Origin of the sequence: Micromonospora sp. NPDC049359 (genome assembly GCF_044466585.1) — a bacterium.
Taxonomy (GTDB): Bacteria; Actinomycetota; Actinomycetes; order Mycobacteriales; family Micromonosporaceae; genus Micromonospora.
This window is the reverse complement of the sequence record NZ_JBITMW010000005.1, coordinates 57,093-224,598: the sequence shown is the minus strand read 5'-3', so window position 1 is coordinate 224,598 and position 167,506 is coordinate 57,093. Positions and strand designations below refer to the sequence as shown.

Annotated in this window: 147 protein-coding genes, 5 tRNA genes and 1 pseudogene (1 of these 153 running past the window's edge); 69 read left to right on the top strand and 84 right to left on the bottom strand. The window is 72.4% G+C overall.

Annotated elements, in window-relative coordinates:
- Positions 1–201: 201 nt before the first annotated feature.
- Positions 202–1,128, bottom strand: a complete 927-nt coding sequence (locus tag ACIBTX_RS14560) for a hypothetical protein (RefSeq protein WP_396832564.1) — start codon at positions 1,126–1,128, stop codon at positions 202–204.
- A gap of 24 nt (positions 1,129–1,152) precedes the next feature.
- A complete protein-coding gene (locus tag ACIBTX_RS14555) occupies positions 1,153–1,674 on the bottom strand; it encodes a VOC family protein (protein ID WP_357123116.1) in 522 nt (173 codons plus the stop codon).
- 49 nt (positions 1,675–1,723) lie between these two features.
- Between ACIBTX_RS14555 and ACIBTX_RS14550 the strand changes: the two genes are divergently transcribed.
- The gene (locus ACIBTX_RS14550; protein WP_357123413.1) at positions 1,724–2,185 is read left to right on the top strand and encodes a MarR family transcriptional regulator; all 462 of its coding nucleotides are present in this window, start codon (positions 1,724–1,726) and stop codon (positions 2,183–2,185) included.
- Between the two features lie 57 nt (positions 2,186–2,242).
- On the top strand, positions 2,243–3,928 hold the full coding sequence (locus ACIBTX_RS14545; RefSeq protein WP_357123112.1) for a tetratricopeptide repeat protein: 1,686 nt from the start codon (positions 2,243–2,245) through the stop codon (positions 3,926–3,928).
- Positions 3,929–3,940: 12 nt separating this feature from the next.
- Here the strand turns inward: ACIBTX_RS14545 and ACIBTX_RS14540 are convergent, their stop codons facing one another.
- Together ACIBTX_RS14540 and ACIBTX_RS14535 are read right to left on the bottom strand one after the other, a co-directional pair.
- A complete protein-coding gene (locus tag ACIBTX_RS14540) occupies positions 3,941–5,284 on the bottom strand; it encodes an ATP-binding protein (protein WP_357123410.1) in 1,344 nt (447 codons plus the stop codon).
- Positions 5,285–5,355: 71 nt separating this feature from the next.
- Entirely contained in the window at positions 5,356–6,012 is a 657-nt protein-coding gene (locus tag ACIBTX_RS14535; RefSeq protein ID WP_355051822.1) for a response regulator transcription factor, read from the bottom strand.
- Positions 6,013–6,109: 97 nt separating this feature from the next.
- Between ACIBTX_RS14535 and ACIBTX_RS14530 the strand changes: the two genes are divergently transcribed.
- Positions 6,110–7,234, top strand: coding sequence for an outer membrane lipoprotein carrier protein LolA (locus ACIBTX_RS14530; RefSeq protein WP_396832563.1), 1,125 nt, complete (start codon positions 6,110–6,112; stop codon positions 7,232–7,234).
- A gap of 259 nt (positions 7,235–7,493) precedes the next feature.
- A complete protein-coding gene (locus ACIBTX_RS14525) occupies positions 7,494–9,713 on the top strand; it encodes an ATP-binding domain-containing protein (protein ID WP_357123407.1) in 2,220 nt (739 codons plus the stop codon).
- A gap of 55 nt (positions 9,714–9,768) precedes the next feature.
- Here the strand turns inward: ACIBTX_RS14525 and ACIBTX_RS14520 are convergent, their stop codons facing one another.
- Positions 9,769–10,194, bottom strand: a complete 426-nt coding sequence (locus ACIBTX_RS14520) for a hypothetical protein (RefSeq protein ID WP_355051819.1) — start codon at positions 10,192–10,194, stop codon at positions 9,769–9,771.
- A 286-nt stretch (positions 10,195–10,480) separates the two neighbouring features.
- Between ACIBTX_RS14520 and ACIBTX_RS14515 the strand changes: the two genes are divergently transcribed.
- Positions 10,481–10,855, top strand: a complete 375-nt coding sequence (locus tag ACIBTX_RS14515; protein WP_357123104.1) for a hypothetical protein — start codon at positions 10,481–10,483, stop codon at positions 10,853–10,855.
- A 68-nt stretch (positions 10,856–10,923) separates the two neighbouring features.
- Here the strand turns inward: ACIBTX_RS14515 and ACIBTX_RS14510 are convergent, their stop codons facing one another.
- From ACIBTX_RS14510 to ACIBTX_RS14495, 4 genes are all read right to left on the bottom strand, one after another.
- Complete coding sequence (locus ACIBTX_RS14510; protein WP_357123101.1) at positions 10,924–11,886, bottom strand: sporulation protein; 963 nt, start codon at positions 11,884–11,886, stop codon at positions 10,924–10,926.
- Positions 11,887–12,074: 188 nt separating this feature from the next.
- Positions 12,075–13,229 (bottom strand): HEAT repeat domain-containing protein, encoded by a 1,155-nt coding sequence (locus ACIBTX_RS14505; RefSeq protein ID WP_396832562.1) that lies wholly within the window; start codon positions 13,227–13,229, stop codon positions 12,075–12,077.
- A gap of 125 nt (positions 13,230–13,354) precedes the next feature.
- On the bottom strand, positions 13,355–13,576 hold the full coding sequence (locus ACIBTX_RS14500) for a DUF397 domain-containing protein (protein WP_363661054.1): 222 nt from the start codon (positions 13,574–13,576) through the stop codon (positions 13,355–13,357).
- Positions 13,573–14,442 carry a helix-turn-helix transcriptional regulator gene (locus ACIBTX_RS14495; RefSeq protein ID WP_363661053.1) on the bottom strand — a complete coding sequence of 290 codons (870 nt, stop codon included), beginning with the start codon at positions 14,440–14,442 and terminating at the stop codon, positions 13,573–13,575. The genes ACIBTX_RS14500 and ACIBTX_RS14495 overlap by 4 nt, the downstream gene beginning before the upstream one ends.
- A 335-nt stretch (positions 14,443–14,777) precedes the next feature.
- On the opposite strand from ACIBTX_RS14495, the gene ACIBTX_RS14490 reads away from it, so the two are divergent.
- Positions 14,778–15,026 (top strand): DivIVA domain-containing protein, encoded by a 249-nt coding sequence (locus tag ACIBTX_RS14490; protein WP_396832561.1) that lies wholly within the window; start codon positions 14,778–14,780, stop codon positions 15,024–15,026.
- A gap of 83 nt (positions 15,027–15,109) precedes the next feature.
- Positions 15,110–15,346: a hypothetical protein gene (locus ACIBTX_RS14485; protein WP_396832621.1), complete on the top strand. Its 237-nt coding sequence runs from the start codon at positions 15,110–15,112 to the stop codon at positions 15,344–15,346.
- Here ACIBTX_RS14485 and ACIBTX_RS14480 read toward each other — a convergent pair.
- The 3 genes from ACIBTX_RS14480 to ACIBTX_RS14470 form a co-directional block, all read right to left on the bottom strand.
- Positions 15,343–16,188 (bottom strand): hypothetical protein, encoded by an 846-nt coding sequence (locus tag ACIBTX_RS14480; protein WP_357393406.1) that lies wholly within the window; start codon positions 16,186–16,188, stop codon positions 15,343–15,345. The two genes, ACIBTX_RS14485 and ACIBTX_RS14480, sit on opposite strands and share 4 nt — an antisense overlap.
- Before the next feature lie 99 nt (positions 16,189–16,287).
- Positions 16,288–17,064 (bottom strand): DeoR/GlpR family DNA-binding transcription regulator, encoded by a 777-nt coding sequence (locus ACIBTX_RS14475; protein ID WP_363661052.1) that lies wholly within the window; start codon positions 17,062–17,064, stop codon positions 16,288–16,290.
- 37 nt (positions 17,065–17,101) lie between these two features.
- Positions 17,102–19,090: a beta-galactosidase gene (locus ACIBTX_RS14470; RefSeq protein WP_396832560.1), complete on the bottom strand. Its 1,989-nt coding sequence runs from the start codon at positions 19,088–19,090 to the stop codon at positions 17,102–17,104.
- A 282-nt stretch (positions 19,091–19,372) separates the two neighbouring features.
- On the opposite strand from ACIBTX_RS14470, the gene ACIBTX_RS14465 reads away from it, so the two are divergent.
- The 7 genes from ACIBTX_RS14465 (at position 19,373) to ACIBTX_RS14435 (ending at position 26,808) form a co-directional block, all read left to right on the top strand.
- Entirely contained in the window at positions 19,373–20,701 is a 1,329-nt protein-coding gene (locus tag ACIBTX_RS14465; protein ID WP_357123080.1) for an ABC transporter substrate-binding protein, read from the top strand.
- Positions 20,702–20,722: 21 nt separating this feature from the next.
- Positions 20,723–21,679: a sugar ABC transporter permease gene (locus ACIBTX_RS14460; protein ID WP_357123077.1), complete on the top strand. Its 957-nt coding sequence runs from the start codon at positions 20,723–20,725 to the stop codon at positions 21,677–21,679.
- Positions 21,676–22,557, top strand: a complete 882-nt coding sequence (locus tag ACIBTX_RS14455) for a carbohydrate ABC transporter permease (protein ID WP_357123074.1) — start codon at positions 21,676–21,678, stop codon at positions 22,555–22,557. The genes ACIBTX_RS14460 and ACIBTX_RS14455 overlap by 4 nt, the downstream gene beginning before the upstream one ends.
- Positions 22,554–24,689, top strand: coding sequence for an alpha-galactosidase (locus ACIBTX_RS14450; protein WP_396832559.1), 2,136 nt, complete (start codon positions 22,554–22,556; stop codon positions 24,687–24,689). The genes ACIBTX_RS14455 and ACIBTX_RS14450 overlap by 4 nt, the downstream gene beginning before the upstream one ends.
- A gap of 95 nt (positions 24,690–24,784) precedes the next feature.
- On the top strand, positions 24,785–25,186 hold the full coding sequence (locus ACIBTX_RS14445) for a YciI family protein (RefSeq protein WP_357171335.1): 402 nt from the start codon (positions 24,785–24,787) through the stop codon (positions 25,184–25,186).
- 3 nt (positions 25,187–25,189) lie between these two features.
- Positions 25,190–26,476 (top strand): sigma-70 family RNA polymerase sigma factor, encoded by a 1,287-nt coding sequence (locus tag ACIBTX_RS14440; RefSeq protein WP_357123398.1) that lies wholly within the window; start codon positions 25,190–25,192, stop codon positions 26,474–26,476.
- An 8-nt stretch (positions 26,477–26,484) separates the two neighbouring features.
- Positions 26,485–26,808 (top strand): DMT family transporter, encoded by a 324-nt coding sequence (locus tag ACIBTX_RS14435; RefSeq protein WP_396832558.1) that lies wholly within the window; start codon positions 26,485–26,487, stop codon positions 26,806–26,808.
- Positions 26,809–26,887: 79 nt separating this feature from the next.
- Here ACIBTX_RS14435 and ACIBTX_RS14430 read toward each other — a convergent pair whose 3' ends face one another.
- A complete protein-coding gene (locus ACIBTX_RS14430; RefSeq protein WP_396832557.1) occupies positions 26,888–28,327 on the bottom strand; it encodes a cellulase family glycosylhydrolase in 1,440 nt (479 codons plus the stop codon).
- A gap of 375 nt (positions 28,328–28,702) precedes the next feature.
- On the opposite strand from ACIBTX_RS14430, the gene ACIBTX_RS14425 reads away from it, so the two are divergent.
- A complete protein-coding gene (locus tag ACIBTX_RS14425; protein WP_357123058.1) occupies positions 28,703–29,665 on the top strand; it encodes a TIGR03557 family F420-dependent LLM class oxidoreductase in 963 nt (320 codons plus the stop codon).
- A 114-nt stretch (positions 29,666–29,779) separates the two neighbouring features.
- Here the strand turns inward: ACIBTX_RS14425 and ACIBTX_RS14420 are convergent, their stop codons facing one another.
- The 7 genes from ACIBTX_RS14420 to ACIBTX_RS14390 form a co-directional block, all read right to left on the bottom strand.
- Positions 29,780–30,910 (bottom strand): hypothetical protein, encoded by a 1,131-nt coding sequence (locus ACIBTX_RS14420; protein ID WP_396832556.1) that lies wholly within the window; start codon positions 30,908–30,910, stop codon positions 29,780–29,782.
- A 49-nt stretch (positions 30,911–30,959) separates the two neighbouring features.
- Positions 30,960–31,757 (bottom strand): endonuclease/exonuclease/phosphatase family protein, encoded by a 798-nt coding sequence (locus ACIBTX_RS14415; protein ID WP_396832555.1) that lies wholly within the window; start codon positions 31,755–31,757, stop codon positions 30,960–30,962.
- Between the two features lie 8 nt (positions 31,758–31,765).
- Positions 31,766–33,256: a phosphatase PAP2 family protein gene (locus tag ACIBTX_RS14410; RefSeq protein ID WP_357123048.1), complete on the bottom strand. Its 1,491-nt coding sequence runs from the start codon at positions 33,254–33,256 to the stop codon at positions 31,766–31,768.
- Between the two features lie 70 nt (positions 33,257–33,326).
- Positions 33,327–34,328, bottom strand: coding sequence for a YihY/virulence factor BrkB family protein (locus tag ACIBTX_RS14405; RefSeq protein WP_355051797.1), 1,002 nt, complete (start codon positions 34,326–34,328; stop codon positions 33,327–33,329).
- On the bottom strand, positions 34,321–35,325 hold the full coding sequence (locus ACIBTX_RS14400; RefSeq protein WP_357123043.1) for a diacylglycerol kinase family protein: 1,005 nt from the start codon (positions 35,323–35,325) through the stop codon (positions 34,321–34,323). The genes ACIBTX_RS14405 and ACIBTX_RS14400 overlap by 8 nt, the downstream gene beginning before the upstream one ends.
- Before the next feature lie 93 nt (positions 35,326–35,418).
- Positions 35,419–35,997 (bottom strand): Clp protease N-terminal domain-containing protein, encoded by a 579-nt coding sequence (locus ACIBTX_RS14395; protein ID WP_357393424.1) that lies wholly within the window; start codon positions 35,995–35,997, stop codon positions 35,419–35,421.
- On the bottom strand, positions 35,997–36,233 hold the full coding sequence (locus ACIBTX_RS14390; RefSeq protein WP_007457155.1) for an HTH domain-containing protein: 237 nt from the start codon (positions 36,231–36,233) through the stop codon (positions 35,997–35,999). The genes ACIBTX_RS14395 and ACIBTX_RS14390 overlap by 1 nt, the downstream gene beginning before the upstream one ends.
- Positions 36,234–36,403: 170 nt before the next feature.
- Between ACIBTX_RS14390 and ACIBTX_RS14385 the strand changes: the two genes are divergently transcribed.
- From ACIBTX_RS14385 to ACIBTX_RS14365, 5 genes are all read left to right on the top strand, one after another.
- Positions 36,404–37,264 (top strand): universal stress protein, encoded by an 861-nt coding sequence (locus tag ACIBTX_RS14385; RefSeq protein WP_396832554.1) that lies wholly within the window; start codon positions 36,404–36,406, stop codon positions 37,262–37,264.
- A 67-nt stretch (positions 37,265–37,331) separates the two neighbouring features.
- Entirely contained in the window at positions 37,332–39,725 is a 2,394-nt protein-coding gene (locus ACIBTX_RS14380) for a phosphoketolase (protein ID WP_396832553.1), read from the top strand.
- 11 nt (positions 39,726–39,736) lie between these two features.
- Positions 39,737–40,582 (top strand): universal stress protein, encoded by an 846-nt coding sequence (locus ACIBTX_RS14375; protein WP_357123034.1) that lies wholly within the window; start codon positions 39,737–39,739, stop codon positions 40,580–40,582.
- A gap of 158 nt (positions 40,583–40,740) precedes the next feature.
- Positions 40,741–41,736, top strand: a complete 996-nt coding sequence (locus ACIBTX_RS14370; protein WP_363661047.1) for an Acg family FMN-binding oxidoreductase — start codon at positions 40,741–40,743, stop codon at positions 41,734–41,736.
- Positions 41,737–41,833: 97 nt separating this feature from the next.
- Positions 41,834–43,510 carry a GAF domain-containing protein gene (locus ACIBTX_RS14365; RefSeq protein ID WP_396832620.1) on the top strand — a complete coding sequence of 559 codons (1,677 nt, stop codon included), beginning with the start codon at positions 41,834–41,836 and terminating at the stop codon, positions 43,508–43,510.
- 110 nt (positions 43,511–43,620) lie between these two features.
- Here the strand turns inward: ACIBTX_RS14365 and ACIBTX_RS14360 are convergent, their stop codons facing one another.
- The gene (locus ACIBTX_RS14360) at positions 43,621–44,259 is read right to left on the bottom strand and encodes a response regulator transcription factor (protein ID WP_357123027.1); all 639 of its coding nucleotides are present in this window, start codon (positions 44,257–44,259) and stop codon (positions 43,621–43,623) included.
- Between the two features lie 193 nt (positions 44,260–44,452).
- Between ACIBTX_RS14360 and ACIBTX_RS14355 the strand changes: the two genes are divergently transcribed.
- A complete protein-coding gene (locus tag ACIBTX_RS14355) occupies positions 44,453–45,427 on the top strand; it encodes an Acg family FMN-binding oxidoreductase (protein WP_357123024.1) in 975 nt (324 codons plus the stop codon).
- 3 nt (positions 45,428–45,430) lie between these two features.
- On the opposite strand, the gene ACIBTX_RS14350 is transcribed toward ACIBTX_RS14355, so the two are convergent.
- From ACIBTX_RS14350 to ACIBTX_RS14300, 11 genes are all read right to left on the bottom strand, one after another.
- Positions 45,431–46,081, bottom strand: coding sequence for a TOPRIM nucleotidyl transferase/hydrolase domain-containing protein (locus tag ACIBTX_RS14350; RefSeq protein WP_357123021.1), 651 nt, complete (start codon positions 46,079–46,081; stop codon positions 45,431–45,433).
- 165 nt (positions 46,082–46,246) lie between these two features.
- Positions 46,247–48,283, bottom strand: a complete 2,037-nt coding sequence (locus ACIBTX_RS14345) for a beta-galactosidase (protein ID WP_357123018.1) — start codon at positions 48,281–48,283, stop codon at positions 46,247–46,249.
- Between the two features lie 74 nt (positions 48,284–48,357).
- Positions 48,358–49,329: an acetylxylan esterase gene (locus ACIBTX_RS14340; protein WP_357171322.1), complete on the bottom strand. Its 972-nt coding sequence runs from the start codon at positions 49,327–49,329 to the stop codon at positions 48,358–48,360.
- Positions 49,330–49,372: 43 nt separating this feature from the next.
- Entirely contained in the window at positions 49,373–50,518 is a 1,146-nt protein-coding gene (gene dgoD / locus ACIBTX_RS14335; RefSeq protein ID WP_396832552.1) for a galactonate dehydratase, read from the bottom strand.
- Entirely contained in the window at positions 50,515–51,780 is a 1,266-nt protein-coding gene (locus ACIBTX_RS14330; protein ID WP_357123009.1) for an enolase C-terminal domain-like protein, read from the bottom strand. The genes dgoD and ACIBTX_RS14330 overlap by 4 nt, the downstream gene beginning before the upstream one ends.
- Before the next feature lie 55 nt (positions 51,781–51,835).
- On the bottom strand, positions 51,836–54,058 hold the full coding sequence (locus ACIBTX_RS14325) for an FAD-dependent oxidoreductase (RefSeq protein WP_396832551.1): 2,223 nt from the start codon (positions 54,056–54,058) through the stop codon (positions 51,836–51,838).
- Positions 54,059–54,079: 21 nt separating this feature from the next.
- Positions 54,080–54,919 carry a carbohydrate ABC transporter permease gene (locus tag ACIBTX_RS14320; protein WP_357123003.1) on the bottom strand — a complete coding sequence of 280 codons (840 nt, stop codon included), beginning with the start codon at positions 54,917–54,919 and terminating at the stop codon, positions 54,080–54,082.
- Complete coding sequence (locus ACIBTX_RS14315) at positions 54,916–55,863, bottom strand: sugar ABC transporter permease (protein ID WP_357123000.1); 948 nt, start codon at positions 55,861–55,863, stop codon at positions 54,916–54,918. Before ACIBTX_RS14315 ends, ACIBTX_RS14320 begins: the two co-directional genes overlap by 4 nt.
- A 6-nt stretch (positions 55,864–55,869) precedes the next feature.
- Complete coding sequence (locus tag ACIBTX_RS14310; protein ID WP_357122996.1) at positions 55,870–57,180, bottom strand: extracellular solute-binding protein; 1,311 nt, start codon at positions 57,178–57,180, stop codon at positions 55,870–55,872.
- Positions 57,177–58,073, bottom strand: coding sequence for an NAD(P)-dependent oxidoreductase (locus tag ACIBTX_RS14305; RefSeq protein WP_357122993.1), 897 nt, complete (start codon positions 58,071–58,073; stop codon positions 57,177–57,179). The genes ACIBTX_RS14310 and ACIBTX_RS14305 overlap by 4 nt, the downstream gene beginning before the upstream one ends.
- Positions 58,070–61,273: a sugar-binding protein gene (locus tag ACIBTX_RS14300; RefSeq protein WP_396832550.1), complete on the bottom strand. Its 3,204-nt coding sequence runs from the start codon at positions 61,271–61,273 to the stop codon at positions 58,070–58,072. The genes ACIBTX_RS14305 and ACIBTX_RS14300 overlap by 4 nt, the downstream gene beginning before the upstream one ends.
- Positions 61,274–61,614: 341 nt before the next feature.
- Between ACIBTX_RS14300 and ACIBTX_RS14295 the strand changes: the two genes are divergently transcribed.
- Positions 61,615–62,316 (top strand): helix-turn-helix domain-containing protein, encoded by a 702-nt coding sequence (locus ACIBTX_RS14295; protein ID WP_357122987.1) that lies wholly within the window; start codon positions 61,615–61,617, stop codon positions 62,314–62,316.
- A gap of 68 nt (positions 62,317–62,384) precedes the next feature.
- Here the strand turns inward: ACIBTX_RS14295 and ACIBTX_RS14290 are convergent.
- Both ACIBTX_RS14290 and ACIBTX_RS14285 read right to left on the bottom strand, forming a co-directional pair.
- Positions 62,385–62,459 (bottom strand) — tRNA-Val (locus ACIBTX_RS14290).
- 47 nt (positions 62,460–62,506) lie between these two features.
- A tRNA-Gly gene (locus ACIBTX_RS14285) sits at positions 62,507–62,579 on the bottom strand.
- 149 nt (positions 62,580–62,728) lie between these two features.
- On the opposite strand from ACIBTX_RS14285, the gene ACIBTX_RS14280 reads away from it, so the two are divergent.
- The 6 genes from ACIBTX_RS14280 to ACIBTX_RS14255 all read left to right on the top strand — a co-directional run bounded on the left by ACIBTX_RS14280 (position 62,729) and on the right by ACIBTX_RS14255 (position 71,479).
- Positions 62,729–62,974: a DUF6458 family protein gene (locus ACIBTX_RS14280; RefSeq protein WP_357122984.1), complete on the top strand. Its 246-nt coding sequence runs from the start codon at positions 62,729–62,731 to the stop codon at positions 62,972–62,974.
- A 102-nt stretch (positions 62,975–63,076) separates the two neighbouring features.
- A complete protein-coding gene (locus tag ACIBTX_RS14275) occupies positions 63,077–63,811 on the top strand; it encodes a GNAT family N-acetyltransferase (RefSeq protein ID WP_357171315.1) in 735 nt (244 codons plus the stop codon).
- Positions 63,812–63,899: 88 nt separating this feature from the next.
- Entirely contained in the window at positions 63,900–64,832 is a 933-nt protein-coding gene (locus ACIBTX_RS14270) for an ABC transporter ATP-binding protein (RefSeq protein WP_357122978.1), read from the top strand.
- The gene (locus ACIBTX_RS14265) at positions 64,829–65,548 is read left to right on the top strand and encodes an ABC transporter ATP-binding protein (protein ID WP_357171313.1); all 720 of its coding nucleotides are present in this window, start codon (positions 64,829–64,831) and stop codon (positions 65,546–65,548) included. Before ACIBTX_RS14270 ends, ACIBTX_RS14265 begins: the two co-directional genes overlap by 4 nt.
- Positions 65,549–65,555: 7 nt before the next feature.
- A complete protein-coding gene (locus ACIBTX_RS14260) occupies positions 65,556–68,726 on the top strand; it encodes an FtsX-like permease family protein (RefSeq protein ID WP_357171311.1) in 3,171 nt (1,056 codons plus the stop codon).
- A complete protein-coding gene (locus tag ACIBTX_RS14255; protein ID WP_396832549.1) occupies positions 68,723–71,479 on the top strand; it encodes an FtsX-like permease family protein in 2,757 nt (918 codons plus the stop codon). Before ACIBTX_RS14260 ends, ACIBTX_RS14255 begins: the two co-directional genes overlap by 4 nt.
- 96 nt (positions 71,480–71,575) lie before the next feature.
- Here the strand turns inward: ACIBTX_RS14255 and ACIBTX_RS14250 are convergent.
- The 3 genes from ACIBTX_RS14250 to ACIBTX_RS14240 all read right to left on the bottom strand — a co-directional run bounded on the left by ACIBTX_RS14250 (position 71,576) and on the right by ACIBTX_RS14240 (position 71,841).
- Positions 71,576–71,650, bottom strand: a tRNA-Val gene (locus tag ACIBTX_RS14250).
- A gap of 13 nt (positions 71,651–71,663) precedes the next feature.
- Positions 71,664–71,734, bottom strand: a tRNA-Cys gene (locus tag ACIBTX_RS14245).
- 34 nt (positions 71,735–71,768) lie between these two features.
- A tRNA-Gly gene (locus tag ACIBTX_RS14240) sits at positions 71,769–71,841 on the bottom strand.
- A gap of 389 nt (positions 71,842–72,230) precedes the next feature.
- Here ACIBTX_RS14240 and ACIBTX_RS14235 point away from each other — a divergent pair.
- Both ACIBTX_RS14235 and ACIBTX_RS14230 read left to right on the top strand, forming a co-directional pair.
- A complete protein-coding gene (locus ACIBTX_RS14235) occupies positions 72,231–72,833 on the top strand; it encodes a TetR/AcrR family transcriptional regulator (RefSeq protein WP_357122966.1) in 603 nt (200 codons plus the stop codon).
- Positions 72,834–72,906: 73 nt separating this feature from the next.
- On the top strand, positions 72,907–73,488 hold the full coding sequence (locus ACIBTX_RS14230) for a TIGR03086 family metal-binding protein (protein WP_357122963.1): 582 nt from the start codon (positions 72,907–72,909) through the stop codon (positions 73,486–73,488).
- 48 nt (positions 73,489–73,536) lie between these two features.
- On the opposite strand, the gene ACIBTX_RS14225 is transcribed toward ACIBTX_RS14230, so the two are convergent.
- Positions 73,537–73,854 carry a hypothetical protein gene (locus ACIBTX_RS14225; protein WP_357122960.1) on the bottom strand — a complete coding sequence of 106 codons (318 nt, stop codon included), beginning with the start codon at positions 73,852–73,854 and terminating at the stop codon, positions 73,537–73,539.
- A gap of 215 nt (positions 73,855–74,069) precedes the next feature.
- Here ACIBTX_RS14225 and ACIBTX_RS14220 point away from each other — a divergent pair, with 215 nt between their 5' ends.
- A complete protein-coding gene (locus ACIBTX_RS14220) occupies positions 74,070–76,994 on the top strand; it encodes a M36 family metallopeptidase (protein WP_396832548.1) in 2,925 nt (974 codons plus the stop codon).
- Between the two features lie 45 nt (positions 76,995–77,039).
- On the opposite strand, the gene ACIBTX_RS14215 is transcribed toward ACIBTX_RS14220, so the two are convergent.
- The gene (locus tag ACIBTX_RS14215) at positions 77,040–77,891 is read right to left on the bottom strand and encodes a hypothetical protein (protein WP_396832547.1); all 852 of its coding nucleotides are present in this window, start codon (positions 77,889–77,891) and stop codon (positions 77,040–77,042) included.
- Between the two features lie 174 nt (positions 77,892–78,065).
- Between ACIBTX_RS14215 and ACIBTX_RS14210 the strand changes: the two genes are divergently transcribed.
- Positions 78,066–78,734: a class I SAM-dependent methyltransferase gene (locus ACIBTX_RS14210; RefSeq protein WP_396832546.1), complete on the top strand. Its 669-nt coding sequence runs from the start codon at positions 78,066–78,068 to the stop codon at positions 78,732–78,734.
- A gap of 9 nt (positions 78,735–78,743) precedes the next feature.
- Positions 78,744–79,925 (top strand): cytochrome P450, encoded by a 1,182-nt coding sequence (locus ACIBTX_RS14205; RefSeq protein ID WP_396832545.1) that lies wholly within the window; start codon positions 78,744–78,746, stop codon positions 79,923–79,925.
- Here ACIBTX_RS14205 and ACIBTX_RS14200 read toward each other — a convergent pair.
- Positions 79,899–80,192, bottom strand: a complete 294-nt coding sequence (locus ACIBTX_RS14200; protein WP_357122949.1) for a hypothetical protein — start codon at positions 80,190–80,192, stop codon at positions 79,899–79,901. The genes ACIBTX_RS14205 and ACIBTX_RS14200 overlap by 27 nt on opposite strands.
- A gap of 116 nt (positions 80,193–80,308) precedes the next feature.
- On the opposite strand from ACIBTX_RS14200, the gene ACIBTX_RS14195 reads away from it, so the two are divergent.
- The 3 genes from ACIBTX_RS14195 (at position 80,309) to ACIBTX_RS14185 (ending at position 82,965) form a co-directional block, all read left to right on the top strand.
- A complete protein-coding gene (locus ACIBTX_RS14195) occupies positions 80,309–81,163 on the top strand; it encodes a polysaccharide deacetylase family protein (protein ID WP_357122946.1) in 855 nt (284 codons plus the stop codon).
- A gap of 84 nt (positions 81,164–81,247) precedes the next feature.
- Positions 81,248–82,180 (top strand): ATP-binding cassette domain-containing protein, encoded by a 933-nt coding sequence (locus ACIBTX_RS14190; RefSeq protein WP_357122942.1) that lies wholly within the window; start codon positions 81,248–81,250, stop codon positions 82,178–82,180.
- Positions 82,177–82,965, top strand: coding sequence for an ABC transporter permease (locus ACIBTX_RS14185; protein WP_357393370.1), 789 nt, complete (start codon positions 82,177–82,179; stop codon positions 82,963–82,965). Before ACIBTX_RS14190 ends, ACIBTX_RS14185 begins: the two co-directional genes overlap by 4 nt.
- 31 nt (positions 82,966–82,996) lie before the next feature.
- On the opposite strand, the gene ACIBTX_RS14180 is transcribed toward ACIBTX_RS14185, so the two are convergent.
- The 4 genes from ACIBTX_RS14180 to ACIBTX_RS14165 form a co-directional block, all read right to left on the bottom strand.
- Positions 82,997–83,674, bottom strand: coding sequence for a response regulator transcription factor (locus ACIBTX_RS14180; RefSeq protein WP_357393368.1), 678 nt, complete (start codon positions 83,672–83,674; stop codon positions 82,997–82,999).
- Positions 83,674–85,242 (bottom strand): sensor histidine kinase, encoded by a 1,569-nt coding sequence (locus ACIBTX_RS14175; protein WP_396832543.1) that lies wholly within the window; start codon positions 85,240–85,242, stop codon positions 83,674–83,676. The genes ACIBTX_RS14180 and ACIBTX_RS14175 overlap by 1 nt, the downstream gene beginning before the upstream one ends.
- A gap of 54 nt (positions 85,243–85,296) precedes the next feature.
- Entirely contained in the window at positions 85,297–86,001 is a 705-nt protein-coding gene (gene bioD / locus ACIBTX_RS14170; protein WP_357123389.1) for a dethiobiotin synthase, read from the bottom strand.
- A gap of 76 nt (positions 86,002–86,077) precedes the next feature.
- On the bottom strand, positions 86,078–87,214 hold the full coding sequence (locus ACIBTX_RS14165) for an 8-amino-7-oxononanoate synthase (RefSeq protein ID WP_357393418.1): 1,137 nt from the start codon (positions 87,212–87,214) through the stop codon (positions 86,078–86,080).
- Positions 87,215–87,508: 294 nt separating this feature from the next.
- Here ACIBTX_RS14165 and bioB point away from each other — a divergent pair, with 294 nt between their 5' ends.
- From bioB to ACIBTX_RS14150, 3 genes are read left to right on the top strand one after another with little or no spacing between them, the layout of a single operon-like run.
- A complete protein-coding gene (bioB, locus tag ACIBTX_RS14160) occupies positions 87,509–88,504 on the top strand; it encodes a biotin synthase BioB (protein ID WP_357171302.1) in 996 nt (331 codons plus the stop codon).
- 5 nt (positions 88,505–88,509) lie between these two features.
- Entirely contained in the window at positions 88,510–88,746 is a 237-nt protein-coding gene (locus ACIBTX_RS14155) for a hypothetical protein (protein ID WP_357122926.1), read from the top strand.
- Positions 88,747–88,750: 4 nt separating this feature from the next.
- Positions 88,751–89,257, top strand: coding sequence for a GNAT family protein (locus ACIBTX_RS14150; RefSeq protein WP_357122923.1), 507 nt, complete (start codon positions 88,751–88,753; stop codon positions 89,255–89,257).
- A 62-nt stretch (positions 89,258–89,319) separates the two neighbouring features.
- On the opposite strand, the gene ACIBTX_RS14145 is transcribed toward ACIBTX_RS14150, so the two are convergent.
- From ACIBTX_RS14145 to ACIBTX_RS14125, 5 genes are all read right to left on the bottom strand, one after another.
- Positions 89,320–91,818 (bottom strand): non-reducing end alpha-L-arabinofuranosidase family hydrolase, encoded by a 2,499-nt coding sequence (locus ACIBTX_RS14145; RefSeq protein ID WP_357122920.1) that lies wholly within the window; start codon positions 91,816–91,818, stop codon positions 89,320–89,322.
- A 217-nt stretch (positions 91,819–92,035) separates the two neighbouring features.
- On the bottom strand, positions 92,036–94,930 hold the full coding sequence (locus tag ACIBTX_RS14140) for a glycoside hydrolase family 9 protein (protein ID WP_396832542.1): 2,895 nt from the start codon (positions 94,928–94,930) through the stop codon (positions 92,036–92,038).
- A gap of 282 nt (positions 94,931–95,212) precedes the next feature.
- Complete coding sequence (locus ACIBTX_RS14135; RefSeq protein ID WP_396832541.1) at positions 95,213–96,301, bottom strand: GNAT family N-acetyltransferase; 1,089 nt, start codon at positions 96,299–96,301, stop codon at positions 95,213–95,215.
- Between the two features lie 90 nt (positions 96,302–96,391).
- Positions 96,392–97,093, bottom strand: a complete 702-nt coding sequence (locus ACIBTX_RS14130) for an amino acid-binding protein (RefSeq protein ID WP_357171296.1) — start codon at positions 97,091–97,093, stop codon at positions 96,392–96,394.
- A gap of 142 nt (positions 97,094–97,235) precedes the next feature.
- Entirely contained in the window at positions 97,236–99,005 is a 1,770-nt protein-coding gene (locus ACIBTX_RS14125; protein ID WP_357393358.1) for a thiamine pyrophosphate-binding protein, read from the bottom strand.
- 158 nt (positions 99,006–99,163) lie between these two features.
- Between ACIBTX_RS14125 and ACIBTX_RS14120 the strand changes: the two genes are divergently transcribed.
- Together ACIBTX_RS14120 and ACIBTX_RS14115 are read left to right on the top strand one after the other, a co-directional pair.
- The gene (locus tag ACIBTX_RS14120) at positions 99,164–100,240 is read left to right on the top strand and encodes a phosphotransferase family protein (RefSeq protein WP_396832540.1); all 1,077 of its coding nucleotides are present in this window, start codon (positions 99,164–99,166) and stop codon (positions 100,238–100,240) included.
- Positions 100,240–101,451, top strand: a complete 1,212-nt coding sequence (locus ACIBTX_RS14115; RefSeq protein ID WP_357171292.1) for an acyl-CoA dehydrogenase family protein — start codon at positions 100,240–100,242, stop codon at positions 101,449–101,451. The genes ACIBTX_RS14120 and ACIBTX_RS14115 overlap by 1 nt, the downstream gene beginning before the upstream one ends.
- Before the next feature lie 169 nt (positions 101,452–101,620).
- On the opposite strand, the gene ACIBTX_RS14110 is transcribed toward ACIBTX_RS14115, so the two are convergent.
- The 6 genes from ACIBTX_RS14110 to ACIBTX_RS14085 all read right to left on the bottom strand — a co-directional run bounded on the left by ACIBTX_RS14110 (position 101,621) and on the right by ACIBTX_RS14085 (position 108,301).
- On the bottom strand, positions 101,621–102,667 hold the full coding sequence (locus ACIBTX_RS14110; protein WP_357122900.1) for a LacI family DNA-binding transcriptional regulator: 1,047 nt from the start codon (positions 102,665–102,667) through the stop codon (positions 101,621–101,623).
- A 79-nt stretch (positions 102,668–102,746) separates the two neighbouring features.
- Positions 102,747–104,177, bottom strand: a complete 1,431-nt coding sequence (locus tag ACIBTX_RS14105) for a GH1 family beta-glucosidase (RefSeq protein WP_357122897.1) — start codon at positions 104,175–104,177, stop codon at positions 102,747–102,749.
- Positions 104,174–105,019 carry a carbohydrate ABC transporter permease gene (locus ACIBTX_RS14100; RefSeq protein ID WP_355051884.1) on the bottom strand — a complete coding sequence of 282 codons (846 nt, stop codon included), beginning with the start codon at positions 105,017–105,019 and terminating at the stop codon, positions 104,174–104,176. Before ACIBTX_RS14100 ends, ACIBTX_RS14105 begins: the two co-directional genes overlap by 4 nt.
- 70 nt (positions 105,020–105,089) lie before the next feature.
- Entirely contained in the window at positions 105,090–106,076 is a 987-nt protein-coding gene (locus ACIBTX_RS14095; protein ID WP_357122894.1) for a sugar ABC transporter permease, read from the bottom strand.
- Positions 106,077–106,186: 110 nt separating this feature from the next.
- Positions 106,187–107,497 carry an extracellular solute-binding protein gene (locus ACIBTX_RS14090; RefSeq protein ID WP_357122891.1) on the bottom strand — a complete coding sequence of 437 codons (1,311 nt, stop codon included), beginning with the start codon at positions 107,495–107,497 and terminating at the stop codon, positions 106,187–106,189.
- 258 nt (positions 107,498–107,755) lie between these two features.
- A complete protein-coding gene (locus ACIBTX_RS14085; protein ID WP_357122888.1) occupies positions 107,756–108,301 on the bottom strand; it encodes a plasmid pRiA4b ORF-3 family protein in 546 nt (181 codons plus the stop codon).
- Positions 108,302–108,451: 150 nt separating this feature from the next.
- Here ACIBTX_RS14085 and ACIBTX_RS14080 point away from each other — a divergent pair, with 150 nt between their 5' ends.
- From ACIBTX_RS14080 to ACIBTX_RS14030, 11 genes are all read left to right on the top strand, one after another.
- On the top strand, positions 108,452–109,198 hold the full coding sequence (locus ACIBTX_RS14080; RefSeq protein ID WP_357393354.1) for a pyrimidine reductase family protein: 747 nt from the start codon (positions 108,452–108,454) through the stop codon (positions 109,196–109,198).
- 190 nt (positions 109,199–109,388) lie between these two features.
- The gene (locus ACIBTX_RS14075; protein WP_357122882.1) at positions 109,389–111,140 is read left to right on the top strand and encodes an ATP-binding protein; all 1,752 of its coding nucleotides are present in this window, start codon (positions 109,389–109,391) and stop codon (positions 111,138–111,140) included.
- 15 nt (positions 111,141–111,155) lie between these two features.
- Positions 111,156–112,304, top strand: coding sequence for an exonuclease SbcCD subunit D (locus tag ACIBTX_RS14070; protein WP_357122879.1), 1,149 nt, complete (start codon positions 111,156–111,158; stop codon positions 112,302–112,304).
- Positions 112,304–114,778: an SMC family ATPase gene (locus ACIBTX_RS14065; protein WP_357393352.1), complete on the top strand. Its 2,475-nt coding sequence runs from the start codon at positions 112,304–112,306 to the stop codon at positions 114,776–114,778. Before ACIBTX_RS14070 ends, ACIBTX_RS14065 begins: the two co-directional genes overlap by 1 nt.
- A gap of 114 nt (positions 114,779–114,892) precedes the next feature.
- Positions 114,893–115,858, top strand: a complete 966-nt coding sequence (locus ACIBTX_RS14060) for a hypothetical protein (protein WP_357122872.1) — start codon at positions 114,893–114,895, stop codon at positions 115,856–115,858.
- 12 nt (positions 115,859–115,870) lie between these two features.
- Positions 115,871–116,728, top strand: coding sequence for a spermidine synthase (locus tag ACIBTX_RS14055; RefSeq protein WP_396832538.1), 858 nt, complete (start codon positions 115,871–115,873; stop codon positions 116,726–116,728).
- A 126-nt stretch (positions 116,729–116,854) separates the two neighbouring features.
- Positions 116,855–117,547, top strand: a complete 693-nt coding sequence (locus tag ACIBTX_RS14050; protein WP_355051883.1) for a sigma-70 family RNA polymerase sigma factor — start codon at positions 116,855–116,857, stop codon at positions 117,545–117,547.
- Positions 117,544–118,326 carry a zf-HC2 domain-containing protein gene (locus tag ACIBTX_RS14045; protein ID WP_357171286.1) on the top strand — a complete coding sequence of 261 codons (783 nt, stop codon included), beginning with the start codon at positions 117,544–117,546 and terminating at the stop codon, positions 118,324–118,326. The genes ACIBTX_RS14050 and ACIBTX_RS14045 overlap by 4 nt, the downstream gene beginning before the upstream one ends.
- Positions 118,327–118,529: 203 nt before the next feature.
- Positions 118,530–119,180, top strand: coding sequence for a hypothetical protein (locus ACIBTX_RS14040; protein WP_355051743.1), 651 nt, complete (start codon positions 118,530–118,532; stop codon positions 119,178–119,180).
- Positions 119,181–119,311: 131 nt separating this feature from the next.
- Entirely contained in the window at positions 119,312–120,232 is a 921-nt protein-coding gene (locus ACIBTX_RS14035) for a DNA-3-methyladenine glycosylase 2 family protein (RefSeq protein WP_357122862.1), read from the top strand.
- 71 nt (positions 120,233–120,303) lie between these two features.
- On the top strand, positions 120,304–120,798 hold the full coding sequence (locus ACIBTX_RS14030; RefSeq protein WP_357122859.1) for a GNAT family N-acetyltransferase: 495 nt from the start codon (positions 120,304–120,306) through the stop codon (positions 120,796–120,798).
- Here ACIBTX_RS14030 and ACIBTX_RS14025 read toward each other — a convergent pair.
- Positions 120,773–121,195, bottom strand: a complete 423-nt coding sequence (locus ACIBTX_RS14025; RefSeq protein WP_357393540.1) for an SRPBCC family protein — start codon at positions 121,193–121,195, stop codon at positions 120,773–120,775. The genes ACIBTX_RS14030 and ACIBTX_RS14025 overlap by 26 nt on opposite strands.
- Before the next feature lie 134 nt (positions 121,196–121,329).
- Entirely contained in the window at positions 121,330–121,542 is a 213-nt protein-coding gene (locus ACIBTX_RS14020) for a hypothetical protein (protein ID WP_357393542.1), read from the bottom strand.
- Positions 121,543–121,677: 135 nt separating this feature from the next.
- Between ACIBTX_RS14020 and ACIBTX_RS14015 the strand changes: the two genes are divergently transcribed.
- From ACIBTX_RS14015 to ACIBTX_RS14005, 3 genes are read left to right on the top strand one after another with little or no spacing between them, the layout of a single operon-like run.
- The gene (locus ACIBTX_RS14015) at positions 121,678–122,793 is read left to right on the top strand and encodes an ATP-dependent DNA ligase (protein ID WP_357393544.1); all 1,116 of its coding nucleotides are present in this window, start codon (positions 121,678–121,680) and stop codon (positions 122,791–122,793) included.
- 58 nt (positions 122,794–122,851) lie between these two features.
- Complete coding sequence (locus ACIBTX_RS14010) at positions 122,852–124,423, top strand: alpha/beta hydrolase (RefSeq protein WP_357393629.1); 1,572 nt, start codon at positions 122,852–122,854, stop codon at positions 124,421–124,423.
- Between the two features lie 21 nt (positions 124,424–124,444).
- Entirely contained in the window at positions 124,445–124,897 is a 453-nt protein-coding gene (locus ACIBTX_RS14005) for a GNAT family N-acetyltransferase (protein ID WP_357122847.1), read from the top strand.
- Between the two features lie 481 nt (positions 124,898–125,378).
- On the opposite strand, the gene ACIBTX_RS14000 is transcribed toward ACIBTX_RS14005, so the two are convergent.
- The 11 genes and pseudogenes from ACIBTX_RS14000 to ACIBTX_RS13950 form a co-directional block, all read right to left on the bottom strand.
- Positions 125,379–126,104 carry an ABC transporter ATP-binding protein gene (locus ACIBTX_RS14000; protein ID WP_357171581.1) on the bottom strand — a complete coding sequence of 242 codons (726 nt, stop codon included), beginning with the start codon at positions 126,102–126,104 and terminating at the stop codon, positions 125,379–125,381.
- 11 nt (positions 126,105–126,115) lie between these two features.
- On the bottom strand, positions 126,116–127,111 hold the full coding sequence (locus ACIBTX_RS13995) for an ABC transporter ATP-binding protein (RefSeq protein ID WP_357393546.1): 996 nt from the start codon (positions 127,109–127,111) through the stop codon (positions 126,116–126,118).
- A 1-nt stretch (position 127,112) separates the two neighbouring features.
- Positions 127,113–129,809 (bottom strand): FtsX-like permease family protein, encoded by a 2,697-nt coding sequence (locus tag ACIBTX_RS13990; protein ID WP_357393548.1) that lies wholly within the window; start codon positions 129,807–129,809, stop codon positions 127,113–127,115.
- On the bottom strand, positions 129,806–132,991 hold the full coding sequence (locus ACIBTX_RS13985) for an FtsX-like permease family protein (protein WP_396832537.1): 3,186 nt from the start codon (positions 132,989–132,991) through the stop codon (positions 129,806–129,808). The genes ACIBTX_RS13990 and ACIBTX_RS13985 overlap by 4 nt, the downstream gene beginning before the upstream one ends.
- A gap of 108 nt (positions 132,992–133,099) precedes the next feature.
- Positions 133,100–133,255 (bottom strand): hypothetical protein, encoded by a 156-nt coding sequence (locus ACIBTX_RS13980; RefSeq protein ID WP_357122834.1) that lies wholly within the window; start codon positions 133,253–133,255, stop codon positions 133,100–133,102.
- On the bottom strand, positions 133,252–133,467 hold the full coding sequence (locus ACIBTX_RS13975) for a helix-turn-helix transcriptional regulator (protein ID WP_355051732.1): 216 nt from the start codon (positions 133,465–133,467) through the stop codon (positions 133,252–133,254). Before ACIBTX_RS13975 ends, ACIBTX_RS13980 begins: the two co-directional genes overlap by 4 nt.
- Positions 133,467–133,925, bottom strand: coding sequence for a DUF2975 domain-containing protein (locus ACIBTX_RS13970; RefSeq protein ID WP_355051731.1), 459 nt, complete (start codon positions 133,923–133,925; stop codon positions 133,467–133,469). Before ACIBTX_RS13970 ends, ACIBTX_RS13975 begins: the two co-directional genes overlap by 1 nt.
- 93 nt (positions 133,926–134,018) lie before the next feature.
- A complete protein-coding gene (locus tag ACIBTX_RS13965) occupies positions 134,019–134,756 on the bottom strand; it encodes a VOC family protein (RefSeq protein WP_396832536.1) in 738 nt (245 codons plus the stop codon).
- A gap of 59 nt (positions 134,757–134,815) precedes the next feature.
- Positions 134,816–136,042: a hypothetical protein gene (locus ACIBTX_RS13960; protein ID WP_396832535.1), complete on the bottom strand. Its 1,227-nt coding sequence runs from the start codon at positions 136,040–136,042 to the stop codon at positions 134,816–134,818.
- An 82-nt stretch (positions 136,043–136,124) separates the two neighbouring features.
- Positions 136,125–137,376 (bottom strand): annotated as a pseudogene (locus ACIBTX_RS13955) (DUF222 domain-containing protein).
- Positions 137,377–137,449: 73 nt separating this feature from the next.
- Positions 137,450–137,638 (bottom strand): hypothetical protein, encoded by a 189-nt coding sequence (locus ACIBTX_RS13950; protein WP_357122822.1) that lies wholly within the window; start codon positions 137,636–137,638, stop codon positions 137,450–137,452.
- A gap of 150 nt (positions 137,639–137,788) precedes the next feature.
- Here ACIBTX_RS13950 and ACIBTX_RS13945 point away from each other — a divergent pair, with 150 nt between their 5' ends.
- Positions 137,789–138,001, top strand: coding sequence for a hypothetical protein (locus ACIBTX_RS13945; protein ID WP_396832534.1), 213 nt, complete (start codon positions 137,789–137,791; stop codon positions 137,999–138,001).
- 7 nt (positions 138,002–138,008) lie between these two features.
- On the opposite strand, the gene ligD is transcribed toward ACIBTX_RS13945, so the two are convergent.
- The gene (gene ligD, locus ACIBTX_RS13940) at positions 138,009–139,028 is read right to left on the bottom strand and encodes a non-homologous end-joining DNA ligase (protein ID WP_357122819.1); all 1,020 of its coding nucleotides are present in this window, start codon (positions 139,026–139,028) and stop codon (positions 138,009–138,011) included.
- Between the two features lie 47 nt (positions 139,029–139,075).
- Between ligD and msrB the strand changes: the two genes are divergently transcribed.
- Positions 139,076–139,480, top strand: coding sequence for a peptide-methionine (R)-S-oxide reductase MsrB (gene msrB, locus ACIBTX_RS13935; protein WP_355051724.1), 405 nt, complete (start codon positions 139,076–139,078; stop codon positions 139,478–139,480).
- On the opposite strand, the gene ACIBTX_RS13930 is transcribed toward msrB, so the two are convergent.
- The 3 genes from ACIBTX_RS13930 to ACIBTX_RS13920 all read right to left on the bottom strand — a co-directional run bounded on the left by ACIBTX_RS13930 (position 139,446) and on the right by ACIBTX_RS13920 (position 141,244).
- Positions 139,446–140,051, bottom strand: coding sequence for a DUF305 domain-containing protein (locus tag ACIBTX_RS13930; protein ID WP_363660791.1), 606 nt, complete (start codon positions 140,049–140,051; stop codon positions 139,446–139,448). The two genes, msrB and ACIBTX_RS13930, sit on opposite strands and share 35 nt — an antisense overlap.
- 61 nt (positions 140,052–140,112) lie before the next feature.
- Positions 140,113–140,859, bottom strand: coding sequence for a lytic polysaccharide monooxygenase (locus ACIBTX_RS13925; RefSeq protein WP_363660792.1), 747 nt, complete (start codon positions 140,857–140,859; stop codon positions 140,113–140,115).
- A 109-nt stretch (positions 140,860–140,968) separates the two neighbouring features.
- Entirely contained in the window at positions 140,969–141,244 is a 276-nt protein-coding gene (locus ACIBTX_RS13920) for an isoamylase early set domain-containing protein (RefSeq protein ID WP_396832533.1), read from the bottom strand.
- 155 nt (positions 141,245–141,399) lie between these two features.
- Between ACIBTX_RS13920 and ACIBTX_RS13915 the strand changes: the two genes are divergently transcribed.
- From ACIBTX_RS13915 to ACIBTX_RS13895, 5 genes are all read left to right on the top strand, one after another.
- Positions 141,400–141,660: a Prokaryotic metallothionein gene (locus tag ACIBTX_RS13915; protein ID WP_355051720.1), complete on the top strand. Its 261-nt coding sequence runs from the start codon at positions 141,400–141,402 to the stop codon at positions 141,658–141,660.
- 224 nt (positions 141,661–141,884) lie between these two features.
- Positions 141,885–142,814 (top strand): DMT family transporter, encoded by a 930-nt coding sequence (locus tag ACIBTX_RS13910; protein WP_357393567.1) that lies wholly within the window; start codon positions 141,885–141,887, stop codon positions 142,812–142,814.
- Positions 142,815–142,838: 24 nt separating this feature from the next.
- Complete coding sequence (locus tag ACIBTX_RS13905) at positions 142,839–143,306, top strand: GNAT family N-acetyltransferase (RefSeq protein WP_357122804.1); 468 nt, start codon at positions 142,839–142,841, stop codon at positions 143,304–143,306.
- Positions 143,307–143,424: 118 nt separating this feature from the next.
- Entirely contained in the window at positions 143,425–144,555 is a 1,131-nt protein-coding gene (locus tag ACIBTX_RS13900) for a lytic polysaccharide monooxygenase (RefSeq protein ID WP_357122801.1), read from the top strand.
- 91 nt (positions 144,556–144,646) lie between these two features.
- Complete coding sequence (locus tag ACIBTX_RS13895; protein ID WP_396832532.1) at positions 144,647–145,153, top strand: GNAT family N-acetyltransferase; 507 nt, start codon at positions 144,647–144,649, stop codon at positions 145,151–145,153.
- A gap of 427 nt (positions 145,154–145,580) precedes the next feature.
- Here the strand turns inward: ACIBTX_RS13895 and hemQ are convergent, their stop codons facing one another.
- The 3 genes from hemQ to hemE are packed head-to-tail and all read right to left on the bottom strand — an operon-like array spanning position 145,581 to position 148,793.
- Positions 145,581–146,282, bottom strand: coding sequence for a hydrogen peroxide-dependent heme synthase (gene hemQ, locus ACIBTX_RS13890; RefSeq protein WP_396802583.1), 702 nt, complete (start codon positions 146,280–146,282; stop codon positions 145,581–145,583).
- Complete coding sequence (gene hemG, locus ACIBTX_RS13885; protein ID WP_396832531.1) at positions 146,279–147,688, bottom strand: protoporphyrinogen oxidase; 1,410 nt, start codon at positions 147,686–147,688, stop codon at positions 146,279–146,281. Before hemG ends, hemQ begins: the two co-directional genes overlap by 4 nt.
- Positions 147,689–147,695: 7 nt before the next feature.
- Positions 147,696–148,793, bottom strand: a complete 1,098-nt coding sequence (hemE, locus tag ACIBTX_RS13880) for a uroporphyrinogen decarboxylase (protein WP_357122789.1) — start codon at positions 148,791–148,793, stop codon at positions 147,696–147,698.
- Positions 148,794–148,929: 136 nt separating this feature from the next.
- Between hemE and ACIBTX_RS13875 the strand changes: the two genes are divergently transcribed.
- Positions 148,930–149,502 (top strand): DUF3000 domain-containing protein, encoded by a 573-nt coding sequence (locus tag ACIBTX_RS13875; protein WP_357122786.1) that lies wholly within the window; start codon positions 148,930–148,932, stop codon positions 149,500–149,502.
- A 31-nt stretch (positions 149,503–149,533) separates the two neighbouring features.
- On the opposite strand, the gene ACIBTX_RS13870 is transcribed toward ACIBTX_RS13875, so the two are convergent.
- The gene (locus ACIBTX_RS13870) at positions 149,534–150,379 is read right to left on the bottom strand and encodes a hypothetical protein (RefSeq protein WP_357122783.1); all 846 of its coding nucleotides are present in this window, start codon (positions 150,377–150,379) and stop codon (positions 149,534–149,536) included.
- A gap of 145 nt (positions 150,380–150,524) precedes the next feature.
- Entirely contained in the window at positions 150,525–151,727 is a 1,203-nt protein-coding gene (locus tag ACIBTX_RS13865) for a trypsin-like peptidase domain-containing protein (protein ID WP_396832530.1), read from the bottom strand.
- Between the two features lie 211 nt (positions 151,728–151,938).
- On the opposite strand from ACIBTX_RS13865, the gene ACIBTX_RS13860 reads away from it, so the two are divergent.
- From ACIBTX_RS13860 to ACIBTX_RS13845, 4 genes are all read left to right on the top strand, one after another.
- Positions 151,939–153,264, top strand: coding sequence for a ribonuclease D (locus ACIBTX_RS13860; protein ID WP_357122776.1), 1,326 nt, complete (start codon positions 151,939–151,941; stop codon positions 153,262–153,264).
- Between the two features lie 245 nt (positions 153,265–153,509).
- Positions 153,510–154,706, top strand: a complete 1,197-nt coding sequence (locus tag ACIBTX_RS13855; RefSeq protein ID WP_357122774.1) for a thiolase family protein — start codon at positions 153,510–153,512, stop codon at positions 154,704–154,706.
- A complete protein-coding gene (locus ACIBTX_RS13850; RefSeq protein ID WP_396832529.1) occupies positions 154,703–156,763 on the top strand; it encodes a 3-hydroxyacyl-CoA dehydrogenase NAD-binding domain-containing protein in 2,061 nt (686 codons plus the stop codon). The genes ACIBTX_RS13855 and ACIBTX_RS13850 overlap by 4 nt, the downstream gene beginning before the upstream one ends.
- Positions 156,764–156,930: 167 nt before the next feature.
- Entirely contained in the window at positions 156,931–157,812 is an 882-nt protein-coding gene (locus ACIBTX_RS13845) for a hypothetical protein (protein ID WP_396832528.1), read from the top strand.
- Between the two features lie 59 nt (positions 157,813–157,871).
- On the opposite strand, the gene ACIBTX_RS13840 is transcribed toward ACIBTX_RS13845, so the two are convergent.
- Positions 157,872–158,375 (bottom strand): levansucrase, encoded by a 504-nt coding sequence (locus ACIBTX_RS13840; RefSeq protein WP_357122764.1) that lies wholly within the window; start codon positions 158,373–158,375, stop codon positions 157,872–157,874.
- 154 nt (positions 158,376–158,529) lie between these two features.
- Between ACIBTX_RS13840 and ACIBTX_RS13835 the strand changes: the two genes are divergently transcribed.
- Positions 158,530–160,512: a M36 family metallopeptidase gene (locus ACIBTX_RS13835; RefSeq protein ID WP_357393578.1), complete on the top strand. Its 1,983-nt coding sequence runs from the start codon at positions 158,530–158,532 to the stop codon at positions 160,510–160,512.
- 70 nt (positions 160,513–160,582) lie between these two features.
- On the opposite strand, the gene ACIBTX_RS13830 is transcribed toward ACIBTX_RS13835, so the two are convergent.
- The 5 genes from ACIBTX_RS13830 to ACIBTX_RS13810 form a co-directional block, all read right to left on the bottom strand.
- Positions 160,583–160,981 (bottom strand): VOC family protein, encoded by a 399-nt coding sequence (locus ACIBTX_RS13830; RefSeq protein ID WP_357122758.1) that lies wholly within the window; start codon positions 160,979–160,981, stop codon positions 160,583–160,585.
- A 38-nt stretch (positions 160,982–161,019) separates the two neighbouring features.
- Positions 161,020–162,201, bottom strand: a complete 1,182-nt coding sequence (locus ACIBTX_RS13825) for a HAMP domain-containing sensor histidine kinase (RefSeq protein ID WP_357171251.1) — start codon at positions 162,199–162,201, stop codon at positions 161,020–161,022.
- The gene (locus tag ACIBTX_RS13820) at positions 162,198–162,866 is read right to left on the bottom strand and encodes a response regulator transcription factor (protein WP_355053305.1); all 669 of its coding nucleotides are present in this window, start codon (positions 162,864–162,866) and stop codon (positions 162,198–162,200) included. Before ACIBTX_RS13820 ends, ACIBTX_RS13825 begins: the two co-directional genes overlap by 4 nt.
- Before the next feature lie 77 nt (positions 162,867–162,943).
- Complete coding sequence (locus tag ACIBTX_RS13815; protein ID WP_396832527.1) at positions 162,944–164,227, bottom strand: PQQ-binding-like beta-propeller repeat protein; 1,284 nt, start codon at positions 164,225–164,227, stop codon at positions 162,944–162,946.
- A complete protein-coding gene (locus tag ACIBTX_RS13810; protein ID WP_396832526.1) occupies positions 164,224–165,501 on the bottom strand; it encodes a PQQ-binding-like beta-propeller repeat protein in 1,278 nt (425 codons plus the stop codon). Before ACIBTX_RS13810 ends, ACIBTX_RS13815 begins: the two co-directional genes overlap by 4 nt.
- Before the next feature lie 146 nt (positions 165,502–165,647).
- Between ACIBTX_RS13810 and ACIBTX_RS13805 the strand changes: the two genes are divergently transcribed.
- Positions 165,648–167,474 carry a hypothetical protein gene (locus ACIBTX_RS13805; RefSeq protein ID WP_396832525.1) on the top strand — a complete coding sequence of 609 codons (1,827 nt, stop codon included), beginning with the start codon at positions 165,648–165,650 and terminating at the stop codon, positions 167,472–167,474.
- Here ACIBTX_RS13805 and ACIBTX_RS13800 read toward each other — a convergent pair whose 3' ends face one another.
- A protein-coding gene (locus ACIBTX_RS13800; protein ID WP_396832524.1) for a hypothetical protein crosses the window boundary here: on the bottom strand, positions 167,475–167,506 show its end. The gene runs 1,759 nt beyond the window's last position; 32 of the gene's 1,791 nt are visible here — the last part of the coding sequence; its start codon lies beyond the right edge, outside the window; its stop codon occupies positions 167,475–167,477.

Here is a 167,506-nt window from a genome sequence, read left to right as displayed (position 1 = left end):
GCACCCCTGCCCTGCAACCCGGAAACGCCCGGGCCGAACCGCCCGGGGCGTCGCGGGGGGCGCGGGTTATTCCCCGGCGCCCCGCTCGGCGTCTCCGCCCCGACCCCCCGCCCTCCATCTCGTCGATCTTGCACTTTCGGTCGACGTTCTGCGCGGGAACGTCCCTTGTGCCGCCGCAGCAAGTGCAAGATCGCGGGGGTCTCAGGGGGTTGGAGTGATGAGTTCGTCGCCGGCCAGGCGACCGGACTCGCGGTCTCGGGCTACCTTGCCCTCGGCGAGGAGGGCGGTGAGGGCCTGGTTGGCGTCGGTGGCGCGGTAGACCGTCGCGGTGAGGGTGTGCCGGCGCAGCTCGGTGACCGGGCGCGGTCCGTTGCGGCGCAGTTCGGCCAGCAACTCCCGGGCCAACGGTTCCCGGTCCGGGTCTTCGGTCACGTCGACGGGTGTGCCCGTCGGGTCGGCCGGATCGCGGTAGCGCACCCCGAGGCCCGCGCCGACCGTCCAGAGCGCGTCGCGGACCGCCTCCAGGCTCCGGTCCGACCGGCTCCCGAACGCAATCACGCCGGCCGCCTCGTCGTCCCCGTCGGCGGAAGCGTCGCCCACTCCCCCGTCCGCCTCCACCACCGGTGCCACCTCGGCGACCAGCGGAAAGCCGGCGAGGCCGAGGGCCGGGCGGGCGCTGGTGGTGGCGTGCAGCAGCACTTCGCCGTTGCGGCCGTTGGCGCAGGCGCGCAACACCTCGGCGTGCGCCGGGCCGGACAGGTCGACGAAGCAGAACAGCGGCGCCCCGGCCGCAGCGGCCGCCTTCAGCGCCACCGGAAGCCGGGCGGGGCCGCCGGGCAGCAGGTGCACGGTCACCTCGGGAGGCAACTCCGCCTCGACCGGTCCGAGCCGGGCCGGCAGGTCGCTGGCCTCGTCGGCCAGCGCCAAAATGGTCACCTGCCGGCCGCGTACCTGCGTGGCGTGACCGACGACCGCCCGTAGCGCCGCCTCCGCGCCACCGCCGTCGGCGCCGGCCCAGGCCAGCGCGACGGTCACGCGGCGGGAGCGGTGCAGGGCGACGGGCAACCACGTCGCCAGGTGGCGGACCAGGAGTTCGCGGAGGACGTCGGCGGTCCGGTTGGTTGGCACCGGTCCGTTCTACCCCATGGCCGTTCAGGCCGGGACGGAGATCCCCACGCCGCCGCGCGTCTGCCCGCCGTAGCGCTGCCGCTCGGCGGCCAGGTCGAGCCGGCCGATCCGCTTGCGGGCGGCCAACGTGGCGTCGTCGAGCAGGTCGGCCGGGACCAGCCAGACCACCTCGAACTCCAGCCCGTCCGGGTCCTGCCCGTAGAGGCTCTTGGTGGTGCCGTGGTCGGACGTGCCGGCCAGCGCCCCGGCGGCGGCGAGCCGCTCGGCGGTGGCGGCCAGTTCGTCGAGGGTGTCGACCTCCCACGCCAGGTGGTAGAGCCCGACGGTGGCCCGGCCGGCGGTCGAGCGCCCGGCGCCCGCGCCGATCTCGAACAGGCCGAGGTCGTGGTCGTTGGTGGAGTCGGGAGCCTGGAGGAACGTCGCACCCCGGAAACCGTCCGGGGTCATCGCGACCGGGGTGAAGCCCAGCACGTCGCGGTAGAAGGCGACGCTGCGGGCGAGGTCACTGACGTAGAGAACCGCGTGGTTGAGCCGGTGGATACCCATGACCCCACTCTAGCGCCGTTTGGTTGAGCGTTCAACCATCGGGAGTATGATGGCCGTCATGACCCGCTGGCTTAACCCCGACGAGCAGCGCACCTGGCGGGCGTTCCTCGCCTCCTCCCGAGCGTTGATGGACACGCTCGACCGTGAGCTGCAACGCGATGCCGGAATGCCGCACGCCTACTACGAGATCCTGGTCCGGCTCTCCGAGGCGCCCGGTCGGCAACTGCGGATGAGCGAGCTGGCCGAGGCGGCCGGGTCGTCGCGCAGCCGCCTCTCGCACGCGGTGGCCCGCCTGGAGGAGGCCGGCTGGGTGCGCCGCGAGGACTGCCCCACCGACCGGCGCGGGCAGATCGCGGTGCTCACCGACGACGGTTTCGCCACCCTCGCCGCCGCTGCGCCCGGCCACGTCGACGGCGTACGCCGGCACCTCTTCGACGCGCTGAGCCCCGCCCAGGTCGACCAGTTACGCCGAATCAGCGAGACGTTGGCCGAGCACCTGAGCAGATCCTGACCGATCGACACCGGCGCGGGTCTTGTACTTACCGTCGTCGGATGAGCACGATGGGGCGTGTCCTCCGGCTTCGACGAGTTGACTGACCAGGCGCACCACCTCGTGTCCGCTGGCGACATCGCCGGTGCCCAACGGCTGCTCTCCGACGCGCTCACCGACGCCGACCCCCGCCCGGCCAACGCCACGCCGGAGCTGGCCGAGGCGGCCAGCCTGCAGGCGCGGGTGCTCGTCGCCCTCGGCGAGCCCCACTCCGCCCGTGGCTGGGCCGCCTTCGCGTACGCGGCCACGACCCGGTTGCACGGCCGCTCCGACCCCCGCACGGTGGCCGCCGCCGCGACCCTGGCCGCCGTGCTGCACCGGGTGGGCAGTCACTCCCGGGCCGCCCGGCTGTACCAGGACGTGATCATCGAGCTGACCGCGCAGGACGGTCCCGAGTCACTGCGGGTGCTGGCCGCACACGCCGACCTGGCCACCGTCGAGTACGCCCGGGGCCAGTGCACGGTCGCCCGCGACCGTCTCCAGGACGCCTGGGAGCTGCACCGCGAGGTGTACGGCGACGGCCACCCCAGCGGCATCAAGATGTTGGCCCGGCTCGGCTCGATGCAGCGCGACTGTGGGCAGTTCGCCGAGGCGCACGACAACCTCGCGCTGGCCCGCGAGCTGTGCCGGCAGCATCTGAGCACCGACGATCCGCTGGCCCTGCAGGTGGCGGCCCTGGCCCGGGCAGCCGCCAACCCCGACCACGTCTGCGCCGACGACACGTCCGCCGTCCGGGACGCACCGGTGGTGCCGGCCGCGCGCACGCCGCCGCCGCAGCCCGATCCGCCGCTCGATGCCGCCTACTACCCGCCGGCCCCGCAGGCCGCTGCTCCCGCCGGCCGTACCGACGAGGGCCTGGCTGGTTCCGGAGTCTCCAGCGGCGGCCCGGTACCGAACCCACGGGTACCGGCCGACGAGCCGGACGGCTCCCCCGACTTCCGCTGGCCGCCGGCCGACGAGCCGGAGGGATCGTCGGAGGTCCGCTGGCCGCCAACCGACGAACCGAACTTCCGCTGGCCGCCGGACCCGGCGGACGATCCCGTCCCGCAGCCCACCGCCGCGCCGGTGCCCCCGTCGGTGGCCGGGTTCACGGGCGGCACCGAAGAGTCGTCCGGCGTGTACCGGCTGTACCGACCCGGCGCGTCGGCCGAACCGGACCGACCGTCGGCGTCGCTGACGCCGTACACGCCGTCGCGGCTGCTGCCGGTGCCCGTGCACCGGGCGCCGGCAGCGGCACGCAACAAACTGGTGCCGGTGCTGGTGGCCGGCGTGGTCGTGGTGCTGCTGGGCACGGCGGCGGTGATCGCCGGCGTGGCCCGCGTCGGCGACGACCCGAAGTCCGGGCCGGCACCGAGCGCCGGCCCGAGCGGCACGGCCGCGCCCCCGACCACCGGCGCCCCGACCACCGGCACGACCGCGCCGGCCGCCGTGCCGGGCACCCCGCCCGGCACGGTGTCGCTGCGCGACAACCGGGACAACATCGCCCTGCGCTGGACGTACCCGGCCGGCGGTGAGGGACCGGTCATCGTCTCCGCCGGCCGGGCCGGGCAGGAGAAGACCGCGATCGCCACGCTGCCCGCCGGCACCGACAGCTACATCGTGTACGCGCTGAACCGCGCCAACGACTACTGCTTCACCGTCGCGGTCGTCTGGTCCACCGACACCGTGGCGAGCGCCAACCAGGTCTGCACCCGCCGCCGCTGACGTCCGCCGTACTCAGGGTCGGGCAACGGTCGGTGCCGGCGTCGCCGGGAGCAGCAGGCGTACCCGTAGGCCGTGCGGGCCGTCGGCGTCGGCCAGGGTGATGGTGCCGCCCGCGCGGCGGACCAGCTCCCACACGATGGCGAGGCCGAGGCCGGCGCCGCCGTGGTCGCGGCCCCGGCCGTCGTCCAACCTCGTGAACCGGTCGAAGACGCGGCCGCGGTCGGCCGCCGCGATCCCCGGGCCGTCGTCGGTCACCGTCACCAGGTGGTACGCGGTCTCGTGCGGCTCGACCGCGAGGACGACGCTGCTCCGCGCGTGCCGGACCGCGTTGTCGACGAGGTTGGCCAGCACCCGCCGTAGCTCGGCCTCGTTCCCGGCCGTCCACAGCGGGCCCGGCGACGGCTCCACCCGCACCGGCGGCGACGGATACCGGGCGGCGACCTCGCCCACCAGCGCCGCCAGATCGACCGGGCCGGTGCCCCGCGACGCCGGCATCTCGTCCAGGCGGGCCAGCAGCAGCAGGTCGTCGACCAGCCGGCTCAACCGCTCGGTGTCGGCGAGCAGGTTGGCGGTCACCGCCGTCCAGTCCGTCCGGTCGGCGAGCCGCTGGGCCACCTCCAACTCGGTCCGGATGTTGGCCAGCGGGCTCCGCAGCTCGTGCGCGGCATCGGAGACGAAGGCCCGCTGCCGGGCTCGGGCCGACTCCAACCGGCCCAGCATCCCGTTCAGGGTCACCGCCAGCCGGTGGATCTCGTCGGCGGAGGCGGGCACCGGAAGTCGACCGGCGCCGGCCCGACCGGTGATCTCCTCGGCGCCGCGTCGCAGGGCCTCCACCGGACGCAACGTCGCGCCGACCACCCGCCACGCCACCCCGGCCAGGACCACCACCAGCAGCGGGAACGCCACCAGCAGGATGGTCCGCACCACGTGCGTGCTCTGCCGCACATCGGCCATCGAGCGGGCGACCAGCACGGTGAGCGGATCGGCCGACGTGCCGGCGGGTACGGCGACCACCCGGACCGGTCCGCGAAGCCCGACCCGCTCGGCGGGAACGTCCAGGCGTTGACGGTGGCCGGCGTCCAACCACTCGGGGCGGGCCATCGGGACCAGCCGGTCCGCGTCGATCGAGGCCGCCCGGACCCGCCCCTGCGCGTCGATCACCTGGACCCGGACCTGCCCGCCAGCCACCGGCAGCGGGTCGGGCAGCGCGTTCTCGGCGGCGAGCAGGGCGACCGCGTCGGCGGTCCGGAACGCCTCGGTGTCCACGTTGCGTTGGAGCACGAAACGGAGCGCGCCGAGCAGCACCACCCCGCCGAGGGCGAGACCGATGGTGAGGCCGAACACGCCGAGCGCCAGGAGGCGGCCCCGCAGCCCCAGGCCGTGCAGGCCCCGACGGGGCGACCAGCCGCGCGGCGGGCCGGCGGAGGTCACGTCGCCAGCCGGTAGCCGGCGCCCCGGATGGTCTCCAGCCGATCCCGGCCGAGCTTGCGACGCAGGTAGCCGACGTACACCTCGACCACGTTGGGCGCCGTCTCCAGGCTGGCGTCCCACACGTGGTCCAGTAGCTCGATCTTGGAAATGACCTGGCCGGGACGGCGCATCAGATAGTCCAGCAGGGCGTACTCGCGCGCCGTCAACGTCACCTCGGCGTCGGCCCGGGTCACCCGCCGACGGGCCGGATCGAGCCGCAGGTCGCCGACCGCCAGCACGGCGGGGCGCTCCGGCGCTCCCCGGCGCAGCAGCGCCCGCAGGCGGGCCAGCAGCACCACGTACGAGAAGGGCTTGGTCAGGTAGTCGTCGGCGCCGCAGTCCAGGCCGTCGGCCTGGTCGTACTCGCCGTCCTTGGCGGACAGCATCAGCACCGGCAACCAGTGCTGCTCGGCGCGCAGCCGGCGCACCACCTCGTAGCCGGAGAGGCCGGGCAGCATGACGTCGAGGATCATCGCGTCGTACCCACCGTGGCGTGCCGCGTCCAGGCCTTCGGGGCCGGTCGCCGCCACGTCGACCGCGAACCCCTCGGCCTGCAGGCCGCGTTGCAGGGCAGCCGCCAGCCGGGCCTCGTCCTCCACCACCAACAACCGCACACCTCAAGGGTGCCACCCGGGTCACAACTCGCGGTTCGGCGTCCTCAGCGCGTTCACAGCGCCGACCGGGCAGGATGTCGGGCAGGAGGTGTGCACCATGTCGATCCTGAGAAGTCGTCCCGTCCTGCGGTGGCTGGTCCCGGTGGCCGCCGGCGTCGCCGTCATCGGTGGCGGCGCCGCCGTCGGCACGTTCGCCGCCGAGGCCGAGCCGAGCCTGCCGCCGCGTACCGCCGCCCAGCTCCTGGTGGACCTCCAGACCTCCTCCCTGGAGGGGTTGTCCGGCACGGTCGTGCAACGCGCCGACCTCGGCCTGCCGCCGCTCGTCGGGCTGGTGCCCGGCAACGACCTGACTGCCCTGCTCAGCGGCACACACACCCTGCGGGTGTGGTACTCCGGCCCGGATCGGCAGCGCGTCGCGCTGGTGGACACGCTCGGCCAGCGGGACATCATCCGCAACGGTCGGGACGTGTGGACCTGGGAGAGCCGCGGCAACACCGCCCGCCACCGCGCCCTGGGCGACTCGAAGGGCGCCGCGAAGCCCGAGGTGACGCCGAGCCTGCCGGCCACTCCCCGGGAGGCCGCCGACCTGGCGTTGAGCGCGATCGATCCGAGCACCGAGGTCAGCGTCGGCCGCTCGGCCACCGTCGCCGGGCGGGACGCCTACGAGCTGGTGCTCGCGCCGCGTGACCGTGACTCGCTGGTGCACCAGCTCCGGATCGCCATCGACGCGAAGCAGCACGTGCCGCTGCGCTTCGAGGTGCTCGCCTCCGGCAGCGACCAGCCGGCCTTCGAGATGGCGTTCACCCAGGTCGACTACCGCCGCCCCGACGCCGACCAGTTCGCCTTCAACCCGCCTCCCGGGGTGAGCGTCACCGAGGAGACCGCCGAGCGGCCGACCGCCGGCCGGCCGGCACACGTCGCGCCGGGTAAGGACCCCCAGGTGCGCACGGTCGGCGACGGCTGGACCACCGTCCTGGTCGCCCGCCTCGACGCCGCCGCGGGCCAGAAGCCGGCCAACGCCGCCCCGGGCCAGAAGCCGGCCGACGCCGCCCCGGACGCCGACCTGTCGAAGCTGCTCGGTGGCCTGCCGTCGGTCAGCGGCGACTGGGGCAGCGGGCGGCTGCTCACCGGCAAGCTGTTCAGCGTGCTGCTCACCGACGACGGGCGGGTGCTCGCCGGAGCGGTCACCCCCCAGCGGCTCTACCAGGTGGCGCGCGGCTGATCTCCGCACACTCCCTACGCCGGGTCGACCACACGGTCGGCCCGGCGTACCTGTGTGACCCGCATCGGCCCCGTCGGCTTGGTGACAGCGGGCCCGCCGCGCTATCTTCGACAATTCGAGGGCACAAAAAAGAACGGCATTAAATGCCGTTCTAGCATTGGATTCTAACGTTTAGGGAGACGGCTTGTCAAGGCACTCCGGCGGTACCGGTGAATTGCCGCTCGACGACGAGATCGGCCGCGAGCAGGAGTACGTCTCGATGCTCTACGACCGTCTGGACGGGTTGCGTGAGCAGGCCGCCCACCGGCTCACCGCCGAGCTGCGCAACACCGGCGGCACCCTGCAGGACCGCTCCCAGCGCGACAGCTCCGTGGCCATGTACGCCGACCAGGTCGAGCAGTTCTCCGCCGTGGAGAATGGCCTCTGCTTCGGGCGGCTCGACGGCGACGACGACTCCCGCCGCTACATCGGCCGGATCGGGATCTTCGACACCAGTGGCGACTACGACCCGCTGTTGATGGACTGGCGGGCCCCGGCCGCGCGGCCGTTCTACCTCGCCACCGCCGCCAACCCCCAGGGCGTACGCCGTCGCCGACACCTGCGTACCCGCCAGCGCAAGGTGACCGGGCTCAACGACGAGGTCCTCGACATCGACAGCGCCTCCCCCGGCGGGCACGAGGAGCTGACCGGCGAGGCGTCCCTGCTGGCCGCGCTCAACGCCGGTCGGACGGGCCGGATGCGCGACATCGTGGAGACTATCCAGGCCGAGCAGGACCGGATCATCCGCGCCGACCTGCCCGGCGTGCTGGTGGTCCAGGGCGGCCCCGGCACCGGCAAGACCGCGGTCGCGCTGCACCGGGCGGCGTACCTGCTCTACACACACCGACGCGAGCTGTCCAGCCGTGGCGTGCTGCTGGTCGGGCCGAACGCGACGTTCCTGCGCTACATCTCCCAGGTGCTTCCCACGCTGGCCGAGACGGGCGTGCTGCTGCGTACCCAGGGCGACCTGTTCCCCGGAGTGAGCGCCCAGCGCGCCGAGCCGGCCCAGGCCGCAGCGCTCAAGGGCCGCGCCGTACTCGCCGAGGTGCTGGCCCTCGCCGTGCGGGACCGGCAGTGGGTGCCGGACGAGCCGCTGGAGATCGAGGTGGAGCGCGAGGTGCTGACCCTCGATCCGGAGACCGTGCGCGTCGCGCGGGATCGGGTACGCCGCACCGACCGTCCGCACAACCTGGCGCGGGCGCTGTTCGACGTGGAGATCGTGCACGCGCTCGCCGACCAGGTGGCCGAGCGGATCGGCGCCGACCCGCTGGGCGGCGACAACCTGCTCGACGAGGCCGACCGCGCCGAGATCCGTCGGGAGCTGCGCGAGGAGACGGAGATCCAGGCCGTACTCGACCGGTTGTGGCCGGTGCTCACCCCGCAGCGACTGCTCGCGGACCTGTACGCGGACCCGGACCGGATCGCCGCCGCCGCGCCGATGCTCACCGACGACGAGCGGGCGCTGCTGCGCCGCGACCCGGGCGGCTGGACGCCCGCCGACGTGCCGCTGCTGGACGAGGCGGCCGAGCTGCTCGGCGAGGACGAGCGGGCCGCCGCCGCCCGGCGCGAGCGCATCCGCCTGATGGAGCGGGAGTACGCCGAGGGTGTGCTGGAGATCGCCCGGGGCTCCCGGTCGATCGACGTGGAGGACGAGGCCGAGGGCGGTGAGATCCTCGGCGTCACCGACCTCATCGACGCGGATCGGCTGCTGGAACGGCAGGAGGAGGCCGACCGGCTGACCACCGCGCAGCGCGCCGCCGCCGACCGCACGTGGGCGTTCGGCCACATCATCGTGGACGAGGCACAGGAGTTGTCGCCGATGGCGTGGCGGCTGCTGATGCGCCGCTGCCCGAGCCGGTCCATGACGATCGTCGGGGACGTGGCGCAGACCGGCGCGCTCGCCGGAACGCCCTCCTGGGCCGACGCCCTCGCCCCGTACGTGGCGCAGCGGTGGCGACTGACCGAACTGACGGTCAGCTACCGCACGCCGGCCGAGATCATGGCGGTCGCCGCCGAGGTGCTCACCGAGATCGACCCGGCGCTGCGGCCACCCCGCTCGGTGCGGGAGAGCGGCGTACCCCCGTGGGACCGGGCGGTGCCCGACGGGCAGCTACCCGCCGAGTTGGTGTCGGCGGTGACCCGCGAGGCCGCCTGGCTGGCCGAGGGCCGGGTCGGCGTCATCGTGCCGGCCAGCCGGGTCGACGCGCTCGGCGCGGCGCTGACCGCCGCGCTGCCTGAGGCCACGGTGGGCGAAAACCCGGAGCTGGAGAGCCGGGTGGTCGTGCTGACCGTCGCCCAGGCGAAGGGGTTGGAGTTCGACTCGGTGCTGGTCGTCGACCCGGACCGGATGGTGGCCGAGTCGCCGCGCGGGCGCAGTGACCTGTATGTGGCGCTCACCCGGGCCACCCAGCGTCTGGGCGTCCTGCGCCCCTGCGGCTGACCCGACACCCGACGTGCCCCCGCTGACCGGCTGGTCGGCGGGGGCACGGGTGGGATCACCGCCGGTCGGTCGAGCGGTCCCGGATGGACTTGCCCGGACCGGTCGCCGAGGTGGACTGGTCGCTGGTGCTGCCGCCGGTCGGCGTGCTCAGGCCGCCGGTGGTGGCGTCGCCGGTGGTCGTCGGCGCCACCTTGCCGGGGTGTCGCTCCGGCTGGCGGGCCACCCGGCGCACGCTCGCCGGCCCGGCGGTGCCACCGGTGGTCGTCACCGCGCCCTGCCCGCCGACCGGGCCGCCGTCGTGCAGCACCCGCGGGTCGACCCGTTCCTGCGCCGGGTCGAGCGGGTCGTCACGTTGGAGTTGGGACTCCACGTCGGTGGGGGGCACCGTCACCTCATCGAGGGCGCCCTCGCCGTACACGCCGCCGGCGATCCGGTTCTCGGCCTGGCGGGCGGCCTCCTGCCGCATGTCGTCCTCACGCACGTCCATCACCTCACAGAAGCTGTGGAACCGACTGCGTGCCCGACCTCCCGTGGACGAAACCCGCAGCACTCGTACGCCTTGGAAACGGACACTTCTCGCGACCGGGCGTGATGCGGGCGCGGCAGCGCGTCGTCGATTCTTTTCCGGGCCAGGGAGTGTTACCTGGTCGGCGGCCTCGGGTAGTCGGTGGGCGTCCCCGCCGTGCAAGCGAACCGTGCCGTGGCCGAAACGCGGTAGCGGGGCGAGGGTAGGCAGGTACGACTCATCGCATCCTGAGGAGGACCAGATGAGCACGCAGGCTGCTTCCACCAGGCCGATGAACCGGCCCATGAACGACCCGCAGAACCCCGCCATGATGCGGGACACGCAGCAGATGCCGGCAATGCGTGACGGGCACCGAGACCCGATGCCGTCGCCGGGTACGGAGACCAAGCAGGCGTTCCTGACGACGGAATTCTGGGTCTACGCCGCCGCCGTCGCGCTCCTCGTGATCGCCGCGTTCTGGAAGGGCAGCACCGCCAACGGGTTGAACATCAACAACCCGAGCCAGACGTGGCTGTTCCTGAGCATCCTGACCGGTGGTTACCTGGTCAGCCGGGGCCTGTCGAAGGCCGGCTCCGAGCGCCGGTCCGGCCGGGAGCGGAGCATGCGCGGGCGCTGACGCGCCGTACGTGAAACGGTGGCCTCCGGGAGAGTTCTCCCGGAGGCCACCGTCGTCGGCGGAACGCGTTACTCGTCGCCGCCGAAGTCGCCGAAGTCGCCCTCGAAGGCGTCCTCGATCATCTCGCCGGCGATCATGCCGCCGGCGACACCGAGCGCCGCGCCGGCGACCATGCCGCCCACGCCCATGCCGCCCCGGCCGTGACCGTGGCCGTGACCCGGACCGTAGCCGTGGCCGTACTGGGAGCGCAGGCTCCCGTAGCGGGACGTGGTCTCGCGCAGCCAGCCGTCGACGACCTGCGCCCAGTCGACCCGGTCGACGTCGGCGTGGGACACCTGGTAGCGGCCGAACGCGTCGTGCCCGGCGCTGAGGAAGCCGCCGCGCTTGTCGCACTCCAGGATCACCTCGACACCACGCTGACTGGTCACGAAGGTCAGCTCGACCTCGTTGATCGTGCCCGCGTACTGCGGCGAGGCGAAGAACTCGATCTCCTGATAGAACGGCAGCGTCTGCTGCACGCCCCGGATGTGGCCGCGCTCCAGGTCAGCGGTCTTGAACCGGAAACCCAGCCGCTGGAACGCCTCCAGGATCCGCTCGTGCACCGGCAACGGGTGCACCGCAACGTGATCCAGGTCGGTCTTGTCGACCGCGCGGGCCACCGACAACTCGGTCCGCAGGCCCATCGTCATGCCGTGCAGGCGCTGGCCGTACACGTCGGTGATCGGGGTCTCCCACGGCACCGGGAGCTGGAACGGGATCGACAGCTCCTGCTTGGGCGCGAGCTGGAACGCCCCGCTGACGGCCATCCGGTGGAACTCCATGGTGCCGGCGTACTCCGTGTCGTGGCCCTCGACCTCGACCCGGGTGACCAGGCCGATCACCACCTGCTCGATGGCCGCCGGGTTGTCACCACCGACGATTCTGACCTCCCCGTCGAGGGTCAGGCCGGGCCGGGTGTTGGGGTTGGCCAGCACAGTGTCCACGCTGGGACCACCCACACCGAACGCGCTCAACATCTTCTTGAAGACCATCGGAACTCCTGTGCGACAGCCGACCGCTCCACCATGGAGTCGGACGTTGACTCACCGCGCACCCTATCCAGACCCCCTGTGAGGTGGCTGTGAGCGCATCGACCGCTTGCGCGTGATCGACCCCGACATCGCCGAAGTCGGGCTATCGACCCGACCCGGACACCCCGTTATCGGCGATGTGGAGTTGATCAGCGCTCCGCCGCGGCTCGGGCCGGGGTCAGGTCCGCGATCGCCAGCTCGGCCCCGCGCTCGGGATCGTCGCCGGCCCGCCGGAGCAACCCGTCGACACACCAGTACGCCGAGCGGTCGGCACCATCGGCGATGTCGAGCTGAAGGTCGAGGTCGCACCGCTCGCCCGCGACGGTGACCGCCCAGTCGGGCCGACGCGAGTGCACGGCGAGCAGTAGCCGCCAGGCCAGGTCGTTGCGCCGGTCGCGTCGCTGCGGATCGCACTCACGCAGGGCCTCGGCGACGTGGTCGGCGTCCGGGTCGAAGCCGGCCAGCAGTGGCAACAGTGACGGGTCGCCGAGGTAGGCGGCAGCCTTGATGGTGAAGTTGTGGACCTCGTCCTGGGCGAGCAGCTCGCGTACCAGTGGAAGTGCCCGTGCGTCCCGCCGCCGGGCCAGTCCGCGGGCGCCTTCCGCGCGTACCTCCGGGTCGACGTCGCGCGTGCGGTCCCACAGTGCCCGCCGGACGGCGTTACCGTCCGCGGTGCTCAGCCAGCCGAGCCCGAAGGTGGCCCACTCCCGCACCCTCGCGTCGGGGTCGGCGCAGAGGTCGATCAACACCGCCTCGCCGGCCTCGGCCGGCGGGTCGTCGAGCACCATCGGCACCGCGGCGGCGACCTGGAACCGTACGTCGCTGTCGGGACTGTGCGCGAGGCTGACCAGGGTCGGCAGCGCGCGGGGGTCGCAGGTCGCACCCAACGCGCGCGCGATCGACCAGTGCACCTCGGGATCGGCCTCGGTGGCGGCCAGCGTGATCAGGGCCGTCGCGGCGTCCGCGCGCAGATCATCCCCGTGCACGGCGCTCGCGAAGCCGAGCAGGTCGCACGCCGCCGCGCGCACCACGCGATCCGGATCGGCGAGCCGGCCAACGGCCACCCGCACGGCAGCCCCACCTGAGCCGCTCCACCCTGCCCTCGCCCGCCCCGCATCGTCGATCATGGAGTTGTGGTGGGGGACCAAACGCCGGTTCGTCACCGAATCGGGCACCACAAGTCCATGATCGACGACCAACTGCCGGAGCAGGTCCGACCCGTCGTCGGATTCGCCGTCCTCGACGGTGCGCCGCAGCCTCTGCACCGCCTGGTCGAACAGGTCCGCCACCTCGCGCGCTTCCACGGCCACGATGGTGCCCGCCGGCCACCGGATGCCGCCACCGACTTCCGACCGGGACACCCCGACATCGGCGATGTGGGGGTATCAACCCGACCGGGACACCCCGACATCGGCGATGTCGGGGTCGATCACCGACCGGTGCGCGGGAAAGTGCCGTCCTTGACCCCGTTGACGAAGGCGGTCCAGCCGCTGACGGGGTAGACGAGGGTCGCCGCCGTGCGGTCCTTGCTGTCGCGCACCGCCACCCGCCCGGAGCCATCGAGAACAGGCCCCGCCTCGACGCAGCTCCCGCCGTTACTGTTGCTCCGCGTGCTGATGTGCCAGGCCACGGCCGGTAGGGCTTCGTTCATGGCAGTTCCTCCGTGATCTTCGCGATCAGCTCGGCCGCCTCGCGCTGATCGAGCGCGACATCCTGAAGGCGATGGTACGCAAGCGCGTAGCGTCTCGACTTCGGAGATTCCATGAATCGGCGCCCACCCAGAGTCTCGGCGTAGGCCACCTCGGGATAGGGCTTGGGCATTCCGAAGAGGACGAATGAGCCGTCGAGCCCGGCGTGTAGGCCGACCCGTGATGGCAGCACGCGGACGTCGATGTTCTGCCGCCGCATCAGCTCGACGAGGTGTTGTAGTTGGCCGCGCATCACGGCAGGGCTACCGACCGGTCGGCGAAGAACGCTTTCGTCGATGACGGCCGCCACCTGGAGGGCGGGATCGCGCCTGAGCACACGCTGACGGTCGACTCTCAATTGCAGCCACTTGCGCACTGAGAAATCCGATGCCTGCTCCCCCTCGGCGTTACGGATCACCGCTTCCGCGTAGGCCGCCGTCTGCATGAGCCCCGGCATGAGAAAGGCGTCCCACGAGCAGATGCGCTCCGCTCTGCTCTCCAACCAGGGAAAGTCGATGAATGAGGCGTCGACCAACTCGTCGTAGTCGTCGTCCCAACGGTCGGTCCGCCAGGCATCCTCGGCTAGTTGGAGGAAGCGGTTGCGCTCGCGCCCGTCGTGCTCGCCGTAGAGATCGAGAAGCGTTTCGACGACTCCCCGTCGAAACGGCCACTCGGCGCGTTCCCAGCGGGCGATGGACGAGAAGTCTCGTTCCAGGAACTCGGCCGCCTGCTTCAGAGTGATGCCGCGTTGCTCCCGCAACTGTCGCATCTGCTGGCCGAGCCACTGGGCACGCAATGTCTGGACGAACGATTCACGCCTGGCGGGCATGGGTCCCCTCTCTTGACGTCCCTCATGACGAATTTCGTTGGTGTCGTTGCACCAAGACCGAGGCCACTGGAAACGTGGCCTGCGGGTGAGGGTGATCGCCGGCCCCCGGGGAAGCCCGGTGCAAACACGGCAACCGCGGCTGTGCCAACAGCCGAGAAGGTGACGAGAGACGGCCTCGCGAGTGGCAGTCGCATACCGGCTCTCGTCGGGTCTCAACTAGAGCGTCGGGATGACGTGATCCCGGCTCCGAACCGACTTGCACGAATACCTACCACGAAGAAGGACGCTCCCGCGACCCCGACGCGTCCATGAACCGACGACAGCAGAGGTGACCGATGACCAGAGGCTCGCTCCACGACGGTGGCCGGCTGCATCCGCGGCACGTGCGCGACCATCAGTTCGCCACCGTGGGCTTCGGCCGGCGAGGGCTCGACCCTCGGGAGGTACGTCGGTTCCTGCACCGCGTCGCGCTCGACCTGACCGCGCTGCACCACGATCTGGCGCTGCTCACCGAGGAGAACGCGCGGGTCAAGCGGGCGCTGCGGGCCCGGCAGGGCGCCTGGCCCGAGAGGCGGCAGTGGTGATCCCACCGGACCGGATCTTCGTACCGCTCCCTCGGGACGCCGTGCTGGCGTTCACCGAGGCGGCCGAACCGCCGCCCCGCCACGTGATCCACCTGCCGGTGGCGGTCGCCGATCTGGCCGAGGCGCTGGAGCTGGCCCGGAGGCTCGCTCGGTCGCTGACCTCGATTCCGCAGGTCGACGTCGCCGGGACCACGGTGTCGGCCGAGGACGCTCAAGACGTACGACATTGGGTCTTCTGTGACCGGATCCTGCCGGATCGCCGCCGCTGTGCGCGGCGGGCCGATCACCACAGGGCCTGCCTACCTACCGACGATCCCTAGGGTGTCGGTCGGGCTCGGGACCGCTGCACCTCACGGTCCTGGGCGGCGTTGTCCAGGACCGTGACCACCACGTGGTCGGGCAGATCGATCAGGGGACGCAGGTCACCGTCGAGCACCGTACCGACCACGAGCCGCCGCAGACCGGACGCGGCGGCGAGGGGCGACGCCGACGCGATCGCGCCGAGACGCAGGGTGTGCAGGTTCGGAAGACCAGCCACCGGATCGAGCCGCAGCGGCTCGACCGGCGCCGACCTCGCGTTGGGTCGGACCACAACCTCCTGCAGTTCGACCAGGCGGGCCAACGGCTCCAGGGAATCCACGGCGGCATCGACCACTTCGAGCTGCCGTAGCTGGTGCGCTTCTTCGACACCGTGCAGGGACAGGGCAGCCTTGCGCCCTTCGATCCTCAGGTACACCAGCTCGGACTTGGCCCCCAGCAGGGTCAGGTCCGAGCCGGCGTACCGGTCGATCGTCAGGTGTTGCAGGGCCGACAGCGCGCCGATCGTCTCCAGGCCCGGCCGCTCCGACAGCACGAGCGTGTCCAGCTTCGGCGTCAGATCAAGCCGGGCCGCCTTCTTGGACCGCGTCAGCAACGACAGACCGAGAAGATCCTCCAGTTCGAATACCAGCGTGTCATCACGTAACGGACCCTCGATCGCGACCCGGCGCAGATTGGGCAGGTCGCGCAGGAAACTCAGGTCGAGCGTCCGACCGGTGTCACTGTCGAAGGCGAGGAAGACGGCATCGCAACCACCCTCGACGTACCGGCGGGTGTCACCCTCTCGCCAGGCGCTGTCCGAGAGCAGATATTCGCCGGGATTCACCGTCTGATTGCCGAGCATGGTGCCGGCTCCTCCGCCCGTTGGCCCGATAGTTGACGATCAGGACTGGACGCCCACCCCACCGCACGGCCCCGCGCCAACCTGGTGAACACACTCGCGCTAGCCGGGCTCCACGACGACGAGTTCGCCGACCTGCTCGCCGATGGTGGTGCGCGCCTCCGCGGGCAGGCCAGGATCGGTGATCAGGACGTCGGCGGCCTCCAGCGGGGCGATGGTGGCGATGCCGATCGTCTCCCACTTGGTGTGGTCGGCGAGCACCACCAGCCGGCGGGCGGCCCCGATGAGGCACCGGTTGACGCCGGCCTCCAGCAGGTTCGGGGTGGTGAAGCCGGTGCGCGGGCTGAGGCCGTGCACCCCCAGGAAGAGCAGGTCGACGTTGAGCGCGCTGATCGCCGCCTCGGCGACCGGGCCGGTCAGCGCGTCGGACGGGGTACGGATGCCGCCGGTCAGGACGACGGTCTGGTCGGCGCGCGGGTTCTGGTAGAGCGCGTCGGCCACCGGGATCGAGTTGGTCACCACGGTCAGCCCGCGCACGTCGGACAGCAGGGTGGCCAGCGCGGCGGTGGTCGTACCGGCGGACAGCGCGATGGCCATCCCCGGCTCCACCATCGTGGCCGCCCGCTCGGCGATGGCCCGCTTCTCCGCCTGCTGGCGGATGGACTTCGCGGCGAAGCCGGGCTCGTCGGCCGAGCCGGGCCCGGCGAGCGTCGCGCCACCGTGGACCTTGTCCACCAGACCGCGCTCGGCCAGCACCTCCAGGTCGCGCCGGATCGTCATGTCGGACACGCCGAAGCGGCTGACCAGGTGGCTCACCCGCACCCCACCGCGCTGGCGGATCAGGTCGAGGATGGCGCTCTGCCGCTGCTGGGCCAGCATCTGGGGAACCTCCTTCGCACCGTGGCCGTCGACCACGCTACGACCGGTCCTCACGGACCACGGCCACCTCGCCGGCCGGCACGGTCAACTCACCCGCACACCGCGTGCCGGTCAACAGCTCGTCACCGGTCGCCGAGATCCGTACGTCCGACGACGTGTGGTTGATCGCGAACAGCCAGGTCCGCTCGCCGTCGCGGCGTCGTACCACCTCCACGCCGGTCGGCGCCTGCGCCGCCGGACGGACGCCGGCCTCGTCGAGCAGCCGGGAGACCAGCCGGTCGGTGGCCGGCTCGTCGAGCCGGGCGCCGACGTACCACGCGACGCCCGCGCCGACCGGCCGCCGCGTGAGCGCCGGCACGCCCGGCAGGGGCCCATCGGTGTACGACGCCAGCACCTCGGCGTCGTCGGCGTGCAGCCACTCGGTCCACACGTCGGCAGCGCCGCCGTCGTCGAGTTCGACGTGCTCGTCCTCGCGCAGGGGGAAGAACTCCTCGGTGTGGACGCCGAGCAGGTCGCGGAACGCGCCGGGGTAACCGCCGAGACGGATGTGGTCGTTCTCGTCGACGATGCCGCTGAAGTAGGTGACCGCAACCGTGCCGCCGGCCTCGGCGAATCGGCGCAGCGCCTCGACGTCGGCGTCCCGGACGAGGTAGAGGGTGGGCGCCAGGACCAGTCGGTAACCGCTGAGGTCGCTCGACGGGTGGACGATGTCGGCGGTCACGCCGGCCCGCCAGAGCGCGCCGTACAACGCGTTGAGGCGGTCGGCGTACGTGACGTCGACGCTCGGGTGGGAGTCCAACTCGACCGCCCACCACGCTTCGAAGTCGAGCAGGATCGCCACCTCGGCGTCGACCCGGCTGCCGCGTACCTCGGCGAGGGCCTTGAGGTCCGCGCCGAGCTGGCAGACCTCGCGGAACACCTTGGTGTCCGGGCCGGCGTGCGGCACCAGCGCGGAGTGGAACTTCTCGGCGCCGGCCCGGGACGCACGCCACTGGAAGAACAGCACCCCGTCGGCGCCCCGGGCGACGTGGGCCAGGCTGTTGCGGCGAAGCTGGCCGGGGAGCTTCGCGACGTTGCGCGGCTGCCAGTTGACCGCGCTGGTGGAGTGCTCCATGAGCAGCCAGGGCTCGCCACCGGCGACGCCCCGGGTGTGGTCGGCGGCGAGCGCCAACCCGAGGTGGGCCCGGGGGTCGGCGGCGTTCAGGTAGTGGTCGTTGGAGACGAGGTCCACGTCGCCGGCCCAGGAGTGGTAGTCCATGTGCTTGGCCATGCCGATCATGAAATTGGTGGTGACCGGTTGGCGGACCAGCGTCCTGAGCGTCTCGCGTTCGGCGCGGAGTTGGGCGCGCTGCTCGTCGGAGGAGAAGCGCAGGAAGTCGAGCTGCTGCGTCGGATTGGCGAACGTCGGCGCGGTGCGCGGCGGATTGATCTCGGCCCAGTCGCCGTAGCGCTGGCTCCAGAACGCGGTGCCCCACGCGTCGTTGAGCCGGTCCAGGTCGCCGTAGCGCTCGCGCAGCCACCCCCGGAACGCCTCGGCGCTGACGTCGCAGTAGCAATGCACGTTGTGGCAGCCCAGCTCGTTGGAGACGTGCCACATGACGACGGCGGGGTGCTCGGCGTACCGGCCGGCGACCGCGCGCACCAGCTCCAGGGAGCGCTCGCGGAACACCGGGGAGCTGGGGCAGTACGCCTGTCGTCCGCCCGGCCAGAGGATCGCGCCGTCGGCCCGTCGGGGCAGCGTCTCCGGGTGCGCGCGGGACAGCCAGGGCGGTGGACTGGCGGTGGCGGTGGCCAGGTCGACCTGGATGCCGCCGTCGTGCAGCAGGTCGAGCACCCGGTCCAGCCAGCCGAACTCGAACCGTCCGGGGTGGGGTTCCAGGCGTGCCCAGGAGAAGATGCCGACGGAGACCAGGTTGACCCCGGCCCGTCGCATCAGCTCGACGTCCTCCGACCAGGTCTGCTCGGGCCACTGCTCGGGGTTGTAGTCGCCGCCGAAGTAGATGCCCTCGCCCTGCCATCGCCGCATGACAGGTGAGGGTGCACCCGCCATCCACCGAAGTCAACAGGTTCCAACATCGACTTCTTTTCCAACGTTTACCTCGTAACAGCCGGATCACGACTGGGTTATCAGAGGCGAAAGTACCTCTTGACAGCGGCCTATGGAGAGGTAGCTTGAGGCCCCAACTGGCCGATCGTGTTCACCAATGTGGATTCTCGGTGGATCACGATGCGTCTTTGCCAGGCTGCACCGCTCCTCACCACACCCGACCCGTTGGACGTAGCACCTCTTCATCCGCAGGAGGCACCGATGTCCCGTCCCCGATCGCAAGCCGAATACCTGGCCCGGCTCGTACCGCCCTCCGTGGCCGGCATCAACCGACGGTCACTGCTGGCCGGTGCGGCCGGCACGGGCGCGCTGCTCAGCACCGGTCTGCTCGCCGGCTGCGGCGACGACTCCGGCTCCGGCGGGTCCAGTAAGGACGTCTCACTCGGCTCCAACCAGTCCGACCCGAAGCCCAAGGACGTCCTCGCCAAGATCACCGACGGGTTCAAGACCTCGTCCGGCGTCCAGGTCGCGACCAACACGGTCGACCACAACACGTTCCAGGAGAACATCAACAACTACCTGCAGGGCAAGCCGGACGACGTCTTCACCTGGTTCGCCGGCTACCGGATGCGCTTCTTCGCCGCCAAGGGCCTGGCCAGCGACATCAGCGACGTGTGGGGCAAGATCTCCGGCTACTCCGACGCGTTCAAGAAGGCGTCCACCGGGGACGACGGCAAGCAGTACTTCGTGCCGGGGACGTACTACCCGTGGGCGGTCTTCTACCGCAAGTCGGTCTGGCAGCAGCACGGCTACCAGGTGCCCACCACGCTGGACCAGTTCACCGCGCTCGGCGCGCAGATGAAGAAGGACGGCCTCACCCCGATCGCCTTCGCCGACAAGGACGGCTGGCCGGCGATGGGTACCTTCGACATCCTCAACCTGCGCATCAACGGCTACCAGTTCCACGTCGACCTGATGGCCGGCAAGGAGGCCTGGACCTCCGACAAGGTCAAGAAGGTCTTCGACACCTGGGCCGGCCTGCTCCCCCTGCACCAGCCGGACAGCCTCGGCCGCACCTGGCAGGAGGCCGCGCAGTCGTTGCAGCAGAAGAAGAGCGGCATGTACCTGCTGGGCCTCTTCGTTGGTCAGCAGTTCAGCAACGACGAGCAGGACGACCTCGACTTCTTCACCTTCCCGGAGATCGACCCGGCCATCGGCGCGAAGGCGCTGGACGCCCCGATCGACGGCTACATGATGGCCCGCAAGCCCAAGAACGAGGACAACGCCCGCAAGCTGCTCGAGTACTTCGGTGGCAAGGCCGCTGCGGACATCAACCTCAAGAACGACCCGGCCGTCCTCGTCGCCAACAGCGGCGCGGACGTCGGCGGCTACACGGCGCTGCAGAAGAAGGCCGCGGAGCTGGTCGGGTCGGCCACCGAGATCGCCCAGTTCCTCGACCGGGACACCCGGCCGGACTTCGCCTCCACGGTGATGATCCCGGCGATCCAGCAGTTCATCAAGAACCCGAAGGACATCGACGGGCTGACGTCGTCCATCGAGAACCAGAAGAAGTCGATCTTCACTGACTGACGGCGGAAGGGGAAGGACATCGTGTCCGACCTACCCCTGATCCAAGCGGATCGCGCCGTGCCGCCGCCGCCGGCGACCACCTCCACGGGTGGTCGTCGCCGGCGGCTACGGCTCCTGTCCCCCACCGACCGCGTGGTCATCACGCTGATGGTGCTCGTCCCACTGCTGCTCGTCACCGCGCTCGTCTGGCTGCCGGCCCTGGCGACCGTGGTGCTGTCCGGCACCGACTGGGACGGCATCGGTCCACTCAACGAGATCGAGTTCGTCGGCGGGCGCAACTACAGCGACGTGGTGAACATCTACCCGCCGTTCGTGCCAGCGGTCCAGCACAACCTGCTGTGGCTGGCCGTGCTGTTCGTGGTCGCCACGCCGTTCGGCATGTTCCTGGCGGTGCTGCTCGACAAGGAGCTGCGCGGCAGCCGCTTCTACCAGACGGCGCTGTACCTGCCGGTGGTGCTCTCGCTGGCGCTGATCGGCTTCGTCTGGCAGCTGCTCTACTCCCGTGACCAGGGTCTGATCAACGCGGTCCTCGGCACCGGCACCGACTGGTACGGCGACTCGAACGTCAACATCTGGGCGGTCATGGTCGCCTCCGGTTGGCGACACGTCGGCTACATCATGCTGCTCTACCTGGCCGGGCTGAAGGGCGTCGACCCGTCGCTGCGCGAGGCCGCCGCGGTCGACGGCGCGTCCGAGGTCCGGACGTTCTTCCGGGTCGTCTTCCCGGTCATGCGACCGATCAACATCATCGTGCTGGTGGTGACCGTGATCGAGTCGCTGCGGGCGTTCGACCTGGTCTGGGTCGTCAACAAGGGCCGCAACGGCCTGGAGTTGATCTCCGCACTGGTCACCCAGAACGTGGTGGGTGAGGCGAGCCGGATCGGCTTCGGCTCGGCGCTGGCGACGATCATGCTGGTCGTCTCGCTGGTCTTCATCACCATCTACCTGGCGACCGTGATGAGGGAGAACCGGAAATGAGCGTCGACACCCCGATCCGCCGACGCCGGCTGACCCCGCTGCGGATGCTGCTGCACGGCTTCCTCATCGCCGTGGCGCTGATCTGGCTCTTCCCGATCGCCTGGGCGGTCCTCACGTCGTTCCGCTCGTACCAGTACACCGCCGCCCACGGTTACGTCTCGTTCGGCGGCTGGACCATCGACAACTACGTCACGGCCTGGGATCAGGCGGAGTTCGGCAAGCACTTCCTCAACTCGGTCTACATCACGGTGCCGGCGGTGCTGCTGACGCTCCTCCTCGCCTCCTGCGTGGCGTTCGTCATCGCCCGGTTCAGCTGGAAGATCAACCTCCTCCTGCTCGGGGTGTTCACCGCCGCCAACCTGTTGCCCCAACAGGCGCTGCTCATCCCGCTGTTCCGACTGTTCACCGAGGTGCCGTTGCCGGAGTTCATGAGCGACTCCGAGCTGCTCTACGACAGCTACTGGGGCCTGATCCTGATCAACGTCGCCTTCCAGTGCGGGTTCTGCGTCTTCGTGCTCAGCAACTACATGAAGGCGCTCCCCCACGACCTGTACGAGGCGGCGATGGTCGACGGCGCGAGTGTCTGGCGGCAGTACTGGCAGATCACCATGCCGCTGTGCCGGCCGGCCCTGGCCGCACTGGCCACCCTGGAGGTGACCTGGATCTACAACGAGTTCTTCTGGGCCACCGTCCTCATGCGTACCGGTGACAAGTTCCCGGTGACCAGCTCACTCAACAACCTGCGCGGCCAGTTCTTCACCGACAACAACCTGGTCTCGGCGGGCAGCGTGCTCGTCGCGATCCCCACCCTCGTGATCTTCTTTATGCTCCAGCGGCACTTCGTCCGGGGCCTGACCTTGGGAGCCTCCAAAGGATGACGATCCTGCACCTGCGCCGCGGGCGGACCAGCCTGGTGCTCGACGCGCGCGGCCCGGGGCTGCCCCGCGTGGCGCACTGGGGTGGCGACGTCGGCGACCTGGACGACGACGGCCTGCGCCACCTCGTGGACGCGACCGTGCCACCGGTGGTGCCGAGCAGCTTCGACGAGCCACCCGTGCTGTCGCTGCTGCCGGAGGCGAGCGCCGGGTGGAGCGGCCGACCGGGGTTGGCCGGGCACCGCGACGGGCGGGACTGGTCCACCGCGTTCCGGCTCGACGGTCTCGCCGTCGACGATCCGGCCGACGCCCCGGCCCGGGTCGCCGTACGGGCGTCCGACGCGGCCGCCGGGCTGTCCCTGACCATCGAGATCACGCTCGACCCGTACGGCCTGCTGACCATCCGGCACCGGCTCCGCAACGACGGCGACGGCGCGTACGAGGTGCGGGAGCTGACCCCGGTGCTCCCGGTGCCGGCGGTCGCCACCGAACTGCTCGACCTGACCGGCCGCTGGTGCCGCGAACGCTCCCCGCAGCGGCACCCGTGGCAGCACGGCGCGTGGTTCCGCGAGGGGCGGCACGGTCGCACCGGACACGACGCCACCCTGCTGCTGGTGGCCGGCACCGCCGGGTTCGACTTCGGCCACGGCGAGATCTGGGCGGTGCACACCGCGTGGAGCGGCGACCACCTCACCGTCGCCGAACGCCGGCCCACCGGCGACTCCACCCTCGGAGGCGGGGAACTGCTGGCCCCCGGCGAGATCCGACTCGCCCCCGGCGAGGCGTACGAGACTCCACTGCTCTACGCCGTCTGGTCCGACGAGGGGCTGGACGGACTCAGCGACGTACTCCACTCGCACGTGCGGGCGCGGCCCGGACACCCGCGATCCCCGCGCCCGGTCACCCTCAACGTCTGGGAGGCGGTCTACTTCGACCACGACCTGGACCGGCTGCGGGCCCTCGCCGACCGCGCCGCGCAGATCGGCGTGGAACGGTTCGTGCTCGACGATGGCTGGTTCCGCGGCCGGCGCGACGACACGGCCGGGCTGGGCGACTGGTACGTCGACGAGGACATCTGGCCCGACGGCCTGCAACCGCTCATCGACCACGTGACCGGCCACGGCCTTCAGTTCGGCCTGTGGGTGGAGCCGGAGATGGTCAACCCCGACTCGGACCTGTTCCGCGCGCACGCCGACTGGCTGCTGACCCTGCCGGGACGGCTGCCGCCCGCCTGGCGCCGGCAGCAGGTGCTCGACCTGGGCCGCCCCGAGGCGTACGACTACGTGCTGGAACGCCTCGACGCGCTGCTCACCGAGCATCCCGGGATCAGCTACCTCAAGTGGGACCACAACCGGGACCTCGCCGAGGCGGGGCACCACGGCCGGCCCGGGGTGCACGGGCAGACCCTCGCGGTCTACCGCCTCCTCGACGAGCTGCGCCGACGCCACCCCGGCGTGGAGATCGAGAGCTGCTCCTCCGGGGGCGCCCGGGTGGACCTGGCCATCCTGGCCCGCACCGACCGGGTCTGGGCCAGCGACTGCAACGACGCCCTGGAACGGCTCGGCATCCAGCGCTGGACCGGGCTGCTGCTGCCACCGGAGCTCGTCGGCACGCACATCGGGCCGCAGCGTTCGCACACCACCCACCGCGTACACGACCTGGGTTTCCGGGCGGCCACGGCGCTGTTCGGTCACCACGGCATCGAGTGGGACATCGCCTCGATCAGCGCCGCCGAACAGGCCGAGCTGACCGACTGGGTGGCACTGCACAAGCGGCTGCGCCCGCTGCTGCACTCCGGGCGGGTGGTCCGGGTCGACCACCCGGACCCGGCCGTCTGGGCGCACGGCGTGGTCGAGAAGGACAAGACCCGAGCGGTGTACGCGGTGGCCCGGCTCGCCACCTCGGTGGCGCAGACCCCGGGCGCGGTACGGCTGCCCGGTCTCGACCCGGCGCGGCGTTACCGGGTGCGCCCGGTCCCGGACGTGCCACCTCCGGCGACGATCGACCTGTCCGGGCCGCCCTGGCTGGCGTCCGGCGTCACGCTCAGCGGAGCGGCGCTGGCCCGGGTGGGCGTGCAGCTACCCGCGCTGCACCCCGAACAGAGCCTGCTGTTCGAGGTCGACGAGGTCGGCTAGAAATTTCTTTGTCCGGGGTGTCGAGAACGGTGTCGTCGGCTTCTACCTCAGGGTGAGAGCACCGACCACGGTGCGCGGGCGTGAGGAGCGAGACGATGAAGTACATGCTGTTGATGCAGTTCAGCGCCACCGGGACCGACTTCCCCGGCATCGACACCTGGACGCAGGACGAGGTCCGGGCGCACGTCGCGTTCATGGGTGAGGTCAACGAGAAGCTGGCTGCCGATGGCGAGTGGGTCGACGCGCAGGGCCTCGGCGGCCCGCAGCAGGCGCGGATCGTACGTGCCGGCGAGGGCGGCGCGCCGGTCGTGACCGAGGGGCCGTTCGCCGAGACGAAGGAGTTCCTCGCGGGCTTCTGGATCGTCGACGTCGACAGCCCGCAGCGGGCGGTGGAGCTGGCCGCGCACATCTCCACCGCGCCCGGCCCCGGCGGTCGGCCGCTGAACATGCCGATCGAGGTGCACCCGGTGATGTCCGCTCCGTCGCAGGAGCTGTGAGCGCTGACCACCGACCTTCGCATCGAGGACCTGCTGCGCGAACTGGCGCCGCAGGTCCTCGGCGTGCTCACCCGCCGGTTCGGTGACTTCGCCACCGCCGAGGACGCCGTCCAGGAGGCGCTGCTCGCCGCCGCCAGCCAGTGGCCGGCCGACGGGCTGCCGACGAACCCCCGGGGCTGGCTGATCCAGGTCGGCTACCGCCGGATGATCGAGCTGATCCGCGGCGAGCAGGCCCGGCGTCGCCGTGAGGACCTGGTCACCCGTCAGGACCCGGACGACCGGCGGTACGCGCCGGCCCCGGACGAGGAGCTGACCGCCGAGCGGGACGACACCCTGGTCCTGCTCTTCCTCTGCTGCCACCCGGCCCTCGCCGCGGCGTCGGCCGTCGCGTTGACCCTGCGCGCGGTCGGCGGTCTGAGCACCGCCGAGATAGCCCGCGCGTTCCTGGTGCCCGAGGCGACCATGGCGCAGCGGATCAGCCGGGCAAAGCAGCGGATCCGCGCGTCCGGGCTGCCGTTCCGGATGCCCGAGGAGGCGGAGCGGGCCGATCGGCTGGCCGCCGTCCGACAGGTGCTCTACCTGATCTTCACCGAGGGGCACACCAGTACCGCCGGCCCGGACCTGCGCCGGGTCGACCTCGCGGCCGAGGCGATCCGGCTGACCCGGGCGCTGCAGGTACGCCTGCCCGACGACAGTGAGACCGCCGGGCTGCTCGCGTTGCTGCTGCTCACCGAGGCGCGCAGCCCGGCACGAACCGGGCCCTCCGGAGAGCTGATCCCACTGGCCGAGCAGGATCGCAGCCGCTGGGACGCGGCGGCCATCGCCGAAGGCGTCGCACTGGTCACGGCGGCGCTGCCGCGCGGCCCGGTCGGCCCCTACCAGGTGCAGGCCGCCATCGCCGCCCTGCACGACGAGGCTCCCGGCACCGACGCGACCGACTGGCCCCAGATCCTGGCGCTGTACGACGTGCTGGATCGGTTGGCCGGCACCCCGGTGGTGGCGCTCAACCGGGCCGTCGCGACCGCCATGGTGCACGGGCCCGCTGCCGGCCTCCGCGCTCTCGACGCGCTGACCGACGATCCCCGGCTGGCCGGACACCACCGGCTGCCCGCCGCCCGCGCGCACCTGCACGAGATGGCCGGCGACCGGGAACGGGCCATCGCGGACTACCGGGATGCCGCCGCCCGCACGAGCAGCCTCCCCGAACAGCGCTACCTCACCATGCGCGCCGCCCGCCTGGCCGATGCTGGGGTGGAACACTCGATGGCTCGACCGGGAACCGAGGACTGAGGGGCCGCATGGCGTACGTGCTGCTGGGAATCGCGATCCTCGCCGAGGTGGTGGCGACCAGCCTGATCAAGAGCACCGCCGGGTTCACCCGCCTCTGGCCGACACTGGGCTGCCTCGCCGGTTACGCGCTGGCGTTCCTCCTACTCGCCCAGGCCGTGAAGGAGATACCGGTCGGTGTCGCGTACGCCCTCTGGTCGGGCCTGGGCACCGCGGCCATCGTGGCGATCGGCGCGGTGTTCCTGGGCGAGTCGGTCGGGCCGGTCAAGCTCGTGGGCATCGCGCTGATCATCGCGGGCGTGGTCATCGTGAACCTCACCGGCGAGCAGCACTGACCGCTCTCGGTCACCCGAACGACGCGATGGCCGGGCCCGGTGCGGGCCCGGCCACCTGGCGTCGGTCGCCGCCGGTCGCTCAGCTGGCGGTGCAGCTCACCTGCGGTGTGGGGTTGGCGCCGCTCCAGCCGCCGAGGAAGCCGAAGGTAGCGCTGGCGCCGGCGGCCAGTCGGCCGTTGTAGTCCGCGTTCCGCGCGGTCACCGTGGCACCGCTGCTGGTGACCGTGGCGTTCCAGGCCTGCGTGACGCTCTGGCCGTTGGCGTGGGTCCACCGGGTGGTCCAGCCGGTGATCGCGGACGCGCCGGCAGTCACCCGCACCTCACCCTGGAAGCCACCCTGCCACTGGTTGGTGATGGTGTACGTCGCCGCGCAGCCACCGGCGGGCGGCGGCGTGGTCGTCGGAGGGGGCGTGGTCGGAGGGGGCGTGGTCGGAGGGGGCGTGGTCGGAGGGGGCGTGGTCGGAGGGGGCGTGGTCGGAGGGGGCGTGGTCGGCGGGGGCGTGGTCGGCGGGGGCGTGGTGGGTGGCGGGGGGCCGCCGAAGACGGTGGCCTCGCGGGAGGTCTGCCGGATGCCATTGACGCCGTTGAAGACCCGCTGCCCCCAGGTGGTCAGGCTGGCCGGGTTGAAGGCGGTGGCCATGTCGAGATACTCGACGCCACCCCCGTTGCCGCTCCACGACCAGCCGAGCCAACCGATCCCGTTGGCCTGGCTGTATGCGAGGATGGTGTCCTCGTCCGGGTCGCCGTCGGAGTGGTTGAAGCCGAACTCACCGACCACGATGGGCAGCCCCGCCGCACGGAAGCGGCCCAGATAGTCGGTGATCTCGGCAGCGGTGTCGAAGACGCCGTACATGTGGATGGAGAAGAGCGTGTTGCGGGCCGGGTCGGCGGCGAAGACCGACGCGGCGTTGTCGCGCATCGTGAACGACCAGTCCTGACCCCAGTTCGGGGCGTCCACCATGATGGTGTGGGTCAGGCCCCCGGCCCGCAGCCGCTTGATCGCGTTGGCGCTGTCGGCGGCCCACGAGGCGTAGTTCTGGTTGCCGTACGGCTCGTTGCCGATGTTGACGAGAACGTACCGCTCCTGGCCGACCAGCACGTCCTTCAGGCTGAGCCAGTAGTCGACGGCGCGGTCCAGGGTGATCGCGCCGCTCTGCTCGCCGTACCCGGTCGTGTCGTGGACCTCCAGCACGCAGATCAGCCGGTTGGTCCTGCACAGCGAGATGACGTAGGCGACGTCGGCGTTGGTGTTCCGGGTCCAGCGGTCGCCGCTGGCGAGCACCACCCGCACGGTGTTCGCGCCGAGCGCCTTGACGTTGGCGAACGAGCTGGTCTGCTGCGGGTACCAGGTGTGCGCGTGGTTGACGCCGCGCATGACGAATTCGGCGCCGTTGGCGTCGTACAGCTTGCCGCCCGCGACGGAGAAGCCGGCCGCGGCGTGCGCCGGTTGACCGAACGCCAGCACGGCGAACAGCAGCGCGAGCAGGGCGGCGCCGACGGCGGAGAGTCGAGTCTTCATGGCCTTCCTCAGGGAGGACCCCCGATGCCCGGCGAGGGTGGGGTACGACAGGGGAAGGCGGCTGCAGCCCGACAGCCGCCGCCCGACTCCCGGCGGCGCGCATCAGCCTAGGGCGATGGATCAGCCCTCGCAACCGGTTCAGTAGAACGCTCGAAGGGGCGGACGGCCGTGACGGCCCGCGCGGACGCGGGCCGTCACGGGGCGGTCATCCCCACCACAGGATGTGCGCCACACCGAGGGTCTTAACCGGTTAAGAGGACCGTAGGCGGGTCCACGACATCCGTCAAGCATCGCCCGGTCGAACCGGACGGGAGGGTTGACCGTTGCTGACCTGGGTATCCCGGGACGAACCGTCGGCGAGAAGGAGATAACGGGATGGTGAGCGTCGGCTACACCCTGATGTGCGAGCAGGCCGGACCGAAGCAACTGGTGGACCACGCGGTGCGGGCCGAGGCGGCCGGCTTCGACCAACTGGTGATGTCCGACCACTACTACCCGTGGCTGGACTCGCAGGGCCACTCCCCGTACGCCTGGTCGGTGCTCGGCGCGGTCGCGCACGCCACCTCCCGCGCGGAGCTGATGTCCTTCGTGACCTGCCCGATCCGCCGCTACCACCCGGCCGTGGTCGCCCAGAAGGCCAGCACCATCGGCGCGCTCTCGGACGGGCGGTTCACCCTCGGCCTGGGCGCCGGGGAGAACCTCAACGAGCACGTGGTCGGCGGCTGGCCGCACGTGCAGCAGCGCCACGAGATGTTCGAGGAGGCGTTGCAGATCATCCGTCCGCTGCTCAACGGCGAGACGTTGACCTTCTCCGGTAACCACTTCGACGTACCCGACGCCTACGTCTGGGACCGCCCCGCGCGGCCCGTTCCGATGGCGATCGCCGCCTCCGGCCGGCAGTCCGCCACGCTCGCCGCCGAGTACGGCAACGGCCTCGTCTCCACCGAGCCCGACCGGCACATCATCGAGATGTACGACGACGCGGGCGGCGCGGGCCAGCCCCGCTACGGGCAGGTGGCGATCTGCTACGGCCCGGACGAGGCCGAGTGCCGCAAGATCGTGCACGACCAGTTCCGCTGGTTCGGCATGGGCTGGAAGGTCAACGCCGACCTGCCGGGGCCGGAGTCCTTCGCCGCCGCCACCCAGTTCGTCCGCGAGGAGGACGTCGCCGAGGGCATCTCCTGCGGCCCGGACGTGGAAGCGCACGTCGACGCGTTCCGCAAGTTCGTCGACGCCGGCTTTACGCACGTGGCGATCATCCAGGTCGGCGGGGAGACCCAGCCGATGTTCCTGGACTGGGCGCAGGATCAGCTACTGCCCCGGCTCCGGGAACTGTGAGCCACCCGACGGGCCGCGAGCGGATCCGGCCGGCCGGGCGCACGCCCGCCGGCCGGGTCGGGTTGACCGAGCTGCGGCTGACGGTCCTGCTCAAGCTGGTGCGCTGAGGCGTCGTCAGCGGCGCAGACCCAGTGCGCTCAACACCTCGCGGGACGCCACCCGGGCCGGGTCGAGCACCGCACGCCGGGTCCACCGGGCCGCCGGCGCGACGGTGGCCCGCCAGGCCGCTCGCAGGCCACGCGCCACCGGTACGACCGTCACCGACCAGACCCAGCGGATGGCCGACAGCAGCGGACGTACGGTGTGCCGCCACAGCCAGCGCAGCCCCAGCCCGACCGGGCGCAGCAGCAGTCGGTAGACCCACCGCAGCAGCCAGCCGGCGGTCCGCCACGCCCCCACCAGCGCGGCCACGACCAGCCGGCCGAACCCGACGACGAGCCACCAGACTCCCCGCGCCAGGCCGACCACGACCCACCGGACCGCCCGCGCCAGCGCGACGAGCAAGGCGCCCACCGCCCCGGCGAGCACGGCGACGCCGCGCCACAGCAGCCGTCCGGCGGGGGCGAGGGCCACGCCCAGCCAGCGCAGCGGCCGCACGACCAGGTGCTCGGCCAGCCAGACCAGCGCCCGGCCCAGGGCCACCAGAGGTGGGCGCAGCCCGTGGCGGGCCAACCACACCAGCGGCGTCCAGAGGATCGTGCGGACCGCCCCGGCGAAGGCGTACGCCAGCCACACCAGCGGCAGCCGGACAAGCGTGCGGGCCACCCACGCCACACCCCGTCCCAGCCACACCAACGGCACCCAGACGAGATTGCGGGCCACCCACGCGACACCGCGCCCCAGCCACACCAACGGCACCCAGACGAGATTGCGGGCCACCCAGCGCAGGGGACGCCACAGCAGATGGTCGGCGCACCAGAGCAGCGGACGCCACACCAGCCGGTCCAGGGCCCAGACCAACGGGGCCACCAGCCAGTCGCGCAGGAACCGTCCAACCGGGGTGAGCAGGTACCGGCCCAGCAGCCGGCCGGCAGCCGCGATCAGCTCCCAGAGCAGGCGTACCGGCAGCACGAAGACCAGCGCGACACCGCGCGCGACGGCCGCGACGAGCGGCAGCGCGACGGTGTCCGGCTCGGTCGTGCCCACCGCCGACGGAGCTCGGGCCGCGAGCGTCACCGTCGGCGCGGCCGGCCGGTCGATCGACGGCGCGGCCGGCGGCGGACGAAGGGTGGGGCGGTCGGTCACGGTGGGCACGGTAGCCCGGCAACGCCATCCGCCGGGGCCCCCGGCGCGGTCACAGGTCGATGGTGGCCAGCAGCGGATAGTGGTCGGAGGCTGTGTCCGTCGTCGCGTCGCGGATCACCCGGCAGCTCCGCACCCGCTCGGCCACCGCTCGGCTGCCCAACAGGTAGTCCAGGCGCATCCCGGCGAACTCCGCGCCGCCGAACCGGGTGGGGACGGTCAGACCCGCGGCCTCCGGCGCGTCGGCGTTGGCGGACGGCCACAGGTCGACCAGGTCGGCGGCGAGCAGCCGGGCGACCGCGCGGGTGTCCACGGCGCCGCCACGCCGACGTAGGTGCCGTCGCTTGTAGAGAGCGGGCAGTCCGTCCAGACGGGCGGTGTGGTCAACCGTCGGATCGAGCGAGTTGAGATCACCCGCGAGCAGGGTCAACGGCCCGGGGGCGCGGCGCAGGGCAGCGACCAGCCAGTCGACCTCCATCCGTCGGCGGCCTCCGGAGTACGGGTACAGGTGGGTGCCGAGCACGGTGAGCGGCCCGGCCGGGGTGGCCACCTCGACGCGGGCGGCGGCGTGGTGGAACGGCCGACGCAGGGGCCCCGCAGCGAGCACCCGGTACGGCGGCCGGACCAGCACCGCCACCGGCTGCCCGAAGCAGGACCGGGCCAGGTGGGGCGTCATCCCGACCCGGTCCGCGATGGCGGCCATCAGTCCCGCCCGGTCGAAGCCGCGCAGCTCCTGCAACGCCAGCACGTCCGGCGCCTGCTGGTCGACGACCTGGACCACCCGGTCCAGCCGGTCGGAGCCGCCACCCCGGCCGCCGGTACGGATGTTCCAGGTCATCACCCGCAGCATCGCGGTGCTCAGTCGGGTCGGCCGGCCCGCGCCAGCTCGTCGTCGAGGGTGTCCACGTCCTCCGACTCGATGGCCGGCTGGTTGCCCTCCGCCAGGTCGGCGTTGGGGCGGATCACGAGGTACAGCAGGCCGATCCAGAGCGCCGAGAGCAGGATCGCGCCCATGAAGTCGGTCGGGTGGTGCATCCCCCGGTACATCCGGGAGATCGCGACCCCGGCCGGCATGATCACGGCCAGCGCCACGAAGATCCACCGCCACCAGCGGTCGGTACGCGGGAACACGATCAGCGTGATCGCCAGCCAGACGCAGATCGTGGCCGCGATGTGCCCGGACGGGAACGAGGAGGTGGGCATCTGCCCGTCCAGGTTCTCCACCGGCGGACGCGGCCGGCCGACCACGTGCGCCGAGGCGAGGAAGAGGGTCAGCTCACCGACCATCGCCAGCACCACGAACAGCACGGGCCGCCACCGCCGCCACACCGCGAGCACCAGCGGGCAGAACACCAGCGAGATGAGCAGGATGGCGTGGGTGTCCCCGAACTTGCTCCACCACCAGCTCACATCGGTCAGCACGTCGGTGTGCCGGTCGGCGAACCAGCGCGGGACCTCGGTATCCAGGGTCGCGAAGAAGGTGCCCTTGGCGTGGTAGCTGACGAACATGCCGAAGCCGTACAGCGCGCCGAACACCAGCACCCAGCCGACCAGCAGCTCGGCCACCGCCGAGCGGGGATGCGCCAGCACGCGCTCCTCGGCCGGGGCGATGGCGATGTCGTGCCCCGCCTCCGGCTCCAGGCCCTCGGTCAGCGGCGGCACCGGCTTGCCGCGCTCGCGCCGCCACAGCCGGAAGGCGTACGCGGTGACGCCCAGCCAGGCGGCACCGAGCAGCCAGGCGCCCAGCACGTCGGAGACGAAGTGCACGCCCAGCGCGATCCGGGTCAACCCGATCAGCGCCACCAGCACGCCGACGCCGACGATCGCGGGCTTGCGCCAACGGGGCGCCATCGCCGGCAGGAACACCAGCAGCAGCGCCCCGTACGCGACGATGGAGCCGAGCGCGTGCCCGCTCGGGAAGCTGTTGCCGGGCGCGCTGGCCACCGGGACGTCTACCACCGGGCGGAGTCGACCGACGAGCGCCTTGAGCGACGGGTCGAGGATCAGCCCGCCGACCCCCGTGACGATCAGGTAGACGGCCAGCCGGGGCTGCCGCCGGATCAGCAGACCGATCGCGGGGATCGCGACCAGCCAGATGAGGATCGGCCGGCCACCCAGGTCGGTCACCGCCTGGAGCACGGTCACCAGCGGGTGGTGTGGGGCGACGAGCGAGTTGAACCACTCGGCGAGCTCGTGGTCGGCGTCCTGCAACGGGCTCCACCGGAAGCGGACGAGCAACAGCAACAGTCCGAACGCCGCACCGGCGCCGATGACGGCGACCAGACCGGCGATGCTCCGTTCGGCGAAGTGACCGATCGGACGCCGAGTCACATCTTTGACCGCGGTCACCCCGCACCTCCCTTGTCGTACCTGGCGAGGCGAGGTACCCGATCCGCGTCCGGCGTACACCCGGACGCGCTCAGAGCGCGGTCATGTCACCGGTGTCGAACAACTCGGCGCGGTCGGCCTCCGGCTCCCACAGGTCGGGCTGCGCCGGCTCCTGCACGCCGATCCGTAGCGCCTCCAACTGGGCGGCGAAGGCCAGCCCGCCGAAGAGCGCCATGCCGGTCAGGTTGGCCCACAGCAGCAGCGCCATCATGCCGGTCAACGCGCCGTACGTCTGCCCGAAGCCCTCGCTGAACTTGACGTACGCGGCCAGCAGCAGGCTGGCCAGCCACCACAGGGCGGTGGCTATGCCGGCGCCGAAGAACAGCCACGACAGGCCGGGCTGGTTGCGGCGCGGCGCGTGCCGGAACAGCACCGCCACGGCGAGCACGGTCAGGCCGAGGCTCAACGGAAACCGGATCACGTTCCAGATGATGTTGGCGGTCTCGCCCCACTCGTAGTGCTCGCGCACCGAGTCGCCCATCGCCCCGCCGCCGACGAGGATCAGGAAGCCGGCCAGCGCGGGCAGACCGGCGGTGACCGCCAGGACGGCCGCCCGCAGGTACTTCCACAACGCCGGGCGGTCCCGCTCGACACCGTAGATGCGGTTGGCGCCCCGCTCGATCTGGGCCATCGTGGTGGTCAGCGCGACCAGACCGGTGAGCAGACCCAGGGTGAGCGCCAACTCCCCCGCGTCCTCGACGCGTTCACCCTCGCCGAGCAGTTCGCCGACCACCTCGGCGCTCTGGCCGGGGGTGAGCGCCAGCACGGTGTCGGCGACGACCCGGCCGCCCTCCTCGACGCCCAGCTCGCTGATCAGACCGGTGAGCGCGATGAGGAACGGCACCACGGCCAGGCAGAGCTGCAACGCGAACGCGCGGGAGTGGCTGAACCCGTCGCCGTAGCGGAACCGGATGAACGCGTCCCGCAGCAGGTGCCAGCCGCCCTTGCGGCGCAGTGTGCGCCAGGCGTCGTCGGCCGACAGCTCCTCGTCGGCCATCAGCCGGGTCTCCGGCACGATCCGGGTGCTACTCACGGCGCGCTTCCTCGATCAGCTGCTCGCCCCGCTCCCCGGCGCCCTGTGCGTCGACGGACAGGTCGGGAGCGTCCTCGGGCTGCGGAACGCAGAGCCACAACGCCTGCGGCCGGATCTCGGCGCGGAGCCGCCGTCCGGGGGCGATGAGGTCGCCGTCCAGCTCCCGTGGCTGCGGGCGGTTGCTGCTGACCACCACCGTCCGGCCGCGGAAGACCTCCATCTGCGGCACCTGGCCGCTGCGGCGGACCACGGCCCAGCCGAGCGCGAGCCAGTGCCGCAGGTTACGCGGGGTGAGCACGGCGACGTCGAGCCAACCGTCGTCCGGCTCGGCCTCGGTCAGCAGGGTCACGCCGCCCTGGAGCCGGCCGACGTTGGCGATCAGCACCGAGCGGGCCCGGCGGCGCACCGCCGGCCGGTCGTCGATGCGGATCTGCACCCGCATCGGCCGGTCCCGCAGGTGCTTCACGGCACCCATCACGTACGCCGGCCAGCCGATGCGGGCCTTGGTGGTCTCGTTCGTGGCGTCGAGCATCTGGGCGTCGAAACCCATGCCGGCCATCACGGTGAAGTACTGGTCCTCCACCGCGCCGACGTCGAGCAGCCGCCGACCGCGTTCGACGGCGACCTGGAGGCCCGCCGGGAGGTCGGTGGAGAGGCCGAGGTTGGCGGCGAGCAGGTTGCCGGTGCCCTGCGGCAGAACGGCGAGGGCCACGTCGGTGCCGACAAGCGCGCTGACGCAGGACATCACGGTGCCGTCGCCGCCGCAGGCGAAGACCAGGTCGACGCCGTCCTTGACGGCCTGTTCGGTCTGGCCCCGGCCCGGGTCGTCGACGGTCGTCTCGAACCACCGCGGCTCGGGCCACCCGGCGGCGGCGAGCGCGTCGTTCACGGTGCGGCGCAGCTCGTCGAGATCGGTGACCTTCGCCGGGTTGACCACCACGGCGGAGCGCAGCCCGCCGTCGCCACCTGAGGGGCGCCTGTCCTGTCCAGCATCCACGGCGTCAGTGTGCAGCACCGGGCCGCTGTCAGCGACCCGGCGAACCGCAGGCGTCGGAAGTGCCACAGACAGGTTTCAACGCGCGGGTGCCCGTCACGCCGCCGCGCGCAGCGCCGCCTCCACCCGGCGGCGCAGATCGTCGAGGTCGACCCCGGCCTCGGTGAGCACCAGCGCGCCCAGTCCCTGGCCCTCACGCAGCACCCCGAGCAGGATGTGCTCGGTGCCGATGTGCTTGTGTCGCAGCCGCAGCGCCTCCCGCAACGACAGCTCCAGCGCCTTCTTCGAGCGGGGTGAGAACGGGCCGCCCAGGTAGCGGCGACGCCCCCAGCGGCGACGCGGGGCCGGCACCGCCTCGCGCAGCGCGTCGGGGCCGAAGGACTGTTCGATGCGGGCCACGATCGCGGCGAGGTCGATGCCGATCTCGCGCAGCGCCGCCGCGTCCGCGTCGCCGAGGCCGGCGCCCCCGCCCGTGGTGTGCCGCCGGACCCGCTCGCGCAGGTCGTCGGCGCGGACCCCGGCGTCGGCCAGCACCCGGCCGGCCAGGCCGTCGTCGTCGGCGAGCAGGGCGAGCAGCAGGTGTTCGGTGCCGACCGGCCGCCGGCCCTCGGCCCGGGCCTCCTCGAGCGCCCGCCGCACCACGCCTCGCGCCCGATCGGTGAACCGTTCGAACATCACGCCTCCCAGGATGAGTTGACCGCCGGTCGCCCGGCGTGCTTCTTGTGCACCGCCTGCCGGCTGACCTCGAGCGCGTCGGCGATCTCCTGCCAGGACCAGCCCTGTCGCCGGGCGTTGTCCACCTGGACCACCTCGAGTCGCTCGAGCAGCCGGCGCAGCGCGCGGACGGCGCGGAGCCCGACCCGGGGGTCGGTGCTGCCGGCTGCCGCCGCGAGTTCCGTTGCCTGACTCATGGGTGTCAACATACGTTGACAGACGGCGTTCGTCAACATTCGTTGACACCGCGAGCCCTGGTTCGCGTACCCCATGGGTCGATCCCACCCACACGCCGCAGTCATCCGACTACCCTCGGTACGGGGACAGCGTGGTCGTGCCGGGCGCGACGCCCGGGAGGTGGTATCGGATGGCGGCATCGGCCGACGCGGAGGTGCTGGTCGGCCTCGGCTCGGACGGTGACCTACCGGTCGTGGAGCAGGCCGCCCACGAGGCCGCCGGCCACGGGCGGCCCCTGCACCTGGTGCACACCTTCGACTGGCACGCCGCCTTCGCGGCGGACACCGTGGCCGCGCCCCGCGACGCCGCCGAGAGTCTGATCACCCGGGCCGCCCAGCTCGCCCACCAGGTCGAACCAGGCCTGACCGTGCGCGCCGAGATCGTCGAGAGCGCCCTGCTGCCCACCCTCATCCGCCGGTCCGAGACGGCCTTCCTGCTGGCCGTCGGGGACAGCGGAATGGCCGGCAGCGGTCAGTGCGTACCGGCCGACACGCCCGCCGTGCAGTTGGCGGCGCGGGCCAACTGCCCACTGCTGGTGGTCCGCCGCGAACCGCCGCCGCAGGGACCGGTCCTGGCCGGAGTGGACGGCTCGCCCAGCTCGCACCTCGCCCTGCGGTGGGCCGTGGAGTGCGCCGCCCGACGCGGCGCACGCCTCGTGGCCCTGCGGGTGGTGGAGAGCGACGAGGACACCGACGCGGTCACCGAGCAGCTCGGCGAGGCGCTGGCCCGGCACGCCGGCCGGCACACCGCAGTGCCCACCGAGTGCCGGGTCGTCCGCGGCGACCCCGCGCAGGTGCTCATCGACACGTCCCGGTCGGCCCAGATGGCGCTGGTCGCCGCCCGGGGTGACGAACCGGGACGCGCCATGCTGGGCGCGGTCGCCCAGTCCCTGCTCTACCACTCCCCCGCCCCGGTCGTCGTCGTACGCGGCCTCGCCGAGGTGCCGCTGACCGGGCCCGACGCCCACCCGACCCGGGACCAACGACCCTGACCAACCACGTCCGCAGCGGCGAGGCTGGACGGCGAACACCCACCCCCTACCCGCGAGAGGCAGCATCATGGACACCGCTCTCGACGCGCAGCGCGCACTCACCGACGACGAGCTGCGCCGGCTGGACGCCTACTGGCGGGCCGCGAACTACCTCACCGTCGGGCAGATCTACCTGCTGGGCAACCCCCTGCTGCGCGAGCCGCTGACCCCCGACGACATCAAGCCCCGGCTGCTCGGGCACTGGGGCACCAGCCCCGGGCTCAACCTGATCTACGCCCACCTCAACCGGGTGATCGTCGCCCGCGACCTGAACGCCATGCTGGTCACCGGCCCCGGGCACGGCGGCCCGGCGATCGTGGCCAACACGTGGCTGGAGGGCACCTGGTCGGAGCGCTACCACGACGTCGCACGCGACGAGACCGGCATGGCCCGGCTGTTCCGCCAGTTCTCCTTCCCCGGCGGCATCCCCAGCCACGTCGCGGCGGACGTGCCAGGTTCGATCCACGAGGGCGGCGAGCTGGGGTACGCCCTGAGCCACGCCTACGGCGCCGCGTTCGACCACCCGGATCTCGTGGTCGCCTGCGTGGTGGGCGACGGTGAGGCGGAGACCGGCCCACTGGCCGGCAGTTGGCTCTCCAACGTCTTCCTCAACCCGGCGCGCGACGGCGCGGTGCTGCCCATCCTGCACCTCAACGGCTACAAGATCGCCAACCCGACCGTGCTGGCCCGGATACCCGAGGCGGACCTGCTCGACCTCATGCGGGGCTCGGGTTACGAGCCGTACGTGGTGGCCGGCGACGACCCGAGCATGGTGCACCGCACTCTCGCCGCCACCATGGACCGGGCGCTGGACGAGATCGCCACGATCCAACGCCGGGCCCGCTCCGGCGGCGTCGTCGAGCGTCCCCGCTGGCCGATGATCATCTTGCGGACGCCGAAGGGCTGGACGGGACCGCACGAGGTCGACGGTACGGAGGTGGAGGGCACCTACCGCGCGCACCAGGTGCCGCTGTCCGGCGTACGTGACAACCCGGCGCACCTGGCCGAGCTGGAGCGCTGGCTACGCAGCTACCGACCGGAGGAGCTGTTCGACGCCACCGGAGCGCCGGTCGACGAGCTGCGGACCCTGCCGCCGCGCGGTGACCGGCGGATGAGCGCCAACCCGGTCACCAACGGCGGAGTGGTCCTGCGCGACCTGGCCCTGCCCGACTTCGGCGCGTACGGCGTGGACGTACCCGAGCCGGGTCAGCCGATGGCCGGCGCGACCGGGGTGCTCGGTCCGTGGATCCGCGACGTGATCGCCGCCAACCCGCAGACGTTCCGGCTGTTCGGCCCGGACGAGGTCGCGTCCAACCGGTTGGGCGCCGCCTTCGAGGTGACCGACCGCGCCTGGCTGGCCGCCACGGTCCCCGGCGACGACCACCTCTCCCCGGACGGCCGGGTCATGGAGGTGCTGTCCGAGCACCTGTGCCAGGGCTGGCTGGAGGGTTACCTGCTGACCGGCCGGCACGGGGTGTTCACGAGCTACGAGGCGTTCATCCACATCGTCGACTCGATGCTCAACCAGCACGCCAAATGGCTGAAGGTGACCCGGGCCATCCCCTGGCGACAGCCGATCGCCTCGCTGAACTACCTGCTGTCCAGCCACGTCTGGCGGCAGGACCACAACGGCTTCTCCCACCAGGACCCGGGCTTCATCGACCACGTGGTCAACAAGAAGGCCGAGGTGGTCCGCGTCTACCTGCCGCCGGACGCCAACACCCTGCTCGCCACCATGGACCACTGCCTGCGCAGCCGGCACTACATCAACGTGGTCGTGGCCGGCAAGCAGCCGGCGCCCAGCTGGCTCACCGTCGACGAGGCGATCCAGCACACCCGCCGCGGCCTCGGCATCTGGGAGTGGGCCAGCACCGACGACGACAGCGAGCCGGACGTCGTCCTCGCCTGCTGCGGCGACGTGCCCACCCTGGAGACGCTGGCCGCCGCCGACCTGCTGCGCCAGCACCTGCCGGAGCTGAAGGTCCGCCTGGTCAACGTCGTCGACCTGATGCGCCTGCAACCGGACACCGAACACCCGCACGGCCTGCCCGACAAGGAGTTCGACACCATCTTCACCCCGGACCGACCGGTCATCTTCGCCTACCACGGCTACCCCTGGCTCATCCACCGCCTGACCTACCGCCGGTCCAACCACGAGAACCTGCACGTACGCGGCTACAAGGAGGAGGGCACCACCACCACCCCGTTCGACATGGTGATGCTCAACGACCTGGACCGGTTCCACCTGGTCATCGACGTCATCGACCGGGTGCCGGGGCTGGGCGCGCGCGCCGCGCACCTACGCCAGCGGATGGTCGACGCCCGACAGGCGGCCCGCGACTACACCCGCCGGTACGGCGAGGACGACCCACAGGTCGCCGAGTGGCGGTGGGTCCGCGAGACCGACCCGACCAACCCCTGAAGGAGGACGACGTGCGGGACGCGGAGATTCTGGTCGGCTACGACGGCTCGACCGACGCGTCGGTGGCCCTTGACTGGGCGTTGGCCGAGGCCGAGCGCAGCGGTCAGCCGGTGCGGCTGGCGTACATCTTCGAATGGCTGACCGTGGCCAGTTGGGTCGGTCCGGGTGTGGCGCCCGGCATCTGGCCGGACGACACCGCCCGGCGGCAGGTGGACGACCTGGTCCGCAAGGCCGCCGCGGACGCCGCCACCGCGCATCCCGGCCTGACGGTCACCGGCGAGGTGTACGACGGACCGCCCGCCCTCGTGTTGCAGGAACGCTCCACCGACGCGGGGATGCTGGTGCTCGGCAGCCGGGGCCACGGCGGGTTCGGCGGGCTGCTGGCCGGCTCGACGGCGGTGGCGGTCGCCGCGCACGCTCACTGTCCCGTCGTCATCGTCCGCGACGGCGCGGCCCACGGCCCGGCCGACCCCGTGACGGTCGGGGTGGACGCCTCCGAGCCGTCGCTGGTGGCACTCGGCTTCGCGGCCGAGCGGGCAACCCAACGACGGGTACCGCTGCGCGTGCTGCACGCCTGGACACCGGGCCCGGGTGGGGCGGCCGGGACGCCCGACGAGCGGGCGGCCGTCGAGGAGGCGGTCGAACCCTGGCGGCGGACGTTCCCCGAGCTGGAGGTCACGGTCGACCTCGTCGGGGGCAGTCCGGCGGCGACGCTGATCGAGGCGAGCCGGTCGGCCCAGTTGGTGGTCGTCGGCAGCCGGGGACGGGGCGGGCTGGCCGGGATGCTGCTCGGCTCGGTCAGCCAGCAGGTCATCCAGCACGCCGGCTGCCCGGTCGCCGTCGTCCGGGAGCGTTGACGCCCGACCCTCCGGCACACCGCCCAGCAAAGCGCACGATGAAACGGCAACACACCGCGCTAAGGAAGGGCCCCTTTCTAACGCCTGGTGTATAGGAAGGGCACCCTCCTTACAAGTCGAAGGTTGGGCACGATGGTCGAGACGGAAAGGTCGTGACGATGAGTCAGGAAAGTTCGCTGACCACCGCGCTGGCGGAGGCCGCTGCCACCGCCGGCCACGCCCCCTCGGTGCACAACACGCAGCCCTGGCGTTGGCGGGTACTCCCCGACTCGCTGGAACTGCACACGGTCGCCGACCGGCAGCTCGCGGCCGGCGACCCGGAAGGGCGACTGCTGGCGGTCAGCTGCGGCGCCGCCCTGCACCACGCCCGGGTGGCGCTGGCCGCCGAGGGCTGGCGCGCGGTGGTGCGCCGCCTGCCCGACCCGGGCGAGGAGAGCCTGGTGGCCCGTCTGACCGACCTGAGCCGGACCGAGGCCGATCCGGACGCCATGCGCCTCGTGCAGTGCATGTCGGTGCGGCACACCGACCGACGGCCGGTCAGCGACGAGCCGGTGCCCACCGACGCGATGGGGGAGATCACCCGGGCGGTCACCGCCGAGGGCAGCCGCCTGCAGATCCTCGACCGCGACCAGGTGCTGGAGCTGGCCGCCACGGCCGGGCACGCCGGCGCGGTCGAGGCCGAGGACCCGGAGCTGCGCGCCGAGATGGCGTACTGGACGAGCCGCGCCGAGACCGGCACCGGCCTGCCCGCCGACGTGCTCCCCGCGGAGCCGCCACAGACCACCGTGCCGGGCCGCGACTTCGGCCGCCCCGGCAGCCTGCCGATCGGTCCCGGCCACGACCGGATGGCGGTGTACGCGCTGCTGCACGGCGACGAGGACGACCGGGACAGCTGGCTCCGTGCCGGTGAAGCCCTCTCCGCCGCCTGGCTGACCGCGACCCGGCTCGGCGTGTCGGTGGTACCCCTCAGCGCGGTCGTCGAGGTCCCGGGAACCCGGCAGACACTGCGTCAGGTGCTCGCCGGCATCGGCTTCCCGTACCTCGTGCTGCGCCTGGGGATCGCGGACCCGGCGCACGCGGGGCCGCCGCACACCCCGCGACTGGCCAGCGAGCAGGTGGTCGACACCTCGGCGGTGCGCGGCGACCAGGCCTGACGGGTCGATCGTCGCCGCCGGTCGACGCTACGATCGCGCGGTGACCAGCAGCGTCCCGCAGCCTCGCCCGGAAACCCCGGTGACGCCGTCGCTCGGGCTGAGCCCGCTGTCGCGGGTTCGCCTCGACGAACTGCTCCAGGAGATGCTGGACCGGGTCGGCGAGGTGATGACCAGCCGGGAGCGGCTGCGGGCGCTGCTCGACGCGGTCGTCGGCATCGGCACCAACCTGGATCTGCGCACCACCCTGCGGCGCATCGTGCAGGCGGCCTGCGAGCTGGTCGGCGCCCAGTACGGCGCGCTGGGCGTGGTCGGCCCGGACCGGTTGCTGCACGACTTCATCGTGCACGGCATCACGCCCGAGCAGCACGCGCAGATCGGCGACCTGCCGCACGGGCGGGGTGTGCTCGGCCTGCTCATCGACGATCCGCGCCCGCTGCGCATGCCGGACATCACCCAGCACCCGCGCTCCTACGGCTTCCCCGCCAACCACCCGCCCATGCACAGCTTCCTGGGCGTGCCGGTACTCATCCGGGACCAGGTGTTCGGCAACCTCTACCTGGCCGAGAAGCAGGGCGGCGCGCAGTTCACCGAGGACGACGAGGAGATCGTCGTCGCGCTCGCCGCCGCCGCCGGCGTGGCCATCGAGAACGCCCGCCTGTACGCCCTGGCCCACCGGCGGGAACGCTGGCTCGCCGCGACCGCCGAGATCACCACTGTGCTGCTCGGCGAGGTACGCCGCACCGACGCGTTGGCGCTGGTCGCCCGACGGGCCCGGGAGGTCGCCGAGGCGGAGCTGGCGCTGGTGCTGCTGCACGACAGCGAGTCCGCGCAGTTCACCGTGGAGGTCGTCGACGGCGTCGACGAGCAGGCCCGCGCGCTGGTCGGCGCGGTCCTGCCGGCCGCCGACACCAGCTTCGGGGCGGCCGTCGCCGAGGGCCGGCACGACCAGGTGGACGACCTGGCCCACGCCGCGCCGTGGCCGGCGCTGCTGCACACCGGGCCCGCGATCGTCTCGCCGCTGGCCACCGCCGACACTCTGCACGGCGTGCTGATCGTGGCGCACCGGCCCGAGCGCGGCGGCGGCGCCAGCGAAGAGGACGTGGCGCTGCTGGGCAGCTTTGCCGGTCAGGCGGCGCTGGCCATGGAACGGGCGCGTGGTCAGGAGGAGCGCGAGCTGTTGGTGGTCCTGGAGGACCGCGAGCGGATCGCCCGGGACCTGCACGACGTGGTGATCCAGCGGCTCTTCGCCACCGGCCTGCAGTTGCAGAGCGCCGCGCCGATGATGGCCCGCCCCGAGGTCGCCAAACGGATCAACGCGGCCGTCGACGACCTCGACGACACCATCCGCGACATCCGGCGGACCATCTTCGAGCTGCGGACACCGATGACCGCAGCGCTGCGTACCGAGATCCGCGAGGCGGTCGAGCTGGCCGCCGAATCCCTGGGTTTCAAGCCGCACCTGAAGCTGACCGGCCCGGTGGACAGTGCCGTCCCCGACGCCATCCGCCCGGAGCTGGCCGCCGTGCTGCGCGAGGCGCTGTCCAATACGGTCCGCCACGCGCGGGCCACCCGCGTCGACGTGGCCGTACGCGTCGAGGGCGAGCAGGTGAGCGTGACGGTCACCGACGACGGGGTGGGCTGCGACCCGAGTGCGGCCCGAGGCGGCCTGATCAACCTGCGCGAACGCGCCGACCGCCGCAACGGCGCCTTCACGATCCGCCCCGCCGACCCCCACGGAACCGAGCTGCACTGGTCAGTGCCCCTGCGCGACTGACCGACGCCAGTCCTCCGACCGCGCCGATCTTGCACTTTCGGTGGACGATATGAGGAGCAAGGTCGGCTTTGTCGGCGCAGAAAGTGCAAGATCGCGGGAATGGGGGCGGCTCAGGGGGTCTTGCCGAGCAGGCGGGTGGCCAGGACCGCCGCTTGGGTGCGGCGCTCCAGGCCCAGCTTGGCCAGCACGCTGGACACGTAGTTCTTCACCGTCTTCTCCGCGAGGAACATCCTTCCCGCGATCTCCCGGTTGGTCAGCCCCTCGGCCACGTACTCCAGGATCCGCCGCTCCTGCTCGGTGAGCGACTTCAACTCGCGCGGCTGCTCGACGCCGTTGCGGATGCGGTCCAGCACCCGCGTGGTGATCGCCGGATCGAGCAGGGACTGCCCGGCCGCCACCCGGCGCACCGCGTCGACCAGATCGGTGCCGCGGATCTGCTTGAGCACGTACCCGGCGGCACCCGCCATGATCGCGGCGAACAGCGCCTCGTCGTCCTCGTACGAGGTCAGGATCAGGCCCTTGATGGACGAGTCGACGGCCCGGACGTCGCGGCACACGTCGATGCCGTTGCCGTCGGGCAGCCGGGCGTCGAGGATCGCCACGTCCGGCCGCAGCGCCGGGATGCGACGCGACGCCTCCTGCGCGGAGCCGGACTCACCGACCACCTCGATGTCGCCGCTGCTCTGCAGCAGGTCGGCCAGGCCACGGCGGACGACCTCGTGGTCGTCGAGGAGGAAGACGCGGATCATCCCTCGTTTCTACCCGCGCCGCACGACGGGTGCACGGGCCGAAGGTCCCGAACGGAGGGACCGACCGTCGATGGGGCGGTCGGGCCCGGTGGGTCGGGACGTCCGGCCCTGCTCGCCGCCGCCCGATCGGCGGACCGTGAGGGTGTGCCAGCCGTCGCGGCTCGACGACCGGCCCAGGGAAAGGAGCACCGCCATGGACATCGGCTACACCGCGAACCACCTGCGGACCGCCGCCGACAGCGCGGTCCGGGCGCCGTCGCTGCACAACACGCAGCCGTGGCGGTTCCGGCTGCGTGCCGGCGGGATCGAGGTGCTGGCCGACCCGTCACGTCGGCTGCCGGAGACCGACCCCAGCGGCTGGGGCGTACGGGTCGCCTGCGGCGCGGCCCTGTTCAACCTGCGGATCGCGTTGGCTGTGGCCGGCGTCCCCGCCCGGGTGCGACTGCGTCCGGACCCGGCCGAGCCGGATCTGCTGGCCCGACTGGTGCCGGACCTCCCGCGCCGGCCCAGCCCCACCGAGCAGAGCCTGCACACGGCCATCCCCCGCCGGTTCAGCAACCGGCTGCCGTTCTGGCCGGACCCGGTGCCGTCCGACGCCCGCTGGCGGCTCGGCGACGCGGCCCGCGCCGAGGGGTGCTGGCTGGAGCTACTGGTCGGGGTGAGCGCCGTGAACGCGTTCGGCGAGATCGCCCGTGGCGCGCACCGGGTGCTGGAACGCGACCCGGCGTACCGCGCCGAGCGGGAACAGTGGCTGCGTCACGAGTCCGCGCCGGACGGCGTACCCACCTCGGCCGGCGGCCCGCAGCACGAGCCACAGGATGTGCTGCCGACGCGCGGCTTCGGCGGTCGCGACCGCGCGCCGGGGCGGGACTTCGAACCCGAGCCGCTGGTCGGGGTGCTCGGCTCGGTCGGTAACACCGCCATCGACCAGGTGGTCGCCGGTCAGGCCCTGCAACGGGTGCTGCTCACCGCCGTCGACGCCGGGTTGGGCGTGTCGATGTTGTCCCAGCCGATCGAGGTCCCGACGGCGCGGGAGCAGCTACGCGTGTCGCTGGGGCGGTTCGGCACCCCGCAGATGGTGCTGCGCGTCGGGTACGGCCAGCCGGGCCGACCCACCCCGCGCCGGGAGGTCGACGAGGTGTTGGACCTGCCGGTCGTGCCGGCCTGAGACTCAGTCGGCGAGCAGCCGGTCCAGCGGGCGCGGCACCCGATCCGGGTCGAGCGCCCGCACGAGCGCCTCGGCGTAGCGCGCCTTGCGCCCGCTCATGGTGCCCAGAAAACGACGCAGTTGCCGCTCGATCGACCGGCCACGTTGGGCGGGCTGGTTCTGGAAGACCCGGAACCGGGCCAGATCCCGCTGGTCCGCGATGACCCGCCGCACGCCGTCGCTGCCCAGGGCGCGGATCAGCTCGTCCTCCAGGTCGGTAACGCAGACCCCGAACCCGAGCGCCTCCATCGCCGACCGGTCCAGGGCGGCACCGAAGCCCGCCTGCTCCAGGCCACGGCGGAAGAAGCCCTCCTCGGCCTCGTCGCACAGCCCCCGTACCGCGACGGCGAGGCCCTGCGACCCGAACAGCCGCAGGTACCGGCCGACGCTCATCGCGCCGCCGAGCGGCACCACGCAGACACCCTCACCGGCGAGGTCACGGTGCCGTCGCTCCGCCAGGGCCTCCACCGCGCGCTGGTCGCTGACCCCCTCGACGAGGACGACCGTACGCAGGCCGGCCGCCGACTCCCGGGCGGCTGCGGCGGCCGTCGCGGCATCGGGGCCGCCGGCCGCCCACAGGTGTACGGCGGCTCGGAAGCGGTCCGGCTCAGGCACGGCACCGAGTCTCGCAACGGTTGGTCCACCCCGCCACCGGATTCATGCCGGATTGGCCGGCGTCGAGTGACCCGGGCAGCCCGAACGGGCGGCGTCTGCCGGCTGGTGGCCAGGTCCACGGCCGTACGTTCCGCGACGTCCGGGACGCCGAGGGCCAGGTGACCATCACGTGTCGGCCGAGTCCGGGACCGTGGCGCGGCGCAGGACCGCCACGGCGCGCGGCGCCAGGACGTCGTTCCCGGAACCGAGCCGTTCACCGTCGACGGCGGAGATGTCGAGGGGCTGCCCAGTACGGTTGATCAGGAACCAGTACGGTCCGCGTACGGCCAGTTCGACGCGACCGCGCAGGCCCGGCGGGAGTTCGCTGTCGAGACCGGCCCGCTTCGCCAGGTCGGCCAGGACGACGGTGAGCCCGGCGGGCCGCAGGCGGGTGGAGACGTAGGCGGCGGATCCGGAACCGACGGCCCGACGGGTGATGGCCGGCCGGCCGGTCTGGCCGCCCTGGCCGTACCGGGCCAGGACTTCGGTCGCGGGGTCCGTGAGGTCGATGCGGTCGGTCCACAGGGTGCCCACCGTGCCGTTGTCGAGCTCGACGCTCTGCTCGTCGGGCAGGGGGGCGAACTCCTCGATCCTGATGCCGAGCAGATCGCGCAGGGCTCCCGGGTATCCGCCGAGCCAGACGTGGTCGTGCTCGTCGACGATGCCGGAGAAGTAGGTGGTAACGAGGTGGCCGCCGTCGGCGACGTAGCCGCGTAGCCGGTCGGCGAGCGCTCCGGGCACGACATGCAGCATCGGGGCGACGAGCAGACCGTAGCGATGCAGCGGCGCGTCGACGGGGACCACGTCGGCGCGGATACCGAGTTCGAGAAAGGCCGTGTACCAGTCGAGGGCCTCCTGCCGGTAGCGGAGCCGGTCACTGGGGTGCGCGTCGTGCTCGGCCGTCCACCAGGACTCCCAGTCGAAGACGATGGCCGCGTCGGCCGGCCGGCGCGTGGTGCCGGCCACCTCGGCGAGATCGCGCAGCGTGGCACCGAGATCGGTGACGGCGCGGAAGATGGTGCTGTCGACGCCGGCGTGGGGCAGCATCGCCGAGTGGTACTTCTCCGCGCCCGCCGCGGACTGACGCCATTGGAAGAAGCAGACCGCGTCCGCGCCGTGGGCGACGTGCGTGAGCGAGTCGCGGGCCATCTCGCCGGGCCCCTTGGCGACGTTGATCGGCTGCCAGTTGAGCGCGCTGGTGGAGTGCTCCATGAGATACCACGGCCGCCCGCCGGCCAGGTTCGAGGTGAGGTTGGCGGAGAACGACAGTTCGTCGTGCGCCTGCGGGCCCGGCGTCGTGTAGTGGTCGTTGGCGACGAAGTCGACCTCGGCGGCCCAGTCGGCGTAGTTGAGCGCCTTGGACCAGCCCATGACCATGAAGTTGGTGGTGACGGGTACGTCCGGGGTCACTTCGTACAGCACGGACCGTTCGGCGCGCAGGTGGTCCTTGAGCGCGTCGGAGGAGAACCGTTTGAAGTCCAGTTGCTGCGTCGGGTTGAGGTGCGTGGTCGCCCGCCGTGGTGGCAGGATCTGCGCCCAGTCGCCGTACTGCTGCGACCAGAACGTGGTCGCCCAGGCCCGGTTGAGGGCGTCCAGGCTGCCGTACCGGCGGCGCAGCCAGTCCCGGAACGCGGTCGCGGCGTCGTCGGAGTAGTCGTAGGCGTTGTCACCGCCCAGTTCGTTGTTGACATGCCAAGCGGTCAGCGCCGGGTGGTCGCGGTACCGCTCGGCGAGTGCGCGGGTCAGGCGGAGCGCATGCAGTCGGAAGATCGGCGAGGTCGGCCGCCAGTGCTGCCGGGCGCCGGGCCAGATGGTGCGGCCGTCTCCGTCGACGGGCAGGATCTCCGGGTGCGTCGTGGTCAGCCAGGGCGGCGGGGACGCGGTCGCGGTGGCCAGGTCGACGGCGATGCCGTGGGCGTGCAGCAGGTCCATGACGTCGTCGAGCCACCCGAAGTCCCACACGTCCACCTGCGGCTGGATCCGGGCCCAGGAGAAGATCCCCAAGGAGACGATGTTCACGCCGGCCACCTGCATGGCCCGGACGTCCGCGTCCCAGATGTGGCGTGGCCACTGCTCGGGGTTGTAGTCGGCGCCGAACGCGAGGCGGCTCCGGGACGGGTCCGATGGCCAGCGCAACCATCGATGATTGTGCTGCGGCTGCATGCCGGCTCCTCTTCCGCGGTGCTGTTGTTGATGGTGACGTGGGTCCGGTCGCCGCCGGGTCGGCTGTGCCCCGCTCACCCGGTGAGCGGCTTGGCGGCGAACCTCAGCTTTTCGACCTCGTGGAAGGCCTGGCCCCCTTCGTGCCCGTTGAACGGGTAGACGCGGATCTCCTTCGGTCCGGCGTAGTGGTTGTACGAGGCGTACACGGTCGACGGCGGGCAGGCCGCGTCCATCAGCCCGACGGAGTACAGCGCCGAGGCGCTGGCCCGCTTGGCGTGGTTGACCGTGTCGAAGTACGAGAGCGTCCGCATCACCTGGTCGCGTTGGTCCCGGCGGACCTTGAGATAGCCGGTGATCTCGGCGTACGGCGAGGCGTCGGTGATGGTCAGCGCCCGGGGGAAGTCGGCCAGGAACGGGACGTCGGGCATGGCGGCCACCAGACCCGGGACGAGGCCGGCCACGGCGGTGGCGATTCCACCGCCCTGGCTGGTCCCGGCGACGGCCACTCTGCTCGGATCCACCTCGGACAGTTCCCGTACGGCGTCGATGGCCCGGACCCCGTCGGTGAAGACCCGGCGGTAGTAGTAGGTCTCCGGACTGGCGATGCCTCGGGTGGTGAAGCCCGCGATCGCGGGGTCACCAACGGGGTCCGGATCGGGTGTGTCCCCCCTGGGGCCCTTGGCGCCCTGACCTCGGGTGTCCATGATGAAGTGCGCATATCCGGCCATGGCCCACAGCGGTCGTTCGTGTGGCAGGCCGCGGCCACCGCCGTATCCGACGTACTCCACCACGGCGGGCAGTGCACCGGTGCGGGTGACGGGCAGGTGCAGCCATGCCTTGACCGGGTTGCCGTCGTAGCCGGCGAAGGTGACGTCAAGGGTGTCGATCAGCGCGAGGCCGTTGTCGACCGGCGTAGCGGTGAGATCGAGAGAATGGGCGCGCGCGTCCTGGAGCGTCGCGGTCCAGAAGCTGTCGAAGTCTTCCGGCTCCGCGATCGCGGGCCGGTAGCTGCGTAGACGGTCTTCGGGCATGTCGAACTGTGCCATGGCATCTCCACGGTTGCTGGGTGGTCGGAAGTCGAGTGGGTCGTCACCACTCGGTGAACGCGCCGTCCGGGCCGCGCCAGACGGGGGAACGAAAGCGGTGGCCTCGTGCCGCCGCCGCGCGCACCGCCTTCTCGTCGACGTCGATGCCGAGGCCGGGCGCGCCGAGACGCTCCACGTGCCCGTCCCGCAACCGCAGGACGTCGGCGTCGACGAGATAGTTCAGGCCGTCCTGGCCGTTGTTGTAGTGGATGCCCAGGGCCTGTTCCTGAATGAGGAAGTTGGGGATGGCCAGGTCGATCTGCAGGCAGGCGGCCAGGGCGATGGGGCCGAGCGGACAGTGCGGGGCCAGGACGGCGTCGTACATCTCGGCGACCGCGGCGATGCGCCGGACCTCGGAGATGCCCCCGGCGTGCGAGAGGTCGGGTTGGACGACGGCCACGCCGGCGTCCAGGACGTCCCGGAACTCGCGCCGGGTGTAGAGCCGCTCGCCGGTGGCGATCGGCAGTGCGGTCGCCGTGACGATCCGGGCGATGTCGCTGGAGTACTCGGGCCGCAGCGGTTCCTCGACGAACAGCGGCACGTACGGCTCCAGCAGTGGCAGGAGGCGACGGCTGGCGGCGATCGAGGCCCGGCCGTGCAGGTCGATCGCCACGTCGTGGTCGGAGCCGATCGCGTCGCGGACCTTGGCCAGGAGATCGACGACGGATCTCAGGCCCGCGGGTGTGTCCAGGAACGCCATCGGGCCCGGCGGTGCGATCTTGACGGCGGTGTATCCGGTCGCGATCGCCGCCGCGGCGTTCTCGGCGACCTGTTCGGCGGTCTCGCCGTACGCCCAGCCGTACATCCGGAGGCGGTCGCGTACCGGCCCGCCGAGCAGTTCGTGGACCGGTGCCCCGCGAACCTTGCCGGCGATGTCCCACAGCGCCTGGTCGATGCCGGCGACGGCGCTGGACAGTACGGGGCCGCCGCGGTAGAAGCCACCGCGGGTGAGGACCTGCCAGTGGTCTTCGATGCGCATCGGATCGCTGCCGATGAGCAGGTCGGACAGCTCACCGATGGCGGCCTGGACGGTCTCGGCGCGGCCTTCCACGACCGGTTCACCCCAGCCGACGACACCGTCATCGGTGGTGATCTTCAGAAAGAGCCAGCGGGGCGCGACGAGGAAGGTCTCCAGACGGTCGATTTTCACGGGGCCACGATCCCGCCGTCGAGGTGCCGTACCTGGGCCGACCACCGTTCGTGCAGGTGCTCCACGGGCGGGTACTTGGCCGCCTCCGCCTCGTCGAGGTCGATTCCCCAGCCGGGTGCGTCCGACGGATAGAGGAAACCGTTGCGGGGTGCGAGCGTGCCCGGGAACACCGCGTGGACGTCGGGTGCGTACTCGTGGCCCTCCTGCACGACGAACGCCGCGCTGGTCACGTCGAGCGCGACGTTCGCCGCCGCGCCGATCGGGGACACGTCGGCCGGCGCGTGCCAGGCGGTGCCGACACCGTGGAGTTCGCACAGGGCGACGAGTTTGCGCGCCGGGCTCAGGCCGCCGATCGAGGAGAGGTGCAGGCGCAGCAGATCGACGCCGCCACCCGTCACGAGCCGGGCCGCGTCGGCCACCGACGCCACCTGTTCCCCGACCGCGATGGGCATGGGCGCGGCCGCGCGGACCTCGCCCAGCCGGTCGTAGAACTCCGGCGCGATCGGATCCTCCAGGAAGAACAACCGGTACTCCTCAAGCTGGCGGGCAAGTCCGACAGCCTGCTTGACGGTCAGCCGGGAGTGGACGTCGTGCATCAGGTGCGGCTCGGGCCCGAGGGCCGCGCGGGCCTGCGCGAACAGGTCCGGTGTGTCGCGCAGGTAGCGGTGCACGTCCCACCCGCCGGGGTGCGGTGTCCCGGGGTACTCGCCGGGCGTGGCCGGGGCGCCGTAGGTGCCGACACCGGGGCTGCCGACCTGGAGCCGGACGTGCCGGTAGCCCCGGTCGAGCAGGGCGCGGGCCTGCTCCAGGGTGGCGTCGACGGTGGCCCCGCCGGCGTGCAGGTACGTGTCGGCCGCCGCGCGGACCCGCCCGCCGAGCAACTCGTAGACGGGCATGCCGGCCCGTTTGCCGGCGATGTCCCACAGCGCCTGGTCGACGCCGGACAGGGCGTTGTTGGTGACCGGGCCGCTGCGCCAGTACGACGAGAAGTGGACCATTCGGAAGATGTCCTCGATGTCGGCCGGATGGCGGCCGACGAGCAGCGGCGCGACATGACGGTCGACGGTGGCGGCGACCGCGTGGAACCGCTGGGTGAACGTCGCGCAGCCGAGCCCGTACAGGCCGGGATCGTTGGTGTCGACCCGGACGACGACGAGCGGCACGCCCTCCGGGGCGGTGACGATCGACCGGACGCCGGTGATGCGTAGCCGGTCTCGGCCGGGCCAGGGTGCCTGCGTCTCCGGCATGGGGTTGAGGGGCACGAACGTGGTCTCCTGTTCGAGGATCGTTGCGTGGATGGACGGCGACGGCGGACCGTCAGGCGTAGGCCCGCACGGCGATCAGCTGGGCCGAACCGGTGCCGTTGGTGGCGGTGACGACAACCCTGATCCGGTCGGTCACGATCGGGGCCGCGAGACTGTGCGTGCGGCGCCGCTGCCGGTTGTCGGCCACCGACACGAGCGGCTGCCAACCGGTCCCGGCGGCGCGGGCCTCGATCCGGTAGTCGCGCACGAGCGTCGGCATGAGCGTGAACGGCATCCGGTGGTGGGGCAGGTTGATCAGGTCCTCGTTGACGTCGTCGTTGGCGATGACCTCGACCCGGCTCACCGTCACCGGCTCCGCCCAGGTCAGTTGCAACCACGGCGCACCGTCCGTGGCGAGGGGCCGCGACATCCACAGGTGCGGTCCCGCGAAGGGGCGCAGGTACCCGTCGACCACCTTGTCGGCGGAGTAGGCCGCCGTCGGACCGGTGCGCAGGCAGAAGGTCCGCCGGCGCAGGGCCGCGCTCTTCCACTCGAGCACCGGCTGCCGCTCGTCCCGGTCCGTCTTCGGCGGTACGTGGGACAGGGACAGGACGCCGGGGACGGTCGTGTCCGCGACGTGCAGGGTCACGGCGGGGTTGGCCCGTACCCGCAGGAAGGCGTTGCGCGCGGTGGGCGGCGTCCACTGCAGCGGGAGGCGGACCCATTGCCGGACGCCCGCGGCGACCGGGACCCGCGCGGTGTCGACAAGCGTTCCCGGTACGTAGTTCTGGCCGGGGCCGGGATCGTAGAGGTCCACCACGAGCGTCGTGGCCTCGGCCGCGTCGACGAGGAGTTCCGGCCCTACCAGGGCGGGATCGACCGGCAGCACGATGCCGGCGTCGGCGGTCAGCGGCCACTGGGCACCCGGTCCGGCCACGTCGATCCGGTCCAGCGTCGAGGACGCCGTCACCAGCGCCGTGCGGGCCTGATCGGTGGGGTCGGCCGCGGCCACGCCGATGAGCGACGCGTCGGAGCGCAACAGGGTCTGCTGGAGGTGACCCGCGTCGAGTTCGCGTGGGACCACCTTTCCGTCGAGACACAGGGCGGCGGCGGTTCCCGCCGCCTGGCCCAGCGTCGCGCAGGTGGCCATCACCCGGGTCGACCCGAACGCGATGTGGCTGGCCGACACGTTGCGTCCGGCGAACAGCAGGTTCGTGGTGTTCACCGAGTACAGGCACCGGTAGGGGATGGGGTAGACGCCGTCCGGGTGCAGGTGTTTGGAGGCGGCCTCCGTCGCGTACATGCCCTGCGGGGGATGCATGTCGATGGACCAACCGCCGAAGGCGATCTGGTCGGGGAACTCCTTCTGGCCCATGATGTCGTGCTGGGTCAGCACGTAGTCGCCGATGAACCTGCGGTACTCCCGCTTGCCGGGGACGGCCCCGACCCATTCCAGGGTCATCGTGTCCGCGTCGAACCGGCCCGAGTTCTTGATGTGGTCCCAGATGCCGTAGATGACCGACCACAGCTCGTCCCGGATGACGTCGTTGTCGTGGACGGTGTCCAGCTCCCCGCCGTACTCGATCCACCAGTACGCGGTGCCGTTGTCACCGGCCCGGATGATGCGTCGCTGCGGGATGCTGGTCTGCGTGATGTCCTTGGCGAACGACGGCGCCACGTAGGTGACCGGCTCACCGGCGTCCTTGGTGTAGAAGAGCAGGGTGCTGCCGAGGGTGATGTCGTCGGCCTCGGCGGGCGCCCAGGGTTCGCCGTACTCGCCGCTGGCCTCGCGGCCGATGCGGTACTCGGCGCCGGCCAGGTGTCCGACCAGTCCGTCGCCGGTGCAGTCGAGGAAGATCGGCGACGAGAAGTGGATGAGCCGTTCCGAGCCCATCATCCATCCGGTGACGGTGTGGATCTGCCGCGCCTCGGGCGGCCCGTCCGCCTCGACGTCGCGGACGTCGGTGTTGAGATACAGCGAGATGTTCGGTTCCGCCCGTACGGCGTCGAGCACGACCGTGTCCCACACGTACGGGTTGCCCTGCGGGTTGCGGTACTGGTTCTCCACGAACAGCTCACCCATGATCCCGCCTTCGCGGGCGTAGTGGTTGTCGCCGTGGCTCGTGGCACCGACCACCCAGACCCGCACCTCGCTGCTGGAGTTGCCGCCCAGCACCGGCCGGTTGTTGATCAGCGCGACCGTCCGGCCGAGGCGGGCGGCGGCGATGGCTGCGCACACACCCGCCAGACCACCGCCCACCACGGTGATGTCGTGTCCGGCGTGTTCAACACGCATGGTGATGAGCCTCCGTCGGTGTCACTTGAGCCCCGTGCGGCTCAGTGCGGACAGGAACTGGCGCTGGAACACGAGGAACACGATGATCATCGGTACGACCGAGGAGGTGGCCGCGGCCATCGACAGCCCACCGGCGAGGCCGCCGTCGCCGTCGACGAAACGGGTCAGGCCGACGGGGAGCGTGTAGTTCTCGTCGGTGGAGAGCATGATCAGCGGCGTCTCGTAGCTGTTCCACGACCAGACGAAGCCGAGAATCGCCAGTGCGGCGAGGACGGGCTTCGCCATCGGCAGGTAGATGCGCCAGTAGATCGACCACTCGCCGGCGCCGTCGATGCGTGCGGCCTCGGCCAGTTCCCCGGGTACGGCGGAGAAGTGCTGGCGCATCAGGAAGGTGCCGAAGACGGTGAACATGCTCGGCAGGATCAGCGCCCACAGGGTGTCGTACAGGCCGACGGCCTGGAAGAACATGAACCGGGGCACGAGCAGCAACTGGGTCGGCACGATCGAGGTCGCGATGTAGAGCAGGAAGAGGCGGTCGCGACCCTTGAACCGCATGCGGGCGAAGGCGTACCCGGCCAGGGAGGACGTGAACAGCTCGCCGGCGACGGCGACGGTCGCCACGATCAGGGAGTTGGCGAAGTAACGCAGCAGGGGTGGGTCGCCGGCCCACACGTCCGCGTAGTTGACCCACCGAACCGGGTCGGGAATCCACGTCACCGGAAGCGTGAACACGTCGATGTTGCGTTTGAGCGAAGCCGAGATCATCCACAACAGCGGGAGGGCGAAGAGCACGGCGATCGCCCACATGACGACGCTCAGCAACCAGGTGCGCAGGGTCCGGTCAGTACGGCTGCGGGTCATGTGTAGAGCCCCCGTCCCTTCTGGAACCGCCACAGCACCAGCGTCAGCAGCAGTACCGCGGCGAACGTGACGACGCCGATCGCTGCGGCGTAGCCGAACTTGTAGGCCTGGAATCCGGACTGGTACATGTAGTAGGCGAGCACGGTGGTGGACTCCCCCGGGCCGCCGCCGGTCAGGAAGGCGATCAACCCGAACCCCTGTGACGTGCCGATGAACGACGTGATCGCCAGGAAGACGGTGGTCGGCATGAGGCTCGGCCACGTGATGGTGCGGAACCGACGCCACGCGCCGGCGCCGTCGATCATCGCCGCCTCGTGCAGGTCCTGGGGCAGCTCCTGGAGAGCGGCCAGGTAGATCACCGCTTGGTAGCCCATGCCGGCCCACACCTGGATGAGCACGAGCGCCGGCAGAGCCCAGTCCTCGGACACCAGCCAGGTCGGCGGCTCGGACAGACCCAGGAACCGCAGGGCCTGGTTGAGCAGCCCGGCGCTGGGGTTGAGCACGAGCAGCCAGACCATACCGATGGCGACCGTGTTGACCATGCTGGGTACGAAGAACACGACCCGCAGCGCGGCCCGGCCGACCAGCGGTCGGTTGAGGGCCAGCGCGAGCAGCAGGCCGAACGCGATCGACAGCGGAACGCCGAGGCCGGCGAAGAACACCGTGCGGCCCAGGGCTTTCCAGAACTTGGGGTCGGCGAACAGCTCCGTGAAGTTGTCCAGGCCCACCCACTCGATCCCGCCCAGGCCGGACAGCACGTTCCAACGCGTGAACGCGATGCCCAGCCCGGCCAGCATCGGACCGAGGGTGAAGGCGATCAGTCCGATGAGATTGGGAGCGATGAACAACCACGGCAACCAGGAACGGACCCCGGCGGGCCGGCGCTTCTTCTCCCGTACGACGGGCGGTACCGGTGACCGGGCCGACCCAACCAGAGTCTGCATGTGTCTCTAGGCCGCCTTTTTGATCGCGGCGTCGCACTGTTCCCTGGCGGTCCGGGCCCACTGGTCGATGCTGATGTTCCCGAGCAGGACCCGCTGGTTGAGCCCGTTCATGATCGTGGAGATCTCCGCGTGCGCCGTCTGGATGGCGTCCACGGGAATCCGCGCGTCCGAGGTCAGCAGGTTGGTGACCAGCGACTGCTCGTCGAACAGCTTCGCGGCGTCGGGTCCGCCCAGATCGGCGGCCAGTTTGGCGGTGTCGCCCCCGGGCAGCGACGGGAGCCGGCCGCCGGGCACCATGTGTGCCGCGCCTTCGCCGAGCCAGAACTGCAGGAGCGTGAAGGCGGCGTCCTGGTGCTTGGACTTCTTGGTGATGGCCACGTTGTCGCCGTAGGCACCGGTGTTCCAGAACTGCGCGCCCTTCTGCGGCGCCGGCATCGGCAGCAGAACGGTCTTGAAGTCGTGCGGATACTCCTTGGTGTCCTTGATATAGCGCAGGACGAACGGCTGGGAGATCCACATCGCGACCTTCCCCGTGAGGAACGGGGTCTGGGCGAACGCGTCCCACTTCTGCGCGACGATCTCGGTCATCGGGACGGCGGACTTCTCGGCCATCATGTCCAGCCGGAGTTGGAAGTTCTCCCGGAACGCCGGGTGGTCGAAGTTGGACTCGCGGCCGCCGGGCTTGTAGGTGAAGTCCGGGCCGAGCTGCTGGCGGGCAAGGTCCGGCGGGATGAGGCACCCGTACACGCCGTTGCCGGAGAGCTGCTTCGCGATCGCCCGGAAGTCGGCGGTCGTCCAGTCCGCCGGGATGGTGACGCCGGCCCTGTCGAGCAGGCTCTTGTTCGCCAGCACCGTCTCCACGCTGCGGCTGGCCGGAGCCGAGTACGCCTTACCGTCGAAGAAGTAGTTGCTGGCCGGATTCGCGCCGGGGGCGAAGGCCTTCAACACCGGGTCACCGGAGAGCCGGTCGGTGAGGTCGGTGAGCAGACCCGCCTCGACGCGCTTGGCCAGGGCCGAGCGCGCGTACGACACGACCACGTCGATGTCGAGACCGCCCTGCAGCGCCGTGTCGAGCTTGAGGTTGCCCTGGTCGTCGTTGACGAAACGGGTGTACTTGACCTTGATGTTCGGGTGCTTCGCGGTGAACGCGGCGAACAGGGCGTCGGGGCCGTTCTCCGCAGGCACTCCGCCCCAGACGTTGAGGGTCACCGTGCCGGCGTCACCGGAGTCGTCCTTGCCGCAGGCCGCGAGGAGGGCGGCGGAACCCAGTCCGGCCGCGCCGGCGAGCAGGCGCCGGCGGCTGATCGTACGTGTCATGGCGTCACTTCCTGAGCTGAGAATGGTGGCTGTCCGGGTGGGGACAGTGGATAGCGGTGCTCGGGGGTGAAGCCGAGCAGCCGCGCGGCTCGACCGGTGTCGATGGCGACGCTCCGGCCGGTCAGTCGCGTCCGCCGGGGCACCCCCGGTAGGTGTTCGTCCAGCAGCGCCTCCGTATCGGTGGCGCTCAGGGTGTCCGGCGCGGCGACGAACACCGCGTGGAATCCGGTCACGGGGGCGGTGAGGGCCAACAGGCCGGCGCGGGCGGCGTCACGGGTGTCCAGGTACGCCCACAGTTCGTTGGCCCCCCACGACGGGTGTTCGACGTAGTTGCGGGCGTACTTCTCGAACTGATCGCCGGGACCGCCGAGCAGCGGCAGGCGCAGGGCGACGACGGCCATCCCGTGCCGGCGGGCCATCATGGCGCCGATCGCCTCGTCGGTCTGCTTCGACAGCGCGTACGGGTCGGCCACCTGCAGCGGCAGATCCTCGTCGATGGGCAGGTAGGCCGGTGTCTGCGGGTGCGGCGACCAGGGCAGACCGGTCACCGACAGGCTGCTGGCGATGACGGCCCGGCGGACGCCCCGCTGAGCCGCCTCCTCCAGCACGGTGAACGTCGCCTGGGTGTTGGTGGTGAACACCTCGTGCGGTGTGCCCAGGGTGGGCGCGGGGATGGCCGCGCAGTGGAAGACGGCGTCGACCTCCGCGAGGGCGTCGCGTACCACGATCGGGTCCCCGGCGGATCCGGTCACCATCCGGCCCGCCCGGGTGTCGCCCGGGTCGTGCAGGTCGAGACCGGTGGTGGGGATGAGTCGGTCGGCGAGCAGCGTCAGGGCCGCCCGGCCCAACCGTCCGGCCGCACCGGTGACCAGGACCCGCCGGGGCCCGCTCACGGCGCCATCACCTGCACCGGCCGGAACTCCGCGGTGTTCTTGGCCAGGACGATGCCGCCGCCCCACTGGATCCAGCCGGCCCGGCCGATGCCGTCGTCGTCATCGTTGACCACGAAGGACAGGGCGACCGGTGCGGTGGGCGGACCGCTGAGCCCGAGTGCGGACCAGGGCACCGACACGCGGTAGGAGGTGGTGGTCCCGTTCCGGACGATCGCCGCCGTCGCGCCCGGCGTCGCCCCGGCCACGCCGCCGGCTGGCGGCGTGAAGGTGTACACGGCCGGACCGGTGCCCAGCAGCGCCGCGCCGATCTCGACGCGGGCGGTCGACCGCCCCGGAAGGTCGGGGCTGACCGCCAGTTGGATGGAGTCGCCGTCCCACATGCTGCCGGCCGTCTTCGTCTGGGCGTGGACGTTGTCGGTCACGTCGGCCGTCAACCAGAGGGCGTCCGCGGTGCGGGTGAGCTTGACGGTGCCCGACAGGTCCGACGTGCCGCCGTAGGGAACCCGCCGGTAATCGACCGCGCCGTCGGCCGCCAGATTCACGGGTACGACCGTGTTCTGTCCGTCGGCCTCGATCGGGTTGAAGCCGACGGTCCCACCGGCACGGAACGCGCCCAACTGTGTCGTGTCGACGCGTACCGACATGTCGTAGGACTTCCACGGGACGATCCCCGCGACCGGTATGTCGACCGAGGTGACCGAGTTCGGCGGTACCGGGGCGACGCCGGTGACCGTGCCGCTCTGCGTCCCCACCGTCCACGCGATCTGTGCGACGTCCAGGGCCGTCGCCGACTTGTTGTTGGTGATCTTCACCCGCAGCGACCCGCCGAGCGGCCCGACCGACGTCACGATCGGATCGACGGTCGCCACGACCGGATCGGTGATCATCGCGTCGTCGCGCAGCACCATCGACGCCGATCCGCCGGACCCGGCCCGCACGTGTACCGTTCGCGGACCCTTCACCGTGCTGCCGGGAACGGTGACGGTCTTCGTCCCCACCTGCCCGGCCGGCGCGTACACCGGGTAGGTGCTGTCCTCGATCTGGAAGTTGGTCCACGTGCCTCCACCACCGTGGGTCCGGTCCACCTTCAGCGTCACCGGGATGTCGTCGCCGACCGCGACCGTGTCCGGAACCGAGACGGAGTAGACCTTCGGGTTGCTCACCGCGAGGGCCGTCGGCTTGCCCCTGGTGAAGACCGGGTGCTCGGTCAGGTCCAGCGTCACCTTGCCCTGTAGGGGTTCCAGGGTGTTCGACCGGCCGTAGGCGTTGGTGACCGTGACGGGGGTGGTGGTGCTCAGCTCCACCTGCGTCGGTGTGGTCGCCCACATCACCCGGACCGGCGTCTTGCCGGCCCCGCCGGCGAACTCGTACGAGTAGACACCCGAGCCCAGGTTGTCGGCGGCACGGAAATCAAGACCGGCGAGCTGGCGGATCAGCACCGACTGCGTGACCAGCGCCGGCTTCGGGGCGTAGGCGTTCATCCCGAGGTACCCGGGACGGCGCATCACGCCGAAGTTGTACTCCTGGTTCGACGCGGTCGTGCCGTCGTTGAGGAAGTCGTACCAGTAGTAGCGGCTGGCCCCGTTCGCCACGGCCAGGCTCGCCGTGCGGACCAGGTAGTCGCCCTGCTGCAGTTCGGTGACGCCACCGTTGGTGTGGGTCGGGTATCCGTTCTCGGTGATGTCGATCGGCATGTCGCGACCGTTGTTGTAACGGCGGATCAGGTCCTTGAACGTCGGGATCAGGGTCACGCCGCGGACCTCCGGCGGGGCCGGGAAGCCGTAGAGGTGCGCGCTGAAGCGGTCCATGTACTGCAGGCCGCCGATCTGGAACAGCTCCTCCCACCACGTGGGTCCGCCGCCGGCCGGCGCGACGACCTCGGCCTGCGGGTGGTCGGCCTTCACCTTGGCGTAGGTCGCCTGCAACAGAGGCAGGTAGCACTGCGGGGTACGACCGCACAGGCCGTTGTTGAAGCCCCCGTCGAACTCGTTGTACACCTCGACCTTGTTGGTACCGGAGAGGGTGAGCATCGCCGAGGCGTAGGCGGCTAAGGCGGCGTGGCCCTCCGGCGTGCTCGGCGTCTTCCCGCCGTCGTAGAGCGGATTGGCGAACGCCGCGACCAGCAGCGGCTCCATGCCGTTGGCGGCCAGCCCGTTGAGGAACGGTGCGCCGTAGGTGGGCATGGTGTAGGTGCCGGCGGTCTTCTCCACGTGCTGCCAGGACAGGGCGTCGCGGACGTGGGTGTAACCGACCTTCGCCATCGTGGGAATGAGACTGGCCGGGTCGCTCTGCGAGAAGTGGGTCCCGACTCCCCATGGCGCCCCGGGCCTGCGGGCGTCGGCGGGAAGCGCGTCCAGCAGCGCCACCGGTGTGTACCGGGTGACCGGGAGTCCGCCCACCTCGGCCGTGACGCCGAGGGTGTAGTAGCCGGGCTTGACCGTGGCGAGGTTGACCGTCGCGGCGCCACCGGACACCGCGGCCGTGCCGCTGGCCGCCGGCACCCCCTGCTCGTCGGCGACCGACCAGCTCACGCTGGCCGCGCTGGAGGTCACCGGGATGGTCCGCGGCTCGGATCCGCTGAAGACCAGGTTCGTCGCGGTGATGCGCACCGCCTCGGCGGTGCTGAAGCTGACCGAGACGTCGGAGACGCACAGGTCGGTGGCCGACCGCCCGAGCCGGCTGTCCCACGAGGCGATGCGGAAGTCGGCGCCGGACGGCAGATCGCCCTTGAACTCGGCGTCGGGCAACTGGAAGACGTAGGAACGCCAGACGTTCCCGCCGGTCAGCGGGACGGCGTCGCCGGCCCGGTTCTGCCCCGTGCCGTCGTACTGGATCGTGAAGTGTCCGGGGCCGGCGTCGAAGTAGCTGACCTTGACGAACGCGTACCCGGTGGTGGCCGGCTGTCGGGCGGCGTCGACCCGGAAGTACAGGAAGTCATTGGTGATCGGCGTCTGCGTGGTGGTCCAGCAGGGGCGACCGCCCCGCTCGGTGGCCGCCGCGGAGATCTGGCCGGAGGCGTCGCCGGGATTGCCGGCCATGCCGTTCCACTGTGGAGGCGCCGAGAGCACCGCGGAGGCCGCGGCGGCGTCGGCGAACGCTGGCGGCGCGACGCCGATCATGGGTAGACCGATGAGAACGGCCAGTCCGGCCGCGACGTGCGTGCGCCATCTGTGGCGGCGCACGTTCGAGGGTCGTGTCAAGTTCGTCACCTCTCGGCTCAGCCACGGTCCGCTCGTTGGCGAATCGTCGTCCCGTGACTTGGGCGCGTGGCGAGCCGACCGGCTCGCCACGGTTCGCAGCATGTGGCGCCTTTCCGTCCATGGCGGCAACCCGCCGGGACCCACCCCGTGATGTGAGAAACCGACCCGGGCAGCACTCATCGCGCCTGCTCTAGCAGGGTCGACTGCGGCGACCAGGCGGGATCGTTGGTCAAGTGCGGCGAGCGTAATGGTGCAGTAATAGCACCGTCAAGACACTCCGTCGAAACTTACGCGACACGATCCCGTAGCGTCGGCGCTCAGAGTGATGCTATAAATGCAACATGCTGCCGTCTCAGCCGAACAAGTCGCTCCAGGATGGGCTCGACTGCCTGCAGTTGCTGGCCAGCTCCGCTGAGGCCCTCGGCTCACGCGAGGTCGCACGACGACTCGGGCTGGAGCCGTCACGGGCGAACCGGCTGCTCAAGACCCTCGCGCACATCCGGCTGATCGAACAGGACGAGCGGCGCCGCTATCGTCCCGGCCCGGGAATCCATGCCCTGGCCGCGCAGAGCCTCTTCGGGTCCGGCCTGATCCGCCGGGCGCTCGGGCCCCTCGGCGAGCTGCACGTCCACGGTCACACCGTGGCCATGGGTGTGCTCTGGCGCGACCAGATGTCGTACCTCTACCACGCCGACCCGGGCATGGACACCAGCACGGCCCTCGGCCGGATCGGCCTGTTCCCGGTCGCCCGGTCCGGGCTCGGGATGGCCCTCCTGGCCGACCAGGACGACGAGAACGTCCGCGCCATGTGGGCGACCAGCGCGAACGAGATACCGGTCGAGCAGGTCCTCGCCGATCTTGCGGAGATCCGCGAAGCCGGTTTCGCCCTGCGCTCCGGCAAGACCGAACGCACCGTCGCCGTCACCGTCGGCTCGGCACCGTACGCCGCGATCGGCATGTCCGGCCGTTTTCCCGACGCGCACCTACCTGAACTCGTCAGCGCGCTGCGCCACGCGGCGGAGAAGATAGACAAGAAGGGCTGAGGCGCAGCAGAAGCAAGACGCCCGTTACCGGAGATCCGATAACGGGCGAGCTGACGTGCTCAAAGAGATGGTGGGCGATACTGGGTTTGAACCAGTGACCTCTTCCGTGTCAGGGAAGCGCGCTCCCACTGCGCCAATCGCCCATGGTGCCCGCTCAACCCGGCGGTCAGGCCCGTCGAGACGGATCGCGAGCGGACGACGGGATTCGAACCCGCGACCCTCACCTTGGCAAGGTGATGCGCTACCAGCTGCGCTACGTCCGCACGTCCCCGGCTACCGCCGGCAACGGAGCGAACTCTACCCGATGCCAAGATCGGCCGGCGCGGGGCCCTCGGGCGACCGCGATTGCGCTGCTCGACGGCGGGGTACTGATGAACCTCGACAGCACACCACACCCCCTAAGGAGGCTGTCGTGGGTATCGGCACCAGCATCTTCCTGATCGCGCTCGGCGCGATTCTCACCTTCGCCCTCGACGCGAGCGTCGGCGGCATCAACCTCGACGTGGTCGGCTGGATCCTGATGGGCGCCGGCGTCCTCGGTCTGATCATGACGGCGTTGATCTTCCAGCGCCGCCGTGGCGCGGTCGTGACCACCACCGAGCAGCCGGTCGAGTACCGCCGGGTCGAGGAGCGGCGGGACATCGCCCCGCCGCTGTGAAGGGCTCGGATGAAACGGGCCGGCGACCTCCTCGCGAGGGTGCCGGCCCGTTTCCGTTTCCGCTGGTCAGGCCCGGCACGCGCCCGCGTTACGATCGCGCTCATGGAGTCCCTCGACACGGTGCTGGCCGCCCACCGGTCGTACCTGCTCGGTTGGAACATCGGCGCGGGCGGTGGCCCGGACCTGCCGACCTACCGCAGTGACGTGCCGCACGCCACCCTCAACGGGGTGCTGCGGGTGGCCGGGCCGACGCCCGGCGAGGCGCTCGTCGAGGCCCGGCGACGCCTGCGGGGCGTACCCCGAATCTGGTGGGTCGGGCCGGACAGCGACGTCGGCACCGCCGACGGCCTGGTCGCCCTCGGCGCGACCGAGGTCGCCCGCATGCCGATCATGACGAGGGCGCTCACCACGGCGGCCGGGGCCCCGACGGCCACCGGCGTGCACATCACCGAGACCGACGACCTCGACACCTTCGTCACGGCCTACGCCCGGGTGTCCGGCATCCCGGCCGAGGGTGTCCCGGCGACGATCGAACGGGAAAAGGCGTTCAGTGGCGACGGCACGGTGATCCGGCTGGCAGGTCGCCTCCCCGACGGCCGAATCGTCGGCACGGCTGTCGCCTGGCTCAGCCACGGTCTGGTCACGCTCTACTTCGTGGGCACACAGCCCGAGCAGCGCCGGCAGGGCATCGGCACCGCCATGACCCGGGCCGCGCTCGACCTGGCCCGGGAGCGGGGCGCCCACACGGCGGCCCTCACCTCGTCCCCCGTCGGCGAGGGAATCTACCGCCGCCTCGGCTTCCGGCCGGTGGGCGAGTTCCGGCTGTTGACCTTCTGACCGGTCGACGGCGGCTCCTCGTGCCAAACCCGAAATAACCGCACGGGGGGCATGGTCAACGAGGCCGCCGGTTGCGAGACTGCTGGGAATGTCCACCACACCGCTGTCCCTGCCGCAGCCGTCCGCGCGGGCACCCGAGTTCGGTCGGGACGCGCTCATCGTCTGCGAGAACCTGGTACGGATCTACCAGACCGGTTCGGTCGAGGTGCAGGCACTCCAGGGCCTGGACCTGGCCGTGGAGAGCGGTGAGCTGGTCGCCGTGGTCGGCGCCTCCGGATCGGGCAAGTCGACGCTGCTGTCGATCCTGGCCGGCATCGACGCCCCCACCGCCGGACGGGTCCGGGTCGACACGTGGAACCTGCTGGCGATGTCCCGCGCGGACCGGGTGGAGTACCGGCGGCACACCGTCGGGTTCGTCCGGCAACAGACGGCGAGCAACCTCATCCCGTACCTGACCGCGCGGGAGATGGTGGACCTGCCGATGACGGCGGCCCGCACCGCGAAGAAGGAGCGGCAGGAGCGCGCGGCCGAACTGCTGGACAGCCTCGGCGTCGCCGACTGCGCCGACCGCCGCCCCGGCCAACTCTCCGGTGGGCAGCAGATGCGGGTGGCGATCGCGGTGGCCCTGGCCAACCAGCCACGGGTCCTGCTCGCCGACGAGCCGACCGGCGAGTTGGACGCCGCCACGTCCGCCGAGGTCTTCGGCGTACTACGCGATGTCAACCGGCGCTACGGCGTCACCGTCGTCGTGGTCACCCATGACCCGGAGGTCAGCGGCCAGGTCGAACGGACCGTCGCGATCCGCGACGGTCGCACCAGCAGCGAGGTGCTGCGCCGCACCACCACCAACGCGGAGGGCGACACCCACATGACCGCCGAGGAGTACGCCGTGATGGACCGGGCCGGGCGGGTCCAGGTGCCCCGCGAATTCCGCCAGGCGCTGGCGCTGACCCGACGGGTCCGGCTGGCCCTGGAACCCGACCACATCACGATCCGCTCCGACTCGCGTAGCGGCGAATGAGCGAGCCGCTGCTGCGGGTTCGGGACGTGCACCGAAGCTTCCGCGCCGGACCGACCGTCGTGCACGCCCTGCGCGGCGTGTCGTTCGAGGTCGCCGCCGGTTCCATGGTGGCGCTCGTCGGCCGGTCCGGCTCGGGCAAGACCACCCTGCTCAACGTCATCGGCGGCCTGGACCGCCCGGACGCCGGCACCGTGCACGTCGACGGCACCGACGTCACCACGCTGGACGAGGACGGCCTGTCCCGGCTGCGGCGCGAGAAGGTGTCGTACGTCTTCCAGAACTTCGGGTTGATCCCCGTGCTGTCGGCCGCGGAGAACGTCGCCGCGCCGCTACGGCTGGCCCGCGTCGCCCCGGCCGAGCGCGAGCGGCGGGTCGAGTTGCTGCTGGAACTGGTCGGCCTGGCCGACCACGCCCAGCAACGGCCGGCCGAGATGTCCGGCGGCCAGCAGCAACGGGTGGCGATCGCCCGCGCGCTGGCCGCCTCGCCCCGGCTCCTGCTCGCCGACGAGCCCACCGGCCAACTGGACGCCGAGACGGGCCTGTCGGTGATGGCCCTGCTGCGCGGGGTGGCGGAGTCCGAGGGCGTCACCGTGCTCGTGTCGACCCACGACGCGGTGATGATGGCCCTGGCCGACCGGGTGATCCGGATCCACGACGGGCACCTCGACGAACAGGCGGCCGAGCAGGCGTACGAGCCCGTGTCGGACGGCCGGTGACACGACGATGCTGAGGCTCGTCCGCCGACGCGCCCGCGCGCAGTGGCCGTTACTCGCGGCCCTCCTCGGGGTCGTCACGATCGGCGCGACCCTGCTGGGCACCTGCGCGCTGCTGGTCACCCGCACCGCCGAGCGGGCCCTGGAGGTCGCCCTGGCCCGCGCCGAACCCGCCGCCGTCGACGCGACCGTCTACACCGGTTCCGTCGATGGCCCCGACGCGTCGTCCGTCCTCGCCGACACCCGCGCCGGGGTGACCTCCGCGCTGGCGCCGTTCCCGCTGACCACCACCGCGCGGGCGTCGACGGTGCTGCGGGCACTACCGCCCGCGCTCGCCCCGGGCACCACCGTCGGCCCACAGGCCTACCTGTCGGGGCTCGACGACCTGCCGACCCGGGCCGAGCTGGTCACCGGACACTGGCCCCAGCGCCCCGGCGACGCGGTGCTCCTGGAGTCCACCGCCCACCTGCTCGGCCTCGCTCCCGGTAGCCGGGTGCACCTCGGCGCCGAGCTGGCCCACCCGCCCGTCCCGGCCATCGACGTGACCGTCGTCGGTGTCGTACGCCCGCTGTCCGGGCGCGGTTGGGACCGCGACCCGCTGGCCGCGGCCGGGTCCGCCACCGGCTACCGGGACGGTCGCTTCCTGCAACCGGTAAACGCCTACGGCCCGTTCCTCGTCGACCTCGCCGACCTGGTCACCACCGGTGCCACCGTCGACCGCCTGGAGGTCACCGCCCATCCGGACCTGAGCCACGCCAACCGTCGGGACCTGGAGACCTTGGCCGGGGCCGTCGACAGTGCCGACCGACGGCTGGCCGGCGCCCTCGGCGACCGCGTCCAGCTGGCCCGCGTCGCCACCGACCTGTCGCTGACCCTGCGGTCGGCCGACGACCAACGGCACGTGACCGCCGCCGTCGTGCTCGCGATCGCCGTCCTCGGCGGTGTCCTGGCCGCGACGGCGCTCGTGCTCGCCGGCCGCCTGACCGCCGGCATCCGCGCCGACGAGACCGCCCTGCGCTCCGCCCTGGGCGCCAGCCGTCGTCAACTCGCCGCCACCGCGACCCTCGAGGGCGGGCTCGTCGCGGCCGTCGCCATCGCGCTCGCGATACCGGCCTCGTCGGCCCTGCACGCCGGCCTGACCCACCTGCCGCCACTGGACGACGCCGGCCTGACCGTCCGGCCGGCCATCACCGGCGTCCAGGTGCTCGCGGTCGCCGGGGGCACGCTGATGCTCACCGCCGTCCTCACGGTCCTGGCGATCCGTCCCGTCCCGGCGGCCGGCGAGCGGCGCACCCGCCGCGAGCTGCTGGCCCGCTCCGGCGCCGACCTGCTGCTCGCGGTGTTCGCCGCCGTCGGATGGTGGCAGCTGTACGCGCAGCCCACCGCCGCCAGCCCGCGCGCCGACGCGGTCCGGGTGCTCGCTCCGGCGCTGCTGCTCACCGCTGGCGCCGCCCTGGCGCTCCGGGTGGTGCTGCCCGCCCTGCGCGGCGCCGACCGCCTGGCCTACCGCGCCCGCGGGCTGGCGCTTCCGCTGGCGGTAGCCGAGAGCGCCCGCCGGCCCCAGGCGGTCGCCGCCGGCCTGCTCGTCGGGCTGGCCTGCGCGGCCGGAACCTTCGGCCTGGCCTTCGACGCCACCTGGCACCAGTCGCAGCGCGACCAGGCCGCGCTCTCGGTCGGCACCGACCTGGCGCTCACCCTCAGCACGTCGCCCTCGGCCGGCGATGGCGCGCTCGTCAGCGCGGCCACCGCGGGGGCGGTGAGTCCGGTCCTCGACCGTGGTATCGCCGTCGGTCAGTGGCTCGGGACCTCCGGCGAAGCGCCACGCCTGGTCGCCGTGGACACCACCCGCGCCGACGCGCTGCTGCGCGGGCCGCTGGACAGCGACCGCGAATGGGCGCACGTGGGTGCCGCGCTGGCACCACCAACCCGGGTCACCGGTCTCGCCGTCCCGGCCGGCGCACCGCTCGTACTCAGCGGAACGGCGGCCGGCGACGCCCCGCTCGTTGTGACACCCCGGCTGCTGCTGCAGGACGTCACCGGTCTGCGCACGTCCTGCACCGGTCCCGCCGTACCGCTCGACGGCCGCGAGGTGCGGCTACCCGCCTGCGCGACGGCCGACGGGCTGCGCCTCGTCGCGGTCGCCCTACCGGTCGCCGTCGACTTCGGCGACGAACCCGTGGCCGGCGGAGGAGTGGCCGTAGCCGTGACGCTGACCGTGCCGGAGGCGGCGTCCACCGACGGATCGGACTGGACCGCCACGTCCGCCCCGCCGGTACCGAGCAAGCTGAGCGACCTGAACGTCCGGCTGTCCCCCACCCCGACCGGAACCGCGCTGCGGATGGCCGCGACCGTCGAGCTCGACGGCGCCGACGACGCCGCCCGGACCCTCGTCGCCAGCGCCTTCCCGGACCCCGGTGAGGTGCCGGTCGCCGTCTCCGCCCGCTTCGCCAGCGAGGTCGGCGTCCACCCCGGCAGCAAGCTCAGCGTCACGGTCGGCACCACGCCCGTCCCGGTCGTCGTCTCCGAGGTCGTACCGGCCGTACCGTCCGCCCCCGGGGCCGTCGCCGTCCTGGCCGACCTGGACGCGCTGTCCCGCGCGCGCGTGCTCGCCGGTGACCTCACGTTCCCGGTCGACGCCTGGTGGGTCGGTCACCCGGCCGGCCCCGGCGCCGCCGAGCGGGCCACCGCCCTGCACCTGGGCACCGTCACGACCCGCGAGGTGGAGACCGCCCGACTCCTCGGCGGCCCGCTGCGCGCCGGGCTGCCGGGCGCGCTCCGGCTCGTCGTACCGGCCGCGGCCCTGCTGCTGCTCGCCGGCGTCGTCCTGCACGTGACCTGCGACCTGCAGCTCCGGGCCGTCGAGGTGGCGCGGTTGCGCGGCCTGGGGATGTCCCGGCGCGGCATCCGGGCCGTGCTGCTCGGCCAGCACGCCGGCGTTCTGCTGCCGCTGCTCGCGGCGGGCGCGGCCGTCGGCGCGCTCGCCACCCGCCTCGTCGCTCCCCTGCTCGTACGCTCCGACACCGGCGCCGCGCCCGTCCCGGCCGCCCAGCCACACTGGCCGTGGCCGGCCGAGGCCACGCTGCTCGCGGTACTGCTGGCCGGATGTCTGCTGGCCGTCGCCATCGTGGTCGGCATCCAGGTACGCCGGGCCGACGCCGCGCACCTGAGGGTGGCGCCGTGAAGCGGTTGACCCGCCGGTTCCCGGCGCCGCACTGGCCCAGCGTCCGCGGCCGGAGCCGGGCCGACGCCGGCCCGCTGCTGCTCTCCGCAGCCGTCATCGCGGCTGTCGCGCTGCTCGCCGGGGCCGTGCCGGCGCTGCTCGGCGCGGCCGCCGACGACACCGTCCAGGACAGCGTCCGCCGCGGCAGTGACGACGCGAACGTCCTCGCACACGCCGACTGGGAACGCGACGACGGTCCGACGGGTGGGCGGGTGCGGATGGAAGGCCTCGCCAAGGAGGTCGACGACCTCCGCGTCCGGGCGACGTACGCGCTCGGGCCCGACCTGGACGCCGCGCTGCTCCCGCCCATCGCCGTCGTCGACGGCCCGGTCCTGAGCATCACCGACGGCACCGCGCCACGTACCTTCCAGTTCACCTACCTGGCCGGTGACGCCGGCGGCCCGCAGGTGACCTGGATCGCCGGAAACGCGCCCGCCGGGGCCGTCCCCGACGGGTTCGTCGAAGTCCCCTACCAGGGACCGCCCTGGCCGGTGCAGGTCGGCATCTCCGAGGCGGACGCCGCCGCACTCGATGTCGGCCCCGGCGACCGGATCCCGGCCAAGGACAGCCGGGGGCGCGACAAGGACCTGCGGATCAGCGGGATCTACCGACCCACGGACACCGCCGACCCCGCCTGGCGACTCGCCCCGGCGCTCCTGCGCCCCGTGCCCGGCGCGGACGGCGTGGGGATCACCCGGTTCGCCGGTCTGCTGTCGCGCGACTCGCTGCCGGACGCCCGGCTCGCCGTCGACCAGGACCAACTGCGGCGCGCCGTCCACTTCGCCCCCGACCCCGACGCGCTCACCTGGGCCACCAGCGCGACCCTGGTCAACCAGGTGGTCACGCTCAAGGCGGCTTCCGGCTCGTCAGGCGCCCGCGACGACTCCCTGAAGTGGGAGTCGCAGCTCGACGCCACCCTGCGCGCGACCCGCGCCCGGGTCAGCGCCGTACGGGCGCAGGCGGCCGTGCTGCTCACCGGCGTGCTGACCGCCACGGTCCTGGTCCTGCTGCTCGCCGCCGACCTGCTGGTCCGCCGCCGAACCCTGGCGCTGAGCACCGCCCGGCAGCGTGGGGCGGCGTTACCCGACCTCGGCGCGGAACTGGCCCTCGAGTCCACAGTGGTGTCCCTGTCGGCCGCCGCGGTCGGGCTCGCGCTCGCCCGCGTGGTGGCGCCGGGCGTCTCGTGGAGTTGGGCCATTCCCGTGGTCCTGGCCGGCGCCGTCGCCGGGCCGGCGTTCGGCACCCTCGCCGCCGGCCGCGCCAGCCGGGACCGGCGTCAGCCCGCCAACCCGTCCGCTCGGCGCTGGTTGCGGGCGACCGGGCAGCTGCGCCGCGCCGTCGTGGAGGCCGCTGTCCTGATCGCCGCGGTCGCCGCCCTCGTCACACTGCACCAGCGCGGGCTCCTGCCGGTCACCTCCGACGGCGACACCGGCGAGGTGACCGGGGACGTGATCCTGCCGGTCAGCGCCGTCGCACTGGGCGCGCTCGTCGGCGCGCTCGTCCTGATCCGACTGCTCCCGCTGGGCGCGCGGTTCGCGCTCCGCCAGGCCCTGCGCTCGCGCCGCCCGCTGGCCGTCTTCGGTGCCGCCCGGGCGGTCACGACGGCAGGGCGCGCGCTGCCGCTACTGGTGCTGGTGAGCGCCACGGCGCTCGCGTCGTTCGCGCTCATCCTCGGCTCCACCGTCACCCGGGGCCTCGCCGACGGCGCGTGGAGCATTGTCGGCGCCGACGCCCGCCTCGACGTCGCCGCGGACGCCAAGGCCGGCACGCCCGCCATCGCCGAACGGATCGCCGCCGCTCCGGGGGTCGGCCAGGTCGTCGTCGCGCAGGTCACCGACTCGGCGCGCGTCTTCACGGACTCGACACCGTTCGCCCCGCGCCTGGTCATCGTGGACGCCGAAGCGTTCCAGCGCCTGTTGGCCACCACCCCGCTGCCCGACGCGCCCGCGCTGGCCCGGCTCACGACGCCCGGTCCCGGCCCCGGAGAGGTCCCCGCGCTGGTCCGATCGAGCGACGGCGAACTGCCGGCCGGCACGCGGTTGCAGCTACCCCGGGCCGACGCCCCGGCCATCCACCTCACCGTGGTCGGTACCGCGCCCTCGGTCGGCGGCGCCGACGACGTCGTGCTCGTGGACGCCGCGGCTCTCGCCGACGCCGGCCTGCCCGCCGTTCCAAACACGGTCTGGGTGACCGGTCCCGGCGCGGCGCGGGCGGTGTCGAACAGCGGCGTCGCCGGCGATGTCGTGTCGCGCGCCGACGTCCTGCGGACGCAGCGAGCGGCTCCGCTGACCGCGGGGCTCCTACGGCTGGCGTGGGCCGCCGCCGCGGTGCTGCTGGCGCTGGGGCTCCTCGGCCTGGCGCTCGCCGCCGCCGCGGGGGCGTCCGAACGATGGCAGACCCTGACCCGGCTGCGGACCCTCGGGCTGCGGCCACGCGACGCCCGCTGGGTGGCCGCCGGAGAGCTGCTGCCCCCGGTCGCCGTCGTCGCGGTGTGCGGCCCGCTCCTCGGGGCCCTGCTCGCACGCGCGACGCTCGGCCCTCTCGACCTGCGGCTGCTCACCGGCCAGGCCGACGACCCGGCGGCGATCCTGCCGTGGTGGCTGCTCGCCCTGCTGGGCACGGCGCTGCTGGCGGCGGCCGCCACCGTCGTACCCGTCGAGTCGGCGCTGCGACGGCGCGACCGGTTGAGCGAGGTGCTCCGCGCCGGCGAGTAGGTCTGTTTCGTGACGGCGGGCGGCCAGTTCTCTTGGAACAGCGTTGAGGCCCGTCACCGGATCCGGTGACGGGCCTCAACGATCACGTCGTACAACTGGTGGGCGATACTGGGTTTGAACCAGTGACCTCTTCCGTGTCAAGGAAGCGCGCTCCCACTGCGCCAATCGCCCGTGCTCCTTGCCGAGGTGGGGACGGGATTTGAACCCGCGTACACGGCTTTGCAGGCCGTTGCCTCGCCTCTCGGCCACCCCACCGAGGTTGCCCCCGTCATGCGTGGCGGCAGCTCCGAGCGGACGACGGGATTCGAACCCGCGACCCTCACCTTGGCAAGGTGATGCGCTACCAGCTGCGCTACGTCCGCACGCCCCCGGCTTTCCCGGGTGACGGATGAGAACTTTAGCCGAGCCGGCGAACGACTGCCAAATCGGGGTCCGTGTCGGCGCGTCCCATCCCGCCCGGTCCGACGCCGAACGGGGAGATGGCCACCACTGCAGGCGGGCTTCCTAGTCAGCTGACCTGATGTCTCAATTGACCCTCGGCCGTCACACTCCGGCATCATCCGACGGCGGGTGCCGGCGCGGCGAACAGCCAGCGGAGCACTCCGACGGCACGCCGCCCACCTCGCCGAACTCGATCAGGAGAACGAGCCACGGCACCCCTCGGCAAGTGTCCAACTTCCGACTCTTACCCCACGAATCGGACGGTAGCGGTAACTGTTCGTGTTCGGGTCGATGGGCTACGGTAACGGTCGTGACGAGACGTGCGGCCGAGATCCGCCTGGATGCCCTGCTGCGCACGGCCTGCGACGTGATCGTGGAGCGGGGTCTGTCCAACACACGAACCGCCGACGTGGCGCAGGCCGCCGGGGTGAGCCAGGCACTGGTGTTCTACCACTTTGCCACCAAGGAGCGGCTGCTCGCGCAGGCCTTCGCGTACGCCGTCGAGCAGGATCTGGCCCGCCTGGACGCGGTCACCCGCTCCTCCGCGCCACCGCTGACGAAGCTCCGCCGGATCCTCAAGCTGTACACCCCCGCCGGCCGGGCGACCTCCTGGTCGATGTGGATCGACGGCTGGTCCGAGTCGCTGCGCACCCCCGAGCTGGAGAAGGTGTCCCGCCGGCTCGACCTACGGTGGCGACAGGATCTCGCCGCCGTGATCTCCACCGGAGTCGCCGACGGCACCTTCCAGTGCGCCGATCCGGACGGGGCGGCCTGGCGGATCAGCGCGGTGATGGACGGCCTCGCCGTGCAGCTCGCGGTGCACGACCGGGTCATCTCCCGGCGACAGTTCGGGGAGTGGGTGCGCCTGGTCACCGCCCGCGAGCTGGGTCTGGACCCGACCGACCTGGACTGAGCGGCCGACCGCGCCATACGCCAGGCCGGGCAAAACGGCTCGGGCCGGCGTGCCGAACGGAACAATCGACGGCATGGATCTGCTGGAGGCGTACCGCCGGAGCCTGGCCGAGTTTGTCGAGCGGGTGGACCAGATCGGGCCCGATCAGTGGTCGGAGGAGACACCCTGCTCCGACTGGGACGTCCGGACCCTGGTCAACCACGTGGTCGGCGAGGACCGGTGGAGCGTCCCCCTGCTCGCCGGTCGCACCATCGACGAGGTCGGCGACCGCTTCGACGGGGACCAGCTCGGCGCCGACCCGCTCCGGACAGCCCGGGAGGCGGCCGCGCAGGCCGAGATCGCCGTCACCCACCCCGGCACGATCGACCGCACCGTGCACCTGTCGGCCGGCCCGACCCCGGCCGCCGAGTACGTCCAACAGCTCCTCGCCGAACACCTGATCCACGGCTGGGACCTGGCGGTGGCGATCGGCGCCGACCCACGGTTCGACCCGGACGCGGTGCACGTGTGCGCCCAGTGGTTCGCCGGCCGGGTCGACGACTACCGACGCGACAAGCTGGTCCGGGACGCGGCGCGGGTGCCCGCCGACGCCGACGAGCAGGATCACCTGCTGGCCGCCTTCGGCCGCGACCCCGACTGGGCGCCCGGCGACTGAGCCGTCACCGCCGGGCGGCTGAGCCGTCACCGCCGGGCGGCTGAGCCGTCACCGCCGGGGTCCGGCGACTGAGCCGTCACCATCGGGGTCCGGTGTTGGCCAGCGCCCGGTTGCGGCGCGCTGCCGGGCCGGCCCGTAGTGCTCCAGGTAGTTGACAACCTCCAGCAGGGAGCAGCCGACCACCGCCTGCAGCGCCAGGAACGGCAGCACCGCCGGGCCGTAGAGCACGGCGTACTGCGCCGAAAGGTAGAGGTAGGTCAGCCAGCGGTAGTAGCCGTCGGCGGCCAGCCGGGGCTCCGCCTCCTCGGGAGGGTTGCGCCGGTCGTCGCCGATGAGCAGGTCGATCACCGGGATCAGACCGAACACGACGACCGGGGTGAGCCGGCACGCCCCGGCGCCGCCGGCGCTCCCCCACAGCGCCAGAGGGGTTTGCGCCGGTCCCGCCAGGCGATCATTCGGCGCGCCGACCATCCCGGGACCCTTGCCGCTTCCTCGGCCGACTGATATCCACAGATGCGCATGCGTCACCGCGCATCGTCGGTCGGCGGCCGCCGGCCATCCCGCTCCCACAAGGAGGTCCCGTGCCACAACCGGAGTGGTCACCCCCGATGAGCCGGCGTCGACGCCGGCTCATCGCCGTCCTGGCGACGACGGCGACCCTCGCCGCGCTGCTACCCACCGGCACGAGCAACGCCGCACCCGCCGCCGCTCCCGCCGAGCGCACGTCCGGGCCGTTCGCCGAGGGGCACCAGCCCGCCGACCTCGACAACCGCACCGGTACGGCGGCACCCGACGCTCGGCAGCGCGGGCTGGCCCGCGCGGCGGACCCCGACGCGCGGTGGAACCGGCTCGGCACCCCCCAGGCGCTCGGCCCCGGTCGTACCCCCCTCGCCACCGGACTGCCCGCGGACCCGGAGGCCGCCGCGCGCGCCTACCTGACCGCCAACCGCGACCTGTACGGCATGGACGCCGCGACGGTCGCCGACCTGGACCGGGTGCTGGTCCGGCCGATCGGCAGCGGTGCGGTGGTGACCCTGCGGCAACGCTTCGGTGACCTGCCGGCCGGTCACGACGGTCTGGTCACGCTCGCGGTCAGCGGCGGCTCGGTGCTCGCCGTCAACTCCTCGCTGGCCCGGGACACCCGCGCGCCCGCGCCCGCGACCCGCACCGCCGAGCAGGCGTACGCCGACGCGCTCGCCGACGCCGGGTTGAGCCCGACGGCCGTGGCCGACCACACCGTTCGGGCCGTGGCGGTGCCCACCCCGCTGGACGGACCCCGGGCCGCCTACGAGGTGACCATGATCGGCGCGGACGCCGACCACCCGGCGGCGTTCACCAGCTACGTGGACGGCAGCACGGGCAAGGTGCTGGTCCGCGAGGACCTTGTCGACTTCGACTCGGAGAACCCGAGCTGGGCGGTCTTCCCGGCCACCCCGCCCCGCGACCTCGCCGCCGGCCAGGACCCCCGGGTCCGCTGGTGCGGCGACCCGGCCCCCGACTGCCAGGCGGCGTTCCGCGACCCGGCCACCGGGCAGCCGTGGGACGTCGACGCGGCGACCGGCACACCCACCTTCACCTCGCGCGGCAACTCGGCGAACACCGTGCTCTCCTGGGGCAACAACACCCCGGTCGGACCGGCCACACCCAACCCGGACCGCCGCTACGAGTACCCGTTCAAGGACCAGTGGCACCAGGCGAGGTGCAACCCGGAGGTGTTCACGTCCACCCAGCGCAACGACGCGGACGCGGCGATCGCGAACCTGTTCGTCATGCACAACCGCATGCACGACTGGGCGTACCAGCTCGGCTTCACCGAGTCGGCGTGGAACCTCCAGGCGGCCAACCTCACCCCGTCCGGACTCGGCGGCGACGCCGAGCAGGGCCGCGCCCAGCAGGGCGCGCTGACCGGCAACCGCAACAACGCCAACCAGGGCACCCCGCGCGACGGTCTGCCGCCGACCACCAACATGTACCTGTGGCAGCCGCAGGCCGGCGGCCCGTACCCGCCGTGTGTGGACGGCGACTACGACATGACGGTGATCGGCCACGAATACACCCACGCCATCACCAACCGGATGATCGCCGGCCCGGACAGCGGGATCAGCGGCCACCAGGGCGGGGCGATGGGTGAGTCGTGGGGCGACCTGCTCGCGGCCGAGTACCTGTACCAGAACGGCCTGCGCGCCCCCGGCGAGACGCCCTTCGTCACCGGCGGCTACGTCACCGGCAACCTGGTCAGCGGTATCCGCAACTACGACCTGAGCCGCAGCCCGCTGAACTACTCCGACATCGGCTACAACACCGGTGGTCCCGCCGTGCACGCCGACGGGGAGATCTGGGGGGCCACCAACTTCCGGGTCCGCTCGGCGCTGGTCAAGCGGTACGGCCTCGGCACGACCCAGCGGCAACTGGAGTGCGCGCAGGGCAAGGTCGCCGCCGACAGGTGCCCGGGCAACCGGCGCTGGTCGCAACTGGTCTTCGACTCGTTCCTGCTCCAGGCGGCCAGCCAGGTCAGCATGCTCGACATGCGGGACAACATGCTCACCGCCGACCTGCTGCGCTTCGGGGGTGCGAACCAGGACCTGATCTGGGCCGAGTTCGCCCGCTCCGGGATGGGCCGGGACGCCGTCACCAACGGCGCCGCGGACACCGACCCGACACCGAGCTTCGCCTCGCCGCGCGGCGGCAACGCGACGCTCACCCTGCGCCCCCGCGGGGACAGCGCCGACGCGCCGATCCGGGTGTACGTCGGGGCGTACGAGGCGCGGGCCACGCCGATCGCGGACACCGACCCGGCGACGCCGATCCCGGACACGGTGGAGATGGTGGCCGGCACGTACGACCTGCTGGCCGTCGCGCCCGGCTTCGGGCACCAGCGGCTCAGCGTGGTCGCCGACGCCGGCCGGACCGGATACGTGGACCTGCGGTTGAGCCGTAACCTCGCGTCCACCGCGTCCGGTGCCACGATCAGCGGCGACGGGGTCAACCTGGACCGGGTCGCCGACGACACCGAGGCGACCAACTGGGCCTCCCTGGACGGGGTGGCCGGCCGGCAGCTCACCGTCGACCTGCCGGGCGACGGCCCGCAGACGGTCAAGCGGGTGAACGTCAGCGCGATGCTGCGGCCCGCGATCGTCGGCGACGCCGACACCGGCAGTCAGAACGCGCTCAGCGCGCTGCGCTCGTTCGCGGTGTCCGCGTGCGACGCGACGACTACCGACTGCGCGGACCCGGCGCACTGGCAGCGGATCTACACCAGCGCGGGCGACGCGTTCCCCGGCGGGGCGTACCGGGCGTACAGCCGCGACATCAACCTGCGGACGTTCGCGGTGCCCGCCACCCTCGCCACCCACCTGCGCCTGGAGGTGCTGGCCAGCCAGTGCACCGGCGGGCCGCAGTACGCCGGTGAGCAGGACGACGACCCGGCCACGACGACGGACTGCGCGACCGCCAGCCCGGCCAAGGCCCAGGTCAGGATCGCCGAGTTCCAGGCGTTCACGAAGTGACACCGTCGGGGCCGGCGGTCCTCCGCCGGCCCCGACAACCCCCGATCAGCGGCGGGCCGGTCGCCAGCCACCCGCTGGCGCCGGCCGCTCCCAGAGCCGGTCCACCGGCGGCTCCTCGGGCTCGTCGCGCGCGGTCCGGGTCAGGTGTCGCAGCCGCAGCAACAGGCCCACCCCGAGCGAGAGCAGCAACCCGCCGAGCAGGAACGCCGCCTGCACCACGCCGAACCCGCCGCTCTGCGCGACCGGACGGTTGGCCTGCGGTGGCGCCGCGTCGACCGGCTGGTCCGCGATCGGTTCCTCGGCCGGCGTGCTCTCCTGCGCCGGTTCGCTCGGCGGATCGCTGGGCTCGGCCGGCGTCGCGCTCGGCGTCGGCGTCGGGGTCGGCCTGGCCGCCGCCCCCACCACCGACCGGGTGGCGCTCTGGCGGGCCAACAGGCGCAGGTTGGCGTCGTACGCCTCGGCGGCGAGGGTGACCCGACCCTGGGTGACGTCCTCGGCGAAGGCCACCCGGTAGCGGGCGGTGACCGTGCGACCCGGGCAGAGCGTGCCCGGGTCGAGTTGCCGATCGGTCAGGCGGGCCACGTCACCCTCGGTCCGGATCTCCAGCGGGAAGTCGCCGTTCTCCTCCACCCGGTCCATCTTCACCTGGTCGAGCCGGATGCCCTGCACGCGCAGCACCATCGACCAGCGCACCTTGGCGCATCCGCCGCGCCGGTCCGTCTGCGAGACCACCGCGGAGATCGTGCGCACCTGGTCGCCGGCGGTGAACCGGGCCGGCAGGCCGCTCATCTCGGTGGCGAAGGCCGCCTGCGCCGGTGCCGCCAGGGTCAGCACCGCCCCGGCGACGCCGGCAATCAACGCTCCGAGCCGCAGCGCGTACCGCCACACGATCACCACCACCTCACTCCTTCTCGTCCCCGTAGGGAAACGCTAGGAGAAAGCGGGCGGATCACACAGACGGGTGTCTTCGCACCGGACGCCAAGCGCGAGGGGTGATTTCACCGACGGTGGTGAACCGGTCACCGCTCCCCCGCGACACGCCGGCCGGCGGGCCGCTGGAACAATCGCCAGGTGTCCGAGCTCTCCAGCACGTTCGTCCGGCTGCACGCCCGGCTGGCCCCGGTCTCCTTCGTACCCGAGGTGCGCCTGCACCAGGCGGACGAGCCGATCGGGCTCTGGGAGCTGACCGAGGGCGAGTTTTCCAGCGACCGGCCGCCGCCGTTCTGGGCCTTCGCGTGGGCCGGCGGCCAGGCGCTCGCCCGGTACGTGACCGACCACCCGGAGCTGGTCGCCGGCCGCCGGGTGCTCGACCTCGCCTCCGGCTCCGGCCTGGTGGCCATCGCCGCCGCCCGGGCCGGCGCGGCGTCCGTGCGGGCGGTCGAGGTGGACGAGCTGGCCGTCGCGGCCGTCGCGCTCAATGCCGAGGCCAACGGGGTACGCGTCGACGCCGAGTTCGGCGACATCCTCGACGGCGACGCGGGCGACGCCGAGGTGGTGCTCGCCGGGGACGTGTTCTACAGCGAGGCGATGGCCCACCGGGTGCTGCGGTTCCTGCTGCGCGCCACCCGGGCCGGGGCGCCGGCGCTGGTCGGTGACCCCGGCCGGGCGTTCCTGCCCCGGGACCGCTTCGACGAGCTGGCCAGCTACGACGTGCCGGTGCCGGAGGCCCTGGAGAGCGTACGGGTGAAGCGCACCACCGTCTGGCGGTTGCGCCCGGGCCTGCCCGGAGCCGCCGGCTAGCGTGTCGGCGTGCTCTTCTCCGGCTGGGCGTCCGCGGTCGAGGCACCCTGGCCGGACGTCGCCGAGGTGACCGACCACGTCGGCGTACGCCACCTCGTCGTCACCCGCCACGCGCTGGTCCGCCAGGTCCTCGCCGACCCGGAGCGCTACCGGCCGGACAACGCCCTGGATGCGGTGACCCCGATGCCGGTGACCGCGCTGCGGGTGCTCGCCGGGCACCGGTTCCGGCTGCCGCCGACCCTGGCGAACAACGCCGGAGCCAGCCATCCGCAGATCCGGGGCATCGTGGCGGACGCGCTGCACCCCGCGAAGGTCGCCGCGCAGCGCCCCTGGCTCACGGCCCTGGTCCGGGAGCGGGTGGCCCGGCTACGGGCCACCCTCGACGCCGGCGCGCCGGTCGACCTGTACGCGGACCTCGCGGCCGACCTGCCCCTGCTGGTGCTGGCCCGGCTGGTCGACCTGCCGGACGCGCCGGTCGGCGCGGTCAAGGAGTTCGCGCGGGCGGCGCTGGAGCTGTTCTGGGCGCCGCTGGACGACGACCGGCAGGTGGCGCTCGCCGCCGAGGTGGGCCGCTTCCACCACGTACTGCGGGAGTTCGCGGCCACCGGCGGCGGCCTGGCCGCCGAGCTGCGCGCCGCCGGGCATCCGCCCGACGTGGTGGTCGGCGCGCTCTTCTTCCTGCTGGTCGCCGGACAGGAGACCACCTCGCAGTTCCTCACCCTGCTGCTGCACCGGCTGGCCGGCGAACCGGCGGTACGCGCCGCGCTGCGCGCCGGCGACGTCGCGGTGGCCGACGTCGTCGAGGAGGGCCTGCGCCTCGAACCGCCCATCGTCACCTGGCGGCGCGTGGCTGCGGCGGACGGCGTTCTCGGCGACACGGCCGTGCCGGCGGGCACCAGCATCGTGCTGTGGCTGGCCCGCGCCGGTCGCGACCCGGCGGTCGTCGACGCGCCGGACGATTTCGTTCCCGGGCAGCGCGGATCGCGGCGGCACCTGGCGTTCGGGGCGGGGGCGCACCGGTGCGTCGGCGACGTTCTGGCCCGCATGGAGGCGGCCGTCGTGGTGGCCGAGGCCGCGCCACTGCTGGACGGGGTGACGGTGATCCGTCCGCCGTGGTGCCCGGACAATCTCACCTTCCGGATGCCGGACGCCTTCGTGGTGCGGTCAGTCGAGCGGCCCGCTGACCAGTAGCACGATGCCCCCGATAACCGCGGCGGCGCCGAGGAGCAGGAGGGCGCCGCCGACGAGGAACCGCACGGCGGCGAAGCCGACGCCGTGCCGTAACTCAGCCGGATCACGGTCGGGAATCCCCCACTGGCGATTCCACAGGTTCCTCGACAACCGGCGGGCCTCGGCGTCGACAAACCCGAACAGGTTGCAGGTCATCGTCAGCCCGATGAACCCCAGCAGCGCGCCGAAGCCGACGACGGCGAGCACTTGCAGGATCCACCGCGCCATGGGCCGCCTCCGCAGGTCGAATCGACTCGATCCGAGGCTAGGCCGGCCGGGCAAGACCGTCCGGGAAGATCGCCACGGGACGCGGAACCCGACCGTGACCCGCTATGTTTCCGGGCGTGTCATCAGCCCACCCGCGCCGCATCTCCGCAGTGGTAACGCTTCTGGCCCTGCTGGCGCTGAGTGCCTGCGCAGCCGGACCCGCGTTCCACGCCCGGCAGATCGCGGCCCAGCCGAGCCCGTCGGCCGTACCGATCCTGTCCACCACGCCGTCCCCGTCGGCCTCGCCGTCGCCGACCGCCCCGCCGGCACGCGGGACCCTGGACTGGTACGTGTCGCAGGCGCCGACCTTCCCCGCAGCGCCACCTCCGGAACCGGTGCCGCTGCCGGTGACCGGTGCGATCCCGTTCTGGCACCGTCTGCCGACCGACCAGAAGGTCGCCTTCATCACCATCGACGACGGCGGGTTGGCCCGCCCGCCGGCGGTGCCCGACTTCATCGCCCGCGCGCACATCCCGGTCACCATGTTCCTGAACTCACCGGCGGCCCAGGAGCACGACGTCTACTTCCGCCAGATCCAGGTCGCCGGTGGGGTCGTCGAGAACCACACCATCCGGCACAACTCGCTGGCCGGCCGGTCGTACGACTACCAGAGGCAGGAGATCTGCGGAGCGGCGGACAAACTTGAGACGCTGTTCGGCCAGCGGGCGACCCTGTTCCGCCCACCGTTCGGCGAGTACGACAGCACCACGCTCCGGGCCGCGCGGGACTGCGGCGCGAAGGCGGTCCTGCACTGGTCCGAGACGGTCCACGAGGGCAAGGTGCGCTACCAGACCGCGGAGAAGGTGGTCCAGCCCGGCGACGTGCTGCTGATGCACTTCCGGCCGGCGCTGATGGACGACCTCCTGGCGGCGTTGAAGGCCATCCACCGGGCCGGACTCACCCCGGCGCTGCTGGAGGACTACCTCCGCTGACCCGGGGCGACCTGACGAAAGTCAGTGCTGGTGGGTGCCGTTCGGGCGCGGCGAGCCGGGGCGGCCGACGCCTAGCGTCAACTCATGATCACATTACGTGGGTTGACGAAACGGTTCGGGTCGGCCGTCGCGGTCGACGCCCTGACCGTCGACGTCGCGCCCGGCCGGGTCACCGGCTTTCTCGGCCCCAACGGCGCCGGCAAGTCCACCACCATGCGGATGATCCTCGGCCTGGACCGGCCCACCGCCGGGCAGGCGCTCGTCGCCGGGCGGTCGTACCGGGAACTGCGACGGCCGTTGCACGAGGTGGGGGCCCTGCTCGACGCCCGAGCCATCCACCCCACCCGGTCCGGACGGGCGCACCTGCTGGCCATGGCCCGCAGCAACGGCATCCCCGCCCGCCGCGTCGACGAGGTGCTCGACACCGTGGGGCTGGACGGGCGTGCCGCCGGCAAGCCGGGTCGCGCCCTCTCCCTCGGCATGGGACAGCGGCTCGGCATCGCCGGAGCGCTGCTCGGCGATCCGCCCGTGCTGATGTTCGACGAGCCGGTGAACGGTCTCGACCCGGACGGGGTGCGCTGGGTACGTCAGCTCACGCGCTCGCTCGCCGACGAGGGCCGGACGGTCTTCGTCTCCAGTCACCTGATGAGCGAGATGCAGCTCACCGCCGACCAACTCGTCGTGATCGGCCGGGGACGGCTGCTCGCCGACGCCCCGGTCGGCGACGTGATCGCGAGCAGCGCGGTCGTCGTACGGGTCCGCAGCCCGCACCGCGAAGGGCTCGCCACCCTCGCCGCCCGTCTCGCCGCGACCGGCGGCACCGTCGAGCGGGCCGGACCGGACGAGCTGAGCGTCACCGGCAGCACCGTGGACCGGATCGGCGACCTGGCGTACGAGCTGGGGGTGCGGTTGCACGAGCTGAGCCCGCACGGCGCGTCGCTGGAGCAGGCGTTCATGGAGCTGACCGCCGAGAGCGTCGAGTACGCCGGCGGGCCGACCGGAGGTGACGCCCGATGAGCACGCGGACCGCCACGCCTACCCGTCCCTTCCCCGGCGCGCTGGCCGCCGAGTGGACCAAGCTGTTCTCGGTACGCAGCACCTGGTGGACGATGGTGGCCGGGCTGCTCGTGATGGCCGCGAGCGCCGGACAGCTGGCCATCTACGCGGCCAACTCCAACACCAACGACGACCCCGCCGACGACGCCGGCATCGTCACCGTCGGCACCGTGTTGATCGACGCGATCGAGCTGACCCAGTACGCCGTACTGGCGGTGGGTCTGCTCGCCATCACCACCGAGTTCACCAGCGGCACCATCCGGACGGCCCTCCAGTGCACCCCGGCACGCGGTCGGGTGCTGCTGGCCAAGGCCGTCGTGACGGGCGCCGTCACCTTCGCCCTCGGGCTGCTGCTCGGCGGTGTCGGCGCCCTCGTCGCCCGCCCGGTGCTGGGCGACTGGGGCAGCGCGCCCACCGCCGACACGATCGGCGACGTCGTGGCGGTCGCCACCTACCTGGCCCTGGTCGGCGTCCTCGCGCTCGGCCTCGGCGCGGCCCTCCGCAGCGCGGTGCTCACGATCATCGTGCTCTTCGCCACCCTGACGATCGTGCCGCTGTCGCTCCAGGAGCCGGACATCACCGTCCTGAACCGGATCGCCGACGTGTTTCCCGGCGTGGCCGGCGGGCACTTCCTCGCCGGGGACACCGACCCGTACCCCGGTGTGGTCGGGTTGCTGCTGCTCGCCGGGTGGGCGGGTGCCGCACTGCTGCTCGGTCGGGCCATGCTCCGCCGTCGCGACGCCTGAGGCGGTGAGCGGGGGCTCTCCCGGCCCCCGCTCACCGCTCGACCAGCCCCGCCTCGTACGCGAGGATCGCCGCCTGCACCCGGTTGCGCACCTCCAACCGGGTGAAGATGCTCGTCAGATAGCTCTTCACGGTGCCCTCCACCAGGTGCAGCCGGCGAGCGATCTCCGCGTTGGACAGCCCCGCGCCGACCAGCGCCAGTACCTCGCGTTCCCGTTCGGTCAGCCCGGCCGTCCGGTCCCGCGCGGCGGGCCGGCGCGCCAACCGCCCGGCGCCCAGCTCGATCACCCGACGTGCCACCCGCGGCGACAGGTACGCCCCGCCGTCGGCGACCGCGTGCACCCCGGCGATCAACTCCCGTGGATCGCCGGCCTTGAGCAGGAACCCGCTCGCGCCGTGCCCGAGCGCCCGAGCCACGTGGTCGTCCTCACCGAAGGTGGTCAGCATCACCGTCGCCGTGGCCGGCGCCAACCGGTGGATCTCGGCCGCCGCGGCCAGGCCGTCCAGGCGAGGCATCCGGATGTCCAGCAACGCCACCCGTGGCCGGTGCGCGCGGACCAGCTCCACCGCCGCCCGGCCGTCGGCGGCCTCGGCGACGACCTCGATACCCGGGTCGGCCGCGAGGATCGCCCGGACCCCGGCCCGGATCATCGCCTCGTCGTCGGCCAGGACCACCCGGACGGGCGCGGTCGGAACCGTGTCGGTGTCCACTACGCGATGCGCTCCTTGCTGACCAGTCGGCCGTCGGTGAAGCAGAGCCGCCACGTCGCCTCGGCGAGGGGGAAGTTGCCGTCGGTGTAGTACTCGCAGCCCGGCGCCGCGACACCGAGCGGCGGGGCGAGCTGCCGGCGCGGCAGCCCGGGTAGGTCGGCCCGTGCCGTGCCGGGCCGCATCTGGTCGTACGTCGACTCGTCGAGCACCGTGCCGGCCGTGGCGAACGGGTAGTAGACCAGCGACAGGGCCAGCCCGAAGCCGGCCGGAGCCGCGAGCGCAGTCAGCAGGCTCCGTCGAGCCCGGCGACGAGCCTCGCGCAGCCGGCGTTCGGCGTCGAGCGGCCGTTCCGAAACGCCCCCGGACGCGGGGACGTCCTCGAACGTCCCGCTGGCGGCGGCCACCGCTGACAGCCCCGGTTCGGCGACGAGCGGCAGCCGGGCCCGCACCGCGAATCCGCCGTCCGGGGCCGGGCCGGCGTCCAGGACGCCGCCGGCCAGGCGTACCCGCTCGGCGAGCGCGACCAGACCACTACCCGAGGAGGCCGGTCGGGGCAGCGGACCGGCCGGCGGCGGGGCGTTGCGCACCCGCACCTCGACCCCGTCCAGGTCGGACGCCAGACGCACCGTCACCGGGGCGCCCGGGGCGTACCGGGCCGCGTTGGTGAGCGCCTCCCGCACCACCTGGTGGGCGGCGGCCCCGGTCATGCCGGGCAGGCGCAGGGTGTCCGGCGGCGCGTCCAGGCGTACCGCCATCCCGGCCTCACGAGCCCCGGTGACGAGGTCGACGACGGTCTCCCCCACCGGCCGGACAGCGGCCGGGCCGCCCTCCTCCCGCAGCACCCCGATGATGTCGTGCAGCCGTTCGGTCGCCGCCGCCACGCTGGCCCGCAGCTCCCCGACCGCCGTCCGGTGCGCCGGAGCGAGGTCGTCGGCCAGCTCCAACGCGGCGGCCCGCACCGCGATGAGACTGAGATCGTGACCCAGCGAATCGTGCATCTCCTCGGCGATCCGCGCCCGCTCGCGGAGCCGGATCCGCTCCGCGACGCCACGCCGCTCGCGCGCCACCGCCTCGACGTGCCGGCGGCCGGCGTCGGTCAGCGCCTGCTGCTGCCGGCGGTACCGACCCACCAGCCACGGGAACACCCCGCCGAACAGCAGCACCGACGCCAACAGGAACCAGGTCGCCGCCCCGGTGCCGAGCAACCCGAGGTTCAGCACCGTGCCGCCGACGGCGATCACGCCGAAGAGCACGGCCGCCGGCGTCGCCGTCGCGCTGCGCCGGCCGCTCAGATAGCTGAACACCGGGATGGCGAAGACGAAGTTGCCGTCCACCAGCGAACCGAGCACCACCAGGAGCAACCCCACCAGCGGCCACCGTCGCGCCGACGCGACGGCGACCGCGAGCAGCGCCAGCGAGCCGAACAACAGCGCCACCCCGAAACGCGGGTACGGCGGAGTCACCCGCGCCCCCGCGATCGGCGCGGCCACCAGCGCCCAGAGCGACACGTCCCGCAGTGGACGCCGCCACCGGGGCGCCCCGGGCACGGACGGCTCCAGGATCCTCACGGCGGCCACGCTACCCACGCACGACCTGCCCGGACACCGACGAAAGTCAGGTGTTCAGCTGCTCTCCTCGGCCCAGACGCGCCAGTCGTCGAGCACCCCGTGCAGCGCCGGAGTGAGCCACCCCGGCGCCGACCGCCGGAACACCCCCGGATCGATCGCGCCCGCCCCGGCCGGCACCGCGCCCAGCAGGTTCGGCACCAGGTCGGTCAGGTTCGTCCAGTGCACCAGCTCCGGCGACGCCGGCCAGGCCCCGATCACCACTCCGGCCGGTACCGCCCGACGGTCCAGCGCCTCCAGGGTCAACGCCGTGTGGTTGAGCGTGCCCAGCCCGGCGCGGGCGACCACGACCGCGGGCGCGCCGAGGGACACCGCCAGGTCGGCCATCGTCCACGGCTCACCGGACGGGCGCAGCCCCATCGGCACCAGCAGACCGCCGGCCCCCTCGACGAGGACCAGGTCGTGCTTGTCCGCCTCCGCGCGGACGGCGTCCACCGCCGTGTACAGCTCCAACGGGGGCAGGTCCGCGACCCGGGCCGCGGCCAGCGGCGCGAGCGGGTCCGGAAAGCTCGCCAGGGTACGACCGGTCAGCGGGGCCGCTAACCGGTTGACCGCGTCCACGTCACCCGGCTCACCACTGGCCGTGCCGGTCTGGCCCGGTTTGACCACCGCCACCCGCAGGCCGGCGGCCTGCGCCGCCGCCGCGATCGCCGCCGTGACGACCGTCTTGCCCACCTCGGTGTCGGTGCCGGTGACCAGCACCGGCCCCTCCCACGCGCTCACGGCACCAGCTCTGTACGCGACTGCGGGGCTCGCAAAACCGGCTCACTCCTCGCGCTCATGGGGCACCGTCCACGATGACGTCCAGCGCCCGCTCGAAGTCCGCCCGCGGCACCCCCGCGCTGATGGTGAGGCGCAGCCGGGAGCGGGTGTCCGGGGTCGACGGGGGCCGGAAGCACCCCACCGCGACGCCCCGGTCCCGGCAGTCGGCCGCCCAGGCCGTCGCGGCCTCCGGACCGGGCGCCGTCACCGAGATCACCGCCGCGTCCGGCGCGGAGACGGCCAGCCCGGCCGCGCGCAGTCGACCGACCGCCAGCGTCACCCGGTCGGCGATCTCGGCGCGCAGGTCGTCACCGGCTCGGGCCAGCCCCAGCGCGGCGTGCACCCCGGCCGCCACGGCCGGCGGCAGCGCGGTGTCGAAGATGAACGTACGGCCGGTCTCGACCAGGTGCCGGACGAACTCGGCCGGACCGGCGACCACCCCGCCCGCCCCGCCGAGCGCCTTGGACAGGGTGGCGGTGACCACCACGTCCGGCTGACCGGCCAGACCGGCGGCGGCCACCGCGCCCGCTCCGGACGGACCGGTGACGCCGAGCGCGTGCGCGTCGTCGACCAGCAGTAGCGCGCCGTAGCGGCGGGCCACCGCGTGCAACTCGGCCAGCGGTGCGAGGTCGCCGTCGACCGAGAAGACCGACTCGGTGACCACCACCGCCGGGCGTCCCGGCGCCACGGCCAGCGCTGCGGCCACCGCCGTCACGTCGGCGTGCGCGCTGACCACCGTCTCGGCGCCCGAGATCCGGCAGCCGTCGATGAGCGACGCGTGGTTGTGCGCGTCGGAGACGAGCAGGGTCCGGGGCTGCACGAGAGCCCGCAACGCGCCCAGGTTCGCCAGGTAGCCGGAGGAGAAGACGAGAGCCCGGTCGGTGCCCAGCCACCGCGCCAGGTCGTCCTCCAGGGCGTGGTGCGCGTCGGTCGAGCCGCGCACCAGACGCGAACCGGTCGCGCCCAGCCCGTACGCGGACAGTGCCGCCGTGGCCGCGGCCGTGACCTCCGGGTGGGTGGCCAGGCCGAGGTAGTCGTTGCCGGCGAGGTCGGTCATCCGGTCGTCGGCGGGACGCGGGTGCAGCCGCCGGGTCAATCCGGCCTTCGCCCTCAACTGCGCGCGACGATCGAGCGCCGCCAGCCAGTCCGCCACCGTCACCCCTTCACCGCCGTCCGCGCCGGTCACGCCGACGTCCGCCGGGCGAAATTACCACCCGCGACCATCGAGCAGACGAATCCATTCGGTACGCGAGGCACGGCGGCGGCGAACGTAGCCGCAGCGAGACCGGCCACCACGGACCGTCGTAACGTCGTCACGGATGGTTGCCGCAGGCGCGGTGCGTCGCCCGACCCGCACGGCCGGCGATCGGGCCCGGCCCCGCCGGTTCGCGTCGACCCCGGCGGCAGGTCGTACCCGGCCGGACCGGGGCCTTGTAGGGTACGAGCCATGCCAGAGATCCTCGACCAGGCCCGCACCCAGGTCCTGGGTGACGGCGTCGGCCTCGACCAGGCCGGCGTCCTCGCCGTGCTCACCCTGCCCGACGAGCACCTGCCCGCCGCCCTGCAACTCGCCCACGAGGTGCGGATGCGGTGGTGCGGCCCCGAGGTCGAGGTCGAGGGCATCGTCTCGCTGAAGACCGGCGGCTGCCCGGAGGACTGCCACTTCTGCTCCCAGTCGGGCCTGTTCACCTCGCCGGTGCGCTCGGTCTGGCTGGACATCCCGTCGCTGGTCGAGGCCGCGAAGCAGACCGCGAAGACCGGGGCCACCGAGTTCTGCATCGTGGCCGCCGTGCGCGGCCCGGACGCGCGGCTGATGAAGCAGATGCGCGAGGGCGTCGCCGCCATCAAGGCCGAGGTCGACATCCAGGTCGCCGCGTCGCTGGGCATGCTCAGCCAGGAGCAGGTCGACGACCTGGTCGACATGGGTGTGCACCGCTACAACCACAACCTGGAGACCTGCCGGTCGTACTTCCCCAACGTGGTCACCACCCACTCGTGGGAGGAGCGCTGGGAGACGCTGCGGATGGTCCGCGACTCCGGCATGGAGGTGTGCTGCGGCGGCATCCTCGGCCTGGGCGAGACCGTCGAGCAGCGGGCGGAGTTCGCCGCGCAGCTCGCCGAACTCGACCCGCATGAGGTGCCGCTGAACTTCCTCAACCCGCGCCCCGGCACCCCGCTCGGCGACCGCCCGGTGGTCGAGGGCAAGGACGCGCTGCGGGCCATCGCCGCGTTCCGGCTGGCCATGCCGCGCACCATCCTGCGGTACGCGGGCGGCCGCGAGATCACCCTCGGTGACCTGGGCACCCGCGACGGTCTGCTCGGCGGCATCAACGCGGTGATCGTCGGCAACTACCTGACCACGTTGGGCCGGCCGGCGACCGCCGACCTCGACCTGCTGGACGAGCTGAAGATGCCGGTCAAGGCCCTCTCCGCCACGCTGTGACGACCATGACGACGACCTCCGACGCCGAGCCGACCCGCAGCGGCGTCCCGGCGTCGGCGGCCGTGCTCTGGTGCGACAGGTGCGGCGAGGCGGCGGCCGACGACGCCCACCCGGGTTGCGCGGCGGCCCGGCAGTTGGAGCCGCCGCGCTACTGCTCGCGCTGTCGACGCCGGATGAAGGTGCAGGTCCTGCCGGTCGGCTGGTCGGCGGTCTGCGTCGAGCACGGCGAGATCCGGGGCTGAGCCGATGCTGCGCGGGCGGGCGGTGACCCTGCGACCGGCGACGGTCGCGGACGTGCCGGCCCTCGCGGCCATCCGGGCACACCCCGAGGTACGCCGGTGGTGGCGCGGCGGTGACGACCTGGCCGGCGCGGTCCACGCCGACCTCGGTGACGACGACCTGACGCTGTACGCCATCGAGCATGACGGCCGGGTGATCGGCGCGATCCAGTGGTACGCCGAGTCCGACCCGGACTACCGACACGCCAGCCTGGACGTGTTCCTCGATCCGGCGTCCCGTGGCGAGGGCCTCGGCGGCGACGCCATCCGCACCCTGGCCCGGCACCTGATCGACGAGTACGGCCACCACCGGTTCACCATCGACCCGGCGGCGGCGAACACCGCCGCGATCCGGGCGTACGCGAAGGTGGGCTTCCGCCCGGTGGGCATCATGCGGCGGTACGAGCGCGGCGAGGACGGCCGCTGGCACGACGCCCTGCTGATGGACCTGCTCGCCGACGACCTGACGGACTGAACCCAAGGGCGTGCCCGGCACCGCACGGGTGCCGGGCACGCGTTCCTCGGACTGGCTGACGCCTAGCGCTGGAGGGTCAGTACACCCGGCCGCCACGGCAGCCGGTTGTAGTCGCCGCTCGCGTTGGGGTCCTTGCCCTGGTACAGCAACTGCAGGTTGCAGGCGTCGACGGTCTTGGTCTGGTCGGGGTTGGTGCGGACCAGGTCACCGTGGCTGATGTCGTTGGTCCACGTGGCGCCGCTGTTGGCCTTGCCGGCGAACGGGTTGCTCTCGGTGGCGGCCTGCGGGGTCCACGAGCCGCCCAGGCTGGTGGACGTGAACGACCGGAAGTAGCGCTGCCCCTGGCTTCCGATCGCCTCGACGAGCATCAGGTACTGGTTCTGGCCCGCCACCTTGTAGACCTCGACGCCCTCGAACAGGTTGTTGGACGAGTCGGTCATGATCGTCGTGTAGCTCGAGCCGAAGCTGCCCGGGAAGTTCCCCAGCGGCATGCTCGACCGGTAGATCTTGCCGTTGTCCCCGGCGAAGAACAGGTACATGTTCTGGTCGTCACCGATGAGGGTCTGGTCGATCACACCGTACGGCGCGTCCGAGAGGGTGGCCGTGGACAGCGTCTGCGCCGAGGACCAGCCGTTGGCGTTCGTCGGGTCGCTCGACGTCTTGTAGCTGAACGAGGTCGGTCCCCACTGGTACGCCAGCACCCAGATGTTCTTCGGGGCGAAGTACAGCAGGGTGGGCGCCACGGTGCCCTGGCTCATTCCGTTCTGGCTGGCCGAGGCCATGTCGGACCAGTTGGTGAACGTGCCGAAGTTCATCGAGCTGTACTGGCCGCTGCTGTTGACGTATGACCCGTAGACCAGGTGCTGGCCGTTGTAGACCACGTTGGTGAAGTCCTTGAGCGAGAGCCAGCCGTTCTTCGGGCTCGTCAGCGCGCCGGTCGACGACCACCGGTAGGTCGACGGGAGCGCGCAGCCGTTGTTCGGCGGCGGCGTGGTGGTTGGCGGCGGCGTGGTGGGGGCCGGCGTGGTGGGGGCCGGCGTGGTGCCGCCGCCGAAGTCGGTCCGCCACTGCTGGTTGGTCTGCCCGTGGCAGTCGTACAGCTGGACCTGCTGGCCGTTGCCGGTGCCCCAGACGTCCAGGCAGCGACCGGACTGCACGCCGGTGATGGTGCCGTTGGAGTTGATGTTCCACTGCTGGTTGGCCCCGCTGCCGCAGTCCCAGATGATGATTGCGGTGCCGTTGGCGGTGGCCGCGCCGTTCGCGTCCAGGCACTTGTTGCCGTAGACCCGCAACTGCTTGCCACTGGTGTACGTCCACTGCTGGTTCGACTGACTGTGGCAGTCGTAGAGCTGGACCCGGGTGCCGTTGGTCTGCGTGGAGTTGGGCACGTCGATGCACCGACCCGACTGCACTCCGACGATCCGGCCGGCGCCACCGCTCGGCGGCGGGCTCGTGGTCGGACTCACCGTCGGACTCACGGTCGGGCTCACCGTCGGGCTCGCGGTCGGGCTGGAGGTCGGCGGGGCCGCGTTGAGCGCGTTGAGGACGGAGTTGTAGGCGGCCTTCTTGTTGCCGTTGCCGTCGAAGAGCAGCGGGCTCTCGTTGGAGCGCCAGGAGTCGCTGTCGCGTACGCCCCAGACGGTGATGCCGATGCAGCGCGGCACGTTCAGGCACGCCTGGGTCAGCCCGGCGTACTGGGTGGTGGAGGCGTTGGTGACGTCGACCTCGGTCAGCGCCACGTCCACGCCGAGCGCGGCGAAGCTGGACAGCGTGGTCTGGAAGTTGCTCGGCAGCGAGCTGCCACCGGTGAAGTGGGTCTGCAACCCGACGCAGTCGATCGGCACGCCGCGGGACTTGAAGTCCTGGATCATGCGGTAGACGCCCTGCGTCTTGCCGTACGACCAGTTCTCGATGTTGTAGTCGTTGTAGCAGAGCTTGACCGACGGGTCGGCCGCCCGCGCGGTGCGGAACGCCACCTCGATCCAGTCGTTGCCGGTGCCCTGGAGGTTGGAGCTGCGGCGGCTGCCGTCCTCGTTGAACGCCTCGTTGACCACGTCCCACGCGGCGAGCTTGCCCCGGTAGTGGCCCATCACGCCGTTGATGTGGTCGATCATCGCCTGACGCAGGGCGCTGCCGCTCAGGCTCTGCATCCACCCCGGCTGTTGGGCGTGCCAGGCCAGGGTGTGCCCACGCACCTTCAGGCCGCGCTGGGTCGCCCAGTTGTAGATCTGGTCACCGGAGTTGAAGTTGAACTGGCCCCGCTGGGGCTGCGTCGACTCCGGCTTCATCTCGTTCTCGGCCGTGATCATGTTGAACTCTTGTGCCGCGATCGTGCTGTACTGCGAGTTGCTGAGCCGGCCCGCCGCGATGGCGGTGCCGAAGTACCGGCCCGACTGCGCGGCGGCCGCGCCGAGCGTGCTCGCGGCGGCGTTCGCCGAGGGCATCATGACCGCGACGGCGGCCACGGTCACGACGCTGAACGCGCCGGCGAGCAGCGCTCGGAAGACGGGCGATCGCCGTCGCCGAGTGCCGCCGCGATGAACGGATGGGCGCACTGCCATCTCGGCCTCCTTAAAGGGCCAACACCCGGGCCGCCGAGGGCGAGGACGACCGGATGTATCGATTGAGACATCTAACTCAGTCGATGCTAACCACGCACCGGTCCGGGCAATGGAGTTTTCGGAAATGTTTCGGAAATGTTTTGGCCCTGCGTGGGGGGGGGGGGGGGGGGGGGGGGGGGGGCCGCCCCCCCCCCCCCCCCCACGACCCGTCAACGAGTCAGGCGACGGCGCAGGTGGTGTTGTTCACGGTGAAGGCGGTCGGCTTCGGGTTGCTGCCGCTGTGCGTGCCGTTGAAGCCGAAGCTCACCGACGCGCCCGGCGCGATCGTGCCGTTGTAGGACAGGTTCGTCGCGGTGACCGCCGCGCCGGCCTGGCTGACGGTCGCCGACCAGCCCTGGCTGACGGTCTGCCCGCCCGGGAAGCTGAACCGCAGGGTCCAGCCGTTGATCGCGGCGGTGCCGGTGTTGGTGATCGTCACCGTCGCGGTGAAGCCGGTGTTCCAGTCCGTCGTGGCGTACCCGACCGAGCAGGTGCCGCCGACCGGCGGCGCCGCCGTGGTCACCGAGACCGGCGCGGACGCCGCGGAGGTGTTGCCGGCCGCGTCGACGGCCACCACGTAGAACTGGTACGCCGTGGAGGCGGTCAGCCCGGTCACCGCGAGGGTGCTGCCGGTCGGCGACCCGATGAGCGCGTCGGTCGCGCCGGCCTCGCGGTAGACCCGGTAGCCGGTGACGCCCACGTTGTCGGTCGACGGTGTCCAGGCCAGGGTGAGGCCGGTCGCGGTGACCGCCGAGGCGACCGGCGTGCCGGGCGTGCTCGGCACGGTCGTGTCGGTGGAGCCGGTCGGCGGCGTGGTCACGGTGAGCACCGGCGAGGCCGCCGAGGTGTTGCCCGCGCCGTCGCGGGCCACGACGGTGAACTCGTACGACGTCGCCGGCAGCAGCGTCGAGATGGTCAGCGTCGTGCCGGTGACCGGCCGGACGACGACCGTGTCGCTGTTGACCTGGACCTCGCGGACGTCGTAGCCGGCCAGCCCGCTACCGCCGCTGTCGGTGGACGCCGACCAGGTCAGGGTCACCGAGCGGGACGCGAGATTGGACGCCACCGGCTTGCCCGGGACGCTCGGCGCGGTGGTGTCCGGCACGACCGGCCCCGGCTCGTCACCCCAGACGCGGGTGCTGCCGGCGTAGAGCGGAACCTTGCGGTTCGGCCCGGCGGTGGCCTGGTACGACGGGTCGTTGGTCGGATCCCAGGTGCCGCCCTCCGGCACACCGATCTTGAACTGGACCTCCATCCGGTGTGCCGACTGTCCGGCCGGGGCGATGGTGTAGCCGGTGCAGTCCACCTCGACGTACCAGATGTCGCCGCTGTACTGCTTGGCGGTGGTCGGCGACGGGCAGCCCTGGGTGTAGCCGGAGGTGACCTGCACCGGGCCGCTGCCGTCGGGCCGGAAGTAGTACCGGAACTTGCCGTTGGTCAGCGCGCGGGCCGGGAACGCCGACTTGTTGTAGACGATCGCCTTGAGCCCGGTGGCCCGCGGCTCGGCCTGCATGACGGTGGTCTCCACGGCCATCTCGTCCATGTCGGGCGTCTCGGCGACCGGGAAGTTCGCCAGCGGGGTGCCGCCGTACTCGGAGGTCAGCCGGACCAGCGCGGACGTGAAGCCGGCGTTGTAGTCGGTGGCCACCTCGTTCATCACGTAGTCCGACCGACTGTCGGTGTACGCGTCGTTGGCCGAGGACGGGCCGCCGACCAGCGCGCCGTAGAGGGTGTGTCGGGTCTCGACGGGCACGGTCTGGCTGTCCCACCAGGACCCGTGCGCGGTGCGGTGGTGCGGGTTCTTCGGCGCGTTGGCGCCGAACCCGATGACGTAGCTGGAGTTGCGCGGGTTGTCGCCGAGCGCGTAGTTGATCTGCCGGACGGCGAAGTCGTGGTACCGCGCCTTGCGGGTGGTGTCGGTGGTCTTGTCGCTGTAGACCAGCGCGGCGAAGGAGGTGTTGGCCGCGTAGCGCAGTGCGCCCCAGGAGTCGAGCACCGCCATCCCACCGGGCGAGTACGGCACCCGCTGCCCGTTCACCCCGACCGTCCAGTAGTCCAGCCAGCGGTTGGCGTCGTCGACGTACTTCTGCTTGCCGGTCAGGTTCGCCAGCAGCACGTACGCGCCGAACTGCTTGTTGTCCCAGGCGATCGTCCACTTGTAGGAACGGGTCGTGGACTGCGGCTCGGTGCCGAGCTTGTCGTACTCACTCTCGGCCTTGGTCAGGTAGCTGGCGTCGCCGGTGGCCCGGTAGAGCCAGATGGCGGCCCACACCAGCTCGTCCTGGTAGCCGCTCCACGACTTGTAGAACGCGGCCGCGTCGGTGATGCACTCGCTGTAGGCCTTCCGCACGGTGTCGGCGAACGTGTAGAGCTGCCGGGCGTGGGTGAGCAGCTTGTCCGCGTAGGTCGCGTCGGTGGGCCGGAACACCATCGAGGACGCGGCCATCGCCGCCGCCGTCTCCCCCGCCAGGTCCGCGCCGCCACAGCTCGCATCAATCTTGTACGCGGGCCGCGCCATCGGCAGCACCTCGGCCGGGCCCCACCACTTGTGGTCGTCGTCGCCCTTGCCGACCTGTCCGTAGAGGACGTTCGCCGACGGGTGCGCCTTGATGAAGTAGTCGTTGACGAAGCGCAGGTTGTTCAGCAGGTGCGGCAACTGGCCGGAGGCGCTGTAGCCGCTGCGGTACTCCACCGCGCCCCAGGCGAGCATGGTGGCGCTGAACGCCATCGGGAAGCCGAACTTGACGTGGTCGCCGGCGTCGTACCAGCCGCCGGTCAGATCGACTCCCGTACCGGCGCCGTCGGTGAGCGCGCTGTCGCCGCGCCAGGAGACGCGGTTCCAGTCGGGCAGTTGGCCGGACTGCTGCGCCTCGTAGAACAGCAGCGACTTCTGCAACGCCTCGGCGTAGTTGAAGGCGGGCGCGGCGGACGCCGGTCCGGGCGTCGGCGCGGCGACCGCGAGGGCCGCGCCGGTGAGCAGGGCGACGCCGGCGGCCAGCAGCCGCCGGGGCCACGGTTGGTCGATGGGCGACCGGCCGGGGTGGCCGGTGGACGGCCGGGTCAGGTGGCGCATGAAGGGCTCCTGTTAGCCAGGCGCCGCCGGCGGTCGCACCGACGCGGGACGGCGTGGGGGCGGCACGGCCACCGGCGACAGCGGGGGTGGCGGTGTGGCCACGGGCGTGGAAGCGCTCCCATGGATATCCGACAATGTAATGTGCGCCACGTCGAATGGGAAGCCCACGCCGCGCCACAGCGCCATCGCGCTCGCCGACGTTACGGCGACACGCGTGCCACCGCGCGGAAAGTCGACCCGGCCGCCAGGTCCGTCCGAGACGTCGTCCCAGCTCAGCCCGATCTACCGATGCCGTCGGCCGGTCCCGGACATCCCCTGGTGGCCGGTCGTGGTCGTTTCGGACGGCATCGGAACCCCGAGCGGTACGGTCAGCGCGAGCAGACCGCCGTCCCGCTGCACCGAGCTGGGCCGGTCCAGTCGACGCAGCGTCCGCAGCATGGGCGCGTTGTCCGCCCGCACGTGCAACACCAACGCCGCGTAGGCGGCCCGGTCGGCGTGCGACACCAGCCGGCGCAGCAGGGCCGAGCCCAGCCCACGCCGCTGCCAGTCGTCGCGGACCAGAAGCGCCACCTCGGCCTCGTCGCCCTCGCCGAGCAGGTTCGCCATGGCGACCACCGCGCCGTCGGTGTCGGTGGTCGTCGCGACCAGGGTGAGCCCCCGAGCCGGCTCCAACAGTCGACGCAGTCGGGCCGGTCGCGGCAGCGCCGCCCCACTCAGGTAGCGCCGTTCCCGACTGCGCGGGGAGCACGACTCGTGCAGCTCCACCACACCCGCCAGGTCGTCCGCGCACGCCGGTCGCACCGCCACCTCGACGCCGTCCGGCAGCACCAGGGTCACCTGCTCGGCGGCCCGACGAGCCACGGTGGCGGCCAGCTCGACCAGGGCCTGTGCCCGGGCGTACTCCGCCGGAGTGAAGGCTGGCGCCGTCCGGCTCAGCGCGAACGTGCCGCCCGCCGGGTCGGCCAGCACCATGCTCGTGCCGGTGCTGCCCCGGTCCGTACCGGTCGCCGCCGGACGCCAGCTCACCGAGTCGGCGCCGAGCAGCGTACGCAACGCCTCACCCGTCGCGTCCGGATCGCGCACCAGCCGGTTGGCCAGGCCGAGCACCCGGGTCGGTTGGTCGACCAGGCCGCGCGCCTCGCTGCGCGCCACCCAGCAGTCCCGCCCGCGCCCTCGTTCGACGGCGGCGATCAGCTCGGTCTCGTCGAGCGTGTCCGGCGCGTCCACCAGGAAGTCGTCGACCGCGCCATGCTCGGTGGGCTGCACCTGCACCGTGAGGATGTTGACCCCGCGCAGCGCGAGGCTCGCCGTGAGGACCGACAGATAGCCGGGCCGGTCGTCCACTGTCGCTCGGATCCGCCACAACGTCATGGGTTGGCTCCCTTCCCCACCCAGAGCCTCGTCCGCGGCTGTTGCCGCCCGGTTGCTCGCCGGTGTCGACCCGGGAACTCCTCGCGCTGGTCAGGGACCGGCGACCACCGGAGGCGCACCGACCAGGTCCAGTCGGTCGCCCAGGATGACCGCGCTGGCCCGGACGAGTTGGGTGAGCCGGTCGACCTCCGTGCTGTGGAAACCCGCGGCGCAGAGGGTCTCGTTGTGCTCGCGGGCCACCACCAGCACCAGACCCGCCCGCCCGAACGGGGCGATCCCGTAGTGGGTGCCGTCGGGGGCGGTCATCGACCGCCCGCGCAGCGGAGTCACCTCCGGCAACCGCGGCGGTACGGGAGCGCGCCAGCTCGCGTGACCGACGGTGGCCCCGCCACCCCCCGTACGCGACGCCCAGTCCACCGGGACCACGGCCGCCACCGCCCAGTCGGCCGCCAGCAGGCCCGGTACGGCGTCCACCAGGGTCGCCAGTCCGTCGGCCGGGTTCGCCGCGACCTGGGCCAGCAGCTCCGCGTCCTGGCCGGTGGTGGTGGGCGCGCCGATCGCCCGCCACACACCGTCCACCCGTACGCCCGGGATCGCCGCGAGACCGGCCAGCAGACGCTCGACCCGTGCCGCGCCGGGCCACACCACCGTGAAGTCGTCCACCGCGCGCCCGCCGAGGCGCTCCAGGACCACGACCTGCACGATGTCCGCGCCGGAGACACCCAGCGTGCGGGCGACCTGACCGAGGGTGCCCGGACGGTCCGGCAGGGTGACCCGAACTCGCAGCAACATGTCTGTCCCTCCGCTCGGCGGGCCGGCGACGGCCGGCAGGCTGCTCACAGCCTGCCGGGTGACCATTTCGTCCCTGTTGCAGAGGCATATCCCGAGCGGAAATTCCGGCGGCCGATTACGGGGCGAAACCGGACGCTGACGCTCAGGGGAGCCCACCCAGGGGCAGGACCGGCGTGGAGGCGAGCTGTGCGTGGTAGTCGGCGGCGGACGTCTCCCGACCCCACTGGGGCATGCCGGTGGGCAGGTCCAGTGGGTCGGTCTCCACCTCGATCAGGGTCAACTGGGCCGGAGGGCCGTCGATGCCGGCCAGGATGGCGGCCAGCTCGGCTTCGGTACGGGCGACGTGCGCGGTGAAGCCCCGGTCCCGTCCGAACACCGCCGGCAGATCCGTGTACCGCCAGTTGTCGATGTCGTTGTACGGCTGGTGCCGCCCGTCGACCGCCCGCTCGACGGTGTAGCCGCCGTTGTTGACCACGATGATGATCGGGCGTTGGTTCGTGGCGAGCATCCGGCTGATCTCCTGCACGGTCAGCTGCAGTGATCCGTCGCCGGTCACCAGCACCGTCCGTCGATCCGGCGCCGCCACCGCGGCGCCGAAGGCGGCCGGGGTGGCGTAGCCGATCGAGCCCCAGATGGGCGGCCACACGACGGTGACGTCGGCGGGCAGGCGCATCGTCGCCGCGCCGAAGGAAGGGGTGCCGGTCTCCGGGACGAAGATGTCCCCCTCGCGCAGCATCCGCTGGATCGCCGGCCAGAGCCGTGCCTGCCGGATCGGCTCGTTGCTCGACGGGTCGAGTGCGGGCGGGTCGGCCGCGAGCAGCGGCGCGCGTGACCACTGCGCCGTACGGTTCGGGGCGATCTCGTGCAGGCACCGCAGCGCTGCCGGCAGGGCGACCGGGGCGAAGCGGGTGCCGCCGACGACGGCGGCGTCGCGGTGCAGGCTGATGACCCGGTCGACCTTGATGTCGGCGGTGAACAGGCCGTCCCAGTCGAAGAACGTTGCGCCCACACAGACAAGCGCGTCCGCGTCCTCCACGACCGCGCGGACCTCGTCGACGCTGTCACCGCCGTTGTAGGCGCCCACGTAGTGCGGGTCGGACTCGTCCAGCAGCCCCCGTCCCAGCGACTGCGCGGCGACCGGCCAGTTCCGTTCGGCGGCCAGGGCGGTGACGGCAGCGCCGAGGTGCAGGCGGATCGGCAGGTTCCCCACCAGCAGGGCGGGCCGCTCGGCGCCGGCGAGCAGCCGCCGGGCGGCGGTGGCGAAGGCGTCGAGTTGCCCGGGTGAGACGACCGGCTCGGGGCGGGTGAACGGTCGCCCCGGCTCGGCGACCTCGGCGTGGACCACGTCGCCGGGCATCCGGACGTAGACCGGACGCTGCTGCGACCAGCACTCGGTGAGCACCCGGTCGACCTCGTCCAGCGCGTTCTGCGGCGTCAGCGAGGTCTGGGCGACCGTCACCTCGCGTGCCACCCGTACCCAGTGGTCGAAGTCGCCGTCGGCGAGCGAGTGGTGCATGGAGGTGCGCTGCCGCATGATCTCCGCGGTCGGACCGCCGACGATCGAGACGATCGGCACCGACTCCGCCATGGCCCCGGCGAGGGCGTTGACCGCCGACAGTTCGCCGGGACCGAACGTCGTGAGGATCGCGGCCACACCGGCGAGGCGGGCGTATCCATCGGCGCTGTAGCCGGCGTTGAGCTCGTTGCAACTGCCGACCCACTCGATCCCGTCGAACGCCTCGATCTGATCGAGGAAGTCCATGTTGTAGTCGCCCGGCAGCCCGAAGACATGGCGTACTCCGAGGTCGTAGAGCCGGCTGAGCAACAGCTCGCCCACCGTCGTCGTACCCTCGCTCGCCTTCGCCACGATCGCCCCCCACCGCTCCGGAGACCACTGCCGCGGTCCGCCCATCAAGAGACGATATCTGGGCAAATGTCGCAAGAAGGGGAGATCGCCCGTCGACTGGCTCGACCGCCGGCGACGCCACCTCACCTGGCCGAAGCGCTGACCACGGCACGTCAGGCGTACCTGACCTTGACAACGTGAACGGGCTGCCATCAACTAGTCGGATGAGTGATCCGGCCGCCAGCGCGCTCCGGCCGGGCGCTGTTCCGGCCGCCCCCGCCGGGATCGACCTCGATCGCCTCGCGAGCTACCTGGCGACGCACCGACCCGAGCTGACCGCCGGGCCGCTGCGCGCCCACCTGATCGCGGGCGGCAAGTCCAACCTCACCTACCTGCTGCGCTTCGGCGAGCGGGAGGTCGTGCTGCGCCGCCCACCGCTGGGGCACGTGCTGGCCACCGCGCACGACATGGCCCGCGAGTTCCGGGTCATCTCGGCGCTGGCGCCCACCGAGGTGCCGGTCCCCGGCGCGCTGCTGCTCTGCACCGACACCGAGGTTCTCGGCGCACCGTTCTACCTGATGGAACGGATGCCCGGCGAGGTGTTCCGCACCCGCGCCCAGACCGACCCGCTGGGCGACGAACGACGCCGGGCCCTCGCCATGGCGATGATGGACACCCTCGCCGCGTTGCACACCGTCGAGCCGGCCGCCGTCGGGCTCGCCGACTTCGGCCGCCCCGAGGGCTACCTGGCCCGGCAGGTCCGCCGCTGGGCCGGGCAGCTCGACCGCTCGCGCAGCCGCGACCTGCCCGGCATCGACGAACTGCGCGACCTGCTCGCCGCGACCGCCCCCGAGGGCGCGAACGCCGGCCGCATCGTGCACGGCGACTACCGGCTGGACAACCTCCTCGCCTCGGCCGACCCGGTGGCCGTACACGCCGTCCTCGACTGGGAGATGGCCACCCTCGGCGATCCCCTCGCCGACCTGGGGCTGCTGCTGACGTACTGGGACGTGCTGGGCGACAGCGACACCGCCGGCAATCCCGTCGCCGACGGCCTCGGCCCGCGCGCCGGCTTCCCCACCGGCGCGGAGCTGATCGACAGGTACGCCGGGCGCAGCGACGTCGACGTCGGGCCGCTGCACTGGCACGTGGCGCTGGGCTGCTTCAAGCTCGCCGTCATCTGCGAGGGCATCCACTACCGTCACACGCTCGGGCAGACGCTCGGCGAGGGCTTCGACCGGATCGGCGAGATGGTGGCACCGCTGGTCGCGCACGGGCTGACCGCCGCCAGGGAGCGGTGATGGACTTCGCGTACGACGCCCGGACCGAGGAGCTGCGCGACGAGCTGACCCGGTTCCTGACCGAGCACGTCTACCCGGCCGAGCCGGTGCACGCCGAGCAGGCGGCCACCGGCGAGGAGTGGTCGCGTACCCCGGTGCTGGCCGAGCTGAAGGCGGAGGCCCGCAAGCGCGGCCTGTGGAACCTGTTCCTGCCCGATCCGCGCTACGGCGCCGGCCTGACCAACCTCCAGTACGCGCCGCTCGCCGAGCTGACCGGGCGCAGCCCGCACCTGGCGCCCGAGGCGGTCAACTGCGCGGCGCCGGACACGGGCAACATGGAGCTGCTGGCCGAGTTCGGCTCGGACGCCCAGCGCGAGCGCTGGCTCGTGCCGCTGCTGGAGGGCGAGATCCGCTCGGCCTTCTGCATGACCGAGCCGGAGGTCGCCTCGTCCGACGCGACCAACATCGCCACCCGGATCACCCGCGACGGCGACGAGTACGTCGTCAACGGCCGCAAGTGGTGGTCGTCCGGCGCCATGGACCCGCGCTGCGAGATCCTCATCGTGATGGGCAAGACCGACCCGGACGCCGACCGGCACCGCCAGCAGAGCATGGTGCTCGTCCCCCGGGACACGCCGGGCGTGACCGTCCGCCGGGGCATGCACGTCTTCGGCTACTCCGACGGTACGCACGGCGGGCACGCCGAGATCGACTTCACCGACGTACGGGTGCCGGCGGCCAATCTGATCGGCGCGGAGGGCACCGGCTTCGCCATCGCCCAGGCGCGACTCGGCCCGGGGCGCATCCACCACTGCATGCGATTGATCGGAATGGCCGAGCGGGCACTGGAGCTGCTGTGTCGCCGGGCCAACGAGCGGATCGCGTTCGGTCGCCCCCTCGCCGAGCAGGGCGTCGTGCGGGAGTGGATCGCCGAATCGCGGGTCCGCATCGAACAGGCCCGCCTGCTCGTGCTCAAGACGGCCTGGCTGATGGACACCGTCGGCAACAAGGGCGCGCACACCGAGATCCAGGCCATCAAGATCGCCACACCGGCGATGGCGGAGTGGGTGATCGACAAGGCCATCCAGGGGTACGGCGGCGCGGGCGTCAGCCAGGACACCCCGCTGGCCGCCCTCTGGGCACAGACCCGCACCCTGCGCCTCGCCGACGGTCCCGACGAGGTCCACCGCAACTCCCTGGCCAAACGCGAACTCCGCCGCTGGCTCCCCTAAAACCCCCCACCCCGTCCCTGCCCCGCGCCCCGCGCCCGCCCCCCAGCACGCGATCTTGCACTTTCTGTCGACAGTTCGCGCGGAATATCCCGTATGTCGCCACAGCAAGTGCAAGATCGGCCGGGAGAGGGGGCGGGGAGCGCGCGGGACGGGGTGGGGCGGGGAGGGGTTACGCGCTGGCTCGGTGGACGAGTTGGGTGTCCAGAAGGATGTGCGGGGCGGGTAGGTCGTCGCCGCGGATGCGGGCGACCAGCAGCCGGGCCATCTGCCGGCCCATCTCCTCGACCGGCTGGAACACGCTCGTCAACGGTGGGTCCGCCTGGCGGGCGACCGGCGCGTCGTCGAAGCCGATCACGGCGACGTCCTCCGGGACACGCCGGCCGGCGTCGCGCAGGGTCCGCAACGCGCCGAACGCCATCAGGTCGGACGCGACGAAGACGGCGTCCAGGTCCGGGCAGGCGTTCAGCAAGCGGCGCATGGCGGTCGCCCCGCTGCTCTCGCTGAAGTCGCCGTACGCGATCAGGTCGGGGTTGACGCCGACGCCGGTGGCCTTGACGGCCTCGGTGTAGCCGGCCAGTCGGGCCAGGCCGGCGCCCATGTCCTGCGGTCCGGCGATGGTGGCGACGCGTCGCCGCCCCTGGCTGGTCAGGTACTCCACCGCCTGCCGTGCGCCGCCAACGTTGTCCACGTCGACGAACCACGCCGGCTGGGCCCCGGGTTGCAGCATCCGGGCCGGTCGGCCACCGAGCACCGCGGGCAGGCCGCGCTCCTCCAGCAGGGTGGGCAGCGGGTCGGAGTCGTGCAACGACAGCAGCAGTACGCCGTCGACGTGCTGGTTGGTGAGGTGGTGCTCGACGCGCTCACGCTCGACCGGCGACTGGGCCATCGCCAGCCAGAGCTGCATGGGCGTCTCCAGCAGGCCGGAGCTGATCCCCCGCACGATCGCCGCGAAGAACGGCTCGGTGAAGACCCGCTCCCCGGATTCGGACACCACCAGGGCGACGGAGTCGGTCCGCTGGGTGACCAGCGCGCGGGCGGCGCGGTTCGGCACGTACCCCAACTCGGCGATCGCCTGTTGGACCGCGGCCCGGGCCTCCGGGCTGACCTGGGGCGAGCCGTTGACCACGCGCGAGACCGTGCCCCGACCCACGCCGGCGCGCGCCGCGACCGCATCGAGGGTCGGGCGCCCGAGCGAGCGGGTGCGCTGCGTTGTCATCGTCTGCTCCTCCGACGGCGGGCGGACCCGGCGCCACGCGAGAGTGGACGCCGGGACCGCCCTGATGGCTGGCCCGAGCCTATTGTGCGGCCAGACCGTTGCGTCGGATCACCGAGGCGTACCACCTGGCGCTGGACTTGGGGATGCGAAGCTGGCTGTCGTAGTCGACGTGGATCATGCCGAAGCGCTTGGTGTAACCCCAGGCCCACTCGAAATTATCCATCAATGACCAGGCGAAGTATCCCCGCAGGGGCACGCCGGCGTTGATCGCTTCGTGGCAGGCCCGCAGGTGCGCGTCGAAGTAGGCCAGCCGGTCGACGTCGTCGACCTGCCCGTCGACGACGGTGTCGACGAACGCGGAGCCGTTCTCGGTGACGTACAGCGGCAGGTCCGTGTACTCCTCGTGCACCCGCCGCAGCGTCTCCACCAGGCCCGGGGCGTCGATCTCCCAGTCCATGTCGGTCACCGGAACGCCCCGGGTGACGAACCGGACGTCCTCGCTGCCCGGCCAGCAGGAGGGTGCCCGCCAGTACGGCTCGGGCTCGGCGCCCTCGATCGGCGCGGCGACCACGTGCCGGCTGTAGTAGTTGATCCCGACCAGGTCCAGCGGCGTGGAGATGGTCGCCAGGTCACCCTCGCGGACGTGGTCGAAGTCGGTGACCTCGCGCAGGTCGGCCACCAGATCCTCCGGGTACGACCCGCGCAGCAGCGGGTCGAGGAAGAAGCGGTTGGCCAGCCCGTCGATCCGGCGGGCCGCGTCCACGTCGGCGGGAGCGTCGGTGGCCGCGTCGACCGGGTACAGGTTGACGGTCACGCCCACCTCGGCCGTGGGCCGGACGGCCCGCAGGGCCTGCACGGCCAGGCCGTGCCCGAGCATCAGGTGGTGGCCGGCGCGCACCGAGTCCGCGCCGTTGGACCGGCCCGGGGCGTGTACGCCGGAGCCGTACCCGAGGAACGCCGAGCACCACGGCTCGTTCAGGGTGGTCCAGTAGCGCACCCGGTCGCCGAGCGCGTCGGCGACGAGCGTCGTGTAGTCGGCGAAGCGGGCGGCGGTGTCCCGCGACGGCCAGCCACCGGCGTCCTCCAGCTCCTGGGGAAGGTCCCAGTGGTAGAGGGTGAGCCACGGCTCGATGTCGTGGGCCAGCAGCTCGTCCACGAGCCGCCGGTAGAAGTCCAGGCCCTTCGGGTTGGCCGCGCCCGTGCCACCGGGCTGCACCCGGGGCCAGGAGACCGAGAAACGGTACGACTTGAGGCCCAGCTCGGCCATCAACGCGACGTCGTCGCCGAGCCGGTGGTAGTGGTCGCAGGCCACGTCGCCGGTGTGCCCGTTGACCACCAGGCCCTCGGTGTGGCTGAAGGTGTCCCAGATCGACGGGGTGCGGCCGTCCTCGGCCGCCGCCCCCTCGATCTGGTATGCCGCGGTCGCGGCTCCCCAGAGGAAGCCGGGTGGAAAGGTCAGCCCGGAACGCTCGTCGAGGTCGACGGCGGATGGGCTGGCGGGGTTGCTCACGACTTGACGGCACCTTCCATGATCCCGCCGATGATCTGGCGGCCGAACAGAACGAAGACGATGAACAGCGGAAGGGTAGCGATGAGCGTACCCGCGAAAATCTGAGAATTGTCCGCGAAGTACGCGGTGTTCAGACTGCGCAGGGAGATCTGCACGGTCGGGTTGGCCGGGTCGGCGAGCACCACGAAGGGCCAGAAGAACTGGTTCCACTGCTCCATGAAGGTGAGCAGCCCGAGCACGGCCGCCGCGGGCCGCAGCGCCGGCACCACCACGTGCCAGTAGACACGCCAGGTGGAGCAGCCGTCGACGCGGGCCGCCTCGATCAGCTCGTTGGGCACCGCCTGCTCGGCGTACTGGCGCATCATGAAGATGCCGAAGCCGCCGATCAGGAACGGAACCGTCACCGACGGCATCGTGTTCAGCCATTCCAGCTTGGCCATGAGGATGTACAGCGGGAGCACACCGAGCTGGATGGGAATCATCATCGAGGCCAGGATGATGAGCAGCAGCGCGTTCTTGCCGCGGAAACGCAGTTTCGCGAACGCGAATCCGGCGAGCGAGCCGAAGAACACGGTCGCCACCGTGATCGTGCCCGACACCAGGAACGAGTTCATCAGGCCCTTGACGATGTTCGCGTCGCCGTTGTCGAGCACCCGCTGGATGTTCTCGCCCAGCTTGCCGCCCGGCAGGAACGGCGGGGGCCAGGAGTTCGCGGCGTCACTGGTCCGCGAGGCGATGACGATCATCCAGTAGAACGGGAAGAGCGACAGGATGACGCCGAGGACGAGCCCGAACCAGGTGAGCGGGCTGGCCGTCCAGAGCTTCTCCGCGCTGTGGCGGATGCCGTTGCGTTCGGCCGGTGGCCGGACCGACGGCGGTCGCAGAGTGGTACTGGTCATGGGTGGGCCACCCTCACTTGTCGGAGCTGATGCGGCGGGCCAGCAGGTAGTTGATGAACGAGACGGACGCGATCAGCAGGAACAGCACCAGGGCGACGGCGCCCGCGTACCCCCACCGGAACCGCTGGTTCATGACGTCCAGCAGGTACATCGTGATCGTCTGGAACTGCCCCTCCGTGCCGCCGGAGAGCGCGCCCGAGCCGCTGGTGAACATCAGCGGCTCGGTGAAGAGCTGCAGACCGCCGATGGTCGAGATGATCAGCGTGAAGATGATGGTGGGGCGCAGCTGCGGAATGGTGATCGACCAGAACTGGCGGCGTTGCGAGGCGCCGTCGAGGGCGGCCGCCTCGTACACGTCCTTGCTGATCGACTGCATCGCGGCGAGGTAGATGAGGGCGTTGTAGCCCACCCACCGCCAGTCGACCATGGTGGCGATGGCGACCCAGGAGGCGAAGCGGTTGGCCCGCCAGTCGATGGGGCCGAGACCGACCAGGTCGAGCAGCCAGTTCATCAGGCCGAAGTCCCGGGCGTAGATCATCGAGAAGATGAGCGCCACCACGGCGGTCGAGGTGATGATCGGCATCGCGATGGCCAGCCGGAAGAACATCTGGCCGCGGATGCGGCGGTTCAACGCGTTGGCCAGCATCAGCGCGATGAGCAGCTGCGGGATGGTGGAGAGCGCGAACATCCCGAAGGTGTTCACCACCGCGTTCCAGAACTGCGGATCGTTCGTGAACAGCTCGACGAAGTTGTCCAGGCCGACGAAGCTGATCGTCGCGTTCATCGGTGACCGGTCGGTCATCGCGATCCAGAACGTGTAGACGATCGGGTAGACGCCGAAGATCGCGAAGAGCACGAAGAACGGCAGGACGAAGACGTACGGGGTGAAGCGCAGGTCCAGCCGGTTCAGCTGCCGGCGGCGCGCCGTTGAGTGCCGTGGCGCCGGGCGCGGCCCGCGGGCCGACGCGTCCGGTGGCGCGGGGGTCTTCAGGGAGCTCATGAGCGGTCCTTCACACTCGGCGGCGCCTCGTGGGGCGCCGCGGCAGGGCGTGTTGACGCGGGTTCACGGGTGGTGCCGGAGCGGCACCACCCGTGAGCGCGTCGCAGCCGTTACTTGCCTGCTGCCTGGCCGTTCTTCACCGCGTCCTGCCAAGCGGCGTCGGCGGCCTTACCCTGCTCGATGCTGCGCAGCGCGTTCTCGACCGCGTCCCGGACCGCCTGGTTCTTCGGGCCGAGGTAGACCGGCTTCAGCTCCTTGGCGCCAGCGGCGAAGATCTTGCCGATCGGCGCGCCGCTGAAGTACTCGTTGGTGGCGGCGAGCACGGCCGGGTCCTCGAGGGCCTGCGGCGACGAGGGCAGGTTGCCGACCTTCTTGAACGCCTCGGTCTGGCTCTTGGCGCTGGTCAGGAACTTGGCCAGCTCAGCGGCTTCCTTCTGGTGCTTGCTGGACTTCGGCACGGCCAGCCAGGAACCGCCCCAGTTGCCGCCGTTGCCCGGCGCCTTGGCGACGTCCCACTTGCCGGCCGCCGCGTCACCGGCCTGGCCCTTGATGACACCCGTCATCCAGGCCGGGCAGCCGATGGTGGCGAAGCTGCCGTTCTTGAAGCCGGCGTTCCACTCGTTCGAGAAGCTCCGCAGGTTGTTCGACAGACCCGCGCTGATCATCTTGGTGGTCTGCTGGAACGCGGTCTGCACGTCCGGGTTCTCGCCGACGACGAGCTTGTTGCTCTTGTCGAAGTAGGTGTAGCCGTTGCCGGCGCCCGCCGTCTGCATCAGCACGATGTTGTAGAAGTTGGTGGCCGAGTCGACGAATTTGTGCTTCTTGTCGGCGGCGGTGAACTTCTGGCCCTGCTCGATGAACGCGTCCCACGTCGGCCAGAGGGCGCCGACCTGCTCGCGGTCGGTCGGCAGACCGGCGGCCTTGAAGAGGTCGCTGCGGTAGCAGACGGCCATGCCGCCGACGTCGGTGCCGAGACCGAGCACCTTGCCGTCCGGCGTGAGGCCACCCTCCCACTTCCACGGCAGGAAGTTGCCCTTGAGGTCGTTGGCGCCGTGGTCGGCCAGGTTCACGAACTTGTCGGCCTGCGCGAAGAACTGCACGATCGTGCCCTCTTCGAGGGCGACGACGTCACCGGCACCGGCGCCGGCGGTGATCTGCTGCGTCAGCCGGGTGTTGTAGTCACCGAGGCCGAGGCCCTTGCCGCGCTCCTGGATCGTGACGTTCGGGTGCTCCGTCTGGTACTGCTTGTAGAGATCTTCGTAGCCGAAGCCCTGGTCGCCGAAGACGTCGACGACCAGAGTGACCTTGCCGCCGTCCGAATCGGACGACGAGTCGCCGTCGCCGCAGGCGGTCGCCGCGGCAAGCACGGCGACGGACGCGAGCGCGATCGCCGCAAAGCGGCGACGTGAGGTGACGCTCATCCTGACCCCTCTCAAGTGGTGAGGCTTGGTGTGTCGTACGTGGTGGGGGGTGCTGTAGCGCCCCGCGCCGCTCAGCCGGTGGCCGTGGACGCCTGGGGAGAGCTGTGAAGGAGACTTCCGCCACTCCCCCGGGAGCGCTCCCATGAGATTGCCGGGGCGCTACCAGGGTGTCAATAGACCATTGGGAGCGTTCCCAGATCGTTACCGCCCTGTTTCAGGCCGGCACACGAGGCATCGACGCCAGCCTGACCAGCCCGTTCAGCAGAAGCGACGCAGCAGCGTGGTCGCGACGGCGGGATCGAAGAGCGCCGGGTCGAAGCCGCCGGTGACCCAGCCGGTCAGCAGAGCCCGCTCCGGATGAGCCGGATCGGCCAGGGCCGCCAGCAGCGTCTGGTAGCCCAGTGGACCACCGATTCCCTCCGGCGGGCAGGCGCCCTCCCCGTCCAGGCAGACCGGGTACCGCTCGTCCTGGTCGGCGGTGAGTGCGTCCTCGACGACCAGGTCGTGCTCCCACCAGTCGCCGAAGTCGTACGTGTAGGAGAACCTGCTGCCCTTGCCGAGCACCGCGTCCAGCCGGACGTCCAGCTCGTCGTGCAGCCCCAGGCCCTCGTCCGGGACGGGTTCGCCGTAGGTCACCGTGTCGATCTCGAACGAGTGCAGGTGGCAGTCCCGCCAGCCCATCGCGTGCTGCGCGACCCGGTGCAGTCGGTCCAGCGTGTAGCCGGCCGGGACGAGCACCCGACGCCAGATGATCGGGCGCACGCCGGCGAGGGACATCTTCAGCTGGAAGATCTGACGCGGCATGCTGTCCTGTCCTCCCGCGGCTTAGGCTGCGACCATGATCTGCCGAGCGTGCCGGGCCCGGCGGCACGACGACTGCCCGGGCCGGAACTGGTGCGACTGCCAGCACCGTACCGCTGAACCGACCCCTCCGGTCACCGGTCCGGCCGGCGAATGACGGTCGGAATTCCGATCCGGCGGCTGTGGCCCGAGCCGTCCGTCGAGCCCCTCGACGACGCGGCGTTGACCGCCCTCTACGGCCGCGCCGACCGGCCCCGACTGCGGGTCAACTTCGTCTCCAGCCTGGACGGCGCGGTCACCGTCGACGGCTTCTCCGCCGGGCTGTCGGGCGAGCCGGACAAGCGGGTGTTCGGCCTGCTGCGGATGGTCTGCGACGCCCTCGTGGTGGCCGCCGGCACCCTGCGGCACGAGGGGTACCGGGCCGTCCGCCTGGACGAGGGCCGCCGCGCCTGGCGCAGGGCGAACGGGCTGGCCGCGTACCCGACGTTGGTGGTCGTCTCCGGCGCCCTCGACCTGGACCCGGCGCAGGCCGCGTTCGCCGACGCGCCGGTCCGGCCGATCGTGCTCACCCGCTCCGACGCCGAGCCACCCCCCGGCCTCACCGACGTCGCCGAAGTGCTGCGCTGCGGTACCGGCCGGGTCGACCTCGCCGCCGCCCTGGCCGAGCTGCACGGACGCGGACTGACGCAGCTGCTCTGCGAGGGCGGCCCGCACCTGCTCGGCGCGCTCACCGCGGCCGACCTGGTGGACGAGCTGTGCCTCACGGTCGCGCCGCTGCTCGCCGGGCCGGGGCCGGGGCGGATCACCGCCGGCGACGCCACCGGGCCGACGCACCTGCCGCTGCGGCACGTGCTCGCCGCCGACGACGGCGTCCTGATGCTCCGGCACGCCCGCGACTGACGGCCGCGCCCCGGCGACGGCCCGCCACTCACCGACGCGTGACGGGCCGTCGCCCGGTCACCCACCCAGCGTCGCGGGTGTGACCGACCAGGGTGTCGTCCGCCGCGTCGCGTGGCGACCTGTCGTACTCCTCGGGCAGGATGCACCTCATGCTTCCCGACCGCGCTGCCCGCCCGACCCGAGTCGTCCGATGACCGACGCCGACCTCGACAGCCCGGGCGAGCTGGTCGGCCGGGTGCTGGGCACCGCCGACGCCACGCCGTTGCAGTTCTGGACGGCGGTGGCCCCCGGCAGCTACCTCCAGCTCGACGACGTGGTGGTCACCCGTCGTGAGCTGCCCAACCGCGAGCCGGTGACGATCGCCGGTGTGGTCACGCAGGTCCGGGCCCGGCACGAGGGCGCCCAGTTCGACTCGGACGTCTTCGCCATCGCCGACGGCACCCTGCCCGCCCAGGTCCAGGAGGCGGCCGAGGTCACCACCACGCGGGTCGACCCGGAGCTGTACGTGCCGCCGACCCCGGGGGCCGTGGTGCACCGGGCCGAGGGCGACGCGCGGGCCCGCGCGCTGCACTTCGACCGGATGGAGCGGCGCATCCCGATGGGGATGGGCCGCGACGGCGTGCCGGTCTACCTGAACGCCGACTTCCTCGACGGCAGCCGGGGCGCGCACGTCTCGATCTCCGGCATCTCCGGGGTCGCCACCAAGACGAGCTTCGCCACCTTCCTGCTCTACTCGGTGTTCCGCTCCGGCGTCCTGGGCGGCGACGCGGTCAACGGCAAGGCGCTCATCTTCAACGTCAAGGGCGAGGACCTGCTGTTCCTCGACCACCCCAACACGCGCCTCGACGAGCCGACCCGGGCGGCGTACGCGAAGCTGGGCCTCAGCGCCGGCGCCTTCCCCGACGTGCGGGTGTACGCCCCGCCCCGGGTCGGTGACGCGGCCGGCACGCCGGACGTGAGCAGCCGGCTGACCGGCGTCGACGCCTTCTACTGGACGTTGAGCGAGTTCTGCTCCGACCGCCTGCTGCCGTACGTCTTCGCGGACGCCGACGACGAGCGCCAGCAGTACACGATGGTGGTCCACTCGGTCGCGGCCCACCTGGCCCGGTACGCCCAGCCCGCCGACGGGGGCGTGAGCATCGACGGGGTGCGGCTCGGGTCCTACGGCGATCTGGTCGACCACATCGTCGAGGCGCTCAACAACGACGAGACCCGCTCCGACTGGGCGGGCAGCGCGGTCGGACTGGGCACCGTCAACGCGTTCGCCCGCCGGCTGATCGGCAGCAAGAAGGACCTGGCCCGGCTGATCCGCGGCGACCTGGCCGTCCGTCGCCCGCACTCGATCAACACCAGCGAGTCGGCGCAGGTGACCGTCGTCGACCTGCACAACCTCCCCGACCGGGCGCAGCGGTTCGTGGTGGGTGTGACGCTCAAGAGCGAGTTCGAGCGCAAGGAGAAGGCCGGTACGGCCAAGCCGCTGCTCTTCGTCGTCCTCGACGAGCTCAACAAGTACGCCCCCCGGGAGGGCTCCTCCCCCATCAAGGAGGTGCTGCTCGACATCGCCGAGCGCGGCCGCTCGCTCGGGGTCATCCTGATCGGGGCCCAGCAGACGGCGAGCGAGGTGGAGCGGCGCATCGTCACCAACTCGGCGATCCGGGTGGTCGGCCGGCTCGACCCGGCCGAGGCGTCCCGCCCCGAGTACGGCTTCCTGCCGCCGGCCCAGCGACAGCGGGCGCTGCTCGCCAAGCCGGGCACCATGTTCGTCAACCAGCCGGACATCCCGGTGCCGCTCTGCCTGGAGTTCCCGTTCCCGGCGTGGGCCACCCGGGTCTCCGAGGCGGGTCGGGCCCCCTCGGAGACGCTGCGCTCGATCACCCAGTCCGCCGACCCGTTCGCCGTGGTGGGCTCCGGCGGCGGCAGCGACGACGACATCCCGTTCTAGGGGGCCGGCACACCTATGAAGATCCTGCACACCTCCGACTGGCACGTGGGCAAGGTGCTCAAGGGGCAGTCCCGGGCCGAGGAGCACACGGCCGTGCTGGCCGGGGTGATCGACATCGCCCGCGCCGAGCAGCCCGACCTGGTGATCGTCGCCGGTGACCTCTACGACACGGCCGCACCGACCTCGGAGGCGACCCGGCTGGTCACCCGGGCGTTGACCGCGCTGCGTCGTACCGGCGCGGACGTGGTCGCGATCGGCGGCAACCACGACAACGGGCCCGCGCTGGACGCGCTGCGCCCGTGGGCCGAGGCCGCGGGCATCACGCTGCGCGGCGGGGTACGCGAGAATCCGGCCGAGCACGTCATCGACGGCACCACGGCCGGCGGTGAGCGGTGGCAGCTCGCCGCGCTGCCGTTCCTGTCCCAGCGGTACGCGATCCGCGCGCTGGAGATGTACGAGCTGACCGCCGCCGAGGCCAACCAGACGTACGCCGACCACCTGGGTCGGGTGCTGGGCCGGCTCACCGAGGGTTTCTCGGAGCCGGACCGGGTGCACCTGGTCACCGCCCACCTGACGGTGATCGGCGCGGCGGCCGGCGGCGGCGAGCGGGACGCCCACACGGTGCTCGGCTACGCGGTGCCGGCCACCGTCTTCCCGGCGACGGCGCACTACGTGGCGCTGGGCCACCTGCACCGGGCGCAGCGCGTCGAGGGCCCCTGCCCGGTCCGGTACAGCGGCAGCCCGCTCGCCGTCGACTTCGGCGAGCAGGAGAACGTGCCGTCGGTGACGGTCGTCGAGGTGACCGCCAGCACGGCGGCCCGGGTGCGGGAGGTGCCGGTGACCGCGGCGAGCGCGCTGCGGACGGTCCGCGGCACGCTGGCCCAGCTCGCCGAGATCGAGGCGCCGGACGCCTGGCTGCGGGTGTTCGTGCGGGAGCACCCCCGCGCGGGCCTGCGCGAGGAGGTCCAGGAGCTGCTCCCCCGCGCGTTGGAGATCCGGATCGACCCGGAGTTGCTGGCGACGCCGGGCAGCGGCACCCGGATCGCGCAGCGGTCGGGGCGTTCCCCCCGGGAGCTGTTCGGCGACTACCTGGACAGCCGGGGCCACGACGACGAGGGCGTTCGGGAACTCTTCGACGAGCTCTTCGAGGAGGTCGATCACTGATGCGACCGATGCGGCTCGACATGGCCGGGTTCACGGTCTTCCGGGACTCCACGACGGTCGACTTCACCGACGCCGACTTCTTCGCGTTGATCGGGCCGACCGGTTCGGGCAAGTCGACAGTGCTGGACGCCATCTGCTTCGCCCTCTACGGCACGGTCCCCCGTTGGGGTGGCGCGCGGGGGTTGGCGAACGCCCTCGCGCCGTCGGCGACCGAGGCCCGGGTGCGGCTGGTCTTCGAGTCCGGTGGCGCCCGGTACGTGGCGACCCGGGTGGTGCGCCGGGACGGCCGGGGCAACGTGAAGACCGCGAACGCCGGGTTGCAGGTGATGCCGGCCGGCTTCGACGTGACCAAGCTCGACACCGGGTTGAGCCCGGACGACCTGGGTGAGGTGGTCGCCGGTACGCCCGCCGAGATGGAGCAGGCGGTGCTGGAGGCGGTCGGGCTGCCGTACGAGCAGTTCACCAGCTGCGTGGTGCTGCCGCAGGGGCAGTTCGCCGACTTTCTGCACGCCAAGCCGGCCACCCGGCAGCAGATCCTGGTCAACCTGCTGGGCCTCGGCGTCTACGAGGACGTGCAGAAGAGGGCCACGGCCCGCGCGGCGCAGGCGGAGGCCAAGCTGGACGCGGTCGACCAGGTGCTCGCCGGCCTGACCGGGGTGGACGACGAGGCGGTGGCCGAGGCCGACGCCCTCGTCGAGGAGATGGTTGAGCTGGCCGGCGCGGTGACCGGGGCCATGCCGGAGTTGGCGGCGGCCCGGGACCGCGCGCGGGAGGCGGCGGTGGCCCTGACCGCGCTCGACGACGAGCTGAGCGTGCTGTCCGCCGTCCGCGCCCCGCGCGGGGTGGCCGAGGTGGCGCACGCGGTGGCCGCGGCGCGCGCCGAGGCCGACGCGGCTGTCGCGGCGGTGTCGCTGGCCGAGGAGCGGGAGGAGAAGCTGCGCGGTGAGTTGGCCGGCGCCGGTGACGAGAGCGCGCTGCGGCTGCAACTGCGGGCGTACGACGATCGGGATCGGCTGACCGGCGAGGCCGACACGGTCCGCGCGGCGGTGCGTACGGCGGACGAGGAGCACACGACGGCGGTGGCGGCGGTGGCCGCCGCCCGCGCCGAGGCCGAGCGGGCCGACGCCGAGTTGGAGGCGGCCTTCCGGGCGCACGAGGAGGCGAAGGCCACCGACCTGGCGGTCGGCCTGCGGGCGCACCTGCATCCGGGCAGGCCCTGCCCGGTGTGCGAGCAGCCGGTGACGCGGGTGCCGGCCGTCCCGGCGGATTCGGCGGTGGCCGCCGCGACGGCGGCCGGCAAGGCGGCGCGGGCCGCCACCAAGGCGGCGCAGGCGGCGGTGCAGCAGCGGGACGCCGCGGCGCGTGACCTGGAACGGCTGCTGGTGCAGGCCCGCGCCCGGCAGGAGCAGGTGGACGCCCGGCTGGCCGAACTGGACGGGCAGCTCGCGGGCGCGGCCGAGCCCGCGGTGCTGCGCCGGGAGCTGGCCGAGCACGCCCGGCTGCGACGGGTTCTGGACGAGGCGGCGACCGCCGTCCGGGCGGGCCGGGAAAGCGCGCGCCAGGCCCGCGCCGGGGTGGACGCGGCGCAGGAGCGGCTGCGGGCGACCTGGCGGGGCTTCGACACCGCCCGCGACGGGCTGGCCCGGTTCGGGCCGCCGGCCGCCGACCGGGACGACGTGGCGGCCTCCTGGGCGGCGTTGACCGACTGGGCGACGGCCGAGGCGGAGCGTCGTCGTGCTGACCGGGCCGGCCGGGTTACCGTCGTCGCCGAGGCCGAGGCGGCGGCCGACGAGGTGCAGCGGCGGATCGCCGACATCTTCGCCGCCGCCGACGTGCCGGTCGGCGATGATCCGGTACACGCCGCGACGATCGCAGTGGAGCGGGCCGAGGCCGACCGGCGTCGACTGCACGAGCGCCGCGAACAGGCCGGCACGTTGCGCGAGCAGCGGGCCGGGCACGAGCGCGAGGCGCAGGTCGCGCGGGCCCTCGCGGGCCACCTGCGCGCCAACAACTTCGAGCGGTGGCTGCTGGCGGAGGCGCTGGACCTGCTGGTCGACGGCGCGTCCGGGATCCTGCGGGAACTGTCCTCGGGTCAGTACGAGCTGGTGCACGACAAGGGCGAGTTCTTCGTGGTCGACCACCACGACGCCGGGCTGCGCCGGGGCGTACGGACGCTCTCCGGCGGCGAGACGTTCCAGGCGTCGCTGGCGTTGGCGTTGGCGCTCTCCGAGCAGTTGGCCGGCATGTCGACGACGGCGGCGAGTCTGGAGTCGATCGTCCTGGACGAGGGTTTCGGCACGCTGGACGCGGCCACCCTGGACACGGTGGCCGCCACGCTGGAGAACCTGGCCGCCCGGGGTGACCGGATGGTCGGCGTGGTCACCCACGTCGCGGCGCTGGCCGAGCGGATCCCGGTCCGCTTCGAGGTACGCAAGGACGCCCGCTCGGCGCGCGTCGAACGGACCGGCCGGTGAGCGCGAGGAGTGCAGCGCAGCGGAGCCCCGCAGTCGCGAACGAAAGGTCCGGCCGGTGAGCGCGAGGAGTGCAGCGCAGCGGAGCCCCGCAGTCGCGAACGAAAGGTCGGGTCGGTGAGCGTGGGCGACGCGGCGTTCTTCGTCGACTCGTGGGACCCGTCGTACGGGGCGTCGTTCGAGGCGTCCGCCTCCGGGCCGGCCACCCCGAGCAGCACCCAGGTCGAGGTCGACGTGGAGTTGCCGGCCGTCGACTGGCGGGCGATCGGCGTACGCGCCGACGTGCGGGCGCCGGACGTGGTGCTCCTGGTCGACGGGGTCCGCCGGGTCGACGCGAGCATCTGGACGGCGGAGGAGGACGGCGGGTCGTTTCCGGGGCTCGCGGCGTCGTACGCGGCCGGGGTGGTGCGCTGCGACCTGGGTCGGGGCGCGGCGCAGTTGGCCGGCACGCAGGTGGGCCGGGGTCTGTTCACGGCGAGCCCGTCGGCCCGGGACGTGGTGGCGGGCGCGATCCGCTATCCGGTGCACCGGGTGGGCGGCACCGGCGAGCTGGCGAAGCTGCCGGCGGCCGTGCAGGGCCCGTTGACGGCGTTGGAGGTGGCGGTGTCCGACGCCGCCCGGGTCGACGGCGATCTGTTGGTGGTGGACGGTCCGCTGCGCAGTCGGCACCATCTGCCGCGCACGCTCGGCTACATCAAGACCCAGCACAGCCAGTACCTGGACGCCCGGCTGACGGCGGTGGTGACGGGCCTGGCGCCGGGCGAGCGGTCGCCGGTGTTCCGGCTCCGCACGCCCTGGGGCGGCTGGTCGTGGTATCTGCGGCTGCCGGTGGCCGTGGGCGCGCCGTGGGCCGGCATCGTCCGGGTGGAGTGCTCCACCGAGTTGCCCGTCGAGGCGGCGATCGACCTGGCCGACCTGTCGCTGGTCACGCTGCCCCGGTTCGCGTCGACACCGTACAAGGACCCACGGGCGCCGCAGAACCTCATCCCGATCGCCGGCCTGGAGCGCCGCCTACGCGCGCTGCTCGGCGACTCCCGGCTGCTGCACCGCGCGTTGACCGCCGCGGCACGTGTCGGTCGCTGAGCGGGGGTCGCGGTGGGGCGTAAACGAGCGGGTGACCGGGTGGTCGAGCGGGTGGACACCGGTCTGGCCGAGCTGGTGCCGTCGGCGGACCGGCCCGGTTCGTGGACGCTGCTGTTGGACGGCGCGCCGCAGTCGCACGTCGACCTGAGCGACCCCACCCACCTGGAGTTCGAGTACGTCCGGCGGCTGGCCGCAGCGCTGGACCTGATCGCGCCCCCGGGCGAGCCGCTGCGGGTGCTGCACCTGGGCGGCGGCGCGTTGACCCTGCCCCGGTACGTGTCGGCGACCCGGCCCGGCTCGACCCAGCGGGTGTCCGAGGTGGACGGCGCCCTGGTGGAGCTGGTGCGGCGTGTGCTGCCCTGGCCTGCGGACGCGCGGCTGCGGGTCCGCGTGCAGGACGCGCGGGCCGTGCTGACCTCGACGCGGGACGCCAGCTACGACGTGGTGGTCGCCGACGTCTTCGCCGGTGCCCGCACCCCGGCGCACCTCACGTCGGTCGAGTACGCCGCCGAGGTCGCGCGGGTGCTCCGTCCGGCGGGCTGGTTGCTGTCGAACCTGGCCGACGGCCCGCCGCTGCGGTACGCCCGCAGTCAGGTCGCCACGGTGCGTTCGGTGCTGCCGCAGGCGTGCCTGGTCGGCGACGCGGGGGTGCTGCGTGGTCGCCGGTACGGCAATCTGGTGCTGGTCGCCGGGCGGACCACTCCCCCGGTGCCCGGCTTGACCCGGCGGGCGGCCGGCGACTGGTTTCCCGGCCGGGTGGTGGCCGATGACGAGTTGGACCGCTTCGCCGGCGGGGCGGCGGTGGTGCGCGACGTCGACGCCACCGGCTCGGACCCGCCACCGCCGGGGCTGTTCTCCGTCCGCCGTTGACCGGTCACCGGTGACGCCGCCGAAGTTTTTTTCGTTGTTCGTTGATCCGCTCGGGGCGTGGCTGCGTACCACCGGGCGGCCCGCCTTGTGGGGGCGGCGTTGGTCACGGACATCCCGGAGGTCTGCATGCATGCGGTGGCGGCCGGTTGGCATGGCGACGCGGTTGGCGCGGACTGGTTGTCCGCGCGGTCGTCGTCACGGTCGACCTCGTCTGCCCGGGGGGTCGACGCCCGAGCCACGTCTCGCCAAAATGGTCCGGTGACGCCCCGACCGGCGCCCGGGCGCCACCAGGCGACGACAACCGAGGCCAGCCACTCCGACCAGTTGATCCGGCTGCTCTACGCCGAGCACGCCGGCCCGTTGCTGATGTTCGTCATGCGGCTCACCGGGGGGGACCGGCAGCGCGCGGAGGACATCGTCCAAGAGACGCTGTTGCGGGCCTGGCGCAACGCGCACCGCCTCGGCGCACAGGGGCAGGGTTCCCTGCGGCCGTGGCTGGTCACCGTGGCACGTCGGATCGCCATCGACGAGCACCGCAGCCAGGAGGCCCGGCCGCCGGAGACGTACGACCGGGACCTGACGGCGTTCGCCGAGGCGGACAGCACCGACCGGGTGCTGCGCACGATGACGGTGGCGGACGCGCTGCGTACGCTGAGTCAGTCGCATCGGGAGATCCTGATCGCGACGTACTTCCGGGGGCGGACGGTGCCGGAGGCGGCGGAGGAGCTGGGGCTTCCGTTGGGCACCGCCAAGTCGCGGGTCTACTACGCGCTGCGCGCCTTGCGCACGGCTCTGCAGGAGCGGGGGGTGACAGAATGAGCCGGCCGGACCACATGGACGTCGCCGCGTACGCGCTCGGCGTGCTTGACGAGCAGGACACCGAGCGGTTCGAGGAGCATCTCGCCGCTTGCTGGGCGTGCGCGGCCGAGCTGGAGACGATGGTGCCGGTGGTGGGCCTGCTCTCCGGCATCGACGGCGAGACGATGATGGCCCTGGAGCAGACCGCCACGGATCCGGCGCTGCTGGACCGGACATTGGTCGCGGTCCGGGCCGACCGGCGGCGCACCAGGTTTCGTCAGCTGCTCGCGACCGCCGCGGCGGTGGTGGTCTTCGGCGGGTTGACGGGTTACGGCTTCGTGAGTGTGGCCGGGGACGAGACGCCGGGCAATCTCGCGGAGCCGTCGACGAGCGCCGGCGTCAACGACCCGCCGACGAGCGCGCCGACCGCGCCGCCGAGCGGACCGGGCGTCGGCGGCACCGAGGAGGAGGGCGACCAGGTCGACGCCACCGACCCGACGACCGGCGTCCAGACGACCATGTTCCTCCTTGAGCGGGAGTACGGCACCCGCATCAACTTCAGCCTGCGGAAACTGCCCGGCCCGCGGACCTGCCGACTGGTGGTGGTGCGCGACAACGCCACCACGGAGGTGATTTCGACGTGGTCGGTGCCCGAGGGTGGTTACGGCACCAACAGCCGCCCGCAGGGTCTTGAGCTGAGCGCGTCGACGTCGGCGTTGACGCGCGACATCAAACAGCTCCAGGTGCAGTCGGTGGACCGTAACGGTGTGGCGAGCCCGCTGGTCACGGTGCCCATGTAGGGTCGCGTACCATCGTCGACGCCGGCCATTGTCCAATGGCCGGCGTCGATTTTTGTTTCCGTCGAAAATTCCGCGTGGGGCCGTACGCATCATCGTTCGCTACGGTTCAATCAAAACCCGTGAAATTGACCACTGTTACTTCTTCAACCTTGACAGCCCGCTCGCCGTACCTATGGGTGAACTGCCAAGAATGAGGAGGGCACGTGGCACAGATGAAGCGGACCGTCATCGTCGCGAGCGCGATGGTCGCACTAACGGCCTGCGCTCCCGCGGGTTACGACGGGGCGAACTCGAGCGCGGCCGAGCCGGTCGCCGTCGCCGCGGCCGAGCCCAGCGCGTCGGCGGAGCCCGAGGCGTCGGCATCCGCGGAGGCGCCGGTCGCCGACGCGCCGCCGGCCGCGGACGTCGACCTGACCGAGCAGTTGATCGGCAAGAAGATCGCCCGGATGGGCAACGTCGTGACGGACCAGGACGGCTGGGTCCTGTACCGCTTCGACAAGGACACCGCCGACCCGCCCGCGTCGAACTGCGTCGACAAGTGCGCGCAGGTGTGGCCGCCCGCGCTGACCGACGGGAACCCCCAGCTCACCGGCCTCTCCGACGACAAGGTCGGCAGCGTCACCCGCCAGGACGGCACCCGCCAGCTCACCATCGGCGGCTGGCCGGTCTACCGCTACATCGGCGACAAGAAGCCCGGCCAGTGGAAGGGTCAGGCCGTCGGCGGCACCTGGTTCGTGGTCGACCAGAACGGCAAGAAGAACCTGACCTGCCTGCCCACCTCGACGCCAAAGGCCGTCGCGCCGCCGGCGGACAGCGGGTCGAGCGACGCCGGAGGCTCGGGCTACTCGTACTGATCCCGGCACCGCCGGGGTACGACGGTGGCCGGTCGCAGCCGCAGCGGGCGCGACCGGCCACCGTCGTACCCGGTGGCACGTCGGCGGACGGCGGCGACCGGCACCGCCGCGTGACCTGGCAGAGTGGCAGGGTGACCGAGACCGAACCCGCCGCGACCCGGGTGCTGCACCCGCCGGTCGGATACCGGCTGGCCGCGTCGGTCCGCGCGCTGACCTTCAGCCCGTACGACCCGTGCGCGCGGATCGCCGCCGGCACCTTCTGGTGGGCGACCCGCACCCCGCAGGGACCGGCCACCCTCGCGCTGCGACCGACGGGCGGTGATCTGCTCGCCGAGGGGTACGGGCCGGGCGCCGAGCATGTGGTGGCACACGCCGACGGGATCGCCGGGCTGCGCGACGACCTCACCGGCTTCGCCGAGTTGGCGGCGGCGCACCCGCTCGTCGCCCGGCTGGCCCGGGAGCACCGGGGATTGCGCATGCCCACCACCGGGCAGGTCTTCCCCCGACTGCTGCGGGCGGTCTTCGAGCAGAAGGTCACCGGCAAGGAGGCGTACCGGGCGTACGCGGCGACCGTGCGGCACTTCCGCGAGCCGGCGCCCGGCCCGCTTCAGCCGCTGCTGCTGCCACCCGAGGCCGCCGCGGTGGCCGCCACCCCGTACTGGGTGTTCCACCCGTTCGGCGTGGAGCAGCGCCGGGCCGACACGCTGCGCCGGGCCGCCGCGCTGGCCGACCGTCTGGAGCGCTGCGTCGACGCGGCGGAGGCGACCCGCCGGCTGACCGCCATCGCGGGCATCGGGCCGTGGACCGCTGCCGAGGTGGTCCGGATCGCGTACGGCGACCCCGACGCGGTGAGCGTCGGCGACTACCACATCCCGAACACCGTGTCCTGGGCCCTGGCCGGCGAACCGAGGGGCGACGACGCGCGGATGCTGACCCTGCTGGAGCCGTTCCGGGGGCATCGGGGTCGGGTGTGTGTGCTGCTGGAGGCCGCCGGTATCCAGGCGCCGAAGTACGGCCCGCGCGCGCCGATCCGCTCGTTCGCCCGCTTCTGAGCGTTTCCCGGCTGCCGGGCAGCGGCCGGGCCGCCCGGGTTCGGCAACGCCGGCTGTGTTGTGCTGCCCCGATGAGCGTCGAGGTGAGCATCGTTGCGGCGGTTGTCGCGGACGCCGGCGAGATCCTGACCGTCCAGCGCGCCGCGTACCTGAGCGAGGCGCAACACTACGGCGAGCCCTTCCTGCCGCCGTTGACCGAGACCCTGGACGAGGTCGCGGCCGTGCTGGCCGGCCCGGATATCGTGCTCGTCGCCCGCTCGGGGCACCGGCTGGTCGGCTCGGTGCGCGCCCACCTGGCCGGCGACACCGCACAGGTCGGACGCCTCTCGGTCGCCCCCGACCAGCAGGGGCGGGGTCTCGGGGCGCGACTGCTGGTCGCGATCGAGGAGGCCTGCGCCGGCCGCGCGGCCCGGTTCACCCTCTTCACCGGCGCGGACAGCGCCCGCACCCTCGCGCTCTACCAGCGGTACGGCTACCGGGTCGTGGCGCACCGTCCGGACCCGAACGGCACCCCGCTGGCCGTGCTGGAGAAACCGGCCGTCAGCTCCGCTCACAGCGACGCCTGAGCCCGTCGGCCTCCAGCCCGACGTAGCGGCGCAGCAGGCCGCCGTACAGCCGGCCGATCAGACCGGCCAGCGGTCCGCTCTGGTCGATGGCCACGTCGACCCGGGTACGTCCGTCGGGCAACGGCACCAACCGGTGCTCGCCACGGGTGTGCACACCCGGGACGTCGGAGACCCAGGTGAATTCCCACCCCTCGGTCAGCTCGACGACCCGCCAGACCGCCGGGCGCAGTTTCGGCTGGGTCAGGCGGGCGGTCGCGCCGACCGCGAGGGGCCCCGGCTCACCCCGCTCGGCCCGGGTCACCGAGGCGGTCCACTCCGGCCACCGTTCCACGTCCACCAGCACCGCCCAGACCCGCTCGGCGTCGGCGCCGATCTCGGTGTTCGCTGCGAACCGCATCGCGTCCCCTCCCCCGGTGGCGCCGTCCGGCTCCGCCACCTCCTGCCGACGACGCTGCCCGGCGGACCGTCACCGCGGCATCCACCGGGCGGTCCGATCATCGATCGGGCCGTGGGTCCGCCGGCCGCGCGGGATCAGGCGGCTTCGCGCAGGTCGGCCAGGCTCAACGGGGTACGACGCCGCAGCAGCTCTTCCAGCTCGGACACCGTGGCGACCTCGCCGAGCACGTCCCGGCCGCCACCGAACCGCTGTGGATATCGACGGGCCAGCCGGTAGCGGTAGCGGCCGCGGACCAGCTCGACGCTGACCCGCCACCGCCCGCAGCAGTCACAGACCCACTCGGCCATCCCGCGAAACTAGCTCTGACCTGCGGTTATCTGATTCGCCCGTGGGGGACGAGGGGCGCGCGGGCGGACACGCCACCGCCGCACCAGCGGTGATCTGCCTCACGGCTGTCGGTGCCGTCTGATTGACTGGTCGCCGTGGACCTGCCGATCAACCCTCCGGTCGAGCCGATGCTGGCCAAGAGCGTCGCCAAGCTACCCACCACGCCCGGTGTGACGTACGAGCCCAAGTGGGACGGGTTCCGGTGCATCGTGTTCCGCGACGGCGACGAGGTCGAGCTGGCCAGCCGGGGCGGCAAGTCGATGACCCGCTACTTCCCCGAGGTGGTCGAGCAGGCCCGCCGGCAGCTGCCCGAGCGGTGCGCGGTCGACGGCGAGCTGATCGTGATCCGGCGGGACGGGCCATCCGGTCAGCCGAGGCTGGACTTCGAGCTGCTGGCCCAGCGCATCCACCCGGCGGCGTCGCGGGTCAAGCTGCTGGCCGAGACCACGCCCGCCGACTTCGTCGCCTTCGACCTGCTGGCCGTCGGTGACGAGGCGTTGCTCGACCAGCCGTACCCGCGCCGCCGGGAGCGGCTGGTCCAGGCCCTGGCCGAGGTGCGCCCGCCGGTGCACGTCACCCAGGTCACCACCGACCCGGAGACCGCCCGCCGCTGGTTCGACGTCTTCGAGGGCGCGGGGCTGGACGGCCTGATCGTCAAGCCGGCCGACCTGACGTACGAGCCGGGCAAGCGGTTGATGTTCAAGGTCAAGCACGCCCGCACCGCCGACGCGGTGGTGGCCGGCTTCCGCTGGCACAAGTCCGGCCCGGTGGTCGGCTCGCTGCTGCTCGGCCTCTACGACGACGAGGGCGTCCTGCACCACGTCGGGGTGAGCGCGTCGTTCAGCATGGCCCGCCGGGCCGAGTTGCTCGACGAGTTGGCCCCCTACCGGGACACCGGCAGCGAGCACCCGTGGGTGCACGGCGACCACGAACGCGGTCAGCGCATCCCGGGCGGGGTGAGCCGGTGGACCGGCACCAAGAACCTGGAGTGGGAGCCGCTGCGCCCGGAACTGGTCGTCGAGGTGGGCTACGACGCGATGGAGGGCGACCGCTTCCGGCACACCGCCCAGTTCGTCCGGTGGCGACCCGACCGCGATCCCCGCTCCTGCCGCTACGACCAGCTCGACCGTCCGATCCGCTTCGACGTGGACCAGGTGCTGCGCGGCGATCCGGCGGTCACCCTGGATCGGGCCGCCACCGGTCCGGCGTAGCCTGGCCGTCGACCCGACTCCGGAGGATCACGTGAGCCGCACCGCCGACCACCCTCGGATGGCACCCGGTCGCCGGGTCCGTCACCGTTTCGTCGCCTTCGCCGTGGCGGCCCTGCTCACCGCCGGCTGCACGCTACCGGCGTTCGCGCCGCGCACCGAGGTGCAGGGTGAGGCGGCCCCGGCCGGCTCGTCGGCCACCTGGCGGCCGTGCCCGGAGGTGGCCGAGGATCTGGTGGGGCGGGGCGCACCGGACATGCGCTACGAGTGCGCGCGGATCGCCGTGCCCCGGGACTGGGGCACCGGCAGCGGGGCCACCGCCGGACCCGGCGCCGGGCAGACCTTCGAGATCGCTCTGCTGCGGGCCCGGTCCACCCGGCAGCGCGACCGCATCGGCTCCCTGGTGGTCAACCCCGGCGGACCGGGCGGCTCCGGTGTGGACACCGCCGTCTACCTCTCGTTCGGCACCCAGTTCGGTGGACTGCCCACCTCGATCACCGAGCGCTTCGACATCGTCGGCTTCGACCCGCGCGGCGTTTCCCGCTCCAGTCCGGTCAAGTGCATCTCCGACGCCGACCTGGACACGAGCTTCGGCTACGACCCCGACCCGCAGAGCCAGGCGTCGTTCGACGGCTTCGCCGGGTTGAGCCAGCGGATCGGGCGTGGTTGCGGGGACCGCTACGGCGACCAGTTGCCCCTGTACGGCAGTGAGCAGGCCGCCCGGGACATGGACGCCGTCCGCGCCGCCGTCGGTGACGACAAGCTGACCTACCTGGGTTACTCCTACGGCACGCTGCTCGGCGCCATCTACGCCCAGCTCTACCCGCAGCGGGTACGCGCGTTGGTGCTCGACGGCGCCGTCGACCCGCAGCAGCGGTTGGTGGCCGGCTCGGAGAGCCAGGCCCGCGGGTTCGAGCGGGCGTTCGACAACTTCACCCGATGGTGCGCCGCCAACGCCCCGCGCTGCCCGATCGCTCCCGACGCCCGCGCCGCCGTGACCTCGGCCATCGACAAGGCCAAGGTCTCCCCCGTCCGGGGCGACGACGGGCGGGAGGCCACCGCGGGCTGGGTCTTCTACGCGGTCATCTCGTCCCTCTACACGGAGTCCGGCTGGCAGGAGCTGGCACGGGCCATCGACCGGCTGGCCGAGGGCGACCCGAAGGACGTGTTCCGGCTCGCCGACTCGTACGCCGGGCGGGAAAGCGACGGGCACTACTCGAACCTGTTCGACGCCAACCTCGCCATCAACTGCGCAGACGAGACCGAGAAGCCGAGCCGGGAGCAGATCCGCCAGTTGCAGTCGCAGTGGCGCGCGAAGTACCCGCTGTTCGGTCCGGCGCTCGCCGTCGGCATGCTGAGCTGCGTCGAGTGGCCGGGCGGCCGGGACCCGTACCCGACCGGGCGGGCCAACGGCGCGCCACCGATCGTGGTGGTCGGCACGACCGGCGACCCCGCGACGCCGTACGAGCAGACCGGCCGGCTCGCCTCGATGCTGGGCGTGGGCCGGGTGCTCACGTGGGAGGGCGAGGGGCACACCGCGTACCCGCAGACCTCCTGCATCACCCAGGCCGTCGACGCGTACCTGCTCGACCTGACCGTTCCCCGCGAGGGCCTGCGCTGCCCGGCCAAGTGACGTTGTGCCAGGCTGACCGGTATGAGCGACATGATCTTCCGGGAGGCTGTCCGCGCGGACCTGCCCGCCGTCATCGCCCTGCTCGCCGACGACGTCCTGGGCAAGGCTCGTGACTTCACCCAGGTCGACGAGGCGTACGAACGGGCGTTCGCCGACATCAGCGCCGACCCGCGCAACTTCCTGATCGTCGCCGAGCAGGACGGCGACCTGGTCGGGTGCCTACAGATCACCTACATCCCGGGGCTGGGCCGGCACGGTGCCGAGCGCTCCCTCATCGAGTCGGTCCGGGTGCGCTCCGACCGGCGCGGGCAAGGGCTCGGCCGGCAGATGATGGCCTGGGTCATCGACCAGGCCCGGCGGCGGGGCTGCGCCCTGGTCCAGCTCACCACCGACAAGTCCCGTACCGACGCGCACCGCTTCTATCTGGGCCTCGGCTTCAGAGCCAGCCACGAAGGCATGAAGCTTCCGCTCTGACCCGCCCGAGACGCCGGGCCGCCCGCCTACGCCGCCCCGCCGGTAGCGCCGGCAGGGCGGGGGCCCCTGACAGGTGGTCGACGGCTCGGGCCCCAGGTTGCCACTGGACGCCTGTCGAGCTGCCCCAGATGTGGGGCGCAGCGATCCACGCCGACGGCCTGGCCCGGCACCCACCTAGGCCAACCACATCAACCGCCGACACAGCACCCACCAACGCCAACCACATCACGGCCGACCCGGCACCCGCTGACGCACAATGGCTGGCACAGGCACCCGCCGCACGCCAACCGCGCGCCCCATTTCTGGGGCAGCTCGACAGGGAGCGGACAGACCTAGTGGTCTGCCCTGACCGAGTCGACGGCCCAGCGCACCGGCGACCAGGCACCGGCCACCGGCTGCCAGCCACCGGCCACCGGCCACCGGCGGCCGGCGGCCGGCTCAGACCGCCGCTCAGCAGGCCGTTGCGGGCGGCGGGCGTTGGTCAGCCGTCGACTAGCCGGCCGTCGCGCAGGACGAGGACCCGGTCGGCGAGGTCGATCAGGGCCGGGTCGTGCGTGGCGACCAGGGCTGTCATGCCTCGCGCGTGCACCACCGCGCGAAGCAGGTCCATGATGGACCGTCCCGTCTCCGAGTCGAGCTGACCGGTGGGCTCGTCGGCGATGAGCAGGTCCGGTTCGTTGGCGAGCGCACGGGCGAGGGCGACCCGCTGCTGCTGGCCGCCGGAGAGCTCGTACGGGCGCTGGGCGGCGTGCCCACCCAGGCCCACCAGTTCGAGCAGCACCGCGACGCGCTCCTCGCGCTCGGCGGCCGGCACCTGCGCCAGCCGCAACGGCACGCCGACGTTCTCGGCGGCGGAGAGGATCGGCACCAGCCCGAAGGTCTGGAAGACGAACCCGACCGTGCCCCGGCGCAGCCGCAACAACTCGGCCTCCCCGGCCGAGGTCACCTCGTGCCCGGCCACCACCACCTGGCCGCTGTCCGGCCGGTCCAGCCCGCCGATGAGGTTCAGCAACGTGGTCTTGCCGGCACCCGAGCGACCGCGGATGGCGATCAGCTCGCCGCGGTTGGCGGTGAACGAGACGTCCCGCACCGCGTGCACGGCGTGCTCACCACGGCCGAAGGTGCGGCTCACCCCGCTGACCCGGACCACCTCGGCGGGCGGCACACCCGGCCCGCCAGCAGTCGAGGCCGCTCCCGCGACCGCCATGTCCTGATAGTTCACGCCCGTGCCTCCCGCTCCTCCGAGACCCGGTCACCGGGCCGTACCTGCACATGGTCGGGCTCCAGATCGAGCCGGACCCGCTCCTTCAGCGACAGCGCGTCGACGAACGCGGCCGGCAGTTGCATCCGGCCGTTGCGGTCCAGCACCGCGTACTCCTCGCTGACCAGTTCGGTGTTGCCGTCCGCGTCGACGCGCGCGGTCCGGCGTACCTCGGAAGCGGTTCGACCGTCGCGGATCGCGACGGTCCGGCGGACCTGGGTGGCGACGGCGTGGTCGTGGGTGACGACCACGATGGTCACGCCCAGCTCGGCGTTGATCGTGCGCAGCGCCCCGAAGACCTCCGCGCCGGTGGCCTCGTCCAGCTCACCGGTCGGCTCGTCGGCGAAGAGCACCTCGGGGTCGTTGGCCACGGCCACCGCCACCGCCACCCGCTGCTGCTCGCCGCCGCTGAGCTGACCGGGCCGCCGCTGCGCGCCGTAGCCCACGCCGACCAGGTCGAGCAGTTCCCGGGCCCGTTCCCGGCGGGCCCGCGCCGAACGCTTGCCCGCCAACTGCATCGGCAGTTCGACGTTCTCCTGCGCGGTGAGGTACGGCAGCAGGTTGCGGCCGGTCTGCTGCCAGACGAACCCGACCAACTGCCGTCGATAGCTCAACCGACGCTTCGCGGAGAGCGAGAGCAGGTCGTAGTCGGCCACCCGGGCGATGCCGGCGGTCGGCGTGTCGAGGCCGGAGAGGATGTTGAGCAGGGTCGACTTGCCCGAGCCGGACGCGCCGACGATCGCCACCAGCTCACCCCGGTCGATTACCAGGTCGAGCCCCTGTAGGGCGACCACCTCCACCCCCTCGGTCTTGAAGATGCGCACCAGGCCGTCGCAGACGATGTGGCCACGCAGGCGGTCCTGCCCGCCGGCCCGCTCGGCGGCGCGTTGCGCGGCCCGCTGCTGCAGGGAAGCCAGATCGGGCACCAGGGAACTCTGGGCGGTAACGGTCATCTCAGCTCTCCTCTCCGAGCCGGAGCACCTCGCCGAGGCGCAACCGGCGGTTGTTCAAAGCCTCGACGGCGACCGCGAAGCCAAGGGCGATCGCGCCGAGCGCGACCACCGCGACGACCAGACCGGGTTCGAACGCCACCCGGACCGGCACTCCGCCGGTGAACGCGGACAGGCCGAGCACCGGGTTGAGCACCAGGGGAAGCAGCGCGCCGACCAGCGCTCCGGTCAGCACCGACACCCCGACCAGCGGGGTCAGCTCGACCAGCAGCAGCCCTCGCCACTGCCGGCGGGACAGCCCGAGGGTGCGCAGCCGGGACAGCACCTGCCCCCGGGCCCGCGCCCCGGCCAGCACGGTGAACGCGATGGCCAGCAGGCCGAGGACCGTCCCGCCGGCGGCGCCGCCCACGAACCCGAAGGCCAGGACGCCGTTCGCGCCACCGTCGGCGAGCTGGTGTCGTACGCCCGCCCGGGTGTCGACGGTGACTCCCAGTGGCCGTGCCCGACCGGTGACCGCCCCCTGCTGCTGGAAGCGCAACTGACCCTCGTCACCGGCCTGCCGCAGCGCCTCCGCGTCGAGCCGGTCGCCGGCGACGAGCAGGCTGGTCGGCGCCGGTTGGGTGGCCCGCGGCGGCAGCGCCTGCCAGGGCAGGATCACGAACCGGCTGGTGCTCGCCGGCAGCAGGGGGAAACCGTCCTGCGCGCCGGCCACCCGGAACTCGTACCGCTGGCCCTGCACCGAGACGAACGCCGAGTCCCGCAGACCCGTCCGCGCCAGGTCGGCGGCGACGGCCGGTGACACGATCGCGGGCAGCGCCCCCGCTTCGGCGTGGGCGGTGCGCAACGGCTCCGGCACCCGGACGTCCACCCCGGACTCACCGGTCACCGTGGCCAGGCCGGGACCGTCGACGAGCAGCACGGTGGTCTGGCCGATCCGCGCGTCGGTGCCGACCTCGTCGGCCGCCAGCCGCTGGTCCGGCTCGATGAGCACCGGTGTGGCGGCCTGGACGCCGGGCAGACCCTTCAGCGCGTCGACCGTGTCCGGGGCGAAGCGTTCCCCCCGGATCAGCGCGTCGGCGGGAACGACCTGTTCGGCGGCCCGGCCCCGGCTCGCGTCGACGCCGCCGGCGACGACCGCGCAGAAGGCCGCCGTGCCGATCGCCAGGACCACGACGACCAGCGGCGCGGCGACCGCCGACCGGCCGGCCCGTGCGGTGCCGAGGAAGGTCACGCTGCCGCGGGTACGCGCGGCGAGCCGACTGACCAGCAACAACGGCCAGGGGTACGCACGCAGCGCGAGCACCGCCGCGGCGACCGCGAGCAGCACCGGCACCGACACGAGCAGCGGGTCGACCTCGCCGAGGGTGAGCCCGCGCCGGCGCAGCAGCACGGCGGCGAGCCCGGCCAGCACCAGCAGGAAGACCTCGACGGTCAGCCGGCGAGTCGACGGACGCATCCGGACCAGGTCCCGGCGGGCCGCGCCGACACCCTGCACCGTCAGCGTCGCCAACGGCAGGGCCAGGGTGACCAGCAGGGTCACCACGGCGGCGTACGGCGCGGTCGGGTCGGGCGTACCGGGGAAGAGGGTGCCCAACCACCAGCCGACCGCCGCGGCGACCGGCACCACCAGCAGTGACTCGGCGAGGCTGCGGCGCGCGCCGGCGGTGGCCGCGCCGCCACGGGCGCGGATGAGCGCGAACTCCGAGCGGCGTCGGCGGGTGGACAGGGTCGCCGCGAGCAGGATCAGCCCGGCCAGGGTGGCCAGGACGCCCGCACCGACCACCGCGAGCAGGGTCCGGGCGGAGTTCACCTGGGCGGCGAACGCGCGCAGCGGGATGTCGACCGCCTGGGTCAACGTGAGACCGGGCGGAACGTGTCGCTGCAACTGTTGCAGGCCCTCGATCATCTGGTCGAGCTGACGCGCGCTGATCCGATCCACGCCGAGCCGGTAACGCCACTGCGTACGCACCGGCCAGCCGGCCGCGGCCCCCTTGTCGAGGACCACCGGGGCGACCACGCCGACGCCGATGAAGGGCTGGCCGTCGCCCTCCGGTTCGACGACCTGGAGCACCTGCGGCAGACCGCCCCAGGCGCCGCTCGCGCGGTCGACCGGTCGGAACAGCCCGGCCACCACCATGGGTGTCGGTTTGCCGTCGTCGCCGGGCTGACCCAGGTCGAGCCGGCTACCGACGCGCAGGTTGAGCTTGCGCGCCACGTCCGCGTCGAGAGCCAGCTCAATGGGCCGGCCGGCGACGTAGGTCTCGTTCGGCCAGGCGCCCTCGACGAGGGTGCTCTCCTGCTGGATGCCGGGCATGGCGCGCAGACCGAGGTGGACCAGCAGGTTGCGGGCCTTCAGGTCGGGACCGACCACCAGGTTCGGCGTGGTGTCCACGCTGAACCAGCGCTCGGTGACGGCGGACCGTAGCTGCGGTGGCATCTCCTCGACCAGGCTGTCGAACTGCTTGCGGGCTCCGGGCATGACCGGTGCCGCAGCGGTGTCGACCTCCCCGGTGGCGTAGTTGAGATCCCGGCGGTCAGCCGACTCGCTGTTGAGCTGCGCCCGCAGGCCCTCTTCGGCGAGCCGGTTGACCAGTCGGGGCACCCCGCTGACCAGCAGCGTGACCACCAGGGTCAGCACCGCCAGAAGCAGGAACTGCCCGCCGTACGCCCGGACCCGGCGGGCGGCCGCGCCGACGCTCATCGTTCTCCCCCGATTCGCAGCTGCACCGCCGCCACCCGCTGTCGGATGCCGGTGGCGATGAACGCGCTGAAGGCGAGCGCCGCCAGCAGCAGGCCGACCGCGGTCAGGCCGATGGGCACCCAGGGCAGCGCGAACGCCGCCGGGGGCACCGGCCGGCCGGCGGCCGGAGTGAGGATGACCAGCGGAGCCATGGTGGCCCCGACCACGGCGCCGAGCAGCAGCCCGACGCCGACGCCGATACCGGCCAGGAAGGTCTGCTCGGCCAGCAGCGCCCGGGCCAGCAGCCGGGGCGTCGCGCCGAGGGTGGTCAGCACCGCGAACTCGCTCAGCCGACGCCGTGCGGTGGCCCACACGTCGACCATGAGGCCCACCAGGGCGAGCAGCACCGCGCCGAGCGCGGCGGCGAGCATCCCGGTGCGTGAGCCCCGCCAGTACGGGTCGTCGGCGGCGGCCGCGATCTCGGCGCGCCGGTCGAGGACGGTGACGCCGGCCAGTTCACCGGCGGCGCGGGTGGCGGCCGCCGGGTCGTCGGCGCCGATCCACCACTCGGGGGTGTTCCGGACGGTTCCACCACCGCGGACCAGCGCCTCGACCGCTGCGGGCAGGTCGAGCAGTACGCCCTCCCCCGAGGTGGTCGGCACGGAGCTCAGCTCACCGATCAGCCGGGCCGGCACGGACGCGCCGGCAAGGGCCAGGGTGAAGGTGTCGCCGGTGTGCAGGCTCATCGCGTCGCGCACAGCGGGCGTCATGAGGACCGGAACGGGCGCGATCTGCCCGGCGGGCACAATGGCGAAACGGGTGGGCGGATGGAATGCGTACTGTCCATCGGGAATCGAGTCCACCGGATAGTCGGCGACGACGCCCCGCGCGCTGGACCGGGCCGGGATGGGCGGGTTACCGCCGGCGGTGGTGTTCCAGGCCCCGGTCAGCTCGGCGGGCCGCTTGGCGCCGTCCGCGCCGACCAACGTCAACCCGTCCACCTGGAGCCGGTACGAGTTTCCGGCGTCCGCTCCGCCGTCGGCCTCGAATCCGGCCAGTCGCAGTCGCGCGTCTCCCACGTCGGGTAGCCGCACGGTGAACGGCGTCTCCCGTCCGTCGCTAGTGGCGTCGACGGCCGGCAGCCGGTAGGCCGACCCGTCGCTGCTGGTGACCAGCAGCGACACGGTGACCTTCAGCGGGCGGGAGAGCCCGTTGACGGGCGTGCGAGCCGTACCGGTGATCGCTCGGGTGCCGGCGGGCAGTTCGGGGCCGCCGGGAGCGCCCCGGGCCGCGATCATCCGCTGGTACTGCGTCGACGCCGGATCGGCGCTCAGCCGGTCGGCGAGCCGGACGACGCCCCCCGCGCCGGCCGCGTCGAAGCCGATCACGGTGACGGGCAGGTCGCCGCGACCGACGCGCATCTCGTCGCGCCACACCGGCAGCGCCCGGCGCACGCCCGGCAGCGCGGCGAGCTCACCGGCCCGGGTCACCGGGGCGGCGCCGCCGCGCTCGGTCACCCGTAGGTCCGCGCCGACCGTGTGGCCGGCCTGCTCGACCTGGGACCGTTCCCCGGTGCTGACCAGGGACCAGGCGAGCGTGCTGCCGCCGACGGCGAGGGCGAGCAGCAGCACCGGCCCGGCGTGGGGACGCCGGCCGGCCTGCCACATGCCCAGCATGGTGGCGGTCCACGGTCGCCGGTCGACGAACCGTTCGGCGAACCGGGTGAGCGGCGGGAGCACCCGCAGTGCCAGCACCGCCCCGGCCAGCACGCCCAGGGTCGGGGCGGCGACCAGCAGCGGGTCCAGTCCGAGTCGGCCGTTCGAGCCGGCGAGCGGCGAGGCGTACCGGCGGAGCTGCACCCAGGCGAGCACGGCGAGTGCCACGAGCACCAGGTCGACGCTCGCGCGCTGGATGCTCGCCGACCGGTTCGGGCGGGATCGGGCGGCCATGTCGGCCACGTACGTGCCGGAGCCCCGCAGCGTCGGCGCGACCATGGCGACCAGGCAGCCGGCGGCCGTCGCGGCGGCCGCGGCCCAGATCAGGGTGGTGTTACCGCCGGCGGTGGAGAGTTCCGCCGCGCCGCCGGGCCGGACGAACCGCAGCGCCTCTCCGGCGATCACCGGCCCGAGCAGGGCGGCCGGGGCCACGACCAGGGTCGCCTCGCGGGCGGCCAGGCCGGCCAGTTGGCGGCGGGCGGCGCCACGGGCGCGCAGCAGCGCGGTCTGCGGACGACGGTCCTCGTGCAGGAGCGCGGCGACCAGCACCAGCGCGTAGCCGCCGAGCACCAGGATGAGCAGCAGCGGGGTAGCCAACGCGGAGCGGCCCACCAGGTCGGCTCGGGCGATCCGGTCCAGCAGTTGGTCGATCTTCGTGGTGACCTGCCCCGAGCTGCCCAGTTCGGCGGCCTCGGGCACCGCGACCGCGGCCGCGCTGACGGCGGTCCGTACGGCGGGCAGGTCGGCGGCGTCGACACCGCCGAGGTCCGGTTCGGCCAGCCAGGACGCCGTCACCGAGCCCGGAAAGAGGGTGGTGAAGTCGGCCGGGTCCAGCGCGAACGGCCCGTACGAGGTACCGGACCCGACGCTGCCCGTACCCACACCGGGGGCCAGCAGCCAGTACGCCTCGGTCGGGTCGCGGGGCCGCCAGGTGCCGGCGAGCACCACCGCGCTGGCCTTCTCGGTGGCGCGGTCCCGCAGCGGAATCCGCGCGCCGACGGTCAGGCCGAGTGTCGTGGCGACCCGCTCCGGCAGGCTCACCTGGGCCGGCTTCGCTCCGGCGCGGGGCCAGGCCCCGTTGGTCAGCTCGGCGTGCGCGGTCAGGCCCTCGAGAGTGGCCAGGTTCGCGAAGATGGGATCGGTGCCCTTGCGCGGCACCGAGCCGAGATCGCCGGTCAGTTCCCGGCCGGTGCCGTACCGCGCGGCGGAGACGGCGACCGGCACTCCGGCGAGCCCGTCGGCGAACTGTGCCCGCGCCGCCCCGTCACGCTTGGCGAACTCGGCGGCGTCGCGGCCGCCGGACCCACTGACCAACAGGCCGCGTTCCTCGACCGGCGACGCCGCGACCAACGCGCGTTGTCCGGCGTCCACCGCGCGTCGGTTGTAGTCCGACAGGCCGGTGACCAACGCTACGGCGACCAAGGCGGCGAGCACCGCGGCAAACAGCAGTCCCCGCGCCTCGCGGGCCCGCCTCCACACCAGCTTCATCCGACGCCTCCCCTGGCCCTGGTGGGCCGACGACCTTCAAGACAGGTCACCTACGGGGAAAGGTTCGCGCCCGTTACATGATCGTTATTACGAGAACGGCCGGCGCGGTCACGCGCCGCGTCGGGCCGCCCGTACGGCGAAGGCGATCGCGCCCACGACGAGCAATGCGCCGATGAGCTGGAGGCCCGGCGAGTCGTCGGCCCCTCCGTACACGACGGCGGTGACGCCGAGGGCGACGGCCGCGATGGCGACGACGTACCTCACGCGGTCTCCTCCTCGACCCATTCGAGGAGGTCTCCGGGCTGGCATTCGAGCACCCGGCACATCGCTTCGAGGGTGCTGAAGCGGACGGCCTTGGCGCGGCCGTTCTTGAGCACCGCCACGTTCGCCGGGGTGAGCCCGACGCGCTCGGCGAACTCGCCGACGCTCATCTTGCGCTTGGCCAACTCGACGTCGATCCGGACGACGATGGGCATCAGATCACCGCTTCCATGTCGGTCCGTAGCGTGGTGGCCTGCCGCAGCAGGGCGCGCATGACCACCATGAGGAGGCCCAGCACGGTGACGCCCACGGTCAGCAGGAACAGCAGGAGCGGCAGTCCGGGGTCGTCGGCGTTGAACCCGACGTAGAGGAAGACGCCCACCAGCACCAGCCACGCGGCGGCGATGGCCCAGACGATGGCGTCCACCCACTTCAGCGACGCCTCGGTGAAGATGCGGTCGTTCTTGACCAGGCTGAGCAGCTGCCACGTCGCGACGATCACCACCTGGACGCAGAGCACCCAGAAGACCGTCACGATCGTCGCCGGCCACCGGAGGTACGCGTCCTGCGGCGACTCCTGCGCCATGTGCGCGAACTGCCCCGGCAGCGAGAGGGTCTGGAAGAGGACCAGGACCCCGAACAGCACCAGGAGGAACACTCGGAGAGCGGACACCGCTCGACGTTCAACAAGCATGCATCGAGTTTCGCTCGCAACCTATCGAAAGTCAATCGGTGCGGCGATTGACGTACGGCGGTGCCACGCGGATCACATCGGGGTGAGGAGACAGAACTCGTTGCCCTCCGGATCGGCGAAGACCTTCCACGGGATGGTGCTGTCGCCCAGGTCGATCGGGGTCGCGCCGAGAGCCAGCAGTCGCGCCGCCTCGGCCTCCATGCCGTCCCCCGGGTACGGGCGCACGTCGAGGTGGACACGGTTCCACCCCGTTTTCACGTCGGGCGTCCGCAGAAACTGCAGGTACGGACCCACGCCCCGGGACGAGCGCAGGACCGCGCTGTCGTCGGTCACCTTGTGCACGGTCCAGTCCGTCGCCTCGCCCCAGAAACGGGCCATGGCCCTCGGGTCCGCGCAGTCGACCACCACGGAGGCGATCGGGCCGGTGTCCTGGTCCGGGTCGTGCCAGTCCAGCACGCAGAACTCGTTGCCCTCCGGGTCGGCCATGACGATCCACGACACGTCCCCCTGACCCACGTCGACGGGCGTCGCGCCGAGATCCTTCAGTCGCGCGACGACCTCGGCCTGGTGCGCCGCCGAGGTCGTCGCCAGGTCCACGTGTACGCGGTTCTTTCCCGTCTTGGGCTCGTCGGAGACGACGATGTCGATAAAGACGGCGACGGGATCGGGATAGCCGATGCCCTTCGGTTCGAGGTTGGTCACCCCGGGCCCCTCGCTGGACATCTCCCAGCCGAGCACCTCGGCCCAGAACTGGCCGAGCGCCACCTCGTCCCGAGCCTTCATGTTGATCTGCACAAGCCGCGTCGCCATGGCGGCGATGCTATCGATGCTCGCGCGCCCTATGCAGCCCTATTCAGGTCGACCGCCGGTCACGCGCCGGAGGCCCGACCCGGGTCGTTCATCTGGCGACGGAACACGAGGTACGCGGTCAGGTTCGCCAGCAGCATCACCACTCCGATCGCCGAGGCCAGGAGCCCGACGTCGAGGCTCGGCAGCGCGACGAAAGTCAGGGCGGCGAGCACGATGGCGAAGATGTTCAGGAAGGTGAAGGCCAGCACCAGTTCGTTGAGGAGGCGGGACCGTCGGTCCTGGAGGCGGCCGACCAGTTGCTGGTGCAGCGTCCGGACGAAGTCGAGCCGCTCGTCCAGCGTGGTGAGGACGAGCCGGAACTTCCACTGCTGCTCCAGCGCGTTCCACACGGTGCCGCCGGCCGCGTCGAGGTGCGCCTCCACCGACGAATAGCCGAGCCGGAACAGGCGGATGCGGTGGTAGCCGCCGAGAATGCGCTTGGCCTGGTCTTCCAGAGCGCTCATGGACAGGCCGCCACGCCCGGGGTCAATCTGGGACAGCTCCGCCGAGAGCACCGCGTCGTAGCGCAGGGCCGCCGCCCAGCAGACGTGATGCACCCCGGTCAGCCGCGCCAACAGCAGGGCCGGGCGCGACCCGAAGTCACTGACCACGGCCGTGGTGTGCGAGCCGACCCGCAACACGCCATCGGAGATGCCGTCGGGCGTGCAGTCCACGCCATCCGGGCTGAACCGCTCGGCGATGGCCCGTCGGCGTGCCGGATCGCAGTCCGGATCGACCCGGACGGCGAAGGTGGTGTTGGCCCAGAGGACGAACACCTCGTCGGTACCGGCCGGCGCCGACAGGACGGCGCGCAGGAGCCGCGTCACCGCGGGCAGCATCCGCTGCACCGGCGGGGCGACCTCGGCAACCACGTCGCCGACGCCGCTGACGATGCCGTCCGGCAGTTGGTAGGTGACGCAGACCAGGCCACAGTCGACGTTCCAGAGGCTGATCCGGGCCGAGACCACCTGCCACGCGCCGGATTCCGTGGTGGGCGACAGCGCGGGATCGATCTCCTGCCCGGCGGTCCGCAGGACCTCCGCGCCACCGCTGATCTCCATCGTGGGCCGGGGCATGCTGCCGAGCAGGTCGTCGAGGAGCCGTTGACCGTAGGGCTGCAACGCCAGGTCGTCGAGGCCGTCGGTGACGCTCCACCCCTTGGGCACGTCACCCTCGGCCGGGGCCGGCGCGGAGAGCTGACACGGGAAGTAGGCGAGCACCCGTACCGACGTGACGTCCTTGAACATCAGCCACCTCTCCCCCGACCAGCGCCTTGCAGGGTATCGACAATGTCAACTGGCTCGGCCGGTGCGGATGCCACCCTGCGGCCTATGTGCGGCGGTGGAATTCGTTGCGGCGCGGGAGCTGGTCGGGGTCGAGCCAGGCCGGCGGCACGAACTCCGGGTGGCCGTCGTCGCCGAGTCGCACCACCCAGTCGGTCTGGTGGACGTGCCGGTGGTGGTGGCCGCAGAGCAGGACGGCGTTGTCGAGGCTGGTCGGCCCGCCGTCGGCCCAGTGGCGGATGTGGTGGGCGGCGCACCAGCGCGGCGGCCGATCGCAGCCCGGGAACGCGCAGCCCCCGTCGCGCAGCACCAGTGCCCCCGGCGCAGCGGCCCGGTGACGAGTCGTCGTTGCCGGCCGACATCGAGGACCTGACCGCCGCCGCCGAGTACGGCCGGCAGGACGGCGGCATCGCAGGCGAGCCGGCGCACCGTGTCGGGGGTGAGCCGCAGGCCGACGTCGAGCGTGCCCACGCCCAACTGCCGGGTCAGCCCGTCGAAGCTGGTGGTGACGACGAGCTGCGCGGGGTCACCACCGGTCTCGGGCAGCTCACCGGTACGCAGCGCCAGCCGGCACACGTCCGCGAGGGCATCGTGGCGACGCTGACCAGCGCAGCGGTTGTCGTCCGGCCCGGCGGGCGCGCTCAGCGGGTCGATGGCGGCGCGGAGCAGCGCGGCGGCCTCGGCGTCGAGGATGCCGCTGAGCCGGAGCCGTCCGCCGGTCTGCTCGGAGACGGTGACGTGCCGGTCGAGGGCCGCCCGGGCGTCCTCGGCGGCCAGGGCTGCCGCGTCGGCGGCGTCGGCAAGACCGGGAGCGACGTGATCGAGGATCCGGGTGCCCATCCGCCGCAGCAGCGTCGGATCGAACTGCCCTGCCCACTCGACGAGCACCCCGACCGCCTTGTCGGCCACCTCCGCGCCCGCCACGGCTGACACCGTGGCGGCCGTGTCGGCGATGACCCGGGCCTGCTCCACGCTGACCGTGCCGTCCGCCAGTGCCTGGCGCACACCTGGCGGCGCGACGTCGACCGAGGCCGCGAGGGCGACCAGCCGGCGCGCGGCGCCGACGTCGAGTCGCAGCCGCTCACGCAGCCACACCGCCGTCGAGGACGCCCCTGCGCGACAGCCGTGCCCCGACCGTCCAACTCACGGATCGCCGCCAACTGCACCGCCGCCAGACGCTGCGTCAGCCGGTGGCTGGCGTCGAGCGCCGCGATCAGATCGTGGTCAGCGAGGGCCCAGACGGCGGTGTCGGCGCACGCCGCCACCGCCCGGTCCGCCTGTGCCAGCTCATCGAGCACAGGCAAATTCTAGAACAGGTGTACGACAAGAATCGGCCACGCCGAGCACTGCGAACCAACCGTTCGGGCGCGGTCAGCCCTCGGCCAACTCCGGACGGTGCTCTCGAATCCAGGCCACCACGTCCGACTTGCGCCAGACCTTGCCCTGCACCAGATCAGCCACCGGCTCCGGGAAGTTCCGGTGGCTGGTGATCACGTAAACGCGCTGCTTGCTGATGCCGCCAAGCATCGCGCGAATCTCCGCAGCGCCCACCAGATCCATATGGCGGACGGTAATCAGTTGACCCGACTCCTTGACCCTGGTCAACTTACCGGTCACCGTAGGAGGTATGCCTTCGCCGAACGAGCCGCCGGTCCCGTACGCCCAGCGGAGAGCGATCCGCCCGCACACGCCGATGCGCCCGCTGTGGTTGTGCCGCGTCTGCGCGGCCGCCTGGCCGGCCCGCCGGCCCGACTGCTGCTGACGATGCAGTACCGGCGGGATCGGGTGGGGTTGTCGGTCTACCTGGCGAGCCAGTTGTTCGAGGCGACGGCCGACCTGCTCAAGCTGAACCCGGACGCGGTACCCGAGCCTCGGGAGCTGTTCGACAGGTTTGTGGCGTGGACGGCTCGGCCGCCCGAGTGAGACGGCGCTATGGCGTGCGCTTGGCGCGGCTGGGCTGCACCCGCTTGGGTTCGCCGGGCATCTTCGGGTGGTCCGGCGGGTACGGCAGGTCGCCCTGGCCGGCGGCGGCGTCGCGGTCGGCCCACTCCAGCAGGGGCGTGATGTCCCACGGGGCGTCGTCGATGCCGGCGTGCGGGTCGCCGCGCTCGGCGAGCCGGGCCGGCACGGTCCGCAGGTCGAAGTCGTCCGGGTCGACGTCGGGCAGCTCGTCCCAGGTGACCGGAGTGGAGACGGTGGCCCGGGCGTTGGCGCGCAGCGAGTACGCGCAGGCGATCGTCCGGTCCCGGGCCATCTGGTTGTAGTCGACGAAGACCCGACTGCCGCGCTCCTCCTTCCACCAGGCGGTGGTCACCAGGTCGGGGTTGCGGCGTTCGACCTCACGGGCCAGGGCGATGGTGGCGCGACGGACCTCGGTGAACGTCCAGCGGGGTTGGATGCGCAGGTAGACGTGAACGCCGCGCCCGCCGGAGGTCTTCGGCCAGCCGATCGCGCCCAGCTCGTCGAGGACAGCGCGCACCTCGGCGGCGGCCCGGCCGGCGTCGGCGAAGTCGGTGCCGGGCTGCGGGTCGAGGTCGATGCGCAGTTCGTCGGGGCGGTCGGTGTCGGCGGCGCGCACCGGCCACGGGTGGAACACGATCGTGCCCATCTGCGCCGCCCAGGCCACGTGGGCCAGGTCGGCCGGGCACAGCTCGGCCGCGCCGCGACCGCTCGGAAAGGTGATGTCGGCGGTGGTGATCCAGGGCGGCACGCCCCGGGTGGGCACCCGCTTCTGGAAGAACGCCTCACCCTCGACGCCCTCGGGGAAGCGTTGCAGCGTGGTGGGCCGGTCCCGCAGGGCGCGCATGATCCCGTCGCCGACGGCGAGGTAGTAGTGGAAGACGTCCGCCTTGGTGAAGCCCCGCTGGGGGAAGATCACCCGGTCGGGGCTGCTGAGTCGTACGGTGTGCCCGGCCACCTCGACCTCGGCGACTGCCTTGGTGCCACCCATCCCGCGACCTTATGCCACGCCCCCGACGTTCGACGTACCGTTGACGGGTGAGTCTTGACGACAACAACCTGCCCAAGACCGAGGACGAGTGGCGCGTCCGCCTGACCCCGGAGGAGTTCCACGTCCTGCGGGAGCACGGAACGGAACGTCCGTGGACCGGCGAGTACGTGGACACCAAGACGTCGGGCGTCTACCACTGCCGGGCCTGCGGTCTGGAACTCTTCTCCAGTGACACGAAGTTCGACTCGCACTGCGGGTGGCCGAGCTTCGACGACGCCATCCCGGGCCGGGTCAAGGAGATCGAGGATCGCAGCCTCGGCATGGCCCGTACGGAGATCCGCTGCGCCCGCTGCGACAGTCACCTCGGGCACGTGTTCCACGGCGAGGGTTTCACGCCGAAGGACACCCGGCACTGCGTCAACTCGATCTCGGTGCGCCTGGAACCCCGCTGACCTGATCGTCGTACCCGCTGAGCAGCTGGACCTCGGCGGACCGGGACTGTTCGATCCGCCGGGCCAGGTCGCGGACCCGCTCGTCGCGGCCGACGCCGACCTGGGCCCGGGCCAGGTCGGCGGCGGCTCGCTGGTGGTCGGCGAGGACCTCGCGCAGCACCCGGTCGACGTCGGCGTCCGACGCGGCCCGCAGCCGGTCGAGCGCCGCGTCGTCGCCGTGCCCGGCGTGGTCGTGCCCGGCGGCGGCGCTGACGCCCGGTCCGGTTGTCGGCAGCCAGCCGCGCATGGTCGACAGCTCGTCGGCCTCGGTCACCTCGATGGCGGCGGCCAGTGTCTTCAGCGCGTCGTCGCGTAGCCGGTCCCGGGCGAGCCGGACGATCTGGAGGGTGCGCTCGCTGTGCCCGGCCATCGTGCTCAGGAACACCACGTCGATGCCGCTCAGCTCGGCGGCGGCCGGCGCGGAGTCGGCCACCACCGGGGACGCGGGAGCCGGCGGGCGCGGGGACGGCCCGGCGCAGCCGGCGAGCAGCGACGCGGCGACCAACCACGCCAGGTGGGTTGCGCGGGGCATGCCGGGGCTCCGATCGGGTGGGGGTGGCGACGCGGGTGCGGCCGGTACCGCACCCGCGCGGTCAGACCTGTTGCCAGAGCGCCGGTACGTTCGGCGGCTCCCAGCCGGCGATCGCGGTGTGCGCCTGCCGGCAGCGGTACGTCCGGCCGCCGTAGGTGACCTGGTCGCCGACCTGGTAAGCCCGGCCGGCCGTCCAACTGCCGCCCGCCGGGGGCGGGGTCGTCGGCGCGGCGGTGGGGCTGGTCGTCGGTCGCGGCGTGGGTGAGGTGGTCGGCGTCGGGGTGGGGGTCGACCCGCCGCCGCCGATCTGCACGTCGATGCAGGAGTAGAAGGCGTTCGCGGTGTCGGAGATGTTCCACACGGCGAGGATCTTCTGCCGCCCGGAGAAACCGCCCAGGTTGACGGTGTGCGAGACCGTCGCGCCGGGCTGCTGCCCGTTGCCGTTGACCACGCCGACGCGGGTGTTGCCGATCCAGTACTCCCAGTTGCTGGTGGCGTGCCGGGCCGTGTTGAACCAGGTGAAGGTCAGCGAGTTACCGACCGACGTGGCCGGCCAGCCCCGGCTGTCGTCGTTGAGGACGGCGAACTGGGTGATGCCGGCGTTGCAGCTCTTGAGGCCCTTGGGCCCTTCGACGCTCTGCGGCTCGTACTTGATCTGCCCGCAGTCGGGCACCTTGCCCTGCGCGCAGAGCGCCTGCCGGCTGGGCGGGGCGGAGACGTAGCCGTGCGCCTGGGCTGGCGCGGCGACGGTGAGGGTGGCGGCGACAGCGCCCGCCGCCACCAGCGGGACGGTGATTCTTCGGCGCATGGGGGCAGCTCCTTCGGCAGGTGCGGTGAGGTGCCCCCAAGGTAATTTAAACTTTATTAACAGTAAAGAGCATCATCGATAAATACATCGATGGTGACGAGTTGACCTCTCACAGTCGCAGCAGGCTGCCGTTGTCGTCGACGCCGTCGGCGCTCTCGTCGTCGAGCCAGACGCCGCCGGTGGCGAGGTAGCGGAAGCGGTACTCCCCCGGACCGAGCTTCACGGTCACCGTGCGGGTGCCGTCGCGCCGCGCCACCAGCTCGTGCCGACCGGGCTCCCAGTCGTTGAACGAGCCCACGACGCTCACCGGGCCGGGCGGCGCGTCCCGCGGAAGGCAGAAGGTCACCCGGGTCTGGCTGCCGAAGAGCTTGTTGCGCTTGATCATGGTGATCCTCCGGGGGTCACGGCGGTTCACCTGGCCTAACGCAGGACACGCCGACGCCGACACGCCGTCCAGCGAGGCCGGCTGGCGGTAATTCGCCCGGCGCCGCCCCACCCTGAGGCAGTGTGGTAACACATGTCCTGATACGGGGGGTTCCTGTGGCAACGTGCGAGGTCTGCGGCAACGACTACTGGATGGCGTTCGAGGTGCACACCGTCAGCGGTGACGTGCACACCTTCGACTCCTTCGAGTGCGCGATCCACCGCATGGCGCCCATCTGCGAACACTGCCAGGTCAAGATCGTCGGACACGGCGTCGAGGTCAACGGGCGATTCTTCTGCTGCGGGCACTGCGCCCGAGCGGTCGAGGGCGCCGAGGGCGCCGAGATCCGCGACGCCGTCGGCGCGCGCCCGGCCTGACCGGGTCGGCCTGATCGGGTCGGCCCGGCCGTGGGCCAACCGGACCGCCAAGCTGGGGTACGGTCGTCGCCATGCGGCCATTCCTGGGCGTCCTGCCCCCGCCGCGCTCCTGACCGGAGCGCCGCGCCTCTCGCCGACCGGGTGACCCGACCCCGCTCGGCCACTCTGTCGTACGCGCTCCGTCGACGTCGTCCCGTCAACGGCTCACCCTTCGGAGCGCCCCCGTGTCGACCACCCGTACCCTGTTGCCGGCCGCCTCGGCCGCCCGCAGCGGCCTGCTCCAGATCACCGTCACCGGCGTGCTGTGGGGCACCACCGGCGTGGCGGTGCAACTCCTGCGCGAGGGCACCGGGCTCAGCCCGGTGAGCATCGGCTTTCACCGCCTCGCCATCGCCGCGCTCGTGCTGCTGGCGTGCGCCGCCGGCCGGCTCCGCACGATCGCGGCCACCCTGCGCGTCGCACCCGTACCGCTGCTGCTCACCGGCGTCGGCCTCGGCGTCTACCAGGCGCTCTACTTCGCCGCCGTGGCGCTGGCCGGAGTCAGCGTGGCCACCATCGTCAGTCTGGGCCTGGCCCCGGTGCTCGCCGCGGCCTGGGAGTCGGCGCGCGCCCGTCGGCTCCCCGGGCCGCTGCGACTCGGCACGCTCGTCGCGGCGGTGGCCGGCCTCGTCCTGATCACCGCCGCCACCGAGCAGCCCGGCACGGCGGCGCCCGCCCCACTGCTCGGCCTGCTCGCGGCGGCCGGCTCCGGCCTCGGGTACGCGGTGACCACCCTGATCAGCCGCCAGGTGTCGCAGCGCACCGCGCCGATGACACTCACCACCATCTCCACCGTGGTCGGTGCGCTGACCCTGGCGCCGTTCGCCCTGGTCGCCGGGGTCAGCGTGCCGGTACGCCTCGACACCGTGGCACTGCTGTTGCACCTCGGCGTGGTCACCACCGCGGTTGCGTACGCGTTGTTCTACGCCGGGCTGCGCACCACGCCGGGCAGCGTCGCGGCCGTGCTGACCCTGCTCGAACCGCTCACCGCCGCCGCCCTGTCGGTGGCGCTGCTGCACGAACCGCTCCCCCTGCCGGTGATCGTCGGCGGTGTTCTGCTGCTCACCGCCGTGGCCGCCACCTACCTCGCACCCGAGCGCGCGAACATCGGGTGAACCAGCCCGACCTACCATCGGTGGATGCCCCAGCAGACCACCGAGATCCGAACCGCGCTCTTCGCCGACCTGGACGCCCGCACCCTTCACGACCTGCTCAAGCTGCGCATCGATGTGTTCGTGGTGGAGCAGAACTGCCCGTACCCGGAACTCGACGGGCGTGACGTCGAGCCGGGTACCCGACACGTCTGGCTGACCGACGGCGACGCTCTGATGGCGTACCTGCGGATCCTGGCCGACCCGGACGGCGTCGCCCGGATCGGCCGGGTGGTGGTGGCCCCGGCGGCCCGTGGTGGCGGGCACGCCGGCCGGCTGATGGCGGCGGCGCTCGACCTGGTCGGCGACCAGCCATGCGTGCTGGAGGCCCAGTCGCACCTGGTCGCGTTCTACGCCCGACACGGCTTCACGGTCAGCGGCCCGGAGTACGTCGAGGACGGCATCCCGCACACCCCGATGCGCCGAGACGCGCGACCGGCAGCCATTGACGTCTGACGATCAAACTGGCATCGTGCCGGATAGAGCCATCGCGGGAGCCAGCGAGTAGGCACGGGAGCGGGCAACTCCCGGCAGTCCGGGTGTCGTCGTCCGACCTCATCCCCCCGGGGGCTCCATGTCCACAATCGCCCGAACACCACGCGTGCTCCGGCCGCTCGCCATCGCGGCAGCCGCCACGCTCCTGCTGACCACGGCGCTGAGCGTCTCGCTGGTCCCATCCGCCTCCGCGCACGGCTCGGTCGTCGACCCACCCTCGCGTAACTACAGCTGCTGGCAGCGCTGGGGTGGTGACTTCCAGAACCCGCGCATGGCCACCGAGGACCCGATGTGCTGGCAGGCCTGGCAGGCCGACCCGCAGGCCATGTGGAACTGGAACGGCCTGTTCCGGGAGGGTGTGGCCGGCAACCACCAGGGCGCGATCCCGAACGGCCAACTGTGCAGCGGCGGACGGACCCAGAACGGCCGCTACAACGCCATGGACACGGTCGGCGCCTGGAAGACCACCTCGGTGGCGAACAACTTCCGGCTGCGCTTCTTCGATCAGGCCAGCCACGGCGCCGACTACATCCGGGTGTACGTGACGAAGCAGGGCTTCAACTCGGCCACCCAGCCGCTGGGCTGGAACGACCTGGAGTTGGCCGGTCAGATCGGCAACACCCCGGCGTCGCAGTGGGACAAGGACACCGGCGGCGTCTCCATCCAGATCCCGGTGAGCGCACCGGGACGGACCGGGCGGCACATCGTCTACACCATCTGGCAGGCGAGCCACCTGGACCAGTCGTACTACCTGTGCAGTGACGTGGACTTCGGTGGCGGCACCAGCACCCCGCCGCCCACCACACCGCCGCCGACGACTCCGCCGCCCACCACGCCCCCGCCGACGACTCCGCCGCCCACCACGCCCCCGCCGACGACTCCCCCGCCGAGCACCCCGCCGCCGGCCGGGGCCTGCACGGCGACGTACCAGATCACCGGGCAGTGGTCCGGCGGCTTCCAGGCCGAGGTGAAGGTCACCGCCGGTGGCTCACCCACCAAGGGCTGGTCGGTGAGCTGGAACTACAACAACGGCCAGCAGGTCGCCTCGTCGTGGAGCGCCACCGTCACCACGAACGGCACGCTGGTCACCGCGCGCAACGTCAACTACAACGGCACGCTGGCTGCCGGAGCGAGTACGACATTCGGTCTGCTCGGCTCGTGGAACGGCAGCAACCCGGTTCCGCTGGTCTCCTGCACGGCGACCAGTTGATCCCCGTCCGGTGCCGCACCCGGGCGGGGGCGCGGCGCCGGACGGCGGGAATGCGATGGTGCCCGGCGATCCGTCCGGGCACCATCTCCGCATGATCGACATCTTGGTGCTCACCCCCGACGACTGGCCCACCTGGCGGGAGCTACGGCTGGCCGCCCTCGCCGAGGCGCCGGACGCGTTCGGCTCACGGCTCGCCGACTGGCAGGGTGACGGCGATCGCGAGCAGCGCTGGCGCGACCGGTTGAGCATCCCCGGCTCACTCAACCTGGTGGCCGCCCTGGCCGGGCGTCCGGTCGGGATGTCGAGCGGCGTACCCACGTCGGACCCGCTGACGCTGGACCTGATCTCGATGTGGGTGCATCCCGACGCTCGCGGCAGCGGTGTCGGCGACCGCCTGGTGAACGAGGTGGCGCACTGGGCCCAGAAGCGCGGCGCCGAGCGGCTACGGCTCTCCGTCCGGGCGGACAACGCGCACGCCAAGTCCCTCTACCACCGCGTCGGCTTCCGCTTGACCGACGAGCCAGGTGACCTCATGCCCGACGGCGTACGCCGAGAACAGATCATGCTCCGCCCCCTCCACCCCACCCCGTCGCCCTAAGCAAGCAACCCCGTCCCCCGCGCCACCCCGTCGAACCCGCGCCACCCCATTGCCGCCGCGTCACCCCGTGCCGCCGCGTCACCCCGTGCCGCCGCGTCACCCCGTGCCGCCGCGTCACCCCGTCTCGCCGCGTCGATCATGGAGTTGTGGTGGTCGACAAAGCACCCACTGACGGGCAAACCAGGCACCACGACTCCATGATCGACGAGACCCGGGCAGCCGGTGCGGCGATCTTGCACTTTCGGTTGCCAGATCGCGGCCTATGCCCCTTTCGTCGCGACAGAAAGTGCAAGATCGCGGGGCAGGGCGTGGGCGGGGCAGGGAAGGCCGGGCGGGGCAGGGCAGAAGGGGCAAGATCGCGAGGGCGGAGGGCGGGGGCTGGGCTGGGCGCGCGCCCGGGCGGGGGTGAGGCGGCGGGCGGCGAGGGTCAGACCAGGCAGTTGACGATCTCGGCGACCGAGCGGCGGCGGCCCGTGTAGAACGGGACCTCCTCGCGGACGTGCCGGCGGGCCCCGGAGGCGCGCAGGTCCCGCATCAGGTCGACGATCCGGTGCAGCTCGTCGGCCTCGAACGCGAGCATCCACTCGTAGTCGCCCAGCGCGAACGAGGCGACCGTGTTGGCCCGTACGTCGGGGTAGCCGCGCGCCATCTTCCCGTGCTCGGCCAGCAGCTCACGCCGCTCGGCGTCGGGCAGCAGGTACCACTCGTACGAGCGCACGAACGGGTAGACGCACAGGTATCCGCGGGCCTCCTCGCCGGCCAGGAACGCCGGGATGTGGCTCTTGTTGAACTCGGCCGGGCGGTGCAGCGCCATCTGCGACCACACCGGGGTCAGCGCCCGGCCCAGCGTCGTGCGCCGGAACCGCAGGTACGCGTCCTGGAGGGCGTCGCTCGACGCCGAGTGCCACCAGATCATCACGTCCGCGTCGGCGCGCAGGCCGGCCACGTCGTACACGCCCCGGATCACCACGTCCTTGCCGGCCAACTCGTCGAAGAGGGACTCGACCTCGCCGGTGACGTTGTCCCGCAGCGACGGCAGCGGTCCGCTGGCCCGGAACACCGACCACATCGTGTAGCGGATGCTGTCGTTCAGCTCCCGTAGCCGGGCCGCGTTGGTCTGCTCGGTCATCTCGCCGATCCTCCCAGTGCTGTGATGATCTCGTCGGCCGCCGTCTCGCCGGAGCGGACGCAGACCGGTATGCCGACACCGTCGTAACCGGCGCCGGCGAGGACCAGGGTGGGGTGCGCGGCCCGCAGCGCCGTCCGCGCGGCGGCGACCCGGTCGGCGTGCCCCGGGGTGTACTGCGGCAGCGCGCCGCCCCACCGCTGCACGTGCCCGTCGACCGGGGCGGGCAGCGGGGTGTCGAGCACAGCCGACAGCTCCCGGTGCACCGTCGCGGCCAGGTCGGCGTCCGGGCGCTGGAGCTGCGCTTCCTCGCCGTAGCGGCCCACCGAGGCGCGCACCAGCGCCAGCCCGTCCGGCCGCCGCAGGTGCCCCCACTTCGTGGTGAAGAACGTCGCCGCCTTGATCAGCAGCCCCTCGGTGCTCGGCACCAGGAAGCCGGACAGCTCGGGCAGCGGCGGCTGCGGCAGCGCCAGGGTGACCAGCGCGACGCTCGCGTAGTCCAGCTCACCGACGACCGACGCGGCCTGCGGGGCCGGGCCGGCGAGCAGGCGGGCCGCCGGCCGGGCCGGCACCGCCAGCACCACGGCGTCCACGTCGACGCTCTGCGGGTCACGGGTCGGGCCGACGGTGAGCCGCCAGCCGGTCTCGGTCCGGGTCACCTCGCGCACGGCGGCGTCCCGCCGGATCGTCGCGCCGCTGACCGTCACCGCCGCCTCGATGAGGGTGCCCAGGCCGCCGGCCAGGGTGCCGAAGACCGGGGCGCCGGGCGCGCGGGGGGCGGCGGCCTGCGCGGCCCGGACCGCGCCGACCAGGGTGTGCTCCACCCGCGCCGTACGGGCCAGCGCCGGCATCGTGGTGACCAGGGACAGGTCGTCGGCGCGGCCCGCGTACACGCCGCCGAGCATCGGGTCGACCAGCCGGTCGACCACCTCGTCACCGAAGCGGGAGCGGACCAGCGCGCCCACCGAGACGTCCGCGTCGGGCCCGACCAGCGGCCGACCGCCGTCGAGGTCGGCGTCCGCCGCCGGCCGGGCGACCGCCGCCACCCGATCCAGATCCCCGGGTACGCCCACCAGCGTCCCGCCCGGGATGGGGCGCAGCCCCCCGTCGACCACCAACGCGGCCTGCCCGACGGTGGGGTGCACGATCTTCTCGGCCAGCCCGAGCCGGCGGGCCAGCGCCACCGCCGCGCTCTCGGCCCCGGTGGGGTCGCGCATCAGGAACGACTCGGCGCCGAACTCCACCGGTCCACCGGCCAGCGTGCCGGTGCGCAGCTTGCCACCGAGCGCGCCGGACTGCTCGTACACGGTGATCTCGGCGCCCTCCGGCGCGCGGTCGCGCAAGCGGACCGCGGCGGCCAACCCGGCGATCCCGCCGCCGACCACCGCCACCCGCCAGGGCTGCCGCATCGCCTTCTCAGCCCTGGTCGGCCCGGCGGCTGGACACCTCGTGCACCAGCGCGACCACCCGGGTCAGCACGTCCGGGTCGACCTCCGGCAGCACACCGTGGCCGAGGTTGAACACGTGCCCGGGGGCGGCCCGGCCCTGCTCGACGATGCGGCGTACCTCGGCCTCGACCACCGGCCACGGCGCGAGCAGCACGGCCGGGTCCAGGTTGCCCTGCACCGCCCGGTCCGGCCCGATCCGGCCGGTGGCCACATCCAGTGGCGTACGCCAGTCGACGCCGACCACGTCCGCGCCGGCCTCACCCATCGCGCCCAGCAGCTCGGCGGTGCCCACCCCGAAGTGGATGCGCGGCACACCGGCGTCCGCCAACCCGCTGAGCACCTCCGTCGAGTGCGGCAGCACGTAACGGCGGTAGTCGGCCTCGGAGAGCGCGCCGGCCCACGAGTCGAAGAGCTGTACGGCGGACACCCCGGCCTCGATCTGCACCCGCAGGAAGGCCAGGGTCACCTCGGCCAGCCGGGCGCAGAGCGCGTGCCACAGCTCGGGGTCGCCGTACATCAGGGCCTTGGTCTTGGCGTGGGTCCGCGACGGGCCACCCTCGACGAGGTAGCTGGCCAGCGTGAACGGCGCCCCGGCGAAGCCGATCAGCGGGGTGTCGCCCAGCTCGACCACGAGCTGCCGGACGGCCTCGTCCACGTACGGGACGTCGTCGCGGCTGATCGGGCGGATCCGCTCGACGTCGCCGGCGGTACGGATCGGCTCGGCGACCACCGGGCCGGTGCCCGGCACGATGTCCAGGTCGATCCCGGCCGCGGCGACGGGCACCACGATGTCGCTGAACAGGATGGCCGCGTCCACCCCGTGCCGGCGCACCGGCTGGAGGGTGATCTCGGTGACCAGCTCCGGGCGGCGGCACGACTCCAGCATCGGCACGTTGGCCCGGATCTCCCGGTACTCCGGAAGGGAGCGTCCCGCCTGGCGCATGAACCAGACCGGGGTGTGCGGGCCGGGCCGACGCCGGCACGCCCGGACGAAGGGCGAGTCGGCCGGGCCGCCGGGGCGCGGGTGTCCGTCTCGGGCGGCAGTGCCCGTGGTATCCGTGGTCATCGCCGCAATCGTGCCACGCCGCCCACCTCGGACCGGGTGGGGGTGAGAGGAAGGGCACGTTCCGCACCCGGACGCCTCTCGCGAGTGTCGGCGCGCCGTCGAAGCGGGCGGCCACACGGCGGCATAGGCTGCCGACATGGCCCCCCCGATCGCGCTCCCGGAGACCTTCGCCCGCGCGGTCGCCGGGCTCCGGTCGCCGGCGCCCCGGCCGGAGATCACCCTGGAGGAGGTCGGCGCGCCCCAACGACTCGCGCCGTACACGTTCGCGCTCTCCGCGACGGTGCTGCGCGACGGCGACGAGGTGGCCACCGGGCGGCTGATCCTGCTGCACGATCCCGCCGGGCACGAGGCGTGGCAGGGCACCCTGCGGTTGGTCACCTATGTGACGGCCGAATTGGAGGTCGACCTCGCCGCCGACCCGCTGCTACCCGGGGTCGGCTGGACGTGGTTGACCGACGCCCTCGACACGCAGGACGCCCGTCACCGCGCGATCGGCGGAACGGTCACCCAGACCATGTCGACCCGGTTCGGTGACCTGGCCGGCCCACCGACGGCCGGCGACATCGAGATCCGCGCCTCCTGGACACCCGTCGACGACAACCTGGCCCCCCACCTGCTCGGGTGGTGCACCCTGCTCGCCTCGACGGCCGGTCTGCCCCCGCCCGGGGTCACCGCGCTCGCCGACCGCCGCCCGGCCGCCACCGCCTGAGGGCGGGGGTGGCGGCGGGCGGCGCGGCGGATCAGAGGTAGTTCTCCGCCTCGTCGCAGACCTTGTCGAGGCCCTTCATCGCCGCGTCGTACTTGCTCTTGTTGCCGGCGGCCGCCGCGCCCAGCGCCGTGGTCAGCTTGTCCAGGCAACTGGCGATGACCTTCTTCTGCCGGGTCTGCTCGTCACGGTCGTTCCGGGTACCGGTCAGATCCTGCTCGGTGTTGTCGAGCTTGTCCTGCATGACCTGCAGTTCGGTCTTGAGCCGACCGATCTCGGTGGTGTTGGCCGCGATGGTGCCGTCGCGCTGGCTGACCTGGACGTTGAGGCGCTTCTCGGTCCGGTTCAGCTCGTTGTTCTTGGTCACGAACAGCCCGGTCATCACCCCGCTTACGAGGAAGAGCAGCGTGGCCACCAGAGCCAGCACCAGCACGGCGCGGCTGCGCCGCGGGGCCGGCGCAGCGCCGTACGGCGCCATACCGGGCGGGCCCGACATGGGCTGCCCGTACGCGGGACCGGAGACCGGCGGGCCCGACATGGGCTGCCCGTACGCCGGGCCGGAGACCGGCGGGGCCGACATGGGCTGCCCGGCGTACGGCGGGGCGCTGGCCGGGTAGGCGGTCGTCTGGCCGGCGCCGTACTGCGGGGCGGCCTGGCCCGGCGCGTACTGCTGCGGCGGCATCGCCTGGCCCGGGGCGTACTGCTGCGGGGCGGGCTGACCGGTCGGGTACTGCGCGGTCGGTTCGGTGCCGGTCGGCTGGGGCACCGCCGCGTGCGGCACCGTCGCGTCGGCGTCGGGCGCACCGGCCGGCGGGGTGGCGGCCGGCGGCGTCGGCGCGGCGGGCGGGGTGCCCTCCGGGCCGGTCGGTGGCTGGGACATGTTTCTTCCTCCAGGTGAGCGGGTCCTCCGCTGGTGGGCGCGACGGACCGGATGCAGCGTCGGGATCGTCCGGGGCCGAGGACCCGGACGGGGTTGGGGACGGCCCGGAGGGCCGTGGGGTGGCGCGAGCGGCCGAGGCCGCGGGTCAGCAGATCTTGAAACCGTCGCAGGCGACCTTGATCGGTACGGCCAGCCCGATGCCCTCGGCGTCGCGAGCCTTGGCGGTGGCGATGCCGACCACCTGCTTGCTGCCGTTGATCACCGGGCCGCCGGAGTTGCCGGGGTTGATCGGCGCGTCGAACTGGATGGCCGGGCCGGAGCCACCCTGGGCGGCGCGCAACGCGCTCACCACACCGGTGGTGACACTGTCTTCCAGGCCGAGCGGAGCGCCGACGACGACGATCTGCTGGCCGGACTTCACGGCGGTGGGCGCGGTGACCAGGCCGGTGAACTTGCCGGTGGTACGCAGGTGCGCCACATCGTTGGTCTTGTCGACCTTGACGATGGTCGCCGGGAAGCGCTGGTCCGTGCGCTCCAGGAAGACCTCGCGTCCGCCGCCCTCCCACACCGACTCGACCACGTGGAAGTTGGTGAACAGGTTGGTGCCGCCGCCGGCCGCCGGCTTGCCCACCGCGAACGCGCTGCCGGTGAACTGGCCGGCGCGTACCCGGAACACGCTGGGCAGTACGGCGCTGGCCACCGCCTCCGGGTTGAACGCGGCGCCGGCCTGCTTCTCCAGGGCGTCGGCGCGCTTCTCAAGGCCGTCGAGGCGGGCGCCGTCGCCGTCCTGGGCCTGCGCCAGCCGGCCGTCGGTGGCGGCGAGCCGGTCACCGAAGCGGTCGAGCTGGTACGCCTGCACACCGACCACGGCGGCCAACGCGACGACGAGCACCGTGGCCAGCACGACCGGCCAGCGGCGTCGGGTGGGTCGCACCGGCGGCGGGGTGACACCCGGCCAACCGGGCTGGCCGGCGGGGTACGGCGGCGCGCTGGCCAGGTCTCCGGCCGGCGGGTAACCACCGCCGTACGACGCGGGAACGACCGGGGCGTACGGCGCGGGCCCCGCCGGGTAGGGCGCTTGTCCCGGCGGCGCGGCGGGCGGGCCGGCCGGAACCGGACCCTGACCCCACTGCCCGCTGTTGGGCGGCGCCGACCAACCGGTGCGGGGCGTCGGGACGGCCATGGGTTGCTCGGTGCCGCCTGGCGTGCCGGACCAGGTGGCGCCGACCGGTGGATGCGGTTCGATGCGCGGGGGCAGCGGACCGGGCCGTTCGGCGGCTGAACCGCTCATGCCGTCCGGGTCGGCGCCCATCGGTCGCCCGTCGCCCGCACCGAAACCAGCCGTCATGATCGTCTTGCCCTTCCCCGTGATCTCCCCGTGCGGCCGTCATCCCGGATGTCCACCCGATCGGGGCCGACGGCTCGATGGACCGTACCTGCGCGAACGGGCTTTGTCTCCCCCGATGTCCGGCATCCGAAAGGACGCCTTGCGGACACCTGGTCGACACACGCCGGACCGGCTGCGCACGCGGGATCGGTGCGCGCACTAGGGTTGGCAGGTGACCGACGAACCACCCCTGCGCCGTCGGCCCACCGCAGAACCTCCGGGACACGCACCCCAGCACCCGCCGTCGGCCCAGCCGCAGCCGGCGGGCGAGGGGCCCGACCCGACCGACGGTGGGCCCGTTCCGCTGACCGCACCGCGTGACGGCACCCCCGAACCGGTGGCCACCCCGGCCGAACTCGCCGAGGTCGTGGCCCGTTTCGCGGCGGGCACCGGCCCGGTTGCCCTCGATGCCGAACGCGCCTCGGGCTACCGCTACAGCCAACGCGCGTACCTCGTGCAGCTACGCCGCGCGGGCGCCGGCACGGCGCTGATCGACCCGCTGCCGCTGCCCGACCTCAGCACGCTGGACGCGGCGATCGGCGACGCCGAGTGGGTGCTCCACGCGGCCAGCCAGGATCTGCCGTGTCTGGCCGAGGTGGGGCTGCGCCCACGCCGGCTGTTCGACACGGAACTGGCCGCACGGCTGGCCGGGTTCGAGCGGGTCGGCCTGGCCGCGCTGACCGAGCAGCTACTCGGCTACACCCTGGAGAAGCACCACTCGGCGGCCGACTGGTCAAATCGCCCGCTGCCCGAGTCGTGGCTGACCTACGCCGCGCTCGACGTGGAGATGCTCACCGATCTGCGCGACGCGCTCGACGCCGAACTGGCACGGCAGGGCAAGTCGGCCTGGGCCGCCGAGGAGTTCGCCGCCCTGGTCCGTACCGGCGCACGCCCGCCCCGGGTGCGTGCCGAGCCCTGGCGGCGCACGTCCGGCATCCACCGCGTGCGAGGGGCGCGGGCTCAGGCCCGGGTCCGCTCCCTGTGGTACGCCCGGGACCAGATCGCCGCCCGACGGGACGCCGCGCCCGGTCGGGTGCTGCCCGACTCGGCCATCGTCGCGGCGGCCGAGCTGGACCCGAAGGACGAGAAGACGCTGCTGACACTGCCCGGTTTCGGCGGCCGATCGGTCCGCCGGCTGGCCCGTACCTGGCTGGCCGCGCTCGACGACGCCCGGGAGCTGCCGGACGACGCCCTGCCGGTCACCCCGACGGTGGAGGGGCCACCCCCACCGCACCGGTGGGCCGAGCGGGACCCGGTGGCGGCCGGTCGCCTGGCCCGCTGCCGGGAGGTGGTGGTCCGTCTCGCGGGCGAGCACAACCTGCCCCCGGAAAATCTGATCACCCCGGATTCGGTACGTCGGCTGGCCTGGACTCCTCCGGAGGAGATCACCGAGGCAACGGTGGCAGAGGCGCTCCGCGGCTTCAACGCCCGCGAGTGGCAGATCGGCCTGCTCAACGCACACCTGACCGAGGCCCTGGCCCCCAACCCCATCCCCTAACCCACCCCCTCCCCCCGCCGTTGATCATGAAGTTATCGCCATCGCCATCGGCGTGTCGTGACAACAACTTCATGAGCAGCGAGGTGGGACGGGGGTGTGGGGTGGGCCACAGTGGGGCGTGGGGACGGGGTTGGTTACTGGCGAGTAGCATTCCGGGTGACGTGCCCCGCCCGGCCGACGCTCGTTCGGTCCGGAGCGCCGCCCAGCGGTGCGGAGGCCGAATTGTGGTCGATTAGGAGGCTCAAGTGCCCCGTGAAGTTCGGGATGTCGTCTTCGTCGACGGCGTCCGTACCCCATTCGGCAAGGCGGGTGGCATGTACGCCAACACCCGCGCCGACGACCTGGTGATCCGCTGCATCCGGGAACTGCTGCGCCGCAACCCGCAGCTCCCGCCGGAGCGGGTCGAGGAGGTCGCCATCGCTGCCACCACCCAGATCGGCGACCAGGGCCTCACCATCGGCCGTACGGCCGCGCTGCTGGCCGGCCTGCCCAAGACCGTTCCCGGCTTCGCCATTGACCGGATGTGCGCCGGCGCGATGACCGCCGTGACCACCGTGGCCAGCGGCATCGCCATGGGCGCGTACGACGTCGCCATCGCCGGCGGCGTCGAGCACATGGGCCGCCACCCGATGGGTGAGGGCGTCGATCCCAACCCGCGCATCATCGCCGAGAAGCTGGTGGACCCGTCGGCGCTGGTCATGGGCGCCACCGCGGAGAACCTGCACGACCTGGTGCCGCACATCACCAAGGAGCGCACCGACGCGTTCGCGCTCGCCTCGCAGCAGAAGACGGCGAAGGCGTACGCCAACGGCAAGCTCCAGGACGACCTGGTGTCGATGTCCATCCGCGACGCCGAGGGCGGCTGGGGTCTGGCCGGAGTGGACGAGGCTCCCCGGGACACCTCGATGGAGAAGCTCGCCACCCTGAAGACCCCGTTCCGCCCGCACGGCAAGGTCACCGCCGGCAACGCGGCCGGCCTGAACGACGGCGCCACCGCGAGCCTGCTCGCCGACGAGGCGACCGCCCGCGAGCTGGGCCTGCCGGTCGCCATGCGGCTGGTGTCATTCGGCTTCGTCGGGGTGGAGCCGGAGGTGATGGGCGTCGGCCCGATCCCGTCGACCGAGAAGGCCCTGCGCCTGGCCGGGCTCACCATCGACGACATCGGCCTGTTCGAGCTGAACGAGGCGTTCGCCGTACAGGTGCTCGCCTTCCTCGACCACTTCGGCATCGCCGACGACGACCCGCGGGTCAACCCGTGGGGCGGCGCGATCGCCATCGGCCACCCGCTCGCCTCGTCCGGCGTACGGCTGATGACGCAGCTGGCCCGCCAGTTCGCCGAGCACCCCGAGGTCCGCTACGGCGTGACCGCGATGTGCATCGGCATCGGCATGGGCGGCACGGTCATCTGGGAGAACCCGAACTGGGAAGGTGGCGACAAGTGAAGGCACCGAACGAGGTCGTCACCAGGGCGCTGCTGCGCCAGGTGAGCGTGCCGGGGCTGGACCGTCCGGCCGCCCTGATCACGCTGGACAACGGCTTCGACCACACCAAGCCGAACACGTTCGGCCCTGGTGGGCTGGCCAGCCTGGACGAGGCGATCAGCGCCGCGCTCGCCGCCGACCCGGCGTTCATCGCGGTCACCGGTAAGCCGTACATCTTCTGCGTGGGCGCGGACATCGTCGGCCTGCCGCAGCTCGCCGACCGCGCGCAGGCGCTGGAGATCGGTCGGCTCGGTCACCGGGTCTTCGCCCGGCTCAAGGACAGCAGCGTGCCCACGTTCGCGTTCGTCAACGGCGCGGCGATGGGTGGCGGCCTGGAGTTGGCGCTGCACTGCCACTACCGGACGCTCTCCGGCGGCGCTGCCGCGCTGGCCCTGCCCGAGGTCTCCCTCGGTCTGGTGCCCGGCTGGGGCGGCACGCAACTGCTGCCGAACCTGATCGGCATCCCCGCCGCCACGCAGGTGATCATCCAGAACCCGCTGATGCAGAACAAGATGCTCAAGCCGAAGCAGGCCGCCGAGCTGGGCATCGCGGACGTGCTGCTGGAACCGGCCGACTTCCTGGAGCGCTCGCTCGAGTGGGCCGCCGGTGTGGTGCGCGGCCAGGTCACGGTGACCCGGCCCGAGGTCGACAAGGACATGTGGGCGGGCGTGCTCTACTTCGCCCGGGAGACGCTGAACCAGCGGCTGCACGGCGCGGTCCCGGCCGCGTACAAGGCGTTGGACCTGCTGGAGACCGCGAAGGACGGCGACTTCGCCGCCGGCACCGCCGCCGAGGACGAGGCCCTCGCGGACCTGGTCTTCTCCGAGGAGCTGCGCAGCGGCCTGTACGCCTTCGACCTGGTGCAGCGGCGGGCCAAGCGCCCGGCCGGCGCACCGGACAAGGGCCTTGCTCGCACGATCACCAAGGTCGGCATCGTCGGGGCCGGCCTGATGGCCAGCCAGTTGGCGCTGCTGTTCGCCCGCCGCCTCCAGGTGCCGGTCGTCATGACCGACCTCGACCAGGCCCGGGTGGACAAGGGCGTCGGCTACGTGCACACCCAGATCGAGAAGGCCGTCACCAAGGGCCGGATGGACAAGGGCACGGCCGCCAAGCTGTACGGCCTGGTCAGCGGCACGGTCGACAAGAGCGCCTTCAGCGATGCGGACTTCGTCATCGAGGCGGTCTTCGAGGACCTGGGCGTCAAGAAGCAGGTGTGGGCCGAGCTGGAGAAGATCGTCTCCCCGGAGGCGGTGCTCGCCACCAACACCAGCTCGCTGTCGATCACCGAGATGGCGGCGGAGTTGGAGCACCCGGAGCGGGTGGTCGGCTTCCACTTCTTCAACCCGGTGGCGGTGCTGCCGCTGCTGGAGATCGTCCGGGGCGAGCGCACCGACGACGCCACCCTGGCCACCGCGTTCGCGGTCGGCAAGCAGCTCAAGAAGTCGAGCGTGCTCGTCAAGGACGCCCCGGCGTTCGTGGTGAACCGGCTGCTCACCCGCTTCCTGGGTACCGTCTTCGCCGCCGTGGACGCCGGCACCCCGCTGGACGTCGCGGACAGCGCCCTGGACCCGCTGGGCCTGCCGATGCGACCGCTCGCCCTGCTCCAGCTCGTCGGGCCGGCCGTGGCGTACCACGTGGGCGGCACCCTGCACGCCGCGTACCCGGACCGGTACGACGTCAGCGAGAACCTGAAGCGGATCGCCGACTCGGGTCAGCCGCTCGTCGTCGACGACCAGATCAACGCTGAGGTCGCGAAGCTGCTGGTGGTGGGCGATGAGCCGCTGACCGCCGAGCAGGTACGGCAGAACGCGCTCGACGCGCTCGCACAGGAGATCCGGCTCATGCTGGACGAGGGTGTGGTCGCCGAGGCACAGGACATCGACCTGTGCATGATCCTGGGCGCCGGCTGGCCGTTCCACCTGGGCGGTGTCACGCCGTACCTGGACCGCACCGGCACCTCCGAGCGGGTCACCGACCGGCGGTTCCTGCCGCGCGGGGCGGCGAGCCTGCCCGCCTGACCGATCAGCTCCTCCGTCGCGGTGGCCGGACCGTCCCTCGTGGACCGGGCCGGCCACCGCGACCGTTTGCGGGCGGTCGTGGTGACCCGCGGGACCCGGTCGGTACCGCACGGGTGCCCTGACCGGGTTACGATCACGCGTTTCGCACCCCATCCTGGAGCTGACTGATGTCCCAGCCACCGGCCAACCCCTTCGGGCCGCCGCCGCACGACTCCCCCCTCCCGCCGCAACAGCCGGGCCAGCCGGCAGCGCCGTACCAACCGGGCCAGCCGGGCCAGCCGGCAGCGCCGTACCAGCCGGGCCAGCCGGCAGCGCCGCAGCAGCCCGGCCCGCCGCAGCCCGGTTGGCCGCAGCAGCAGGGCTTCCCGCCCCCGCAGCAGCCCGGTGGCTGGCCGCAGCAGCAGGGCTTCCCGCCCCCGCAGCCGGGGCAGCCCTACGGGGGCCCGCACCTGGCCGGCCCGCCGCCGAAGAAGTCGAACGTCGGCAAGATCCTCCTGATCGTGCTGGCCGTCGTGCTCGTGCTCTGCCTCGGCGGCGCGGCGATCACCTGGTTCGCGGTCAAGGACGAGGTGGGCGACGTCGTCGACGCCACCAAGACCCGGGTCGTCGCGCCGGCCACCCTCGCCGGCCGGGCCAAGAACACCGACCCGCAGTTGCAGACGGTCGCCGACCAGATGGTCACCCAGATGAAGACCGAGGTACAGAACGAGACCAGCACGGTCGGCGCGTTCTACGGCGATCCGACCAAGCAGGACCTCGTCCTGATCGCCGCGGTGTCCGGCGTGATGGCCGACCCGAAGAAGGAGCTGGACGAGGCGGTGACCGGGCTCGCCAGCCAGCTGTCGGTGACCAACATGGCGGCGGTCGAGGCGGGGCCGCTGGGTGGCGACGCGCGCTGCGGCGACGGCAAGGCCGAGAGCGTCCCCCTCGGCGTCTGCGTCTGGGCCGACCGGGGCAGCGTGGGCCTGGTGGTCATGTACTTCAAGACCGCCGCAGAGGCCAAGGCCGAGTTCGTCGGCGTCCGGGGTCAGATCGAGCAGCGATCCTGAACGAACGCACGACCGGGCCCCGGCCACCCGAGGGTGACCGGGGCCCCGCCGTACCGCCGTCAGGCGACCGGGAAGTACGCGTCGAGCTTGCCGCGTAGGTGAGCCGCGTAGATGAAGCCGAGCGTGGGGCTCCCTCGGAAGGCGGCGGCGACGCCGGTACGGGCGTCCACGGCCACCGGACGGGCCAGCGCGGCGAACTTCAGCCGCTGCTTCTCCTGGGCCCACGCCGCGGCTGCCGGCTCGACCTCGAGGCCGACCAGGGCGGGGAGCACCGCCACCCCGTTCTGGAAGCCCCGCAGTTGCCCCTTGCGCGCCAGCACGTAATCCATCGCCGAGGTGCTGAACGCCTCCAGGACGTCGGCCGTCACCCGCATCGTCGGCGCGGCGATCGTGAACAGGTGCAGCTTGGTGGCCATCCACCGCATCCTGAAGTCGCCCCGGTAGCCGATCAGCACCGGCGTGCCACCCCAGTCCTCGATCCGCACCTCGCAACCGTCGGCCCGCAGCCGGTCACCGGTCGCGGTGAGGTACGCCTGCACCGGCTCCATCGCCGTCGTATCCATCCGCCACACACCCTTCACCCTGCTGTGGCCGCTCATCTAACAGCACCGGGCGCGCACCCCGCCACTGCCATGATCGCCGATCAAGTGGATGTCCATTACGGACCTTTAGCGTCTGTCGCGTCATTGATGCCTGCATAAGTATTGGAGTACGAGAGTGGGCTCAACCATCATCCGACGCGGTGTCGCCGCGGCGGCGGGCGTCCTGCTCGCGTCCGCGCTGCTGCCGATCAACGCGCAGGCCGCTCCCCCCGGCGCCAGGGTCGCCGAGGCGGCGAACTCGCTGCGGGCGAGTCTCGGCGCGGAGGGCATCGTCGAGATCGACCGCGACACCGCGACGCTGCGGCGGCTGGCCCGGCTCGACGGTTACCTGACGGGGCCGAGCGCTGCCGCTCCCGAGCGGATCGCCCGCGAGTATCTGGCGGCCCATCGCTCGGCTGTCGGCCTGACCGCCGCCGAGATCGCCGCCCTGCGGCTGCGCAAGGACTACGTCGACATCGAAGGCACCCATCATCTGAGCTTCGTACAGCACGTGAACGGGGTCGACGTCGTCGGCAACGGCCTCAAGGCGCATGTCACCAGGGACGGCCGGCTGATCGCGGTCGACGGCGTGCCGCTGGCCGGGCTGCCCGCCACGCTCGGCGCGGCGCGCGTGGACGCCGTCGCCGCCCACCGAGCCGCGGTACGCACCGTGTCGGGCGTGCCGGCCGCGGCCGTGCGCTCCCGGACCACGTCGTCCGCGACCTTCTCCGACGGCGGTCGCGCCCGCCAGGTCGTCTTCAACACGAAGGCCGGCCCGAGACTGGCCTGGGAGGTGATCGACATGGCCGGGGGCTACCTCAGCGTGGTGGACGCGGCCGACGGCAGCGTTCTCTTCCAGCGGAGCATGGTCGCCAACCACCACGCGACGACGTGGCAGAACTACCCGGGCGCCCCGGTCGGCGGAGGCCAGCGCACGGTCGACCTGAACAGGTGGTTGCCGCCGAACGCGACCCGGCTGGAGGGCAACGTCGGGCACGTCTACTCCGACGTGAACGCCGACAACGTCGCCCAGGCGTCGGAAGAGGTCGCGCCGAACGCCGCGAGCAGCTTCGATTTCCCGTTCACGAACTTCTCCGACCAGGTCGGCGCCCCGTGTTCGGCGCAACGGCAGTGCTCGTGGAATCCGGCGGTGCCGTACTCCTGGCAGACCAACCGCGAGCAGAACGCCGCGCAGCTCTTCTCCTTCCTCGGCACCTGGCACGACCACCTCGCGGCCGCACCGATCGGCTTCACCCGGGCGGCCGGCAACTTCGAGGCGGTCGACGGCGATGCGGTCGTCGCCGAGGCGATGGACGGCGCGGACACCGCCAACGGCCTGCCGGACAGCAAGCACGCCAACAACGCCAACATGACGACCCCGCCGGACGGCATGGCGCCGCGCATGCAGATGTACCTGTTCGTCAAGTCGGCAAGCGTTCTCGCCGGCAACTCGGGAGACACCGCGGACATCCTCTACCACGAGTACACCCACGGACTGTCCGACCGGCTGGTGGTCGACGCCAACGGCAACTCGACCCTGATCAGCGCCCAGGCGCAGGCGATGTACGAGGCGTGGAGCGACTGGTACGGCCTGGACTACCTGGTCGACAGCGGTCTCGAGCGGGACGACGCCGTCGACGGTGACGTCCGCGAGGGCGACTACATCCTGGGCGGTCGTTCGGTGCGTAGCGAGGCGATGGACTGCCCGGTGCACAGCACCGAGCCGGTGTGTGCCGGCAACCCCGCCGCGGGCACGGGCGGCTACACGTACGGCGACTACGGCAAGATCCGCAACTCGTCGACCGTGCCGGGGACCACCGAGCCGGAGATCCACGCCGACGGTGAGATCTGGGCACAGACGCTCTGGGACCTGCGTGCCGCGATCGGCAGCCGCCTGGCCCGCTCGCTGATCACCCGGGCGATGGAGCTGTCGCCGTCGGACCCGTCCTACCTGGACATGCGCGACGCGATCCTGCTGGCGGACCGGGTGGTGAACCACGGTCGCGGGCAGCGGGAGATCTGGCGGGTCTTCGCCGCGCGTGGCATGGGCGTGCACGCGAGTACGGACGGCGCCAGCGACACCACTCCGACCGAGGACTTCTCGGTGCCCCGGCGCTGACGCGCCGGCATGGGTACGGCGGGGCGTCGCGACTGCGGCGTCCCGCCGTACGGCACCAGGCCGACGGCGTCTAGCCCGCCGGCCCCGCCGGGGTCGCCGCCCGCTCGGCCGCGCTGCGCAGCACGCAGAACTCGTTGCCCTCCGGGTCGGCGAGCACCACCCAGCCGGCGCCGTCCGGCCTGGTCTGATCGTCGACGAGGGTCGCGCCGATGCCGAGCAGTCGCTCAACCTCCTCGGCCCGGGTCCGGTCGGCGGGTTGCAGGTCCAGGTGCAGCCGGTTCTTCACCGCCTTGCCCTCGGGCACGGCGATGAACAGCACCTCCGGGCCGCCCGGCGGCAGCAGCATCGCCTCCGGGTCGCCGGGAAGGTCGTCCGGCTGCATCGGGCAGTCGAAGACCTTCGACCAGAAGCCGGCCAGGGCGTACGTGTCGGCACAGTCGATGCTGATGTTGTGGATCGTCGAACTCACAGTGGTCCTCCACGAGGGTGATGTCGCGCAATCGTCGCTCAGCCGCTGATGGCCACCGGGCCCGGTACCGCCGGGGCGTCCACCGCCGGCAGGGTGACGGTCACCTCCAGGCCGCCACCGGGCTGGGCGACCACCCGGACCGTTCCACCGTGCGCCTGACAGACCGCGCGGACGATGGACAGCCCCAGGCCGGAGCCGCGCGCGCCGGTACGTTCCCGGCCGCCGCGCCGGAACGGCTCGAACAGCCCCGGCACGTCGGCCTGGTCCACCTCGAAACCGGTGTTGCCCACCACCAGCCACGAGCGGTCGCCGTCGGTGCCCGTCCGTACCCACAGCCGGCCGTGCAGGTGGTTGTAGCGGACGGCGTTCTCGATCAGGTTGCCGGCCAACCGGTCCAGCAGCCCCGGGTCGCCGACCACCGGGGCGGACTCCAGTGACGTCTGCACCCGCAGGCCGATCCGGTCGACCTCGCGGCGCATCGCGGACAGCGCGTTGGCGGTGCCCGTGGCCAGGTCGCACTCGCTGCGCCGGCCCAGCCGACCTCCGGCCTGGGCCTCGCTGCGGGCCAGCACCAGCAGCGCGTCCACCAGGCTGTTCGCGCGCTCCGAGGCGTCCCGCACCACGGTCGCCATCCGGCGGTACTCGGCGGCGTCCGCGTCGTCGTCGCTGAGCGTCACGTCGATCTCGGTCCGCATGACGGCGAGCGGGGTACGCAGCTCGTGCGAGGCGTTCGCCACGAATCGCTTCTGCGCCTCGAACGCGGACGCGATCCGGTCCAGCATCGCGTCGAACGTCTTCGCCAGCTCGGCCACCTCGTCGTCCGCGCCCGAGTAGCCGATGCGCTGGTCCAGGGTCGCCTCACCGAGCCGCTGGGCGGTCGCGGTGACCTGGTGCAGGGGTCGCAGCGCCCGGCCGGCCACCGCGTACGCGCCAGCGACCCCCACCACGCTGATCGCCAACAGCGCGACCAGGCCCTTGGCCAGCAACTCCCCGGAGGCGGAGTCGACGAGTTGACGCTGCCACTGGGCGGCGTCCAACTCGCCGCCGTCGGCAAGCAGCACGGTCGTGCCGGGCAGCAGTTCATCGGTGGGCCGCAGCGCGTCGCGCACCAGCAGCCAGGCCAGCAGCACCAGGATCGCGCCCGCGCCGACCAGCAGTACGCCGTTGAGCAGCGTCAACCGCAGCCGCAGGGTGGGCCGCAGCCGTGCCGGCCGGCTCACGGCAGCACCTCGGCGGTGCGGTAGCCCGCCCCCACCACCGTCTCGATCAACGGCGGATCGCCGAGCTTCTTGCGCAAGGTCATGACGGTCACCCGGACGATGGTGGTGAACGGGTCGGTGTTGGCGTCCCAGACCCGCTCCAGCAGCTCCTCGCTGGACACCACCGCGCCGCGGGCCTTGAGCAGCTCGCTGAGCACGCCGAACTCCTTGTTCGTCAGGTCCACCGGCACACCGGCGCGGGTGGCGACCCGGCGGGCCGGGTCGAGCACCAGGTCGGCCAGTTCGAGCACCGGCGGCGCGGCCGGGGTGGCCCGCCGACCCAGCGCCTGCACGCGGGCGACCAGCTCGTCGAACGCGAACGGCTTGGGCAGGTAGTCGTCCGCGCCGAGTTGCAGCCCCTCCACCCGGTCGGCCACCGTGCCGCTCGCCGTCAGCATGAGCACCCGGGTCAGCGCCCCGGAGGCGGCGAGGTCGGCGCAGATCTGGTCGCCGTGCACGCCGGGCAGGTCGCGGTCGAGGACCACCACGTCGTACCGGGTGACGAACGCCGCCTCGTGGCCGGCGTCACCGTCGTACGCCACGTCGACCGCCATGCCCCGCTTGCGTAACCCGCGCGCGATCGCGTCGGCGAGGTTGCGTTCGTCCTCGACCACCAGTACCCGCATCCCGGCCTCCTCGCTGCTGACCACCGACAACCTAGTGCCGGCGGGCAAGCAATCCTCCCTCGTGGGGCCGCCGGTGGTCAGCTTGGCAACCGCCACAACCCGAAGTCGCCGTCCCGCCGCCGGCAGAGCAGTTGACCGGTGAGGGTCTGACACTCCCCGCCCGCCCCCGGCAGCACGTCCAACGTGCGCACGGTGCCGGCACGGACGTCCAGCCGGGCGACGAGCAGCCCGCCGCCGGGGTGTCGGCGTACACCGATCAGAGGACCGTCGGAGGCGTACTGCGCCACCTCCCACCGTCCCAGCTCCGCGAGCACCCGGCCGGTCGGCGCGTCGAGCACGACGAGATTCTCGACGCCCGGCGGGGAGCTGCCCACCGAACTGGCGAGCAGCCGACCGGCGGACGGCCAGACCCATCCCCAGCGGTCGTCGCTCCAGCGCGGCGCACCGGTCGCGGCGTCGATCGTCCGTACGCCGCCGGAGCGGGTCTGCACGCAGATGACGACACCGCAGTCGCTCGCGAACATCGCCTCGCCGGACGGGACGCTCCAGCGCTGCCGCAGGTCGTCAAGGCCGTACGCGGTGATCATGGCGGTACGGCCACCGATGGTGACGAGCAGGTCGCCCAGCGGCTGCACGGACACGGCGCCCGAACCGCCGGGCGGGCGGACGTCGGCACGGGCCAGGACGACGCCGGTGGCCGCCTCGCGGATCTCGGTCGGCCCGTCGGGGTGGCGCAGCACCAGACGGTCCACCCCGTACCCACCCTCGTGGAACGACAGGTCGACGCCGGGATCGACGGACATCTGCCAGCGCACCGTGCCGCAGCACGGATCGACGGCGCGCAGCGCGCCACCGTTCTCGCCCGCCGACCACAGCAGCAGAGCGCCGTCGGAGAGCCCGGTGGCGTTGCCGGGCTGCTGCCACCGGTACGCCCCGGTCCGGCGGTCCAACGCGATGGTGAGCGTCCCCTGCCCGTCCGCGCCGACCTCGTGGCCGGTGACCAGCAGCGTCTCGCCCTGCTGCGCGACCCCCCAGTACCGGCCCTCGGTCGGTAGGGACGCCCGCCAGGCCAGCTCGCCGCCGGGCAGGCGGGTGGCCCGGACCTGCCGCTGTCCCGGCTCGGACAGCGGTTCCACGAGGACGAGCAGATCGTCAGTGACCAGCGCGTCGGCGCCCGGCCCGGCCGGCAGCGTCACCACCTCACGCGGGGCGGTCGGCGTCGACGCGGCGAGGCCGACGAGCACCAGCAGCGCGACGAGCGCGGTGCGGGTCCGACGCCCCCTCCTCCACGGTGGGCGGGGCAGCGGATCGGGGTCCGACCCGTCCCGCAGCTCCCCGAGGTCGATCACCGCATCGCTCACCGGGACAACCTCCAGAGTGCCGTCGAGCCGTCGAGCCGTCGGCAGAGCAGGACGGGCCGCGCCGACTGACACCCGCCCGCCACCTCCGGCAGGACGTCCAGAATCCGCGTCCGGCCGGCGGTGAGGTCCAGCTCGGCCACGACGAGCCGACCGTCGGACGTCGGGCGTACGCCGAGCAGCGCGTCCTCCCTGCGTACCTGGTTCACGAGCTGCCACCGGCCCAACTCGGCGCGTTCCCGTCCGGTCCGCGCGTCGCGCACCGCGTACTGCTGCTCGGACGTGGCCACCAGCAGCCTGTCCCGCCGGACGTCCACCAGCATGTCCGGCCCCGGGTCCGACCAGCGGACCGCGCCGGTGGCGGGCTCGATGGTCTGGATGCCGCCGGTCTGCTGGACCGCGCACAGCAGATCCGCGCACGGTACCGCCCAGGCCACCAGCGGCACCGGCGATGTCCAGGCCCGCTCCATCGCGGGCAGCCGGAAGGCGACCAGCTCGGTGCTGCCGGGTGGTACGAGCAGCACCAGGTCGTCCACGACCTGCACCCGCTGGAACGCCGAGCGATCACCGGGCAACGTGTCGACGCTGTGTCGCAGGTCCCCGGTGTCGGCGTCGTACACCTGCACCTCACCGGTCGGCTGGACGAACACGATCTGGTCGACCTGCCCGCCCTGCCGGTGGAATTCGGTGCCACCGAACGGAACCGGCACCGACCACAGGAGCCGGCCGGTGTCGGGCGTCACCCGACTCACCGTGCCCAGCGCGTCGCCCGTGTCGTTGGCGAGGAGCATGCCCCCGTCGGTCGCCCGCTGGGCGATCCCCGGGTGACGCCAGCGCCGCTGGCCGGTCTGCGCGTCGTAGGCGGTGGTCTCCAACACACCGCTGGCGACGCTGACACCCACCGCCAGCAGCATTCCGCGTTGGATCCACACGGTCACGTAGTCACCGCTGCGATCCAGCGCCGCGCGCCACCGACGCCGTACGCCGTCTCCGCCCGCCGGCCCGGCCTGGTCGTAGACGCTCAGGTACCGGTCCCCGGTGGGCGTGGACGCGTCGACCACCACGACGCCATCCTCGGTGAGGTACGCCGAGGCGCCCGGCGCGGTCGGCACCGACGTGACGGCACGGTGCCGGACCGGTGTCGCGCCAGCGAGGGTGACCAGGGCAAGCAGCAGCACGGCCACGGTACGCAGGGGGCGGCCGGCGGCGCGCGGCGGGCGGACCGGCGGCAGCGACGGAGGCTCGTCCCGGATCTCGCCCAGCTCGATGATCGACAAGGACCGTCCCTCCATCGCCGGCGCAACCGACCGGGTGCGGCCCGGCAAACCGGCCGTGGGCGTACCGGCCCGGCAAAAGCGACGCATCCTCGCCTGTACGATGGCGCGTCGTGGCTGTGCCGGTGGTAGACCCCTCGCTGAATTCCGTGACCGACCCCACGTCGGCCGAGGTCGAGCCGACACGGCGGCCTCGACGTCGCCCGGCCCGAGCCGACCTGTTGGCCCTCGGAGCCTATGTGGTGCTGGGCGTCTTCGTCTGCCTCAACTACTGGGGGGACGTGACCGGTCGGGTCTCGTCGCACCTGCCCACCGACCACAGTTGGTTCGAGTGGCTGTTCGCGCACGGCGCGTACTCGCTGCGGCACCTGGAGAACCCGCTGTTCACGGCCCGGCAGAACGCCCCGGACGGGGTGAACATGATGGCCAACACCTCGCTGCTCGGGGTGACGCTGCCGCTGGCCCCGCTCACCATGCTGCTCGGCCCGCAGGTGATGTACGCCCTCTACCTGGGCGGGGCCCTGGCCGCCACCGCCGGCACCGCGTACTGGATGCTCTCGCGGCACCTGGTGCGCTCGCGGGCGGCGGCCTTCGTGGGCGGGGCCTTCCTCGGTTTCGCGCCGGGCATCATCCACCACGCCAACGGCCAACCCAACTTCGTCTCCAACTTCCTGCTCCCGCTGATCGTGGTGCGGGTGCTGCGCCTCGGCGAGCCGGGCCGGTGGCGGCGCAACGGGCTGGCGCTCGGCGCGCTGGTGGCGTACCAGATCTTCATCAACGAGGAGATGCTGCTCCTCACCGCGCTGGCCTGCCTCGTCGTCGTGCTGGCGTACGCGGTACAGCGGCCCCGGGCCACCCGCGCCATGGCCGGGACGTTCCTGGCCGGGATGGGGGTGGCCGGTGGGCTGGCCCTGACGCTCACGGCGTACCCGATCTGGTTCCAGTTCGACGGCCCCCAGTCCTACCGGGGCCTGCAGGGTGGCGTCTTCCACAACTGGGGCGAGGATCTGGTCGCCTTCGTCTCCTTCGCCAGGGACACCTGGGCGGGTGACCCGGCGATCGAGAAGACGATCGGGCTGACCGAGCAGAACACCTGGTTCGGCTGGCCGCTGGTACTGCTCTCGCTGGTGGCCCTGGCGCTGCTGGTACGCCGCTCGCTCGCCGCCCGGGTCGTCGCGGTGCTCGTCGTGGTGTTCACCGTGGCCTCGATCGGGCCGTGGGTGCGCTTCGACGGGGTGGAGACCGACATCCCCGGCCCGTGGTCGTACGTGTCGGACGATCTGCCGCTGGTCGAGATGATGATGCCGACCCGGCTGGCGCTGGTGGTCGCCGCCGCGGTGGGCGTACTGCTGGCGCTGTTCTGCGACGCGGCGGCCCGGCAGGCCCGCGCGGGCCTCGCGCCGGCCCCGCGCGCCGGGGAGCCGGCCGCCGCGCCGGTCGCGCCGCGCCGACGGTGGCTGCGACCCCTGGGGTACGCGGCGGTCGCCGTCGCCCTGCTGCCGCTGTTCCCCCGGCCGCTGCCCGCGCAGCAGATCGACCCGCCGCCGCACTTCATCACCGCGGGCGGCTGGCGACCGTACGTGCCGGCGGGCCGGACCCTCGTGCCGGTGCCGATCCCGAGCAACGTGCACGGTCTGCCGACGCTGCGCTGGAGTGCCCTGACCGAGCAGGAGTTCCCCATTCCGGGCGGCTACTTCATCGGCCCGAACGAGTTGGGTGAAGGTGTCTTCGGCGCGCCGAACCGACCGACCAGCAGCCTCATCTACTCCACCATGGACGCGGGAGTCCTGCCCCCGCTCACCGACGAGAACCGGCGGCAGGCCGTCGAGGACCTGCGGTTCTGGCGGGCGTCGGTGGTGGTGCTCGGCGCCCACCCGCGCGAGGCGGTGCTGCGCGAGCTGGTCACCGCGCTGCTCGGGCCGCCGCAGCGGGTCGACGACGTCTGGGTCTGGGACGTCCGCGCCCTGGTGGGCTGATCAACCGACGAGGGGCCGCACGTCCCACATCC

What these genes read in the sequence shown, in the direction of transcription:
- ACIBTX_RS14555 (WP_357123116.1), bottom strand. Translation starts at nt 1,674, where the DNA reads ATGGGTATCCACCGGCTCAACCACGCGGTTCTCTACGTCAGTGACCTC.
- ACIBTX_RS14550 (WP_357123413.1), top strand. Translation starts at nt 1,724, where the DNA reads ATGGCCGTCATGACCCGCTGGCTTAACCCCGACGAGCAGCGCACCTGG.
- ACIBTX_RS14530 (WP_396832563.1), top strand. Translation starts at nt 6,110, where the DNA reads ATGTCGATCCTGAGAAGTCGTCCCGTCCTGCGGTGGCTGGTCCCGGTG.
- ACIBTX_RS14525 (WP_357123407.1), top strand. Translation starts at nt 7,494, where the DNA reads ATGCTCTACGACCGTCTGGACGGGTTGCGTGAGCAGGCCGCCCACCGG.
- ACIBTX_RS14515 (WP_357123104.1), top strand. Translation starts at nt 10,481, where the DNA reads ATGAGCACGCAGGCTGCTTCCACCAGGCCGATGAACCGGCCCATGAAC.
- ACIBTX_RS14510 (WP_357123101.1), bottom strand. Translation starts at nt 11,886, where the DNA reads ATGGTCTTCAAGAAGATGTTGAGCGCGTTCGGTGTGGGTGGTCCCAGC.
- ACIBTX_RS14500 (WP_363661054.1), bottom strand. Translation starts at nt 13,576, where the DNA reads ATGAACGAAGCCCTACCGGCCGTGGCCTGGCACATCAGCACGCGGAGC.
- ACIBTX_RS14495 (WP_363661053.1), bottom strand. Translation starts at nt 14,442, where the DNA reads ATGCCCGCCAGGCGTGAATCGTTCGTCCAGACATTGCGTGCCCAGTGG.
- ACIBTX_RS14490 (WP_396832561.1), top strand. Translation starts at nt 14,778, where the DNA reads ATGACCAGAGGCTCGCTCCACGACGGTGGCCGGCTGCATCCGCGGCAC.
- ACIBTX_RS14480 (WP_357393406.1), bottom strand. Translation starts at nt 16,188, where the DNA reads ATGCTCGGCAATCAGACGGTGAATCCCGGCGAATATCTGCTCTCGGAC.
- ACIBTX_RS14475 (WP_363661052.1), bottom strand. Translation starts at nt 17,064, where the DNA reads ATGCTGGCCCAGCAGCGGCAGAGCGCCATCCTCGACCTGATCCGCCAG.
- ACIBTX_RS14470 (WP_396832560.1), bottom strand. Translation starts at nt 19,090, where the DNA reads ATGCGGCGATGGCAGGGCGAGGGCATCTACTTCGGCGGCGACTACAAC.
- ACIBTX_RS14465 (WP_357123080.1), top strand. Translation starts at nt 19,373, where the DNA reads ATGTCCCGTCCCCGATCGCAAGCCGAATACCTGGCCCGGCTCGTACCG.
- ACIBTX_RS14455 (WP_357123074.1), top strand. Translation starts at nt 21,676, where the DNA reads ATGAGCGTCGACACCCCGATCCGCCGACGCCGGCTGACCCCGCTGCGG.
- ACIBTX_RS14450 (WP_396832559.1), top strand. Translation starts at nt 22,554, where the DNA reads ATGACGATCCTGCACCTGCGCCGCGGGCGGACCAGCCTGGTGCTCGAC.
- ACIBTX_RS14445 (WP_357171335.1), top strand. Translation starts at nt 24,785, where the DNA reads ATGAAGTACATGCTGTTGATGCAGTTCAGCGCCACCGGGACCGACTTC.
- ACIBTX_RS14435 (WP_396832558.1), top strand. Translation starts at nt 26,485, where the DNA reads ATGGCGTACGTGCTGCTGGGAATCGCGATCCTCGCCGAGGTGGTGGCG.
- ACIBTX_RS14430 (WP_396832557.1), bottom strand. Translation starts at nt 28,327, where the DNA reads ATGAAGACTCGACTCTCCGCCGTCGGCGCCGCCCTGCTCGCGCTGCTG.
- ACIBTX_RS14425 (WP_357123058.1), top strand. Translation starts at nt 28,703, where the DNA reads ATGGTGAGCGTCGGCTACACCCTGATGTGCGAGCAGGCCGGACCGAAG.
- ACIBTX_RS14415 (WP_396832555.1), bottom strand. Translation starts at nt 31,757, where the DNA reads ATGCTGCGGGTGATGACCTGGAACATCCGTACCGGCGGCCGGGGTGGC.
- ACIBTX_RS14395 (WP_357393424.1), bottom strand. Translation starts at nt 35,997, where the DNA reads ATGTTCGAACGGTTCACCGATCGGGCGCGAGGCGTGGTGCGGCGGGCG.
- ACIBTX_RS14390 (WP_007457155.1), bottom strand. Translation starts at nt 36,233, where the DNA reads ATGAGTCAGGCAACGGAACTCGCGGCGGCAGCCGGCAGCACCGACCCC.
- ACIBTX_RS14385 (WP_396832554.1), top strand. Translation starts at nt 36,404, where the DNA reads ATGGCGGCATCGGCCGACGCGGAGGTGCTGGTCGGCCTCGGCTCGGAC.
- ACIBTX_RS14380 (WP_396832553.1), top strand. Translation starts at nt 37,332, where the DNA reads ATGGACACCGCTCTCGACGCGCAGCGCGCACTCACCGACGACGAGCTG.
- ACIBTX_RS14370 (WP_363661047.1), top strand. Translation starts at nt 40,741, where the DNA reads ATGAGTCAGGAAAGTTCGCTGACCACCGCGCTGGCGGAGGCCGCTGCC.
- ACIBTX_RS14360 (WP_357123027.1), bottom strand. Translation starts at nt 44,259, where the DNA reads ATGATCCGCGTCTTCCTCCTCGACGACCACGAGGTCGTCCGCCGTGGC.
- ACIBTX_RS14355 (WP_357123024.1), top strand. Translation starts at nt 44,453, where the DNA reads ATGGACATCGGCTACACCGCGAACCACCTGCGGACCGCCGCCGACAGC.
- ACIBTX_RS14345 (WP_357123018.1), bottom strand. Translation starts at nt 48,283, where the DNA reads ATGCAGCCGCAGCACAATCATCGATGGTTGCGCTGGCCATCGGACCCG.
- ACIBTX_RS14340 (WP_357171322.1), bottom strand. Translation starts at nt 49,329, where the DNA reads ATGGCACAGTTCGACATGCCCGAAGACCGTCTACGCAGCTACCGGCCC.
- ACIBTX_RS14325 (WP_396832551.1), bottom strand. Translation starts at nt 54,058, where the DNA reads ATGCGTGTTGAACACGCCGGACACGACATCACCGTGGTGGGCGGTGGT.
- ACIBTX_RS14320 (WP_357123003.1), bottom strand. Translation starts at nt 54,919, where the DNA reads ATGACCCGCAGCCGTACTGACCGGACCCTGCGCACCTGGTTGCTGAGC.
- ACIBTX_RS14315 (WP_357123000.1), bottom strand. Translation starts at nt 55,863, where the DNA reads ATGCAGACTCTGGTTGGGTCGGCCCGGTCACCGGTACCGCCCGTCGTA.
- ACIBTX_RS14310 (WP_357122996.1), bottom strand. Translation starts at nt 57,180, where the DNA reads ATGACACGTACGATCAGCCGCCGGCGCCTGCTCGCCGGCGCGGCCGGA.
- ACIBTX_RS14295 (WP_357122987.1), top strand. Translation starts at nt 61,615, where the DNA reads ATGCTGCCGTCTCAGCCGAACAAGTCGCTCCAGGATGGGCTCGACTGC.
- ACIBTX_RS14275 (WP_357171315.1), top strand. Translation starts at nt 63,077, where the DNA reads ATGGAGTCCCTCGACACGGTGCTGGCCGCCCACCGGTCGTACCTGCTC.
- ACIBTX_RS14270 (WP_357122978.1), top strand. Translation starts at nt 63,900, where the DNA reads ATGTCCACCACACCGCTGTCCCTGCCGCAGCCGTCCGCGCGGGCACCC.
- ACIBTX_RS14265 (WP_357171313.1), top strand. Translation starts at nt 64,829, where the DNA reads ATGAGCGAGCCGCTGCTGCGGGTTCGGGACGTGCACCGAAGCTTCCGC.
- ACIBTX_RS14260 (WP_357171311.1), top strand. Translation starts at nt 65,556, where the DNA reads ATGCTGAGGCTCGTCCGCCGACGCGCCCGCGCGCAGTGGCCGTTACTC.
- ACIBTX_RS14230 (WP_357122963.1), top strand. Translation starts at nt 72,907, where the DNA reads ATGGATCTGCTGGAGGCGTACCGCCGGAGCCTGGCCGAGTTTGTCGAG.
- ACIBTX_RS14200 (WP_357122949.1), bottom strand. Translation starts at nt 80,192, where the DNA reads ATGGCGCGGTGGATCCTGCAAGTGCTCGCCGTCGTCGGCTTCGGCGCG.
- ACIBTX_RS14190 (WP_357122942.1), top strand. Translation starts at nt 81,248, where the DNA reads ATGATCACATTACGTGGGTTGACGAAACGGTTCGGGTCGGCCGTCGCG.
- ACIBTX_RS14185 (WP_357393370.1), top strand. Translation starts at nt 82,177, where the DNA reads ATGAGCACGCGGACCGCCACGCCTACCCGTCCCTTCCCCGGCGCGCTG.
- bioB (WP_357171302.1), top strand. Translation starts at nt 87,509, where the DNA reads ATGCCAGAGATCCTCGACCAGGCCCGCACCCAGGTCCTGGGTGACGGC.
- ACIBTX_RS14155 (WP_357122926.1), top strand. Translation starts at nt 88,510, where the DNA reads ATGACGACGACCTCCGACGCCGAGCCGACCCGCAGCGGCGTCCCGGCG.
- ACIBTX_RS14150 (WP_357122923.1), top strand. Translation starts at nt 88,751, where the DNA reads ATGCTGCGCGGGCGGGCGGTGACCCTGCGACCGGCGACGGTCGCGGAC.
- ACIBTX_RS14145 (WP_357122920.1), bottom strand. Translation starts at nt 91,818, where the DNA reads ATGGCAGTGCGCCCATCCGTTCATCGCGGCGGCACTCGGCGACGGCGA.
- ACIBTX_RS14140 (WP_396832542.1), bottom strand. Translation starts at nt 94,930, where the DNA reads ATGCGCCACCTGACCCGGCCGTCCACCGGCCACCCCGGCCGGTCGCCC.
- ACIBTX_RS14135 (WP_396832541.1), bottom strand. Translation starts at nt 96,301, where the DNA reads ATGACGTTGTGGCGGATCCGAGCGACAGTGGACGACCGGCCCGGCTAT.
- ACIBTX_RS14130 (WP_357171296.1), bottom strand. Translation starts at nt 97,093, where the DNA reads ATGTTGCTGCGAGTTCGGGTCACCCTGCCGGACCGTCCGGGCACCCTC.
- ACIBTX_RS14125 (WP_357393358.1), bottom strand. Translation starts at nt 99,005, where the DNA reads ATGGGCGGACCGCGGCAGTGGTCTCCGGAGCGGTGGGGGGCGATCGTG.
- ACIBTX_RS14120 (WP_396832540.1), top strand. Translation starts at nt 99,164, where the DNA reads ATGAGTGATCCGGCCGCCAGCGCGCTCCGGCCGGGCGCTGTTCCGGCC.
- ACIBTX_RS14115 (WP_357171292.1), top strand. Translation starts at nt 100,240, where the DNA reads ATGGACTTCGCGTACGACGCCCGGACCGAGGAGCTGCGCGACGAGCTG.
- ACIBTX_RS14110 (WP_357122900.1), bottom strand. Translation starts at nt 102,667, where the DNA reads ATGACAACGCAGCGCACCCGCTCGCTCGGGCGCCCGACCCTCGATGCG.
- ACIBTX_RS14095 (WP_357122894.1), bottom strand. Translation starts at nt 106,076, where the DNA reads ATGAGCTCCCTGAAGACCCCCGCGCCACCGGACGCGTCGGCCCGCGGG.
- ACIBTX_RS14090 (WP_357122891.1), bottom strand. Translation starts at nt 107,497, where the DNA reads ATGAGCGTCACCTCACGTCGCCGCTTTGCGGCGATCGCGCTCGCGTCC.
- ACIBTX_RS14085 (WP_357122888.1), bottom strand. Translation starts at nt 108,301, where the DNA reads ATGCCGCGTCAGATCTTCCAGCTGAAGATGTCCCTCGCCGGCGTGCGC.
- ACIBTX_RS14080 (WP_357393354.1), top strand. Translation starts at nt 108,452, where the DNA reads ATGACGGTCGGAATTCCGATCCGGCGGCTGTGGCCCGAGCCGTCCGTC.
- ACIBTX_RS14075 (WP_357122882.1), top strand. Translation starts at nt 109,389, where the DNA reads ATGACCGACGCCGACCTCGACAGCCCGGGCGAGCTGGTCGGCCGGGTG.
- ACIBTX_RS14070 (WP_357122879.1), top strand. Translation starts at nt 111,156, where the DNA reads ATGAAGATCCTGCACACCTCCGACTGGCACGTGGGCAAGGTGCTCAAG.
- ACIBTX_RS14065 (WP_357393352.1), top strand. Translation starts at nt 112,304, where the DNA reads ATGCGACCGATGCGGCTCGACATGGCCGGGTTCACGGTCTTCCGGGAC.
- ACIBTX_RS14050 (WP_355051883.1), top strand. Translation starts at nt 116,855, where the DNA reads ATGCATGCGGTGGCGGCCGGTTGGCATGGCGACGCGGTTGGCGCGGAC.
- ACIBTX_RS14045 (WP_357171286.1), top strand. Translation starts at nt 117,544, where the DNA reads ATGAGCCGGCCGGACCACATGGACGTCGCCGCGTACGCGCTCGGCGTG.
- ACIBTX_RS14030 (WP_357122859.1), top strand. Translation starts at nt 120,304, where the DNA reads ATGAGCGTCGAGGTGAGCATCGTTGCGGCGGTTGTCGCGGACGCCGGC.
- ACIBTX_RS14025 (WP_357393540.1), bottom strand. Translation starts at nt 121,195, where the DNA reads ATGCGGTTCGCAGCGAACACCGAGATCGGCGCCGACGCCGAGCGGGTC.
- ACIBTX_RS14020 (WP_357393542.1), bottom strand. Translation starts at nt 121,542, where the DNA reads ATGGCCGAGTGGGTCTGTGACTGCTGCGGGCGGTGGCGGGTCAGCGTC.
- ACIBTX_RS14010 (WP_357393629.1), top strand. Translation starts at nt 122,852, where the DNA reads ATGGCACCCGGTCGCCGGGTCCGTCACCGTTTCGTCGCCTTCGCCGTG.
- ACIBTX_RS14005 (WP_357122847.1), top strand. Translation starts at nt 124,445, where the DNA reads ATGAGCGACATGATCTTCCGGGAGGCTGTCCGCGCGGACCTGCCCGCC.
- ACIBTX_RS14000 (WP_357171581.1), bottom strand. Translation starts at nt 126,104, where the DNA reads ATGGCGGTCGCGGGAGCGGCCTCGACTGCTGGCGGGCCGGGTGTGCCG.
- ACIBTX_RS13995 (WP_357393546.1), bottom strand. Translation starts at nt 127,111, where the DNA reads ATGACCGTTACCGCCCAGAGTTCCCTGGTGCCCGATCTGGCTTCCCTG.
- ACIBTX_RS13990 (WP_357393548.1), bottom strand. Translation starts at nt 129,809, where the DNA reads ATGAGCGTCGGCGCGGCCGCCCGCCGGGTCCGGGCGTACGGCGGGCAG.
- ACIBTX_RS13985 (WP_396832537.1), bottom strand. Translation starts at nt 132,991, where the DNA reads ATGAAGCTGGTGTGGAGGCGGGCCCGCGAGGCGCGGGGACTGCTGTTT.
- ACIBTX_RS13975 (WP_355051732.1), bottom strand. Translation starts at nt 133,467, where the DNA reads ATGCCCATCGTCGTCCGGATCGACGTCGAGTTGGCCAAGCGCAAGATG.
- ACIBTX_RS13965 (WP_396832536.1), bottom strand. Translation starts at nt 134,756, where the DNA reads ATGGCGACGCGGCTTGTGCAGATCAACATGAAGGCTCGGGACGAGGTG.
- ACIBTX_RS13960 (WP_396832535.1), bottom strand. Translation starts at nt 136,042, where the DNA reads ATGTTCAAGGACGTCACGTCGGTACGGGTGCTCGCCTACTTCCCGTGT.
- ACIBTX_RS13950 (WP_357122822.1), bottom strand. Translation starts at nt 137,638, where the DNA reads ATGGATCTGGTGGGCGCTGCGGAGATTCGCGCGATGCTTGGCGGCATC.
- ligD (WP_357122819.1), bottom strand. Translation starts at nt 139,028, where the DNA reads ATGGGTGGCACCAAGGCAGTCGCCGAGGTCGAGGTGGCCGGGCACACC.
- ACIBTX_RS13930 (WP_363660791.1), bottom strand. Translation starts at nt 140,051, where the DNA reads ATGCCCCGCGCAACCCACCTGGCGTGGTTGGTCGCCGCGTCGCTGCTC.
- ACIBTX_RS13925 (WP_363660792.1), bottom strand. Translation starts at nt 140,859, where the DNA reads ATGCGCCGAAGAATCACCGTCCCGCTGGTGGCGGCGGGCGCTGTCGCC.
- ACIBTX_RS13920 (WP_396832533.1), bottom strand. Translation starts at nt 141,244, where the DNA reads ATGATCAAGCGCAACAAGCTCTTCGGCAGCCAGACCCGGGTGACCTTC.
- ACIBTX_RS13905 (WP_357122804.1), top strand. Translation starts at nt 142,839, where the DNA reads ATGCCCCAGCAGACCACCGAGATCCGAACCGCGCTCTTCGCCGACCTG.
- ACIBTX_RS13900 (WP_357122801.1), top strand. Translation starts at nt 143,425, where the DNA reads ATGTCCACAATCGCCCGAACACCACGCGTGCTCCGGCCGCTCGCCATC.
- ACIBTX_RS13895 (WP_396832532.1), top strand. Translation starts at nt 144,647, where the DNA reads ATGATCGACATCTTGGTGCTCACCCCCGACGACTGGCCCACCTGGCGG.
- hemQ (WP_396802583.1), bottom strand. Translation starts at nt 146,282, where the DNA reads ATGACCGAGCAGACCAACGCGGCCCGGCTACGGGAGCTGAACGACAGC.
- hemG (WP_396832531.1), bottom strand. Translation starts at nt 147,688, where the DNA reads ATGCGGCAGCCCTGGCGGGTGGCGGTGGTCGGCGGCGGGATCGCCGGG.
- hemE (WP_357122789.1), bottom strand. Translation starts at nt 148,793, where the DNA reads ATGACCACGGATACCACGGGCACTGCCGCCCGAGACGGACACCCGCGC.
- ACIBTX_RS13875 (WP_357122786.1), top strand. Translation starts at nt 148,930, where the DNA reads ATGGCCCCCCCGATCGCGCTCCCGGAGACCTTCGCCCGCGCGGTCGCC.
- ACIBTX_RS13870 (WP_357122783.1), bottom strand. Translation starts at nt 150,379, where the DNA reads ATGTCCCAGCCACCGACCGGCCCGGAGGGCACCCCGCCCGCCGCGCCG.
- ACIBTX_RS13865 (WP_396832530.1), bottom strand. Translation starts at nt 151,727, where the DNA reads ATGACGGCTGGTTTCGGTGCGGGCGACGGGCGACCGATGGGCGCCGAC.
- ACIBTX_RS13845 (WP_396832528.1), top strand. Translation starts at nt 156,931, where the DNA reads ATGTCCCAGCCACCGGCCAACCCCTTCGGGCCGCCGCCGCACGACTCC.
- ACIBTX_RS13840 (WP_357122764.1), bottom strand. Translation starts at nt 158,375, where the DNA reads ATGGATACGACGGCGATGGAGCCGGTGCAGGCGTACCTCACCGCGACC.
- ACIBTX_RS13820 (WP_355053305.1), bottom strand. Translation starts at nt 162,866, where the DNA reads ATGCGGGTACTGGTGGTCGAGGACGAACGCAACCTCGCCGACGCGATC.